At 62.6% G+C, this 184,112-nt stretch carries 182 protein-coding genes, 3 tRNA genes and 2 riboswitches (1 of these 187 cut by a window edge); of the genes, 117 read left to right on the top strand and 68 right to left on the bottom strand.

The features are described 5' to 3' along the window. Window positions 1-350: 350 nt before the first annotated feature. Window positions 351-2,039, top strand: a complete 1,689-nt coding sequence (gene fadD1 / locus AC07Y9_RS04675; RefSeq protein ID WP_102678979.1) for a long-chain-fatty-acid--CoA ligase FadD1 — start codon at window positions 351-353, stop codon at window positions 2,037-2,039. A 165-nt stretch (window positions 2,040-2,204) separates the two neighbouring features. Here the strand turns inward: fadD1 and AC07Y9_RS04670 are convergent, their stop codons facing one another. Further along, window positions 2,205-2,582, bottom strand: a complete 378-nt coding sequence (locus AC07Y9_RS04670) for a hypothetical protein (protein ID WP_007925090.1) — start codon at window positions 2,580-2,582, stop codon at window positions 2,205-2,207. Window positions 2,583-2,809: 227 nt separating this feature from the next. On the opposite strand from AC07Y9_RS04670, the gene AC07Y9_RS04665 reads away from it, so the two are divergent. From AC07Y9_RS04665 to def, 3 genes are all read left to right on the top strand, one after another. Continuing rightward, a complete protein-coding gene (locus AC07Y9_RS04665; protein ID WP_053262347.1) occupies window positions 2,810-3,001 on the top strand; it encodes a CsbD family protein in 192 nt (63 codons plus the stop codon). A gap of 173 nt (window positions 3,002-3,174) precedes the next feature. After that, on the top strand, window positions 3,175-4,122 hold the full coding sequence (locus AC07Y9_RS04660) for a YihY/virulence factor BrkB family protein (RefSeq protein ID WP_007925094.1): 948 nt from the start codon (window positions 3,175-3,177) through the stop codon (window positions 4,120-4,122). A 2-nt stretch (window positions 4,123-4,124) separates the two neighbouring features. Next, window positions 4,125-4,664: a peptide deformylase gene (gene def / locus AC07Y9_RS04655; protein ID WP_102678978.1), complete on the top strand. Its 540-nt coding sequence runs from the start codon at window positions 4,125-4,127 to the stop codon at window positions 4,662-4,664. Between the two features lie 84 nt (window positions 4,665-4,748). Here the strand turns inward: def and AC07Y9_RS04650 are convergent, their stop codons facing one another. Beyond that, window positions 4,749-5,186, bottom strand: a complete 438-nt coding sequence (locus AC07Y9_RS04650; RefSeq protein WP_102678977.1) for a GNAT family N-acetyltransferase — start codon at window positions 5,184-5,186, stop codon at window positions 4,749-4,751. 365 nt (window positions 5,187-5,551) lie between these two features. Between AC07Y9_RS04650 and AC07Y9_RS04645 the strand changes: the two genes are divergently transcribed. The 9 genes from AC07Y9_RS04645 to AC07Y9_RS04605 all read left to right on the top strand — a co-directional run bounded on the left by AC07Y9_RS04645 (window position 5,552) and on the right by AC07Y9_RS04605 (window position 16,528). Beyond that, window positions 5,552-6,496: a fatty acid desaturase gene (locus AC07Y9_RS04645; RefSeq protein WP_102678976.1), complete on the top strand. Its 945-nt coding sequence runs from the start codon at window positions 5,552-5,554 to the stop codon at window positions 6,494-6,496. 22 nt (window positions 6,497-6,518) lie between these two features. Then, window positions 6,519-7,310, top strand: a complete 792-nt coding sequence (locus AC07Y9_RS04640; RefSeq protein WP_102678975.1) for a phosphate/phosphite/phosphonate ABC transporter substrate-binding protein — start codon at window positions 6,519-6,521, stop codon at window positions 7,308-7,310. Window positions 7,311-7,486: 176 nt separating this feature from the next. After that, window positions 7,487-8,002 carry a sigma-70 family RNA polymerase sigma factor gene (locus AC07Y9_RS04635; protein WP_007925101.1) on the top strand — a complete coding sequence of 172 codons (516 nt, stop codon included), beginning with the start codon at window positions 7,487-7,489 and terminating at the stop codon, window positions 8,000-8,002. A 1-nt stretch (window position 8,003) separates the two neighbouring features. Continuing rightward, window positions 8,004-8,963, top strand: coding sequence for a FecR domain-containing protein (locus AC07Y9_RS04630; protein WP_102678974.1), 960 nt, complete (start codon window positions 8,004-8,006; stop codon window positions 8,961-8,963). Window positions 8,964-9,189: 226 nt separating this feature from the next. Next, window positions 9,190-11,844, top strand: coding sequence for a TonB-dependent receptor plug domain-containing protein (locus AC07Y9_RS04625; RefSeq protein ID WP_102678973.1), 2,655 nt, complete (start codon window positions 9,190-9,192; stop codon window positions 11,842-11,844). Window positions 11,845-11,933: 89 nt separating this feature from the next. Further along, entirely contained in the window at window positions 11,934-12,947 is a 1,014-nt protein-coding gene (locus AC07Y9_RS04620) for an ABC transporter substrate-binding protein (RefSeq protein WP_102678972.1), read from the top strand. A gap of 166 nt (window positions 12,948-13,113) precedes the next feature. Then, window positions 13,114-14,043 carry an aliphatic sulfonate ABC transporter substrate-binding protein gene (locus AC07Y9_RS04615; RefSeq protein ID WP_102678971.1) on the top strand — a complete coding sequence of 310 codons (930 nt, stop codon included), beginning with the start codon at window positions 13,114-13,116 and terminating at the stop codon, window positions 14,041-14,043. Between the two features lie 5 nt (window positions 14,044-14,048). After that, on the top strand, window positions 14,049-15,053 hold the full coding sequence (locus AC07Y9_RS04610; protein ID WP_102678970.1) for an ornithine cyclodeaminase family protein: 1,005 nt from the start codon (window positions 14,049-14,051) through the stop codon (window positions 15,051-15,053). After that, on the top strand, window positions 15,050-16,528 hold the full coding sequence (locus AC07Y9_RS04605; RefSeq protein ID WP_102678969.1) for an HAL/PAL/TAL family ammonia-lyase: 1,479 nt from the start codon (window positions 15,050-15,052) through the stop codon (window positions 16,526-16,528). The genes AC07Y9_RS04610 and AC07Y9_RS04605 overlap by 4 nt, the downstream gene beginning before the upstream one ends. A 156-nt stretch (window positions 16,529-16,684) precedes the next feature. Here the strand turns inward: AC07Y9_RS04605 and gstA are convergent, their stop codons facing one another. Further along, entirely contained in the window at window positions 16,685-17,290 is a 606-nt protein-coding gene (gene gstA / locus AC07Y9_RS04600; protein ID WP_102678968.1) for a glutathione transferase GstA, read from the bottom strand. Between the two features lie 96 nt (window positions 17,291-17,386). Here gstA and AC07Y9_RS04595 point away from each other — a divergent pair, with 96 nt between their 5' ends. Continuing rightward, the gene (locus tag AC07Y9_RS04595) at window positions 17,387-18,259 is read left to right on the top strand and encodes a LysR family transcriptional regulator (protein WP_102678967.1); all 873 of its coding nucleotides are present in this window, start codon (window positions 17,387-17,389) and stop codon (window positions 18,257-18,259) included. 66 nt (window positions 18,260-18,325) lie between these two features. On the opposite strand, the gene AC07Y9_RS04590 is transcribed toward AC07Y9_RS04595, so the two are convergent. The 4 genes from AC07Y9_RS04590 to AC07Y9_RS04575 form a co-directional block, all read right to left on the bottom strand. After that, on the bottom strand, window positions 18,326-18,835 hold the full coding sequence (locus AC07Y9_RS04590; RefSeq protein WP_102678966.1) for a hypothetical protein: 510 nt from the start codon (window positions 18,833-18,835) through the stop codon (window positions 18,326-18,328). Window positions 18,836-19,004: 169 nt separating this feature from the next. Next, on the bottom strand, window positions 19,005-20,426 hold the full coding sequence (locus AC07Y9_RS04585) for an MFS transporter (protein WP_102678965.1): 1,422 nt from the start codon (window positions 20,424-20,426) through the stop codon (window positions 19,005-19,007). Between the two features lie 289 nt (window positions 20,427-20,715). Continuing rightward, window positions 20,716-21,345 (bottom strand): glutathione S-transferase family protein, encoded by a 630-nt coding sequence (locus tag AC07Y9_RS04580; RefSeq protein ID WP_102678964.1) that lies wholly within the window; start codon window positions 21,343-21,345, stop codon window positions 20,716-20,718. Window positions 21,346-21,427: 82 nt separating this feature from the next. After that, entirely contained in the window at window positions 21,428-21,859 is a 432-nt protein-coding gene (locus tag AC07Y9_RS04575) for a PACE efflux transporter (protein WP_009045208.1), read from the bottom strand. A 149-nt stretch (window positions 21,860-22,008) separates the two neighbouring features. Between AC07Y9_RS04575 and AC07Y9_RS04570 the strand changes: the two genes are divergently transcribed. Continuing rightward, complete coding sequence (locus AC07Y9_RS04570; RefSeq protein WP_102678963.1) at window positions 22,009-22,932, top strand: LysR family transcriptional regulator; 924 nt, start codon at window positions 22,009-22,011, stop codon at window positions 22,930-22,932. 10 nt (window positions 22,933-22,942) lie between these two features. On the opposite strand, the gene AC07Y9_RS04565 is transcribed toward AC07Y9_RS04570, so the two are convergent. Next, window positions 22,943-23,902, bottom strand: a complete 960-nt coding sequence (locus AC07Y9_RS04565; protein WP_102678962.1) for a LysR family transcriptional regulator — start codon at window positions 23,900-23,902, stop codon at window positions 22,943-22,945. A 66-nt stretch (window positions 23,903-23,968) separates the two neighbouring features. On the opposite strand from AC07Y9_RS04565, the gene AC07Y9_RS04560 reads away from it, so the two are divergent. After that, window positions 23,969-24,586: a LysE family transporter gene (locus AC07Y9_RS04560; protein WP_007925126.1), complete on the top strand. Its 618-nt coding sequence runs from the start codon at window positions 23,969-23,971 to the stop codon at window positions 24,584-24,586. A gap of 7 nt (window positions 24,587-24,593) precedes the next feature. Here the strand turns inward: AC07Y9_RS04560 and gntR are convergent, their stop codons facing one another. Beyond that, window positions 24,594-25,625, bottom strand: a complete 1,032-nt coding sequence (gntR, locus tag AC07Y9_RS04555; protein ID WP_007925129.1) for an HTH-type transcriptional regulator GntR — start codon at window positions 25,623-25,625, stop codon at window positions 24,594-24,596. A gap of 215 nt (window positions 25,626-25,840) precedes the next feature. Between gntR and AC07Y9_RS04550 the strand changes: the two genes are divergently transcribed. Next, window positions 25,841-26,374, top strand: a complete 534-nt coding sequence (locus tag AC07Y9_RS04550; protein ID WP_009045204.1) for a gluconokinase — start codon at window positions 25,841-25,843, stop codon at window positions 26,372-26,374. A gap of 83 nt (window positions 26,375-26,457) precedes the next feature. Beyond that, the gene (locus AC07Y9_RS04545) at window positions 26,458-27,810 is read left to right on the top strand and encodes a GntP family permease (RefSeq protein WP_007925132.1); all 1,353 of its coding nucleotides are present in this window, start codon (window positions 26,458-26,460) and stop codon (window positions 27,808-27,810) included. Window positions 27,811-28,005: 195 nt separating this feature from the next. Here AC07Y9_RS04545 and alaC read toward each other — a convergent pair whose 3' ends face one another. After that, window positions 28,006-29,217 (bottom strand): alanine transaminase, encoded by a 1,212-nt coding sequence (gene alaC / locus AC07Y9_RS04540; RefSeq protein WP_007925133.1) that lies wholly within the window; start codon window positions 29,215-29,217, stop codon window positions 28,006-28,008. A gap of 254 nt (window positions 29,218-29,471) precedes the next feature. Here alaC and AC07Y9_RS04535 point away from each other — a divergent pair, with 254 nt between their 5' ends. The 3 genes from AC07Y9_RS04535 (at window position 29,472) to AC07Y9_RS04525 (ending at window position 31,506) form a co-directional block, all read left to right on the top strand. Continuing rightward, on the top strand, window positions 29,472-30,134 hold the full coding sequence (locus AC07Y9_RS04535) for a LysE family translocator (RefSeq protein WP_007925134.1): 663 nt from the start codon (window positions 29,472-29,474) through the stop codon (window positions 30,132-30,134). A 65-nt stretch (window positions 30,135-30,199) separates the two neighbouring features. After that, window positions 30,200-30,685 (top strand): GyrI-like domain-containing protein, encoded by a 486-nt coding sequence (locus tag AC07Y9_RS04530; protein WP_087090361.1) that lies wholly within the window; start codon window positions 30,200-30,202, stop codon window positions 30,683-30,685. Window positions 30,686-31,008: 323 nt separating this feature from the next. Further along, the gene (locus tag AC07Y9_RS04525; protein WP_062824923.1) at window positions 31,009-31,506 is read left to right on the top strand and encodes a GNAT family N-acetyltransferase; all 498 of its coding nucleotides are present in this window, start codon (window positions 31,009-31,011) and stop codon (window positions 31,504-31,506) included. A 112-nt stretch (window positions 31,507-31,618) separates the two neighbouring features. Here the strand turns inward: AC07Y9_RS04525 and AC07Y9_RS04520 are convergent, their stop codons facing one another. Both AC07Y9_RS04520 and AC07Y9_RS04515 read right to left on the bottom strand, forming a co-directional pair. Continuing rightward, a complete protein-coding gene (locus AC07Y9_RS04520; protein WP_097134799.1) occupies window positions 31,619-32,224 on the bottom strand; it encodes a pyridoxamine 5'-phosphate oxidase family protein in 606 nt (201 codons plus the stop codon). Between the two features lie 20 nt (window positions 32,225-32,244). After that, window positions 32,245-32,730: a GNAT family N-acetyltransferase gene (locus AC07Y9_RS04515; RefSeq protein ID WP_173679763.1), complete on the bottom strand. Its 486-nt coding sequence runs from the start codon at window positions 32,728-32,730 to the stop codon at window positions 32,245-32,247. A gap of 194 nt (window positions 32,731-32,924) precedes the next feature. On the opposite strand from AC07Y9_RS04515, the gene AC07Y9_RS04510 reads away from it, so the two are divergent. The 4 genes from AC07Y9_RS04510 (at window position 32,925) to AC07Y9_RS04495 (ending at window position 35,568) form a co-directional block, all read left to right on the top strand. Next, window positions 32,925-33,359 carry a YybH family protein gene (locus tag AC07Y9_RS04510; RefSeq protein ID WP_102678960.1) on the top strand — a complete coding sequence of 145 codons (435 nt, stop codon included), beginning with the start codon at window positions 32,925-32,927 and terminating at the stop codon, window positions 33,357-33,359. A 67-nt stretch (window positions 33,360-33,426) separates the two neighbouring features. Beyond that, window positions 33,427-33,771: a YciI family protein gene (locus AC07Y9_RS04505; protein WP_007925146.1), complete on the top strand. Its 345-nt coding sequence runs from the start codon at window positions 33,427-33,429 to the stop codon at window positions 33,769-33,771. Between the two features lie 55 nt (window positions 33,772-33,826). Then, a complete protein-coding gene (locus AC07Y9_RS04500) occupies window positions 33,827-34,318 on the top strand; it encodes an SRPBCC family protein (protein ID WP_053262329.1) in 492 nt (163 codons plus the stop codon). Beyond that, window positions 34,318-35,568 (top strand): RNA polymerase sigma factor, encoded by a 1,251-nt coding sequence (locus AC07Y9_RS04495; protein WP_102678959.1) that lies wholly within the window; start codon window positions 34,318-34,320, stop codon window positions 35,566-35,568. Before AC07Y9_RS04500 ends, AC07Y9_RS04495 begins: the two co-directional genes overlap by 1 nt. A 366-nt stretch (window positions 35,569-35,934) precedes the next feature. Here AC07Y9_RS04495 and AC07Y9_RS04490 read toward each other — a convergent pair whose 3' ends face one another. Continuing rightward, window positions 35,935-36,789 (bottom strand): LysR family transcriptional regulator, encoded by an 855-nt coding sequence (locus AC07Y9_RS04490; protein ID WP_053262327.1) that lies wholly within the window; start codon window positions 36,787-36,789, stop codon window positions 35,935-35,937. A 90-nt stretch (window positions 36,790-36,879) separates the two neighbouring features. Between AC07Y9_RS04490 and AC07Y9_RS04485 the strand changes: the two genes are divergently transcribed. Then, a complete protein-coding gene (locus AC07Y9_RS04485) occupies window positions 36,880-37,323 on the top strand; it encodes a multidrug/biocide efflux PACE transporter (protein WP_007925152.1) in 444 nt (147 codons plus the stop codon). 12 nt (window positions 37,324-37,335) lie between these two features. On the opposite strand, the gene AC07Y9_RS04480 is transcribed toward AC07Y9_RS04485, so the two are convergent. Further along, window positions 37,336-37,983 (bottom strand): TetR/AcrR family transcriptional regulator, encoded by a 648-nt coding sequence (locus AC07Y9_RS04480; RefSeq protein WP_009045192.1) that lies wholly within the window; start codon window positions 37,981-37,983, stop codon window positions 37,336-37,338. Window positions 37,984-38,127: 144 nt separating this feature from the next. Between AC07Y9_RS04480 and AC07Y9_RS04475 the strand changes: the two genes are divergently transcribed. From AC07Y9_RS04475 to AC07Y9_RS04460, 4 genes are read left to right on the top strand one after another with little or no spacing between them, the layout of a single operon-like run. Next, on the top strand, window positions 38,128-38,736 hold the full coding sequence (locus AC07Y9_RS04475; protein WP_007925154.1) for a paraquat-inducible protein A: 609 nt from the start codon (window positions 38,128-38,130) through the stop codon (window positions 38,734-38,736). Beyond that, window positions 38,736-39,350, top strand: a complete 615-nt coding sequence (locus tag AC07Y9_RS04470) for a paraquat-inducible protein A (protein ID WP_102678958.1) — start codon at window positions 38,736-38,738, stop codon at window positions 39,348-39,350. The genes AC07Y9_RS04475 and AC07Y9_RS04470 overlap by 1 nt, the downstream gene beginning before the upstream one ends. Then, the gene (locus tag AC07Y9_RS04465; RefSeq protein WP_053262325.1) at window positions 39,343-41,031 is read left to right on the top strand and encodes a PqiB family protein; all 1,689 of its coding nucleotides are present in this window, start codon (window positions 39,343-39,345) and stop codon (window positions 41,029-41,031) included. Before AC07Y9_RS04470 ends, AC07Y9_RS04465 begins: the two co-directional genes overlap by 8 nt. Beyond that, window positions 41,028-41,633 carry a PqiC family protein gene (locus tag AC07Y9_RS04460; protein WP_102678957.1) on the top strand — a complete coding sequence of 202 codons (606 nt, stop codon included), beginning with the start codon at window positions 41,028-41,030 and terminating at the stop codon, window positions 41,631-41,633. The genes AC07Y9_RS04465 and AC07Y9_RS04460 overlap by 4 nt, the downstream gene beginning before the upstream one ends. A gap of 206 nt (window positions 41,634-41,839) precedes the next feature. Here AC07Y9_RS04460 and AC07Y9_RS04455 read toward each other — a convergent pair whose 3' ends face one another. After that, window positions 41,840-43,456, bottom strand: coding sequence for an inorganic phosphate transporter (locus AC07Y9_RS04455; protein WP_102690450.1), 1,617 nt, complete (start codon window positions 43,454-43,456; stop codon window positions 41,840-41,842). Between the two features lie 149 nt (window positions 43,457-43,605). Beyond that, entirely contained in the window at window positions 43,606-44,628 is a 1,023-nt protein-coding gene (locus AC07Y9_RS04450; RefSeq protein WP_102680540.1) for a transporter, read from the bottom strand. Between the two features lie 274 nt (window positions 44,629-44,902). Between AC07Y9_RS04450 and AC07Y9_RS04445 the strand changes: the two genes are divergently transcribed. After that, a complete protein-coding gene (locus AC07Y9_RS04445; RefSeq protein ID WP_102680541.1) occupies window positions 44,903-46,528 on the top strand; it encodes a methyl-accepting chemotaxis protein in 1,626 nt (541 codons plus the stop codon). A 63-nt stretch (window positions 46,529-46,591) separates the two neighbouring features. Here AC07Y9_RS04445 and AC07Y9_RS04440 read toward each other — a convergent pair whose 3' ends face one another. Next, window positions 46,592-46,909 carry a PepSY domain-containing protein gene (locus tag AC07Y9_RS04440; RefSeq protein ID WP_102690449.1) on the bottom strand — a complete coding sequence of 106 codons (318 nt, stop codon included), beginning with the start codon at window positions 46,907-46,909 and terminating at the stop codon, window positions 46,592-46,594. 153 nt (window positions 46,910-47,062) lie between these two features. On the opposite strand from AC07Y9_RS04440, the gene AC07Y9_RS04435 reads away from it, so the two are divergent. Continuing rightward, window positions 47,063-47,950 carry a sterol desaturase family protein gene (locus AC07Y9_RS04435; RefSeq protein WP_102680543.1) on the top strand — a complete coding sequence of 296 codons (888 nt, stop codon included), beginning with the start codon at window positions 47,063-47,065 and terminating at the stop codon, window positions 47,948-47,950. Window position 47,951: 1 nt separating this feature from the next. On the opposite strand, the gene AC07Y9_RS04430 is transcribed toward AC07Y9_RS04435, so the two are convergent. Further along, window positions 47,952-48,632, bottom strand: coding sequence for a helix-turn-helix domain-containing protein (locus tag AC07Y9_RS04430; RefSeq protein ID WP_102680544.1), 681 nt, complete (start codon window positions 48,630-48,632; stop codon window positions 47,952-47,954). Between the two features lie 10 nt (window positions 48,633-48,642). After that, a complete protein-coding gene (locus AC07Y9_RS04425; protein WP_102680545.1) occupies window positions 48,643-49,767 on the bottom strand; it encodes a glycerophosphodiester phosphodiesterase in 1,125 nt (374 codons plus the stop codon). Between the two features lie 250 nt (window positions 49,768-50,017). On the opposite strand from AC07Y9_RS04425, the gene AC07Y9_RS04420 reads away from it, so the two are divergent. Then, window positions 50,018-50,350: a DUF2025 family protein gene (locus tag AC07Y9_RS04420; protein WP_007925175.1), complete on the top strand. Its 333-nt coding sequence runs from the start codon at window positions 50,018-50,020 to the stop codon at window positions 50,348-50,350. 27 nt (window positions 50,351-50,377) lie between these two features. Here AC07Y9_RS04420 and AC07Y9_RS04415 read toward each other — a convergent pair whose 3' ends face one another. Together AC07Y9_RS04415 and AC07Y9_RS04410 are read right to left on the bottom strand one after the other, a co-directional pair. Then, window positions 50,378-50,707 carry an antibiotic biosynthesis monooxygenase family protein gene (locus AC07Y9_RS04415; protein WP_102680546.1) on the bottom strand — a complete coding sequence of 110 codons (330 nt, stop codon included), beginning with the start codon at window positions 50,705-50,707 and terminating at the stop codon, window positions 50,378-50,380. Further along, window positions 50,704-51,423, bottom strand: a complete 720-nt coding sequence (locus tag AC07Y9_RS04410; RefSeq protein ID WP_102680547.1) for a CTP synthase C-terminal region-related (seleno)protein — start codon at window positions 51,421-51,423, stop codon at window positions 50,704-50,706. The genes AC07Y9_RS04415 and AC07Y9_RS04410 overlap by 4 nt, the downstream gene beginning before the upstream one ends. Before the next feature lie 88 nt (window positions 51,424-51,511). Here AC07Y9_RS04410 and AC07Y9_RS04405 point away from each other — a divergent pair, with 88 nt between their 5' ends. Then, complete coding sequence (locus tag AC07Y9_RS04405) at window positions 51,512-52,399, top strand: LysR family transcriptional regulator (protein ID WP_102680575.1); 888 nt, start codon at window positions 51,512-51,514, stop codon at window positions 52,397-52,399. A gap of 1 nt (window position 52,400) precedes the next feature. On the opposite strand, the gene AC07Y9_RS04400 is transcribed toward AC07Y9_RS04405, so the two are convergent. From AC07Y9_RS04400 to AC07Y9_RS04385, 4 genes are all read right to left on the bottom strand, one after another. Beyond that, complete coding sequence (locus AC07Y9_RS04400) at window positions 52,401-52,940, bottom strand: DUF1003 domain-containing protein (RefSeq protein WP_007925179.1); 540 nt, start codon at window positions 52,938-52,940, stop codon at window positions 52,401-52,403. Window positions 52,941-53,031: 91 nt separating this feature from the next. Further along, the gene (locus AC07Y9_RS04395; protein WP_102680548.1) at window positions 53,032-54,351 is read right to left on the bottom strand and encodes a methyl-accepting chemotaxis protein; all 1,320 of its coding nucleotides are present in this window, start codon (window positions 54,349-54,351) and stop codon (window positions 53,032-53,034) included. Between the two features lie 342 nt (window positions 54,352-54,693). Further along, the gene (locus AC07Y9_RS04390) at window positions 54,694-55,770 is read right to left on the bottom strand and encodes a diguanylate cyclase (protein WP_102680549.1); all 1,077 of its coding nucleotides are present in this window, start codon (window positions 55,768-55,770) and stop codon (window positions 54,694-54,696) included. A 227-nt stretch (window positions 55,771-55,997) separates the two neighbouring features. Beyond that, the gene (locus tag AC07Y9_RS04385; protein WP_102680550.1) at window positions 55,998-56,606 is read right to left on the bottom strand and encodes a TetR/AcrR family transcriptional regulator; all 609 of its coding nucleotides are present in this window, start codon (window positions 56,604-56,606) and stop codon (window positions 55,998-56,000) included. A 203-nt stretch (window positions 56,607-56,809) separates the two neighbouring features. On the opposite strand from AC07Y9_RS04385, the gene AC07Y9_RS04380 reads away from it, so the two are divergent. Beyond that, window positions 56,810-57,868, top strand: coding sequence for an MBL fold metallo-hydrolase (locus tag AC07Y9_RS04380; protein ID WP_102680551.1), 1,059 nt, complete (start codon window positions 56,810-56,812; stop codon window positions 57,866-57,868). A 102-nt stretch (window positions 57,869-57,970) separates the two neighbouring features. Next, window positions 57,971-58,528 carry an AAA family ATPase gene (locus AC07Y9_RS04375; protein WP_087090397.1) on the top strand — a complete coding sequence of 186 codons (558 nt, stop codon included), beginning with the start codon at window positions 57,971-57,973 and terminating at the stop codon, window positions 58,526-58,528. On the opposite strand, the gene AC07Y9_RS04370 is transcribed toward AC07Y9_RS04375, so the two are convergent. After that, a complete protein-coding gene (locus AC07Y9_RS04370; protein ID WP_007925185.1) occupies window positions 58,510-58,827 on the bottom strand; it encodes a helix-turn-helix transcriptional regulator in 318 nt (105 codons plus the stop codon). The two genes, AC07Y9_RS04375 and AC07Y9_RS04370, sit on opposite strands and share 19 nt — an antisense overlap. 128 nt (window positions 58,828-58,955) lie before the next feature. Further along, a complete protein-coding gene (locus AC07Y9_RS04365; RefSeq protein WP_102680576.1) occupies window positions 58,956-59,726 on the bottom strand; it encodes an AraC family transcriptional regulator in 771 nt (256 codons plus the stop codon). Window positions 59,727-59,840: 114 nt separating this feature from the next. Between AC07Y9_RS04365 and AC07Y9_RS04360 the strand changes: the two genes are divergently transcribed. Further along, window positions 59,841-60,653: a sulfite exporter TauE/SafE family protein gene (locus tag AC07Y9_RS04360; protein WP_092417474.1), complete on the top strand. Its 813-nt coding sequence runs from the start codon at window positions 59,841-59,843 to the stop codon at window positions 60,651-60,653. A 3-nt stretch (window positions 60,654-60,656) separates the two neighbouring features. Here the strand turns inward: AC07Y9_RS04360 and AC07Y9_RS04355 are convergent, their stop codons facing one another. Further along, window positions 60,657-61,640 carry a hypothetical protein gene (locus tag AC07Y9_RS04355; RefSeq protein WP_102680552.1) on the bottom strand — a complete coding sequence of 328 codons (984 nt, stop codon included), beginning with the start codon at window positions 61,638-61,640 and terminating at the stop codon, window positions 60,657-60,659. Window positions 61,641-61,783: 143 nt separating this feature from the next. On the opposite strand from AC07Y9_RS04355, the gene AC07Y9_RS04350 reads away from it, so the two are divergent. After that, complete coding sequence (locus AC07Y9_RS04350; protein WP_102680553.1) at window positions 61,784-62,395, top strand: phage holin family protein; 612 nt, start codon at window positions 61,784-61,786, stop codon at window positions 62,393-62,395. Window positions 62,396-62,779: 384 nt separating this feature from the next. Further along, complete coding sequence (locus AC07Y9_RS04345) at window positions 62,780-63,493, top strand: acid phosphatase (protein WP_102680554.1); 714 nt, start codon at window positions 62,780-62,782, stop codon at window positions 63,491-63,493. Between the two features lie 133 nt (window positions 63,494-63,626). Here the strand turns inward: AC07Y9_RS04345 and AC07Y9_RS04340 are convergent, their stop codons facing one another. Together AC07Y9_RS04340 and AC07Y9_RS04335 are read right to left on the bottom strand one after the other, a co-directional pair. After that, window positions 63,627-64,874, bottom strand: a complete 1,248-nt coding sequence (locus AC07Y9_RS04340; protein ID WP_007925192.1) for a ribonucleotide-diphosphate reductase subunit beta — start codon at window positions 64,872-64,874, stop codon at window positions 63,627-63,629. Between the two features lie 873 nt (window positions 64,875-65,747). Further along, window positions 65,748-66,011, bottom strand: coding sequence for a DUF2790 domain-containing protein (locus tag AC07Y9_RS04335; RefSeq protein ID WP_087090408.1), 264 nt, complete (start codon window positions 66,009-66,011; stop codon window positions 65,748-65,750). 412 nt (window positions 66,012-66,423) lie between these two features. On the opposite strand from AC07Y9_RS04335, the gene acs reads away from it, so the two are divergent. The 14 genes from acs to astE all read left to right on the top strand — a co-directional run bounded on the left by acs (window position 66,424) and on the right by astE (window position 82,518). Next, the gene (gene acs / locus AC07Y9_RS04330; RefSeq protein WP_102680555.1) at window positions 66,424-68,379 is read left to right on the top strand and encodes an acetate--CoA ligase; all 1,956 of its coding nucleotides are present in this window, start codon (window positions 66,424-66,426) and stop codon (window positions 68,377-68,379) included. Window positions 68,380-69,065: 686 nt separating this feature from the next. Further along, window positions 69,066-69,842: an ABC transporter substrate-binding protein gene (locus AC07Y9_RS04325; protein WP_102680556.1), complete on the top strand. Its 777-nt coding sequence runs from the start codon at window positions 69,066-69,068 to the stop codon at window positions 69,840-69,842. A gap of 91 nt (window positions 69,843-69,933) precedes the next feature. Beyond that, a complete protein-coding gene (locus AC07Y9_RS04320; protein WP_007921541.1) occupies window positions 69,934-70,623 on the top strand; it encodes an ABC transporter permease in 690 nt (229 codons plus the stop codon). After that, window positions 70,620-71,318 (top strand): ABC transporter permease, encoded by a 699-nt coding sequence (locus AC07Y9_RS04315; RefSeq protein WP_007921542.1) that lies wholly within the window; start codon window positions 70,620-70,622, stop codon window positions 71,316-71,318. The genes AC07Y9_RS04320 and AC07Y9_RS04315 overlap by 4 nt, the downstream gene beginning before the upstream one ends. A 1-nt stretch (window position 71,319) precedes the next feature. After that, the gene (locus tag AC07Y9_RS04310; protein ID WP_102680557.1) at window positions 71,320-72,432 is read left to right on the top strand and encodes a succinylglutamate desuccinylase/aspartoacylase family protein; all 1,113 of its coding nucleotides are present in this window, start codon (window positions 71,320-71,322) and stop codon (window positions 72,430-72,432) included. A gap of 23 nt (window positions 72,433-72,455) precedes the next feature. Next, entirely contained in the window at window positions 72,456-73,220 is a 765-nt protein-coding gene (locus tag AC07Y9_RS04305) for an ABC transporter ATP-binding protein (protein ID WP_007921545.1), read from the top strand. A 114-nt stretch (window positions 73,221-73,334) separates the two neighbouring features. Further along, window positions 73,335-74,315 (top strand): transcriptional regulator ArgR, encoded by a 981-nt coding sequence (gene argR, locus AC07Y9_RS04300; RefSeq protein ID WP_007921547.1) that lies wholly within the window; start codon window positions 73,335-73,337, stop codon window positions 74,313-74,315. A 326-nt stretch (window positions 74,316-74,641) separates the two neighbouring features. Continuing rightward, window positions 74,642-75,862, top strand: coding sequence for an aspartate aminotransferase family protein (locus AC07Y9_RS04295; protein ID WP_102680558.1), 1,221 nt, complete (start codon window positions 74,642-74,644; stop codon window positions 75,860-75,862). Between the two features lie 133 nt (window positions 75,863-75,995). Continuing rightward, a complete protein-coding gene (gene aruF / locus AC07Y9_RS04290; RefSeq protein ID WP_007921551.1) occupies window positions 75,996-77,015 on the top strand; it encodes an arginine/ornithine succinyltransferase subunit alpha in 1,020 nt (339 codons plus the stop codon). A gap of 82 nt (window positions 77,016-77,097) precedes the next feature. After that, the gene (gene astA, locus AC07Y9_RS04285) at window positions 77,098-78,123 is read left to right on the top strand and encodes an arginine N-succinyltransferase (protein ID WP_007921553.1); all 1,026 of its coding nucleotides are present in this window, start codon (window positions 77,098-77,100) and stop codon (window positions 78,121-78,123) included. Then, a complete protein-coding gene (gene astD, locus AC07Y9_RS04280) occupies window positions 78,120-79,589 on the top strand; it encodes a succinylglutamate-semialdehyde dehydrogenase (protein WP_173679802.1) in 1,470 nt (489 codons plus the stop codon). Before astA ends, astD begins: the two co-directional genes overlap by 4 nt. A gap of 207 nt (window positions 79,590-79,796) precedes the next feature. Next, window positions 79,797-81,143 carry an N-succinylarginine dihydrolase gene (gene astB, locus AC07Y9_RS04275; protein ID WP_102680560.1) on the top strand — a complete coding sequence of 449 codons (1,347 nt, stop codon included), beginning with the start codon at window positions 79,797-79,799 and terminating at the stop codon, window positions 81,141-81,143. A gap of 63 nt (window positions 81,144-81,206) precedes the next feature. Then, window positions 81,207-81,494 carry a hypothetical protein gene (locus AC07Y9_RS04270; RefSeq protein WP_007921560.1) on the top strand — a complete coding sequence of 96 codons (288 nt, stop codon included), beginning with the start codon at window positions 81,207-81,209 and terminating at the stop codon, window positions 81,492-81,494. Between the two features lie 13 nt (window positions 81,495-81,507). Then, window positions 81,508-82,518, top strand: a complete 1,011-nt coding sequence (astE, locus tag AC07Y9_RS04265; RefSeq protein ID WP_053262293.1) for a succinylglutamate desuccinylase — start codon at window positions 81,508-81,510, stop codon at window positions 82,516-82,518. Between the two features lie 186 nt (window positions 82,519-82,704). On the opposite strand, the gene AC07Y9_RS04260 is transcribed toward astE, so the two are convergent. After that, entirely contained in the window at window positions 82,705-83,211 is a 507-nt protein-coding gene (locus AC07Y9_RS04260) for a 6,7-dimethyl-8-ribityllumazine synthase (protein ID WP_053262292.1), read from the bottom strand. A gap of 122 nt (window positions 83,212-83,333) precedes the next feature. Further along, a riboswitch (FMN riboswitch) is annotated at window positions 83,334-83,505 on the bottom strand. Between the two features lie 211 nt (window positions 83,506-83,716). On the opposite strand from AC07Y9_RS04260, the gene ltaE reads away from it, so the two are divergent. The 7 genes from ltaE to mgtE all read left to right on the top strand — a co-directional run bounded on the left by ltaE (window position 83,717) and on the right by mgtE (window position 91,458). After that, entirely contained in the window at window positions 83,717-84,721 is a 1,005-nt protein-coding gene (gene ltaE, locus AC07Y9_RS04255) for a low-specificity L-threonine aldolase (protein ID WP_102680561.1), read from the top strand. Window positions 84,722-84,867: 146 nt separating this feature from the next. Continuing rightward, window positions 84,868-87,492 (top strand): alanine--tRNA ligase, encoded by a 2,625-nt coding sequence (gene alaS / locus AC07Y9_RS04250; protein WP_102680562.1) that lies wholly within the window; start codon window positions 84,868-84,870, stop codon window positions 87,490-87,492. Window positions 87,493-87,588: 96 nt separating this feature from the next. Beyond that, a complete protein-coding gene (locus tag AC07Y9_RS04245; RefSeq protein WP_007921569.1) occupies window positions 87,589-88,830 on the top strand; it encodes an aspartate kinase in 1,242 nt (413 codons plus the stop codon). 185 nt (window positions 88,831-89,015) lie between these two features. After that, entirely contained in the window at window positions 89,016-89,204 is a 189-nt protein-coding gene (csrA, locus tag AC07Y9_RS04240; protein WP_002554426.1) for a carbon storage regulator CsrA, read from the top strand. A 62-nt stretch (window positions 89,205-89,266) separates the two neighbouring features. Further along, window positions 89,267-89,357 (top strand) — tRNA-Ser (locus AC07Y9_RS04235). Window positions 89,358-89,464: 107 nt separating this feature from the next. Next, window positions 89,465-89,541 (top strand) — tRNA-Arg (locus tag AC07Y9_RS04230). A gap of 474 nt (window positions 89,542-90,015) precedes the next feature. Beyond that, window positions 90,016-91,458, top strand: coding sequence for a magnesium transporter (gene mgtE, locus AC07Y9_RS04225; protein ID WP_007921578.1), 1,443 nt, complete (start codon window positions 90,016-90,018; stop codon window positions 91,456-91,458). A gap of 143 nt (window positions 91,459-91,601) precedes the next feature. Here mgtE and AC07Y9_RS04220 read toward each other — a convergent pair whose 3' ends face one another. Continuing rightward, the gene (locus AC07Y9_RS04220; protein ID WP_003178899.1) at window positions 91,602-91,928 is read right to left on the bottom strand and encodes an Arc family DNA-binding protein; all 327 of its coding nucleotides are present in this window, start codon (window positions 91,926-91,928) and stop codon (window positions 91,602-91,604) included. A 111-nt stretch (window positions 91,929-92,039) separates the two neighbouring features. On the opposite strand from AC07Y9_RS04220, the gene AC07Y9_RS04215 reads away from it, so the two are divergent. Continuing rightward, window positions 92,040-92,180, top strand: a complete 141-nt coding sequence (locus tag AC07Y9_RS04215) for a hypothetical protein (protein ID WP_173679801.1) — start codon at window positions 92,040-92,042, stop codon at window positions 92,178-92,180. A gap of 129 nt (window positions 92,181-92,309) precedes the next feature. Beyond that, window positions 92,310-92,894 (top strand): phosphonate metabolism protein/1,5-bisphosphokinase (PRPP-forming) PhnN, encoded by a 585-nt coding sequence (gene phnN, locus AC07Y9_RS04210; protein WP_102680563.1) that lies wholly within the window; start codon window positions 92,310-92,312, stop codon window positions 92,892-92,894. Here phnN and AC07Y9_RS04205 read toward each other — a convergent pair. Together AC07Y9_RS04205 and AC07Y9_RS04200 are read right to left on the bottom strand one after the other, a co-directional pair. Then, a complete protein-coding gene (locus AC07Y9_RS04205; RefSeq protein ID WP_009045153.1) occupies window positions 92,869-93,048 on the bottom strand; it encodes a PA3371 family protein in 180 nt (59 codons plus the stop codon). The two genes, phnN and AC07Y9_RS04205, sit on opposite strands and share 26 nt — an antisense overlap. 25 nt (window positions 93,049-93,073) lie before the next feature. Continuing rightward, on the bottom strand, window positions 93,074-93,316 hold the full coding sequence (locus AC07Y9_RS04200; protein ID WP_009045152.1) for a hypothetical protein: 243 nt from the start codon (window positions 93,314-93,316) through the stop codon (window positions 93,074-93,076). Window positions 93,317-93,613: 297 nt separating this feature from the next. Here AC07Y9_RS04200 and AC07Y9_RS04195 point away from each other — a divergent pair. After that, window positions 93,614-93,690 (top strand) — tRNA-Arg (locus tag AC07Y9_RS04195). 98 nt (window positions 93,691-93,788) lie between these two features. Next, window positions 93,789-94,967 carry an ankyrin repeat domain-containing protein gene (locus tag AC07Y9_RS04190; protein ID WP_102680564.1) on the top strand — a complete coding sequence of 393 codons (1,179 nt, stop codon included), beginning with the start codon at window positions 93,789-93,791 and terminating at the stop codon, window positions 94,965-94,967. 19 nt (window positions 94,968-94,986) lie between these two features. Here AC07Y9_RS04190 and AC07Y9_RS04185 read toward each other — a convergent pair whose 3' ends face one another. The 4 genes from AC07Y9_RS04185 to AC07Y9_RS04170 form a co-directional block, all read right to left on the bottom strand. Next, the gene (locus AC07Y9_RS04185; RefSeq protein WP_102680565.1) at window positions 94,987-96,108 is read right to left on the bottom strand and encodes a DegT/DnrJ/EryC1/StrS family aminotransferase; all 1,122 of its coding nucleotides are present in this window, start codon (window positions 96,106-96,108) and stop codon (window positions 94,987-94,989) included. Next, entirely contained in the window at window positions 96,105-96,503 is a 399-nt protein-coding gene (locus tag AC07Y9_RS04180; RefSeq protein ID WP_009045148.1) for a sugar 3,4-ketoisomerase, read from the bottom strand. Before AC07Y9_RS04180 ends, AC07Y9_RS04185 begins: the two co-directional genes overlap by 4 nt. Next, window positions 96,500-98,068 (bottom strand): glycosyltransferase family 61 protein, encoded by a 1,569-nt coding sequence (locus tag AC07Y9_RS04175; protein WP_102690451.1) that lies wholly within the window; start codon window positions 98,066-98,068, stop codon window positions 96,500-96,502. Before AC07Y9_RS04175 ends, AC07Y9_RS04180 begins: the two co-directional genes overlap by 4 nt. Before the next feature lie 77 nt (window positions 98,069-98,145). Beyond that, window positions 98,146-99,078, bottom strand: coding sequence for a phytanoyl-CoA dioxygenase family protein (locus tag AC07Y9_RS04170; protein ID WP_053262284.1), 933 nt, complete (start codon window positions 99,076-99,078; stop codon window positions 98,146-98,148). A 387-nt stretch (window positions 99,079-99,465) separates the two neighbouring features. Here AC07Y9_RS04170 and AC07Y9_RS04165 point away from each other — a divergent pair, with 387 nt between their 5' ends. Both AC07Y9_RS04165 and AC07Y9_RS04160 read left to right on the top strand, forming a co-directional pair. Then, on the top strand, window positions 99,466-101,070 hold the full coding sequence (locus tag AC07Y9_RS04165) for a tetratricopeptide repeat-containing response regulator (protein ID WP_007921613.1): 1,605 nt from the start codon (window positions 99,466-99,468) through the stop codon (window positions 101,068-101,070). Then, window positions 101,067-101,759: a sensor histidine kinase gene (locus AC07Y9_RS04160; RefSeq protein WP_053262282.1), complete on the top strand. Its 693-nt coding sequence runs from the start codon at window positions 101,067-101,069 to the stop codon at window positions 101,757-101,759. The genes AC07Y9_RS04165 and AC07Y9_RS04160 overlap by 4 nt, the downstream gene beginning before the upstream one ends. Here the strand turns inward: AC07Y9_RS04160 and AC07Y9_RS04155 are convergent. Beyond that, window positions 101,747-102,676 carry a LysR family transcriptional regulator gene (locus tag AC07Y9_RS04155; RefSeq protein WP_219734996.1) on the bottom strand — a complete coding sequence of 310 codons (930 nt, stop codon included), beginning with the start codon at window positions 102,674-102,676 and terminating at the stop codon, window positions 101,747-101,749. The genes AC07Y9_RS04160 and AC07Y9_RS04155 overlap by 13 nt on opposite strands. Before the next feature lie 50 nt (window positions 102,677-102,726). Continuing rightward, window positions 102,727-103,683 (bottom strand): agmatinase, encoded by a 957-nt coding sequence (gene speB / locus AC07Y9_RS04150; RefSeq protein ID WP_007921619.1) that lies wholly within the window; start codon window positions 103,681-103,683, stop codon window positions 102,727-102,729. Between the two features lie 477 nt (window positions 103,684-104,160). Here speB and AC07Y9_RS04145 point away from each other — a divergent pair, with 477 nt between their 5' ends. Continuing rightward, the gene (locus AC07Y9_RS04145) at window positions 104,161-105,402 is read left to right on the top strand and encodes a glutamine synthetase family protein (RefSeq protein ID WP_173679803.1); all 1,242 of its coding nucleotides are present in this window, start codon (window positions 104,161-104,163) and stop codon (window positions 105,400-105,402) included. Window positions 105,403-105,472: 70 nt separating this feature from the next. Further along, window positions 105,473-106,855 carry an MFS transporter gene (locus tag AC07Y9_RS04140; RefSeq protein WP_007921621.1) on the top strand — a complete coding sequence of 461 codons (1,383 nt, stop codon included), beginning with the start codon at window positions 105,473-105,475 and terminating at the stop codon, window positions 106,853-106,855. Between the two features lie 57 nt (window positions 106,856-106,912). Here AC07Y9_RS04140 and AC07Y9_RS04135 read toward each other — a convergent pair whose 3' ends face one another. The 4 genes from AC07Y9_RS04135 to flgA form a co-directional block, all read right to left on the bottom strand. Then, the gene (locus AC07Y9_RS04135; RefSeq protein WP_009045140.1) at window positions 106,913-107,659 is read right to left on the bottom strand and encodes a flagellar brake protein; all 747 of its coding nucleotides are present in this window, start codon (window positions 107,657-107,659) and stop codon (window positions 106,913-106,915) included. 95 nt (window positions 107,660-107,754) lie between these two features. After that, on the bottom strand, window positions 107,755-108,222 hold the full coding sequence (locus AC07Y9_RS04130; RefSeq protein WP_007921623.1) for a flagella synthesis protein FlgN: 468 nt from the start codon (window positions 108,220-108,222) through the stop codon (window positions 107,755-107,757). Between the two features lie 50 nt (window positions 108,223-108,272). Then, window positions 108,273-108,593 carry a flagellar biosynthesis anti-sigma factor FlgM gene (gene flgM, locus AC07Y9_RS04125; RefSeq protein WP_009045139.1) on the bottom strand — a complete coding sequence of 107 codons (321 nt, stop codon included), beginning with the start codon at window positions 108,591-108,593 and terminating at the stop codon, window positions 108,273-108,275. A gap of 150 nt (window positions 108,594-108,743) precedes the next feature. Beyond that, window positions 108,744-109,505 carry a flagellar basal body P-ring formation chaperone FlgA gene (gene flgA / locus AC07Y9_RS04120; RefSeq protein WP_102680567.1) on the bottom strand — a complete coding sequence of 254 codons (762 nt, stop codon included), beginning with the start codon at window positions 109,503-109,505 and terminating at the stop codon, window positions 108,744-108,746. 72 nt (window positions 109,506-109,577) lie between these two features. Here flgA and AC07Y9_RS04115 point away from each other — a divergent pair, with 72 nt between their 5' ends. The 6 genes from AC07Y9_RS04115 (at window position 109,578) to flgE (ending at window position 114,580) form a co-directional block, all read left to right on the top strand. Further along, window positions 109,578-110,510 (top strand): chemotaxis protein CheV, encoded by a 933-nt coding sequence (locus tag AC07Y9_RS04115; protein ID WP_007921626.1) that lies wholly within the window; start codon window positions 109,578-109,580, stop codon window positions 110,508-110,510. A 44-nt stretch (window positions 110,511-110,554) separates the two neighbouring features. Beyond that, complete coding sequence (gene cheR, locus AC07Y9_RS04110) at window positions 110,555-111,382, top strand: protein-glutamate O-methyltransferase CheR (RefSeq protein ID WP_044464498.1); 828 nt, start codon at window positions 110,555-110,557, stop codon at window positions 111,380-111,382. 243 nt (window positions 111,383-111,625) lie between these two features. Continuing rightward, a complete protein-coding gene (gene flgB / locus AC07Y9_RS04105; protein ID WP_102680568.1) occupies window positions 111,626-112,033 on the top strand; it encodes a flagellar basal body rod protein FlgB in 408 nt (135 codons plus the stop codon). 3 nt (window positions 112,034-112,036) lie between these two features. After that, complete coding sequence (flgC, locus tag AC07Y9_RS04100; RefSeq protein WP_102680569.1) at window positions 112,037-112,480, top strand: flagellar basal body rod protein FlgC; 444 nt, start codon at window positions 112,037-112,039, stop codon at window positions 112,478-112,480. 15 nt (window positions 112,481-112,495) lie between these two features. Next, window positions 112,496-113,224, top strand: coding sequence for a flagellar hook assembly protein FlgD (gene flgD, locus AC07Y9_RS04095; protein WP_102680570.1), 729 nt, complete (start codon window positions 112,496-112,498; stop codon window positions 113,222-113,224). A gap of 30 nt (window positions 113,225-113,254) precedes the next feature. Continuing rightward, window positions 113,255-114,580: a flagellar hook protein FlgE gene (flgE, locus tag AC07Y9_RS04090; RefSeq protein ID WP_102680571.1), complete on the top strand. Its 1,326-nt coding sequence runs from the start codon at window positions 113,255-113,257 to the stop codon at window positions 114,578-114,580. A gap of 255 nt (window positions 114,581-114,835) precedes the next feature. Here flgE and AC07Y9_RS04085 read toward each other — a convergent pair whose 3' ends face one another. Then, complete coding sequence (locus AC07Y9_RS04085) at window positions 114,836-117,727, bottom strand: ribonucleoside-diphosphate reductase subunit alpha (RefSeq protein WP_102680572.1); 2,892 nt, start codon at window positions 117,725-117,727, stop codon at window positions 114,836-114,838. A gap of 199 nt (window positions 117,728-117,926) precedes the next feature. Here AC07Y9_RS04085 and AC07Y9_RS04080 point away from each other — a divergent pair, with 199 nt between their 5' ends. The 3 genes from AC07Y9_RS04080 (at window position 117,927) to AC07Y9_RS04070 (ending at window position 120,791) form a co-directional block, all read left to right on the top strand. Beyond that, window positions 117,927-118,094, top strand: coding sequence for a hypothetical protein (locus AC07Y9_RS04080; RefSeq protein ID WP_155274260.1), 168 nt, complete (start codon window positions 117,927-117,929; stop codon window positions 118,092-118,094). A 364-nt stretch (window positions 118,095-118,458) separates the two neighbouring features. Further along, complete coding sequence (locus tag AC07Y9_RS04075) at window positions 118,459-119,184, top strand: winged helix-turn-helix domain-containing protein (protein ID WP_062824964.1); 726 nt, start codon at window positions 118,459-118,461, stop codon at window positions 119,182-119,184. After that, complete coding sequence (locus tag AC07Y9_RS04070; protein ID WP_102680573.1) at window positions 119,181-120,791, top strand: ATP-binding protein; 1,611 nt, start codon at window positions 119,181-119,183, stop codon at window positions 120,789-120,791. Before AC07Y9_RS04075 ends, AC07Y9_RS04070 begins: the two co-directional genes overlap by 4 nt. A gap of 27 nt (window positions 120,792-120,818) precedes the next feature. Here AC07Y9_RS04070 and AC07Y9_RS04065 read toward each other — a convergent pair whose 3' ends face one another. Both AC07Y9_RS04065 and AC07Y9_RS04060 read right to left on the bottom strand, forming a co-directional pair. After that, window positions 120,819-121,544: a 4'-phosphopantetheinyl transferase family protein gene (locus AC07Y9_RS04065; protein WP_102690448.1), complete on the bottom strand. Its 726-nt coding sequence runs from the start codon at window positions 121,542-121,544 to the stop codon at window positions 120,819-120,821. Between the two features lie 103 nt (window positions 121,545-121,647). Further along, complete coding sequence (locus tag AC07Y9_RS04060; RefSeq protein WP_102679039.1) at window positions 121,648-122,439, bottom strand: dienelactone hydrolase family protein; 792 nt, start codon at window positions 122,437-122,439, stop codon at window positions 121,648-121,650. 144 nt (window positions 122,440-122,583) lie between these two features. Here AC07Y9_RS04060 and AC07Y9_RS04055 point away from each other — a divergent pair, with 144 nt between their 5' ends. The 3 genes from AC07Y9_RS04055 (at window position 122,584) to AC07Y9_RS04045 (ending at window position 125,325) form a co-directional block, all read left to right on the top strand. After that, window positions 122,584-123,186: a hypothetical protein gene (locus tag AC07Y9_RS04055; protein WP_007931772.1), complete on the top strand. Its 603-nt coding sequence runs from the start codon at window positions 122,584-122,586 to the stop codon at window positions 123,184-123,186. 118 nt (window positions 123,187-123,304) lie between these two features. Next, complete coding sequence (locus tag AC07Y9_RS04050) at window positions 123,305-123,982, top strand: response regulator (protein WP_007931776.1); 678 nt, start codon at window positions 123,305-123,307, stop codon at window positions 123,980-123,982. Next, window positions 123,979-125,325: an ATP-binding protein gene (locus AC07Y9_RS04045; protein WP_007931779.1), complete on the top strand. Its 1,347-nt coding sequence runs from the start codon at window positions 123,979-123,981 to the stop codon at window positions 125,323-125,325. The genes AC07Y9_RS04050 and AC07Y9_RS04045 overlap by 4 nt, the downstream gene beginning before the upstream one ends. Before the next feature lie 9 nt (window positions 125,326-125,334). Here AC07Y9_RS04045 and AC07Y9_RS04040 read toward each other — a convergent pair whose 3' ends face one another. Then, window positions 125,335-126,333, bottom strand: a complete 999-nt coding sequence (locus AC07Y9_RS04040; RefSeq protein WP_053262272.1) for an AraC family transcriptional regulator — start codon at window positions 126,331-126,333, stop codon at window positions 125,335-125,337. 346 nt (window positions 126,334-126,679) lie between these two features. On the opposite strand from AC07Y9_RS04040, the gene AC07Y9_RS04035 reads away from it, so the two are divergent. Together AC07Y9_RS04035 and AC07Y9_RS04030 are read left to right on the top strand one after the other, a co-directional pair. After that, on the top strand, window positions 126,680-128,014 hold the full coding sequence (locus tag AC07Y9_RS04035) for a dicarboxylate/amino acid:cation symporter (protein ID WP_102679040.1): 1,335 nt from the start codon (window positions 126,680-126,682) through the stop codon (window positions 128,012-128,014). A 151-nt stretch (window positions 128,015-128,165) separates the two neighbouring features. Continuing rightward, on the top strand, window positions 128,166-129,347 hold the full coding sequence (locus AC07Y9_RS04030; protein WP_102679041.1) for a CaiB/BaiF CoA transferase family protein: 1,182 nt from the start codon (window positions 128,166-128,168) through the stop codon (window positions 129,345-129,347). Between the two features lie 15 nt (window positions 129,348-129,362). Here AC07Y9_RS04030 and AC07Y9_RS04025 read toward each other — a convergent pair whose 3' ends face one another. Both AC07Y9_RS04025 and AC07Y9_RS04020 read right to left on the bottom strand, forming a co-directional pair. Then, window positions 129,363-129,854, bottom strand: a complete 492-nt coding sequence (locus AC07Y9_RS04025) for a SprT family zinc-dependent metalloprotease (protein ID WP_007931787.1) — start codon at window positions 129,852-129,854, stop codon at window positions 129,363-129,365. Between the two features lie 144 nt (window positions 129,855-129,998). After that, window positions 129,999-130,601 (bottom strand): Yip1 family protein, encoded by a 603-nt coding sequence (locus tag AC07Y9_RS04020; RefSeq protein ID WP_007931790.1) that lies wholly within the window; start codon window positions 130,599-130,601, stop codon window positions 129,999-130,001. A gap of 279 nt (window positions 130,602-130,880) precedes the next feature. On the opposite strand from AC07Y9_RS04020, the gene ttcA reads away from it, so the two are divergent. After that, on the top strand, window positions 130,881-131,705 hold the full coding sequence (gene ttcA / locus AC07Y9_RS04015; RefSeq protein WP_007931792.1) for a tRNA 2-thiocytidine(32) synthetase TtcA: 825 nt from the start codon (window positions 130,881-130,883) through the stop codon (window positions 131,703-131,705). Between the two features lie 76 nt (window positions 131,706-131,781). Further along, a complete protein-coding gene (locus tag AC07Y9_RS04010) occupies window positions 131,782-132,453 on the top strand; it encodes a DNA-3-methyladenine glycosylase I (protein ID WP_102679042.1) in 672 nt (223 codons plus the stop codon). A gap of 111 nt (window positions 132,454-132,564) precedes the next feature. On the opposite strand, the gene AC07Y9_RS04005 is transcribed toward AC07Y9_RS04010, so the two are convergent. The 3 genes from AC07Y9_RS04005 to arsC are packed head-to-tail and all read right to left on the bottom strand — an operon-like array spanning window position 132,565 to window position 133,938. Next, window positions 132,565-132,990 carry a DUF2069 domain-containing protein gene (locus tag AC07Y9_RS04005; protein WP_102679043.1) on the bottom strand — a complete coding sequence of 142 codons (426 nt, stop codon included), beginning with the start codon at window positions 132,988-132,990 and terminating at the stop codon, window positions 132,565-132,567. Continuing rightward, complete coding sequence (gene wrbA, locus AC07Y9_RS04000) at window positions 132,983-133,588, bottom strand: NAD(P)H:quinone oxidoreductase (RefSeq protein ID WP_007931797.1); 606 nt, start codon at window positions 133,586-133,588, stop codon at window positions 132,983-132,985. The genes AC07Y9_RS04005 and wrbA overlap by 8 nt, the downstream gene beginning before the upstream one ends. Beyond that, window positions 133,585-133,938, bottom strand: coding sequence for an arsenate reductase (glutaredoxin) (gene arsC, locus AC07Y9_RS03995; RefSeq protein ID WP_102679044.1), 354 nt, complete (start codon window positions 133,936-133,938; stop codon window positions 133,585-133,587). The genes wrbA and arsC overlap by 4 nt, the downstream gene beginning before the upstream one ends. A gap of 128 nt (window positions 133,939-134,066) precedes the next feature. Between arsC and AC07Y9_RS03990 the strand changes: the two genes are divergently transcribed. Further along, window positions 134,067-134,531: a TlpA disulfide reductase family protein gene (locus AC07Y9_RS03990; protein WP_007931800.1), complete on the top strand. Its 465-nt coding sequence runs from the start codon at window positions 134,067-134,069 to the stop codon at window positions 134,529-134,531. A 116-nt stretch (window positions 134,532-134,647) separates the two neighbouring features. On the opposite strand, the gene AC07Y9_RS03985 is transcribed toward AC07Y9_RS03990, so the two are convergent. The 4 genes from AC07Y9_RS03985 to AC07Y9_RS03970 form a co-directional block, all read right to left on the bottom strand. After that, window positions 134,648-135,052 (bottom strand): META domain-containing protein, encoded by a 405-nt coding sequence (locus tag AC07Y9_RS03985; RefSeq protein WP_007927741.1) that lies wholly within the window; start codon window positions 135,050-135,052, stop codon window positions 134,648-134,650. After that, on the bottom strand, window positions 135,049-135,486 hold the full coding sequence (locus AC07Y9_RS03980; RefSeq protein ID WP_009050281.1) for a hypothetical protein: 438 nt from the start codon (window positions 135,484-135,486) through the stop codon (window positions 135,049-135,051). The genes AC07Y9_RS03985 and AC07Y9_RS03980 overlap by 4 nt, the downstream gene beginning before the upstream one ends. 90 nt (window positions 135,487-135,576) lie before the next feature. Further along, the gene (locus AC07Y9_RS03975) at window positions 135,577-136,566 is read right to left on the bottom strand and encodes a 2-hydroxyacid dehydrogenase (RefSeq protein ID WP_102679045.1); all 990 of its coding nucleotides are present in this window, start codon (window positions 136,564-136,566) and stop codon (window positions 135,577-135,579) included. Between the two features lie 66 nt (window positions 136,567-136,632). Continuing rightward, window positions 136,633-139,386: a response regulator gene (locus AC07Y9_RS03970; RefSeq protein ID WP_102679046.1), complete on the bottom strand. Its 2,754-nt coding sequence runs from the start codon at window positions 139,384-139,386 to the stop codon at window positions 136,633-136,635. Between the two features lie 220 nt (window positions 139,387-139,606). Here AC07Y9_RS03970 and AC07Y9_RS03965 point away from each other — a divergent pair, with 220 nt between their 5' ends. From AC07Y9_RS03965 to AC07Y9_RS03935, 7 genes are all read left to right on the top strand, one after another. Beyond that, window positions 139,607-140,329 (top strand): response regulator transcription factor, encoded by a 723-nt coding sequence (locus AC07Y9_RS03965; RefSeq protein WP_102679047.1) that lies wholly within the window; start codon window positions 139,607-139,609, stop codon window positions 140,327-140,329. Continuing rightward, the gene (locus AC07Y9_RS03960) at window positions 140,316-141,728 is read left to right on the top strand and encodes a sensor histidine kinase (protein WP_102679048.1); all 1,413 of its coding nucleotides are present in this window, start codon (window positions 140,316-140,318) and stop codon (window positions 141,726-141,728) included. Before AC07Y9_RS03965 ends, AC07Y9_RS03960 begins: the two co-directional genes overlap by 14 nt. An 80-nt stretch (window positions 141,729-141,808) precedes the next feature. Beyond that, entirely contained in the window at window positions 141,809-142,711 is a 903-nt protein-coding gene (gene cysM / locus AC07Y9_RS03955; RefSeq protein ID WP_007927760.1) for a cysteine synthase CysM, read from the top strand. Continuing rightward, window positions 142,711-144,063 (top strand): 23S rRNA (uracil(1939)-C(5))-methyltransferase RlmD, encoded by a 1,353-nt coding sequence (gene rlmD, locus AC07Y9_RS03950; protein ID WP_007927761.1) that lies wholly within the window; start codon window positions 142,711-142,713, stop codon window positions 144,061-144,063. The genes cysM and rlmD overlap by 1 nt, the downstream gene beginning before the upstream one ends. Window positions 144,064-144,183: 120 nt before the next feature. Continuing rightward, window positions 144,184-146,427, top strand: a complete 2,244-nt coding sequence (gene relA / locus AC07Y9_RS03945; protein WP_007927768.1) for a GTP diphosphokinase — start codon at window positions 144,184-144,186, stop codon at window positions 146,425-146,427. 112 nt (window positions 146,428-146,539) lie between these two features. Then, entirely contained in the window at window positions 146,540-147,373 is an 834-nt protein-coding gene (gene mazG, locus AC07Y9_RS03940) for a nucleoside triphosphate pyrophosphohydrolase (RefSeq protein WP_102679049.1), read from the top strand. Window positions 147,374-147,400: 27 nt separating this feature from the next. Continuing rightward, the gene (locus AC07Y9_RS03935; protein ID WP_062824977.1) at window positions 147,401-147,940 is read left to right on the top strand and encodes a DUF2058 domain-containing protein; all 540 of its coding nucleotides are present in this window, start codon (window positions 147,401-147,403) and stop codon (window positions 147,938-147,940) included. 94 nt (window positions 147,941-148,034) lie between these two features. Here AC07Y9_RS03935 and AC07Y9_RS03930 read toward each other — a convergent pair whose 3' ends face one another. The 4 genes from AC07Y9_RS03930 to purM all read right to left on the bottom strand — a co-directional run bounded on the left by AC07Y9_RS03930 (window position 148,035) and on the right by purM (window position 150,994). Continuing rightward, a complete protein-coding gene (locus tag AC07Y9_RS03930) occupies window positions 148,035-148,223 on the bottom strand; it encodes a hypothetical protein (protein WP_102679050.1) in 189 nt (62 codons plus the stop codon). Between the two features lie 328 nt (window positions 148,224-148,551). Next, window positions 148,552-149,265: a DUF3108 domain-containing protein gene (locus AC07Y9_RS03925; protein ID WP_007927772.1), complete on the bottom strand. Its 714-nt coding sequence runs from the start codon at window positions 149,263-149,265 to the stop codon at window positions 148,552-148,554. An 8-nt stretch (window positions 149,266-149,273) separates the two neighbouring features. Then, window positions 149,274-149,924 carry a phosphoribosylglycinamide formyltransferase gene (gene purN, locus AC07Y9_RS03920; RefSeq protein WP_102679121.1) on the bottom strand — a complete coding sequence of 217 codons (651 nt, stop codon included), beginning with the start codon at window positions 149,922-149,924 and terminating at the stop codon, window positions 149,274-149,276. A gap of 11 nt (window positions 149,925-149,935) precedes the next feature. Continuing rightward, window positions 149,936-150,994 carry a phosphoribosylformylglycinamidine cyclo-ligase gene (gene purM, locus AC07Y9_RS03915; protein WP_007927774.1) on the bottom strand — a complete coding sequence of 353 codons (1,059 nt, stop codon included), beginning with the start codon at window positions 150,992-150,994 and terminating at the stop codon, window positions 149,936-149,938. A gap of 385 nt (window positions 150,995-151,379) precedes the next feature. On the opposite strand from purM, the gene AC07Y9_RS03910 reads away from it, so the two are divergent. The 6 genes from AC07Y9_RS03910 (at window position 151,380) to AC07Y9_RS03885 (ending at window position 156,677) form a co-directional block, all read left to right on the top strand. Then, window positions 151,380-152,411 carry a DUF2066 domain-containing protein gene (locus AC07Y9_RS03910; protein WP_102679051.1) on the top strand — a complete coding sequence of 344 codons (1,032 nt, stop codon included), beginning with the start codon at window positions 151,380-151,382 and terminating at the stop codon, window positions 152,409-152,411. A 36-nt stretch (window positions 152,412-152,447) separates the two neighbouring features. Continuing rightward, window positions 152,448-153,521, top strand: a complete 1,074-nt coding sequence (locus tag AC07Y9_RS03905; protein WP_007927776.1) for an AI-2E family transporter — start codon at window positions 152,448-152,450, stop codon at window positions 153,519-153,521. Between the two features lie 228 nt (window positions 153,522-153,749). Further along, window positions 153,750-154,454 carry a DnaA regulatory inactivator Hda gene (gene hda / locus AC07Y9_RS03900; protein WP_007898944.1) on the top strand — a complete coding sequence of 235 codons (705 nt, stop codon included), beginning with the start codon at window positions 153,750-153,752 and terminating at the stop codon, window positions 154,452-154,454. Between the two features lie 213 nt (window positions 154,455-154,667). Then, on the top strand, window positions 154,668-155,291 hold the full coding sequence (locus AC07Y9_RS03895; protein ID WP_007927777.1) for a C40 family peptidase: 624 nt from the start codon (window positions 154,668-154,670) through the stop codon (window positions 155,289-155,291). 165 nt (window positions 155,292-155,456) lie between these two features. Further along, on the top strand, window positions 155,457-155,990 hold the full coding sequence (locus AC07Y9_RS03890; RefSeq protein ID WP_007927778.1) for a C40 family peptidase: 534 nt from the start codon (window positions 155,457-155,459) through the stop codon (window positions 155,988-155,990). A gap of 24 nt (window positions 155,991-156,014) precedes the next feature. Next, a complete protein-coding gene (locus AC07Y9_RS03885) occupies window positions 156,015-156,677 on the top strand; it encodes a class I SAM-dependent methyltransferase (protein WP_102679052.1) in 663 nt (220 codons plus the stop codon). A 2-nt stretch (window positions 156,678-156,679) separates the two neighbouring features. Here AC07Y9_RS03885 and AC07Y9_RS03880 read toward each other — a convergent pair whose 3' ends face one another. Both AC07Y9_RS03880 and AC07Y9_RS03875 read right to left on the bottom strand, forming a co-directional pair. Beyond that, window positions 156,680-157,999, bottom strand: a complete 1,320-nt coding sequence (locus AC07Y9_RS03880) for a PQQ-dependent sugar dehydrogenase (protein WP_102679053.1) — start codon at window positions 157,997-157,999, stop codon at window positions 156,680-156,682. Between the two features lie 72 nt (window positions 158,000-158,071). Then, window positions 158,072-158,653 (bottom strand): hypothetical protein, encoded by a 582-nt coding sequence (locus AC07Y9_RS03875; protein ID WP_087092433.1) that lies wholly within the window; start codon window positions 158,651-158,653, stop codon window positions 158,072-158,074. Window positions 158,654-158,816: 163 nt separating this feature from the next. Beyond that, window positions 158,817-159,052, top strand: a riboswitch (cobalamin riboswitch). Between the two features lie 80 nt (window positions 159,053-159,132). Between AC07Y9_RS03875 and cobO the strand changes: the two genes are divergently transcribed. The 14 genes from cobO to AC07Y9_RS03805 all read left to right on the top strand — a co-directional run bounded on the left by cobO (window position 159,133) and on the right by AC07Y9_RS03805 (window position 170,473). Beyond that, on the top strand, window positions 159,133-159,744 hold the full coding sequence (cobO, locus tag AC07Y9_RS03870; RefSeq protein ID WP_053262256.1) for a cob(I)yrinic acid a,c-diamide adenosyltransferase: 612 nt from the start codon (window positions 159,133-159,135) through the stop codon (window positions 159,742-159,744). Then, window positions 159,741-161,066, top strand: coding sequence for a cobyrinic acid a,c-diamide synthase CobB (locus tag AC07Y9_RS03865; protein ID WP_102679054.1), 1,326 nt, complete (start codon window positions 159,741-159,743; stop codon window positions 161,064-161,066). The genes cobO and AC07Y9_RS03865 overlap by 4 nt, the downstream gene beginning before the upstream one ends. Then, window positions 161,063-161,713 (top strand): 5,6-dimethylbenzimidazole synthase, encoded by a 651-nt coding sequence (gene bluB / locus AC07Y9_RS03860; RefSeq protein ID WP_009045103.1) that lies wholly within the window; start codon window positions 161,063-161,065, stop codon window positions 161,711-161,713. The genes AC07Y9_RS03865 and bluB overlap by 4 nt, the downstream gene beginning before the upstream one ends. After that, window positions 161,710-162,618 (top strand): adenosylcobinamide-phosphate synthase CbiB, encoded by a 909-nt coding sequence (cbiB, locus tag AC07Y9_RS03855; RefSeq protein WP_007927792.1) that lies wholly within the window; start codon window positions 161,710-161,712, stop codon window positions 162,616-162,618. Before bluB ends, cbiB begins: the two co-directional genes overlap by 4 nt. Then, window positions 162,611-163,603 carry a threonine-phosphate decarboxylase CobD gene (gene cobD / locus AC07Y9_RS03850; RefSeq protein WP_102679055.1) on the top strand — a complete coding sequence of 331 codons (993 nt, stop codon included), beginning with the start codon at window positions 162,611-162,613 and terminating at the stop codon, window positions 163,601-163,603. Before cbiB ends, cobD begins: the two co-directional genes overlap by 8 nt. Beyond that, window positions 163,600-165,051 (top strand): cobyric acid synthase, encoded by a 1,452-nt coding sequence (locus tag AC07Y9_RS03845; protein ID WP_102679056.1) that lies wholly within the window; start codon window positions 163,600-163,602, stop codon window positions 165,049-165,051. Before cobD ends, AC07Y9_RS03845 begins: the two co-directional genes overlap by 4 nt. 61 nt (window positions 165,052-165,112) lie before the next feature. Continuing rightward, window positions 165,113-165,634, top strand: a complete 522-nt coding sequence (gene cobU, locus AC07Y9_RS03840; RefSeq protein WP_102679057.1) for a bifunctional adenosylcobinamide kinase/adenosylcobinamide-phosphate guanylyltransferase — start codon at window positions 165,113-165,115, stop codon at window positions 165,632-165,634. Then, on the top strand, window positions 165,631-166,686 hold the full coding sequence (gene cobT / locus AC07Y9_RS03835; RefSeq protein ID WP_102679058.1) for a nicotinate-nucleotide--dimethylbenzimidazole phosphoribosyltransferase: 1,056 nt from the start codon (window positions 165,631-165,633) through the stop codon (window positions 166,684-166,686). The genes cobU and cobT overlap by 4 nt, the downstream gene beginning before the upstream one ends. Beyond that, window positions 166,683-167,258, top strand: coding sequence for an alpha-ribazole phosphatase family protein (cobC, locus tag AC07Y9_RS03830; RefSeq protein WP_102679059.1), 576 nt, complete (start codon window positions 166,683-166,685; stop codon window positions 167,256-167,258). The genes cobT and cobC overlap by 4 nt, the downstream gene beginning before the upstream one ends. Window positions 167,259-167,260: 2 nt before the next feature. After that, window positions 167,261-167,992: an adenosylcobinamide-GDP ribazoletransferase gene (locus AC07Y9_RS03825; RefSeq protein WP_102679060.1), complete on the top strand. Its 732-nt coding sequence runs from the start codon at window positions 167,261-167,263 to the stop codon at window positions 167,990-167,992. 82 nt (window positions 167,993-168,074) lie between these two features. Then, complete coding sequence (locus tag AC07Y9_RS03820; protein ID WP_007927803.1) at window positions 168,075-168,479, top strand: MarR family winged helix-turn-helix transcriptional regulator; 405 nt, start codon at window positions 168,075-168,077, stop codon at window positions 168,477-168,479. 51 nt (window positions 168,480-168,530) lie between these two features. After that, window positions 168,531-169,733: an MFS transporter gene (locus AC07Y9_RS03815; protein WP_102679061.1), complete on the top strand. Its 1,203-nt coding sequence runs from the start codon at window positions 168,531-168,533 to the stop codon at window positions 169,731-169,733. Next, a complete protein-coding gene (locus AC07Y9_RS03810) occupies window positions 169,730-169,891 on the top strand; it encodes a hypothetical protein (protein ID WP_007927805.1) in 162 nt (53 codons plus the stop codon). The genes AC07Y9_RS03815 and AC07Y9_RS03810 overlap by 4 nt, the downstream gene beginning before the upstream one ends. 30 nt (window positions 169,892-169,921) lie before the next feature. After that, window positions 169,922-170,473 (top strand): glutathione peroxidase, encoded by a 552-nt coding sequence (locus AC07Y9_RS03805; protein ID WP_102679062.1) that lies wholly within the window; start codon window positions 169,922-169,924, stop codon window positions 170,471-170,473. Window positions 170,474-170,546: 73 nt separating this feature from the next. On the opposite strand, the gene AC07Y9_RS03800 is transcribed toward AC07Y9_RS03805, so the two are convergent. The 3 genes from AC07Y9_RS03800 to AC07Y9_RS03790 all read right to left on the bottom strand — a co-directional run bounded on the left by AC07Y9_RS03800 (window position 170,547) and on the right by AC07Y9_RS03790 (window position 172,957). Continuing rightward, a complete protein-coding gene (locus AC07Y9_RS03800) occupies window positions 170,547-171,830 on the bottom strand; it encodes an OmpP1/FadL family transporter (RefSeq protein WP_102679063.1) in 1,284 nt (427 codons plus the stop codon). Window positions 171,831-171,975: 145 nt separating this feature from the next. Then, window positions 171,976-172,458 (bottom strand): hypothetical protein, encoded by a 483-nt coding sequence (locus tag AC07Y9_RS03795; RefSeq protein WP_007927808.1) that lies wholly within the window; start codon window positions 172,456-172,458, stop codon window positions 171,976-171,978. A gap of 274 nt (window positions 172,459-172,732) precedes the next feature. Next, the gene (locus tag AC07Y9_RS03790; RefSeq protein ID WP_102679064.1) at window positions 172,733-172,957 is read right to left on the bottom strand and encodes a hypothetical protein; all 225 of its coding nucleotides are present in this window, start codon (window positions 172,955-172,957) and stop codon (window positions 172,733-172,735) included. Between the two features lie 941 nt (window positions 172,958-173,898). Here AC07Y9_RS03790 and AC07Y9_RS03785 point away from each other — a divergent pair. Together AC07Y9_RS03785 and AC07Y9_RS03780 are read left to right on the top strand one after the other, a co-directional pair. After that, a complete protein-coding gene (locus AC07Y9_RS03785; protein WP_102679065.1) occupies window positions 173,899-174,222 on the top strand; it encodes an SEL1-like repeat protein in 324 nt (107 codons plus the stop codon). Window positions 174,223-174,397: 175 nt separating this feature from the next. Continuing rightward, window positions 174,398-175,765: a DNA recombination protein RmuC gene (locus AC07Y9_RS03780; protein ID WP_162096439.1), complete on the top strand. Its 1,368-nt coding sequence runs from the start codon at window positions 174,398-174,400 to the stop codon at window positions 175,763-175,765. A 15-nt stretch (window positions 175,766-175,780) separates the two neighbouring features. Here AC07Y9_RS03780 and AC07Y9_RS03775 read toward each other — a convergent pair whose 3' ends face one another. Both AC07Y9_RS03775 and AC07Y9_RS03770 read right to left on the bottom strand, forming a co-directional pair. Next, window positions 175,781-179,251: a hybrid sensor histidine kinase/response regulator gene (locus tag AC07Y9_RS03775; RefSeq protein WP_102679066.1), complete on the bottom strand. Its 3,471-nt coding sequence runs from the start codon at window positions 179,249-179,251 to the stop codon at window positions 175,781-175,783. Window positions 179,252-179,450: 199 nt separating this feature from the next. Beyond that, a complete protein-coding gene (locus AC07Y9_RS03770) occupies window positions 179,451-179,996 on the bottom strand; it encodes a TetR/AcrR family transcriptional regulator (protein ID WP_102679067.1) in 546 nt (181 codons plus the stop codon). A 91-nt stretch (window positions 179,997-180,087) separates the two neighbouring features. Between AC07Y9_RS03770 and AC07Y9_RS03765 the strand changes: the two genes are divergently transcribed. From AC07Y9_RS03765 to AC07Y9_RS03755, 3 genes are all read left to right on the top strand, one after another. Further along, on the top strand, window positions 180,088-181,293 hold the full coding sequence (locus AC07Y9_RS03765) for an MFS transporter (RefSeq protein ID WP_009045087.1): 1,206 nt from the start codon (window positions 180,088-180,090) through the stop codon (window positions 181,291-181,293). Between the two features lie 151 nt (window positions 181,294-181,444). Further along, complete coding sequence (locus AC07Y9_RS03760; protein ID WP_102679068.1) at window positions 181,445-182,593, top strand: TDT family transporter; 1,149 nt, start codon at window positions 181,445-181,447, stop codon at window positions 182,591-182,593. Between the two features lie 84 nt (window positions 182,594-182,677). Beyond that, window positions 182,678-184,112: the 5' portion of an MFS transporter gene (locus AC07Y9_RS03755; protein ID WP_102679069.1), read on the top strand. 440 nt of this gene lie beyond the right edge of the window; only the first 1,435 of its 1,875 coding nucleotides appear in the window; it begins with the start codon at window positions 182,678-182,680; its stop codon lies off the right edge, out of view.

Here is a 184,112-nt window from a genome sequence, read left to right as displayed (position 1 = left end):
TATCGCGAGCAAGCTCGCTCCTACAGGGAACCGTACATTTTCTGTAGGAGCGAGCTTGCTCGCGATGCTTTTGAAGAGACGAAAAGCCCATTCCAGAGCCTTGCATGGCTAGATAGAATTTTTACTCTAAAAGTGACCATTAAATATTCTTGAGTCACCAAAGTGACTGTTTAGGCCGATTTTGGCTCTAGGCGGCCTTTGGCAAAGCTGCTACTCTCGGCGCGCTTTGTGACTTCTCGGCCTATGTAGACAGCCAGACTCACCAACAATAGACATCAATAAAAAACACACACAAATAATAATCGCATCAAATGCGCTGACGAATTCGCGTTGCTGAGGAGTGGGCTTCCATGATCCAAGACTTTTGGAAGGATAAGTACCCAGCTGGGATTGCTGCCGATATCAATCCAGACGAGTATCCGAATATTCAGGCGGTGTTGAAGCAGTCCTGCCAACGTTTTGCCAACAAACCGGCCTTTAGCAACCTCGGCAAGACACTCACCTACGGTGAGCTGTACGAACTGTCCGGTGCTTTTGCCGCGTACCTGCAACAGCATACCGATTTGCAACCCGGCGATCGAATCGCCGTGCAACTGCCCAACGTCCTGCAGTACCCGGTCGCGGTATTCGGCGCCATCCGCGCCGGCCTGATCGTGGTCAACACCAACCCGCTGTACACCGCGCGGGAAATGGAACACCAGTTCAACGACTCCGGCGCCAAGGCCCTGGTCTGCCTGGCCAACATGGCGCACCTGGCCGAAGCTGTGGTGCCCAAGACTGGCGTCAAGCATGTGATCGTCACCGAAGTGGCGGACCTGCTGCCACCGCTCAAGCGCCTGCTGATCAACAGCGTCATCAAGTACGTGAAGAAGATGGTGCCGGCCTATCACCTGCCCAAGGCCGTCAAGTTCAACGACGTGCTGAGCCAGGGCCACGGCCAGCCGGTCAAGGACGCCAACCCGGCCAGCAGCGATGTCGCCGTGCTGCAATACACCGGCGGCACCACCGGCGTGGCCAAGGGCGCGATGCTGACCCACCGCAACCTGGTGTCGAACATGCTGCAGTGCAAGGCGCTGATGGGCTCCAACCTCAATGAGGGTTGCGAGATCCTGATCACCCCGCTGCCGCTGTACCACATCTATGCCTTCACCTTTCATTGCATGGCGATGATGCTGATCGGCAACCACAACATCCTGATCAGCAACCCGCGCGACCTGCCGGCAATGGTCAAGGAACTGTCGAAGTGGAAGTTCAGCGGTTTTGTCGGCCTCAATACCCTGTTCGTCGCCCTGTGCAACAACGAAGCCTTCCGCAAGCTGGATTTCTCGGCGCTGAAAGTCACCCTGTCCGGCGGCATGGCGCTGCAACTGGCGGCGGCCGAGCGTTGGAAAGACGTGACCGGTTGCCCGATCTGCGAAGGTTACGGCATGACCGAAACCAGCCCGGTGGCCACCGTCAACCCGATCCAGAACATCCAGATCGGCACCATCGGCATCCCGGTGCCGTCGACCCTGTGCCGGATCATCGACGACGCTGGCAGCGAGCTGCCCCTGGGCGAAATCGGCGAGCTGTGCGTCAAGGGCCCGCAGGTCATGAAGGGCTACTGGCAGCGCCAGGACGCCACCGACGAGGTGATGAGCGACGGCTGGCTGAAGACCGGTGATATCGCGCTGATCCAGCCTGATGGCTACATCCGCATTGTCGATCGCAAGAAAGACATGATCCTGGTGTCCGGTTTCAACGTTTATCCGAACGAGCTGGAAGATGTGCTGGCGGGCCTGCCGGGCGTGTTGCAGTGCGCGGCGATCGGCGTGCCGGACGAGAAGTCGGGCGAGTCGATCAAGATCTTCATCGTCGCCAAGCCGGGCGTGACCCTGACCAAGGAGCAAGTGATGGAGCACATGCGCGCCAACGTCACCGGCTACAAGGTGCCCAAGGCCGTCGAGTTCCGCGATGCGCTGCCGACCACCAACGTCGGCAAGATCCTGCGTCGCGAATTGCGCGACGAAGAGCTGAAGAAGCTGGGCGTGAAGAAGTAACACGCCAGGCAAACAAAAAGCCCCGCATCCGCGGGGCTTTTTATTGGGCGCTATCGCCTCAATTCCCTGTAGGAGCGAGCTTGCTCGCGATTGCGTTCTTCCAGTCGCCATCTCAATGGCTGACAGACCGTAATCGCGAGCAAGCTCGCTCCTACAAGGGCCTGTTTACTGCTGGAACTGCGCGAAGTTCACGCCGGTGCCGGCGGGGCGTACGTCCTTGAGGAACGAGTCCTTGTCGGCGCTCAGTTCCAGGCTCAGGGCCGCCTTGCGCTTGCCGGCGTTGCGTACCACCAGGCCTTCGAGCTTCTCCCGCAGGAACAGGGTCGGCACTTTCAGGTGCAGCAACTGGTCGGTGCTTGGGGTGTACAGCAGCAGGTGGACCCATTCGTACTGCCCGATGGCCAGGCGGCCGACCGGCAGATCGAACCACCAGATATTGCGGCTGCGGCTCAGTTCCGCGAAGTGGCAGTTGTTGACGCCCAGCACCGCACCGCCCAGTTCCTGGTTCCGGCGGGCGATGGCCAGCTTTTTATCGAGTTTCATAACATTCCTACGGGATTGGATCTTCAGCGCAGTGCCTGAATACGTTGCGCATTCTCGTGGGTTGGTCGCCAAACATAAAGCGCAACCTGCGTGCGGCGGGCAAATAAGGCGATGAAATGCCCCGCTGAAAATAATTGAAACTCCGCGCAAGGGCCTTGGGTCAACCTCAGGGCAGGACCCCAAACCCTCGATTGTTCTACGGATCTATGGATCTACGGAGAAACACCATGGGCAGCACAGCGGACAAGGCAAAAGGCCTGGCCAACGAGGCCGTTGGTCATATCAAGCAAGGTGTCGGCAAAGCGACTGATAACGATCGGTTGGAAACCGAAGGCAAGATTCAGGAAAAGAAAGGCGAAGCGCAGCAAGCCCTCGGCAAGGCCAAGGATGCGTTGAAAAAGACCATCGACAAGGCCTGATTCACTGGCTCGCACTGCGACACGACGGCCATCCGCGGATGGCCGTTTTTACATCGGCCATGGCACCAAAACAGGACGAAACGGTTCAAAATCGCCAAACTAGGCTAGTTTGTTGTACAAAACGGCCCCTGAGTCGCCACCGACCCTGAATTCTTGCGGCGAAAGGAGACGCTATGTTCTTGCCGAATTTGAAAGGCCTGCCCCTGCATCGTGTGCTGGTGCGCACGGTCACTGAGTTCATCGACGATGAAATGTCGACCTACGCCTCGGCACTGGCCTATCAGATGCTGTTTTCGTTGTTCCCCTTCATCCTGTTCCTGATCGCCTTGATCGGTTTCCTGCACCTGCCGGACTTCTTCTCCTGGTTGCGCCTGCAATCGGAACTGGTGTTGCCGCCCCAGGCGCTGGAGCAGGTCAACCCGGTGATCGACCAGTTGCAGCAATCCAAGGGCGGCCTGCTGTCGGTGGGTATCGTGATTGCCCTGTATACCGCCTCGGCCGGCGTGCGGCTGATGATGAGCGCGATGAACGCCGCTTATGACGTGGTGGAAAAACGCCCGTTGTGGAAACGTTTTCCGCTGTCGATTTTCTACACCATCGGCATCGCCGGCATGCTCCTGGCGGCCGCGGCCTTGATGGTGCTCGGGCCGCAGGTGATGGGCTGGATCGCCGCGCAGGTCGGCCTGGAAGACTTTATCGTCACGGTCTGGACCATCCTGCGCTGGCCGGTGATCGTGATCCTGATGATGGTCGCCGTGGCGCTGATCTACTACGTGATGCCCGACGTGAAGCAGGAGTTCCGCTTCATCACCCCGGGCTCGGTGCTGGCGGTGGTGGTGTGGATCATCGCCTCGTTGGGCTTCGCCTTCTACGTGAAGACCTTTGCCAACTACAACGCCATGTATGGCAGTATCGGAGCGATCATCGTCCTGCTGCTGTACTTCTATATTTCCTCGGCGGTGCTGTTGCTGGGGGCCGAGATGAATGCGGCGATCGAGCACATGTCGTCCGACGGCAAGAACCCTGGAGAAAGGGTGCCCGGCGAGCACGACGAACCCAAACAACACGTATCGGGACTGGGCCGGGACCACTCGCTCAAGCCGACCACTGACGAAGTCTGATCATGATCCGTGAAATCCTCAAAATGGGCGACGAGCGCCTGCTGCGCATCGCGCCACCGGTGCCGCCCGAGATGTTCGACAGCCCCGAGCTGTGGCAACTGATCGACGACATGTTCCAGACCATGGAAAGCGTCGGCGGGGTCGGCCTGGCCGCGCCGCAGATCGGCGTCGACCTGCAACTGGTGATCTTCGGTTTCGAGCACAGCGAGCGTTACCCGCAAGCCGAGGCCGTGCCGCAGACCATCCTGATCAATCCGCTGATCACGGCCTTGAGCCCGGTGCTGGAAGAAGGCTGGGAAGGCTGCCTGTCGGTGCCGGGGCTGCGCGGCGCGGTCGAGCGTTATCAGCATATTCGCTACGAAGGCGTCGATCCCAGGGGCGAACCGATCGTGCGCCTGGCCTCGGGTTTCCACGCACGGGTGGTGCAGCACGAATGCGATCACCTGATCGGCCGCCTGTACCCGTCGCGGATCCGCGACTTCAGCAAATTCGGTTTTACCGAGGTGATGTTCCCCGACCTCGATCCCCACGCCGACGATTGAAACAGACAGCCAGAAGCGTCGGTTTCATGGACCTGCCGGAGGCCGGTTTGCCGCCGAGGCTGGCACGCGCTCCAGGGCCCGCGATCACACCCTGTCGCTGGTCGAGCTGACCAAAGGATCGATGCCCATGGCGATCAGGCTCTTGCTCCTGCGATAACGCTCCAGGCGATCCGCCAGGGCCTGGGGCAGGGCGGGGGCGGCGGCAAAGCCCATGCGTTCGTACAGGGCTTGCAGGTCCGGATGACAAAACAGCCACAGCGACCCCGGCAGCTGCGCGCGTGCCCGTTCGACCAGCATCGTGGCAATGCCCTGGCCGCGATGGGCCGGGTCGACGAACAGCCCGGTCAGCCAGTGGCCCTGGGCGATGGGCGTGAGGTTCAGCCCGGCAATGATTGCTCCCCGTTTCGCCACCCATGATTGCCCTTCGCCGGCCGCGCGCATTGGCGAGTTGTGGGCGCGATAGAACTTGTTCAGCAGCGGTCGCAGGGTGTCGGCAAGCAGCAGGTATTGGGTGTCGGGCATGGGTTTTCGCAGGGTGGGCCGGGGCGGTGATTATAAAAGTACGAAGTGCGCGGGATAGGTGTATACCAGATGAACGATCCCCTGCGAGTGGAGTGTGCATCATGTCCAAAGGTATGAATGCCAAAAAGACGGCGAAGAAAAAACCCAGCCGGACCGCCGATGAAAAGCGCGCGGACAAGAAAGCCAAGAAGATCGAGCACAATATTTTCGGTCATTGATCCCCTGCGAAGCCCGCCCCGCGGGCTTCCTTGTTTTTGCTTCTAAGTAAATAACCCATCGATCTGCAAGTTTTCCCCTTCTCGTTGCACAGAACAGCAAGACGCCGAAGGTTCGCCCCTCGGCCAGCCCCTGTCCTGAGTAGCGCCATGGCCCATTACTTTGATCCGCTGCACCGCGAACAAATCGACACCCTGCGCCAGAGCTTCAGCGCTCGCACCGAATGGCCCACCTGGCTGTTGCTGGTCGGCACCAGCGCCAGCTGGTTCGCCGTGCTGCTGGCCAGCCCGCTGATGGGGCTGTGGCCCAGTACCTTGTTGCTGATTCCGATCCTGGTGCTGTGGCTGTCGGTGCAGCATGAGCTGCTGCACGGCCATCCCTCGCGCTGGCTGTGGCTGAACAAGCTGCTGGGTTATGCGCCGTTTGCCGTCTGGTACCCCTATACCCTGTACCGCGACAGCCACCTGCAGCATCACCGTGACGAAGACCTGACCCTGCCCGGTCGCGACCCGGAGAGCCGTTACCTGGGCCAGCGGCAATGGCACAGCCGTTCGCTGTTCGAGCAGGGCCTGCACTGGTTGAACAAGACCTTGCTGGGGCGGCTGCTGCTCGGCGCGCCCCTGGCCTTGCTGGCGCTGGCGCGGGAGGAAGGGGCGCGCCTGCGCCAGGGGCAACGCCAGGCCTGGCTGATGTGGCTGACCCATGGTGCGCTGACCCTGCTGATGCTGGCCTTTATTGCCCGCTACAGTGTGTTGCCGGTCTGGCATTACCTGCTGCTGGTGAGCGTGCCGGCGCTGTCGGTGGCGATGGTCCGCTCCTACTACGAACACCGTCCCCATGCCCGGGTGGAGCAGCGCACGGTGCTCAACGAAGCGGCGTGGCCCTGGAGCTGGCTGTTCCTGCACCTCAACCTGCACCTGGTGCACCATGATTTGCCCGGGTTGCCGTGGTATTGCCTGCCACGGGCCTATCGGCAGCGCCGCGAACAATGGCAGGCGCGCAGCGGCGGCTTTGTGGTGCAAGGTTATGGCGAGCTGTTGCGGCGCCATGCCCTCAAGCCGATCGACAGTCCGGAACATCCCTTCGCCCTGTAGTCGTGCCCGAAGAGCCTGAACCATGACCGCTTGTTATGCCGAACTTCTGATGTACGTCGCCCCCGAGCCGGTGCGCCAGGCCAATGAGCAGTGGCTGGCGGCGATCCTGCAGCGTCTCGAAGGTGACCGGCTCGATGCCCGGGAACTGGACCTGATGCAGCTGTGGCTGTCGCCGCGCCTGCTGCTGACCCAGACCTGCGGTTACCCGCTGATGACCGCTCTGCGCGGCCAGGTCCGGGTCATCGGCCGGCCGCGTTACGAACTGCCGGACAGTACCGCCGGCAATCATTGCAGCCTGCTGCTCGGTCGCGACGACGACCCGCGCCGGACCTTGCAGGCCCTGCGGGGCAGTCGCGGGGTGATCAATGGCGAAGACTCCAACAGCGGCATGAACCTGCTGCGCCAGCGCCTCGCGCCACTGCAGCGCGACGGCCGGTTTTTCGCCAGTGTCGGCATCAGCGGCAGCCACCGGGAGAGCCTGCGCTGGCTGCGCGAAGGGCAGGCCGACCTGGCCGCCATCGACAGCGTGACCTTCGCCTACCTGGCGCGTTATGCCGAGGAGGAGGTGGCCGGCCTGCGGGTGATCGCCCGCAGCGCCTTCAGCCCGACCCTGCCCTATATCGGGGTGGCCGGCCTTGGCGAGGAACGGGCCGAAGGCATTCGCGCGGCGATGAACCAGGCGCTGCTGGCACTGCCCGCCGTGGCCGAAGCCCTCGGCCTGCGCGAGGTGCTGCCGGCCACCGAGGCGGACTACCAGATCCTGCTCGACTATCAGCGCGAAGCTGAAGAACTGGGTTACGCGCGGCTACGTTGATGCGTCCCAGGAGGGCGGCTTGGCCGGTAAAAAGGCATCAGGCGCGGCCTTTCTTTTAATTCCATAAAATTCTATAAAAATGAAATTTAAATATTATTAAAGAATAAGCCTTCCTTGTTAGGATCGCCGCACCGGAACACCGGACATACCGCGCAACCTTCTTCATTGGAGCCACTATGTCCGGCGCCGACACCACTCACAGCGACTATGTGGGCGGCCTGTTCCGCAGTCATTACGACTGGCTGTGCAGCCGCCTGCGTTACCACCTGCACCACTCCCTGGATGCCAGCGCCGAAGACATTGCCGCCGATACCTTCGTCCAGCTGTTGAGCAGGCCCGAAGTACTGCCGATCCGTCAGCCACGGGCCCTGCTGACCACCATTTCGCAGCGCCTGGTGTACCAGCTGTGGCGCCGCCGCGACCTGGAGCGGGCCTACCTCGATGCCTTGCAGCATGACGAGGAAACCGTGCAGCCCTCGCCCCAGGACCTGGCGCAGATGCTTGAGGCGCTAGAAGCCATCGACCGCCTGCTCGACGGCCTGCCGGCCAAGGTCAGGGCGACCTTCCTGCTGTCCCAGGTCAACGGCCTGACCTACCCGCAGATCGCCGAGCAACTGGGCATTTCGCAACGTTCGGTCAGCGACTACATGACCCGGGCCGCCCAGCGCTGTCTGCGCCTGAGCCTGGAATGACATGAGCTGCGAACCGAGTCGGGAACAACTGATCGACGATGCCACCCGCTGGTGGGTGCTGATGAATTCGGGGCAGGCCAGCGAGGCCGAGCGTCGTGCCTACCAGTGCTGGCGCGACGCGGATCCGCGGCACGAGCAGCTGTGTCGCCAGCTGGAAACCCGCCTTGGGGTGTTCCAGGTGCCGATTGCCCAGGGCGTCGATGGCGAGCTGTTGCAGCGGGCGCTGAACGTGCCGAGCAGTCGGCGCAAGGTGCTGCAGCGGGCCTTGCTCGGCGCCGGGGTGGTCCTGGGCGCCGGTGCGCTGGTCAGCCAGCGTGGCCTGCCTTTGGCCGAGCTGACCGCGGACCTGCACACCGGCACCGGCCAGCGCCAGTCGCTGACCCTGCCGGACGGCAGCGAGTTGCGCCTGAATGCCCGGAGCGCGGCGAACATCGATTTCGATCGCCAGCGTCGGGTAGTGCATTTGCTGGACGGCGAAGTGCTGCTGAACCTGGCCAGCGATCCGGCCCGACCGTTTTTCATCCACACCGCGCAGGCGCGGATCCAGGCCACGGGCAACCGCTTATTGGTGCGCGAACGCGATGGCCAGGGGCATGCCACGGCCCTCAACGGCCCCTTGGACATCGCCGCGGGCGGTGGCGAGCGCCTGCAATTGCCCGGCGGCCATGAGGTGGCCTACGACGCCTTGCATTTCGGCCCGGTGCGCCCGAGCCGTGGCAGTGCCACGGCCTGGGTCGACGGCTTGCTGGAGCTGCGCGACACGCCGCTGTCGGAGGTGGTCGAGGCACTGCGCCCGTATCGACGCGGGGTGTTGCGCCTGGATCCGGCCATCGCCGGGTTGCGGGTCAGTGGCCTGTTCCGTCTGGACAACCCGCAACAGATCCTCGACAGCCTGGCCCGCACCCTGCCGATCCGCGTCACCCGCCATACCGAGCTGTGGGTGACCCTGAGTGCCACCTGAACCTGCTTCTGTAGGCGCGAGGCTGGCCCGCGATGGCGGTTTCCCTGGCCCACCGCGTTGGCGGCATCGCGCAAGCTGCTCTCCAGCAGAAGCACTGGCCTGCGCCGCTTGCGGTGGTTCTAAGGCCATAACCAAACGATCTGCAAGTTTTCCCCCGGCCGTTGCACATCACTCCCGTAAACGCTGCGGGGAGCAGCGTTGTTGGATGCTTTTGGGGGAGAGAGTCATGTTGCCTATATCCACAACCGTGCAGCGTCGTTCGCGCCTGGCCTTGGCCATCGGCCCCTTGGCCGCGGTGTTTTTCACGGGCGCCCAGGGGGCCGAAGCCGCCCGGCAGCAATATCACCTGGCACCCGGTCCGCTGGACGAGGTGCTGCTGAGCATCAGCCGGCAAAGCGGCCAGGTGATTTCCTTTACCCCGCAGCTGGGCAATTACTCGTCGGCCACGGTCGACGGTTCGTTGTCCGCCGAGCAGGCGGTGGCGGCCGCCTTGCGCGGCACCGGCCTGCAACTGCAAGTCAGCCCGGATGGCGCGTTCATCATCAAGGAAGGCCCGCAACCGGCGAGCTCGGCTGGCAGCAGGACCAAGGCCCAGGCCAGCGAAGCCGCGGCGCCGACCCTCGACCGGGTGGTGGCCATCGGCACCCGGCGCAGCGACGCCACGGCCCTGACCAGCGCGGCGCCGGTGGACGTGATCAACAGCGAAGAGCTGGTGCAGACCGGCGCCACCAGCCTCAACCAGGCGCTGTTCCAACTGCTGCCATCGTTCAACTTTCCGCAGAACCAGAGCGCCACCCGCGGGCAGAACCCCAAGGGCGCTTCCCTGCGCGGGCTGTCGCCGGACCAGACCCTGGTGCTGATCAACGGCAAGCGCCGGCATGCCTCGGCGGTGGTCAACATCTCCGGCGGCGTGCCGTTCATTGGCGCGCAGCCGGTGGACCTGGACATGATCCCCATCAGCGCCATCGACCATGTCGAAGTGCTGCGTGACGGCGCCTCGGCGCAGTACGGTTCCGACGCGGTGGCCGGGGTGGTCAATATCGTGCTCAAGGAACGCGACAGCGGCGGCCAGCTCAACACCCAGCTAGGCCAATACGCCCAGGGCGACGGCTTCAGCAAGAGCGCCGACGGCTGGTATGGCCTGGGCCTGCCGGGGGATGGTTTCCTGACCCTGAGCTTCAACGGCCTGAACAACAAACCCACCGACATCGGCGACAAATACGAAGCTGGCGGCCAGTTGCAGGACCCGCGCTGGGGCGGCGCCAGTCGCGACAAATACAACCTGGCGGCCAACGCCGAAGTTGGCCTCAGCGATCAATGGCGGCTCTACAGCTTTGCCACCTTCGGCCAGGACAAGTCGGTCAATAACACGCCGCCGCTGCTGGCCAGCAACCCCAACAACGTCGCCTCGATCTACCCCAACGGCACCATTCCCAAGTACCGCTACCGCTATGAGGATGGCGCGCTGACCGTGGGCAGCCGCTACGAGGATGAGCGCATCGGGCGCTTTGACCTCAGCGCCACCTACGGCCGCGACAAGCATGACGAACTGGCCTTCAACACGGTCAACCCGAGTTACGGCGCCAACAGCCCGACCAAGTTCGACGTGGCGACGCTGGTCAACGAACAGACCAACCTGACCCTGGATTACGCCAAGGACCTGGACGTCGCCTGGTCGGAGCATCCGCTCACCGTCTCGGCGGGGGTGGCCTATCGCGACGAGCAGTACCGGCTGGAGGAGGGCGACTATGCCTCCTATTCCTTCGGCGGCATCGACGGCGTGCAGGTCGGCGCGGTGCAAGCGTCCGGCCTGACCCCGGACGATGCCGGGACCTACAAGCGGCATGTCGGCGGGGTGTATTTCGGCCTGGAAAACCAGGTCACCGACAAGTTCCAGCTCGGCCTTGCCGGGCGCACCGAGCACTATTCCGACTTCGGCTCGGCCACCACCGGCAAGCTCTCGGCGCGCTACGACTTCACCCCGCAGGTAGGCCTGCGGGCCACGGTCAACAACGCCTATCGCGCGCCGACCCTGGGGCAGATCGGCACTTCCTGGACCACCACCACCAACGTCGATATCAACGGCAACCCGGTGCTGACTCGCATGCTCCCGGCCGACCACCCGGCAGCCCGCGCCCTGGGCGCGCAGTCGCTGAAGCCGGAGAAATCCACCAACTATTCCCTGGGCCTGGTGCTGCGGCCGAGCGAGCAGGCGTCGCTGACCATCGACGCCTACCAGATCTCCATCCGCGACCGCCTGCTCTACAGCGGCGGGATTTCCGGGCCGGACGCCGAGCGGATTCTCAGCGAGGCCGGGTTCGGCCAGTACACCTGGGCGCAGTTCATGACCAACGCCGCCGACACCCGCACCCGCGGCGTCGACATCGTCGGCAAGTACAACCTCGACCTGCAACGCTACGGCGCCCTGAGCCTGTCGGCCGGCTACACCAAGGCGCGCACCACCATCGAGAAGATCCATTCCAACCCGTTCGGCTTCGACGTGCTGACCCGCGAAGCCCAGGGCTTCCTCGAACATGGCTACCCCGAAGACAAGCTGGTGCTGGGGGCGACCCATCGCTACGGCCCCTGGACCATCGCGCTGTCCGAGACCCGCTACGGCGAGTACCGCAAATACGCGGCGTCGGCGGCCAACGCGCAGTACGACCAGACCTTCTCCGCGCAGTGGAACACCGACCTGGACGTCAACTACGCCTTCACCCGGCAACTGCGCCTGTCGGTGGGCGCCAACAACCTGTTCGACAGTAAGCCCGACGACTTCAACAGCCGCCTGCGCCAGACCCCGGGGCAGCAGTACAGCTACCTGTCGCCGTCGGCGCCGGAGGGGGCGTTCTATTACACCAGGCTCAGCTACGACTTTTAACCCTGTAGCCGCTGCCGAAGGCTGCGCCAAGGACCGCAGGACCTTCCCGGCGGTCTTGAAACCCACGAACAACCAGCAAGAGGCTCACCATGAAGATCATCAAACACCTGCTCGGCACCTCGCTGCTGACCTTCAGCCTGCTGGCCCAGCAGGCACCGGCGGCGGACCGGGCGGCGCCGATCCACTTCGGCGACATCACCTGGGAAAGCGGCAGCCTGATCACCGAGGTGCTGCGGCTGATCGTCGAGAAGGGCTACGGCTATCCGACCGAGACCCTGCCCGGCAGCACCGTCAGCCTCGAAGCGGCGCTGGCCAAGAACGATATCCAGGTGATCGGCGAAGAGTGGGCCGGGCGCAGTCCGGCCTGGGTCAAGGCCGAAGCCGAGGGCAAGGTGTTCGGCCTGGGCGACACGGTCAAGGGCGCCACCGAAGGCTGGTGGGTGCCGGAATACGTGATCAAGGGCGACGCCGCGCGCGGTATCAAGCCGTTGGCGCCGGAGCTGAAATCGGTGGCCGACCTGGCGCGCTACAAGGAGGTGTTCCGCGATCCGGAAGACCCGGGCCGTGGGCGCTTTCTCAACAGCCCCACCGGCTGGACCTCGGAAATCGTCAACAGCCAGAAACTCAAGGCCTATGGGCTGAGCGACAGCTTCGTGAACTTCCGCACCGGTTCCGGCGCGGCCCTGGATGCCGAGGTCAGCTCGTCGATCCGCCGTGGCAAACCGGTGCTGTTCTACTACTGGTCGCCGACGCCGCTGCTGGGCAAGTTCAAGCTGGTGAAGCTGGAAGAACCGGCCTTCGATGCCGAAGCCTGGAAGACCCTGGCCGATGCCAACAACCCCCATCCGCGGGGCACCCGGTCGATGCCGGCGCACCTGGCCATCGGCGTGTCCGCGCCGTTCAAGGCGCAGTATCCGGAGCTGGTGAGTTTCTTTGAAAAGGTCGACCTGCCGATCGACCTGCTGAACCGCACCCTGGGCCGGATGAGCGAAACCCGCCAGCCACCGCGCCAGGTCGCCGAGGCCTTCCTGCGCGAGCAGCCGCAGGTCTGGCAAGGCTGGGTGCCGAGCGAAGTCGCCAGCCGCGTCAGCGCCGCGCTGTAAGCCGATCCCGCTTGCGGCCTGCCTGCATTGGCCGGCGGCATTTCTGGCTTCTGTAGGAGCCAGGCTTACTGGCGATGCGGCCACCACGCAGTGCCAGGGAGACCGCTTTCGCGAGCAAGCTCGCTCCTACAGGGGGCTGTGTTTTTAATTGGTTTGGGAGTCACCGATGTTCAAAGGTTTTATCGTCACCCTGTGTCTCACGCTCTGCGCTTCGCTGGCCCTGGCCGCCGAGCCTGGGCAATTGCGTATCGGCTATCAGAAAAGTTCGGTGAGCATGGTCCTGGCCCGCGAGCACCAGTTGCTGGAGAAAGCCTTGCCGGGCACCCAGGTGCAATGGATCGAATTCCCCGGCGGCCCACAGCTGATCGAGGCGCTGAATGGCGGCAGCGTGGATGTGGGCAATATCGGCGACATCCCGCCGATCTTCGCCCAGGCCGCGGGGATCGACCTGCAGTACATCGGCGTCGAGCCCAGCGACGGCAAGACCGAAGCCATCCTGCTACCGAGGAACAGCCAGGCGCAGAGCCTGGCCGACCTCAAGGGCAAGCGGGTGGCGTTGCTCAAGGGCTCCAGCGCGCACAATTTTTTCCTCAAGAGCCTGCAGCGCGCCGGGCTGAAACTCAGTGACCTGAACCTGGTTTACCTGTCGCCGGCCGACGCCCGCGCGGCGTTCGAGCAGGGCAAGCTGGACGCCTGGGTGATCTGGGACCCTTACTATTCGGCGGCCCTGCTCGACGGCAGCGCACGCCTGCTCAGCGATGGCCAGGGCCTGGATTCCGGCGGCAGCTTCTACATCGCCAGTGGTGCCTTCGTGCGCCAGCACGGCGCTGCCGTCGCCCCCATCCTCAAGGCCTTCGGCGCGGCCCAGCAGCTGTCCTTCGACCAGCGCGACGCCAGCATCGACAGCATGGCGCGCATCCTCGGCCTGCAACGACCGGTGGTGGAAAGCTACTTCAGCCATCGTTCGCGCTCGCCGCTGCAGGGCATCGATGCCCGGGTCGTGGCCAGCCAGCAGCGCACCGCCGACCTGTTTCTCGCCAACCACTTGATCCCTAAAGCCGTGCGGATCGAGCAGATTGTGTTCAAGAGCGAGTGAGGTCCATGCAACCTATCTATATCGATTTTCTCAACGGCCTGGACATCGCCGAGCTGGCCCTGAGCAACGACGAAATCCTCGCCGCCATCGAAGCCGGCCTGGCGCTCCAGGGCCGTGGCGAGGCGGTGATCGAGCCGCGCACCCACCTGATTCCCGGGGGGGCAATCAACGGTCATTTCAACGTGCTGCGCGGGGTGCTGGGGGGCGACATTGGCCACGCCGGGGTCAAGGTGGTGGGCGACTTCGTCGACAACTACCGCCAGGGTCTGCCCTCGGAACTGGCGATCCTCAACCTGCTGGACCCGGCCACCGGCGTGCCCCAGGCGATCCTCGACGCCTCGGCGATCACCGATATGCGCACCGGCGCGATCACCGCCATCGGCGCCAAGTACCTGGCGCGCCCGGACAGCAAGGTGCTGGCGCATATCGGCGCCCGCGGCACGGCGTACTGGAATGTGCGGCTGCTGGACCACCTGTTCGGCTTCGAGGAAATCCGCGTGCACTCGCGTCGCGAAGACAGCCGCGAGGCCTTTGCCGAACGCCTGCGCCGCGACCTGGGTAAGCCGGTGATCGTCACCCACGACTGGGAGAGTGCGGTGCGCGGCGCGGACATCGTGGTCGAGGCCTCGCGGCTGAACCAGCCCGAACCTTTGCTGCGCACCGAATGGATCAAGCCCGGCGCCTTTGTCGTGCCCTACGGCACCATGAGTGCGGTGGAGCTGTCGTTGACCGACATCATGGACAAGCTGGTGGTGGACGATTGGGGCCAGTGCAAGGGCGGCCTGTTCGGTTCGCTGCGGGCCCATGTCGAGGCCGGCAAACTCAGTGAGCAGACCCTGCACGCCGAACTCGGGCAGATAGTCGCGGGCCAGCGCAGCGGCCGGCAGCACGCCGAGGAGAACATCCTGTTCTGGCACCGTGGCCTGAGCCTCAGCGATATCGCCCTGGGCCACGCCCTGCTGCAAAAAGCCCGGCGCCTGGGCATCGGTCAGCGGCTGCGATTCGCATGATCGGCCTGGGCCCGGAAGGCCTGGCGCTGACCGATCTGCTGCGCGTTGCCCGCGAGGAGGCGGCGCTGCAATTGACCCCGGCCGCCCGGCAACGGATCGCCGCCGGCCATGGGCTGTTGCGGGAACGGATGGCCGCGGGCGACGCCATCTACGGCGTGACCACCGGCCTGGGCGCGGCGGTGGATGTGGCCCTGACCCAGCCCGATGACGACCTGCAACGGCGCATTCCCCTGGGCCGGGCCGTGGGCCTCGGGCGCCTGGCCACGCGGCCTGAACTGCGGGCGATGATTGCCGCGCGCCTGGCCGGGCTGGCCCAGGGCCGCTCGGGTATTTCCCTGGCCAGCGCCGACAGCCTGCTGGCCTTGCTCAACGCCGGGATCGAACCCGAGGTGCCGTTGCTTGGCTCCCTGGGGGGAAGCGACCTGGCGCCATTGGCGCACCTGAGCCTGGCGCTGATCGGCGAAGGTTGGGTGCGCTGGCGCGGCGAGCGGTTGCCGGCGCGGCAAGCCTTGCAGCGCAGTGGCCTGCAACCGGCGTGGCTGGTGGACAAGGACGGTCTGGCGCTGGTCTCGGCGAATGCCGCGAGCATTGGCCTGGGGGCCTTGTTGCTGGCCGAGGCCGACCAGGCCCTGGACAGTCTGCTGGCGGCGCTGACGCTGTCCTGCGAAGGCTATCGGGCCAACCTCAGCCCCTTCCAGCCCTGGGCGTCGCGCTTGCGGCCGGCGGCGGGCCAGGCCGAGCAATCGGCGGCGTTGCTGGAGTTGCTGGAGGGCGGCCAGTTGCATCAGCCCGGCAGCGCCCGGCGCTTGCAGGATCCCTTGAGCTTTCGCTGTGCCGGCGTGGTGCAGGGCGCGGCGCGACAGGCCTGGGCGCAACTGCGCGAACATCTGCAACTGGAGCTGGCCAGCGGCGCCGACAACCCGGCATTGATCGACGAGCAGCGCCAGGTCCTGGCCACCGCCAATTTCGACAGCACGCACCTGGCACTGGCCGGGGAAGGCCTGGGGTTGGCTTTGAGCCGGGTCGCGGCCTGTTGCGCCGAGCGTATCGCCAAGCTGCTGTCACCAGCGTCCAGCGAGCTGCCGCGCTTTCTCATCGAGCGGCCCGGGCATGTCGGCATGGCCGCCTTGCAACGCAGTGCCGCGGCGCTGCTGGCGGAGATCGGCCATCTGGCCAATCCGCTGCCGGCGGTCTGCGTGCCGGTGGCCGATCGGGTCGAAGACTACGCCGGCCAGGCCCTGGCGGTGATCGAGAAAACCCGGCAACTGACCCAGCGCCTGGCCTGGCTGGCGAGTATTGAGCTGATAGTCGCGGCCCAGGCCATCGACCTGCGCGGACCCTTGCAGCTGGGTGTTGGCAGCGCCCGCATCCACCGCGCGGTGCGCAGCCAGGTGGCGTTTCTCGATCAGGATCGGCCGGGCTCGGTGGATGTGCTGGCCCTGACTGAATTTATTCAACGGGGAGGGCTGGGCTGAGCAGGCGAGCGGCTTCTGTAGGAGCCAAGCTTGCTGGCGATGCGGGCGGTGCGGTGTGTCAGGGGCACCGCTTTCGCGGGCAAGTCGGATCGCCGCCCGCTCGCTCCTACAGAAGCTTGCTGGCGACGCGGGCAATCGAGCGTCGACCGGCCGCTCCTACAGAACAATCTCGGCCGCCAGTGCCGCTTGCACCGTTTCGCGCTGGGCGATTCGCGCCTGGAAGCCTGCCAGCGCCGGCCACTGTTCCAGGTCGATGGCGAAGCCGGCGGTCCAGCGCAGCACGGTGAACAGGTAGGCGTCGGCGACACCGAAGGATTCGCCCAGCAGGTAACTCTGCTGCTCCAGCGTGCGGTCCAGCAGCGCCAGGCGCTTGAACAGTTTCTGCCGGATCAGCGCCTGGGTCGCTTCGGGAAACTCAGGGTTGAACAGCCAGCCGAGGCCGCCATGGATCTCGCTGGAGACGAAGTTGAGCATCTCCTGCAACCGCACCCGTTGCCAGCTGCCATTGGCCGGTGCCAGGCCCGCCTGCGGCTTGAGGTCGGCCAGGTATTGCAGGATCGCCGGGCCTTCGGTCAGCACCTGGCCGTCGTCCAGTTCCAGCGCCGCTACATAGCCCTTGGGGTTGATCGCCAGGAAGTCGCCGCCATCGGCCGTGGTCTTGTTGCGGTTGTCGACCCGGACCAGGGTGAACGGCAGGGCCAGTTCGCGCAGCACGATATGCGGGGCCAGCGAGCAGGCGTGGGGCGAGAAATACAGGTTCATCGAGGGCTCTCCAGAAGGGGGAGATCAGTGTCATAGTCCGCGCTGCTCTCAGTAAAATTAATCTTTCAGAAAAACCCCATAAGGACAGCTACTGCCATGATGAACCTGATGCACTGGCGCATGCTGGTGGCCGTGGCGGATACCGGCAACATCACCCGCGCCGCCGAGCGGGTCGGCATGACCCAGTCCGGCGCCAGCCAGGCCCTGGCGCTGCTCGAAGACAACCTGGGCGTGCAGCTGTTCACCCGGGAGAACCGCCAGGCCCTGCCCACCGCCATTGGCGAACAGGTGGTGGAACAGGCGCGGCTGATGCTCGCGGCGTTGCAGAACATCCGCGACACCGCGGACGCCTGCCGGGACATTCAGCGCGGCACCATTCGCCTGGCGAGTTTCCCCATGGTGCTGGCGACTTTCCTGCCGCCCTTGCTGCGCCGTTTCAAGCAGTTGTATCCGGGCATCCAGGTGGTGGCGCTGGAGGTCAGCGACGACGAGGTCGAGGCCTTGCTCGAGGCGCGCTTGATCGATGTCGGGGTGCTGCTCAACCCTGCGCCCGAGCGCAGTGTCGGCCTGCTGGGGCGCGATGCCTGGGTGGCGGTGCTGCCGGCGGGGCATGCCCTGGCGCGCCGCGGTCAGGAGCAGGGGGTGACCTTGCAGGAACTGGTGAGCCAACCCTTCGTGCTGGCCACCGGCGGCTGTTCGGTGAATGCCCGCAGCCTGGCGGCGGGTGCCGGCCTGGAGCTGGCGGATGTGCGGGTCGAGGTGCGGGAGTGGAGCAGCGCCTTCACCCTGGTTCGCGAGCAAGTGGGGGTGACCCTGGTGCCGCAGATGACCTTGCCGGAGCAACGCCACGGTTTGTGCGTACTGCCATTGAGCGAGCCGATCCCGCGCACCTTTGCCCTGGTGCTGGCCGAGGGCAGCGAACCGTCGCCGGCGCTGCGGGCCTTGCTCGATATGCTGGCCCAGGGCTGAGCGCAGCCGCTCAAGTCGACTCATAAAAAGGGTTCCCGTAGGGAACCCTGTTTCGGCTGGCCGCTTTTAAAGCGCCGCGAGGAACTTGTCGGTGACTTGCTTCTCGATGCCGCTGGCGTCCTTCTCGACTTGCGCCAGTTTCAGTTTGTCCTGGACCCGCTGGGCAATTTCCTGAGCCACCGCCTGCTGTTTCTCCGGCGGCATGTTTTTCAGGTCTTCTTCGGTAATGCCCATCTCGTCGAGGATGCGGTCGCGCATGCGCTGCTCAGGGGACTTGCTCATGTAGTCCTTGAACTCATCCAGGGCCGAGCTCTGGGTGGCGCTGTTGGCCTGCGCGGTACTGGCGGTCGGCGGGGTGGCCTGCAACAGCACGCGGGTCTTGGCGAAGGCCGCGGCGACATTGTCGCTGACCGTGTTGCTGGCCTGCTGCACGGCCTGAGACGCTTGCAGGGTCGCGGTGTTCTGCACGTTCTGCATCAAACCGCTGTACAGCGCGCTGGCGGCCGCGGTGCTCGGGTCCATGTCGGACCGCTGGGAGGGCTGGATCGCCGTGGTTTTCTGGGCACTGACCAACATGATTGGGTACCTGTATGTAAGGGCTGTCGAAGGCTGCGCAGCAATTTGCATGCCGCCGCGCTGGAGGATCCTGGGACGGGGCTCTTTGCCAGGGTGTTGCGCCGATTACCCGGCAAGGCTGGCGGCGCGCGGCGGACAAGCCTTGCCGCTTGCGGCCAGCGGCGACCGGTCAACGCTGGGCGATGTTCTCCAGGGCCAGGTTGCGGGTACGCGGGCCGAAACGGCCGATGGTGAACATCACGATCAGCATGCTGCCGACAATGAACGCCAGGACCCCGGGCGTGCCGAAGCGGTCGAGGAAAAAACCGATCAGCAGGCTGCTGAACACCGTCGACAGGCGGCTGAACGAGTAGCAGAAACCCACCGCCCGGGCGCGGATATTGGTGGGGAACAGCTCGCTTTGATAGGAGTGGTAACTGAAGCTCAGCCAGGCGTTGCAGAAGGTGATCAGCACCCCGCAGACGATCAGCCCCAGGGCCGTGCTCTGCCAGGCGAACAGGGTGCCGAAGGTCATGGCGCCGAGGGCCGAGCCGACGATCTGCCACTTGTTCTCGAAGCGGTTGGCGAACTTGACGAACAGCAGCGGCCCCAGCGGATAGGCGAGGGTGATGATAAAGGCGTACATCAGGCTGTGGGTGACGCTCACGCCCTGGCCCGAGAGCAGCGCCGGCAGCCAGTTGCCGAAACCGAAGAAACCGATGGCCTGGAACACATGGAACACGATCAGCATCAGTGCCCGGCGCCGATAGGGCGGTTGCCAGATATCGGTGAAACGCCCCGAGCCCTGGACACCAAGGGATTCGGGTTGTGGGGTGTCCAGCGGCTTGCCGTGGTCCTTGGCGCAGCGCGCCTCGATGTCGTCCATGATCCGCTCGGCCTCGGCGAAGCGCCCATGCTGGGCCAGCCAGCGCGGCGACTCGGGCAGGCGTGAACGCAACCACCAGATAAACAGCGCGAACACCGCGCTGGCCAACACCACCCAGCGCCAGCCGGCGATGCCGAACGGGTCCTGCGGCACCAGCCACCAGGACATCAGCGCCACCGCCGGCACCGAGAGAAACTGCACGAAAAAGGCAAAGGCGAAGGCCGAGCTGCGCATGTGCTTGGGCACCAGCTCGGAGAGGTAGGCGTCGATGGTCACCAACTCGATGCCCAGGCCGATGCCCACCAGGAAACGCATGCCGATGATCCCCACGGCCGAGGTCTGCACGCCCATCAGCACCGTGGCCACGGTGTACCAGATCAGGGCGAAGGTGAAGATCGCCCGGCGCCCGAAGCGGTCGGCGATCGGGCTCAGCAGGCTGGCGCCGAGGAACAGGCCGAGAAAGGTCGCCGAGGCGAAGGCCGCCTGGTCGGAAAAACCGAACACGCCCTGGCTGCCGGTGGCGAAGATCCCGTCGCGGATCAGGCCGGGGCTGATATAGGCGGTCTGGAACAGGTCATACAGCTCGAAGAAACCGCCAATCGACAGCAGCGCCACCAGGCGCCAGACCGTGGCGACGGCGGGCAGGCGATCGATGCGGGCGGAGATATTGGCGGCGCGGACCGGGTCGAGGCCGTCGGTGGCGACAGTGGGGGCGAGGGACGACATGGGCGGGATTCCAGGTTTCGGTGAAGAGGAATCTTAGCTGGCTAACGGAAATCAATGATTGTGAATGCGGTCTCGGAAGTCGGGCTGTGCGCTGATTTATTGTCGTATTTCGTTACATCTTGCGGTTTTATGCCGCTGCTGCAGCCGAAGCGGCATCCAGCTTCCGTAGGAGCGAGGCTTGCCCGCGAAAGCGCCCTTGATCGCAACACCGATTCAGGGATCGAGTTGGGTGGCGCCTGTCATGGCCTTATCGCGGGCAAGCCTCGCTCCTGCAGAAGAAAAAGACGATTCAGGGAATGCCATTGCGTCCATGCAGCAGGAAGGCCGGGCGTTCGCTGAGCCGTGCGTAATAGGCGGCGATGGCGGGGAAGTCGGGGCGCTCCATGGGCGTCATCATCCAGCGATGCACCGATAGCCCTAGGACGATATCGGCCAGGCTGAACTGCTCGCCGGGCACATAGTCGCCGCTGCTCGCCAGTTGCTGCTCGAGCAGGGCCATCTTGGCGTTCCAGCCGCGAAGGCCGGCGGCGATCCGCTGTGGGTCCTGAAAGTCCGGGTTCTGCCGGACCAGGGCGACGAAGGCGTAGCTCCACGCCGGATTGAGCTCCGTGGCCTGCCAGTCCATCCATTGCTCCACCAGCGCCCGGGCCCGAGGCTCGCCGGGCAGCAGCCGTTGCCCGGCGACCTTGCCGGTCAGGTACCGGCAAATACTGTTGGATTCCCACAGCGCGCCAGCGTCATCGACCAGTACCGGCACCTGGGCGTTGGGGTTGAGCCTGAGAAACTCCGGTGTGTGGGTCGATTGGAAGCCGCTGCCCCAATCCTCGCGTTCGTAGGGCAGGCCCAGTTCCTCGCAGGTCCACAGCACTTTTCGGACGTTGATCGACGAGGCTTTACCGAGAATTCTCAGGGTTCCCATGCAAGCTTTCCTTGGCGGGTGGAGGGCCCTGGAAATTTAACAGCGGCGCCGCTCTTGGGCGATGCCGATTTGCACTGTGACCTCAGACCGGGTCCGGCAGCGCCGACGCCGGCAGGCCAAAGACCCGGTCGAACAGCCAGTTGAAGACGAAGGTGTAGCAGGGGATGAACAGGATCAGCGCCAGGTCCAGCAGGAAGGCCTGCACCAGGCTGATGTGCATCCACCAGGCGATCAGCGGAATCAGGAACAGGATCAGCGTCAGCTGGAAACCCACGGCATGGGCGATCCGCCGCTTGACCGTGCGGGTCCGCGAGACCTGGCGGCTTTCCCAACGCTCGAACAGGCTGGTGTAGATGAAGTTCCAGGTCACCGCGATGCTGGTGATCACCACCGCCAGCGGGCCGGTGCTGCTCGGCGAGGTGCCGGACAGCAAGGCCAGGCCCAGGGCCGAGAAGGTCATGCCGAACACCTCGAACAGTGACACGTAAACCAGTTTGCGCTTGATGCCTTGCATGCTTTTTTCCTCCGCGTTCGTTGGCCCGGGCCGCTCCTTTTGCAGGAAGGGCTGGCGAATGCGGTGCAAGATAGCTTCAATGTGTCTGACAGAAAAAGTCAGTAGCTTTCAGGTTTACTGATAGGTCGACATTCTAGACAGGCGTCTGCATGAATTTCTCCAGCGACAGCATCCAGTTGTTTCTCGCCGTGCTCGAGCGCGGTTCGTTTTCCGCGGCGGCCCGGGCCCTGGGTAAGGTGCCTTCGGCGGTGAGCATGGGTATCGCCAACCTTGAGGCGGAGCTGGGCTATCCCCTGTTCGATCGCAGCCATCGCGAGCCGGTGCCCACCGCCATGGCCAATGCCCTGGCGCCCCACGCGCGGCTGATCGCCGAGCAGCTCAAGCACCTGCAGGTGCATGCGGTGGAGTTGTCCCTGGGGCTGGAAAGCCGGCTGTCCATCGGCGTGGTCGAGGACATCGACAAGTCCCGGGTGCTGGCGGCGATCAAGCTGATCGCCGAGCGTCATCCGTTGCTCGACATCGAGGTGCTGAGCGCGCCCCAGGACGATCTGTTGCAACTGCTGCACACTGGCCGGATCGCGGTCGGCGTGGCCTTCGCCGGGCTCAGCCTGAACGTGCTGGAGTATTTCCAGTACGTCGGCAGCGAGCGGATGATCGCCTGCATTTCCGCGCGCCATCCCTTGCCCGAGGCGCCGGACGCCACCCTCTATCTGGAAGAGCTGGTCAACGTGCGTCAGGTGGTGGTTGCCAGCCGCGACCTGCCGATCCGCGACACCCGGCCACTGATCGCCGAGTCCTACTGGCGCACCGACAGCCTGGCCATGGCCCTGGACATGGTCGAGTCCGGCATTGGCTGGGGCAATTTCCCGCTGTCGGTGATCGCGCCCTTGCTCAAGGCCGGGCGGCTCAAGCGCCTGACCTTCAAGAACATCGACAACGGCCTGCTGCTGCCGGTGCACGCGGTATGGCTGAAGAACCAGCCCCTGCAAAAGGCCGCCCAGGCTTTTGTGCAGTTGCTGGGTGGGCAGGACCCGGCGCTGGCCCCTGAGGTTCATGCCGAGGGGAGGCCGTAAGCCTGTCCGCTTATGGGGCCGGACGGGTGGCGTCGTGCTGCTCGCTGCCCAGCGCCTGGTGACGCAGCCAGTCGAGCAAGCGGGCGACGGGCGAGTCTGGGTCGACTGTCTCGGGCGACAACAGGTAGTAGGCGCTGCCGTCGGCGATAAAACCGAAAGGCGCGACCAGCAGGCCCGACTCCAGGTCGTCGCGTACCAGTTGCCAGGGCGCGATGGCCAGCCCCAACCCAGCCACCGCCGCTTGCAGGCTGAAGTAGAAATGCTCGAAGACCTGCTCCGTGCCCGGCGCCTGTTGCATTCCCTTGAGGGTCATCCATTGCTCCCAGGCCGCTGCCCGGGTCGCGCTGTGCAGGCGTGGCGCCGTATCCGATAGCCGCACTCTGCCGCTTGCGTCGCGGGTCCAGCCGACGGCCTGGTCCGGGCGACACACCGGGCCGATGGCTTCATCGAACAGCCACTGCGCATGGGTGTGGGGCGGCCAGGGAAAGTCGTTGCGGCGGATCGCCAGGTCGATGCCTTGAGCAAAGGCGAAGGGTCCGCCGCCGGCCACCAGTTGCAGGGGGATATCCGGATGAGCGGCGAAGAAGGCCGGGATCCGTGGAATCAGCCAGCGCATCAGCAGGGTCGGTTCGCAGGACAGCACCAGGGCCGCAGCCTTGTCGGGCGTTCGCAGTTTGCGGGCGGCGGCGTCGATCAGGTCGAAGGCATGCTCCACGCTGTGCAGCAATTCGCGGCCAGCTTCGGTGAGAAAGACCCGATGGCTGCGACGCTCGAACAGCCGTGTGCCGAGGTCTTCTTCCAGGGTCCGGACGGCACGGCTGATGGCGCCGTGGGTCAGGTGCAGGGCTTCGCCGGCGCGGGTGAAGCTTTCCAGGCGAGCGGCGGCCTCGAAACAGCGCAGGGCGCTCAGGGGTGGCAGGCGGCGATGGGTTGTCTGTGAGTTTTTATCACCGGGAATGTCAGTTTTCATCGTTCGCTCTGTGACGGTTCGTGCCCATAAAGTATGGGCCGGATTCTATAGCGAAGGCGCTTGAAAATGACTGAACTGTTAGTAGTAATCACCATCACCATCCTCGCGGTGCTCAGCCCGGGGCCGGATTTCGCCATGGTCACGCGTAACAGCCTGGTGCTGTCGCGTCGGCATGGGGTGTTCACGGCGCTGGGGATCGGGCTCGGAGTGATGCTGCATATTGGCTACACGCTGTTGGGCGTTGGCCTGCTGGTCAAGGAATCGCTGCTGCTGTTCAGCGTGCTGAAAATCGCCGGGGCGCTGTACCTGGTTTATCTCGGTATCGGCATGCTGCGCAGCCGTGCGGTCGAGGAAGAGGTAGCGGTCGATGCGCCGCGGGTCTCGGCGTGGGTGGCATTGCGTACGGGGTTTTTGACCAATGCGCTGAACCCCAAGACTATGATTTTCGTGGTCAGCCTGTTCATGCAGGTGATGCAGCCAGGTACCGCGCCGGGTGTGCAGATCGGCTATGGCGCGATCATTGTCCTGGCCCATGTGCTGTGGTTCGTGGCGGTGGCGCTGTTCTTTTCGGCGCCGGGCATCCGGGCCCGGCTCATGGCTTACAAACGGCGTATCGACCAGTTGTTCGGCGTTCTGCTGGTGGGCTTCGGCGTGCTGCTCAGCGCCCTGAGCCTGCGTTCCTGAACGCGGCTCAGGTGCTCTCGCGCACCATCAGCTCGAAGCCCATGTCCACCACCGGCTTGGCCACGCTGTTGCCGGCCATCAGGGTCAGCAGTTGTTCCGCGGCGCGGCGGCCGATGGCTTCGCGCGGGGTGCTGATGCTGCTCAGGCGCGGCACCATGTGCGCCGAGGCGGGCAGGTCGTTGAAGCCCATCACCGCCACTTGCTCGGGGATCCTGATGCCGCAACGCATGGCTTCCAGCAGGGCGCCGTGGGCCAGGTCGTCGTTGCCGAAGAAGATCGCGTCCACGTCCGGGTGGCTGTGCATCAACTGCAGGAAGAGTTCGCCGCCCAGGCCCACCGACGAGGGGCGCGGGGTGAGGACTTCCAGTTTCGGGTCGTAGAGGCCGGCTTTCTCCAGGCCGCGGCGGAAACCTTCGCCGCGCATCAGGGTGCGCTGGTCGAGCTGGGCACCGATATAGGCCAGGCGCTTGCGCCCGCGGGAGATCAGGTGCTCGGCGGCGGTTTCCCCGGCGTTGTGCTGGGAGAAGCCCACGCAGTTCAGGCCGGCCTCGGGGTTGAGGTCCATCATGTAGACGCAGGGAACGTTGCTGGCTTCGACCATCCGTCGGGCGCTTTCGGTCCGGTCGAAGCCGGTCAGCAGCAGGCCGCGGGGCTGGTAGGCCATGTAGTTGCGCAGCAGGTTTTCTTCTTCGTCGGGGGAATAGTGGAAGTTGCCGATCAGCACTTCGAAGCCCTTGGGGCGCAGAACCTGATGAATGGCTTCCAGGGTATCGATGAACAGCAGGTTGGACAGCGACGGCACCAGCACCACCACCGAATGGCTCTGGGCCGAGGCCAGGGCGCGGGCGGCGGGGTTGACCACGTAGTTGAGTTCGCGGGCGGCCTTCTGCACCTTTTCCACCAGTTCGGTGGCCACCGTGTCGATGCCGCGCAGCGCTCGCGAGGCGGTGATCGGGCTGACGCCGGCCAGGCGCGCGACTTCGTTGAGGGTCGGGCGCCCCGTGGTGCGGGTATTTTTATCGTTCTTGGAGGAGGTCATCAGACGGCTTGCCAAACAAAATTCAAGTCACTAAGGTAGCGCTGTCTCGAAACAGCTGCAATGCGTGAGCGCGGTCGGCCTGACCCGCACTCTTTGGTTTCGCGGCCTATATACGCGGCAACCCACAAAAATGACAAGAAGGCGTCGGCAGAAACTATTTTTGCACTAGAGTCTCGAAGAGCGAAGGTAGCGCTGTCTGCGCGCTGAGGTGTTTCATGAGTCAACCCATCACCGCCCTGGTCATCATGGGCGTTGCCGGCTGCGGCAAGTCCAGCGTCAGTGAAGCGCTGTGCCAGCGCAGCGGCGCCACGGCCATTGAAGGCGATACGTTCCACCCTGCCGCCAATATCGCCAAGATGAGTGCCGGTATTCCCCTGAACGACGACGACCGTGCCGGCTGGCTCGACAGCCTGTGCGACGAGTTGCGTCGCGCCCTGGCCGCCGGACAACGTCCGGTGCTGACCTGCTCGGCGCTCAAGCGCAAGTACCGCGACCGCCTGCGCAGCGCCACGCCCGGCCTGGGCTTCGTTTTCCTGCAATTGACACCACAAGTGGCCGCCGATCGCGTGGCCCACCGTCCGGGGCATTTCATGCCTTCGACCCTGATCGACAGTCAGTTCGCCACCCTCGAATCTCCCGTGGGCGAACCCCTGACCCTGGCATTGGACGCCACCATCCACAGCGTTGACCGGCTGGCCGAACAGGCCCATGGCTGGTGGCTGGAGCACGGGCTGGACTCACCCCGATAAGCTTCGGCTCACCTAGATAGCGCTATCCCACTCGGCTCACGTTTTTAACGCTTGAATAAAAACAACAAACCGGAGGCAACCCCATGTTTGGCATGTCCCAAGAGACCTATCTGCTGGTAGACGCAGTGGTCACCATTATCGGGCTGATCGTGCTGATCACCCGATTCAAGCTGCATCCCTTCATCGCCCTGACCATCGCCGCGGGTTTCCTCGGCCTGACGTCGGGCATGCCGGTGGACAAGATCATCAAGGCGTTCCAGGACGGCTTCGGTGGGGTACTCGGTTTCGTCGGGATCATCCTCGCGCTGGGCACCATGCTCGGCAAAATGATGGCCGAATCCGGCGGCGCGGATCAGATCGCCCAAACCCTGATCCGCTCTTTCGGCAAGGAGCGGGTGCAGTGGGCGATGATGTTCGCCGCCTTCCTGGTGGGCATCCCGCTGTTCTTCGAGATCGGCTTCGTGCTGCTGATCCCGCTGGTGTTCATCGTCGCCCGGCGCACCGGCGTGTCGATCATCAAGATCGGCATCCCGCTGCTGGCCGGCCTGTCCGCGGTGCACGGCCTGGTGCCGCCGCATCCGGGCCCGCTGCTGGCCATTGGCGTGTTCGGCGCCGACATCGGCAAGACTATTCTCTACGGCCTGATCGTGGCCCTGCCGACCGCGATCATCGCCGGTCCGATCTACGGTACCTTCATCGCCAAGCACATCCCGGGTCATCCGAACCAGGAACTGGTGGACCAGCTGGCGCGCGAAAACACCTCGGCCAACCTGCCGAGCTTCAGCGTGACCCTGCTGACCGTGCTGCTGCCGGTGTTCCTGATGCTGCTCAAGACCTTCGCCGACGTGGCCTTCCCGGACGGGCATTTCTTCCGTATCTGGATGGACATGATCGGTCACCCGATCAGCGCGCTGCTGCTGGCCTTGCTGCTGTCGCTCTATACCTTCGGTTCGCGCCAGGGCATCGGCTCCAAGCAGATCCTCAAGCTGCTCGACGCCAGCCTGGCGCCGACCGCGGCGATCATCCTGATCATCGGTGCCGGCGGTGGCTTCAAGCAGATGCTGGTGACCAGCGGCGTGGGTGACGTGATCGGCCACATGGCGGTCAACGCGCAGATCTCGCCGATCCTGTTGGCGTGGCTGGTGGCGGCGGTGATCCGGATCGCCACCGGTTCGGCGACCGTGGCGACCATCACCGGCGCGGGCATCGTGGTACCGGTGGTCGGCATGATCCCTGGGGTCAATCGCGAGCTGCTGGTGCTGGCCACCGGTGCCGGCTCGCTGATCCTGTCCCACGTCAACGACGCCGGTTTCTGGCTGGTGAAGCAGTACTTCAACATGACCGTGGCGGAAACCTTCAAGACCTGGACCGCGATGGAAACCATCCTCTCGGTGGTGGGCCTGATCTTCATCCTGCTGCTGTCGCTGGTGGTCTGACCCGAGCCCTGTAGCCGCTGCCGAAGGCTGCGATCGGCCGGTACGGCCGTAGCGATCTTGCAATCGCTGAAGGCCCTTCGGTCCTTATCGCAGCCTGCGGCAGCGGCTACAGGATCATGTCGGCTGGTTATTAGCCGGACACAAAAAAACCGCAGCGATGCGGTTTTTTTGTGCCTGCTTATAGGGCGACGCGGATCAGCCTTTCTGCACCAGGCCATCGGCGCGGAACATGCCGCGGATGCCGCGCACGGCCTGGCGGATACGGTCCTGGTTTTCGATCAGGGCGAAGCGCACATGGTCGTCGCCGTACTCACCGAAACCCACCCCTGGCGAAACGCAGACCTTGGCCTCGGCCAGCAGCTTCTTGGCGAACTCCAGCGAGCCCAGGTGCGCGTAGGCCTCGGGAATCTTCGCCCAGACGTACATCGAGGCCTTGGGGTTCTCGACCATCCAGCCCAGCTCATGCAGGCCCTTGACCAGCACATTGCGGCGCTGGCGGTACTGTTCGGCGATGTCTTTCACGCACTGCTGGTCGCCTTCCAGCGCGGCGATGGCCGCCACCTGCAGCGGGGTGAAAGTGCCGTAGTCGTGGTAGCTCTTGATCCGCGCCAGGGCACTGACCAGCTCCGGGTTGCCGACCATGAAGCCGATGCGCCAGCCGGCCATGTTGTAGCTCTTGGACAGGGTGAAGAACTCCACCGCGATGTCCTTGGCGCCCGGCACCTGCATGATCGACGGGGCTTTCCAGCCGTCGTAGACGATGTCGGCGTAGGCCAGGTCGTGGATCACCAGCACGTCGTACTGCTTGGCCAGGGCGATCACCCGTTCGAAGAAGTCCAGCTCGACGCACTGCGCGGTAGGGTTGGATGGGAAGCCGAGGATCATCATCTTCGGTTTCGGGATCGAGCCGCGGATGGCCCGCTCCAGCTCATCGAAGAAGTCCACGCCCGGCACCAGCGGCACCGAACGCACCTGGGCGCCGGCGATCACCGCACCGTAAATGTGAATCGGGTAGCTGGGGTTGGGCACCAGCACGGTGTCGCCCTGGTCCAGGGTGGCGAGCATCAGGTGCGCCAGGCCTTCCTTGGAGCCGATGGTGACGATGGCTTCGCTTTCCGGGTCGATATCGACCTCGTAGCGATCCTTGTACCAGCGCGAAATGGCTCGGCGCAGACGCGGAATACCCTTGGAGGTGGAGTAGCCGTGGGTGTCTTCGCGCTGGGCGACGGTGACCAGTTTCTCGACGATGTGCGGCGGAGTCGCACCGTCGGGGTTACCCATGCTCAAGTCGATGATGTCTTCGCCGCGCCGACGCGCAGCCATCTTCAGCTCGGCAGTGATATTGAATACATAGGGGGGGAGTCGATCTATGCGCGCAAAGCGGCGCGGCGAACCTTGTTCGGCCATTGTTGCCTCGAGTACGTGAGCGCCCGGAACCGTCCGAGCGACGTCGGCCACTGCGGTGGCCTGGGGGCAGACGATAAGGGCTGTGGCGCCAGGCTGTCCAGAGGGGCGCGGCAACTATTTTTTGCCGGCAGCGGCGTTGCCTGGACAGGGATTTGCATCATGCTGGCTGGATTCGCAGCCCGCGCATTGTGTTTGCCGGGCCCTCCCGCGTTAAATACCCCCCACTCGAACAACCGCATCGAACAGGATGAATGATGGAGTTTACCAGCGGCTTTCTGCTGAGCCTTTCGCTGTGCCTGGACATAGGCGTGGCCAATATCGCGATGATTACCCTGGCCATGCAGCGTGGTTATTTCCAGGGTTTCTGCCTGGGCCTGGGCACCTGTGTCGGTGACCTGGTCTACGCCGTGCTGGCGCTGGCCGGGATGACCGTGCTGCTGCAGTACGAAGCGGTGCGCTGGGTATTGTGGATCGGCGGCTCGGCGCTGCTGGTGTACTTCGCGGCGAAGATGATCTATTCGGCGATCCACCACAGCGCGGTGCTGGCCGAGGCCGGGGAGGTGGACAACGGTTCGCCGCGCAAGGAGTTTTTCCGCGGCATTTTCCTGGCCATGTCGTCTCCCAGCGCGATCCTCTGGTTCGCCGCGGTGGGCGGTACCCTGATTGCCCGTTCCGGTGGTGGTGACCTGCTCAGTTCCGGGCTGTTCCTCAGCGGCTTCTTCTGCGCCGGGCTGGCCTGGGTCGTGGGCCTGTGCTTTGCCGCGACCCAGGGCGGCAAGCTGCTGGGCGACAAATTGTTGCGCTACTCCTACCTGGCATCTGCGGCGATCTTCTGCTATTTCGCGGTCTACGTGATCCTGTCCGGTTACCAGGAGTTCATCGTCGGCGCGGCGGTCGCGGAGCTTCCCGCGCTCTGACCCAGCGATTCGGGTTTGGCCTCTATACTCCCTGCCGAACCCATTTTTCAGGCAGGAGTCGCATCATGGATGAGCAAAAACAGGTCGGCGGGCCGGTGCCGCGTTTCGAGAAGGGGCGCTTTCTGCTGATCGCCGGTCTGGGCGGGCGTTTCACTCCCGAGACGACGCAGGGCATTCCTGAACTCTGGGAACGCTTCATTCCCCATATCGGCAAGGTTCCCGGCCAGGTCGGGGAGGAGACCTACGGCCTCTGCTGCAACCCCGACGGCAAGGGCGGGTTCGAATACATCGCCGGGGTCGAGATCAGCAAACTCGACGATTTGCCCGAGCTGTACCGCTGGGTCGAGGTGCCGCCGCAGCACTACGCGGTGTTTGAGCACCAGGGGCCGCTTGCGAGCCTGCCGCAGACCTTCCAGTACATCTGGAAAACCTGGCTGCCGCAGTCCGGGCGCGAAGCCGCCGATGCGCCGGAATTCGAACGCTACAGCGCCGACTTCAACCCCGACACCGGCCAGGGCGTGCTGGAAATCTGGCTGCCGCTCAAGGAGTAGTGAGCCGCGCCGCGAGTACCGGCCGGGCCCGCGTTGGGCCCGGTCATTTGCCTTTGTTCGGCCGGCGGGCGCGCCACAGGTCGATGGACAGGGTGACAAAACCGAACGCACTGATACCGAACAGCACCAGCAAACCGATCTGAACATTGCTCATGGCGACTTCCGTACTCGACCAGGATGGGATTGATTGAGGCCTGATAAATAACCCGGTCGGCGCGCGGATGACAGCGACTCTACGCAGGTTTTACGGGCTTGCCGTCATTCGATATGCAAGCCTTATTACTTTATGATCGGCGGCATTTCCCATAGCCGATCTGTTCCCCATGACCTTATCCAGCCTGTTGATCCGTCAAGTCGCCGCCGCTGACCTGGACCGCTGCTTCGCCATCGAAACCCTGGCCTATGAAGGCGACGAAGCCGCCACTCGGGAAAAGATCGCCACCCGCATCGCCACCTGGCCCGAGGGCTTCATCGTCGCCGAAGTGGAGGGCGTGGTGGCCGGCTTCATCAATTCCGGGGCGGCCTTCGAGGTGGAGATGGCCGACGAGGCCTTCAAGGAACTGATCGGCCACGACCCGGCCGGGCCCCATGTGGTGATCATGTCGGTGGTGGTGCATCCGGACTATCAGGGCCAGGGTGTTTCCCGGCGTCTGCTGGAGGCCTTTATCGAGCGCATGCGCGGCCTGGGCAAGGCCAGCATCAACCTGATGTGCAAGGAGCGGCATGTGCCCTTGTACGAGCGCTTCGGCTTCGTCTACCTCAAGGCTTCGGCGTCGGACCATGGCGGCATGGCCTGGCACGAGATGGTGCTGAAACTGTGAGGTCGTAACGCCACGGCGCAGGAGCCAGGCTTGCCCGCGAAAAGGGCGCCGCGGTCTGGCCGATGTACCGCGTCAACCTTCATCGCGAGCAATCTTCGCTCCTACAAAGCCTTCAATACAGGCTGTTCTGCACCCGTTCCGGCATCTCCCGGTCGTAGCGGTCGGCGTCGAACTGGCCGTCGCAGAGGCGCTTGAGGATGGCGCCGGCCGAGGGCAGGGCCGAGCGTTCCAGGTAGTGCTCGGGGTTCCACAGGTCGGAGCGCACGATGGCCTTGGAGCAGTGGAAGTAGGCCGCCTCGACGTCTACCAGGATCACCGTGCGCGCCGGCTTGCCATTCACCGCGAAGCTGTCCAGCAGCGCCGGCTCGGCCGAGATCCGCGCCCGGCCATTGACCCGCAGGGTCTCGCCGATGCCCGGAATGATGAACAGCAGGGCCACCCGCGGGTCGCTGACGATATTGCGCAGGCTGTCGATGCGGTTGTTGCCTGGGCGGTCGGGCAGGGCCAGGGTGCGCTCGTCGATGATCCGCACGAAACCCGGGGTATCGCCGCGGGGCGAGCCGTCCATGCCGCCTGGGCCGCTGGTGCTCAGGATCACCAGCGGCGAGGCGCGCACCATGGCCTGGTAGTCCGGGTTGAGGAAGGGGATTTCCTTGCGCACGGCCCGCTCAATGGGCTGGCCGTAGATTGCTTCCAGTTGCTCGAGGGTGGTCAGCATCATGCTTCTCCTGGGTAATTTCAGAACATCAGGACCAGACGGCGTTCATAGCCGATGCGGCCCCTGTAGGCCTCGCCGCTGTCGACCCAGCCTTGCTTCAGATAGAGGCTGAAGGCCGCTGCATTGTCCGTGTCCACCGACAGCATCAGCCCCTTGATTTCTGGCCACGCCTGGCGCGCGGCGGCGGGCAGGGCTTGCAGGCAGGCCCGGCCGTAGCCCTGGCCCTGGACCCGCTGATCGACCTGCAAGGCATGCAGGGTGGCGGTGTCGGGGTCGGCCCAATGGGGCAGGAACGGCGGGCGCTTGAGCAGCAGGAAGGCCACCGGGACCTCGTCGGCCAACAGGGCGAAGCCCTTGATCCCGGGCTCCGGCGCCTTGAGCAGGGTATGCAGCGCGGTGTAGATATCGCCGGAATAATGCTTCTGCCGCGGGTGCACTTCGAGCGCGTCGAGCTGCTGCAATTGCCTGGCGTCGAGCTGTTCGTAGGGCACGAGTCGGGTGGTCACTGGGCTGTCCATATCCGGGCACTGAGGGGGCTGGGTAAGTGGCGATTCTAGCGATTTTGCCCAGGGTTCCGGTTTTTTTTCCTGGCCCTGTCGATTGAGCGGGCGGCCAGACGACTAAGGGTGTCTTCACGATTTAACGGTCGCCTGCGGCGGCCACCTTGAGCCCGTATCACTCAATCGCAAGGAGAATCGCCATGAACGCCCAAACCACCGAAAGCGAAATCCGCAGCCTGATCGACGCCTGGCGCCAGGCCGTGATGGCCAAGGACATCGAGCGCATCGTCAGCTATTACGCCGACGACATCATCGCGTTCGACGCCGTGGCCGCGTTGCAATTCAAGGGCAAGCAAGCCTACCGCGCGCACTGGAAGGCCTGCATGGAGTTCTGCCCCGGCCCGGGCATCTTCGACTTCGAGCAACTGCACATTGTCGGCGCTAGCGACAGCGCCTTCGCCCACTGGCTGGCCCACTGCGGCGGCACCGACGACAAGGGCGAGACCAAGGCCTGCTGGATGCGCGTGACCGCCGGTTACCAGCGCCTGGGCGGCCAGTGGAAAGTGGTCCACGAACACTGGTCGGCGCCGTTCGACATGCAGAGCGGTACCGCATTGTTCGACCTGCAACCCTGATCGTCGGGTTTTTCGCCAAAGCCTGAAACTGCAGCCATAGTTGATCAGCTCGATCGAGGAGAGCCCCATGAAATACCTATGCCTGGTCTACAGCGACGAACAGCTGTTGCACAGCCTGCCGGAGAGCCCGAAGGACGCCGAGTGCATGGCGTATGCCGAGTCGGTGCAAGGCAGCGGCCGGATGCTCGCCGCCGAGGCCCTGGAGTCGGTGCAGACCGCGACCACGGTGCGTATGCGCGGCGGCCGGCTGTCGATCACCGACGGCCCGTTCGCCGAAACCAAGGAACAGTTGGCCGGGTTCTACCTGATCGATGCCAAGGACCTCAACGAAGCCATCCAGGTCGCCGGCAACATCCCGGCGGCTCGGGTCGGCAGTGTCGAGGTGCGCCCGGTGCGTGAGTTGAATCCCTGATCGCCACCCTGGAAAAACGAGCCCTGAAAAAACAAGCATAAGCAGGAGTTTCGCAATGACCGAGCACAGCGTGGGCCGTGCGCCCGCCCAATATGAGTTGTCCATCAGCCGCCTGATCGATGCGCCGCCCGGCAAGCTGTTCCGTGCCTGGACCGAACCGCAGTTGCTGGTGCAATGGTGGGGACCCCACGGCATGACCACCCCGGAGTGCGAAATGGACCTGTGGGTCGGCGGCCAGTTTCGCACCCTGATGCGCGCCCCGGACGGCAACGAATACCCGACCATGGGCGTGTTCCTGGAGATCGTCGCGCCGCGGCGGCTGGTGTTCACCGATGCCTTCCTGCCGGGCTGGATTCCTTCGGGCAAGGCCTTCATGAGCGCCGAGGTGACCTTCGACGACCTGGACGGCAAGACCCTCTACACCGCCCGCGCCATGCACTGGAGCGAAGAGGATCGCCAGGCCCATGAAGCCATGGGCTTTCACGAGGGCTGGGGGCAGAGCCTGGATCGCCTGGAAAGCCTGGTGACCCGAGGCATGCCGGACTGATGCCGACGGCAACGCAAGACAGCGTCAAGGCGCTGGTGGAGACGGTCTACCGCAACGAGTCGCGGCGGATCCTGGCGACCCTGATTCGCCTGCTGGGGGATTTCGACCTCGCCGAAGAAGCCTTGCACGAGGCGTTCTTCGTCGCGGTCGAGCGCTGGCAGCGCGACGGCGTACCGGACAACCCGCGGGCCTGGCTGGTGTCGGCCGGGCGTTTCAAGGCCATCGACGGCTTGCGTCGGCGGGCGCGTTTCGCTGCGTCCCAGGCGGCGCTGGTCAGCCAGCTCGAAGAGCTGGAGCAGGCAGACTGGAGCGAGGAAGACCTGGAAGACGACCGCCTGCGCCTGATCTTCACCTGCTGCCACCCGGCGCTGGCGGCGGACGCCCAGGTGCCGCTGACATTGCGGGAGATCTGCGACCTGACCACCGAGGAAATCGCCCGGGCCTTTCTCTCGGCGCCGGCCACCATCGCCCAGCGCATCGTGCGCGCCAAGGCCAAGATCCGCGATGCACGGATTCCTTATCAGGTGCCGTCCCTGGGCGAGCTGCCCGAGCGCCTGGACAGTGTGTTGCGGGTGATTTACCTGGTATTCAACGAAGGCTATTCGGCGTCGATGGGCGCCGAGCTGACCCGCGAAGACCTGACCCATGAGGCGATCCGCCTCGGCCGTCTGTTGCTGGAACTGCTGCCGGAACCCGAAGTGATGGGCCTGCTGGCCTTGATGCTGTTGCATGAGTCGCGGCGCCTGGCGCGAACCTCGGCCACCGGGGAGCTGGTGCTGCTGGACGAGCAGGATCGCTCGCTGTGGGACCGCGAACTGATCGCCGAAGGCTGCGCCCTGGTGGAGCACGCCCTGGGCACCCGCCGTTTCGGCCCGTACTGCCTGCAGGCGGCGATCGCCGCGGTGCATGCCGAGGCGGCGACCGCCGGGGAAACCGACTGGCAGCAGATCGTCGGTCTGTATGACGTGCTGTTGCGCGCCATGCCCTCGCCGGTGATCGAACTGAACCGCGCGGTCGCCATCGCCCAGCGGGACGGGCCGCTGGCCGGCCTGGAGCGGGTCGAGGCGATCCTGGCCCGGGGCGAGTTGCAGGATTACCACCTGGCCCATTCGGCGCGGGCCGAGTTCTGCCGGCAATTGGGCCGGGTGGAGCCGGCGCGGGAAGCCTATCTGCGCGCCCTGGAACTGACCCGCCAGGAACCGGAGCGGCGTTTTATCGAGAACAAGCTTGAAGCCCTGAAAACCTTCTGAACTCTTGCCGATCCGAAGACTGCGGTCGGCCGAGCGGTCGTGGTCTATTGACGATCGTTGAAGGCCTTCGGCCTTATCGCAGCCTGCGGCAGCGGCTACAGGGATTGTGGCGCGAGCAGGGGCCGGGAGCGACCCCGGAAACGTCGCAACGATGCACTTTTCTTCAGATCAGCCGAACCCTGTTGGCCTTATCGCAGCCTGCGGCAGCGGCTACAGGGAGGGTGGCGTGAGGAGGGGCCGGGAGCGACCTCGGAAACGTCGTAACGATGCGCTTTTCTTCAGATCAGCCGAACCCTGTAGCCGCTGCCGCAGGCTGCGATCGGGCGCGGAGCGGCCGCCAGCGGGGCGAGCCTCTGCAAAAAACGCTTATTCCAGCATCCGCCCCAGCAACCAGCTGCCCGCCGGACCTGGCGGGTGCAGGCGCGACCACAGGGCATCGACCGCCACGTTGCGCGGCCAGCCACGGGCATCGAGTTCCACCAGGCTGTCGGCGCCGAAACGTTCCACCAGCCAGCGCGGCAGGGGCGCCCAGCCAAAGCCGCCCTGGGCCATTTCCAGCAGCATCAGATAGCTCGGCGCCGACCACACCCGGCCCCGGGCCCGGCTGTCGTAGGGGTTGACGATGGTCGCCAGGCGCAGCTCGCGGTGCTGTTGCAGGCGCGCCTGATCGATATTTTTCAGCGCCGCCAAGGGGTGGTTGCGCGACACGAACAGGGCGATTTCGGTGCGCTCGTCCACCGTCGAATGGTCGAGGTCCGCCGGGTATTCGGGCTGCATCTCGGCAAAGGCGATCTGTGCCCGACCGCGCTGGACCAGCTCGATCAGGTCGTCGCATTCGGCGATCAGGCATTCCAGTTCCAGGTCCGGGTAGCGTTGTTCGAAGGCGCTCAGCGAGGTCTCGAAACGATCCGACTGATAGGTGTCGGACAGGGCCACCGTGAGCTTGGCTTCCACGCCCTGGGCCAGCTGGCTGGCGGCCATTTCCAGGCGGCTGGTGGCGGCCAGGATGTCTTCGGCCCGCTGCAGCATGACGTGGCCTTGCGGGGTAAGGGCGGGCTTGCGGCTGCTGCGGTCGAACAGCTGCAGGTCGAGGTCGATCTCCAGGCTCGCCACCGCCGCGCTGATGGTCGACTGGCTCTTGCCGAGCTTGCGCGCGGCCGCGGAAAACGAGCCTTGGGTGGCCGCCTGGACAAAGGCCAGCAGTACTTCGTGTGAGGCCATGAACTATCGCCTTGCTCGATGGTTAATGATTATGAAGTATCGGAACCTAAGGTGATCATGGCAACCACATTCACTGGCGGGAGCCGGATCATGAGCAACACCAAATCCTTGACCGAACGGGTTTTCCAGGCCGTGGGCTTCGAGCTGCTGGCGTTCGCGCTGTGTACGCCGCTGCTGGCCTGGATCATGGACAAGCCCTTTGTCGACATGGGCGTGGCGACCATCGCCATCGGCCTGATCGCCCTGGCCTGGAACGTGGTCTTCAATGGCCTGTTCGACCGCCTGCTCAAGCGCCTGGCCCTGGCGCCCAGCGGCTGGACCCGGGTCGCCCATGCGCTGCTGTTCGAAGGTGGCCTGGTGGCGGTAAGCGTGCCGCTGATTGCCTGGTGGCTGCAGGTCAGCCTGATGCAGGCGTTGATTCTCGACATCGGCGTGCTGCTGTTCTTCCTGCCGTACACCTATGTCTATCACTGGGGTTACGACCTGGTGCGGGAACGCTTGATGCTGCGTCGTCCGCTCGATCGCGCCAGTTGAACAGCGCTGGGGTCAGCGGGCGGCGTGGTGCCGCTCGATGGCTTCGAGGTAGGCCTTCATCGCCCGGGGGACTTCCTGCAACAGCAGGATGCTCTTGAGCTGGCTATTCTCCAGGGCAACCTGGAACAGGCCGATGGGTAATCCGCGCATGGCCGTCACGTAAGCGTCGCGCTCCGCGGCGCTGGCGGTGGGCAGGCGCAGGGCGAGCATGCGGTCGTAGGTTTCCTGGATTCGCGCCTGGATGGTCGGGGCCTGGAGCTGGCAGGGCGTGAAGGTGGGGCTGATCATCTGCAGCAGGTCGGGATGGGTCTCGAGGTATTCCATGATCGGCATGATCATCCGGTCGATCACCTCCTGGCTGCTCGACTCGACCCAGGTGGCCGGGTCGATGGCCAGGAGGTTGGCGGTGATCTGTTCGAAGGCGTCGATATGGCGCTGGCCCAGGGCGTCGAGCACGCTCTGCTTGTCGCTGAAGAAGTGGTACAGAGAACCGATGGAGGTGCCGGCTTCGCGCGCGAGGCCATGCATGGTCAGGCTGGCCACTCCCTGGCTGACCAGCAGGTGGGCGCAGGCATCGAGAATCGCCGTGACCCGTTCATGGCCACGAGTCTGTTTCGGCGAGCGCGGGTTTTTGGCCGGGAGCATTTTTGAATCGTTCATGGTCTGAGAGGCAGCAAGGGGCATACATTATGGCGCACCAGGGCGATTGCAGTCCTCAGGTAAAACTAGACACCATCCTCTACTTTTGCAGAGAATACGCGCCATGGATCAGCGCCCTCCGCTGTCCCACCTGACTCGAAGACCATGACACTCTCTCCCAACTGGATCATCTGCGAGCATTGCGATTCGTTGTACGAGTCCGTGCCGCTTGCAAAAGGCCAGACCTCCCAGTGCTCGCGCTGCGGGGCGGTGCTGGAGCGCGCCCGGCACCTGAACGTGCAGCAGCTGCTGGCCCTGTCGATCACTGCGGCGCTGCTGTTCGTGTTCGCCAACGCCTTTCCGGTGATCGGCATCAGCCTCGAAGGCCTGAGCAACGAAGCCACCCTCTGGCAGTCGGTCGAAGCCCTGGCCCAGGGCCGCATCAGCCTGATCGCCGCCGTCACCGGCCTGGCCATCATCCTTGCCCCCGGCCTGCAGATTGCCCTGCTGTGCTGGGTGCTGGGCTTTGCCAACATCGGGCGCGCGGCGCCGGGCTTCAAGGCCTGCATGCGGGCCCTGGAACACCTGCGGCCGTGGAGCATGCTGGAGGTGTGCCTGCTGGGCATCCTGGTGGCCATCGTCAAGCTGGCCGGCATGCTCGACGTGCACCCGGGCCTGGGGCTGTGGTCGCTGGCGATGCTGACGGTGCTGATCATCCTGATTTCCGGCAAGGGCATCCGCCGCCTCTGGGACGACCTGGAGGGCCGCTACTGATGAACCAGCCTCCCTACGCCCGCGACCTGGGCCTGATGCTGTGCCACACCTGCGGCCAGACCTGCCCCCGGGACGTTCACTACTGCCCGCGCTGCGAGGCCGTGGTGCATGCGCGCAAACCCAACAGCCTGAGCCGTACCTGGGCCTTTCTCGTGGCCAGCCTGATTCTCTACATCCCGGCCAACGTGCTGCCGGTGATGTATACCCAGATCTTCGGCAGCGGCAGCGAAAACACCATTCTCAGCGGCGTGCTGGAGTTCTGGCAGCACGGCTCCTGGGACATTGCCCTGTTGATCTTCATCGCCAGCGTGGTGGTGCCGTGCAGCAAGTTCCTGGTCCTGGGGATGCTGCTGATCACCTGCCAGCGCCGCAGCCATTGGGCGATGCGCGAGCGCGCCAAGCTGTACCGCTTTATCGAGGTGATCGGCTACTGGTCGATGCTCGACGTGCTGGTGGTCGCCCTGGTGGCGGCGCTGGTGCAATTCCACGCCCTGAGCTCGATCGAGCCGCGCATGGGCATCCTGTTTTTTGGTTTGGTCGTGGTCCTGACGATGTTCGCGGCCATGAGTTTCGATCCCCGGCTTATCTGGGATGTAGAGGTTGAAGATGTCTGATCATCCAGGTTCCAACGCTTCAAGCGCGCCAGCGAGGCCGGGCACCCCCGCGGTCAGGACGCGTCGGTTCAATATCTCGCTGGTGTGGATCGTGCCCATAGTCGCGGCCCTGGTCGGCCTATCGATGCTGGTGCACAAGTCGCTGTCGGCCGGGCCCGAGATCTCCATCAGCTTCCAGACCGCCGAAGGCCTGGAAGCCAACAAGACCCAGGTCAAATACAAGAACGTGGTGATCGGCAAGGTCACCTCCATCGCCTTGAGCAAGAACCGCAGCAAGGTGATCGCCAAGGTCGAGCTGGACCAGTCGGCGGAGTCCTTCACCGCCGCCGACTCGATGTTCTGGGTGGTGCGCCCGCGCATTGGCGCGGGCGGTGTGTCCGGGGTCGACACCCTGCTGTCGGGGGCCTTTATCGGCGCCGACGCCGGCCAGGAAGAAAAACGCAAGAAGAGCTTCGTCGGCCTGGAAACGCCGCCCCCGGTGACTTACGGGCAAAAGGGCAAGCGCTTCACCCTGCGCACCGATGACCTGGGCTCGCTGGACGTCGGTTCGCCGGTCTATTACCGGCGCATCGAGGTGGGCCAGGTGATTTCCTACAAACTGTCGGAAAACGGCAAGGGCGTGGACGTGCGGATCTTCGTCAACGCGCCCAACGACCAGTTCGTCACCACCGACTCGCGTTTCTGGAACGCCAGCGGCGTGGACGTGACCCTGGGCGCCAACGGCCTGAAGGTCAACACCGAATCCATGTCGTCGATCCTCGCCGGCGGCATCGCCTTCGTCGAACCCAAGTACAGCCCCAACGCCAAGCCGGCCGAGGAAAACGCCAGCTACCAGCTGTTCGCCGACCAGGACACCGCGCTGGCGCCGCCCGATGGCGACCCGTACTACATGCGCATGCGTTTCGACCAGACCCTGCGCGGGCTGGCGCTCAATGCGCCGGTGGAGTTCCTGGGGGTGAACATCGGCCGGGTGGTGTCGATGGACCTGGATTACGACGAGCAGAAAAAGACCTTCTCCACCGTGGTCGGCGTGGTGATCTACCCGGCACGCCTGGGCAAGGTCCATCAGCAACTGGAGAAGCTCAGCGGTGCCGACGAAAGTCGCGCAGGCTACCTGATCGGTGCCTTCGTCCAGCACGGCCTGCGGGCCCAGGCGCGCAGCGGCAACCTGCTGACCGGCCAGCTGTATATCTCCATGGACTTCATCCCCAACGCCAAGCCGGTGGCTTTCGATGCGACCGCGCGGCCGCTGGAAATTCCCACCGTGCCGGGCGGCCTCGACAAGTTGCAGGAGCAGTTGCAGCGGGTGGTGGAGAAGATCAGCAAGTTGCCGATCGATGCTATCGCCAACAACCTCAATGGCAGCCTGACCGAGATGCAGAAGACCTTGCAGAACGTCAACGGCAAGGTATTGCCGGAGATGCGCGACACCCTGGAGCAGACCAAGAAAACCCTGACCACGGCCAACGACAGCTTCGCCGAGGACTCGCCGCAGCGTCTGCAACTGGGCCAGGCGATGGACGAAGTGCAGCGCACCGCCCGTTCGGTACGGGTGCTCACCGACTTCCTCAGTCGTCATCCCGAAGCACTGATCCGTGGGCGGCTCAAGGACAATCAGCCGGACGCCTACAAATCCTCGACCTCGTCTTCTCGTGAGCCTGAATCGGAAGTCCAGCCATGAAAAAAACTCTAGTGTTGCTGATCGCGTCCCTGGGCCTGGCGGCCTGCAGCTCGGCGCCGACCCATTACTACACCCTGATGCCGCCGGCGCCCGAGCCAGCGGCGGCTGGCGGCGCGGCGTCGGGCCTGCAGTTTGAGATGGCCGGGGTGCGCATTCCGATGCAGGTCGACCAGCCGCAAGTCGTGGTGCGCCAGGACGGCGGCACCCTGGCGATCCTGGAAACCGCGCGCTGGAGCGCGCCGCTGGTGGATGAGTTCCACGATGCCCTGGCCAGCCAGATGGAGCAGCAATTGGGCACGCGCAACCTGGAAGGCCTGCCCAAGTCCGCGGGGCAGCCGATCCTGTCGTTGCAGACCGATGTGCGCCGCTTCGAATCGGTGCCAGGGCGTTATGCGCTGATCGATGTGGTGTGGAACCTGCGCCTGCGCGGCGATGGCGTCGAGCGCCGCAGCCTGACCTGCAGCAGCCGTATCAGCCAGCCGGCCAGTGTCGAGCTGTCGAGCCTGGTCCAGGCCCACCAGCGGGCCATCGACGAGCTGGCCAAGCGCATTGCCGGCACCGCCAAACGCTGGGCGCAAAACCCTGCCACCCGCTGTCCCTGACCCGGCTCTTGTAGCCGCTGCCGTAGGCTGCGATAAGGCCGCAGGCCTTCAGCGATCTTCAGTACGCAGCGGCCGTACCGTCCGATCGCAGCCTGCGGCAGCGGCTACAGGGGCCATATACCGAAGGGCAATCCCGCCCCTGTAGGAGCGAGCTTGCTCGCGATGGCGTCAGCAGCCACACCGCCGATTCAGCCGAAGAGGCGGGCTCAGAACAATTGGGTGAACAGCCAGTACAGACTGCCGGACAGCAGGATCGCCGCCGGCAGGGTCAGTACCCAGGCCATCAGCAGGTTGCGGATGGTCTGCATCTGCAGGCCGCCGCCGTTGGCGACCATGGTCCCGGCCACACCTGAAGACAATACGTGGGTGGTGGACACCGGCAGGCCGAACATATCGGCGGCGCCGATGGTCAGCATCGCCACGGTTTCCGCCGAGGCACCCTGGGCGTAGGTCAGGTGGGTCTTGCCGATCTTTTCGCCGACGGTGACCACGATGCGTTTCCAGCCGACCATGGTGCCCAGCCCCAGGGCGATGGCCACGGCGATCTTCACCCACAGCGGAATGAAGCGCGTGGCGTTGTCGATCTGCTGCTTGAACAGTTGCAGCTTGCCCTGGGTATCGGCGTCGAAGTCGCCGACCTGGTACTTGTCCATCAGGCGGATGGTTTCGCTGCTCAGGTACATGTCGTTGCGCACGTTACCCATGGCTTCGGCCGGCACCTTGGCTAATGAGCCGTAGCCCTTCACTTCGGCACCGATATGACCGGTCAGGGCGGCCAGGGCCGGGACCAGCTGCGGCGTGGCTTCCTTGCTGCGCACGTAGTCGGAAAGCACCGCGCGCGGGTCGGCCGGGGCCGGTTGCGGGGCGTTTTTCACCAGGGCTTGCTGGGTGACCTCGGCCACCGCGGCGAATTGCAGGGCCTGGTCGGCCGGCATGGTGCGATTCAGCGCGTAGGCCATGGGCAGGGTGCCGACCAGGATTAGCATGATCAGGCCCATGCCTTTCTGGCCGTCGTTGGAACCATGGGCGAAGGACACGCCGGTGCAGGTGACGATCAGCATGCCGCGAATCCACCACGGCGGCGGGGTGTTGCCCTTGGGCGCCTTGTACAGCGCGCGGTTCTTGACGAACAGGCGCAGGGCCAGGAGCAGCAGGGCGGCGAAGGCGAAGCCGATCAGCGGCGAGAACAGCAGGGCGTAGCCGACCTTGGTGGCCTGGCTCCAGTCCACGCCGCTGGTGCCGTCGCGGCCGTGCATCAGGGCGTTGGCCACGCCGACGCCGATGATCGAGCCGATCAGGGTGTGGGACGACGAGGCCGGCAGGCCCAGCCACCAGGTGCCGAGGTTCCACAGGATGGCGGCGATCAGCAGGGCGAAGATCATGGCGAAGCCGGCCGACGAGCCGACCTGCAGGATCAGCTCCACCGGCAGCAGGGCGATGATGCCGAAGGCCACCGCGCCGCTGGACAGCAGCACGCCGAGGAAATTGAAGAAACCCGACCAGACTACCGCGAAATGCGGCGGCAGCGAGTGGGTATAGATCACCGTGGCCACGGCGTTGGCGGTGTCGTGGAAACCGTTGACGAACTCGAAGCCCAGGGCGATCAGCAGCGCCACGCCGAGCAGCAGGAACGGGGTCCAGGTGGTGACCGTGGTGCCCAGCTCGTGCACGTCGTGCATCAGGCTGTAGGCGGTGAACAACAGGCCCATGGCGAGGACCGCGAAGAACACCACCAGGGTGAAGGGGCTGGCTTTTTTGTCCAGTTGCGGTCTGGCTTCGAGGGCGGGGGAAGGGGAGGCGGCGGTCAGGGAAGGGGTGGCCATTGCCGGACAATCCTGTGGCAGGGAGGAGTGTCGCCCATGATCGTTGCCAAATATTACAGAGAGGCTGCCTCAGGTCAGTGTTTGGGTGAATCCTTTAACCACTGATCAAGAAGCCGCGCCATTTTATGTAGGAGCGAGCGGGCGGCGGCCTACATATCCTGGCGCTTGCGAAACGCCCAGCGGCCGGCGATGACGGTGAAGGTGGCGACCAGCGCGACGAGGATCCAGAAGCCCTCCGGGTCCTCGGAGAAGGGAATGCCGCCGACGTTCATGCCGAAGAAGCCGGCGATGATGTTGATCGGCAGCGCCAGCACAGTGACCACGGTCAGGGTGAACAGGGTGCGGTTGGTCTGTTCGTTGATATTGGCGGCGATTTCTTCCTGCAGCAGCTTGATCCGTTCGCCGAGGGCGGTGAGGTCGTTGATGATCAGGGCGAACTCCTCGGTGGACTTGCGCAGCTCCTTGACGTCCTCCTTCTGCAGCCACTGCGGCGGACGGTTGAGCAGCCGCAGCAGCGAGCCCGGCTCCAGCGCCAGCAGGCGTTGCAGGCGCACCAGCACCCGGCGCATGGCCCCCAGCTCGGCACGGTTGGTGGAGATCCGCGCGGCCAGCAACTGGTCTTCGATCTGGTCGACGTTGAGGCTGGTCTTGCGCACGATCTGGGTCAGCACTTCGCCCTGGTCGCGCAGCAGGTGCACCAGCAGTTCCAGGGGCGAGCGGAAACGTTCGCCGGCCTTGACCGAGGAGCGCAGCTTGTCCACCGAGTGCAAGGGTTGCAGGCGCGCGCTGACGATCAGCCGGCTGCGCACGCAGACCCACAGGGTGGAGATGTCCGAGGAAACCATGCTGCCGAAGTTGAACACCACGTCGTTGACCACCGCCAGCAGGGCCGAATCCACATGCTCGATACGGGTCGAGCGCGAGCCTTCGTGCAAGGCCTCGAAGAATTCCTCGGGCAGGGCCAGGTGCGTCTGCATCCAGCGTTCGCAGGCGGCATGGGCCAGGTTCAGGTGCAGCCAGAGAAACGCCTCGCCATCGTCCGGCTGTTGCAGGGCTTGCAGGGCCTTGGCCGAATCCAGTTCGCGACCCCGCTCGCCGGGGCGGAACGCAAAGCCGTAGAGCAGGCCGAACAGATCCGAATCGCGATGGGCATGGTCGAGGCTGTGGTTCATGGAGGCTCGCAGGTGGGAAGGCACCTGTAGGCGGTTTTACAGGTTCACTTGAGCCCGATCATCGCAAGGCTTCATGACTATTTTGTGACGATTCGAAGTGCGACATTCGGCGGTTATAACCGGCTGTCGGAGGCGCTCAAGAAAGCCTGTTTCAGGCCGATCACGCCTACGACGACTGCGCGATCGGCTTGCCCCGGTTTGCCTGACAGGGATGTTTGCACGCTACCCATGCCCGCCTCGGGCGTGCTCTATCCCTGTTGAGAGATCTCATTCGATGTCCTTGCAAAAATCCCTGAGAGCGCAAGTTCTGGCTTTGTTGAGCGGCAGCCTGCTGGCGGTGCTGTTGATCGCGCTGGCGTGTTTTCACTTCCTGTCCAACGGCGTGCAAAGTTATCGCGAACTGATCGAGGGGCCGTTGCGCACCTCGCAGTTGATCGATGAAGCCAACCTGCAATTCAAGGTCCAGGTGCAGGAATGGAAAAACGTGTTGCTGCGTGGCAAGCAGAGCGCCGACCTGAGCAAATACTGGCAGCAGTTCGAGGATCGCCAGCGCGATGTGCAGGGCATTCTTGGCCAGCTGGCGGCCGAGCCCGGCATCGATGCGGCGCTCAAGGGCCGTATCGAGCGCTTGCGTGAAGAGCACCGGCTGCTGGGCACGGCGTACCAGAAAGGCCGCGATGCCTTTGTCGCCGCCGGTGCCGATCCGGCCGCCGGCGATGCCGCGGTCAAGGGCGTGGACCGCGCCACCAGCGAGCAGATGAGCGAACTGGTGAGCGAGCTGCGCAAGCAGGGCAGCGAGCGGTCGCGCGACATCAGCGCCGCCGCCCAGCGCACGGTGTGGATCGGCCTGCTGGTGATGCTGGCCTCGGGTTTGCTGATTGGCCTGCTGAGCCTGTGGCTGGTCAACCGCAGCCTGGTGGAGCCGATCCGCCAGTTGATCGACTACGTGGCGCAACTCAGCCGTGGGCGGATTGCCGAGCGCGTGGCCAGCAGCCGTCAGGACGAGCTGGGCAAGCTGGCGGTGGCCGCCAACACCTTGCGGGATTTCCTCGCTGAAACCTTCAGCCGCCTGCAGCGCAGCGCCATCGACCTGGACAGCTCCAGCGGCGAGCTGAATGCGATTGCCACCCTGATGTCCCAGGGCACCAACGATCAGTTCAATCGCACCGATCAGGTCGCCACGGCGATGAACGAAATGTCCGCCACCGCCCAGGAAGTGGCGCGCCATGCGGCGGATGCGGCGCGCGCCGCCGATGACGCCGACCAATCGGCCCAGCAGGGCGAGCAGGTGATGCAGGGCACCATCCACACCATCACCCTGATGCGTGGCGAAATCGCCAACACCGCCGAGGTGATCCGCCGTCTGGAAGCCGACAGCGGGCGTATCGGCAAGGTGCTGGAGGTGATCCGCGGCATCGCCGAGCAGACCAACCTGCTGGCGCTCAACGCGGCCATCGAGGCGGCGCGGGCCGGCGAGGCCGGGCGTGGTTTCGCCGTGGTCGCCGACGAGGTACGCAGCCTGGCGCAGCGCACCGCGGCGTCGATCATCGAGATCAACCAGATTATCCAGAGCGTGCAGACCGGCGCGCTGGACGCCGCCCATGCGATCGAGAGTGGCCAGGCGCGCAGCGATGCCAGCGTCGAGCAGGTGACCCAGGCCGGCGCCATGCTGGAGCGGATCACCGAGGCGGTCGAGGCGATCCGCGACATGAACCGGCAGATCGCCACGGCGGCGGAAGAGCAGACCTCGGTGGCCGAGGACATCTCGCGCAACCTGACCGAGATCACCACGATCGCCAGCACCAACCTGGATAACGTGCAGCGCACCGAGCGCGCCAGCCAGAACCTGCACGAGCTGTCGGGGCAGTTGAACGAGGTGACGGCACGCCTGAGTGCCTGATGCGCCAGGGCATGAAAAAGCCGCGTGGCCTTTCGGCCGCGCGGCTTTTTTTGTCCTGAAGAATTACTTGTCTTGCTTGTTGCTCAGGACCTTGCCGGTCTTGGCATCCAGGTCGACGTCCCACTCGACGCCCTTGGCGTCACGCAGTTCCACCTGGTAGACGTAGACGCCGGCCGCTGTTTGCTCAAGCTCGGTGTCGGTGATGTTGGCGGCGGTGGTGCCAGGGTGTTCGGCCAGTGCTGCCTGGTTGAGTTTTTCCAGGTCCATGATGGTGCCAGCCTTGAGCAGGCCCGGGATCAGGTCCGGGCGCACGTCGGCCTGGGCCAGGCCGACGGTCAGGGTCAGGGCGGTAGCGGCGAACAGGGCAGTCAACGTTTTCATAGTGTCTTTCCTTGGGGTGATTCGTTTTGAGTGGGTTCAGATTAGCCGGCACAACTTAATTCACCCTTAATTCAGCGCAAGCTTTGCGCCGTTTGTTCAATCGCCGTGGCCCTCGGGTCTTTCAAGCTGTGCTCTCGAACAGGAGAGGCAGTGATGAAAGCAATGATCAAAGGTTTGTACGGTCCCGCGTTTTTCGCCGGCTTCATCGGCGCTGGCGTGTGGGTGATGGGCACACCGGGGCTGGCCCCGGGCTGGTTGCTGCTGGTGTTCGCCGGGGCGCTCGGGGTGTCCTTTCTGGCGGAGTGGTGGTTGCCCTATGAGGTGGACTGGAACCGCCCGCAACAGGATCGCTTGCGCGACGTGTTGCACGCGCTGGTCAATGAAAGCCTGAACGCCCTGGGGTTGCTGCTGTTGCCGGGGCTGGTGAGCCTGCTGGCGTTCGATGGCCTGTGGCCGCGCGGCTGGTCGCTGTGGGCGCAGTTGGCGCTGGCGATGGTCATCGCCGACTGCGGCCTGACCCTGGCGCATTACTTCAGCCATCGGCTGCCCTGGCTGTGGCGCCTGCATGCGGTGCATCACAGCGTGCAGCGTTTGTATGGCTTCAACGGCTTGATGAAGCACCCGCTGCATCAGTTGCTGGAAGCCAGCGCCGGACTATTGCCGCTGCTGTTTTTGGGAATCCCCTTGCCGGTGGCGCAACTGCTGGCGTTTGCCATTGCCATCCAGCTGCTGTTGCAGCACTCCAATGTCGACATGCGCCCCGGTCCCCTGGGCTGGGTGTTTGCCTGGGCGCCGATGCATCGCTTTCACCACATGAAGTACGGCACCGCCGGCAATGTGAATTTCGGCCTGTTCCTGAATGTCTGGGACTGGTTGCTGGGCACGGCGTTTTATTCCTCGGCCTACCCGATCCGCCAGGGCGACCTGGGCATCGGCAGCCAGCCGGATTATCCGCAGGCGTATTGGCGACAGTTGCTGGCACCCTTCAGCAGGCAAGCCGTGCATGAAGAACCGCCGGTGCCCTTGCCGTTGCGCCGTTGAGTCAGTCCAGCAGGCGCAACTCGATATGTTGCAGGGCCTGGCGCGCGGTGACGCCGAACAGGGTTTTCAGGGTGCGGGAGAAATGCGCGGAATCGGCGAACCCGGCGCCATGAGCCGCCTCGGTGATGGCCTGGCCCGCCAGCACCAGGCCCATCGCCAGGCGCAGGCGCCGCCACAGCACCAGGCGCCGCACCGGCAACCCAAGCTGGCCGCTGAACAGCCGTTCGAGCTGGCTCAGGGACAGGTGCGCGTGGGCTGCCAGGGCACTGGCCGAGACCTTGCCGGCCAATTGTCGGTCGAGGGCCGCCAGGGCCTTTTCGATCCGTCGGTCCTGCAAGATTCGGCGCGGGCAACGCCGCAGTGCCTCGGTCAGTGCCGGCAGCGTCAGCTCGACACCCAGCAGGCTGTCTTGCAGGGCCTGGGCGTCAATCGTCAGCGGTTCGGCGTAGAGGGTGAACAGGGTCCCGGGCGCATCGAGGATGGCATGCCGTTGCATGGCCGGGATAAACACCTGTCGGGCGGTGCAGGGCAGGCCGTCGAGGCTGACGGTGACCGGTGCGGCGGGGGCGAGGATCAGTTGATGGGCGTAGTGGGCGTGAGGCGCGGTACGCCCCAGCTCGCCCTGGATCAGTCCGTAGTCACGCCCGAGCCACAGCTGGCCTGTCCACTCGGGCGTGCGCACGGCGACCGGCTCAGTAGCCGTTGGCCTCGAGCAACTGGCTGACGCTGCCGCTGGCCGGGCGCTTGACGTACTTGAGCAGCTCCGCGGCGCGGTTGGTGAAGATGCCGTCGACACCGGAGTCCAGGACCTTCTTGAAGTCCACCGGCTCGTCGATGGTGTAGACGTGCACCAGCAGGCCCTGGTCGTGGGTGAACTGGTTCATCCAGGGTTGCACCAGGTCGAAGTAGCTCTGGTCGCCACCCTTGGTCAGTGCCGCCGACGGGCCGGTGCCGATGGCGCCCTGGGCCTTGGCGTAGCTGACCCACTGCTCGAACTCGGCCTTGTCCTTGGGCTCCTGCTTGGCGTAGTAGGCTGCCTTGTCCTTCTCGCCGCTGTTGGCGAAGGTCACGTCGGACTTGGGCTGCATGCCGCCTTCACCGATCCACAGCAGGAGGATCTTCGGCACTTTCGGCATTTCTTTCTGCAGCAGTTCCAGGCTGCTTTTCTCGAAGGTTTGCAACACCACCTTGCCTTTGCCCTGGCCTACCGCCAGGTCGCTTTTCGCCAGCTTGGAGCCGGCCGGGCTGAGCCAGCCGCGGTCCTGGAGTTTTTCCTTGAGGTCGTGCTCGATGCCGGGGAACTGCTTGGGCTCCTTGGTCTCGATGTACAGGCCGGGTTTGTGATGCGGGTTGCTCTGGGCGATGTCGATGATTTCGTCGAGGGTCAGGATCTTCAGGCCGACGTAGCTCGCACGGGCACGGTCGGGATAGGCCTGGTTGAACCAGCTGCCGGCGTCGAGGGTTTTCAGTTCGGCCATGGTGAAGGCGTTGGCCGGGCTGTCCTTGCGCTCGGGAAACTTGCTGGCGACGTCGGTGGTGCGCTGCAGGTTGTTGTCGTGCAGGGCGAACAGCACGCCGTCCTTGCTGCGTTGCAGGTCCATTTCCAGGTAGTCGGCGCCCAGGTCGCGGGCCAGTTTATAGGCGGCGGCGGTGGACTCCGGTGCATCGAAGGACGCGCCCCGGTGAGCGATCACCGCGGGGTGTGGAATGCCTTGGCTGACAGCCAGTGCGGTGGGGCTTGGGCTGGCGGCCTGTGCCTGGCCCAGGCCAAGCATCAGGCTCAGCATCAGGGCGCTTTTGGTGAAGGTGGCAGGCATGGTCGAGGTCCTTTCGTGGAGGGCGATTTTCAAAGGACTACCTTTTAACAATTGAATGGCCGTTGTGCTATCGCGAAACCGACATAAATCTGCACCTGCGGCAAATTTTCCGACGCTTTTGTGGGGTGCTTTGCAGTACGCTTGCGCCCTGAAGTTTCCCCGTCAGAGGGAAGCGCGAAAACATTTCCACTCTTGCCTGGCGTGTAAACCATCGATCACCTGTCCTTCGGGACACTCAGTGAGGTTTACCATGCGCATCACATCCGAACTCATCTGCCAGGCTGCCGACCAGCTCAAGGGGTTTGTCGGTTTCAACCGCAAGAGCGGCCAGCACATCGTGCGCTTCAGCGAAGACTCCTTCGGCATGGACGTCGCCGACGACGCCATCACCCCCGCCAGCGAATTCGTCTGGGCCAGCGCCGAGGGCCAGGTCATGGTGCTCAAGCGCGAGCTGATCCAGTTGCTGCTGGAACAGAACATCGACGACCGCATCAACATCAGCGAACCCTTGCGCGTGTACATGCGCCGCACCGACCTGCCGGAGATTTCGGCGGTGCGCAATCTGCTGCCGGCGGCGCAATAACCGGGATGCGCGGTGGCCGGGCTGGCGCTATCGCGAGCGTTCGAACAGGTAGGCGCGTTCGACCTTGCACACCCGGGTGTGACAGGCCGCGTACCAGTCGCTGCGCCCGCGTTCGCGGGCAACGCGGTGTTCGGCATGCTGCTTCCAGGCGAGGATCGAGGCCTGGTCCCGCCAATAGGAGACCGTGATACCGAAGCCCTCCTCGTTACGCGCGAACTCCATGCCGAGAAACCCCGGTTGCTGCCGCGCCAGTTCGACCATGCGTTCGGCGGTCTGCTCGTAGGCCGGGTCCGGTTCGCGGCGCTGGGCGCTGAAGATCACCGCGTAATAGGGGGCCTCGGGGGTATGGGCGATCATGCGCGCCGCTCCAGGCAAGCGGCGAGCAGGGCGCTGACCAGGGGCGGCACGACGCCTTTGAGCGCCGCCCGTTCCGGCTGGAACAGGGTGGCGACAAAAAACCGCTGGTCGCGCAGTTCCACCGCCCGCAGGTCGCCGGCCGAGTCGTAGCCGCTGGGGCGCAGGTCGTGCTTGAGCAATTGCGCCGCGAACTGCGGATTGACCCCGTAGCGACAGCGATACCCCTCGCTGATCTGGCGCTCGCCATAGGCTTCGGCGATGCGGCTGCCTTCGCTCAGATGAATGCTGTCGGTGGCCTCCACCAAGGAGCAGGTCAACGGCGTGAGCAAGGCGCGTGCTGCTTCGGGATGGGTTTCGCCGTGCTCGGCATCGGCCCAGCCCAGCACGTTGCGCGCGTACTCCAGCACCGCATGCTGAAAACCGCCGCAGGTGCCGAGGAAGGGGCGGTGCTGCTCGCGGGCAAAGCGGATCGCCCGCAAGGCGCCGTCCATCGAGCGGTAGGGGCTGGCGGGCACACACCAGATGCCGTCGACCGCTTGCAGTGGCGCGTCGCTGGTGAGGCTGTCGGTGGCCAGCCAGCGGTAGTGCACCTTGAGGCTGGTTTCCTCGGCGGCCATTTCCAGGGCCAGGGGAATGGCCTGGTGCGCGGTGACCTGAGGGTCGTAGTCGCCCACCAGGGCGATGTGCAGGGTCGGCGGATGTGCGATGTGCGGCATGGATTTCTCCTGGTAGGGCCAACGCTTGTCGGTTGCTGGACGCCACTATAGATTGGCGCTCACGCACTCAATATTGGCGTTTATCCAAGTGATCAATGCAGCTACGCACTATCGGCTCGACTACTCCGACCTGTCGCTGATCCTCGCCCTGGTGCGTGGCGGCTCCCTGGCCCGCGCGGCGGCGTTGTTGAAAGTCGATGTGTCCACGGTGTTCCGTGCGGTGCGCCGCCTCGAGGCCGCGCTGGGCCAGCAGCTGTTCGACAAGAGCCGCGCCGGCTACCTGCCCACCGGCCTGGCCCGCACCCTGGCCGAGCAGGCCGAACGCGCGGAACAGGCACTGGACGCGGCACAGGTCGGGGTGGAGCAGGGCGGCGCGGTGGTCAGCGGCACGGTGCGCCTGACTTGTACCGACTCGGTGCTGCAGGGCCTGTTGTTACCAGCGCTGGCGCACTTCATGCCGCGCTATCCGGCACTGGCCTTGGAGCTCAGCACCTCCAATGACTTCGCCAACCTCAGCCGGCGCGACGCCGACCTGGCCCTGCGCCTGACACGCACGCCGCCCGAGCATCTGGTGGGCCGGCAGTTGCGGGCGGTGTCTTACCGGGTCTGTGCCAGCCCGGCCTACAGGCAGTCGGTCGCCTCGACGGACCTGGCCGGGCTGACCTGGATCGCCCCGGACGATTTTCTCCCGGACCACGCCACGGTGGCCTGGCGCCGGCAGGCGTTGCCCGGTGTGGTGCCGGGCTATCGCTGCAACAGCATGCTGGCGGTCAGCGAACTGGTGAAGGCCGGGCTGGGGGTGGCGGTGTTGCCGGATTTCCTGCTCGACGACACCACCGCCCTGCAATCCCTGAGCGACCCGCTGCCGGGGTGCGACACCGCGCTCTGGTTGCTGACCCGGGCCGACTGCCGGGCGCTGCGCGCGGTGGTGACGCTGTTCGACGAATTGAGCCAGCGTCTGCGCGCGCCGCAGTGAGTCATGCCTGGGGCGGGTCCTTGTGCAGGACGTGCCGGTGCATTTCCGAGGTCAGGCCCTCGATGCGTTCGCTCAGCTGTTTGGTCATCTCGGTCAGGCGGGTGTTCTGCTCCAGCAGTTCGAGCAGTTGCGCGCTGTGTTGCGCGGCTTGCGCCTGGCGTTCGCTGTTGGCGATAGCGATGGCTTCGCGGTGCTGGGCATCGGCGTCGGTCTGGGCTTTGTCGCGCGCGGCCTGGCGAGTCTGGGCCAGCAGGATCAGTGGCGCGGCATAGGCCGCTTGCAGGCTGAAAGCCAGGTTGAGAAGGATGAAGGGGTAGACGTCGAAGTGCGTCACCCCGCTCAGGTTGAGCCCGATCCAGATCAGTACGATCAGGGTTTGCGCGCCGAGAAAGGTCGGGGTGCCGAAAAAGCGGGCGAAGGCTTCGGCCTTCAGGGCAAAGCGGTCGGTGCCGAAGGTCGGGGCCAGATGGGCGTGGGGGCGGTGGAAACGCAGGTGGTCGACAGGGGCGGCTGAGGCTGTTTCGGATGGGGTCGGGTTCATGACGGGCTCGGGGCGATGGGACTGCCGGTCACTATAGCCCGTTGCCCGACGCCTTCCCTGGCGTCGCCACCGTTGATTCAGAGGCGCCGGTTCAGAGCGCGGTACGCTCGTTGGCGAACATGCTCACCGCCTGTACCGCCTCGCTGGCACCGTCGCGAATCTGCAGGATCACCGTGCCGGCCTGATCCGCCAGGTCCACGCCCTTGGCCGCCCGGTCCCGGGTCCCGTCCATGCTTTTGATGGCCTGCTGGGTTTCTTGCTGGATCATGTCGATCATCCCCGAGATTTCCGCGGTCGAGCCGCTGGTACGGGCGGCCAGTTGCCGGACTTCGTCGGCGACCACGGCAAAACCCCGGCCCTGTTCGCCAGCACGCGCGGCTTCGATCGCGGCGTTGAGCGCCAGCAGGTTGGTCTGCTCGGCGATCGCGCGGATGGTGTTGACGATGGCGGTGATCTGCTCGGAGCGCTCGCCGAGCTTGGCGATCAGGGTCGAGGAGTCTTCGATGTTGGCGGCGATCTGGCGCATCTCGCTGGCCGCCTGCTGGATCACCGCGGTGCCCTGTTCGGCGACTTGCCGGGTTTCCACCGAGATGTGATAGGCCTGGGTCGCGCTCTGGGCGTCCTGGGCGTGTTTCTCCACCCTCGCGGTCACGTCGGAGGCGAACTTCACCACCTTGCACAGGCGCCCGGCGGCGTCGTACACCGGGTTGTAATTGGCCTCCAGCCACAGCGATTGCCCGCGTTTGTCGACACGCTCGAACTGCCCGCTGAAGAACTCGCCCTGGTTGAGACGCTGCCAGAAGTTCTGGTAGGCGCTGCTGTTGGCCAGCTCGGGCTTGCAGAAGATCCGGTGATGCTTGCCCTTGAGTTCGGCGAGGCTGTAGCCGAGGCGATCGAGGAAGTTCTGGTTGGCCGTGATGACGCTGCCGTCGAGGTTGAACTCGATCACCGCCATGGCGCGGTCGATGGCGTGCAGCTTGCCCCTGGACTCGCTTTCCTGTTGGACCTTCTCGGTGACGTCGAGAGCGTACTTGACCACCTTGAAGACCTTGCCGTCGGCATCCCTGATCGGGTTGTAGCTGGCCTCCAGCCATACCGGCTGGCCTTGGGCATTGACGCGCTCGAAGGTCCCCGATTGGAACTGGCCGTTTTTCAGGCGCGTCCAGAGCTCGCGGTATTGATTGCCGCGGGCGAATTCGGCACTGCAGAACTGCCGATGGGGGTGGCCGATGACCTGCTCCGCGCGATAGCCCATGGTCTTGAGGAAGTTGTCGTTGGCCTGCAGGACCGTGCCCTCCAGGTCGAACTCGATCACCGCCATCGAACGGTCGATGGCCGCAAGCAGGCTGGCTTGCTGGGCGATGGTGTGGTGCAAGGCGTCGATGGTTTTGTTATGGCGGTTGAATAGCATGATGGCTGGTGCTCAGTGGGAAAAACCTGGAGTCAGTCCCTTTGGTGTGCGCCTGCATGCCGAAAGCCCCCTGGGCCTCGGCCTTGTCTGCTCAATGCCAGCATTCCATGACTGACAGATACCCCTTGGAAGGGCACGCCCCTGTCCGGCGCGTACCCTTGCTCAACGCCTGAGGTGAGACGCTGGGCCTGCGAGTCAATTTAGGGACGTTATGTTGCACGGCGGCGAATGTGCCTCGCGGCTTTTTGGGTAACCGCATGGCGGCATTATGCCGGCTTGGTGTGGAGCGATGCGGGTAAGAATTATACAAAACTGCGGTTTTTTACATTTTTGTACAACTTTTCAGGAGTCGCTGGACACCGCGAGGAGCGCGTCGTTGATCGGGCTGGCGGCAGCGACTTTGTTGCGCCCGGTGTTTTTCGCGGCATACAGGGCCTTGTCGGCCTCCATGAGCCACATTGCGGCATCGCGCAGCCCCGGGTGCCAGGCGGCCAGGCCGATACTCAGGCTGACCCGGAGTGGCGGCACGCCTGGATGGCGATAGTTGCTGAAGACTTGCCGCAGTCGTTCCATCACTTCGTGGGCCTGCTGGATCGAGGTCGTCGGCAGGATCACGCAGAACTCGTCGCCGCCATAGCGCCCGGCCAGGTCGTCCTGGCGCAGGTTGAGCTTGAGGTCCCGGCTCAATTGATGCAGCACGGCATCGCCGAGGATATGGCCGTAGCTGTCGTTGATGTGTTTGAAGTGATCGATGTCGATCAAGGCAATGGTGCCGTGACAGCGTTGCTGCTGGCACTTGGTGAACTTGAGGTGCAGCAGGTCTTTCCAGGCGCCGTGGTTGAGCAGGCCGGTCAGGCTGTCGGTGCGGCTCAGCGCGCTGAGGGTGCGCTTGTGCTCGGCGAGCTTGATCGCCAGCCGGTAGCAGACCATACCCACCGCCATCGGGTAGAGGGTCAGCATCGGCAGGCAGGCGTAGATCTGCAGCTGGGTGGCATCCCCGGTGAAGGCAGGACCGAGCAGCAACCACGACAGCAGTATCCCGCTCAGTTGTGCCATGGAGCCATGGATGAACAGGCGCAGGCCACCGGCCGCGACGTTGTTCATCGCCATCATGGCCAGAATGGTCACCGTGGGCAGCGGATTGAACTGCATCGCCGCCGCCCAGAAACCACCGAAGAGCGAGTCGCACAGCAGGTTGCAGCGTTCGGCCTGGTAGGGGAAGGCCGCGCGGCTCGAGATCAGGTACGCCAGGTGCGGCCAGATAAAACCGTTGAACAGCAGGAACAGCCAAACCCAGGTCGGTTGCGGCACCGGGTACAACCCGGCGAATACGCTGAGGCTGCCAATCCCCAGCCCGACGATCCTGGGCAGGTAAATACGTTTGGCAAACGACAGCCCTTTGCCTTGTTGGTTATCCATAAATTTCTGCGCAAGCCCGGGTTTGAAACACTTTGTGGTGTTTTTATTGGCCGTCACCCTTCATTGGGCAAGGCGGCGAATATTGTCATTTATTCCAACAAGAATAATCAGTGTCCTTGCAGGCCATTTAGTGGAACGAGCGTACGCAAATGCCCATTGCAGAGCACTCGGTGCAAGTCATGGCGGTCGGCAGATCCGCTGTCGGAGCAAATCGAGGGAGAAGGGAATCAGGCTTGATAGCAGGCCAGGAACATGTCCAGAGTGGACTCGACGACGCGCTGCTGTTCGTCTTCCTTGAGGGGCGGCCGGTTCATGGTGATCTGTGGCCAGAAAGCAAACGCCTTGAGCATGCCGTGGAGCTGCTGGGCGGCGAAGTCCGGCTCCAGGGGCTTGAGTCGACCGTCCGCCCGGGCCGAGCGAATCCACACCATCAGGCTTTCTTCACGCTCGCCCATGCGCGCCACCATGTACTGGGCACGCTCGGGGGAATGCAGGGTCGCGGCAATGGCGACCCGCGCCAGGTTGAGGAAGTTGTCATCGGCCAGCAGTTGCAGCTTGGCCATCAACAACTCCCGCAACTGTTCACGCAGGGTTAATCCGGGGTGGTAAAGAATGTCCGCCCGCGCCCTGATGCTCGCCCATAACTTATGCATGATCTCGGTGAACAACTCCTCCTTGCTGGGGAAGTGGTTGTACACCGTACGCTTGGACACTCCGGCGGTTGCCGCGATCTTGTCCATGCTGGTGATATCGAACCCGCTGGCATGGAATTCGGTGATCGCCGCCTGGATGATGGCTTCGCGTTTGAGGTCGGTCAGGCGCTTCGGAGCTGTCATAAGTTGGGTTCGATGGCGGTCGTTGGCAGTTATCCGGGGGCAGTTTACTTAGTCCCGGGTTTGTTGCAATCTAGAAAAACTACACTGTGCAGTGTAGTTCATGACAGAAAAAATGATGGTCGGCTGACGCTTGCGTGCATTGGCCTTTGTCGTTCCGCAGAGAATCACCGGAGCCTTGTCGGGTTCCTTGGAGTCACTGATTCATGGCCACTCTCTCTTCCCGTGCAGACAGCGTCTCACGCCCCGAAACGTCCCTGCAGGAACAAGGTGCGTTCCGTAATCACACGCCAGTCCGGCGTGCCGGGCTGGGCAAGACGCTGGGCATTTTCTGGCGCATGCTGTTCCACAAACCGCGCAACACTCGCCCCACCGGGGCCATTCCGGTGCAGCCATTGACCCACGAACAGCTGCTGGCGGCGCCGAACCAGAGCGTCTACCGCCTGGGGCATTCGACGGTGCTGTTGAAGCTGCATGACAAGTTCTGGATCACGGATCCGGTATTCGCCGAACGCGCATCGCCGGTGCAATGGGCCGGTCCCAAACGTTTCCACCAGCCGCCTATCAGCCTGGAGCAATTGCCACCGATCGAAGCGGTGATCCTGTCCCATGATCACTACGATCACCTGGACCACCAGACCGTGCTCAAGCTGGCGGACAAGACCCGCCATTTCCTCACCCCCCTGGGCGTGGGCGATACCCTGGTGAAGTGGGGCGTGCCGGCCGACAAAGTGCGTCAGCTGGACTGGTGGGAAGGCACGGAAGTCGATGGCATTCGTTTTATCGCCACGCCGTCCCAGCATTTCTCCGGCCGTGGCCTGTTCGATGGCAACAGCACGCTGTGGGCCTCCTGGGTGATGATCGATGGCGACAGCCGGATCTTCTTCAGCGGTGACACCGGTTACTTCGACGGCTTCAAGCGGATTGGCGAGCGTTACGGCCCTTTCGACCTGACCCTGATGGAAACCGGCGCCTACAACGTCGAGTGGCCGGGTGTGCACATGCAGCCGGAGCAGACCCTGCAGGCGCACATCGACTTGAAGGGCCGCTGGTTGTTACCCATCCACAACGGCACGTTCGACCTGTCGATGCATGCCTGGTACGAACCGTTCGACCGCATCCTCTCGCTGGCCTGGGAACGCAGCATCGCTATTACCACGCCGCAGATGGGCGAGGCCTTCAACCTGTCGCACCCGCAGCGGGGGCACGCCTGGTGGATGGAGGTCGACCCCGTGGCCGAGCAGGTAACGGCAAGCGATCTGTAGACCCTTCATCGGTGACTCCCCGAGCCCGGCTATTGCCAGGTTGCCGTGTCCGGGCCTGGGGAGTATCTAGAGAACTCCCCCAATGCCCCGACGGATCTGGTAATGGCTTATCGGCTTCATCTGTTTGGCGCATCCGGTTCCGGTACCACGACCTTGGGCCAGGCGCTGGCCCAGCGTTTGGGGATCGCGCACTTCGATTCCGATAACTTCTTCTGGCGCTCCAGTGCACAGCCTTTCAGCCTGCGCCGCCCCCGGGACGAGCGCATCCAGCTGTTGCAGCAGCAGGTGGCCGGGTTGGACAGCTGGGTGTTGTCCGGCTCCTTGTGCGGTTGGGGCGACCCGATGATTGAGGCTTTCACCCATGCCATTTTCCTTCGCCTGGACCCCGAGGTCCGCCTGCAGCGTTTGCGGGTGCGCGAGTTTCAGCGTTACGGCGAGCAGATCCATGAGGGCGGCGAACGCCATCTCGCGACTCAAACCTTCCTTGCCTGGGCGGCTGGCTACGACACGGGTGGCCAAGGTACGCGCAGCCTGCGCCGGCATGAGAGCTGGATCACCGGGCTGAGCTGCCCGGTAATCCGCCTCGATGCCACTCACCGCTCGGTGCAGGCATTACAGGAAGAGGTATTGAGCGCCCTGGATCACTCGATCATGGCGTAGTCTGGCCGTTCCATTGGGTTGGGCGTCGCACCCTTGATGTTCATGCCACGCCCCGGAGCGAAACCGGGGAAGAACACCAGGCCTTCTGCTTCCAGGCGAAAGGCCAGGGCCAGTCGGGTCACGTCGAGCAATTCGCCGCCCGCCTCGAAGCGGTGAATGGCGGCAATCGAGACGCCGGATTCCTGTGACAGCTGTTCCTGGCTCCACCCCAGCATGGCGCGGGCCTGAATGCAGTGTTCTGGGGTGAACTGGAAGAGGGCGATACGTTCCAGGGTGACTTTCATCGCGAGTGAGGCCATGGGATTTCTCCGGAAGCGGGTGAAAATGAGTCAATAAAGTACTGTTTATTTGTACAGTTGTTTTGCTCCCGGATCAAACTCATTTTGCCGATCGCCTCAACGTCTTCGTGACAAGTCTTGTCCCGGCGCTATGCCCCGGTTTCCAGGTAGGCGCTGGGCGGTTGCCCCGCTACCCGGCGGAACATGGTGGAAAAGGCGGCGGGGCTGTCATAACCGAAATCGAGGGCGATTCGCGTCACCGACTCGCCTGCGGCCAGTCGGGGCAAGGCCCTGACCACGCAGGCGCGCTGGCGCCACTGGACGAAACTCATGCCGGTCTGCTCGCGGAACAGGCGGTTGAAGGTGCGCAGGCTGATGTGCAGCTGTTGTGCCCATTGCTCGGGAGACTGGTGGGCATAGGGTTGTTGCAGGAAGGCCTGGCACAGGGTGAGCAGGCGTGGCATTTCGGGCAGGGGAATGTGCAGGGGCAGGCGGGTGGTACGGCTCAGTTCATGCAGCAACAGGCTGACCAGCACACCGTCGCGTCCGTTCTCGTCGTACGCCAGCGGCAGATCCACCGCCTCCATCAGCAACTGGCGCATCAGTGGCGACACGCTGATCACCTGGCACTCATCGCCCAGGGTCGGTATGGCCGCCGGTTCGATGTACAGGCTGCGGGTACTGACTCTGAGCATCAGCACCTCATGGGCCACCCGGGGTGGAATCCATACCGCACGCTGTGGCGGCACCACCCAGCGGCCATTCGTGGTGCTGACCTGCATCGCCCCGGTGGCGCCATACAACAGTTGCGCGCGACGATGGCTGTGGCTCGGCAACAGGTGGCCCTGGGGGTAATCGGTGCCGATCGCCACCACGGCGCGTGGGGTGTGATCCAGCAGGTCGATCGAAGTGTTACGCATGGCGTCGGCGTCCGCGGGGTTGGCGTGAATGCAAACAGTATTGGCTGACTTGCTAAAGCCGGCCAAGCCCTGGCGCTCTATCGTCGAGGTCTTCTGCTAACGGAGAACTCTTCGATGTTTTATCTATGGCTGGCGGTGTTCGGCTGCATGAGCGGGATCAGCGCGGTGCTGTTCGGTTTTGGCGGCGGCTTTGTGGTGGTGCCGCTGCTGTATCGCATGTTGCTGAGCAGCCATGGCGCTGACGATGCCGTCGCTCAGTCGGCCATGCATATAGCGGTCGCCACCTCGACCTGCGTGATGATCGTCAACGCGCTGATGGCTACCGGCAAACACCGCCGCGCGGGCAACCTGATTCGACATTATCTGTGGCCGCTGGGTGGCTACATCGGGCTGGGAGCTATAGCGGGGGCGGTCCTGGCAATGGCGGTGAGTGGTGAGGCGATGCGCTACGCCTTTATCGCCTACCTGGCACTGACCATTGCCGATTGCCTGATGCGTCGTGGCTTTCTTGAACAGGGCGACACCCGTGCGCCGCGCTGCCTGGGGCGACTGGAAAACACCGGAGGCCTGGGCATCGGGGCCATTGCTACCTTCCTGGGTGTCGGCGGCAGTGTGATGACCGTGCCTCTGCTGCGCCGTTGTGGCTTGAGCATGACCCAGGCCACCTCCATGGCCAACCCGCTGAGCGTGCCGGTAGCCCTGGCCGGGACCTTGACCTATATGGCCATGGCCGGCTTCAGTCGCTTCGATCTGGGCCCCTGGTTTATCGGCTATATCGACCTGCTGGCGTTTGCCGTGCTGACCCTCGGCTCATTGCTGGGCATGCGCCTGGCCTCACCGTGGATCGGGCGCATTCCCGACCGGCTGCATGCGCGGGTGTATATCGGCCTGCTGGTGCTGGTAATGCTCGGCATGCTGGTTCGCTAAGGGTTAGCCCAGCGCCAACCCCGGCGCTTCACGAATGATGAAGTGGTCGAGGTTCTCGATGTTGGCGCTGAATACCCCGAACGTCTGTTCGGGGTGTTTTTTGCTTGGCACCTGTTTCAGCTCCGGGGTCACGCCATAAAAGAAGCAATACAGCTCTTGTTCGCTGTCGATCGCATGCTTGATCTCTTCGAGGAAGGCTTTGCGCTTGCGGTAGCTCTCGATCAGTTTTTTGCTCAAGTAGACGTTGACCGAGTAGGGCTTCTTTTTCGTCTCGTCCGCCTGTTTGAACCAGACCTTCTGTTCGAAGTCGATGCGAAAGCTCTGGGTGTAGTCCTTGATCTCCTTGATCTTGCCCCAGTAGATCAACCCCTTGTTGTCCAGCAAGTATTCGATCTTCTTGAAGAACGAGGCATAGGACGCCGTGTGTTCGCCGATCTTCAGCGGCATGCGCTTGAGCAGCTCCTTGTCGTCGATATTCGACACAAAACACTCCACCGGATGAGCGAAGACACTGGTCTTGTCTGGGGTGCCGGCCTGAGCCGGAGCCGGCGTGCGCAGACTGGAGGAGGGGGCTGGCGCGGCAGTTCCTGGCGTATCGCCATCCGCTGCCGGGCTGGCGGGCTTGCGCACATATTCGCGGCGGGCCAGCAGCAATTCCGATGGGAAATGCTCCTCCCGATCATCCTCGTCCGGCGTACCCTCCACCCCGGCTGCCAGCGTCCTGCTGGTGCCATACGGGCAGCCTTCGATATGCCGGGTGCCAGGCAGGTTCTTGAAATGCGGAGTGCGGATGTAATTGACGTTCTTGGCATTGAAGGTCCCCAACTGATTGTCAGCGGCAAAGGCGGCGCGACAGGCATCGTTGGGGCACTGGAATTGTTCCTTGGCCGAGTCGAAGGCCATGGTCTCGTCGAAATTCAGATCGCGCACGTCATAGATCGACAGCTTGTCGTCGAGGCTGATGCAGTAGGCGGTGTCGAATTTCATGGGGGCTCGGGTCCTTGAGTGAAGAAGGCTATTAATAGCGGGTGGCGCAGGGGAGTGCACTGATCTTTTCAAGCATGGGCGCTGATCTCGGCATAACCTTGTAGGTAGCACGTTCCACTCATCACCGGAAAAGGCTCAGGTTCATGTCTGACGGTAACCGCATCAATATCGGCTCCATTGGTGATGCCAACCACATCAACATTGCCCAGAATCAGGCGCCTGAACGCACCAGCATTCAGTTCGTCATCGACCCCAGGAGTGTCGAGCGGGTGAGCCGGAGCAGCGTCATCAAAGGCGCGGTGGCGTTTTTTCTATCGCTGCCGGCGCTGGCGCTTTCGGTCATGTCGATCCTGGCCGACGCGTTGGGCATCCTTTCCTACTTCAATGTGGAGTCGCGGATCCTGGCCTACCTCATCATGGCCGCCGCCATGGGCGGGGTGATGCTGTGCAACGGCAAGCGCAAGATGGCCACCGCCAGCATTGCGCCCGACCAGGCCCGATTCATCGATGGGCGTTGGGTCGAGCGTGATGAAAGTGGCGATTACCTGCTGTATCGCAATACCGCGCCCTGCAATTACGAAAACTGCCACGGTACCGTGCGTATCCAGACGCCACCGCCGCGCGAACAGCATAACCACGATCTGATCGGCGTCTGCGATATCGGCGGCAAGCAACACACCTATCGCGTCGACTTCAATGGCGTCGGCGAACGGCAGCATTTCGACTGGCGCCCGCAGGAACAGAACAAGCCATGACCCCGTTCCAACCACGCCCTTGGTAGGGCGGGCGTGCTCACGAAAAATCCCCCGTCGGGACCAATCAAACTGACAGCCTTCCTGAGTCTTGCCAGGTCATCGCGGCTGCATTTCAACGTTTTTGGCGGGGCGGGGCCACGAAATTTCCTACAGTTCTAATTAACAAAACTCTCACCATATAGAGACGAGTCCTACGCGTTAAAGCTTGTAAAAACAAAAGCTTAGGTATCTTGAACAGTCCTGGCAGAGAACGTCACACCTTTGGCAAGGAGGGACAAGTAAGCCTCGAATAAATGGCCGATAAGAAGGCGCCGGCCTCATGAATGAAGGCCCGGTGGGAACCAGCCAGACGGCTTTTCCCCTCACAATAACGAGGACCTCCATATGCCTGTTCTTGCGCGTTCATTGTTGTTTTGTCTGGCCCTGTCCGGCACGGGGGCCGTCCTGGCGGAGCAGGCAGCCTTGCCTTATCTGCCGGCCAATCAGTTCCGGCTGGCTGACTACCTGCCACCGCCTCCAACTGTTGATTCATCGTTGCAACAAAGCGATTTGACAGCCGTGCTGGCGGCCCAGGCAGCACGCAGTAGCGCTCAGGTGAGCCGGGTCCAGCAGGATGATGAATGGGAAGACAGCGTGTTCCACTTCGCCAGGGAATCCCTCGGCGCCGGTTTCAGCATTGAGCGCCTGCCCCTGACCCGGGCCTTCTTCCGGCGGGCCCAGGAAGACCTGGTGCAATTCCTGATGCCGGCCAAGCACAGCTATGGTCGGCCGCGCCCTTACGAAGCCTCGGCACTGGTGAAGCCGGTATTGCCGCCACCGGAGGGCGATTCCTACCCCAGCGGTCACTCGATGAATGGTTATCTCAATGCCACCTTGCTGAGCATGGCGCTGCCGGAGAAACGCAGCGAGTTGTTCAGCCGCGCACAGATCAATGCCGACAGCCGGGTCATCGCCGGTGTGCATTTCCCCAGCGACCTGGAGGGCGGAAAGATCAGTGCCGCGGTGTTGGCGGCCCGGCTGCTGGACGATCCCCGCGCGGCGGCGGATTTCGAGGCGGTGAAACAGGAGATTCGTGGTGCCCTGGCCTCCGCCGATTGAGTTCCGGGTTGGATGATTTGCCTGGAGTCGGGGATACCGGGTCCCAATAAAAAAGCCCTGAGCAAGTCAGGGCTTTTTTGATCTTTCGTTGTGCCGATTCAGATCGAGATCGGCACAGGGCTGGAGCTCGGAATCAATCCCAGCTCAGCGCGCCGCCAGTCTGATACTCGATCACGCGAGTCTCGAAGAAGTTCTTCTCTTTCTTCAAGTCCATGATTTCGCTCATCCATGGGAACGGGTTGGTGGTGCCCGGGTATTCTTCTTTCAGGCCGATCTGCGACAGGCGACGGTTGGCGATGAACTTGAGGTAGTCCTCCATCATTGCCGCGTTCATGCCCAGTACGCCGCGCGGCATGGTGTCGCGAGCGTATTCGATTTCCAGTTGGGTACCCTGGAGGATCATCTGGGTGGCTTCTTCCTTCATCTCGGCATCCCACAGGTGCGGGTTTTCGATCTTGATCTGGTTGATCACGTCGATACCGAAGTTCAGGTGCATGGATTCGTCGCGCAGGATGTACTGGAACTGCTCGGCGACGCCGGTCATTTTGTTGCGGCGGCCCATGGACAGGATCTGGGTGAAGCCACAGTAGAAGAAGATGCCTTCCAGAACGCAGTAGTAGGCGATCAGGTTGCGCAGCAGCTCCTTGTCGGTGTCGACGGTGCCGGTTTCGAACTTCGGATCGGAGATCGAACGGGTGTACTTCAGGCCCCAGGCCGCTTTCTTGGCGACCGATGGAATCTCGTGGTACATGTTGAAGATCTCGCCTTCATCCATGGCCAACGATTCGATGCAGTACTGGTAGGCGTGGGTGTGGATCGCCTCTTCGAACGCCTGGCGCAGGATGTACTGGCGGCATTCCGGGTTGGTGATCAGGCGGTACACGGCCAGTACCAGGTTGTTGGCAACCAGGGAGTCGGCGGTGGAGAAGAAGCCCAGGTTGCGCATCACGATGCGGCGCTCGTCGTCGGTCAGGCCTTCCGGGTTTTTCCAGAGGGCGATGTCGGCGGTCATGTTGACTTCTTGCGGCATCCAGTGGTTTGCGCAACCGTCCAGGTACTTTTGCCAGGCCCAGTCGTATTTGAATGGCACGAGCTGGTTGAGGTCGGCGCGGCAGTTGATCATGCGCTTTTCATCGACGGCGACACGGGCGGAAGCGCCTTCCAACTCGGCCAGGCCTTCGGCGATGTCGAGCTGGTCCAGAGAGGCCTTGGCACGGGCAACGGCAGCGGAATCACTGGCGGTTACGGCGCGGGCTTCGAGAGCGGCGGCACCACCGGCGCTGTCGAGTTTGTCCATGGCAGCTTCGGCAGCGTGGCCGGCGTTGGCGCCTTTAACGGCGACTTCGCCTTCTTCTTTGTCGAATTCGTCCCAGCTCAGCATGACGTGTCGTCTCCTGCGTGAGGGCCAGATGCCCGTGTGAAAACTGATGGTTGGCTTTTCACACGGCCGAACTGGCCGCGTTGGATCTTAAGGAATCGTTTGTTGCGGCAGCTAACGCAGGCAATAAACAAAAATATGTACGGGAGTTCCGAGGCGGTTATGGGCGCAGAGGACCGAGTCGACTCCTGCGCTGGCTTCGGATTGGCTGTTTATCCCTGTAAGGGAATATTGCAGGCCCGTTTTAAGGCCGCATTATAGGGACTTTTTTGCCGCTGTGGTGCGACGAAGTGGCTCACGATTCGGTTGGCGAGGGGCGTGATCGCGGCGGAGCGAGGGTTTACAAGGCTTTGGCCGGCAAAGATTTTTTTTCACCCGGTTTTGCGGGTTTTTGCCGCCTGGAAGCGATCCGAGACCTTGGCTTTTTCGCGCAATGCTCTGCAAGCCCCGTAGTACATGGCTTACAGGGAAGGTCGTGGGCTTTGGTAGACAGGATTGTGTTCAATTCATGGTGCAAATTGTCAGTCGGATATTTTGCTCAAAAAATAAGCAAAAAAACGCTTTTGCCACTACATCTTGTGTTGGATGGTCAATTTTTGACCTTTGAAACACTACTGTCCCGGGTTGCCACCCGAGGTCGTTCTTGATACTCGAGAAGGCATTTTCGGACCATCATCAAGCCCCTTGGGGCGATACGGAAACGCTCCCTGCAAGGTGGCTCGACAGATGAAAAAGGGGAGTGCGAAAGCCGTGGTCGCACTGCATTGGGCGATGGCTTGCAACCAGTCTGGATTCAGTTGTGCATCTGGCCATCTTTGCCGCAAGAAAGATCTCTTGCGGCCGGCAATTGTTGGAACTTGAAGAGCAACTTTAGTATCAGCCGTTAGAGCAGCCGTTACCCATGACGCGGTATTGAAGAATGTGCCGCAGACCTTTCGAGTCTTCATATTCCATACGTGCAGGTACAACTTCGCATACATTTGGAACTTCGCTCATGGATATAACTTTGGCGATGTCCAGGTCGGACGAGTAAGAGTATTCCTCTACTGCTGGTTGCTGGCTTGCGACATCAGTCGGGATCTCGTCGGCCATTGCTGTAACGCAAAGACTGCTGAAGGCCAGAACTAATAAAGCTTTCATTTTGATTTCACCTTTCTAAGGTCGTGTAGGGTCACGCAGCCTTTGTGGGGTTGCGTGTGGAACTTGAGTAGAAGTCTGGATTAACTGCCTTCGTGGGGGCTGTAACTTGGTTAATCACATTGCCTTGTTGGCGAGGTTGATTTTAGGCGCCTGAGTAGGCGCTATACAGGCGTGCTTTTGATAAACACTATTGACGGTTTTTGTAACAATCCCGGTAAAAACGACCCCCAGCGGCCTGGCAGCGGTCTTCTACTTACCGCAGAAACTACCGCAAGTCCCGTAATAGAGGGGGTAAAGCACTTTTCAGGGGGATCGGCTGGGGGTTGTTACTACCATCGTCGAATGGTTCTATAGGCCCGCCCCGGCTACAACGGGGTCATACAACAACAACTATGTCACCGAGGTAAGAAAGATGAGTGCGGCTTCTCTGTATCCCGTTCGTCCCGAGGTTGCGGCCAACACGCTGACTGACGAGGCGACCTACAAGGCCATGTACCAGCAGTCGGTCGTCAACCCGGACGGCTTCTGGCGCGAGCAAGCCAAGCGCCTCGACTGGATCAAGCCTTTCACCACGGTGAAGCAGACCTCCTTCGACGATCACCATGTCGATATCAAATGGTTTGCCGACGGCACCCTCAACGTTTCCTACAACTGCCTGGATCGCCATCTGGCCGAGCGCGGCGATCAGATCGCGATCATCTGGGAAGGCGACGATCCTTCCGAAAGCCGCAACATCACCTACCGCGAGCTGCACGAACAAGTCTGCAAGTTCGCCAACGCCCTGCGTGGCCAGGACGTGCACCGCGGCGACGTGGTGACTATCTATATGCCGATGATTCCCGAAGCCGTGGTCGCCATGCTGGCCTGTACCCGGATCGGCGCGATTCATTCGGTGGTGTTCGGCGGCTTTTCACCGGAAGCGCTGGCCGGGCGGATCATCGACTGCAAATCCAAAGTGGTGATCACCGCCGACGAAGGCATTCGCGCGGGCAAGAAGATTCCGCTCAAGGCCAATGTCGACGATGCGCTGACCAACCCGGAAACCAGCAGCATCCAGAAGGTCATCGTGTGCAAGCGCACCAATGGCCAGATCAAGTGGAACCAGCATCGCGACATCTGGTACGAAGACTTGATGAAAGTGGCCGGTACCGTCTGCGCGCCAAAAGAAATGGGCGCCGAGGAAGCGCTGTTCATCCTTTATACCTCCGGCTCCACCGGTAAGCCCAAAGGCGTGCAGCACACCACTGGCGGCTACCTGCTGTACGCGGCCCTGACCCACGAGCGCGTATTCGATTACCGTCCGGGGGAAATCTACTGGTGCACCGCCGACGTCGGCTGGGTCACCGGCCACACCTATATCGTCTATGGCCCGCTGGCCAATGGCGCGACCACCGTGCTGTTCGAGGGCGTACCGAACTACCCGGACGTGACCCGCGTGGCGAAGATCGTCGACAAGCACAAGGTCAATATCCTCTACACCGCGCCGACCGCGATCCGCGCCATGATGGCCTCGGGTAACGCCGCCTGCGCAGGCGCCGATGGCAGCAGCCTGCGCCTGCTGGGTTCGGTGGGTGAACCGATCAACCCGGAAGCCTGGGAGTGGTACTACAAGAATGTCGGTCAATCCCGTTGCCCGATCGTCGATACCTGGTGGCAGACCGAGACCGGCGCGACCCTGATGAGCCCGCTGCCGGGCGCCCATGCCCTCAAGCCGGGTTCGGCGGCGCGTCCGTTCTTTGGCGTGGTGCCGGCGCTGGTGGACAACCTGGGCAACATTATCGAGGGCGCCGCCGAAGGCAACCTGGTGATCCTCGATTCGTGGCCAGGCCAGGCGCGCACCCTGTATGGCGACCACGATCGTTTCGTCGATACCTACTTCAAGACGTTCCGTGGCATGTACTTCACCGGTGACGGTGCCCGTCGCGATGAAGACGGCTACTGGTGGATCACCGGGCGTGTGGACGATGTGCTCAACGTCTCCGGCCACCGCATGGGGACCGCCGAGATCGAAAGCGCGATGGTCGCTCACCCGAAAGTCGCCGAAGCGGCGGTGGTCGGTGTGCCCCACGACATCAAGGGGCAGGGCATCTATGTCTACGTCACCCTCAACGGTGGCGAAGAACCGAGCGAAGCATTGCGCCTGGAGCTGAAGAACTGGGTGCGCAAGGAAATCGGTCCGATCGCCTCGCCGGATGTCATCCAGTGGGCGCCTGGCCTGCCGAAGACCCGTTCCGGGAAGATCATGCGCCGTATCCTGCGCAAGATCGCCACGGCGGAGTACGACAGCCTGGGGGATATCTCCACCCTGGCGGACCCGGGCGTGGTGCAGCATCTGGTCGATACCCACAAGACCATGAACGTCGCCTGAGACGGACCTGTGTCAGCGAAAGCCCCGCCCGGCCTTGTGCCGGGCGGGGCTTTTTTGTGAGCGCTATCGGGGGGGGGCTTCTGTAGCCGCTGCCGAAGGCTGCGATCGGCTCCGCAGGAGACGCGCTCTTGAAGGCCCTGAAAGGCCCTTCGGGTCTTATCGCAGCCTGCGGCAGCGGCTACAGGCAGCGGCTTTTCGATCGAATAAATATCGGTATGTCCATCAGGCGTATCTGAATGTTACCGGCGGGAGGGAATGTGTAACCCGCTGCCCGGATTCGGGGCAATGAGAAACGCCAAGCCCTGTTTCAGGGCCTGTGCGGGGTCGGTAAGAAATAAGTCATAACGCTGCGCTTGCCGGAATAGAAGGCTTTGCGAATAATAGGCCCGCAATTTGCAACAGAGATTGGTTTACCGTCTTTTGCTCTTGCATAAATCTGAAGAGCTGTCAATGTGCTCGGCCTGGTTTCTCGGTGCTTCTGTAATTTGTTGTCGCATTGAGGAAATATCGGCTTCGGGCCTGTCGTTAGAATGCCGATCACTCGCTCGTCGTTGCCTGCCCGGGAACCCGCATGAGGTTCGTGGCCAGGTCCTCAAGGACGCAGCACCGCTATCAGGTTCCACCCATTCGCATATTGGGCTGTCGCTCACTCTGCCGTTTTCGCCCTTTACCGATGGAGTCCTAAGATGAAGAAACTCGTGCTTCTTGGCGCCCTGGCACTGTCCTCCGTACTTTCCCTGCCGACGTTCGCCGATGAAAAGCCTCTGAAAATTGGTATCGAAGCGGCTTACCCTCCATTCGCCTCCAAGGCGCCGGACGGCAGCATCGTCGGTTTCGACTACGACATCGGCAACGCCCTGTGCGAAGAAATGAAGGTCAAGTGCGTGTGGGTCGAGCAGGAGTTCGACGGCCTGATCCCCGCGCTCAAGGTACGCAAGATCGATGCGATCCTGTCGTCCATGTCGATCACCGACGACCGCAAGAAGTCCGTGGACTTCACCGGCAAGTACTACAACACCCCTGCGCGCCTGGTCATGAAGGCCGGTACCCAGGTCAGCGATGGCCTGACCGAACTCAAGGGCAAGAACATCGGCGTGCAGCGTGGTTCGATCCACGAGCGTTTCGCCCGTGAAGTGCTGGCTCCGCTGGGTGCCGAGATCAAGCCATATGGCTCGCAGAACGAGATCTACCTGGACGTGGCGGCCGGTCGCCTCGACGGCACCGTGGCAGACGCTACCCTGCTGAATGACGGCTTCCTGAAAACCGACGCCGGCAAAGGCTTCGCGTTCGTCGGCCCGGCATTCACCGACAGCAAATACTTCGGCGACGGCGTGGGTATCGCCGTACGCAAAGGCGATGCGCTGAAAGACAAGATCACCGGTGCGATCACCGCCATTCGCGAGAACGGCAAGTACAAGCAAATCCAGGACAAGTACTTCGACTTCGACATTTACGGCCAGTAAATCGTCGAATCAGCAAGTCCGAGATGGCGCAAGCAGCAGAATCTCTGAAGTTTGCGCCATTTTTTCATCCCAATTTTCGAGGACCTGAATCATGTTGAAAGGCTACGGGGCTGTCATCCTCGATGGCGCTTGGCTGACGCTTCAGCTTGCCTTGTCGTCCATGGCCCTGGCCATCGTTCTGGGTCTGATCGGGGTCGCGCTGCGTCTCTCGCCGGTGCGCTGGCTGGCGTGGCTGGGCGACCTGTATTCCACGGTGATCCGCGGGATTCCCGACCTGGTGCTGATCCTGCTGATCTTCTACGGCGGCCAGGACCTGCTCAACCGTGTCGCGCCAATGCTGGGTTACGACGACTACATCGACCTGAACCCGCTGGCTGCCGGTATCGGCACCCTGGGCTTCATCTTCGGTGCCTACCTGTCGGAGACCTTCCGTGGCGCCTTCATGGCGATTCCCAAGGGGCAGGCGGAAGCGGGCATGGCCTATGGCATGAACAGCTTCCAGGTGTTCTTCCGGGTGCTGGTGCCGCAGATGATCCGTCTGGCGATTCCGGGCTTTACCAACAACTGGTTGGTACTGACCAAGGCCACCGCGCTGATTTCGGTGGTAGGCCTGCAAGACATGATGTTCAAGGCCAAGCAGGCGGCTGATGCCACTCGCGAGCCTTTCACCTTCTTCCTCGCGGTGGCGGCGATGTACCTGGTGATCACCAGTGTCTCGTTGCTGGCATTGCGTCACCTTGAGAAGCGCTACTCGGTAGGCGTAAGGGCGGCTGATCTATGATCTTCGACTACAACGTCATCTATGAGGCCTTGCCGCTGTATTTCAGCGGCCTGCTGACCACCCTGAAACTCTTGGCCCTGTCGCTGTTCTTCGGCCTGCTGGCGGCGCTGCCCCTGGGGCTGATGCGGGTGTCCAAGCAGCCGATCGTCAACCTCAGCGCCTGGCTCTACACCTATGTGATCCGCGGCACGCCGATGCTGGTGCAGTTGTTCCTGATCTATTACGGACTGGCGCAGTTCGATGTGGTGCGCCAGAGCTTCCTCTGGCCTTGGCTGTCCAGTGCGACCTTCTGTGCGTGCCTGGCATTTGCCATCAACACCAGCGCCTACACCGCCGAAATCATCGCCGGCAGCCTCAAGGCCACGCCGAACGGCGAGATTGAAGCGGCCAAGGCCATGGGCATGTCGCGCTACAAAATGTATGCCCGCATCCTGCTGCCGTCGGCCTTGCGCCGGGCGCTGCCGCAGTACAGCAATGAAGTGATCATGATGCTGCAGACCACCAGCCTGGCCTCCATCGTGACCCTGATCGACATCACCGGTGCGGCCCGTACGGTCAACGCGCAGTACTACCTGCCGTTCGAGGCCTACATCACCGCCGGCGTGTTCTACCTGTGCCTGACCTTTATCCTGGTGCGCCTGTTCAAGCTGGCCGAAGGCCGCTGGCTGCGTTACCTGGCGCCGCGGAAGCACTGATATGGAACGCATTGACCACGCATTGCCATGGAGCCACTTGGGCAGCGAGCGGCAGATCTCGGTGTTCCGTTTCGGCCACGGCGAGCGCAAGGCCTATATCCAGGCCAGTCTGCATGCGGACGAACTGCCCGGGATGCGCACCGCCTGGGAGCTGAAAAAGCGCCTGGCCGAACTGGAAGCCCAGGGCGCGCTGAACGGCGTGATCGAACTGGTGCCGGTGGCCAACCCGATGGGCCTGGGGCAGCTGTTGCAGGGCAATCACCAGGGGCGGTTCGAGGCCGGTAGTGGCAAGAACTTCAATCGCGATTTCGTCGAGCTGAGTGTGCCAGTCGCGGCTCGCCTGGAAGGGTGCCTGGGGGGTGACCCGCACGCCAATATCCAGATGATTCGCCAGGCCATGAGTGATGTGCTGGCCGAACTGCCGGCGCCATCGAGCCAGCTGCAAGGCATGCAGCGTATTCTCCTGAGTCATGCCTGCACCGCGGATGTGGTGCTGGACCTGCACTGTGATACGGAAGCGGCGCTGCATATGTACGCCTTGCCGCAGCATTGGCCGCAGTGGCGTTCGCTGGCAGCCCATCTGAACGTGCGGGTCGGCCTGCTGGCGGAAGACTCTGGCGGCAGTTCGTTCGACGAGGCCTGTTCGCTGCCCTGGCTGCGTCTGTCGCGCCAGTTCCCGCAGGCGCAGATTCCGCTGGCCTGCCTGGCGACCACCCTCGAGCTGGGCGGTCAGGCCGACACCGGTCGCCCGCAAGCCGAGGCGCACGCCGAAGGCATCCTGGCGTTTCTCGCCGAGCAGGGGCTGATCGCGGGCGAATGGCCGGCGCCGCAGCATGAAGCGTGTGAGGCCATGCCTTTCGAAGGCACCGAATTGTTGTTTGCGCCGCATCCCGGCGTGGTGAGTTTTCTGCGTCCGGCCGGTAGCTGGGTGGAGAAGGGCGAGCCGATTTTTGAAGTGATTGATCCCTTATCCGATCGGGTCAGCACCCTGTGTGCTGGCACCAGCGGCGTGTTGTTCGCCGTTGAGCGGCTGCGTTACGCCCAACCCGGTTTCTGGCTGGCCAAGGTGGCGGGGCGCGAAGCGCTGCGGCACGGGCGCTTGCTCAACGACTGACTGCTTTTGTGAGAACCGACAGCATGTACAAACTTGAAGTCCAAGACCTGCATAAACGCTATGGCAGTCACGAAGTGCTCAAGGGCGTGTCCCTGAAAGCGGCGGCTGGCGATGTGATCAGCATCATCGGCTCCAGTGGCTCCGGCAAATCCACCTTCCTGCGCTGCATCAACCTGCTGGAGCAGCCGCACGCCGGCAAGATCCTGCTGAACAACGAAGAGTTGAAGCTGGTGGCGAACAAGGACGGCGCCCTGAAGGCGGCCGATCCAAAACAGTTGCAGCGCATGCGTTCGCGCCTGTCGATGGTGTTCCAGCACTTCAACCTGTGGTCGCACATGACCGCCATCGAAAACATCATGGAAGCGCCGGTGCATGTGCTCGGCGTACCCAAGGCCGAAGCCCGTGAAAAGGCCGAGCACTACCTGGCCAAGGTCGGTGTGGCGCATCGCAAGGATGCCTACCCGGGCCACATGTCCGGCGGTGAGCAGCAGCGCGTGGCGATCGCCCGGGCGCTGGCGATGGAGCCTGAGGTCATGCTGTTCGACGAGCCGACTTCGGCGCTCGACCCCGAGCTGGTGGGCGACGTGCTGAAAGTGATGCAGGCCCTGGCCCAGGAAGGCCGGACCATGGTGGTGGTGACCCACGAAATGGGCTTTGCCCGTGAAGTCTCGAACCAGCTGATATTCCTGCACAAGGGCCTGGTGGAAGAGAGCGGCAACCCGCGCGAAGTGCTGGTCAATCCGCAATCGGAACGTTTGCAACAATTCCTCTCGGGCAGCCTGAAGTAAATCGCTCCCGTAATGCACCAAATTAGGTCATGCTGCGCACCGCGCGCCAGATGGTCTAATTTGGTTGCAGCCGCCTTTGGCCTCTAACACTGTTTTCGTTTCGGATTGCCCGCCATGACTGCCCATCGAATTGGTTTCCTGATTTGGCCCAGCACTAAAGCCTTGACGCTGGCGCTGGCCGAGGAGGCCTTGCGTGTCGCTCAGCGCGTGCATCCGGAAGTGGTCTACGAACTGGCCTTCCTGCAGGCCGAGGCTCCGGCCGACGGCGCCTGGCAACTGCCCGGTGAGCCCTGGTCGGGCAAGCTCGAAGGCTGCCAGAAACTGTTCCTGCTGGCCGATGAGCCGCCTGCCACCCTGGCGCCGGCCCTGAGCAGCGCGCTCAAGCAGTTGGTGCGTGCCGGCTGTGTGATCGGCGGCTTGTCCGCCGGTGTGTATCCCCTGGCGCAGCTGGGGTTCCTCGACGGTTATCGGGCGGCGGTGCACTGGCGTTGGCAGGACGATTTCGCCGAGCGTTTCCCCAAGGTCATCGCCACCAGCCATCTGTTCGATTGGGATCGCGATCGCCTGACGGCCTGCGGCGGGATGTCGGTGCTGGATCTGTTGCTGGCGGTGCTGGCCCGTGACCACGGCGCGGAACTGGCCGGCGCGGTCTCTGAAGAGCTGGTGGTCGAGCGGATCCGCGAAGGCGGCGAGCGCCAACGCATTCCGTTGCAGAACCGCCTGGGTTCCAGTCACCCGAAGCTGACCCAGGCGGTGCTGCTGATGGAGGCCAATATCGAGGAGCCGCTGACCACCGACGAAATCGCCCAGCATGTGTGCGTCTCGCGTCGGCAACTGGAGCGGATTTTCAAGCAATACCTCAATCGTGTGCCGAGCCAGTACTACCTGGAATTGCGCCTGAACAAGGCGCGGCAGATGCTGATGCAGACCAGCAAATCGATCATCCAGATCGGCCTGTCCTGCGGTTTCTCCTCGGGGCCGCATTTCTCCAGCGCCTACCGCAACTTCTTCGGCGCCACGCCGCGGGAGGACCGCAACCAGCGGCGCAGCAGCAGCCCGTTCGAACTGTCTTCGGTGCCTTCCGAGCGCGGTTGATCCACCTCTTCGTTTTACCTGTCAAATTGCTATCGCGAGCAAACTTCGCTCCTACACGGAATGCATTCTTCTGTAGGAGCGAAGCTTGCTCGCGATGGCGCCGTATTGTGTGGCGCAAATCGTTGGACAATCCTGCCGTTAAAGCCTCCAGCAGTTTAAACTGCGCCTTTGCGACGCTATTTGTCGCATTGCCGTAAACCCGCGTAAAACCGGGGTTGGCGCTATAAGAAGTTGTCGCTTGGCGACAAGGTCGGGCAGAAAACTGTCCTTACAATCCCCCCATCGCTCGCCAGTTTCAGGCAGGCGTTCCTCTTCAGGAGACTCCGATGTCCGTTGAGCAAGCTCCGGTGCAACGCGCCGATTTCGATCAGGTCATGGTTCCCAACTATGCACCTGCGGCTTTCATTCCTGTGCGTGGCGCGGGTTCCCGAGTCTGGGATCAGTCGGGCCGAGAGCTGATCGACTTTGCCGGCGGGATCGCGGTCAACGTACTGGGCCACGCCCATCCGGCGCTGGTCGCTGCTCTGACCGAGCAGGCCAACAAGCTGTGGCATGTATCCAACGTCTTTACCAACGAGCCGGCCCTGCGCCTAGCCCACAAGCTGGTCGATGCCACCTTTGCCGAGCGCGCGTTCTTCTGCAACTCCGGGGCCGAGGCCAACGAGGCCGCCTTCAAGCTGGCCCGTCGTGTCGCTTTCGACCGTTTCGGCGCGGAAAAATACGAAATCATCGCGGCCCTCAACAGCTTTCACGGTCGCACCCTGTTCACCGTGAACGTCGGCGGCCAGTCGAAATACTCCGATGGCTTCGGTCCTAAAATCACCGGTATCACCCACGTTCCTTACAACGATCTGGCGGCATTGAAAGCGGCGATTTCGGACAAGACCTGCGCGGTGGTACTGGAGCCGATCCAGGGCGAAGGCGGCGTGTTGCCGGCCGAGCAGGCTTACCTGCAAGGCGCCCGCGAGCTGTGCGACGCGCACAACGCGCTGCTGGTGTTCGACGAAGTGCAGACCGGCATGGGCCGCAGTGGCGAGCTGTTCGCCTATATGCACTACGGCGTGACCCCGGACATCCTGACCAGCGCCAAGAGCCTGGGCGGCGGTTTCCCGATTGCTGCGATGCTGACCACCGAGGCGCTGGCCAAGCACCTGGTGGTCGGTACCCACGGCACCACCTACGGCGGCAACCCGCTGGCATGCGCGGTGGCCGGCGCGGTGATCGACGTGATCAACACGCCCGAAGTGCTGAACGGTGTGAAGGCCAAGCACGATCGCTTCAAGACCCGCCTGCTGCAGATCGGCGAGAAGTACGACCTGTTCACCGAAGTGCGTGGCCTGGGCCTGCTGCTCGGTTGCGTGCTCAGCGATGCCTGGAAAGGCAAGGCCAAGGACGTGTTCAACGCCGCTGAAAAAGAAAACCTGATGATCCTCCAGGCCGGCCCGGACGTGGTGCGTTTCGCCCCGAGCCTGGTGGTCGAGGAAGCGGACATCGAAGAAGGCCTGCAGCGCTTCGAGCGCGCGGTCGCCAAGCTGACTCAGGCCTGATTCGGGCCGCGGTACTTCTCGGCGCTTGTCTGCAGGGCAAGCGTCGAGCCTCATTTTCGGTGCCGGGCTGTCCCGGCATTTTTTTCCCTGAGTCGGCCTCCTGGCTGGCCTGTTTCGAGTAAGGAGTGACACCATGCTGGTGATGCGCCCCGCGCAAATGGCTGATCTGGGCGAGGTACAGCGTCTGGCTGCGGACAGCCCGATTGGTGTCACTTCCTTGCCGGATGACGTGGAACGCCTGAGCGACAAGATCGCCGCAAGCGAGGCTTCGTTCGCCGCCGAGGTGAGCTTCAATGGCGAGGAGAGCTATTTCTTCGTCCTTGAGGATACCGAAACCGGCAAGCTGGTCGGTTGCTCGGCCATCGTCGCCTCGGCCGGTTATTCCGAGCCGTTCTACAGCTTCCGTAACGAGACCTTCGTGCACGCCTCCCGCGAGCTGAAGATCCACAACAAGATCCACGTGCTCTCCCAGTGCCACGACCTGACTGGCAACAGCCTGCTGACCAGCTTCTATGTGGTCCCGGAACTGGTGGGTTCGCCGTGGTCGGAACTCAATTCCCGCGGTCGCCTGCTGTTCGTCGCCAGCCACCCGGAGCGTTTCGCCGATTCGGTGGTGACCGAGATCGTTGGCTACAGCGATGAGAATGGCGACTCGCCGTTCTGGGATGCCATCGGTCGCAATTTCTTCGACCTCAACTACGCCGCCGCCGAGCGTCTGTGCGGGCTGAAAAGCCGCACCTTCCTCGCCGAGCTGATGCCGCATTACCCGATCTATGTGCCGCTGCTGCCGGATGCCGCGCAGGAAGCCATGGGCCAGGTGCACCCGCGGGCGCAGATCACCTTCGACATCCTGATGCGCGAAGGCTTCGAGACCGACCATTACATCGACATCTTCGACGGCGGCCCGACCCTGCACGCCCGGGTCTCGGGGATCCGCTCGATCGCCCAGAGCCGCGTGGTGCCGGTGAAGATCGGCGAGGTCGCCAAGGGCGGCGGCCGCCAGTACCTGGTCGCCAATGCGCAGTTGCAGGATTACCGCGCGGTGATGCTGGAGCTGGATTACGCGCCGGGCAAACCGGTGACCCTGGATCTGCAAGCGGCCGAAGCCCTGGGCGTCGGCGAAGGTGCCAGCGTGCGCCTGGTGGCGGTTTAACGGCTGCGGCAAATGCCGGAAGAATCCTGGAAAGCAGCGAGTTTCGCGGGGGCCGTCAGCGGCGCCCGTTTGAGGAGATAGCATGATCGTTCGTCCCGTACGCAGCAGCGACTTACCCGCTCTGATCGACCTGGCCCGCAGCACCGGCACTGGCCTTACCACCTTGCCGGCCAACGAAGAACGCCTGAAACACCGCGTGGGCTGGGCGGAAAAGACCTTCCGTGGCGAAGCCGAGCGGGGCGATGCGGATTACCTGTTCGTGCTCGAGGACGACAACGGGCGCGTGGTGGGGATTTCCGCGATCGCCGGCGCCGTTGGCTTGCGCGAGCCTTGGTACAACTTCCGGGTCGGCCTGACCGTCAGCGCCTCCCAGGAGCTGAACATCTACCGCGAGATTCCAACGCTGTTCCTGGCCAACGACCTGACCGGCAATTCCGAGCTGTGCTCGCTGTTCCTGCACGCCGATTACCGCACCGGCCTCAACGGCCGCATGCTGGCCAAGGCACGCATGCTGTTCATCGCCGAATTCCCGCAGCTGTTCGGCAATAAGATCATCGCCGAGATGCGCGGCATGTCCGATGAAGCCGGGCGCTCGCCATTCTGGGAAAGCCTGGGCCGGCACTTCTTCAAGATGGAGTTCAGCCAGGCCGACTACCTGACCGGCGTGGGCAACAAGGCGTTCATCGCCGAACTGATGCCGAAGTTCCCGCTGTACACCTGCTTCCTCTCCGAAGGCGCGCGCAACGTGATCGGCAAGGTGCACACCGATACCGAGCCGGCCCTGGCCATGCTCAAGAGCGAGGGCTTCAGCTACCAGGGCTACGTCGACATCTTCGACGCCGGCCCGGCGGTGGAGTGCGAAACCGCCAAGATCCGCGCGGTGCGCGACAGCCAGGCGCTGGTGTTGGCCATCGGCACGCCGGGCGACGACGCCACGCCTTTCCTGATTCATAACCGCAAGCGCGAGGACTGCCGGATCACCGCCGCACCCGCGCGCTTCGCGTCGGGCACCCTGGTGGTTGATGCACTGACCGCCAAACGCCTGCAACTCAATGCGGGCGATCAGGTCCGTGCCGTTGCGCTGTCTGCTTCCCGGGAGTCGAAATAATGAACACGCTGTACATCGCAGGCCAATGGCTGCCAGGCCAGGGCGAAGCCTTTGAATCCTTGAATCCGGTGACCCAGCAGGTGCTATGGTCGGGCAACGGCGCCACCGTCGCCCAGGTTGAAAGTGCGGTGCAGGCCGCGCGCCAGGCATTCCCGGCCTGGGCCAAGCGGTCGCTGGACGAGCGGATCGCCGTGCTGGAAGCCTTTGCCGCCAGCCTGAAAAGCCATGCCGACGAACTGGCGCGCTGCATCGGCGAGGAAACCGGCAAGCCGCTGTGGGAAGCCGCCACCGAAGTGACCAGCATGGTCAACAAGATCGCGATTTCGGTGCAGAGCTACCGTGAACGTACCGGCGAGAAGAGCGGCCCGCTGGGCGACGCCACCGCGGTATTGCGCCACAAGCCCCATGGTGTGGTGGCGGTGTTCGGCCCTTACAACTTCCCAGGCCATCTGCCTAACGGGCATATCGTTCCTGCCTTGCTGGCGGGTAACAGCGTGCTGTTCAAGCCCAGCGAGCTGACCCCGAAAGTCGCCGAGCTGACGGTCAAGTGCTGGATCGAAGCCGGCCTGCCGGCGGGTGTTCTGAACCTGCTGCAAGGCGCGCGGGAAACCGGTATCGCCCTGGCTGCCAACCCGGGGATCGACGGTCTGTTCTTCACCGGTTCCAGTCGCACCGGCAATCACCTGCACCAGCAGTTCGCCGGCCGCCCGGACAAGATCCTCGCGCTGGAGATGGGTGGTAACAATCCGCTGGTGGTGGACCAGGTCGCGGACCTGGACGCGGCGGTCTACACCATCATCCAGTCGGCCTTCATTTCCGCCGGCCAGCGTTGCACTTGCGCGCGCCGCCTGCTGGTGCCGCAAGGCGCCTGGGGCGACCAGTTGCTGGAGCGCCTGGTGGCGGTCAGCTCGACCATCGAGGTCGGTGCCTTCGACCAGCAGCCGGCGCCGTTCATGGGCTCGGTGATTTCCCTTGGCGCGGCCCGCGCGCTGATACAGGCCCAGGAAAACCTGTTGGCCAATGGCGCCGTGGCGCTGCTGGAAATGACCCAGCCGCAGGCCCAGGCCGCGCTGTTGACCCCGGGCATTCTCGACGTGACCGCGGTGGCCGAGCGCCCGGACGAAGAACTGTTCGGCCCCTTGCTGCAAGTGATTCGCTACGCCGATTTCGCAGCGGCGATCGCCGAGGCCAACGACACCCAATACGGCCTGGCAGCGGGCCTGCTGTCGGATTCCGAGGCGCGTTACCAGCAGTTCTGGCTGGAAAGCCGGGCCGGTATCGTCAACTGGAACAAGCAGCTGACCGGTGCTGCGAGCAGCGCGCCGTTCGGTGGTGTGGGTGCCTCGGGCAACCATCGCGCCAGTGCCTATTACGCGGCGGATTACTGCGCGTACCCGGTGGCGTCGCTGGAAACCGCGAGCCTGACCTTGCCGAGCGCGCTGACGCCGGGTGTACGCCTGGGGTGATGGGTTGCACCGCAGATTGCCGGAAGGTCCTGCGGACCTTGTCGCAGTCTGCGAAGCGGCTACAGAGAGCGGCGGGGCGTCGGTGGTTGTGGTAACCCTGTAGCCGCTGCCGCAGGCTGCGATCGTCCCGCGAAGCGGGCGCCGACGGCCTCAAGACATGTACTGATACCGATGCCTATAACAACAGATTCTCGTGGAGCCTCGCTGATGAAATCCTATGAAGTCAATTTCGACGGTCTAGTGGGGCCTACCCATAACTACGGCGGCCTGTCCTACGGCAACGTCGCGTCCCAGAGCAACAGCCAGCAGTCTTCCAATCCCAAGGAGGCCGCGCTGCAGGGCCTGGCGAAAATGAAAGCGCTGATGGAAATGGGTTTCCAGCAAGGCGTGCTGGCACCCCAGGAACGCCCGGACGTGGCCGCCCTGCGTCGGCTGGGTTTTGCCGGCAGCGATGCGCAGGTCATCGAGCGCGCCGCCAAGGATGCGATGCCGCTGCTGGTCGCCAGCTGCTCGGCGTCGAGCATGTGGGTGGCCAACGCCGCCACGGTCAGCCCGAGCGCCGACACCGCTGACGGTCGCGTGCATTTCACCGCCGCCAACCTGAACTGCAAATATCACCGCAGCATCGAGCACCCGACCACCAGTCGCGTGCTGGGGGCGATGTTCGCCGACCAGAAGCACTTCGCCCATCACGCGGCGTTGCCGGCGGTGGCGCAGTTCGGCGATGAGGGCGCGGCCAACCACACCCGTTTCTGCCGCGACTATGGCCAGGCCGGTGTCGAGTTCTTCGTCTTCGGTCGCAGCGCCTTCGATACCCGCTACCCGGCACCGCAGAAGTACCCGGCGCGCCAGACCCTGGAAGCCTCGCAGGCCGTCGCCCGCCTGCACGGCCTGAGCGACGACGGTGTGGTGTATGCCCAGCAGAACCCGTCGGTGATCGACCAGGGTGTGTTCCACAACGATGTGATCGCGGTGGGTAACGGCGAAGTGCTGTTCTATCACGAGGACGCGTTCCTTGAGACCGACAAGATGCTCGCCGAGCTGCAGGCCAAGCTGGGCAAGCGCGGCGGCAACTTCCAGTCGATCTGTGTGCCGCGCTCGCAGGTCACGGTGGAAGACGCGGTGCGTTCCTACCTGTTCAACAGCCAACTGCTGTCCCGCGCCGATGGCTCGATGCTGCTGATCGTGCCGGAAGAGTGCCGCGGCAACGAGCGTGTCTGGCAGTACCTGCAAAGCCTGACCAACTCCGGCGGCCTGATCCGCGAAGTGAAAGTCTTCGACCTCAAGCAGAGCATGCAGAACGGCGGTGGCCCGGCGTGCCTGCGGCTACGGGTCGCGCTCAATCAAACCGAGCTGGCGGCGGTCAACCCAGGGGTTATCATGACCGCGCCGTTGTACGGCACGCTGACCCAATGGGTCGACAAGCACTACCGCGACCGCCTGAGCGAAAACGATCTGGCGGACCCGCAATTGCTGCTTGAGTGCCGGACGGCACTGGATGAACTGACGCAAATCCTTAAACTGGGCGCGGTTTATCCATTCCAGATCAATTAAAAGCCCGCGCCTGCTTCTGCTGATCCAGGCGCGCCGCTTTACCTCCAGATGAGAGCGTAATAAATGAGCGATACCCTGCAGCTGATCCTTGAAGACACCGACGGCACTCAACTGGAAACTTCCTGCACCCGCGTTGCCGTGATGTGGCAAGGCAAGGAACTGTGGATCCAGCAGGACGGCCGTGGCCAGCTGCTGATCGGCGTGGACGTCGAGGAAGGCGACGAAGAATACGCCAACCTGCTGCTGCGCCCATTGGCGACTAATCTGGTAAGTCTGCAACTGGAAATGGAACCGGCCGACGCTGGTGACGACGATCACGTGCACGGCCCTGACTGCCAGCACGACCATTAAGGAATAACGTTCTATGCTCGCCCTCGGCAAACTGCTTGAACTGACCCTCGCCGGTCGTGAACCGGCGGAGAAGACTCAACTGACTGTCGACGGCGTGCGGATGCGCTGGCTGAGCGAAGGTGCGCTGGAGGTCCGGCCACCCCAGGCGCGGGACAATGGCATGGATGTGCTGTTGTCGGCCGGCATCCACGGCAACGAGACGGCACCGATCGAGTTGCTCGACCGTCTGTTGCACGACATCGCCCGCGGCGACCTCAAGCCGTGCGCACGCATTCTGTTCCTGTTCGGCAACCCCGAGGCCATGCGCCGCGGCGAGCGTTTCATCGAGCAGGACATCAACCGGCTGTTCAATGGCCGGCATGAACAAAGCAGCGGCAACGAAGCCTTGCGCGCCTGCGAGCTGGAGCGCCTGGCGGCGAGTTTCTTCAGCCTGCCGGAGCGTACCCGCCTGCACTACGACCTGCACACGGCGATCCGCGGTTCGAAGATCGAACAGTTCGCCCTGTATCCGTGGAAGGAAGGTCGCCAGCACTCGCGCCGGGAACTGGCGCGCCTGCGGGCCGCGGGCATGCAGGCGGTGCTGCTGCAGAACAAACCGTCCATCGTGTTCAGCTCCTATACCTACGACAAGCTGGACGCCGAGTCTTTCACCCTGGAGCTGGGCAAGGCCCGGCCGTTCGGGCAGAACCAGGGGGTGAATGTCGAGCGTCTGGAAACCCGCCTCAAGCAGATCATCGAAGGCCGCGAACCGCCCATGACGGAGGAGAAGCTGGATGGCTTGCAGCTGTTCAGCGTCGCTCGGGAAATCATCAAGCACAGCGATACCTTCCACCTGCATCTGCCGGCGGACATCGAGAACTTCTCCGAACTGGAAGTGGGTTACCTGCTGGCCGACGATATCGCCCAGACCCGCTGGATAGTCGAGGAGGAGGGCGCGCGGATCATTTTCCCCAACCCCAAGGTGAAGAACGGCCTGCGTGCCGGGATCCTGATCGTGCCGACCACGGCTGACGGCCTGGCCTGATACGGCAACCTGTAGCCGCTGCCGAAGGCTGCGATCGACCGCGTAGCGGGCGCAGCTTTTGAGGTTGATTAGAAGGCCCTGCGGGCCTTATCGCAGCCTGCGGCAGCGGCCACAAAAAGCATCGCGAGCCAGCTCGGCCCCTGTAGGAGTGAGCTGGCTCGCGATTTTGCTTTCAGCGTCTGACGCTTACACCGCTACCCGCTGTTCATGACGACGCAGGGCGCGAGTCTTGTGCAGGGTGTCGGCGCAGGTCTTCGCGGCTTCCTGGCCCTTGTGCACGAAATGCTCGAAGAAGAACTTCTGATGTTCTTCACCGGCGTGGAAGTGATGCGGGGTCAAGACCACCGAGAACACCGGCACTTCGGTTTCCAGCTGGACCTGCATCAGGCCGCTGATCACCGACTGGGCGACGAATTCGTGGCGGTAGATACCGCCGTCCACCACCAGGCCCGCGGCGACGATGCCGGCATAACGACCGGACTTGGCCAGCAGCTTGGCGTGCAGTGGAATTTCAAAGGCGCCGCCGACTTCGAAGAAGTCGATATCACTTTCCTGATAACCCTGGGCGAGCATTTCGCTGACGAACCCTTTGCGGCTCTGGTCGACGATTTCCTTGTGCCAGCAGGCCTGGATAAACGCCACACGTTCGCCGTGATGCTGTTTGCTTTTGCTATCGATTGCGGTGGGTTGCATTGGTTCTGACTCCTGTTTGTGTGAAAAACAGGGCGTTATGAATCGAAAGGGATTTAAGGGTACGTACAGGTCAGGCGCACAAGCAGTCATGCGCAGGTCTGTGGACGGCCCTTTGGCACCAATCCCGTTCTCTCTTCATCCGGACTATGACCGTCGGCCCCGGGATCACACCGGGTCTGCTGACCTTGCCGTCATTCGCCGCCGAAGCGGTGCCTGTCGCCAAGCGCTCGCGGGCTATGCGCATTGCGCGCAATTACCGCCGGTGGGGAATTACACCCCGCCCTGAGAACGTTGCCACCGGGCTTTGCGGCGGCGGTGAGTTTGTAACACATATTTTTCGGCGGTGCATTGCGGCGTTTGGATGATAAACATCGGTTTTTCATGTCCATCGCTGGGCTTTTCCCGGGCGGGCCTTGATAAATCACGGTTGTGCCCGTAGTAATTCAGTTCGAAAGAATTTCCTTATCCGCAGCGACGTTCGCGTCCCCTTGCCGAGGCCTGATTCATGAGCGTTATCGATCTTCGTAGTGACACCGTTACCCAACCCACGGCAGGCATGCTGGAAGCAATGGCCACGGCGGCCACGGGCGATGATGTCTACGGCGAAGATCCGACGGTCAACCGCCTGGAAGCTGAACTGGCGCAGCGCCTGGGGTTCGCCGAGGCGCTGTTCGTGCCGACCGGCACCATGAGCAACCTGCTGGGCTTGATGGCCCATTGTGGGCGTGGCGACGAATACATCGTCGGCCAGCAGGCGCATACCTATAGGTACGAGGGCGGCGGCGCGGCGGTGCTGGGTTCGATCCAGCCACAGCCACTGGAAGTCCAGGCCGACGGCTCGCTGGACCTGGCCCAGGTGGCCGCGGCGATCAAGCCGGATGATTTCCACTTTGCCCGTACCCGCCTGCTAGCGCTGGAAAACACCATGCAGGGCAAGGTGCTGCCATTGAGCTATCTGGCGCAGGCCCGGGCCTTCACCCGTGAGCATGGTCTGGCCCTGCACCTGGACGGCGCGCGGCTGTACAACGCGGCGGTCAAGCTGGGTGTCGATGCGCGGCAGATTACCCAGTACTTCGATTCGGTTTCGGTGTGCCTGTCCAAGGGCCTGGGCGCGCCGGTGGGCTCGGTGCTGTGCGGTTCGGCGCAGCTGATCGGCAAGGCCAGGCGCCTGCGCAAGATGGTCGGCGGTGGCATGCGCCAGGCCGGAATCCTGGCCGCGGCGGGCCTGTACGCGCTCGATCATCACGTAGCGCGCCTGGCCGATGACCACGCCAATGCCCAACTGCTGGCCGAGGGGCTGCGTGAAGCGGGCTATGACGTCGAGCCGGTGCAGAGCAACATGGTCTATGTCGCGATGGGCGACAGGGCAGAAGCGCTCAAGGCCTTCGCCGGCGAGCGCGGGATCAGGTTGAGCGCCGCGTCGCGGCTGCGGATGGTCACCCATATGGACGTCAGTCGTGCACAAATCGAGCAGGTCGTCGGGACTTTTATCGATTTTTCCCGCAACTGACAGTGTTAGCCGTCCAATTGACCGTCTCTATCGTATAAACACGCTGTACCCCAAGCTCAGGGCCGATATAATGCGGCCCTTTGCCGTCGTTTCGTCTGATGACGTTTCGCACAGGCCTTTGGCCGCAGTCTCCGTGGAAGAACCTAATGAAAAGCGCAGAAATCCGTGAAGCCTTCCTTCGCTTCTTCGAAGAGCAAGGCCACACCCGTGTAGCCTCCAGCTCTTTGATTCCGGGCAACGACCCAACCCTGCTGTTCACCAACGCGGGGATGAACCAGTTCAAGGACTGCTTCCTGGGCCAGGAAAAGCGCGCCTATACCCGCGCCGTAAGCAGCCAGAAATGCGTACGCGCCGGCGGCAAGCACAACGACCTGGAAAACGTCGGTTACACCGCCCGTCACCACACTTTCTTCGAAATGCTGGGCAACTTCAGTTTCGGCGATTACTTCAAGCGTGACGCCATCACTTTCGCCTGGACATTCCTGACCTCCGACAAGTGGCTGAACCTGCCGAAAGAAAAGCTCTGGGTCACCGTCTACGCCAGCGATGACGAGGCCTATGACATCTGGACCAAGGAAGTCGGGGTTCCGGCCGAGCGCATGGTCCGTATCGGCGACAACAAGGGCGCGCCATACGCCTCCGACAACTTCTGGACCATGGGCGATACCGGCCCGTGCGGTCCTTGCACCGAGATTTTCTACGATCACGGCGCCGACATCTGGGGCGGCCCACCGGGCTCGCCGGAAGAGGATGGCGACCGTTACATCGAGATCTGGAACAACGTATTCATGCAGTTCAACCGCACCGCCGATGGCGTGTTGCATCCGTTGCCAGCGCCGTCGGTGGACACCGGCATGGGCCTGGAGCGGATCAGTGCGGTCCTGCAGCACGTTCACTCGAACTATGAAATCGACCTGTTCCAGAGCCTGCTGAACGCGGCGGCCAAGGCCATCGGTTGCACCAACGACGCCCAGGCGTCTTTGAAAGTCGTGGCCGACCACATCCGTTCCTGCGGCTTCCTGATTGCCGACGGCGTGTTGCCTTCCAACGAAGGCCGCGGTTATGTCCTGCGTCGCATCATTCGCCGCGCTTGCCGTCACGGCAACAAGCTGGGCGCCAAGGGCAGCTTCTTCTATCAGATCGTCGCTGCCCTGGTTGCCGAAATGGGCGAAGCCTTCCCGGAACTGAAATCCCAGCAGGCACACATCGAGCGCGTGCTGAAAGCCGAAGAAGAGCAGTTCGCCAAGACCCTGGAGCAGGGCCTGAAGATCCTCGAGCAGGACCTGGCCGAACTCAAAGGCACGGTGGTACCGGGCGACGTGGTGTTCAAGCTGTATGACACCTACGGTTTCCCGATGGACCTGACTGGCGACATCGCCCGTGAGCGCGAACTGACCCTCGACGAGGAAGGTTTCGAGCGCGAGATGGAAGCCCAGCGCGTACGTGCCCGTTCCGCCAGCTCCTTTGGCATGGACTACAACAGCCTTGTCAAGGTCGATGTGGCCACCGAATTCACCGGTTATCACGCCACCAGTGGTTCGGCCAAGGTGGTTGCTCTTTATAAGGAAGGGCAATCGGTCGACGTGCTGAGCGAAGGCGAAGAGGGCGTGGTGGTTCTCGACCAGACGCCTTTCTACGCCGAGTCGGGCGGCCAGATCGGCGACTGCGGTTACCTGCAAGCGGGTAATGCGCGTTTCGACGTGCGCGATACCACCAAGACCGGCGGGGCTTTCCTGCACCACGGCGTCTTGGCCAGCGGCAGCCTGACCGTTGGTGCACCGGTGCAAACCCAGGTGGATGCCGAGGTGCGTCACGCCACTTCGTTGAACCACTCGGCCACCCACTTGCTGCACGCCGCTCTGCGCCAGGTACTGGGCGAGCATGTACAGCAGAAGGGTTCGCTGGTCGACAGTCAGCGCCTGCGTTTCGACTTCAGCCATTTCGAAGCAATCAAGCCTGAGCAGATCAAGGCCCTGGAAGACATCGTCAACGCCGAGATTCGCAAGAACACCGCGGTGGAAACCGAAGAAACCGATATCGACACCGCCAAGCAGAAGGGCGCCATGGCGCTGTTCGGCGAGAAGTATGGCGACAGCGTGCGTGTCCTGAGCATGGGCGGCGATTTCTCCGTTGAACTGTGTGGCGGTATCCACGCCAATCGCACCGGTGATATCGGCCTGCTGAAAATCATCAGCGAAGGCGGCGTGGCCTCTGGCGTACGGCGTATCGAAGCCGTCACCGGTGCCGCGGCACTGGCGTACCTGAACGCTGCGGAAGAGCAACTCAAGGAAGCGGCGACCCTGGTCAAGGGCAGCCGTGACAACCTGATCGACAAGCTGTCGGCCGTGCTGGAGCGCAACCGTCTGCTGGAGAAACAACTCGAGCAGTTGCAGGCCAAGGCGGCCAGTGCCGCTGGCGACGACCTGTTGGCGCAGGCGCTGGATATCAAAGGCGCGAAAGTGCTGGCGGCGCGCCTGGACGGTCAGGACGGCAAAGCGCTGTTGGCGCTGGTCGATCAGTTGAAAAACAAACTCGGTCGCGCAGTGATCCTGCTCGGCAGTGTCCATGAGGAAAAGGTCGTACTGGTTGCGGGCGTAACCAAGGACCTGACTGGCCAACTCAAAGCCGGTGATTTGATGAAGCAAGCCGCTGCGGCAGTGGGCGGGAAGGGCGGTGGTCGTCCGGACATGGCGCAGGGCGGTGGTGTCGATGCCGCTGCGCTGGATGCCGCGCTGGCCCTGACCGTTCCGTTTGTCGAGCAGGGGATTTAAGGTTCCAAGCCGAGCCCGTCGTCTAGTGGCGGGCTTTGGAGCTGCGCAGTTTGATTGATTAATGGGCGCCCCTTTACGGGCTGAGGCGGCTTAGAAATGGCTTTGATCGTACAGAAATTTGGAGGCACCTCGGTCGGTTCTGTCGAAAGAATCGAGCAGGTCGCCGACAAGGTGAAAAAATTCCGCGAAGCCGGTGACGACCTGGTGGTTGTGCTGTCGGCCATGAGCGGCGAAACCAACCGTCTGATCGACCTTGCCAAGCAAATCAGCGGCGACGGTCAGCCGGTTCCTCGCGAGCTGGACGTGATCGTTTCCACCGGTGAGCAGGTAACGATCGCACTTTTGGCCATGGCGCTGATCAAGCGCGGCGTGCCGGCAGTCTCCTATACCGGCAACCAGGTGCGGATTCTGACCGATAGCGCGCACAATAAAGCGCGCATTTTGCAGATCGACGATCAGAAAATTCGCGGTGACCTGAAGGCTGGTCGCGTGGTTGTGGTCGCAGGTTTCCAGGGCGTCGACGAGCACGGCAACATCACTACCCTCGGTCGTGGCGGTTCCGACACCACCGGCGTGGCACTGGCGGCAGCCCTGAAGGCTGACGAATGCCAGATCTACACCGATGTCGACGGCGTCTACACCACCGATCCGCGCGTGGTGTCCGTGGCCCAGCGCCTGGACAAGATCACCTTCGAAGAAATGCTGGAAATGGCCAGCCTGGGTTCCAAGGTGCTGCAGATCCGCGCAGTCGAGTTCGCCGGCAAGTACAACGTTCCGCTGCGCGTACTGCACAGCTTCAAGGAGGGTCCGGGTACCCTCATTACTATTGATGAAGAGGAATCCATGGAACAGCCGATCATTTCCGGCATCGCTTTTAACCGCGATGAAGCCAAGCTGACCATCCGTGGCGTGCCAGACACTCCCGGCGTGGCCTTCAAGATTCTCGGCCCGATCAGTGCCGCGAATATTGAAGTCGACATGATCGTGCAGAACGTTTCGCACGATAACACCACCGACTTCACCTTCACCGTGCACCGCAACGATTACCTGGCAGCCCAGCAAGTGCTGGAAAACACTGCCCGTGAAATCGGCGCCCGGGAAGTGGTAGGCGATACCAAGATCGCCAAGGTCTCGATCGTTGGCGTTGGCATGCGTTCCCACGCGGGTGTTGCCAGTCGAATGTTCGAAGCACTGGCCAAGGAAAGCATCAACATCCAGATGATCTCGACCTCGGAAATCAAGGTTTCCGTGGTGATCGAAGAGAAGTACCTGGAACTGGCTGTGCGCGCTCTGCACACGGCTTTCGAACTGGACGCTCCGGCCCGACAGGGCGAGTGATGCGTTGCCCGAAGGGCGCGGTTTACCGCGCCCTTTGTTTTTTTGATCGGCGTGACAGAAAACTGTTCTTTTGCTCGCGCTAGTCAATACTTAGGCGTGTAGGGCTACGGCCGTCCTGGTTGTAGGTCGATACCCTTTTTTTTGCAGACTGTTGTCCCTGAAATGAAATGCGTGAGGAGAAAGGTATGCTGATTCTGACTCGTCGGTGCGCAGAAAGCCTGATTATTGGTGATGGCGAAATCACCGTGACCGTGCTTGGCGTCAAAGGAAATCAAGTGCGTATCGGTGTCAACGCCCCTAAAGAGGTAGCGGTGCACCGGGAAGAAATTTACCTGCGGATAAAGAAAGAGAAGGACGAAGAACCAAGCCATTAATTTTTATCGTTTTTTTTGTTTGCAAACGGGGAGAAAGCTGGTTAATATACGCCCCGTGTTGCGGAGAGCTGGCCGAGTGGCCGAAGGCGCTCCCCTGCTAAGGGAGTACACCTCAAAAGGGTGTCGGGGGTTCGAATCCCCCGTTCTCCGCCATTATTTACTTAGTTCGTTGTAATCTGGCTTCTTCTGTAAGTTGTTGAAATTACTAGAAAAAGTGCTTTACAAAAAGATTTAACGGCCTATAATGCGCGGCAACAAATGCACTCGTAGCTCAGCTGGATAGAGTACTCGGCTACGAACCGAGCGGTCACAGGTTCGAATCCTGTCGAGTGCACCATATACCAAGAAGCCCGCATTTATTGCGGGCTTTTTGCTTTCTGCCGTTTGGGTTTTCTCCCTTCTTTATTGGTTCCTCTGTTTGAACGTCGCGATCATTCTGGCGTCGTATTCAGCGTGTGCCTGTCCTTTTGATGTGGCCTTTCGAAAACTCCCGGCAATTGTGAATCGATAGCGGGAGCGAGTTCCGGGCGCAGTTTTTTGGTCTGGGGTGTGTTTTCTTTTTCGGATGGTGCGTCGCAGCTTTATAGATTCAGCGCTTCTTCAGCTTTGCGCCGCAAGCGCTTGTTCTTGCCATGATTTTTTAACGTTTAAAGCCGTCAAGCGGTGTATGATTGCGCCCGTCAGCCCCGCCGGGGCTTGTGGAATACCTCCATGGACTTACCCAGTAGTTACTCAGTATCCCGTTTTTACAATCATGAATTGACTGATTGATCCTTCCGGCGTGCTCCTCTGCTGGGAGTGGAGTTCGCCTATGACCGAAGTAGAAGTAAAGAAAACACAAGACAGCCTGCAGGATCGCCTCGCTCAAGTCGTTGAGCTGCTGCAGCGCCAGCGGGTGGTCGAAGACCTGACTCATCGTCAGGAAGGTCATCATCAGGATCGGGTCGAGAACCTGGTCCACCGGCAAAACCTTGTCGAGCTGCAACGCAAGCTCGACGATCTGCACTCTGCCGACGTTGCCTATATCCTTGAAGCCTTGCCGCTCGACGAGCGTCTGACTGTCTGGCAGTTGGTCAAGGCCGAGCGTGACGGCGACATCCTGCTCGAAGTATCCGATTCCGTACGTGAAACCCTGATCGCCGACATGGACGATCATGAGCTCCTGGCTGCTGCCAAGGAGATGGACGCCGACGAACTTGCTGACCTGGCTCCCGAGCTGCCGCGAGACGTTGTCCATGAGCTGATGGAAGCGTTGGACGGCCAGCAGCGCGAGCGCGTTCGCTCCGCCTTGTCGTATGACGAGGAGCAGGTCGGTGCGTTGATGGACTTCGAGATGGTGACCATCCGTGAGGATGTCAGCCTTGAAGTGGTTCTGCGTTATCTGCGTCGCCTCAAAGAGTTGCCAGGCCATACCGACAAGTTGTTCGTCGTCGACTATGACGGCGTGCTCAAGGGGGTGCTGCCCATCAAGCGGTTGCTGGTGAATGATCCGGAGAAACAGGTTTCGGAAGTCATGGCCAGCGACCCGGTAAGTTTCCATCCGGACGAAGATGCCTACGACGCTGCGCAGGCATTCGAGCGCTACGACTTGATCTCGGCGCCGGTGGTCGACAAGAACGGCAAATTGATCGGCCGTCTGACCATCGATGAAATGGTCGACCTGATTCGTGAGGAGAGCGAGACCGAAGTCCTCAACATGGCCGGTCTGCGTGAAGAAGAAGATATTTTTGCCTCGGTCTGGCGTTCCCTGCGCAACCGTTGGGCCTGGCTGGCAATCAACCTGATCACCGCATTTGTCGCTTCGCGAGTGATCGGTCTGTTTGAAGGCTCCATCGAAAAGCTGGTGGCCCTGGCGGCCCTGATGCCGATCGTGGCGGGTATTGGCGGCAACTCGGGTAACCAGACCATCACCATGATCGTTCGCGCCATGGCGCTGGACCAGGTCAGCACCGGCAATACCTCGCGTCTGATGCGCAAGGAGCTGGCGGTGGCCTTGATCAACGGCCTGGTCTGGGGCGGAGTCATCGGTGTGGTGGCTTACCTGCTCTACGGCAGTTGGTCGTTGGGTGTGGTGATGACGGCGGCCATGACGCTCAACCTGTTGCTGGCGGCGCTGATGGGGGTTCTGATTCCGATGACGCTGGCGCGCCTGGGGCGCGACCCAGCCATGGGAGCCAGCGTCATGATCACGGCCATGACCGACAGTGGCGGCTTCTTTATCTTCCTTGGGCTGGCCACCATCTTCCTGCTTTGATCCCGCGTACAGCCCCTCTAATGGGGCTGTATCGTTTTCTCCATCCCCTTGCCACCCAGGCTTCTGTGTTTTGTAGCGTTCGAGCAGCAAATTTCGCGCAAAAAAAAGCCAGCACAAGGCTGGCTCTAGCTTTCGAGGTCGAATCAGGAAGCGTCTGCGGCCATTTCGGCGTCATGGGCGATCAGCGAAACGAGAGCGTTCTGCTGGCGGTGGGAAAGTTGACGGAAACGTTGAAGCAGTTCGCGTTCATGCAAGGAGAGTTCTGGGCTGTCCAGGCGCATGCTCAACTCTTCACCCAAGGCGCCTTCCTGAATAAGACTCTGTTCCAGGCGCGCGATGATTTCGGAGTTCATGCTGCGGTGATGATTGCGAGCCACCTCGGCAATGCGTTCACGCATCCCGTCGGGTAGACGTACGACGAACTTGTCAGCCGTACGGCTGGAATAAATTGCCTGTTTCAATGGGCGCATATATTTAACCGGTTAGTTCAGGGGAGCGGTTCTCGGAATTGGCCGCGGGATGTCAGTTAGGACAAGCGTTGCTGCCAAATGTTCAACCTGAATTGTTAAGAGGCCCGCATCATGCCTCAAGATAGCCAGATCCTTGGCGTCAATTCTGTGACAAATATTGAACTGGGTAAAGGCGTTATGCCAGCACCAATTATCAGAAATGCGGACTGGTTTGAAAAGATTGCCTGGTCCGCCTATCTGCCCGCGTCCTGATGTCCGATGGTAGTGCGCTTGTGCGTCGCCAGACGGGCATGCATGCGGATCCGATCATTGTTTCCTACCTTGTACAGGATAGTGGCAAATTGCCGATTTACTAGGCTGCGAGTGCCATGGAGTCTTCAAATGCCAGGCAGATTGATTTATTTGATGGGGCCTTCCGGATCGGGAAAGGACAGCCTGATCGAGGCTGCGCGCCGTCCTCTGGCGCAGCTCGGCTGTGATGTGGTGCGGCGGGTGATCACCCGCTCCGCGGAATCCGTGGGGGAAGCGGCCCATGGGGTAAGTGCTGACGAGTTCGAGCGTCTTGAGCGGCAGGGCGCCTTTGCCTTGTGCTGGCGGGCCAATGGCCTGGCCTACGGAATTCCCGTGCAGATCGACGAATGGCTGGCCAGTGGGCGTCATGTCCTGATCAATGGCTCCAGGGCTCACCTGGATCAGGCTCGCCAGCGTTATCCGGAGCTTTTGGCGATTCTGTTAACGGTGGACATCGACGTGCTGCGGCAAAGACTGATGAACCGCGGTCGCGAAAGTGCGGCGCAGATCGAGGCGAGACTCAAGAGAAGCGCTCTTTTTTCCGCTGAGGGCGGGCCTGTGCTGGGAGAGTCCGTGTTTTTTCTGGATAACTCGAGCGAGCTGTCCGTGACGCTTGAGCGTTTTCTGAAGCTATTGAGGTCGCAGGGGATCAGCGCAATACGGGGTCGAACTTGATTTTACGTCCCAACACCAGCGCCAGCAGGAACAGGCCGGAAAAAACACCACAGGCAACCAGGGGCGCATCACCCAGAGTATTTTCAGTGGTGAAGCAACCCAGTGTGGCACTGAGTATTGCCAGGATGAGAAGGCCTTTGGCAAGTCGGGACATTAACAGGCTCCTGATGGGGTGATATTCAAAATACCCAGCTTTCGGGTCTTGGATTGGCAGGTAGAACAACGGCTTCTGGGGCATCGGCGACCTGTGCCATGCCAGGATTCTCCGATGCGCTGCTCATCACAGCCAATTGCGGGGCCTGGTGTTGCGCGTAGTGGGCCCTGTACTGGGGGCTCTGATCCGCGCTGCCATCAGGCTGAAAGTGGAAGACCACCAGTACGGCGATGGCAATGGCATTCGATAGAAGAAGGGCGCTGTTCATGGGCTTGATCTCCACTGTTCTTTCATAGAGAGGAAGCAGCGCTCATGCCAAGAGTCTAACCTCTAATAAACCCTTTAAAAACAATGATTTGATAGGGTTTTTAGACGATGGCGGATTGCATTCTGCAATGATGGCTTTTTGCAGTGATGCAATTTGCACGGCAGCTCTGGCAAGTTGCCTGATGATCAGAGGCCGCCACCGGTTAAAAAGCCCTACTCACAACATGACAAAAGCAGGGCTGGCCGTTAACATGCACGCCGTCCTTTGCGCCGCGGCAGTACACGCGGTGGTCAATTTGTCCCAGTAGCTCAATTGGATAGAGCATCCCCCTCCTAAGGGGAAGGTTGGCAGTTCGAACCTGCCCTGGGACACCATCTATTTCCGGGCTTTCAGGCCAAACGTGGTTTTCGTCTTTATTTCCTGGTAACGGCTACGTTTGGTACACGCAGTTCTCGATGCTGTGGAGTCACCCATGATTGTCATTGCTGGAAAAAACAATATTTCGGTATTTGGCCTGGAACGGGCTCTGCGACAATTTTCGCCCGACGAAATTGCCGTGGTCTGCAACCGTAACGATACGGGCGTCGATGGTTGGCAACGTTCGTTGCGGGCGGCCGCGCAAAAGTATGGTGTGCGTGAGATCAGCCTGGAGGCGGCTTATGAAGTAGCGTCCATCGCGTTCATTTCCCTGGAGTTCGACCGGATCGTCGTGCCTGGGCGCTTCTCCATCAGTCGTGTGTTCAACATTCATTTCTCAAGGCTGCCCGAATACAAGGGTATGTTTACCTCGGTCTGGCCGTTGCTGGAGTCCAGGGCCGAGGCGGGCGTGACCCTGCATTTCATTGACCGGGGTATCGATACTGGGGACATCGTTGCGCAACAGGTATTCCCGATCCCATCCTGGTGGACCTGCCGCGATCTCTATTTCGCCTTTAATCAGCATGCCGGCCAGTTGCTGGAGCAGTGGTTTGCCAGGTTGGTCGATGATGGCGTCAGAGCGCAGCCACAGAGTGCGGTGGGATCCAGCTACTTTTCAAAGGACGCCATCGACTATGGGGCGTTGAAGATCGATCCGCTGTCGACGGCCTGGGCGCTACGCAACCAGATCAGGGCGTTCGCCTTTCGTGAATATCAATTCTTGCGCTGGGATGGGAAACCGGTGGTCTCGGCGACGATTCTGCCTGGGCGTTCGCAATTCAAGGCCGGGACCCTGATCAGCACAACTGACGATTATGTCGAGCTCTGCACCATCGATTATGACGTCCGGCTGAATTTTGATCGGTTGTCGGAGATGCTTAAGGCTTGTGAACGAGGCGATCTGGAGGCGGTGGTGGCACTGCAGGCCAATATTGCCGGTTACAACGATGCCAACCCGCAAGGCTGGACGCCGCTGATCGTCGCCAGTTATGCGGGCGCCTATGAGGTGGTTGACTGGCTGTTACAGCAGGGGGCCGACCCGGAGCGGACCAACAACAAAGGCACGACGCCCTTGATGTATGCCAAGGATGCTTACCTCGCCGGGCGTTGTCGTAAAACCTTTCAGTTGTTGCTGCGCAAGGGAGCGAGGCTGGAGGCTGCCGACCATTGCGGTCGGGCACTCGCCGACTATGTGACTGACGAGCAGTTCGCTCAGTTGCGAGGTGCTTTCTAGGCACCTCGCAACAGGCGCATCAGTGGGCGGTGAACTGGTTGATGGCGGTGACAATGCGTTGCTGCTGTTCCTGGCCCAATGTCGGATAGATCGGCAATGACAGGATCGAGTCATGCAGCGGCGCCCGGGATGCCTGGGAGGTCCTGGCCAGATCGCTGTAGGCCCGCTGCTCGGTGATCGCCAGTGGGTAGTGAACCAGGCATTGGATGCCACGCTCGGCCAGATGCGCCTTCAATTGATCGCGCCATGGGCAGGTAATGACATACAGGTGCCAGACATGCGCGCTCGCAGTCGTCACCGAGGGCAGGGTGATTCCCGGGTGCCGGATGTGTTCGCTGTAGTAGCGGGCGATGCTGCGTCGACGGGCAGTATCGCTGTCCAGGTGCGCCAACTTCACTCCCAGCATCGCGGCCTGGATTTCATCGAGGCGGCTGTTCACCCCCTGATGATCGTGCTGGTATTTGACGCGCGAACCGTAGTTGCCCAGCGCCCGGACCAAGGTTGCCAGCTCGGCATCGTTGGTAGTGATGGCTCCGCCGTCGCCCAGGGCTCCGAGGTTCTTGCCGGGGTAGAAGCTGAACGCCGCGGCATCGCCCCAGTTGCCGGCCTTGCGCCCGGCCAGCTCGGCGCCATGGGCCTGGGCGGCATCTTCGAGCACCAGCAGGCCATGCTTGTGGGCCAGCGCCATGATCTGCGGCATCGGCGACAGCTGCCCATAAAGATGCACCGGCAGGATCACCCGGGCTTTTTCCGAGATGGCCCGTTCGACGGCTTCGACTTCCAGATTGTGGGTAGTCGGGTCCACATCCACCAGGATCGGCGCCAGATCGTTTTCCAGAATGGCCGAGATGGTGGCGATAAAGGTGTTGCTCTGTACTATCACTTCATCACCGGCCTGCAGCCGGCCTTGCTCTTTCCAGGCGCGCAGGATCAGGGTCAGGGCATCCAGGCCGTTAGCGACGCCGATGGCATGCCGGCTGCCGCAGTAATCGGCGAACGCGGCCTCGAATTGCTCAAGCTCACGCCCCATCAGGTACCAGCCGGAGTCGATCACACGGCTACAAGCGGCTTTGAGCTGATCGGCATATTCGTGATTGATGCCTTTCAAATCCAGAAACGGAATATTCATCATTTGGGTCATTGTCCGACCATGTCCATGAACTGGGCATAGTCTCGAACATAGTCGCCTTCTTCGTAGAGTTGATCGGCCAGGACCATCAGCACACAGTCTGGAGAGAAGTCATACATCTCACGCCAGATAAAGGATTCGATCAGCAGGCCCTGGCAAGGATTGTCCAGGGTGATGTCGATTTTTTCCCGACCGTCGTCCAGCAGGAAACGGCACGAGCCGCGTACGGCGATGGCCACCTGCTTGAGGGTCTTATGGGCGTGGTAGCCGCGGCGAACCCCTTCACCGGTATTGAACATGTAGTACACCCGCTTCACCGGGAAGGGGATGTTTTTCCCTTCTTCCAGGGCGATCAGCGAACCACGGTCATCGCCGTGGGTCTGCAGCGGCAGAATGTGAATCTTCATCGCGTCTCCCCTTCGAGCCGTTTCGACAAATGCTGTTGCAGCCAGTTTTCAACGCTCTTGGCGTCGACTCGATAATTTCGGTAATACAGTTCTCGGGAGTCGGTCGAACCCACCCGGTAAGCGATGTAGTCCATTTCCACGCCAACGATCGCCGCCAGGTTGGAAAAACACGACAGCTGCCCATACTCCTCGGCCATCCAGCACAGCGCGCGGGCGTTTTTCGAGGCGAAAATCAGATTGGTCCAGGCCGCGCCGGTGGGGCCGACTATGACTTCGGCATTGGCCATGATCGCCACCTGATGGCTGATGTCCTGTTCCTCCATGTACACGCAGGTAAACCCATAGGGTTCCAGCAGCTTGAGGATTTCGGCCTGGTTGTAGTGCCGGAGAAAACCTTTGCGGGCCAGGAATACTCGCTTGGGGAGTTCGCTGGTGGGGATGTCATGGGCCAGACGCAGGGCTTTTTCCCGCAGGAAGTTGATCGATTCCGGGCGTGCGAAGCCGCTGCTGGCACTGTTCTGTGCCACGCCTTTGAAGTTCGGGATCATGTTGTTGGGCGCGCTGATCAGCAGCAGGTCGGCCACCTGATAGCTGGTGATGTTGTCCAGGAGTACCAGCGGTCGGTCAACGCCAATCGCCTCGATCAGGGCCTTGATCGAGGGAATGTTCTGGCTGCTCTTGGAGATCAGCAGTGGATAGTCCGCATATTGCGGCGGCAGTTCGGCCACGAATTGCAGTTGAGACAAGACTTCTACCGTCCAGTGGTAATAGTTCTGCTCGTTACAGCCGCTGATCAGCAGGCCTTTTTCCAGCTCGATGGGTTTGCCGGTCCTGACCAGGGCCAGGCGCTGGCCGTGGTAGAGCAGGTGCGCAGCACTATAGTCGGCCTGCGAGGATTTTGCCGTGGGCACTCGCTCCAGCACCAATTGCCCGCCGGGCAGTATCACCGAACGGGACACCGAGCAGAATTGTCCCTGCCGGAAGTGATACAGGGCGATCTCGGGTAACGCCAGGGTGATCGCTGGTGTCGATTGATGGAGGAACCGTGGGGGCTGGCTGGTGCCCGGTTGGCTCGGGCGAAAGACATGGACCTTGTGCTCGTCGCTTTCATCCAGCCAGCGCAAGGCCAGGCGCCGGGTATCCTGGCGTCGAAAAAACAGTCGATACAGCAGGTCGCTGATCAGTCCCGGCTTTCTGCACAGTCGTTCATAGCCCAGTTGCTCGAGGCGTTTGCCAATGCGCTGGAACCATGGGAGCTGCGAGCTGATCTGCGCGCCATGGAACACTTCGACTTTTTGCTCGTTGATGGCCAGTTTCTCAGTGAGCTGCGGATGGATCTCGCGGTAGTAATCACTGGCGATGATGATCTTGTCGAAAGCCAGCGAACTCAATTGTTGAGGCGCGTGGATCAACTTGCCGAACAGGCGCTGGCCCTGCTTCTGCTGATTGTTATCGACGAAGCCGATCACCCTGTAGCGGCGGCGGTTGTACTTGTAGAAGTTGACCCCGCCGGCGCCGGTGCCGAATATCAGCACCCGCGCTTTTTGTCCAAACCCTGTCGACACATTGACCTCGTCTTGCTGGTGCTGCCGGTGGTAGATCGTCACCCGAGCGGTTCGCCCGCTCGGTAAAGGCGGTGACGCTAGCCATTGTTATTGATGATGTTGCCCTTGATCTGGGCGATACCCTTGGCGTTCAGGTCGCGTCGGGTCCTTACCGGTTGCAACTCACCCTGGATCGCACCGTTGATGGTGTCGATCGCGGTCTTGCCGGTATTGCCTCGGGACTTGCCCAGCAGATAACGCAGCGACAGGCGGAACTGCTCCGACTCGTTGGCCACCGGTCGTGTGCCATGCAAGGTGCAGTTATGCCAGAGCCCGACGTAACCCGGCCCGCCGGTCAGCCGGTAATCCTGGCAGGGCATCTGCTGTCCATGATCGTCGGCGTAGGTCCATTGGTCGTGCTCCTGATGTTCCAGTCGATGCGGGAACAGCGTGGCGCCAAAGCGGTGAGTGCCGGGCATCAGGTGCAGGGGCGAGTCGTTTTCGGTGACGTCGTGCAGGTAAACATACAGGGTCAGAAAGGTCGAGGGGTCGAGTTCCACCCGGCCCTGGGGCCAATCGATGATGTCCTGGTGGAAGTCGATCCCGCGAAAGTAGGTGATGTCGCGAAAGGGTTTTTTGATATAGGGCCCCAGGTTCGCCACATTCACATCGCGGATCTTTTCCCGCACCCAGTCCGGCAGCCACGAATCCGGTACGCCGCACACCGCTTTCTTGATCACCACCTCATAGTCGGCGCCTAGCACTTCATCGAGGACCGCAGTGAGGCGCGGATCCTGCTCGATGAACTGCAATTGCGACTCGAAGCCATTGAGGAAGTTGAAGGTCTTGTTCGGGTTGGCGTTGAGGTGGTTTTCCTGGGCCAGGTATTCAGCCTCGTCCATGAACAGCCCGGCCCCGAAGGCCCGTGCGGCGATCATTTCGCGGTACAGCGCCTGCGTGCGGTCAGCGTCCAGGATCTCGCCGAAGATATGGGCGCCCTGGTCGATGAGGTTTTGGATACAGGTTTGCATGTTGCGCTCGTTTTGACTGTTGCTGTCTGTCTGCAAGGTATCGGCGTGGCTGGCTTAAAGTTGATGCCGCGCGGCTGATATTCCCGATGGAGTTTGCCGCAACCGGAGCTGGCGGGCGGCGCGAGCAAGGATATCGAATGCTTTTGGCAACTATCTATAAGGGAACGCCAGAATCGGCCGATAACCCCATGGATGTTGTTGCAGGTCAAATGGCGGGGCCATGGACCGAGTGTCCGGCGAGAGCGGGCGGGCGCCATTGTGGGTTGATGTAGAATGCATTGATGGCCTGTGGCCATTATCGTTGTCCGGGGGCAACAAGGGTGACGACCTTGAGCGTGTCCTGCTGTTGCCGCGGACTTCATCTTTTTTACGGGTCTGGAATCTTCGATGCTGGCGTACCACCAAAAAAGCTTTTTGATCGTCGATGATTTCTCGGATTTCCGCAGTTCTGTCCGGTCCATGCTGCGTGAGCTGGGCGTCAAGGACGTAGACACTGCCGATACAGGCGAGCAGGCGCTGCGCATGTGCGCGCAAAAGCGTTATGACTTCATCCTGCAGGATTACCACCTGGGCGACGGCAAGAAGAATGGTCAGCAGGTGCTCGAAGACCTGATGACCGACAAGCTGATCAGCCATGAGAGCGTGTTTCTCATGGTCACCGCCGAGACCAGCCAGTCGATGGTGCTCAGCGCCCTCGAGCACGAGCCGGACGCCTATCTGACCAAGCCTTTCAACCGCTCCAGTCTGGCTCAGCGGCTGGAGCGGCTGCAGCAGCGCAAGTCGTTGCTCAAGCCGATCCTGCAGGCGCTCGATCGCGGCAAGCCGCTCGAGGTGCTCAATGCCTGCATCGCCCTGTGCAAGCAGGATCCGCGTTATGCGCCGTTGTGCCTGCGTTACCGGGCCGATGCCTTGCGTGACATGAATCAGAACGAGGCGCTGGAGCGGTTGTACGAGAGCATCCTGGCGGATCGCCCGTTGCCGTGGGCCTATGTCGGCCTGGGGCGTCTGCTGTTCAAGCGTGGCCAGGTGACCCAGGCCAAGGCCATCTATGAAAAGGCCTTGAAGGCGTTTCCGATGATGCCGGCGCTCTACGATGGCATGGCCGATGTGTTGCTCGCCGAGGGTGATTCCAAGCGCGCCCAGAGTGTGCTGGAGGAGGCGGTGCGCCTGTCGCCGCTGGCCGTGCGCCGGCAAGCGCTGCTGGGCAAGCTGGCGATGACCAACGAAGACTTCGAGACCGCATCCAAGGCCTATCGCCAGGCGGTATCGCAAGGCGCGCAATCGCGTTTCAAGGATCCGGAAAGCAACCTTGGCCTGGCCCATGCGTTGATCAGCAAGGGCAGCGAGAGGGGCCTGGATACCCGCACGCGCCTGGAAATCAACAGCACCCTGAGTGCGGTGGCCAAGGAAAACCCCAGCGATCCGGGGCTGCAGATTCGCGCGCGCCTGATGAAGGCCACCAGCCTGTTGCTCAACGATGCTGAAACGGCGGAAAAACTCACCGAGCAGGCGATGCTGCGTCTGGACGGGATGGAGCAGTTCATGAGCCCGGAAGCGGCGTTGCTGGTGGCCAAGCAACTGCAGATGCTGGGACAGGCCGATGCCGGTGCATCGATGCTGAAAAACTGTGCGGAAATCTACGGCGACGACCCGAAGGTGATGGAAGGCATTGCCAAGCTCACCGATGACCCGGCGATTCTCAACTCTGCCAACGCGGCGGCGGACATGAACCGTCAAGGCGTGCGCAGCTACAAGGCCGGCGCGTTGGGTGAAGCCCGGGATCTGTTCCGTCGGGCCCTGGCCATGCAACCGAAGAACATCAGTATTGCCCTGAACATGGCGCAGTCGCTATTGCACGGCACCGACATCACCCAGGACACGGCACTGCTGGATGAGTGCCGGACCTGCCTGAAAATGGTCGGCCTGATGCCCGATACCGACGCGCGTTATCCGCGTTATCAGAAGCTGCGAAGCAAGGCGTTTGGCGAATGAATACCCACGAACAGGCTCTCGACTTTTCCACGGTGATCGCCTCTACCGTGCACGACATGAAGAACTCCCTGACCCTGCTCATGCAGGCCCATGCCCAGTGGCTGGCGGCACTGCCGCAGGCGCACCAGGGCACGCCGGAGCAGGGCGTGATGGAGTTCGAGTTTGCCCATCTCAACGGCATGCTGGTGCAACTGCTGGGGCTCTACAAACTGGGGGTCAACCAGTTGCCGGTGCAGCCGGGTTACCACGAACTGGATGACTTCATCGAGGCGCAACTGGTCAGCCATCAGGATGTGTTCGCCAGTCGTGGCATTGCCGCGACCTATGAAGTCGATCCCTTGACCCCCCTGGGGTTCTTCGATCGGGAATTGATCGCCTCGGTGCTGGACAACTGCATCAACAACGCCATTCGTTATGCGCGCCATGCGTTGCTGGTCAGCGTGCACGATGAAGGCGGGCAGACGGTGCTGACGATCAATGACGATGGCGAGGGTTATCCGCAGCCGATGATCGATAACCAGGCCGACTACGTGCAAGGCATCAATCACAGCAGCGGCAGCACCGGCCTGGGGTTGTACTTCGCCGGGCGCATTGCCGCGCTGCATCAGCGCAACGGTGTCTGCGGACGTACCGAGATTCGCAACGGCGGGCCTTTGGGCGGCGGTGTGTTCAGCCTCTACCTGCCCTGAGCCAGCTGCTGTTGCGCTTGCTCCAGGGCCTGTAGAAAGCAGGTCAGGGCGGCTTTCGGCTCCTGGCCCTGACGGGTGATGCAGTGAAAGGTCGAACGATAGGCCAGGCGCTGCGGTAACAGGGCGCGCATTTGGCCCCTGGCCACCCAGTTGGCGGCATAGTGGCTGGGCAGGTAACCCAGATAGCTGTCGGAAAACACCAGGGTGGCAATCGCTTCCATGGTGTAGACGGTGGCGCTCTGCAAAAAATACAGGCCATGGGGGCGTTGGTTCTCAGCCATGTAGCCACGGCCGACATAGGGTGTGTTGCATATTTCTTCCAGGGTCAGGTCAGTGTCGCTGCGTTGAAACAGCGGGTGCCCAGCAGCGCAATAGAGGTTTTGTTCCTCCTCGAACAGCGGCTGGTAGCGCAGCCCGGAGAGCTGGTGGTGGAAGGCTCCGATGGCCAGGTGCAGGCGCTCGTCGAGCACGGCCTGTTCAAGCTCGTCGGGACGCAGTATGTGCAGGCCCAGGCGGACTTCCGGCAGGCGCTGGCGGAACAGGCTGATGGCCAGGGGCAATGGCGCATAGGACAGGCTGAGCATGCTGTCGACATTGCCGATCTGCAGATGGTCGCGTGCCGGCCCGCCGAGTTGGTTGGCCTGCTGCCGAAAGCGCTCGATGTCGCGAAACAGCAACTGCGCAGCATCGAACAGTTCCAGGCCTTCCTCGGTCAATTGGAAGCCACTGCTACCGCGTCGGCACAGTGAGCAGCCCAGGCGTTCCTCGAGATCGCGTACCACCACGCTCAGGCGCGACAGGCTGGTATTGAGCCTGGCCTGGGCCGCGGTGAAACCACCGGCGTCGACTATGGTGCAAAAGACCCGCAGCATGCGCAGGTCGATATCGGATAGGCTGCCCAGCACATTGGCCTCCATCAGGCGCGGCAAGGGGATGGGCAAAGCCTACACCGGTGCGGATCTCCGAGTCAGCGGCGAGAGGCGATGGATTCGGCCAGCAGGCACATCAGCTCGAACATCATGGTCGCCCCCACCAGCGCCGTGGCGCCGCCGACGTCGAAGGGCGGCGACACTTCCACCACATCGGCTCCGATCAGGTTCAGGCCGCGCAGGCCACGGATCAACTGCTGGGCCTCCAGGGTGGTCATGCCGCCTATTTCCGGGGTACCGGTGCCGGGGGCGAAGGCCGGATCCAGCACGTCGACATCGAAGCTGACATAGGTCGGGCCGTCACCGACCACGCGTCGGACCTCGGCCAGGGTGGCGGCGACGCCGATCTCGGCAAACTCTTCCATATGGATCACGCGGATGCCGGTCTCGGCAGCGAAGGCCTCGTCATCGGCCGAATAGACCGAGCCACGGATACCGATCTGCACGGTGCGTCGCGGGTCCAGCAGGCCTTCCTCCACGGCACGCCGGAACGGTGTGCCGTGGGTGTAGGGATTGTTGCCGAAATAGCGGTCGTTGGTATCGGAGTGAGCGTCGAAATGCACCATGCCGATTGGCCGCTGGCGGGCGAGGGCGCGAAAGATCGGCAAGGTCACCAGATGGTCGCCGCCAACGGCCAGGGGCACGGCACCGGCTTCGTGCAAGTCGCGGAAAAAGGCTTCTATGCGCGATAGCGAGTCCAGCAGGTCGATGGGGTTGACGGGAGCGTCGCCGAGATCGCCGATGCGCACCAGGTCATAGGGGGCGATACGGCTGACATGGTGCACCTTGCGCATCAGGCTGGAGAGGTTGCGCACTTCTCGCGGGCCATGCCTGGCGCCGGCGCGGTTGGTGGTGCCGCCGTCCCAGGGCACTCCGACCAGGGCGATCTGCACCTGGGCCGGGTCATCAAAGACCGGCAGGCGCATGAAGCTCGGAATCCCGGCGAAGCGTGGTACCAGCGCTGCGTCCACGGGTTGGGGAAAATCATTGGGCATGGTGGAGCTCCTGTGGCGAATGGGAGCGGCATGTGTCTGCTCCCTGGGTAAGCGCTGTCAATGGTTTCGATGGACGGCGCGGCGGCCGGGCTGGTCAGCAGGGGCCTTGCGCATGCCTCACCAGCCGAGTCCGGCCAAGCGAGTTGGCGGGGGCGAAAAAATCATAGGGCGGGCGTGGCAGGCCGATAAATCATCAGCTCGGCAAGCTGGCTTGTGTTTTGTGACAAGTTCCTTGAGAGCGCTCCTTGCGAAGGCATGCCGGATGATGGTTGTTTATCCGGGTATTTCGAGTGTCCCTGCTTGATATTCCGAACAGCCGGAGCCTATTTTGTACGGGTCGCCGTTCTCGGCTCGTACAACAACAAGGATTGAGTCATGACAACCGATGGCCGCAGTTCACTCGCTCAGCGATTGACGGGCATTGACGAGATTGAATGTGTCACTCCGGATCTGAACGGCGTGCCACGGGGCAAGGTGATGACCGCCGAGGGTTTCCTCGAAGGGCGGCGTCTGCAGATGGCCCGTGGGGTGCTGTTGCAATGCATCATGGGGGGGTATCCGCCCGCGCGTTTTTACGGCAGTGACGACGGCGACCTGGCGCTCACTGCCGACCCGCAACAGATTCATCGCCTGCCCTGGAGTTCGCAGCCGCGTGCACTGGCGATTTGCGATGCGGATGAGTTGAGCGGTGAAAGCTCGCGTCTTTCCACCCGGGGCCAGCTCAAAGAGGTCATCGCGCGGTACGCCGCTCGCGGCCTGGCGCCGGTGGTGGCGACCGAGCTGGAATTTTTCGTGTTTGCTCCCAATACCGATCCGACCCAACCCTTCCAGCCGCCCCTTGGCCTGGACGGTCGTCGCGAGGATGGGCATTCGGCGTTCAGCGTCAGTTCCAACAACGGTTTGCGGCCGTTCTTCAGTGAGGTCTATGCCTGCATGGCGGCATTGGGCTTGCCGCGCGATACCTTCATGCATGAAATGGGCGTCAGTCAGTTCGAGATCAATCTGCTGCACGGTGATCCGCTGTTGCTGGCCGACCAGACATTCCTGTTCAAGCACCTGCTCAAGGAAGTGGCGCTCAAGCATGGCCTGACCGTGGTGTGCATGGCCAAGCCGCTGGCGCACACGCCGGGCAGTTCGATGCATATTCACCAGAGCTTGGTGGACTCGGCCAGCGGGCGTAACGTGTTCAGTGATGAGGCCGGAGAGCCGACCGCGATGTTCCGCCACTTCATTGGCGGGCTGCAGGCGGGGATGGCGGATTTCACTGCGCTGTTCGCACCGAACGTCAATTCCTACCAGCGCCTGTGCCATCCTTACGCTTCGCCGAACAATGCCTGCTGGTCCCATGACAATCGGGCGGCAGGCCTGCGCATTCCGGCCAGTTCGCCGGTGGCGCGGCGGGTCGAGAACCGCTTGCCGGGCGCCGATGCCAACCCGTATCTGGCGATCGCCGCGAGCCTGGCGGCAGGTTTGCACGGTATCGAAAACGAGCTGGAACCGACGCCGGCGATTCAGGGTGAGTTTGCCGTGCCGGACAGTTTATCTCTGCCTTGTACCTTGCATGCCGCTCTTGAGCGTCTGAAACGTAGCCAGTTGGCCAAGGAATTGTTCGGCAATGAGTTCGTCGAAGGTTACGTCGCTTCGAAGACCATGGAGTTGACCAGTTTCTTTGATGAAATAACTCCCTGGGAGCGGCGCGTCTTAGCGGCCCAGGCTTAACCGAACCGTCGCAGTCGGGCTATCGTCCAGATGGCCCGACACTCAATTCAAGGAGCCGCTCGGAACGCCGATGCGCCAAATCTGGAAATCCTTTCGAGCGCTTTATTTCGCCTCGCTGATGATGTTGATCGGCTCGGGCTTACTCAGTACCTACCTGGCGTTGCGCCTGGCCGCCGATCATGTCGACGGGTTATGGGTGGGGGCCTTGATGGCGGCCAACTATTTCGGCCTGGTGCTGGGCGGGAAAATCGGCCACCGCCTGATTGCCCGGGTCGGCCATATCCGTGCCTACGCCACCTGTGCCGGGATCGTCGGCGCGGCGGTGCTGGGGCATGGCCTGGTGGACTGGTTGCCGGCCTGGCTGGTGCTGCGGATGATCGTCGGCCTGGGCATGATGTGCCAGTACATGGTCATCGAAAGCTGGCTCAACGAGCAGGCCGATGCCAAGCAGCGCGGGCTGGTGTTCAGCGGCTATATGATCGCCTCGTATCTGGGGCTGGTCCTGGGGCAGTTGATTCTGGTCATGCACCCGGCCCTCGGGCTTGAGTTGCTGATGCTGGTGGCCCTGTGTTTTGCCCTGTGCCTGGTGCCGGTGGCCATGACCCGGCGTATTCACCCTGCGCCTTTGCATCCGGCGCCCATGGAACCACGCTTCTTTATCAAGCGCGTTCCGCAGTCGCTGAGTACGGTGCTCGGGTCGGGGCTGATTGTCGGTTCGTTCTATGGTCTGGCACCGCTGTATGCCTCCCAGCAGGGCTTGAGTACCGAGCAGGTCGGCCTGTTCATGGGGAGCTGCATTTTTGCCGGGCTGGTGGTGCAGTGGCCATTGGGATGGCTGTCCGACCGTTATGACCGGGCCCTGCTGATTCGCTGCTTTGCCTGCTTCCTGGCGGTCGTGGCCTTGCCGTTGGCGATTCTGCCCCAGGTGCCACTGGAGGTGCTGTTCGCCCTGGGGTTCCTCTGTTCGCTGGTGCAGTTCTGTCTGTACCCGCTGGCGGTGGCGTTCTCCAACGACCATGTCGAAGGCGATCGGCGGGTCTCGCTGACGGCGATGCTGCTGGTGACCTATGGCGTCGGGGCCAGTGTCGGGCCTTTGGTGGCGGGGGTGCTGATGAAGTTGTTCGGCAGCCAGATGCTCTATGCATTCTTCAGTTTCTTTGCCCTGGTACTGGTCTGGCGCATCCGGCCGAAAGCCGTGACCAACCTGCATCAGGTCGATGATGCGCCGCTGCATCACGTGGCGATGCCGGACAGCATGTCCAGTTCGCCATTGGTGGCCGCGCTCGATCCGCGGGTCGATGAGCAAGTGGTGCAGGATCAGATGCAACAGACCAGCGCACCGGAAGCCGAGCCTCCGGTCGAGACGCCGGCCACGGATGAGGTGGAGGCTGAGGAGCCGGTAGTGAAGCCGGATGAACCAGGGCCGGACCAGTTCAGTGGGGCCAGGCCCTAGAAACGCAAAACGGGCAGCCCCGCAAGGGACTGCCCGTTTTTTATCGACGCTCGAATCTCAGAGGTCGTCTTTGTCGAAGCGCCGGGCTTCGCGTTGCAGCTGATAGACGAAGCGCTCGACCTGGCGTTGAACCAGGCCGCTCATGTTGTGAAAGCGCACACCGGCGAAAGTCGTGTCGATCTTCTCTTCGTGGTGCAGGTAACGCAGTTCCACTGGTGCAGTCATGCTGCCGAAGGGCAGGGCGGCGATAAAACGCTCGTAGACCTGGCCCAGTTGCAGGCGGCCGGAGATGTCGCCCTCGAAGCGCAGCTTGCAGCCGGTGGCGGAGATATCCAGCAGCTTGCCGGCGATCGGCGCCTTGAGTTTTTCGCCGCCCAGTTCGATGTTGACCAGTTGGGCCAGCTTCAGGGCTGCGCGAAAGGCATTGCGGCGCTGGTGATAGACCACTTCGTCTGGCAGGGTGCCGCGGTAGCATCGCCCACCATTGGATTCGTCGATAGTCGGGATGCCATTGCTTTCCCAGGCGATGCGCACGCCTTCGTGAAAGCCTTCGACGCGAAACGGTTCGCCGGCGAGCATGAAGCGTTCGCCATCGCGGGGGATCATTTCGTCCAGGGCAATCATGTTGCTGTCACGATCGATCTCGACCAGATAGCTTTGAAAGCGCTGGCTGCGTTCGTGGAAAGTGATGATCAGCGGGTCATGGCTGTCTTGCAGCAAGCGCAGCGTGGAGTTGATTTCCAAGGGGGTGGTCAGCACCTTGGGTGGCTGTGGCGCATCTTCTGCGTTTACGGCATTGAACACGGTTCATCAATCTCCAGACAAAATACGACTACACGCAATAGCTGGCATTTTGCCAGCATGTTCCGCGACTTGATAGGGCGCGCTCATCTCTGGGGTCAAGCCTGGCTAAGCGGGCGAGGCTTGGCCAGCTTGGCGGTTGAGCCGCGGGCATCATAGAGGGCTGGAGGCTCGCCACCGGTGAGGATTTTCAACTGATTGGCGGTGGTGGCCTGCTGAACCTGGATCGAGCGACCGTTGAGTTCGTTCGCCGCCTGGCAATCGGCAAGCATTTGGGTCAGCACGTCACTCTGGGCCAGTAACTGGTCACCAATCGAGGAGTGACTGGCCAACTGTTCCAGGCCGGCGCGGCTGGCAGGAAGGTTCAGGCTGGCGAGGAGTTCGCTGCGTTTGCGGCCATGCTGCTCGAGCAAAATGATCAGGGCTTGCTTCTGCGCGAGAATCTCTTCCAGCAGCGGCATGTCGCGACCGTGCAGGGCTAGGGATTCGGTGCGCAGCAATTCCAGCAATTGTTGAGCTGGAGCAAAGTCGTCGGTGATCAGTTGCAGCAAATTAGTGTCGTGCATGTATGGCCTTGGGTTTTAAGCGTCCAAAAAACTGGCGCAGGCCTTATTGGCTAGCGCTGGGCTTCGAAATTAAGCAGTTTGCTGGCTACACGGTTGCTGTCGACTTTATAGCTGCCATCGGCAATCGCTTGCTTCAACTCGGCCACGCGGGCGTTGTCGACGGCAGGCTGGTCGCGCAGCTTGTCAGTGATCTTCTGCAACTGTTGAGCCTCATTACTGAGGTGTACCGACTCCCCGCTGGTGCTGGCCTGTTCGGCCGGAGCGTTCAGCGGCGCGGATTTGTCGGCGTCGCCGGTTTCCTTGCTGGCGCTGGTGCGCGTGCTGCCGGTGAGTGAGGGAGAGCTGTTTAAACGGCTGAAATCGATGACCATGGTAAAAAAACCTCTGGGTATTTGGACGCTTGACTTGTTTTCGGCAATACGCCGGAAAACTTTAGGCTCAAATATCGATAAGCCCGCACGCGCCGCTGTTGCCCTGCATGGGCCACAGTTTAGGGGGCAACAGTGCACAGCGCCAGTCGTCTACATGGCGACTTCCACCTGTCCCGGCGCGGTGATCCGCGCTTTGATGACCCGTTGTGAATTGAGGTTCTTGACCCGGATCTGCTCGCTCATACCGCCATTGGACAAGGCTTCACCGGGCATTTTCACGTTCAGCGTGCCGCTACGGGCAGAGATCACCACCTGATCGCCCTTGCGTACCACTTCCGCCTGTTCCAGGTGAACCAGGGTGACGAGTTGGTCGGCGACCATTGGTCGGACAAGCTTCTGCCCAATGGCCTGGTCCACTGAAGTCAGATAGCCCTGGTTGATCTGGCCGATATCGCGCTCGCGCAGCATCACGTCTTCGGGGCTGATGATGCCGGTGCGCTTGAGTGGCCGGGTGGTGGTCACCACCTCGCGGAACAGCTTGACCTGGGCGGGCACGAATACGGTCCAGGGCGAGGCGCCGTCGCAACGGACGCGAACGGTCACGCGTCCCAGCGGCTGTGCCGGGCTTTCCAGGGTCGCTGTCAATTCCTTGTCGCAATGCGGCATGCGCAGCCGCGGGTCGAGCTGATTGACCTGGATCTCGTAGCGCCCAGGCGTTTGACTGGTTTCCAGATAGTCTTCTACGGTGAATTCAAGAAACCCCTGAGTGACGCCGATAAGTAGATCAGGCAGGGTTACCGAGTCAGCAACGGCAGGATGGCCAGGGTTTAAAAAAAACAAAGCCGACAGCCCGTACAGCAATCTGCGGTAGTTTGATGTCAGGCGTCGGGAAAATGTCGTTTTGGCGTTCATAACAGTTAAAAAGCAAGCGCCGTGCCGTTTAGCGATGAGCGCGTCGGATCTTAAGCTTTGGGGAGTCTGGGCATGGCTGGTGTAATGGATTCGGTGAACCAGCGCACGCAACTGGTAGGGCAGAATCGCCTTGAGCTGTTGTTGTTCCGTCTCGACGGGCAGCAGCTCTACGGGATCAACGTATTCAAGGTTCGGGAGGTGCTGCAATGCCCCAAACTGACGTTGATGCCCAAATCCAGTCCTGTGGTGTGCGGTGTCGCGAATATTCGAGGGGCGACCATTCCGATCCTGGACCTGGCGATGGCCACCGGTTCAGGCGGGTTGCAGGATCTGAGCAACCCCTTTGTCATCATCACTGAGTACAACACCAAGACCCAGGGGTTTCTGGTGCGGTCGGTCGAGCGCATCGTCAACATGAACTGGGAGGAGATCCATCCGCCACCCAAGGGGACGGGGCGCGATCACTACCTGACGGCGGTGACGCGGGTGGACAATCAGTTGGTGGAAATCATCGACGTCGAGAAGGTGCTGGCCGAGGTCGCGCCGACGCCCGAGACCATTTCGGTAGGCGTGGTGGATGTCGAGACTCAGCACAAGGCTGTTTCACTGCGGGTGCTGACAGTCGATGACTCGTCGGTGGCGCGCAAGCAGGTCACGCGTTGCCTGCAGACCGTGGGGGTCGAGGTGGTGGCCTTGAACGACGGTCGACAGGCGCTGGATTACCTGCGCAAGCTGGTCGACGAGGGCAAGAAACCTGAAGAAGAGTTTCTGATGATGATCTCCGACATCGAGATGCCGGAGATGGACGGCTACACCCTCACGGCCGAAATACGCAACGATCCACGCATGCAAAAGCTGCACATCATCCTGCATACTTCGTTGTCAGGTGTATTCAATCAGGCGATGGTGAAGAAGGTCGGTGCCGATGACTTCCTTGCCAAGTTTCGTCCTGATGACCTGGCATCCCGGGTTGTCGACCGGATCAAAGCAGCAGATAACAGCTAGGGATATCCATCCCTGGCGGTCACACGATTTAAGAGGCGGCATCATTGTCTACGGGTAATTTGGATTTCGAACAGTTCCGGGTGTTCCTGGAAAAAGCCTGTGGGATCTTGCTGGGTGAGAACAAGCAATATCTGGTGTCGAGCCGTCTCAACAAACTGATGGAACAGCAAGGCATCAAGTCCCTCGGGGAGCTGGTTCAGCGCATTCAGTCCCAGCCGCGCAGCGGTTTGCGAGAGATGGTGGTCGACGCCATGACCACCAACGAAACCCTGTGGTTTCGCGATACCTATCCATTCGAGGTGTTGAAGAACAAGGTCTTGCCGGAGGCGATCAAGGCCAGCCCCAACCAGCGCTTGCGCATCTGGTCGGCGGCCTGTTCCTCGGGGCAGGAACCCTATTCGTTGTCCATGTCGATCGACGAGTTCGAGAAGACCAACATCGGGCAACTGAAGATGGGGGTGCAGATCGTTGCCACCGACCTGTCCGGGACCATGCTGAACAACTGCAAGACCGGCGAGTACGACAGCCTGGCGATCGGTCGCGGTTTGTCGGCCGACCGCCTGCAGCGCTATTTCGACCCCAAGGGGCCGGGGCGCTGGGTGGTCAAGGCGCCGATCAAGAGCCGGGTCGAGTTCCGCTCGTTCAACCTGCTGGACAGCTATGCCAGCCTGGGCAAATTCGACGTCGTGTTCTGCCGCAATGTGCTGATCTACTTCTCCGCCGAGGTGAAGAAGGACATCCTGATGCGCATTCACAGCACCCTGAAGCCGGGTGGTTACCTGTTTCTCGGGGCTTCCGAGGCGCTCAATGGATTGCCCGACCATTACCAGATGGTCCAGTGCAGCCCTGGGATCATCTACCAGGCGAAGTAAGATTGTCGTTGTTGAAAAGAGAGGCCTTCGGGCCTCTTTTTTGGTGCCTGCGATTTTGCCAGCGCAGGAGAGGCGGCAACCGCTGCATTGCCGCTTTGCTGACGTTTCGCGGAAATGCCTTGCCGCTTTTCTGGCATTGCCGCTTTGCCGCTGCCGGCAAAGCCTTGATTTACGGGCTTTGAGCACTTGGCACGTAGCTTGCTATATCCCGTTTACGAAAAATCTGGTCGAAGGTTTCCCGACATGAGCATCAGCTTCGATAAAGCGCTCGGCATTCATGAGCAGGCTCTTGGCTTTCGCGCCAAGCGTGCCGAGGTGCTGGCCAACAACATCGCCAACGCCGACACCCCGAACTACAAGGCTCGGGATCTGGACTTCTCTGCCGTGCTCGCCGAGCAGAACGAGAAAACCAAGAACGGCACCTTTGCCCTGAACATGACCAACAGCCGGCACATCGAAGCCGAAGGCCTGGGCAGCGGCGACGAATCGCTGCTGTACCGCACACCGATGCAGCCGTCGATCGACCAGAACACCGTGGATGCCCAACTGGAACAGTCGAACTACGCCGAGAACTCGGTGAACTTCCAGGCCAGCTTCACGCTGCTCAACAGCAAATTCAAAGGGCTGGTGTCAGCCCTGCGCGGAGAGTAATCCATGTCCCTCGCCAGTGTTTTCAATATTGCCGGTAGTGGCATGAGTGCTCAGACCACTCGCTTGAACACCGTCGCCAGTAACATCGCCAACGCCGAGACAGTCTCCTCGAGCATCGACCAGACCTACCGTGCGCGCCACCCGGTGTTCGCCACCATGTTCCAGGGCGCGCAAAGCGGCGGCAGCGAGTCGCTGTTCCAGAATCAGGACGCGGCCGGTCAGGGCGTTCAGGTGCTGGGTGTGGTCGAGGACCAGAGCAGCCTCGAGGCGCGTTACGAGCCTAACCATCCGGCCGCCGACGCCAAGGGGTATGTCTACTACCCCAACGTCAACGTGGTGGAAGAAATGGCCGACATGATTTCCGCCAGCCGCTCGTTCCAGACCAACGCGGAAATGATGAACACCGCCAAAACCATGATGCAGAAGGTCCTGACCCTCGGTCAGTGATAAGGGGCGACTCAGATGAGTGTTACCGATACCACCAGTAGCCTGACGCTCAAGGAGATCCTTGCGAACTCCTCGAAGAAAACCCCGACCACCAGCAATGACGGCTTGGCCGCGGCCACCAATAGCGTCAAGGGCAAAAATGAGCTGGGCAAGGACGCGTTCCTGAAGTTGCTGGTGACCCAGCTGAAAAACCAGAACCCGCTGGACCCTCAGGACAACAGCGCGTTCGTTGCTCAGTTGGCGCAGTTCTCCACCCTGGAAGGGATCACCACCCTCAATACCTCGGTGAACTCCATTACTGGCAACTACAAGTCGTCCCAGGCCCTGCAGGCTTCGTCCCTGGTGGGGCGTTCGGTGATCGTCCAGACCGGTACCACCCAGGTCGACACCACCAAGAGCATGACCGGTTCGGTGACAGTGCCTACCGGCGTCAGCGGCGTCACCGTGACCATCACCGACAAGGATGGCAAAACGGTCAAGACCCTCGACCTGGGAAGCCAGAAGGCCGGCAGTACCAGCTTTGTCTGGGACGGCACCAATACCGACGGCACCAAGGCCGATCCGGGCAATTACACCTTCAAGGCCAGCACAAAGATCGATGGCAAGGCGACCGACCTGGTCACCTACCTGCCGGCGACGGTCAACAGCGTCACCATCAGCCAGACCGGCGGTGAGCTGATGTTGAACCTCGCGGGACTGAGCAGCCCCGTGGCGCTCTCCAAAGTTCAAACCATTGGTATCTAGAGCCGACTAACGCGGCACAAGGAGTGGAATATGTCTTTTAATATCGGCCTTAGCGGTCTCTATGCTGCCAACAAGCAACTGGACGTGACCGGCAACAACATCGCCAACGTGGCAACCACCGGCTTCAAATCGTCCCGTGCCGAGTTCGCCGACGTCTACTCGGCCACCAAATTGGGCACCGGTAGCAAGACCATAGGTAATGGCGTGCGCCTGGCCAACGTTTCCCAGCAGTTCGGCCAGGGCGACGTGAACAACACCGGCAACGTACTGGACATGGGTATCCAGGGTTCAGGTTTCTTCGTGCTGAGCGACAACGGCTCGCTGACCTACACCCGCGCCGGTACCTTCAAGACTGACAAGGACGGCTACATCACCAACACCGATGGCACTGCCCGCCTGCAAGGCTATGCGGTCGATGCCAATGGCAAGATCGTCAACGGCGTGCTGACCGACTTGCGTATCGACACCTCGAACCTGTCGCCGAAGGCCACCAGCTCGGTGTCCTCGACCATCAACCTGAACTCCACCGCGCCGGTCATCGACCAGAGCGTGACAGGTTTTGCCTTCGATCCGACCAAGGTGGAAACCTACACCAAGCAGTTCAGCACACCGATCTATGACAGCCAGGGCAACGAGCACAAGCTGGACCAGTACATGGTGAAAACCGGTGCCAACACCTGGAAGACCTACACCCTGGTCGATGGTCGTAACCTCGATGGTTCCGCTCCGACCACCACCGGCGCTACGGCTCCAGTTGCATCGACCATGAATTTCGACTCCGCCGGCAAACTGGTTTCGGTCATCACTCCGCCTGCCACTACACCTAATCCGGGCAACAACCTGACCCTGGCGGGTTGGGTGCCTGGCACTGTGACCAACGGTACGTGGAAGGCCAACGGTTCCAGCGCCAATCCCGGCGGCGTAACCATCTCTATGACCAGCACCACGCAGTTCAACGCCGATACCGCGCGTTCGCTGCCGGTGCAGGACGGCTACGCCACTGGCCAGATCACCAACCTGACCATCGACGGCACCGGTACCCTGTTCGCCAACTTCAGCAACAGCCAGAACAAGGCCATCGGCCAGATCTCCCTGGCCAGCTTCACCAACGAACAAGGTTTGCAGCCGGTAGGCGGCACCAGCTGGAGAGAAACCTACGCCTCGGGCGTACCGGGTTACGATGCTCCTGAAACCGGCACCCTGGGTTCGATCGTGTCCAACTCCCTGGAAGAGTCGAACGTCAACCTGACCAACGAGCTGGTGGACCTGATCAAGGCCCAGAGCAACTACCAGGCGAACGCCAAGACCATCTCCACCCAGAGCACCATCATGCAGACCATTATTCAGATGACCTGATAATGGCTGGCTGACAGCGCTCGAAAAAAGCCCCTCACTGCAGGGGCTTTTTTGTGCCCGCAAGATTCATTCACCGCAATCTGCTTCTGTAGGAGCGAAGCTTGCTCGCGATGAGTCATGACGCTCGGGTGGGGGCAGCCGGTAGCGGCTGCGGAGGACGGATAGGGCGGCTTTTCCCCAGGCCAAAGAAAACCCCCGGCAGGCAGGGCCTGTCGGGGGTTCGGATAAGCGCCGGAAGGCGCCTGTCGGCTCAGCTTATTGGCAAGCTTCGCAATCCGGCTCGTCGATGGCGCAAGCCTTCGGCACTGGAGCAGGACCGGCTGGAGCCGCCAGGACCGAGTCGTCACCGTGGTTGCCGCCGCTGGAAACAGCGTTCAGCTTGCCGGTGTTGATGGTCGACTTCTCGGTGCTGGTCGCGGCCAGGGCACGGAGGTAGTAAGTGGTTTTCAGACCACGGTACCAAGCCATGCGGTAGGTCACGTCGAGCTTCTTGCCCGAAGCGCCGGCGATGTAGAGGTTCAGCGACTGAGCCTGGTCGATCCACTTCTGGCGACGGCTGGCGGCGTCGACGATCCACTTGGTTTCCACTTCGAAGGCCGTCGCGTAGAGCTCCTTGAGTTCTTGCGGGATACGCTCGATCTGCTGCACGGAACCGTCGTAGTACTTCAGGTCGTTGATCATGACCGAGTCCCACAGACCGCGAGCCTTGAGGTCGCGAACCAGGTATGGGTTGATCACGGTGAATTCGCCCGACAGGTTCGATTTCACATACAGGTTCTGGTAGGTCGGTTCGATCGACTGCGACACGCCGGTGATGTTGGCGATGGTTGCGGTCGGCGCGATGGCCATGATGTTGGAGTTACGAATACCTTTCTGTACGCGGGCGCGCACCGGTGCCCAGTCCAGGGTTTCGTTCAGGTCGACATCGATGTACTTCTGGCCACGGGATTCGATCAGGATCTGTTGCGAATCCAGCGGCAGGATGCCTTTGGACCACAGCGAACCCTGGAACGTCTCGTAGGCGCCACGCTCGTCTGCCAGGTCGCAGGAAGCCTGGATCGCGTAGAAGCTCACCGCTTCCATGGACTTGTCGGCGAAGTCGACAGCGGCATCGGAACCGTAAGGGATGTGCTGCAGGTACAGCGCGTCCTGGAAGCCCATGATCCCCAGGCCGACCGGACGGTGCTTGAAGTTGGAGTTCTTCGCCTGCGGTACCGAGTAGTAGTTGATGTCGATCACGTTATCGAGCATGCGTACCGCGGTGTTCACAGTGCGTTGCAGCTTGGCGGTGTCCAGCTTGCCGTCGACGATGTGGTTCGGCAGGTTGATCGAGCCGAGGTTGCAAACGGCGATCTCGTCCTTGTTGGTGTTCAAGGTGATCTCGGTGCACAGGTTCGAACTGTGGACCACGCCCACGTGCTGCTGCGGGCTGCGCAGGTTGCACGGGTCCTTGAAGGTCAGCCAAGGGTGGCCGGTTTCGAACAGCATGGACAGCATCTTGCGCCACAGGTCTTTGGCCTGGATGGTCTTGAACAGCTTGATCTTGCCGTATTCGCACAGGGCTTCGTAGTACTCGTAGCGCTCTTCGAAGGCCTTGCCGGTCAGGTCGTGCAGGTCCGGCACTTCCGATGGCGAGAACAGGGTCCACTTGCCGTCGTCGAAGACGCGCTTCATGAACAGGTCGGGGATCCAGTTGGCGGTGTTCATGTCGTGGGTACGACGACGATCGTCACCGGTGTTCTTGCGCAGCTCGATGAACTCTTCGATGTCCATGTGCCAGGTTTCCAGGTAGGCACACACAGCGCCTTTGCGCTTGCCACCCTGGTTCACGGCTACCGCGGTGTCGTTCACCACTTTCAGGAACGGCACGACGCCCTGGGACTTGCCGTTGGTGCCCTTGATGTACGAGCCCAGCGCGCGCACCGGAGTCCAGTCGTTGCCCAGGCCACCGGCGAATTTCGACAGCATGGCGTTGTCGTGGATGGCGCCGTAGATGCCCGACAGGTCGTCCGGCACGGTGGTCAGGTAGCAGCTCGACAGCTGTGGACGCAGGGTGCCGGCGTTGAACAGGGTCGGAGTCGAAGCCATGTAGTCGAAGGACGACAACAGGTTGTAGAACTCTATGGCACGGTCTTCGCGTTGTTTTTCTTCGATCGCCAGGCCCATGGCCACGCGCATGAAGAAGACCTGTGGCAGTTCGAAGCGCACGCCATCCTTGTGGATAAAGTAACGGTCGTACAGGGTCTGCAGGCCCAAGTAGGTGAACTGCTGGTCGCGCTCGTGGTTGATCGCCTTGCCGAGTTTCTCCAGGTCGAATTCGGCCAGCACAGGGTTCAGCAGTTCGAACTCGATACCTTTGGCGACATAGGCCGGCAGTGCCTTGGCGTACAGGTCGGCCATCTCGTGGTGAGTGGCGCTCTCGGCCACTTCCAGGAAGCTCAGGCCTTCGGCGCGCAGGGTGTCCATCAGCAGGCGGGCGGTCACGAACGAGTAGTTCGGCTCGCGCTCAACCAGGGTGCGCGCGGTCATCACCAGGGCGGTGTTGACGTCCTTGAGCGCTACGCCGTCGTAGAGGTTCTTCAGGGTTTCGCGTTGGATCAGGTCGCCGTCGACTTCTTCCAGGCCTTCGCAGGCTTCGGTGACGATGGTGTTCAGGCGGCCCATGTCCAGAGGCGCGAAGCTGCCGTCGGCGCGAGTGATGCGGATCGACGGGTGAGCCTGCACCGGCTCTTCGCCTGGGGTGCGGGTGGCGCGTTCCTTGGCGCGCGAGTCACGGTAGATCACGTAGTCGCGGGCAACTTTCTGCTCGCCGGCGCGCATCAGGGCTAGTTCGACCTGGTCCTGGATCTCTTCGATATGGATGGTGCCGCCCGAAGGCATGCGACGCTTGAAGGTGGCGGTGACCTGCTCGGTCAGGCGAGCGACGGTGTCGTGGATTCGCGACGAAGCGGCAGCGGTGCCGCCTTCAACTGCGAGAAACGCTTTGGTGATGGCGACGGTGATTTTGTCATCGGTGTAAGGAACGACAGTGCCGTTACGCTTGATCACTCGCAGTTGGCCAGGCGCGGTGGCAGACAGATCCAGGTTGGAATCGGCAGCCTGCGGCGCTTTGGCCTGCGGGTTCTCGCGAGTTGTGTCGGTTTGCATGGGTGTCTCCACGTTCTCTATGTTTGTTTGGGCACCCTTTGGGTGCCCACCGTTCCGTCCTGAAGCACTACAACCGGCGCACGCCGGGCATAACGACTTCGGGACAGTTCAGGAAGGGGGGCTGTTGGCGCCGCTTCCATGCCGAAGTCATAGGTCGCGAGCCAGTGGCTCGTGACCGTATTCCTGGTGGGTGACAGTCATGTACTGCAACACCCGTACCGTTTTCCTCGCCGTGGGCTGGAAAACCGCAGCCATCCGCACGCGCGGTTTGGCTTCTGAAAATCCGATTGGTTCCACCAAACGAGTGCAAGAAAAGCGCTTGAGTTTCTTGTCTGATTTGTGTTTGGTTTTTGGCCTGAAACCCTAGATGTAGGGTTTTTTTGCGGCCGAGCTACAAGATAATGCGTTTTTGGGGGTGATTGCAACGTACAGCCTGTGGATAAGGTTGTGCGTAAATTGTGTATGAAGCAGGTAAACCTCACGCAGGCCGCAGCAGGGCTGGATCCTACCGTTTGTCACTGTTTTTTGCCCTGCAAAACTGCCCGGGGCGGATTTTTGCGGGCGCGAACCCTATCACAAAAAAACGCCTTTACCGAGCGCATTCAGCGCCTTGTGTTCACGGCCTTTGCCGTTGCTACAATCGGGCCTTCCAGACATTGTTTTATCCATCTCACATTACAAAAAGACGGGCGGATTCTTCCTGAGCCCGTATCTGGCAAGCAGAGGTCACCGTGGAGCAAGAAGCGTGGCAGATATTGATCGTCGAGGACGATCAGCGACTGGCCGAGTTGACCTGTGAATATCTGCAGAGCAATGGATTGCGTGTCGCCATCGAAGGCAATGGCGCCCTGGCCGCGGCGCGGATCATTGCCGAACAACCCGATCTGGTGATCCTCGACCTGATGCTGCCCGGCGAGGATGGCCTGAGCATTTGCCGCAAGGTCCGCGATCGCTACGACGGGCCGATCCTGATGCTGACCGCGCGCACCGACGACATGGACCAGATACTGGGGCTGGACACCGGTGCCGACGATTACGTGTGCAAGCCGGTCCGTCCGCGCCTGTTGCTGGCCAGGATCCAGGCCCTGCTGCGGCGCAGCGAACCTGTGGAAAGCAGCGCGCCGGAGAAATCCCGGCGCCTGCAATTCGGCCCGCTGGTGGTGGACAGCGCCTTGCGCGAGGCCTGGCTGCACGACGCCGGGATCGAGTTGACCAGCGCCGAGTTCGACCTGCTCTGGCTGCTGGTGGCCAACGCCGGGCGCATTCTGTCCCGCGAGGAAATCTTCACCGCCCTGCGCGGCATCGGCTATGACGGCCAGGACCGCTCCATCGATGTGCGCATTTCGCGGATCCGTCCGAAAATTGGCGACGATCCGGAGCACCCGCGGCTGATCAAGACCATCCGCAGCAAGGGTTATCTGTTCGTCCCCGAAGCCGCTGCCGACCTGTCGCCGTGAACTCCATATTCCTGCGCATCTACGGCGGCATGTGCGCCGCCCTGATTCTGGTGGCGCTGTTGGGCGTACTGGCGCTGCACCTGCTCAACCAGGTGCGCAGCGAGCAATACCGCGAGCGCCTGGCCCACGGCACGTTCTCGCTGATGGCCGACAACCTGCAACCCATGAGCGAGATCGAGCGCCGGCGCGCCCTGGCGGTGTGGGAGCGCCTGTTGGGCATCCCGCTGACCCTGCAGACCTTCACCCAGACCGGCCTCGACCTCGGGCAGCGCAACCGCGTTTTGCGCGGCCAGGCCCTGGTGGAGCAGACCGGGCCTTACGCGGCACGGGTCTACCGTCTGGTCAGCGAACCTGAGCAATTGTTGCTGACCGGTGAAGTGCAGCAGATCAGCGAACAACTGGCGCGGGCGACTATCTATCTGCTGGCCGACGAGCTGGTGCGCTTTCCGGTGGCCGAGCAGCCGGAACGCCTGGCGGCACTGAAAAAGAACAAAGGCTTTGGCTTCGACATGCACCTGGTCACCCAGGACGACGCGGACATGGACGAGGACCAGCGTCGTCGGGTTGCCGAGGGCGATACGGTGATGGCGCTGGGCAAGGGCGGCGATTCGATCCGCGTGTTCGCAGGGATGGTGGGCACGCCCTGGGTGCTGGAAATCGGCCCGCTGTACCAGATGAATCCCTACCCGCCGCAATGGCTGGTGTTGATCGCGGTGCTGGGCCTGAGCCTGATCGGCCTGATCGTCTATTTATTGGTACGCCAGCTGGAGCGGCGCTTGCGTGGCCTGGAATCGGCGGCCACGCGCATTGCCAAGGGCAGCCTGGAAGCCCGGGTGCCGGCCGGTGGCGCCGATTCCGTGGGCCGGTTGGCGGCGGCCTTCAATGGCATGGCCGAGCATTTGCAGCGCTTGCTGGCGATCCAGCGCGAGCTGGTGCGCGCGGTGTCCCATGAGTTGCGCACGCCGGTGGCGCGCCTGCGCTTTGGCCTGGAGATGATCGGCTCGGCGACCACTCCGCAGGCCCGGGACAAATACATGGAGGGCATGGACAGCGATATCCAGGACCTCGACCGGCTGGTGGACGAAATGCTCACCTATGCGCGGCTGGAACAGGGTTCGCCGGCGCTGAACTTCCAGCGCATCGACCTGGACGCACTGATCAACCAGGTGATCAGCGAGCTGGCGCCGTTGCGCGCGCAGGTCAAGGTACAGCGTGGTTCGTGCCTGTCCGCGGCGGATTGCGATGGCGCCTGGGTCGAGGCTGAGCCGCGCTACCTGCATCGGGCGTTGCAGAACCTGGTGAGCAACGCCATGCGCCACGCCGAGTCGCAGGTGCTGGTCAGTTACCAGGTGGGGCAGATGCGTTGCCGGGTCGATGTCGAGGACGATGGTCCGGGGGTTCCGGAAAGCGCCTGGGAGCGGATCTTCACCCCGTTCCTGCGTCTGGATGACAGCCGTACCCGCGCTTCGGGTGGGCACGGCCTGGGGTTGTCGATCGTGCGGCGGATCATTCACTGGCACGACGGCCGGGCGTTGATCAGCAGGAGCAAGACCCTCGGCGGCGCCTGCTTCAGCCTGAGCTGGCCACGGCATCAGGATAAAGGTTGAGGGCTTGCGCTCAGGTTCGTCCGGGCATCAAGCCCGGATGCTGACCAGGCTCAGCAGTTGCCCGTCCTGCAGGGCGAATTGCGCATCCAGTTCACTGCCATTGCGCCATTCGCTGGACAGGTCCGTCAGCAGGCGCAGGCGGACCTGGCCGCTGGCCGTCCACTCCAGCACTTCGGCGTGTTCGAAATAGAAGCGTTGCCGGACGATCGGGTACAGCGCCTTGAACAGGCTTTCCTTCACCGAAAAGGTCAGGGTGACCCAGAGCGCCAGTTGTTCCCGCGGGGCGGCGGCCATGCGCTGCATTTCGGCCGGGATGAGGATTTCCCCCGCCAGGCGTTCCGCCCGTTCGCTGTTGAGCAGGTTCTCCAGGTCCATGCCCAGCCCGCGCCAATGCTCCTTGCGCGCGACAATTGCCGCGGCACGCCCGGTGCTGTGGGTAATCGAGCCGCTGATGTGCGTCGGCCAGACCGGCGCCCGGTCCTCGCCGATCGGCGGAATGCAGTCCAGGCCGTCCAGGCGTTGCAGGGCGGCGCGGGCGCAGAAACGCCCGGCGAGAAACTCGGCCTGCCGTTTCGCCACCGAACGTTGAATGCTCGCGGGCGGCTCGATGGCGCTGAGCTGGAAGTCGTTGCTGGCCAGGCGCGAGGCATCGAAATGGGTGCCGAGCAGGACGGTGTCCGGCAGGGCGTCGGGCAGCGGCCACTGGTCGTCGAGTGGGGTGCAGCAGGCGGGGAGGGTGGGGATGCGATTCATGCCAGGCATTTTGCCGGGTTGTAAGGCTGGAGGGTAGCCTGGCAAGCACCGGCCTCGATGCCGCCGCCCCGGGAATTGAGGACTCGGGGCGGTCGACGCGGGGTCAGCCGAACAGCTTCTTGAAGAACGCCTGCATATCCGCCCATGAGCGTTCATCGGCGGCCTTGCTGTAGCCGATGTCCAGCCCGCCATGTTCGCCGTGGCTCATGCGGTCGGCATCCGGATTGCTGAAGCTGTGCTTGGCGCCCTCGAGGTTGACGAACCGGTAGTCGGCGCCGGCCTTGTCCATTTCTGCCTTGAAGGCGCTGACGTTATCGGCGGTGACCATGCTGTCGAGGGCGCCGTGCTCCACCAGGATTTTCGCCTTGACGCTGCCGGGAGTGGCCGGGGTGCTGGTGACCAGGGCGCCATGGAAACTCACCACGCCGAGCAGGGGCAGGCCCTGGCGTGCTGCGTCCAGCACCACCTTGCCGCCGAAGCAGTAGCCAATCGCGGCCAGCTTGGCCGGGTCGGTCTGTGGTTGTTTCTTCAGCAGGTCGAGCCCGGCCTTGAAGCGCGCGCTGGCGGCGGCACTGTCTTTCGAGGCGGCCTGCATGAAGGCCATGGCGTCTTTCGGGTGCTCGGTGTTCTTGCCGTCGCCGTACATATCGATGGCCAGGGCGCTGTAACCCAGGGCCGCGAGATCCCGGGCCCGGCGTTTGGCGTAGTCGTTCAGGCCCCACCATTCATGCACCACCACGACGCCGGGACGTGGCCCTTGCAAGCTGTCGTCATAGGCGTAGTAGCCGATGAGCCGGGTACCGTCGGGGTTCTGGTAGGGGATTTCCTGGGTCTTGATGGCTGCCTGGCTCAAGCCGCAGAAAGCCAACAACAAGCAAGCGAAAAGCGCGCGCATGGTCCGTTCTCCTTTTAAAAGACTGCCAGACAGCCTAGTCGATTTGATTCAGCCGAGGTTCAGAGTGTGTTCAGGGGGAGTTCAGGGCGGGGTCGGTAGTCTGGCTCCCGTACCCAAAAACACATAGCGAATGAGGAAACACCCATGACTACTTTCAAGAAGATGATCCTGGCCTTCACTGTTCTCGGCGCCAGCGCTGTCGTCCAGGCCGCCGACAGCAACTTCGCCAGCCTTACCTATGGCCAGACCAGCGACAAGGTCAAGAAGTCCAGCCTGCTCAACAGCAACCTGAACAACCCGAACGCCGACGGTGTGATCGGCAAGGACAACACCTGGGGCGTGCGCCTGGGTCAGCAGAATGACCAGCACCGCTACTACGCCACCTACGACAATGTCTCCGGCTCGCACAATGGCATTAAACTGCGCCAGGAAAACCTGCTCGGCAGCTACGATGTGTTCCTGCCGGTGACCAGCAGCACCAAGCTGTTCGGCGGCGGTACCGCGGGCCTGACCAAGCTGACCCAGGATTCCCCAGGTTTCAGCCGCGACAGCGACATCGGTTATGCCGTCGGCGTGCAGGCCGGTGTCCTGCAGCAGGTTTCACAGAACACTTCGGTCGAACTGGGTTACCGTTACCTGCGCAGCAATGCCAGCACCGAGATGAGCGAGCGCAGCGGCAGCAAGCAGGGTTCTCTGAGCCTGACCAGCAGTGCCCAGACCTACCTGTCGGCCAACTACGCTTTCTAAAATATTGTCTTGGTTCTGACCGCGCCGGATCTGCCAAGGCAAGATCCGGCGTTGCCATATATACGATCAGGGCGCCTGAGCGCCCTTGGAGATGTCGAATTTTGCCTGGGAGAGCTGCATGAAACTGCTCGTCGTTGAAGATGAGGCGCTGCTGCGCCATCACTTGCAAACCCGCCTCACGGACAGCGGCCATGTGGTCGAGTCCGTGGCCAATGCCGAGGAGGCGCTGTATCAGACCGAGCAGTTCAACCATGATCTGGCGGTGATCGACCTGGGCCTGCCGGGCATGGGCGGGCTGGACCTGATCCGCCAGCTGCGCTCGCGGGGCAAGGCGTTTCCGATCCTGATCCTGACGGCACGCGGCAACTGGCAGGACAAGGTCGAAGGGCTGGCCGCCGGCGCCGACGACTATGTGGTCAAGCCCTTCCAGTTCGAGGAACTGGACGCACGCCTGAATGCGCTGCTGCGCCGCTCCAGCGGTTTCACCCAGTCGACCATCATCGCCGGCCCGCTGCTGCTCGACCTCAATCGCAAGCAGGCCTCGCTCGACGAACAGCCGCTGGCGTTGACCGCCTACGAGTACCGGATTCTCGAGTACCTCATGCGCCACCATCAGCAGGTAGTGGCCAAGGACCGGCTGATGGAGCAGCTGTACCCGGACGATGACGAGCGCGATCCGAACGTGATCGAAGTGCTGGTCGGCCGCCTGCGGCGCAAGCTGGAAGGGCCGTCGGGCTTCAAGCCCATCGATACCGTGCGTGGCCTGGGTTACCTGTTCAACGAGCGCTGCCGATGATCCGATCGTTACGCCTGCGTCTGATGCTGGCGGCCACGACGCTGGCGGTGCTGTTCATGCTGGCGTTGTTGCCGGCCATGCAAGGCGCGTTCAGCCTGGCGCTGCAGGATTCCATCGAGCAGCGCCTGGCCTCCGACGTGACCACGCTGATCTCGGCGGCCCGGGTCGAGAACAATCACCTGCAAATGCCGGCGCAACTGCCGGACGAGCGCTTCAACCTGACCGACAGCCGTCTCCTGGGTTACATCTACGACCGGGAGGGGCGGCTGGTCTGGCGCTCCAAGGCGACCCAGGAAGAGAACATCAACTACAAACCGCGGTATGACGGGCGCGGCAACGAGTTCGCGCGTATCCGTGAGGTCAACGGCCAGGAGTTTTTCGTCTACGACGTCGAGGTCAAGCTGCTGGGCGGTAAAAGCGCGGCGTTCAGCATCGTCGCCTTGCAGCCGGTGCGTGAGTACCAGTTGACCCTGGAAGGGGTGCGGGAAAACCTCTACCTCGGGTTCGGCGCCGCGTTGCTGGTGCTCCTGGCGCTGCTCTGGCTCGGCCTGACCTGGGGCCTGCAGGCATTGCGCCGGCTGAGCCAGGAGCTGGACGAAATCGAGAGCGGCACCCGGCAAAGCCTCAGCGAAGAACATCCACGCGAACTGTTGCGCCTGACCGGCTCGTTGAACCGCCTGCTGCACAGCGAGCGCGAGCAACGCAGCCGTTATCGCGATTCCCTGGATGACCTGGCCCACAGCCTGAAGACCCCGCTGACGGTGTTGCAGGGGGTCAGCGAGGACATGGCCCTGCGTCCTCAAGACCGCGAACAGGCTTGGGTGCTGCAGACCCAGATCGAACGCATGAGCCAGCAGATCAGCTACCAGCTGCAGCGCGCCAGCCTGCGCAAGAGCGGCCTGGTGCGCCACCAGGTGCGTTTGCGTCCGGTGCTGAAAAGCCTGTGCGACACCCTGGACAAGGTCTACCGCGACAAACAGGTGCGGGTCTCGTTCGATCTGCCGGAGCGCTGCTATGTGCCGATCGAGCATGGAGCCTTGCTCGAATTGCTGGGCAACCTGCTGGAGAACGCCTACCGCCTGTGCCTGAGCGAGGTGCGCATCAGTGTCCGCCAAGACCTCCACGGCGCGCAGTTGTGTGTCGAGGACGATGGGCCGGGCGTGCCGCCGGACCAGCGGGCGCGGATTCTCCAGCGCGGCGAACGGCTGGATCGCCAGCATCCGGGGCAGGGGATCGGCCTGGCGGTGGTCAAGGACATCATCGACAGCTACGGCGCGCAACTGACCCTTGGCGATTCCACCCTGGGCGGGGCGGCGTTCCGTATTCACTTCCCGGCGATTTGATCGGCGCGCTCAGGTTTCCTGGGCGCGATAGGCGCCCGGGGTCAGCCCGGTCCACTTCTTGAACGCGCGGTGAAAGGCCGATGGCTCGGAAAAGCCGGTCTGCTCGGCGATCTGTTGCAACGACAGGTCGGCCCGACGCAAGTGGTAGATGGCGATATCGCGCCGCAACTGATCCTTCAATTCCTGAAAACTCGTACCTTCTTCGCGCAAGTGCCGGCGCAGGGTCTGCGGGCTGATGTGCAGGTGCTGGGCGATGCTTTCCAGGTCCGGCCAATGGTTGCTGTCGCGGCTGAGCAGGCGGCGCAGCTGGCTGCTCAGGCTGTCGCCGTCGTCCGGGCGGGCCAGCAGGTCGGCGGGGGAACGTTCAAGGAAGTGCTTGAGGGTTCGTTCGTCCTGCAGCAGCGGCATGCTCAGGTAGCGACTGTGGAATAGCAGGCTGCTGCAGTCGCGGGAAAACACCAGGGGGCAGGGGAACAGCAGGTCGTATTCGTTGCCGTGCTCGGGTTTCGGGTAGCTGAAACAGGCCTGCTCGAGGCGGATGCGCTGGCCGATCAACCAACTGCCGAGGCGATGCCAGATCACCAGCAGGCTCTCGCTGAGGAAGTGGTCCGGGTCCCACAACGCGGCGTCGTCCAGGCTCAGGCGGGTCATGTCCCCTTCGCGCGTCAGGCTCAGGCGCGGTGCCTGGGGGAACAGGCTATAGAACAGCAGGCCGCGCTGCAGGGCCTTCTCCAGGTTGCTGCAGTGGATCAGGGCGTGGCACATCATGGCGAAGGTGCCGCGCTTGCTCGGGCCGTCGCCGAACCCCAGGTACTCGTCGTCCAGGACTTGCCAGAGTTGTTGCAGCAGGCTGGCGAACTGCTCGGGGGCGATACGGGCCTTGGGTTCGTTGAGCAGTTCGAGGCTGATGCCCAGGGTCTGCAGCAGCTCCGAATAGTCGTAGCCCCGCCGGCGGGCCCCGCCCAGGGCGGCGCGGGCGAAATGACTGGCGATGGTGCGTTCGCGCATGAAGGTTGATCCGTCCATTAAGTGGCGGATGTTAACAGCCGACAACGACTGGGCAAGGCGGATATCCGCCAAATTGTAGGACGAGCGTCGGGTGATGGGCGGAAATCCGCCACTTCATGTAGGGGCAGGGAGAGCGAAGGCTAGCGCAAACCCTGATGTCCAAAGACCTTCAGGGATTCTGGGCAAGCTGGCACGGGCTTTGCGATAGCGAGCAAGGAGAAGGGAGCAACGAAAGGTGTTCCCCGCAGCTCTACACAACAAATCCCTCCAGTGCAGGAGGGTTCGCACTTTAGGCGTCGTGTGCATCGATGGATGGTGTGCAACGGTGCTCTTGAGGAACTTTGCAATGACGACTCGTCAGCCACTGTACAAATCCCTGTATTTCCAGGTGATCGTTGCCATCGCCATCGGCATCCTGCTCGGTCACTTCTACCCGCAGACCGGTGTGGCCCTCAAGCCGCTGGGTGACGGGTTCATCAAACTGATCAAGATGGTCATCGCGCCCATCATCTTCTGTACGGTCGTCAGCGGTATCGCGGGCATGCAGAACATGAAATCGGTGGGCAAGACCGGTGGCTATGCGCTGCTGTACTTCGAAATCGTTTCGACCATCGCCCTGCTGATCGGCCTGGTCGTGGTCAACGTGGTGCAGCCGGGCAACGGCATGCACATCGACGTGTCCACCCTGGATGCCTCGAAAGTGGCGGCCTACGTCACCGCTGGCAAGGACCAGAGCATCGTCGGCTTCATCCTCAACGTCATTCCGAACACCATCGTCGGCGCCTTCGCCAACGGCGACATCCTGCAAGTGCTGATGTTCTCGGTGATCTTCGGTTTCGCCCTGCACCGCCTGGGTGCCTACGGCAAGCCGGTGCTGGACTTCATCGACCGTTTCGCCCATGTGATGTTCAACATCATCAACATGATCATGAAGCTCGCGCCGATCGGTGCGCTGGGTGCCATGGCCTTCACCATCGGCGCCTATGGCGTGGGTTCGCTGGTGCAACTGGGCCAGCTGATGATCTGCTTCTACATCACCTGCGTGCTGTTCGTGCTGGTGGTGCTGGGCGCCATCTGCCGTGCCCACGGTTTCAGCGTGCTGAAGCTGATCCGCTACATCCGTGAAGAACTGCTGATCGTGTTGGGTACTTCCTCGTCGGAATCGGCCCTGCCACGCATGCTGATCAAGATGGAACGCCTGGGCGCGAAGAAATCGGTAGTGGGTCTGGTGATCCCCACCGGTTACTCCTTTAACCTCGACGGTACTTCGATCTACCTGACCATGGCGGCCGTGTTCATCGCCCAGGCGACCGACACCCACATGGACATCACTCACCAGATCACCCTGCTGCTGGTGCTGCTGCTGTCTTCCAAAGGTGCTGCGGGCGTGACCGGTAGCGGCTTCATCGTGCTGGCGGCAACCCTGTCGGCGGTGGGTCACCTGCCGGTGGCCGGCCTGGCGCTGATCCTGGGTATCGACCGCTTCATGTCCGAAGCCCGAGCGCTGACCAACCTGGTAGGTAACGCAGTAGCCACCGTAGTGGTTGCCAAGTGGGTCAAGGAACTGGACGAAGACAAGCTGCAGAGCGAGCTGGCTTCTGGTGGCCGTGCTATCAGCGACACTCGCGAAGAAGATGACCTGGGCGTTGCCGAAGGCCCAACCCCGACGTCCGTGAAGTAACTTCACCGCGTCGATGAAAAACCCGCTGCGGCGGGTTTTTTCATGCCCGAGGTTTGAGCGCAACGGTCAGCCCGGGTGGCGCTTGCGGTGATTGCCGGACCTCGAGACGCTGCCTACTCTGTGGGCAGTCAATCGGCAAGGGAGGGTGCTCATGCACGGGCCACTGGCGTCACTCAAGGTACTGGATTTCTCCACGCTGCTGCCGGGGCCGTTCGCCTCCTTGCTGCTGGCGGACATGGGCGCTGAGGTGCTGCGCATCGAATCGCCGACCCGCATGGACCTGCTGCGCGTGCTGCCGCCCCACGATCAGGGCGTCTCCGCCAGCCATGCCTACCTCAATCGCAATAAGCGCAGCCTGGCGCTGGACCTCAAGCAGCCCGAGGCGCTGGAGGTGATCCGCCAACTGGTGCTGGAATACGACATCGTCCTGGAGCAGTTCCGCCCCGGGGTGATGGAGCGCCTGGGGCTGGGCTATGAGGCGTTGAAGGCGCTGAACCCGAAGCTGATCTATGTCTCGATCACCGGTTACGGCCAGACCGGCCCGTACCGGGATCGCGCCGGCCACGACATCAATTACCTGGCCCTGGCGGGCCTGGCCAGCTACACCGGGCGCAAGGACAGCGGGCCGCTGCCTCTGGGCATCCAGGCGGCGGACATCGCCGGCGGTTCGCTGCATGGGGTCATCGGCCTGCTGGCGGCGGTGATTGCCCGCCAGCACAGCGGCCTGGGGCAGCACCTGGACGTGAGCATGACCGATTGCGTGTTCAGCCTGAACGCCATGGCCGGGGCCGGCTACCTGGCGTGCGGGATCGAACCCGCGGCGGAGCAGCAGGTGCTCAACGGCGGCAGCTTCTATGACTATTACCGCAGTCGGGATGGCCGCTGGCTGTCGGTGGGCAGCCTGGAGCCGCCGTTCATGCAGGCGCTGTGCAAGGCCCTGGGGCGTCCGGAACTGGCGGCCCAGGGGCTGTCGCCGCAGCCGGAACAACAGCAGGCGCTCAAGCAGGCCTTGCAGGTCGAGTTCGAGAAGCACGATTTTGCCGAGCTCTGCGAGTTGTTTGCTGGGGTCGACGCCTGCGTCGAACCGGTGCTGGGCCTGGCGGAGGCGGTGGTGCATCCGCAGTTGCAGGCACGGCAACTGGTCAGCCAGGTGCCGCGTGGCGATGGCAGCTACCAGGCGCAGATGGCCTGTCCGTTGAAGTTTTCCCAGGGGCTGCCGGAGCCGCGGCATATCGGGGCGGAACTGGGCGCCCATAGCGACCAGGTGCTGGCCGAACTGGGTTACAGCGCGCAGCGCATCGCTGAGCTACGCCAGGGCCGGATCATCCTGTAGGGCGCCGGGCCGGGTTCATTCCACCCGCATCTCGCCGCTGAATACCAGGGTGTGCCGGCAACGCCGACACAGATAGCGTCGGCCCTGGGCGACCAGGCGATGGCGCTGGGCGGAAAACGGAAAGTCGTTGTCGCAGGGGCAGCGGTAGATGTAGCGGGTCACGCTGCGGCGCTGGATCTCGTAGGTGTGGCAGCGATTGGGCGGCAGTTCGTACACGCCGCGCATGATCAGTTGCCATTCTTCGCCGTGGGGCTGAATGCGCTCGCCGAACAGTTGGTGGGCGATCAGGTGCGCGACTTCATGGGCCACGGTCTGCTTGAGGAAGTCTTCGGTGTTTTCCCGGTACAGCTGCGGGTTGAAGCGCAGCAGGTTCTCGTGCAGGTGGGCGACACCGGCTTTCTGGCCGCGCAACTTGAGGCTGACCACCGGGCGTTTGAAAGGTCGTTTGAAAAAGGATTCAGCGAGTTGGAAACAGTCTTCGACGCGGGTATTGAGTTGCTCGGGCATGCTTAACGGCTCTCCAGAGCGGGTGAGTATGCCGCAAAGCCGATGCATTCCGAATCGTCCAGGCGCCGAATGGTCGTTGCGCAGATTGGAAGGCCGCCTTGCGGCGGCCCGTGTTGGCAGATTGTGTTGGTTTTTTGAGCGACGTCAGTTGGTGTAAACGGGGCCGACGCCAAGACCCCAGACGATCACGGTGAACGCCATGATCGCGACCAGCACCACCAGCCCAACGGCCAGTACGGAGCTTGAGAACAGGAAACCTTCGTCCGAGGGAATGTTCATGAAGGTCGGCAACCCGACATACAGCAGGTAGACGGTGTAGCAGATGGCGGCCGTGCCGACGATCATGCCCAGCCACATGTGCGGATACAGCGCCGCCAGGCCGCCGATGAACAGGGGTGTCGCGGTATAGGTGGCGAACGCGATGCAGCGCGCCAGGCTCGGGCTGGCGTCGTAGGTGCGGGCCATCCAGTGGACGAAGGCGCCCATGACCGCGACCCCGCCCAGCATCGCCAGGTACGACATGATGGTCATCCACAGCGCGCTTTCCATGGTCAGCATGACCGGTGCTCGATTGCCGATGACCCAACCGACCTGGGTGGTGCCGATAAACGCCGAAATCGCCGGAATCGCCGCGAGAATCAGCGTGTGGGTGAGGTACATGTGGCTGATGCTTTCCTCTTCGTCGCCACGTATTTCTCGCCATTCCTGATCGGGGTGGGTGAAGAGTCCCACGACATGATGAATCATAGTCAGTCACTCCTTTGTTATTGCCATCGCCCCCCAACGGAGCGCCTACGGGCCAGCGGCCAAGTAAGTAAAGGTCTGAATATGCGTGCGACCTTATGTCGCAGTATAGAAAGGACTGACCTGCAAAGGTCATGGGTGTTAGAGCAAATCGCGCTGTCGGCGCGGCTGGTAATCGCATTCGGCGATTTGATCGGTCGGCTGGCGCCCGGCGCTTCGCCCGCGCGCGGTTTTTGCGTAAAATGACCGGCTTTTCGTCACACACCGCGGATTTCAAGCGCCATGGGCACTCTTACGGTCAACCAGAACAAACTGCAGAAACGCTTGCGCCGCCAGGCCGGGGAAGCGGTCGCCGACTTCAACATGATCGAAGACGGCGACAAGGTCATGGTCTGCCTGTCCGGCGGCAAGGACAGCTACACCATGCTCGACGTGCTGATGCACCTGCAGAAGGTTGCACCGATCAAGTTCGACATCGTCGCCGTGAACATGGACCAGAAGCAGCCCGGGTTCCCCGAGCACGTATTGCCGGCCTACCTCGAGACACTGGGTGTGGAATACCACATCGTCGAGAAGGACACCTATTCGGTGGTCAAGGAGCTGATACCGGAAGGCAAGACCACCTGTTCGCTGTGTTCGCGCTTGCGTCGCGGCACCCTGTACACCTTCGCCGACGAGATCGGCGCGACCAAGATGGCCCTGGGTCACCATCGCGACGACATCGTCGAGACCTTCTTCCTCAACATGTTCTACAACGGCTCGCTCAAGGCCATGCCGCCCAAGCTGCGGGCCGACGACGGGCGTAATGTGGTGATCCGACCCCTGGCCTATTGCAGCGAGAAGGACATCCAGGCCTATTCCGACCTCAAGCAGTTTCCGATCATCCCGTGCAACCTCTGCGGCTCCCAGGAAAACCTGCAGCGCCAGGTGGTCAAGGAAATGCTCCAGGAATGGGAACGCAAGACCCCGGGCCGTACCGAAAGCATTTTCCGCGGCCTGCAGAACGTGGTGCCGTCGCAGCTGGCGGACCGCAACCTGTTCGACTTCACCAGCCTGAAGATCGATGAAACCGCGGCTTCGCGTTTCGTCAATGTGGTGAACCTCTGAGTCGTCTCGCGGCTCTGTATCGTGGAATCACGGCGCTCCTTCGAGCGCCGTTTCTTTATCGTCATTAGGAGAGGGCATGCGCGATTACAAGTGGCTGCACGAATACTGTCTGAACCGCTTCGGTTCGGCGGCCGAGCTGGAAGCCCATCTGCCGGTGCCGAAAACCCCGGCGCAATTGCGCAAGATCAGCGATGACCGTTACCTCTCGACCCTGGCCCTGCGGGTATTCCGTGCCGGCTTGAAGCACAGCTTGGTGGACGCCAAGTGGCCGGCCTTCGAAGAGGTGTTCTTTGGCTTCGACCCACAGAAAGTGGTGCTGATGGGCGCCGAACACCTTGAGCGGCTGATGCAGGACACGCGGATCATTCGCCACCTGGGCAAGCTCAAGAGCGTGCCGCGCAACGCGCAGATGGTGCTCGACGTGGAAAAGGAGAGGGGCAGTTTCGGCGCCTTGATCGCCGACTGGCCGGTGACCGATATCGTCGGCCTGTGGAAGTACCTGGCCAAGCACGGTCACCAGTTGGGCGGCCTGTCGGCCCCGCGCTTTCTGCGAATGGTCGGCAAGGACACCTTCGTACCGACCTATGACGTGGTGGCGGCGCTGAATGCGCAGCAGATCATCGACAAGGTGCCCAGCAGCCTCAAGGACCTGGCCACCGTGCAGGGCGCCTTCAACCAGTGGCACGCCGAAAGTGGCCGGCCGCTGTGCCAGATCTCGATGATGCTGGCGTATACGGTCAATCACTGATCGGGGCGTGTTCCCTGGAGTACCGCGTCATCGTTCATCGCGAGCAAGCTTCGCTCCTACAGAAGTACTGGGTGCTCTGTAGGAGCGAAGCTTGCCCGCGATAGCGCGCCGTCAGGCGGCGCTGAGCTGGCCTTCGCCCGCCAGCTTGCGGTTGAGCTGGAAGCGCCAGCGCACGTAGAGCAGGGCCGAGCAGAACACGGCCAGGCTGGCCAGCATTTCCAGGATGCCGAACAGTTGCCGGTTCGGGTCGTAGGCGGCCAGCGCGCCCTTGATGAAATACAGGTTCACCACGAAGCACATCCAGGAATGCCCGCGGGCGCTGCCCACCAGCATGCCCGGCGCCATCAACAGCAGCGGCACCAGTTCGATCAGCAGGATCACCCAGGGCCGGGCGCCGTGCAGGTCGGCGACGAACAGGTAGTAGCCGCAGAGCAGGCCGACCAGGCCGAAAAAGCAGATCAGGCTCAGCACCCGGGTGATGCGTACGCGCGGCTCCAGCCATTCGATGGCCGGCAGGATCTTCGGCTTTTTAGCCACGGCTGCTCTCCAGTTGCAGGGCAGTCTTGGCCAGGCGCAGGCCCAGGGCGCGGCAGAGGGCGACCTCGTGCTCGTTCAGCGGGCTCTTGCCATCGGCGCCGGCATGGTGGCTGGCCCCGTAAGGCGTGCCACCGCCACGGGTTTCCAGCAGGGCCGATTCGCTGTAGGGCAGGCCGGTGATCAGCATGCCGTGGTGCAGCAGCGGCAGCATCATCGACAGCAGGGTGGTTTCCTGGCCGCCGTGCAGGCTGGCGGTGGAGGTGAACACCCCGGCCGGCTTGCCCACCAGGGCGCCGGTCAGCCACAGGTTGCTGGTGCCGTCGAGGAAGTACTTCAGCGGCGCGGCCATGTTGCCGAACCGGGTCGGACTGCCCAGAGCCAGGCCGGAGCAGTGCTTCAGGTCGTCGAGGCTGGCGTACAGCGCGCCGTCTTCCGGGATGCTCGGGGCCACGGCCTCGCAGTCGGCGGATATCGCCGGCACGGTGCGCAGGCGCGCTTCCATGCCACCTTGTTCGATGCCCCGGGCGATCTGCCGGGCCATCTCGTTGGTCGAGCCGTTGCGGCTGTAGTAGAGAACCAGGATGTACGGCGTACTCAAGGCAGGATCTCCAGCACGTTTTCCGGCGGCCGGCCGATGATGGCCTTGTCGCCGACTTCGAGAATCGGCCGTTCCATGAGTTTCGGGTGCGCGGCGATGGCGGCGATCAGCTGCGCTTCGCTGAGGCTGGCGTCGGCCAGGTTAAGGGTCTTGTACTCGTCTTCGCCGGTGCGCAGCAGCTGGCGGGCGCCGATCCCGAGCTTGCCCAGCAGGCTTTGCAGCTGGGCGGCCTCGAGCGGGGTTTCCAGGTAGCGGACCACGGTTGGAGTCAGGCCACGGGCTTCCAGCAGTTCCAGCGCACCGCGGGATTTCGAGCAGCGCGGGTTGTGATAAAGCGTCAGATCGGTCATGGGCGGGTCGCATCTTGCGTAAGGTGGCGGCTATTCTACCTGTGCGACGGGCAGTCCTGAACCTTGCGAGGCGATGGGTCGCACGAGAAAGCGGGTTTGACGGTTTTTTTCAATACAAGGATCAAGGCATGGCAAGGCAACTGGCAGCGGCATTGGCGATCATCGGCACCTTGTTGCTGAGCGGCTGCGGTAACGATTACGGGGTCGATCAATATGGCCGGAAAGTCGCCGCCGAGCGCGTGGACAAGCAGTGGCTGGTGCTCAATTACTGGGCCGAATGGTGTGGGCCGTGCCGCACCGAGATTCCCGAGCTCAATGCATTGGCCGAAGGGCTCAAGGGCCAGCCGGTGAGTGTGCTGGGGGTCAATTTCGATAACGTCCAGGGCGAAGAACTGAAGAGCGCCAGTGAAAAACTGGGGATCAAGTTCACTGTGCTGGCACAGAATCCGGCGGAGATTTTCGATTTGCCACGCAGCGAAGGCTTGCCGGTGACCTACATCATCGATGACCAGGGCAAGGTGCGTGAGCAACTGATGGGCGAACAGACCGCGGCGGGCGTGATGGCGAAGCTGGAAGCCTTGCGCGGGCATTGATCTGTAGCCGCCGCCGCAGGCTGCGATCGGCCTGCAAGGCCGTTGCGATCTCGGGATCGCTGAAGGTCCTGCGGACCTTATCGCAGCCTGCGGCAGCGGCTACAGGAGGGGCGGTATCAACCTTCCTCGAGCCACCAGCGCAACGGCTTGCCTTCGGCCGGCCAGAAGCGCACTTGCTCGATTGGGGAAATGTCCCAGCGCTGGACGGTTTCCAACGCCTGCAGGAAGCGTCGTTCCTGCTCCATCAGGGCTGGCGCGCACAGCTTGCGGGTACTGCCGACCTTGCCGAAGCTGAGCTTGTCGCCGTCCAGGGTATAGGGCGCGAACCAGTGGTTGCAGCCGCCGTTGCCGTAGGCGCGACCGTCTTCACCGAGGGTGATGGTCAGGTGGCTGTAGTCGATCAACGGACGTTCGCCGATCCACTCCAGGATGTAGCTGCGGTCCTGCTGCAGTTTCACCGGCTCCGCCGCGCAACCCAGCAGGCCGGCGCCGAACGCGGCGGTCAACGCCAGGCGTTTCATTGGGCGGCTCGCTGGCATTTCGGGCAGAGGTGTTTTTCCCCTTCGCTGATCCAGCCCAGCTCGGCGATCCGCGCGCTGGCCGCGGGCTTTTGCGCCTTGCTGCCCAGCTTGGCGTCCACCGCGAACTCGAAGCTCAGCTCGGCCGCGCAGCTGTCGCAGTTGACCTGCCACTGATGGATCGCCAGCTCGCCGAATACCGGACCACGGGCCACGGCGACCCACTGGCCGACCGGGTTGATCAGGTGCCGCACGGTTTCCACCGTCAGGCGCATCGACAGGTCCTTGCTGCCCTTGAGGGTGACGATCAGCACGTCGTCGTTGCGGATGGAACCACCGTTGCCGGTGACCTGATAGCGGCCGGGCACCAGGGCGCGGCATTCGATCAGGGTGTGTTGCGGGTTCATCAGGCTGTAGCGGAAATCGTGTTCGACCATGGGTCCTCCAAATCTGGCGCGTATGCTAGCACGCACCCCGATAGCTCAGGTTGCAGGCAGATGACCTTCGCTTACCGCCGGTCCGTCGACTCAGCCTTCCACCCGGTTGCAGGGCGCACCGGCGGCCCAGGCGACGATGTTGTGCAAGGTGGTGTCGGCGATCGCCGCCAGGGCCTCGCGGGTGAGGAACGCCTGGTGGGCGGTGACAATCACGTTGGGGAAGGTCAGCAGCCGCGCCAGCACGTCGTCCTGTAGCGGCAGGTCGGAGCGGTCCTCGAAGAACAGCTGCGCCTCCTCTTCGTAGACATCCAGCCCCAGGTAGCCCAGTTGGCCGTTCTTCAGGGCCTCGATCAGCGCCGGGGTATCCACCAGGCCGCCGCGGCCGGTGTTGATCAGCATTGCGCCCGGTTGCATCCGGGCCAGGCTCTGGCGGTTGATCAGGTGTTTGCTGTCGGCGGTGAGCGGGCAGTGCAGGCTGATGATCTGCGCCTGGGCCAGCAGCTCCGGCAGGCTCAGGTAACGTGCGCCCAGGGCCTCGACTTGCGGGTTGGGGAAGGGATCGTGGGCCAGTAACTGGCAGCCGAAGCCGGCCATGATCCGGGCAAAGGTGGCGCCGATCTGCCCGGTGCCGACGATGCCGACGGTTTTTCCCACCAGGTCGAAGCCGGTCAGGCCGTGCAGGCTGAAGTCGCCTTCGCGGGTGCGGTTGTAGGCGCGGTGCAGGCGGCGGTTCAGCGCCAGGATCAGGGCCACGGCGTGCTCGGCCACGGCATGGGGAGAATAGGCCGGGACCCGGACCACGCTCAGGCCCAGGCGTTTGGCCACGGCCAGGTCGACATGGTTGTAGCCGGCCGAGCGCAGCGCGATAAGGCGCGTGCCGCCGGCGGCCAGTTGCTCCAGCACCGGGGCGCTCAGGTCGTCATTGATAAAGGCGCAGACCACCTCGTGGTGCTCCGCCAGCGCCGCGGTATCCAGGCTCAGGCGCGCGGCCTGGAACTGTAGCTCGATGCCCGGCGGCAACTCGGCACCGAGGAAGCTGTCGCGGTCATAGTTCTGGCTGCTGAAGAGAATCGTGCGCATGGCGTCGTCCTTGTGGGAGGTTGCCCCGAGCATGAACCTTCGGGGCAAACCTGTCGTTGCCCTGGGTCAGGCGTTGATGCGGGCCTCCGTGGCCAGGCGGTTGATGGCCCGTTCGAGTTCGTCGAGGGCGGCGAAGGCCTTGACGTCTTCCTGCTTGAGCAGGGTTTCGCTGCGCTGGCAGGCGGCGCGCAACTGCGGCACTCCACAGTAGCGGGTCGCCCCGTGCAGACGGTGGACCCGTTCGATCAGCGCATTGTGGTCGTTGGCGGCACGGGCGGCGCGAATCGCTTCCCGGTCGGCCTCCAGCGAGGCCAGGAGCATCGCCAGCATGTCGGCGGCCAGGTCCGCCTTGCCGGCGGCCAGGCGCAAACCTTCGTCGTGATCCAGCACTTGCAGCTCGAGGCCGTTGCCGGACGGTTCGCCAGTGCGTTCCGGTCCCTGGTTGCGCAGGGCCAGACCGGTCCACTTCAGCACCACCTGAGCCAGTTGCCGCTCACTGATGGGCTTGGTCAGGTAGTCGTCCATGCCGCTTTGCAGCAGCGCGCGTTTTTCGTTGGCCATGGCGTGGGCGGTGAGGGCGATCACCGGCAGCGGCGTGCAGTTGCGTTCGCTCTCCCACTGGCGAATCGCCTCGGTGCTCTGGCGGCCGTCCATGCCGGGCATCTGCACGTCCATCATCACCAGATCGAAGGATTCATTCTGCACCGCCTTGACCGCCGCATAGCCGCTGTCGACCGCGAGCACCTTGGCGCCCATGTCTTCGAGCAGGGTCTGCACCAGCAGCAGGTTGGCCGGGTTGTCATCGACACACAGCACCCGTGGCGGGCGACTGGCGATCGGTTCGCTCGGCTCGTTGCGCACCACCTTGGGGTTGACCAGGTCGGCCAGGGCGCGCCGCAGTTTGCGGGTGCAGGCCGGTTTGGCCTGCAACTGGCTGTGAGGGTTGGGCACCGACAGGTGGAACAGCGTCTGTTCGGTGGTCGGGCACAGCACCAGTACTTTGCAGCCCAGGTGTTCGAGGTCCCAGATGTGCTGGTTGAGGCGTTCCGGCGGCATGTCGTTGGTGGTGATGCCGAGCACCGCCAGATCGATCGCCTGTTCGGTCTGATGCACTCCGGTCACGCCGTTGGTCAGGGCTTCCAGGGTATTGAACGGCGTCACTTCCAGGCCGCAGTCCTCGAGCTGATGCTGCAGGGCCTGGCGCGCCAGCTCATGGTTCTCCAGGACCGCGATCCGCCTGCCGAGCAGCGGCGGGGCGGGCAGGTCTTCGGCGTCGTCGCGGGTTTTCGGCAGGCGCAGGCTGATCCAGAACTCCGAACCTTCGCCGGGCGTGCTGTCGACGCCGATCTCGCCACCCATCTGTTCGATCAGGCGCTTGGAAATCACTAGCCCCAGGCCAGTACCGCCAGGCTGGCGCGACAACGAGTTGTCGGCCTGGCTGAAGGCCTGGAACAGGGCGCGCACGTCCTGGTTCGACAGGCCGATGCCGGTGTCCTGAATGCTGATGCGCAGTTGTACGCTGTCTTCGTGTTCTTCTTCGAGCATGGCGCGGGCGACGATGGTGCCTTCGCGGGTGAACTTGATGGCGTTGCTCACCAGGTTGGTGAGGATCTGCTTGAGGCGCAGCGGGTCGCCCACCAGCGACAGCGGGGTATCGCGATACACCAGGCTGACCAGTTCCAGCTGCTTGGCGTGGGCGGCCGGGGCGAGGATGGTCAGGGTGTCCTGCAACAGGTCGCGCAGGTTGAACGGAATACTGTCGAGCACCAGCTTGCCGGCTTCGATTTTCGAGAAGTCGAGAATTTCGTTGATGATTCCCAGCAGGCTGTCGGCGGACTTTTCGATGGTGCCCAGGTAATCCAGCTGGCGCGGGGTCAGTTCACTTTTCTGCAACAGGTGGGTGAAACCGAGGATGCCGTTGAGCGGTGTGCGGATTTCGTGACTCATGTTGGCCAGGAATTCCGACTTGATCCGGCTGGCCTCCAGGGCCTCCTTGCGCGTCAGGTCCAGTTCGATGTTCTGGATCTCGATGGTTTCCAGGTTTTGCCGGACGTCCTCGGTGGCCTGGTCGATGCTGTGTTGCAATTCTTCCTGGGCGTTCTGCAGGGTACCGGCCATGCGGTTGATGCCCGAGGCCAGTTCGTCCAGCTCCTGGCTGCCGAGCAAGGGCAGGCGGGTTTCCAGGTTGCCGTCCTTGAGTTGGGTAACGGCATGTTTGATCTGGCTCAGCGGGTTGTTGATGGTGCGCCCCATGCGCAGCGCCAGCAGGCCGGTGCAGATCAGCCCGGCGATAATCAGCAGCAGGCTGGCGAACAGGCTGCGGTAGCCGCGCAACAGCATGCTGTTATGGGACAGCTCCAGCTCGACCCAGCCGAGCAGGCGGTCGGACTCATCGGGAATCAGGTCGCCGGCCAGGTTGCGGTGGCGGCCGAACACCGGCAGCAGATAGCGGGTGGCGTCGCTGCCGGTGCGTTGCAGCATCTGGCTGCCGTTACCGGTCGGCGCCTGGTTGAGCATGCTCGGGCCGGCATGGGCCAGGGGCGTGCGGTCGGGCGCGAGGAAGGTCACTGCGCGCACGTCCTGCTGTTCCAGGGACTGGGTGGCGATGCGTTCCAGCAGGGCGGTGTTCTTGTGGGCCAGGGCCGGTGCCACCAGGGGCGCCAGTTGCTCGGCGATCATTTCGCCGCGTTGCAGAAGCTGGGTTTGCAGGTCCGACTGCTGCATCCAGGTGAAATAACCGCCCAGCACCAACGCCATCAGGCTGGTTGGCAGCAAGGTCAGTAACAGCACGCGGCCTTTGATCCCCAGTTTCTTAAGCACGCAACTCTCCTGCTACCACGCCGTTTTGAATGAACCCTGCGCACATCCGGTGCGCACCACCTGCGCAGTGTAGCCATTTGCTTTGCCGCAATCTTCGCAAAATTAACCGTCGAACCGCTCAGATGCCGCGGGTTAGCGAGCGCTTTGTCGACCGGTGTCGGTTGCCCGGCCGCGGACAATCTTGAATAATCGCCCAACTGAGAATTACTTGCAGAAGCTAATGAATCCCGTATCTGTCGGCCATCCCCGGATCCTGAGTATCGAAGACGACCTGGTGCTCGGTGCCTACGTGCACGAGCAATTGTGCCGTTGTGGGTTTGATGTCACCTGGTGCCAGAACGGCCAGGAAGGCCTGGCGATGGCTCGCCAGCAACCTTTCGATGTGGTGCTGATGGACATCCTGCTGCCGGGGATGGACGGGCTGACGGTGCTCACCCATTTTCGCCAGAGCCATTCCACGCCGGTGCTGCTGATGTCGGCGCTGGGGGCCGAGGCCGATCGCATCAGCGGTTTTCGCCTGGGGGCCGACGATTATCTGCCCAAGCCCTTCAGCATGGCCGAGCTGCGGGTACGGATCGAAGCCATCCTGCGGCGCGTGGCCCTGGATCGCCGGCCGGCCCCGGCGCCGCTCAGGCAGGAAGCCCAGGGCCTGCGTTTCGACGACGAGCTGTGCGACGTGCATTACGGGCAACAGTGGGCCGGGCTGACCCGCAGCGAATACCGCCTGCTGGAGACGCTCAACCGCAACGGCGACGAGGTCCTGAGCAAACCCTTCCTTTATCAGCATGTGCTGCAGCGCGGCTATGCGCCCCATGATCGCAGCCTGGACATGCACATCAGCCAGATCCGCCGCAAACTCAAGGCCATCGGTTATGTCGCGCGGGAAGTGCGCACGGTCTGGGGCAAGGGCTATGTGCTGAGTGCCGTCGATGAAATGGCCTGAGCTGCCCGGCAGGCATTCGCTGTTCTGGAAGCTGGCCTGCCTGTTGGTCGCGTTCTGCCTGCTGATGATCTGGCTGAGCTGGTCCTGGGGCCGCTACATGGAACAGAAGAACCTGTTCCTTTCCGACGAGGCCCGCGGCACGCTGACCGGCTACGCCGCCGAAGCCGAACGGGCCTGGAACCAGGGGCAGAGCGCCGGGGTCGATGCCTGGCTGCAGGGCATGGCCGAGCGCGAGCGCCATTGGGTCGGGGTCATCGGCCGCGACCTGCAATCGCTGAGCAGTTATCCGCTGAGCGAAGCCGAGAGCCAGCACCTGACGTTCCTGCGCGGCCTGGATTGGCCGGTCAGTCGGCATACCCGTGGCTTGCCCTGGCTGAAGATTGCGTTTCCCAACGACCCGTCCGCCGGCAGCCTGGTGATCGAGTTGCCCCAGCGCTTCATGCCCGGGCGCTACCGGGTGTTCTGGCGGGTGCTGACCAATGGGGTGATTCCCGGCCTGTTCACACTGCTGCTGTGTGTCGGGCTGTATCGACTGCTGGTAGTGCCGCTGAACCAGCTGCGCGAACAGGCCAACGCCTGGCGCGCCGATCAACTGAATGCGCGGCTGTCGAGCCAGACCACCAGTCGCCAGGACGAGTTGGGTGAGCTGGGCCGGGCGTTCGACCAGATGTCCGAGCGCCTGCAGGGCACGGTGGCCTTGCAGCAACAATTGCTGCGCGATCTTTCCCATGAATTGCGCACGCCCCTGAGTCGCCTGCGGGTCGCCTGTGATGGCGAGCAGAGCCTGCCAGCACTGCGCGAGCGGCTGGCGCGGGAAGTCGATGGCATGCAGCGGCTGGTGGACGACACCTTGCAACTGGCCTGGCTCGACACCGAGCGGGCACCGCTGGCCGAGGAAGACATCCAGATCCAGGCCCTGTGGGAAATGCTCACGGAAAACGCCTGCTTCGAAAGCGCCTGGTCCGCCACGCAACTGCAGTGCGCGCTGGACGCCTCGTGCTGGGTCCGGGGCAATCTCAATACCCTGGCCCAGGCCCTGGAAAACATTCTGCGCAATGCCATTCGCCATTCGCCCGCGGGCGGTCGTGTGCTGCTGGACGGCCAGCGCCAGGGCGAGCATTGGTTGCTGTGGCTGGAGGATGAAGGGCCTGGCGTGGCCGACGCCGATCTGCAGCGGATCTTCGATCCGTTTACCCGCCTCGACGGCTCGCGCCCGGGCCATGGCGGTTTTGGCCTGGGGTTGAGTATTGCGCGCAACGCCGTGCAGCGTCAGGGCGGCCAGCTGTGGGCGGAAAATACCGGGCGTGGGCTGCGTTTGAACATGCGCCTGCGGGCTACGGTTGTGATGGAAGCGCCTTCGCCCGAAGCTGATTCGCTGCCTTATATCGTTAAGCCATAAGACCCTCACTTTGCGTGATATGGCCTGCGAACGTTTGCCGGTATGATAGTCGCCCCCGCAGTCCGGATTGCGAATACGCCATGACCTTGCAGTACCCCACCATCGCCGATTGCGTCGGCAACACCCCGCTGGTCCGTTTGCAGCGCCTGCCTGGCGTCACCAGCAACACCCTGCTGCTCAAGCTCGAGGGCAATAACCCGGCGGGTTCGGTCAAGGACCGCCCGGCGCTGTCGATGATCACTCGCGCCGAGCTGCGTGGGCAGATTCACCCCGGCGATACGCTGATCGAAGCGACCTCGGGCAACACCGGGATTGCCCTGGCCATGGCCGCGGCGATCAAGGGCTACAAGATGATCCTGATCATGCCCGACAACTCCAGTGCCGAGCGCAAGGCGGCGATGACCGCCTATGGCGCCGAACTGATCCTGGTCAGCCAGGAAGAGGGCATGGAAGGCGCGCGCGACCTGGCCGAAAGGATGCAGGCCGAAGGTCGTGGCAAGGTGCTCGACCAGTTCGCCAACGGTGACAACCCGGAGGCGCACTACACCGGCACCGGCCCGGAAATCTGGCGGCAGACCGAGGGCACCATCACCCATTTCGTCAGCTCCATGGGTACCACTGGCACCATCATGGGCACCTCGCGTTATCTGAAGGAACAGAACCCGAACGTGCAGATCATCGGCCTGCAACCGATGGAAGGCTCGGCCATTCCCGGCATTCGCCGCTGGCCGCAGGAATACCTGCCGAAGATCTACCAGGCCAGTCGCGTCGATCGCATCGTCGACATGGCGCAAAGCGAAGCCGAAGAGGTGACCCGGCGCCTGGCCCGCGAAGAAGGCATCTTCTGCGGCGTGTCCTCGGGCGGTGCGGTGGCGGCGATGTTGCGCCTGTCCCGCGAAGTCGAAAACGCGGTGATTGTCGCGATCATCTGTGACCGTGGCGACCGTTACCTGTCGACCGGCATCTTCGATGCGCCCAACTGATGGCTAAGCCAGTCAGAGGCCTGCGCTTCCAGCCTTCGGGCGGCAGCCGGGCTGCGCAGATACCCGTCGGGAAAAAACAGCGCCTGACCATCGAGCGCCTGGCCAACGATGGTCGCGGCATTGCCTTCCTGGAAGGACGTACCTGGTTCGTCGCTGGCGCATTGGCGGGCGAAGAGGTCGAGGCGCGCGTGTTGGGCGCCCACGGCAAAGTGGTGGAAGCCCGTACCGAGCGGGTGTTCAGCGCCAGCGATTTGCGGCGCCCGGCGCCATGCGCCCATGCCGGCCGTTGCGGTGGCTGCAGCGTGCAGCATCTGCCCCATGACGAACAGCTTGCCCTGAAACAGCGCATGCTCGCCGAGCAGCTGTCGCGGGTCGCCGGTGTCGAGCCAGAGGCGTGGGCAGCGCCCTTGAGCGGTCCGGAGTTCGGCTACCGGCGCCGGGCGCGGGTCGCGGTGCGCTGGGACGCCAAGGCGAAAAAGCTCGAAGTGGGTTTTCGCGCCGCCGGCAGCCAGGACATCGTCGCCATCGACGAATGCCCGGTGCTGGTACAGCCCTTGCAACCGATCATGAGCCGCTTGCCGGCCATGCTGCAGCGCCTGAGCAAACCGCAGGCACTGGGGCATGTGGAGTTGTTCAGCGGTTCGGCGATTGCCGTGCTGCTGCGCCATATGGCGCCGTTGTCCGCGGCCGACCTGGAGATTCTCCAGGCGTTCTGCGCATTCCATGAGGCCCAGTTGTGGTTGCATGGTGAAGGCGAGCCGCAACCGGTGGACCCGGACCAGGCCCTGGGCTATCGCCTGGAACCCTGGAATCTGCAGCTGGCTTATCGGCCGGGGGATTTTGTCCAGGTCAACGCCGGGGTCAACGAGGCGATGGTGGCCCAGGCCCTGGAATGGCTGGCGCCACAGGCCGACGAGCGCGTGCTGGACCTGTTTTGTGGCTTGGGCAACTTTGCCTTGCCGCTGGCGCAGAACGTTCGGGAAGTGGTGGCGGTCGAAGGGGTGGCGACCATGGTCGCGCGTGCGGCGCAGAATGCTGCTAGCAACAATTTGCATAACACCCGGTTTTTTCAGGCCGATTTATCGCAGCCCCTGAGCGATGCCGAGTGGGCCCGCGAAGGCTTTTCTGCGGTACTCTTGGACCCACCTCGGGACGGTGCTTTCGAGGTGGTACGCAAGCTTGCGAGCCTGGGCGCCAAGCGCCTGGTTTATGTGTCATGCAACCCTGCCACTCTGGCGCGTGACACAGTCGAACTGGTCAGACAGGGCTACCGGTTAAAACGTGCCGGGATCCTCGATATGTTTCCTCAGACGGCACATGTCGAGGCCATGGCGTTATTTGAAGCGAGCTAGGATGGCTCGTCTAATCCGTTGGCCCGTCAGGCAGCACTCGCCGGCCCAGCGAGGAAATACTGGCAGTGAAGGTCAGCGATTTGACGCATTGAATGTGCGTCGTAGGGAAGGTAAAGCAAGATGGTACAGGTGAGAGCGCACCAGCCGATCAACACCGACGGCAGTATCAATCTCGAGGCGTGGCTCGATCATGCGGTCAGCGTCGACATGGCACTGGACCGTGAAGCCTTGAAAGAAGCCTGCGAGTTCGCTCGTGAGGCAGAGCAACAACACATCGCGGCGAAGAATCTCAGCGGCGAGGACATGTCGAGTTTCAGCACTGGCCTGGAGATCGCGGAGATCCTTGCCGACCTCAAGCTGGATCAGGATTCGCTGGTGGCCGCGGTGCTTTACCGTGGCGTCCGGGAAGGCCAGATCCCGCTGCCGGCCGTCAGCCAGCGCTTCGGCCCGGTGGTGGCCAAACTGATCGACGGCGTGCTGCGCATGGCGGCGATCAGCGCCAGCCTCAGCCCCCGCCAATCCCTCGTGCTCGGCACCCAGGCCCAGGTGGAAAACCTGCGCAAGATGCTGGTGGCGATGGTCGATGACGTGCGTGTGGCGCTGATCAAGCTGGCCGAGCGGACCTGCGCGATCCGCGCGGTGAAAAACGCCGACGACGAGAAGCGCAACCGCGTTGCCCGGGAAGTCTTCGACATCTATGCACCGCTGGCGCATCGCCTCGGTATCGGCCATATCAAATGGGAGCTGGAGGACCTGTCCTTCCGCTACCTGGAGCCTGAGCAGTACAAGCAGATCGCCAAGTTGCTGCACGAGCGGCGCCTTGATCGCGAGCGTTTCATCTCCGACGTGATGAACCAGCTGCAGAATGAGCTGCGGGCCACCGGCGTCGACGCCGACATCAGCGGCCGGGCCAAACACATCTATTCGATCTGGCGCAAAATGCAGCGCAAGGGCCTGGAGTTCAGCCAGATCTACGACGTGCGCGCGGTGCGCGTGCTGGTCCCGGAAATGCGCGACTGCTACACCGCGCTGGGGATCGTCCACACCCTGTGGCGGCACATTCCGAAAGAGTTCGACGACTACATCGCCAACCCCAAGGAGAACGGTTACCGCTCGCTGCACACGGCGGTCATCGGCCCTGAGGGCAAGGTGCTGGAAGTGCAGATCCGCACCCACGCGATGCACGAAGAGGCCGAGCTGGGGGTCTGCGCCCACTGGCGCTACAAGGGCACCGACGTCAAATCCGGTTCCAACCACTACGAAGAGAAAATCTCCTGGCTGCGTCAGGTGCTCGAGTGGCATGAGGAACTGGGGGATATCGGCGGCCTGGCCGAGCAACTGCGGGTGGATATCGAGCCGGACCGGGTCTACATCTTCACCCCCGACGGCCACGCCATCGACTTGCCGAAAGGCGCGACCCCGCTGGACTTCGCCTACCGCGTGCACACCGAGATCGGTCACAACTGCCGGGGCGCGAAGATCAACGGGCGCATCGTGCCGCTCAACTACAGCCTGCAGACCGGCGAGCAGGTCGAGATCATCACCAGCAAGCACGGCACGCCGAGCCGCGACTGGCTGAACCCTAACCTGGGCTATGTCACCACCTCGCGGGCGCGGGCGAAGATCGTCCACTGGTTCAAGCTGCAGGCGCGGGATCAGAACGTGGCGGCGGGCAAGACCCTGCTCGAACGCGAACTCAATCGCCTCGACCTGCCGCAGGTGGATTTCGACAAGCTGGCCGACAAGGCCAACATGAAAACCGCCGAGGACATGTTTGCCGCCCTGGGCGCGGGCGACCTGCGCCTGGCGCAACTGGTCAACCTGGCTCAGCAACTGGTGGAGCCGGAACGCGGCAATGAACAACTGGAGCTGATCCCGCGCAAGGCCACCGGCTACAAGCCGGGCAAGCGCGGCGACATCCAGATCCAGGGCGTTGGCAACCTGCTGACCCAGATGGCCGGCTGCTGCCAGCCGCTGCCGGGGGATGCGATCGTCGGTTACATCACCCAGGGCCGTGGGGTGAGCATTCACCGCCAGGACTGCGCCTCGGTGCTGCAACTGGCCGGCCGCGAGCCGGAGCGGATCATCCAGGTCAGCTGGGGCCCGGTGCCGGTGCAAACCTATCCGGTGGACATCATCATTCGCGCCTATGACCGCTCCGGTCTGCTGCGTGACGTGTCCCAGGTGCTGCTCAACGAGCGGATCAACGTGCTGGCGGTCAACACCCGCTCGAACAAGGAGGACAACACCGCGCTGATGTCCCTGACCATCGAGATTCCGGGGCTGGACGCGTTGGGGCGGCTGCTGGGGCGTATTTCCCAGTTGCCGAACATCATCGAGACCCGCCGTAACCGTACCCCTTGAAAGTCGGAGCGTAGGAGCGAGGCTTGCCCGCGATGGCGATTTGTCTGACATACCGCTATCGCGGGCAAGCCTCGCTCCTACAGAAAACATGGTTTGGCAATGAGAGTGAGCGATGTACAGCCTTGAAGACCTGTTGCACCTGATGGCGCGGCTGCGGGACCCGCAGTACGGCTGCCCTTGGGATATCAAGCAGAGCTACGCCACCATTGTCCCCCACACCCTGGAAGAAGCCTACGAAGTGGCCGATGCCATCGAGCGGGGCGATTTCGAGCACTTGCAGGGCGAGCTGGGCGATCTGCTGTTCCAGGTGGTGTATTACAGCCAGCTGGCGCGGGAGGAGGGGCGTTTCGAGTTCGATGGCGTGGTCGACAGCATCACCCGCAAGCTGATCCGTCGCCATCCCCATGTATTCCCTACCGGGGACCTGTACGCGCCGCTGGATACCCCGCGGCTGGATGAAGAACAGGTCAAGCAGCGCTGGGAAGAGATCAAGGCCGAGGAGCGCGCCGAGAAGTCGGCAGAGCCTTTGCAGTTGTCCTTGCTCGACGATGTGCCCACGGCTCTGCCGGCGCTGTCCCGTTCGGCCAAGCTGCAAAAGCGCGCGGCCCAGGTCGGTTTTGACTGGCCGGACGCCTTGCCGGTGGTGGACAAGATCCGCGAAGAGCTCGATGAAGTGCTCGAAGCCATGTCCGAGAATGACCCGCAGGCGATCGCCGACGAGGTGGGCGACCTGCTGTTCGCCGTGGTCAATCTGGCCCGGCATCTGAAGGTCGATCCGGAAACCACCCTGCGTGGCGCCAATGCCAAGTTCGAGCGGCGCTTTCGATTTATCGAGCAGGCATTGCGCGATAGCCGCCGACCCATGGAAGATTGCACCCTCGAAGAGTTGGACGCCTTGTGGGGCGAAGCCAAACGTCAGGAAAAGAATTTGCCCAGCTGTGGCTGAGGCTGTTGCCTAAGTGAGTGAGCACCAATGAGCCTTTCCCTTCGCGACCAGTTGCTCAAAGCAGGGCTGGTCAACCAAAAGCAGGCCAAACAGGTCAGCAAAGAGAAACAGAAGCAGCAACGCCTGGCCCACAAAGGCCAGATCGAACTGGACGATACCCAGCAGCGTGCGGCCCAGGAAGCCATGGCCGAGAAGGTCAAGCGCGACCAGGAACTCAACCGCCAGCAGCAGGAGAAGGCCGAGCAGAAGGCCCGTGCCGCGCAGATCAAGCAACTGATCGAAGTGTCGCGCCTGCCGAAGCTGACCACCGAGGACTACTACAACTTCGTCGACGACAAGAAGGTCAAGCGCCTGTCGGTGAACGCCCTGATGCGCAACAAGCTGAGCAGCGGCTCGCTGGCCATCGTGCACCATGCCGGCGGTTATGAGGTCATCCCGCGTGAAGCCGCGCTGAAGATCCAGGAGCGCGATCCACGGCGCATCGTTCAGCTCAACACGCCAACCGAGGCGCCGGACGAGGACGATCCGTATGCGGCCTACCAGATCCCTGACGATCTGATGTGGTAAACCCGCATAAACAACAAACCCCGCCATGAGCGGGGTTTGTTGTTTCTGAAACGCCTGCCGATGCGTGGCGGCAGGCGCGGCAGTCATCGTGAGGTCAGGAGCTTTGCGGTGCGCGGTTCTGCTCCAGCTTCTCCAGTTCGGCCTTGTAATTATGGGCATCGGTCTCGGAATGAAACATTCCCACCAGCATGTCTTGTTGATGCACGTCCCAGATCCGTACACCTGCGGCTACGCCTTCATGGGACATGTGTGAATCGTCGCGTTCAGTTACTTTTACAGTCATCTGCTAGCTCCAATCTCTATTGATCTGCAGCAAGGCGTGTGCAGGACTCCGTTATATATTTTGTTAGCTGGCTAAGTAAATTGCTTTCAAATGCAACAATCTTTTGCAGATTTCGAAACAGTCCCGCAGGCCGCGGAAACTGTGGCATTCGGTCGCAGGTGTCGGAGTTTCATGACAAAAGTTTCATGTTGGGCGGCTGTCGTGCTGGGTATTTTTAGCCGGCGAGCGAGCCTGCCAGGTCGCCAGGAGAGCCGTGCTTGAGCGGCTAAATGGAAACGCCAGGCGAAAAAAAGCCCCGCATCGGCGGGGCTTTTTATTGTCGTGCGGCTTAGCTGCCTTTGACGGTCTTGCCGTTGACGGTGCCGTTCAGGAGCATGATGTTGTACTCCTTGCCGTCGGTTTCGACCTGTTGCAGGCGAACCAGCAGGTAATCCCAGTCCTTGGCGAACCACATGACGGTGATGCGTTTGCTTTGTGTCGGGTCGCGCACGCGCTCGACCTTGATCGCATCGATCTGGCCGGCCTTGGTGTCGACTTTTTCCGAGCCCAGGACGCGGAAGTCGTAGGTATCGACTTCGCCATCATCGACGACCTGGTAGCTCATGCTTTTCTTGCCGGCGGCTACATCGTGCTGCAGAGCGAGCTGGTAGGTGGATTTGTCGACCATGCCGCGATTGAGCGGGATCTTGACCGCATCGCCGCGATCGGTGCCGGTGACCATCTTGGCATTCCAGTCGAAGTCCAGATCGGCCTTCTTGGCTTTGCCCAGGCCGCCGCGCTCGAAGTGATAGGACTGCGGCAGCAGGGTGTCCTTGTCGAGCGTCAGAGTGCTTTCTTCAGTCAGGCTGGCGATCATCATCGAAGCCTTGAAGCTCAGCTTCCAGGTGCCGTCGCCTTTCTTTTCCAGGCTGCGTTCGGCGGTACCGCTCATCGGCAGCTGTTTCCAGTCGGCGGTATAGCTGGCGGAGAAGGGTTGAAGGTCCGCAGCCTGCGCGAAGGGCAGGGCGAGCAGAGCACAAGCGAAGAGCAGGGCGCGACGCATAAAATCTCCTAATTACGAATCAAGTGGCCACTGGCGGCCAGTAACTGACCATCCAGTAAAGCACCCTGTTCGCCGAGTGTGAGTCGACCTTCGGCAAACCAGCGTACGGCCATTGGGTAAATCCGGTGTTCCTGGACGTGGACCCGCTGCGCCAGGCTTTGCGGCGAGTCGTGCAACTCTACCGGGATCACTGCCTGTACGACCAGTGGTCCGCCATCGAGTTCCTCTGTCACAAAGTGCACGCTGCAGCCGTGCTCGGTGTCTCCGGCCTCCAGCGCTCGCTGATGAGTGTGTAACCCTTTGTATTTGGGTAGTAGCGAAGGATGGATATTGAGCAGGCGACCCTGATAGTGCCGCACGAAGTCCGCGCTGAGAATGCGCATGAATCCGGCAAGCACCACGAGCTTGGGCTGGAAGGCGTCGATCAGTTCGATCAGCGCGGCATCGAAGGCCTCGCGGCCTTCGAATGCCTTGTGATCGAGGGCGCGGGTATCGATACCCGCGTCCCGGGCGCGTTGCAGGCCGTAGGCGTCGGCGCGGTTGGAAATCACCGCGCGGATGCGTACCGGGCTGTCGTCGCCCTGGGTACTGTCGATCAGGGCCTGCAAGTTGCTGCCGGTACCGGACAACAGCACCACTACATCACAGGTGGCTGGCATCGGCTCTTGCATCAATGTGCCTTGAGGTTTTTCAGCTCGACCTGGGCAGCGCCTTCGGCGGCGCTAGCGATCTGACCAATGACCCAAGGTTGCTCGCCGGCTTCGCGCAGGACGTTCAGGGCACTTTCAACGTGCTCCTGAGCCACGCAGATCACCATGCCCACGCCGCAGTTCAGCACGCGGTGCATTTCGTGTTCGTCGACGTTGCCTTTCTCTTGCAGCCAGTCGAATACCGCCGGGCGCTGCCAGCTGGCCACGTCGACCACGGCCTGGGCGCCTTTTGGCAGGACACGCGGAATGTTGTCCAGCAGGCCGCCGCCGGTGATGTGGGCCATGGCCTTGACCGCGCCAGTGTCCTTGATCAGCTTGAGCAGTGGCTTGACGTAGATGCGGGTCGGGGCCATCAGCAGTTCGGTCAGCGGCTTGCCGTCGAGCTGGACGGTTTCGATATCGGCACCGGAGACTTCGATGATCTTGCGGATCAGCGAGTAGCCGTTGGAGTGCGGGCCGGACGATGGCAGGGCGAGCAGGGCGTCGCCGGTGGCAACCTTGGAGCCGTCGATGATTTCGGCTTTTTCCACCACGCCGACGCAGAAGCCGGCCAGGTCGTAGTCTTCGCCTTCGTACATGCCGGGCATTTCAGCGGTTTCACCGCCGACCAGGGAGCAGCCAGCCAGTTCGCAGCCGGCACCGATACCGGTAACCACGGTGGCGGCAACGTCGACGTTCAGTTTGCCGGTGGCGTAGTAGTCGAGGAAGAACAGCGGCTCGGCACCGCAGACCACCAGGTCGTTGACGCACATGGCGACCAGGTCCTGGCCGATGCTGTCGTGTTTGTTCAGGTTCAGTGCCAGGCGCAGCTTGGTGCCCACGCCGTCGGTACCGGAGACCAGTACTGGCTGCTTGTAGCCGGCCGGGATTTCGCAGAGGGCGCCGAAACCGCCCAGGCCGCCCATGACTTCCGGGCGCGCAGTGCGCTTGGCGACGCTCTTGATGCGTTCGACCAATGCTTCACCGGCGTCGATGTCTACACCGGCGTCTTTGTAGCTCAGGGAGGGTTGCTTGCTCATGATCCAGGCCTTTAGGGGGGATTCAGGGGTATCGACCGAGTCCAGGGAGGCCATTGAAACAGTCGCGGCGGCAATGCCGCGCAATCATTTCAGCGACCCCGGCTGTTGCCGGTCTGCGAAGGCGCGCGATTTTATCAGGCTTGAGGTGTAGCGGCCATCCTCGGGCCGACGGGCAGGGCATATCCGCTTAAAAAAAACCGCAATTGCGCGTGTCGATCGCGCCGCTCGGGGCTGTATAAGGTATAGCCTTGTACCCGCTGTCGTTATGACAGCACGAAAACTTCCATCGACCGGGTGAATGTTTGCCCAGGCTTTGTGGTCACAGCCTGGGTCAATCCTGTTCATGCGGTCTGTTCCAGCCGCCTTTTGTCGTCGGGAATCCTCCATGCGTTTGGGTAAATTTCTTTTTGTGGGCTGTTTGTCATTGGTCAGTCTGGCGAGTCATGCCGAAACCCTCAATAACCTGTATCAGGTCCGCGAACCGGTTAGCAACCAGTCCCCTGGCGAGCGCGACCAGGCCACCCAGCGGGCCCTGGAAACCCTGGTATTGCGCCTGACCGGTGATAGCAAGGCCTTGCAGAACCCGGGACTGGCGGCGATCCGCAAGGACCCGCAGCAGATCATCAGCCAGTACGGCTACGACGCCGGTCCTCCCGAAAGCCTGCAGGTCGACTTCGACCCGGCCAGCACCGACCGGGCGTTGCGCCAGGCTGGCCTGTCGCTGTGGGGCAGTAATCGCCCGTCGATTCTCGGCTGGTGGCTGACCGACTCCAGTGAAGGTTCCAGCCTGGTGGGCGATGGCCAGGCCAGCGCCACGCCGTTGCGCCGCGCTGCCCTGCATCGCGGCCTGCCGCTGCGTTTGCCGCTGGGTGACCTGAATGAGCAGATTGTCGCTACGGCGCCGAATCTCGAAGGTTCCGATCCGGCGCCATTGCGCGCTGCGTCGGAGCGTTACGGCGCGGACGCCCTGCTGGCGGTGCATGCCAGTGAAGAGGGCGGTCAGTGGCAGGCCAAATGGCGCCTGTGGCTGGGTGACCAGAAGGAACAGGGCAGCGTCCAGGGAGCTGATGTGCCGGCCTTGGCCGATGCCGTGCTGTTGGCGGTCAGCCAGCGCCTGGCCCCGCGTTTCGCGGTCAAGCCGGGCGCATCCAGCGAGCAGTTGCTGGAAGTGCAGGGCATGAACCTGGAGCGCTATGCGGCGTTGGGCCGTTTGCTCGAGCCCTTCGGTGGGCGTTTGCAGAGTGTCGATGGTGATCGTTCGGTGTACCGGGTCAGCGGCAGCGCCGAGCAGTTGCGTGCGCAACTGAGCCTGGCACGGTTGCAGGAAGTCCCGGCGGGCGCTGTGCCTGTCCAGCCGACTGTCGAAGGCGCGACACCTGCGCCTGCACCGGCCGCGCAACTGCGGTTTCGCTGGTAGGTTTTCTTTCTTTATATAGAAGCAATGGAGTGGTTCATGGCTGATACGCGTCGATGGGTCTGGTTGGGTGGGTTGGTCCTGCTCTGTGGATTTGTGTACCTGTTGCATCCGATCCTGACGCCGTTCCTGGTGGCCTTGCTGTTGGCCTATCTGTTCGATCCGCTGGTGGACCGCCTGGAAAAGCTCGGGTTGTCGCGCACTTGGGGCGTGGTGGCGGTATTTGCCCTGTTCACCCTGATCGTCATGGCGTTGTTGCTGGTGCTGGTGCCTATGCTCGCCAAGCAGCTGCTGCGCCTGTACGAACTGGCGCCGCAGATGCTCGATTGGCTGCAGCACACGGCAATGCCCTGGGCGCAGTCCAAGCTGGGCTTGTCCGATGGTTTCTGGAAGTTCGACAAGGTCAAGGCGGCGATCAGCGAGCACATGGGGCAGACCACCGATATCGTTGGCGTGGTCCTGAGCCAGGCAACGGCTTCCAGCCTGGCGCTGATTGGCTGGCTGGCCAACCTGGTGCTGATTCCGGTGGTCAGCTTTTACCTGCTGCGCGACTGGGACCTGATGATGGCGAAGATCCGCAGCCTGTTGCCCCGTGATCGCGAGGAGCGTGTGGTGGCGCTGGCGGGGGAATGCCATGAAGTGCTGGGGGCGTTCGTCCGTGGTCAACTGCTGGTGATGGTGGCCCTGGGGATGATCTATGCGGCCGGCCTGATGCTGGTCGGGCTGGAACTGGGGCTGTTGATCGGTCTGATTGCCGGCCTGGCGGCCATCGTGCCGTACATGGGGTTTGTCATCGGCATCGGCGCGGCGCTGATTGCCGGGTTGTTCCAGTTCGGTGGCGACCTGTACCCGATGATCGGTATCGTGGCCGTGTTCATGGTCGGCCAGGCCCTGGAGGGCATGGTGCTGACCCCCTTGCTGGTGGGTGACCGGATCGGCCTGCACCCGGTGGCGGTGATCTTCGCGATTCTCGCCGGTGGCGAGCTGTTCGGTTTCACCGGCATCCTGCTGGCCTTGCCGGTGGCGGCGGTGATCATGGTGCTGGTGCGCCATGTGCACGACTTGTACAAGGATTCGGACATCTATAGCGGTGTAGAGGAGTCCGAGCTGTAACGTCCACTGTTAATGCTTTCGGGGCGCCTGCGTTTCAGGCGGGTGCCATCGAGAGTCTTTACAGCTGTCACATCCACCGTCAAAGAAACCCCCGTGATTTCATCAGGCTAACGCAAACCTTTGATTTTGCTTGTGGTCTGTTACATTGTGCGCCCGGCGTCACGGGTATAAACTTTGCAAACTTTACACAGAGGCCACTAACGGTTCGTTTGGAACTGTTCAGTCAGCATGAAACCGATTCAGCTGCCCCTAGGTGTGCGTCTGCGTGATGACGCCACCTTCATCAACTACTACCCAGGCGCCAATGCCGCTGCACTCGGCTATGTCGAGCGGCTTTGCGAAGCCGACGCCGGCTGGACCGAAAGCCTGATCTACCTCTGGGGCAAGGATGGGGTAGGGCGTACGCACTTGCTGCAGGCGGCCTGCCTGCGGTTCGAACAGTTGGGGGAGCCAGCGGTCTATTTGCCCCTGGCGGAATTGCTGGACCGCGGCATCGAAATCCTCGACAACCTGGAACAGTACGAACTGGTCTGCCTGGACGACTTGCAAGCGGTGGCGGGCAAGGCTGACTGGGAAGAAGCGCTGTTTCATCTGTTCAACCGCTTGCGTGACAGCGGCCGGCGCCTGTTGATCGCGGCTTCGACCTCTCCCCGGGAGCTGCCGGTGAAGCTGGCGGACCTCAAGTCCCGCCTGACCCTGGCGCTGATCTTCCAGATGCGCCCGCTCTCGGATGAAGACAAGCTGCGTGCATTGCAATTGCGCGCCTCGCGTCGCGGGCTGCACCTGACCGACGAAGTCGGGCACTTTATCCTGACGCGCGGTACCCGCAGCATGAGCGCCTTGTTCGAGCTGCTGGAGCGCCTCGATCAGGCGTCCTTGCAGGCTCAGCGCAAGCTGACCATTCCCTTTCTCAAAGAAACCCTGGGCTGGTAAAACCGCGGGCGGTAGTGGCTTTTTGGCATATTTCAGGCGCCAGAAACCCGCATCCGGAAGCGGTTCCAGAGGCGCGTGCGTTTAAAATGGGCTTAAGGCCTTAGATGTTGAGTAGAAACCGATAAGTCACATTTCAATCGATTGAATTTGCAAATTAGAGCGATAGAAGGCATAGTCGCGGCTTCTTTATAACTTTAAGCCACGGTCGTGCCCATGCTGAAGCGCTTCGCACCCCTCGTGCCTCTTGCACTCGTTACCCTGTTGTTTGGTTGCGCCACCCACTCTCCGGTGAGCCAGCAAGAGCAGCAACAACAGGTTCAAAACTCTTCAAAAGCCCAGTCTTCCACTATTTTCCAGGAAGAGCTGGCAACCGAAAAAGAACTCGCCGAGTTCGCTGACAGCAAGCCTTACCAGCTGCCAGTGCTGGCTGACAGTATTCTCGAACGTGGCATGTCCCTGATCGGTACCCGTTACCGTTTCGGCGGTACCTCTGAAGCCGGTTTCGATTGCAGCGGTTTCATCGGCTATCTGTTCCGTGAAGAAGCCGGCATGAATCTGCCGCGCTCCACCCGTGAAATGATCAACGTTGATGCTCCGCTGGTTGCGCGTAACAAGCTGCAGCCGGGCGATCTGCTGTTCTTCGCCACCAATGGCCGCCGCGGTCGCGTAAGCCACGCTGGCATCTACCTGGGCGATGACCAGTTCATCCACTCCAGCAGCCGCCGCAGCGGTGGCGTGCGGGTGGACAGCCTGGGTGACAGCTACTGGAGCAAGACCTTCATCGAAGCCAAGCGCGCCCTCGCCATGGCCCCGACCGTGGTCACCGCACGCAAGTAAGCGGACTTTTTGTAAGGTGAAGTTAAAGTCTTACTTGAAGTTTGGCGCGTAGACGCTAGAATCCTGATCTATTGTTGAAAACTAACCGCGTAAGCCCTGCTTACGCGGTTTTGTTTTCGGCCTCACGGCAGAGAAAGCCGCATCCAGATCAGGATTGTTCTGCATATGTCGACGTCGGCCCGCCTTGCATTGATCGTTCTCGCCGCGCTGCTCAGCGCGTGCGCCAGTCGTACCCCGCCACCCGCGCCTGTGGTACGTGCTCCCGTATTCAACACGCCCCAGACCTTCTCGCCGGCTGCCGAAGACGTGCTGTTTCGTGCGTTGGGCCTGGTGGGCACACCTTATCGCTGGGGTGGCAACACACCGGACTCCGGTTTCGATTGCAGTGGCCTGATCGGCTACGTCTATCGCGATGCAGCCGGTATCTCGCTGCCGCGCTCGACCCGCGAAATGATCGGCATGCGGGCACCGAATGTCGGTAAGAATGCCTTGCAGACCGGCGACCTGATATTTTTTGCCACCAATGGCGGTTCCCAGGTCAGCCACGCGGGCATCTATGTCGGCGAAGGCCGCTTCGTGCATGCACCGGCCACCGGTGGCACGGTGAAGCTGGACAGTCTGTCCAAGGCCTATTGGCAAAAAGCCTACCTGAGCGCCAAGCGCGTGCTGCAGCCAGAGCATCTGGCGCACAACCCCTAGTCCTGTCTCTGCGTCGAGGTTGCCATGACCGCTCGTACCCTCAACCTCGACGACGCCCTCTATCACTACCTGCTCGATGTTTCCCTGCGCGAAACGCCGCTGCTGCGCCGTCTGCGTGACGAAACCCAGGCGCTGCCCATGGCGCGCTGGCAGGTAGCGCCCGAGCAGGGGCAGTTCCTGGCGTTGCTGATCAAGCTGATCGGTGCCCGGCGTGTGCTGGAGGTGGGGACCTTCACTGGCTACAGCGCCTTGTCCATGGCCGCGGCCTTGCCGGAGGATGGTCAACTGATCTGCTGTGACATCCCGGGCGACTACAACGCCACCGCGCGCCGCTACTGGCAGGAAGCAGGTGTCGCCGGACGGATCGAGTTACGCCTGGCACCGGCCCTGGAGACCTTGGCCAGGATCGAGCAGGAGGAAGGCGAGGGTGGTTTCGACCTGATCTTCATCGACGCCGACAAGGCCAATTACCCGGTTTATCTGGAAAGTGCCCTGCGCCTGCTACGCGTGGGCGGGTTGGCGGTGTTCGATAACACGCTGTGGAGCGGTCGGGTGCTGGAGGAAAATCCCCAGAGTGAAGACACCCGGGCCATCCAGGCACTCAATCGCGCCTTGAAGGATGACCCGCGTGTCGACCTGTCGCTGCTGCCCCTGGGGGACGGCTTGACCCTGTGCCGCAAGCGCTGAACCTATTGCGCCTTGGCTGCTGACACGCGCCAGACTTTGTTGCCGACATCATCGGCCACCAGCAGATCCCCTTGCTTGTCGATCACTACGCCGACCGGGCGCCCCATGGCTTTCTCGTCAGCGTTGAGGAAACCGGTCAGCACGTCCACCGGTTGGCCTACCGGCTTGCCATTGGCGAAGGGTACGAAGATCACTTTGTAGCCGCTGTGGGGCTTGCGGTTCCACGAGCCATGCTGGCCGATGAACACGCCTTGGGTGAACGGTGCCGGCAGCTTGCTGCCTTCGGCGAAGGTCAGGCCGAGGGAGGCGGTATGCGGACCGACGGCATAATCCGGGGCGATGGCCTTGGCCACCAGGTCCGGGTTCTGCGGAGTGACTCGTACGTCCACATGCTGGCCGTAATAGCTGAATGGCCAGCCATAGAAGGCGCCGTCCTTGACCGAGGTGATGTAGTCCGGCACCAGGTCGCTGCCGATCTCGTCGCGCTCGTTGACCGCGGTCCACAGCTGGCCGCTTTGCGGCTCCCAGGCCATGCCGTTGGGGTTGCGCAGGCCTGAGGCGAAAATCCGTTGCTTGCCGCTGGCGCGGTCGACTTCCCAGATGGCGGCACGGCCTTCTTCTTGGTCCATGCCGTTTTCGCCGACGTTGCTGTTGGAGCCGACCGTGACGTACAGCTTGCTGCCGTCCTTGCTGGCAATCACGTTTTTGGTCCAGTGGTGGTTCAACTTGCCGCCAGGCAGGTCCACCACCTTGGTCGGCTGGGCGCTGATCCTGGTGTCGCCGTCCTTGTAGGGGAAGCGCAGCAGGCGATCGGTGTCGGCGACGTACAGGTCATTGCCCACCAGGACCATGCCGAACGGCGAGTTGAGGTTTTCCAGGAATGCCGTGCGGGTTTCCGCCACGCCATCGTGATCCTTGTCCCGCAGCAGGGTGATGCGGTTCGGGCTGGGCACGCCGGCCCCGGCGCGGTTCATGATCTTGCTGGCGATCCAGCCACGAATACCCTTGCTGTCATCGGGGGAGGGCGGGGCGTTGGTCTCTGCTACCAGTACGTCGCCGTTGGGCAGCACGTACAACCAGCGCGGATGGTCCAGGCCTTCGGCGAATACGGCGACCTGGGTGCCGGTGGCGGCCACCGGTTTGGCGCCTTGCGGCCAGCCGATCGCGGGCGCGATGTTCACGGTCGGGAACAGGGTCTTGTTCGGTTCGGGGAGTTTCGGCGAGGGGCCGGTGCCGTCGGAGACCTGGAGGGTGGAGGTTTCGCCACAGGCACCAAGGCCTGCGGCGACGGCGATAAGGATTGCGTATCGAAGTTTGAGCATGCTGATTTCCCTATGTATGCACGACGTCGGTGTAGTCATAGAGAAGCACAGGTCGGCGATGGTTCAACCCGTTCAGCGCGCTTCCTTGAACAGCACGGCAACGCCGGGGTGATAGTTGCCGGCTTCATTGCGCAATTTGCGGTACGCGTAGGGGAAGTACCAGGCCACGGCGCAGCAATGTTCCTTTTGCAGGTCGTCGACCATGTCCTGCAGTTCTTCCGGGGTGGCGCTGTGCTGGGTTTTCTGGGGCGTGACGAACAGGCAGCCGAGTTTCAGGTCGCTGGGGTAGCTGGCTTTTTTCGCGTCGCTGGCGACATCCAGCAACGGTTGGGTCAGGTGCAGGCTGTTGACCCGGGGCCAGCGCTGGGTGGTCTGGATGTAGACGCGTTCCTCCTGCGTGGCGATGTACAGGTCGGTGCGGCCGTTGCGGTCGCCGTCCTCGAGCTGTTTTTTGCTCGGTGCGTGTTCCAGGGTGACCATCTCCGCCATCCAGGCTGCCGCCGAGAGCATTCCCAGGTTGGCTTTTTCGTCGAACCAGTACGGGCTTTCGTTATCGCCGCGCACGGCGTTGTAGCGGTCGATGCAATCGAACCAGCGTTCCAGGGCAGGGCGCAGGAATTCCAGTTTCGGATTGCTGATGATCATGCCTTGCATAGGACTTTTCCTATTATTGTTGAGATATTGGAGTTTTTTAACGCGATTATGGCTATTTGATATCACTGCACTGAGTGTGGCACAAGATTGGCGTCATTTTTCCGATATGCAGCATTCGCCGATCTGCGGGGCTTTAATTGACGCTCCACCCCCAACCCTCTAACCTTCGCGACTTGTTTCAGGTGCTCTGTGGCCTTGGGTCGACAGAGTGAAACAGGGAAGCCGGTGAGTACGCGTGCCGAAGGCGCACGCACGACGATTCCGGCGCTGCCCCCGCAACGGTAAGTGAGTCAAGACTGCGCCTGATGCCACTGTGTCGACTGTCGACATGGGAAGGCGCGCAGTTGGGCATCCCAGCCACTCACAAGCCCGGAGACCGGCCTGATCCATCCAACGGCATCACGGTGGGCGATGCCAGGCTTGCGCCGTCTATTCCTATTCCTGCCCCCCGTTATCCAGCCCCAACGGAGAGCTGCCCCATGACTGAATCCCCCGATCGTGACGAACGCCATCTGGCGCGCATGTTGCGCAAAAAAGCCGTGATCGATGAACGCATCGCCAACTCGCCGAACGAGTGCGGTTTGCTGCTGGTGCTGACCGGCAACGGCAAAGGCAAAAGCAGCTCGGCCTTCGGCATGCTCGCGCGGGCCATGGGCCACGGCATGCAATGCGGCGTGGTGCAGTTCATCAAGGGCCGCAACAGCACTGGCGAGGAATTGTTCTTCCGGCGCTTCCCGGAGCAGGTGCGTTTCCATGTCATGGGCGAAGGCTTCACCTGGGAAACCCAGGACCGCCAGCGCGACATCGCCGCGGCCGAAGCGGCCTGGGCGGTTTCCCGCGAACTGCTGAGCGATCCGACGATCGGCCTGGTGCTGCTCGATGAACTGAACATCGCCCTCAAGCACGGCTATTTGGACCTGGATCAGGTGCTCAGCGACCTGCAGGCGCGACCGCCGATGCAGCATGTGGTGGTCACCGGACGTGGCGCCAAGCCAGAGATGATCGAGCTGGCCGACACCGTCACCGAAATGGGCATGGTCAAGCATGCGTTCCAGGCCGGGATCAAAGCGCAAAAAGGCGTCGAACTGTGAGTGATGCCCGTCATTGCCCGGCGGTATTGATTGCCGCGCCGGCTTCCGGTCAGGGCAAGACCACCGTGACCGCCGCGCTCGCCCGCCTGCATCGCAATCAGGGACGCAAGGTGCGCGTGTTCAAGTGCGGCCCGGACTTTCTCGACCCGATGATCCTCGAGCGCGCCAGCGGTGCGCCGGTGTATCAACTTGACATGTGGATGGTCGGCGAGCAGGAAAGCCGCCGCCTGTTGTGGGAGGCCGCCGGCGAGGCGGACCTGATCCTGATCGAAGGCGTGATGGGGTTGTTCGACGGCACGCCGTCCAGCGCCGACCTGGCGCGGCATTTCGGGGTGCCAGTGCTCGCGGTGATCGATGGCACGGCCATGGCCCAGACCTTCGGCGCCCTGGCGCTGGGGCTGGCGCGTTATCAGCCGGACTTGCCGTTCGCCGGCGTGCTGGCCAACCGCGTCGGCACCCTGCGGCATGCGCAGTTGCTCGAAGGCAGCCTGACCGAGGGCCTGCGCTGGTACGGCGCGCTGTCCCGGGAGACCGGCATCGAACTGCCCAGCCGCCATCTGGGGTTGGTGCAGGCCAGCGAACTCAACGATCTGGATCTGCGTCTCGACGCCGCCGCGGCCGCCTTGGCGGACAGCTGCGAAGTGGCCTTGCCGCCCGCGGTGGGGTTCGCCGCTCCCCAGACGGTTGCCGTCGAGCCGCTGTTGGCCGGTGTGCGCATTGCCGTGGCCCGCGACGAAGCCTTTGCCTTTACCTATGGTGCGAGCCTGGATCTGTTGCGGGCCATGGGCGCCGAGCTGGACTTTTTCTCGCCGATTCATGACGCGACACTGCCGGAGGCGGACAGCCTGTACCTGCCAGGCGGTTACCCGGAGTTGCATCACCGGGCGCTGGCGGCGAACGGCTCAATGCTCAGCGCGATCCGCGCGCATCACGCCGCAGGCAAACCCTTGCTCGCCGAGTGCGGCGGCATGTTGTATCTGCTGGATTCCCTGACCGACGTCAACGGCGAGCGTGCCGAACTGCTGGGCCTGTTGCCCGGCGACGCGGTGATGCAAAAGCGCCTGGCGGCCCTGGCCTTGCAGGCGGTGGAGTTGCCGGAAGGCTCGTTGCGCGGGCATACCTACCATCATTCGTTGACCAGCACCGAGCTTGCGCCGATCGCCCGCGGCCTGAGCCCGAATGGCGGGCGCGGCGCGGAAGCGGTTTACCGCGAAGGGCGGATGACCGCCTCTTATGTGCATTTCTATTTTCCGTCCAACCCCGAAGCGGTGGCGGCCCTGCTGGCGCCGGCAGGAGCGAGCATGCTCGCGCGGCGCCCATGAGCGACAACGCCTTTTCCGCGGCCGAGCGCGACGCGGTCTATCGCGCGATCGCCGAGCGTCGTGACATGCGTCACTTCGTCGGTGGCACGGTCGAGCCGCAGGTCTTGCGTCGCCTGCTGGAAGCGGCGCACCAGGCGCCCAGCGTCGGCCTGATGCAGCCCTGGCGGTTCATCCGTATCAGTGACCGGTCGTTGCGCGGGCAAATCCAGCAACTGGTGGAAGAGGAGCGGGTACGCACCGCCGAGGCCTTGGGCGAGCGTTCCGATGAGTTCATGAAGCTCAAGGTCGAAGGCATCAACGACTGCGCCGAGGTCCTGGTGGCAGCGCTGATGGACGACCGTGAGCGGCATATTTTCGGCCGCCGCACCCTGCCGGAAATGGACCTGGCCTCGCTTTCCTGCGCGATTCAGAACCTGTGGCTGGCGGCCCGGGCCGAAGGGCTGGGCATGGGCTGGGTGTCGCTGTTCGAGCCCGCTGCCTTGGCCCAGTTGCTGGGCCTGCCGGCCGGGGCCAAGCCGCTGGCGGTGCTGTGCCTGGGCCCGGTCGGCGAGTTTTACCCGGCGCCGATGCTGGTGCTCGAAGGCTGGGCGCGGGAGCGTCCGCTGAGTGAATTGCTGTATGAAAATTATTGGGGAGTGAGTCAATGAGTGTGGCGTTGCTGAGTGTCGCCGGGGTGGCGCTGGATGCGTTGCTGGGCGAACCCAAGCGCTGGCATCCGCTGGTGGCGTTCGGCCGTTTTGCCGATCGTATCGAGCAACGCTTCAACTCCGGCGGTCGCGGCTGGCGCAGTCATGGCGTCACCGCCTGGGTCATCGCGGTGCTGCCGCTGACCCTGCTGGCGACCCTGTTTTCCTGGCTGCCCTACATCGGCTGGTTGTTCGAGATCCTGGCGCTGTATTGCGCCCTTGGCCTGCGCAGCCTCGGCGAGCATGTCGAGCCGGTGGCCCAGGCCTTGCGCAGCGACGACCTGGACCAGGCGCGGCAGCGGGTCGGCTATCTGGTGAGCCGGCAGACCAGCGAGCTGGATGCCACCGAAGTCGCCCGCGCAGCTACCGAGTCGGTGCTGGAAAACGGCAGCGACGCGGTGTTCGCCGCCTTGTTCTGGTTTGCCGTGGCCGGCGCGCCGGGCGTGGTGCTCTATCGCCTGAGCAACACCCTGGATGCGATGTGGGGCTATCGTAATGAACGTTTCGAGCGTTTCGGCTGGGCGGCGGCGAAGATCGACGACCTGCTCAACTACATTCCAGCCCGCCTGGTAGCCCTGACTTACGCGTTACTGGGCAAGACCCGCCTGGCGCTGAAATGCTGGCGCCGCCAGGGGCCGACCTGGGACAGCCCGAATGCCGGGCCGGTGATGGCGGCCGGGGCCGGTGCCCTGGGCGTCGAGCTGGGCGGCGCGGCGATCTATCACGGCGAACTGCACCAGCGCCCGCAATTGGGCGAAGGCGTGGCGGCCGATGCCTCGTCCATCGATCGCGGCTGGCAACTGGTGCAGCGCGGGGTCTGGTTATGGCTGCTGATTCTCTGCGTGGGAGCTGAGTTCTATGCTTGAGCACGGTGGTCGCCTGCGCAAGGCGGCCGAGCAATACGGCATCGCCGAGGCCGACTGGCTGGACCTGTCCAGCGGCCTGGCACCCTGGCCGTGGCCGATTCCCGAGATCGGGATGCGGGCTTGGGCGCGCCTGCCGGAAACCGACGATGGCCTGGAGCAGGCGGCCCGCGACTACTACGGCGCGGCCCATGTGTTGCCGGTGCCCGGTTCCCAGGCGGCGATCCAGCTGCTCCCGCGTTTGCGCCGCGCCGGCAAGGTCGGCGTGCTGTCGCCCTGTTATGCCGAGCACGCCGAAGCCTGGCGCCGCAGCGGCTACATCGTGCGGGAAGTGCTGGAACAGGAAGTGGACTTTTTCCTCGACAGCCTGGACGTGCTGGTGGTGGTCAATCCGAACAATCCCACGGGCTTGAGCCTGACCCCGGAGCGCCTGCTGGACTGGCATGCGCGCCTGGCGCAGCGCGGTGGCTGGCTGGTGGTCGACGAAGCCTTCATGGACAACACTCCCCAGCTGAGCCTGGCGGCCCAGGCCGATCAGGTGGGGTTGATCGTCCTGCGTTCCTTCGGCAAGTTTTTCGGCCTGGCCGGGGTGCGCCTGGGCTTCGTGCTGGCCGAGCGCAAGCTGCTCAAGCTGCTGGCCGAGCAGGTCGGCCCCTGGGCCGTCAGTGGGCCGACCCGGGTGCTGGGCCAGGTGTGCCTGCGTGACAGCCAAGGCCATGAGCGGCAACGAGTGCGCAGCGAAGCGGCGAGCCTGCGCCTGGCGCAGTTGCTCGAGCGCCATGGCCTGAAACCCCAGGGGGGCTGTGCGCTGTTCCAGTGGCTGATCACCGATCACGCCGAGCTGTTGCATGAGTTCATGGCGCGCCGGGGCATCCTGCTGCGGCTGTTCACCCACAACAGCAGCCTGCGCTTCGGCCTGCCGGCCGACGAAGCCGACTGGTCGCGTCTCGAACAGGCCTTCGTCGCCTACGCCAAGGAACATCCATGACCACCCTGATGGTGCAGGGCACCACTTCCGACGCCGGTAAAAGCACCCTGGTGACGGCGCTCTGCCGCTGGCTGACGCGCCAGGGCGTCAGCGTCGTGCCCTTCAAACCGCAGAACATGGCCCTCAACAGCGCGGTGACCGCCGACGGTGGCGAGATCGGCCGGGCCCAGGCAGTACAGGCCCAGGCCGCGCACCTGGAGCCGCACACTGACATGAACCCGGTGCTGCTCAAGCCCAACAGTGACACCGGGGCCCAGGTGATCATTCACGGTCGCGCGGTGACCACCATGAACGCGGTGGCCTATCACGACTACAAGGCCATCGCCATGCAGGCGGTGCTGGCCTCTCACCAACGCCTGAGCGCGGCCTATCCGGTGGTGATGGTGGAAGGCGCGGGCTCGCCGGCGGAGATCAACCTGCGGGCCGGCGACATTGCCAACATGGGCTTTGCCGAAGCGGTGGACTGCCCGGTGCTGCTGATCGCCGACATCAACCGTGGCGGGGTTTTCGCCCATCTGGTGGGCACCCTGGAGCTGTTGTCGCCGAGCGAGCAGGCGCGGGTCAAAGGTTTCATCATCAACCGTTTTCGCGGCGATATCGCCCTGTTGCAACCGGGCCTCGACTGGCTCGAAACGCGTACCGGCAAGCCGGTGATCGGCGTGTTGCCCTATGTGCTGGACCTGCATCTGGAAGCCGAGGACGGCATTGACCAGCGTCAGGCCGACAAGGCCGAGCAGGTGCTGAAAGTACTGGTGCCGGTATTGCCGCGCATCAGCAATCACACCGACTTCGATCCGCTGCGCCTGCACCCTCAGGTGGACCTGCAATTCATCGGTCCCGGCCAGGCGATTCCGCCGGCCGACCTGATCATCCTGCCCGGCTCGAAAAGCGTGCGCAGCGACCTGGCGTACCTGCGCGCCCAGGGCTGGGACACGGCCATCGCCCGGCACCTGCGCTACGGCGGTAAGTTGCTGGGTATCTGCGGCGGTTTGCAGATGCTCGGCGAGCAGCTGCACGACCCTTTGGGGTTGGAAGGCGCGCCAGGCTCCAGCGCGGGGTTGGGGCTGCTGGCGTTCGATACGGTGCTGGAACAAGAGAAGCAGCTGCGCAATGTGCGTGGACGTCTGGCGCTGGAGGAGGCCGAGGTCAGCGGTTATGAGATCCATGCCGGCGTCACGACGGGGCCTGCGCTGGAACTGGCCGCCGTGACCCTGGACGACGGTCGCTGCGACGGCGCGCGCAGCGACGACGGGCAGATTCTCGGCACCTACCTGCACGGTCTGTTCGAGGCGCCGGCGGCCTGCAGTGCGTTGCTGCGCTGGGCGGGTTTGCGCGAGGTGCAGGCGGTCGACTACCACGCTCTGCGCGAGCGTGATATCGAGCGCCTGGCCGATCTGGTGGAGCAGCACCTGGACACCGAGCACCTGCGCCAGCTTTGCGGGCTTTAGAGCGTCGGCGCCGGCATTGCCGCGCCGCTGTGGCTGTACCTCAATTCAAGGGTTTCCAAGCATGTTGCAACTGATCCTCGGCGGTGCCCGTTCCGGTAAGAGTCGCCTGGCGGAAAAGCTCGCCGGCGAGAGCGGCCTGGCCGTGACCTATATCGCCACCAGCCAGGCGCTGGACGGCGAAATGAATCAGCGCATCGCCCATCACCGCGAACGGCGTCCGGCCCAATGGGCATTAATCGAGGAGCCGTTGGAATTGGCGCGGGTGCTGCGCGAAAGCGCGAGCGCCGAGCGCTGCCTGCTGGTGGATTGCCTGACGTTGTGGCTGACCAACCTGTTGCTGCTGGAGGATGCCCAGCGGCTCGCCAGTGAGCGCGAAGCGCTGCTGGAGTGCCTGGCGTCGCTGCCGGGCGAAATCATTTTTGTCAGCAACGAGACTGGAATGGGTGTTGTGCCGCTGGGCGAGTTGACTCGCCGTTATGTCGATGAAGCCGGTTGGCTGCATCAAGCCCTGGCCGAGCGTTGTCAGCGGGTAGTGCTGACGGTGGCCGGCCTGCCCCTGACTCTGAAAGGAACTGCGTTATGAATGACTTCTGGTGGCTGCGGCCGTGCAAGGCGCTCGACACTCAAGCCCTGGAGGCGGCGCAGTCGCGTCAGCAGCAATTGACCAAGCCCGCGGGTTCGCTGGGGCAGCTGGAGCGGGTCGCAGTACAGCTGGCCGGCTTGCAGGGGCGGGTCAAGCCTGGCCTGGAGCAGCTGTGGATTGCGATTTTCGCCGGCGACCACGGGGTGGTGGCCGAGGGCGTTTCGGCTTATCCGCAGGCAGTCACGGGGCAGATGCTGCACAACTTCGTCAGCGGCGGCGCAGCCATCAGCGTGTTGGCGCGGCAGCTGCGGGCACGCCTGGAAGTGGTCGATCTCGGCACGGTGACGCCCGGCTTGAACCTGCCCGGCGTGCGGCATTTGAACCTGGGGGCGGGCACCCGGAACTTCGTCGAGGGGCCGGCCATGACCCAGGCCCAGGGCGAGCAGGCTCTGCAGGCCGGACGTGACAGTGTGCTGCGAGCCGTCGAGCAGGGCAGCGAACTGTTTATCGGCGGCGAGATGGGCATCGGCAACACTACCGCGGCCAGCGCCGTGGCCTGCGCCTTGCTGGATATTCCGGTGGCGCACCTCGCGGGGCCGGGCACCGGCCTGGATGCGGCGGGTGTCAGCCACAAGGCGCAGGTGATCGAGCGCGCCTTGAGTCTGCATGCCGCCCAGCGTGGCGATGCCTTGCAGGCCTTGTTCAACCTTGGCGGTTTCGAGATCGCCGCGCTCGTTGGGGCCTACCTGGCCTGTGCCCAGGAAGGCGTCGCGGTGCTGGTCGATGGTTTCATTTGCAGCGTGGCGGCGCTAGTGGCGGTGCGGCTGAACCCCGAGTGCCGCCCGTGGCTGCTGTTCGGCCACCGTGGGGCCGAGCCGGGGCATCGGCATATCCTGCAAACCCTCGAGGCCGAGCCTTTGCTGGACCTCGGCCTGCGTCTGGGCGAGGGCAGCGGCGCGGCGCTGGCGGTGCCATTGCTGCGCCTGGCCTGCGACCTGCACGCGCAGATGGCGACTTTCGCCGAAGCGGCCGTAGCGGATCGTCCGGCATGACCTTGCGCCTGGACCTGCTGCGCCACGGCGAAACCGAGCTCGGTGGTGGCCTGCGCGGCAGCCTCGACGATGCCCTGACCCATGCCGGATGGCAGCAGATGCGTGCTGCTGTCGCAGGCCGGGGGCCCTGGGATCGGCTGGTAAGTTCGCCCTTGCAACGCTGCGCGCGTTTTGCCGAGGAATTGGGGGCGCGCCTGGCGCTGCCGGTGACCCTGGACCCGGATCTGCAGGAGCTGCATTTCGGTGCCTGGGAAGGGCAGAGCGCGGCGGCGCTGATGGCCACCGACGCTGAGGCGCTGGGGCGGTTCTGGGCCGATCCCTATGCCTTTACCCCGCCGCGGGGCGAGCCGGTGCTGGCGTTTTCCGCGCGGGTGCTGGGGGCGGTCGAACGTCTGCATCAGCGTTATGCCGGCGAGCGGGTGCTGCTGGTCAGCCATGGCGGGGTGATGCGCTTGTTGCTGGCCCGGGCCCGAGGTTTGCCGCGTGAGCAGTTGCTGAATGTCGAGGTTGCTCACGGTGCCTTGTTCGCCCTGACTGTCGAGGCTGGCCTGGTATTGAGCGAGGGAGTCTGAGCGTGCTGCCATTCTGGATCGCCCTGCAATTTCTCAGCAGTTTTCCGGTGCGTTTGCCGGGCATGCCGTCGCCCGAGGAAATGGGCCGGTCGTTGCTGTTCTACCCGTTGATCGGCCTGCTGTTCGGGCTGCTGCTCTGGGGGCTGAACCAGTTGTTGATGGGCGCGCCGCTGTTGCTGCATGGGGCGTTGTTGCTGACGGTCTGGGTGCTGCTCAGCGGTGCCTTGCATCTCGATGGGCTGGCCGATAGCGCGGATGCCTGGCTGGGCGGCTTCGGCGATCGCGAGCGCACGCTGACGATCATGAAGGACCCGCGCAGCGGGCCGATTGCCGTGGTCACCCTGGGGCTGGTGTTGCTGCTCAAGTTCGCCGCGCTGGTAGCGCTGATCGAGCAGCAGGCCGGCGTTGCCTTGCTGCTGGCGCCGCTGATCGGTCGTGGCGCCTTGCTGGGATTGTTCCTCTGCACGCCTTATGTGCGCCCTGGTGGCCTTGGGCAGGCGCTGGCGAATCATCTGCCACGTCTGGCCGGCAAGTGGGTGTTGGTGCTCGCCGCTCTGGCCTGTGTCGTGCTCGGTGGTTGGGGCGCGGTGTTGGCGTTGCTGCTGGCGGGCCTGGTGTTTGCCGGTTTGCGTCAATTGATGCTGCGCCGTCTGGGTGGCACCACCGGGGACACGGCGGGCGCCCTGCTGGAACTGCTGGAGGTGACGGTCCTGGTAGGGTTGGCGCTGTTCTAGAAAGGCGGAGCGCGGGTTTTATTCGCGCCCTGAACTATGCAAATTTCTTGCATTCCCTTAATCGCGGGTATATACACGCACCATGCTTCCTTCTCAATGTCTGTGCACCAACCTGCGGCGCGCCGCCCGTGGCGTCAGCAGGTTCTACGACGGCGCTCTCGACGGCTTCGGGATCAACGTTGCCCAGTATTCCTTGCTGAGCAACCTGCAGCGCCTGGACCAACCGAGCATTTCCAGCCTGGCCGAGGCCATGGGCCTGGACCGCAGTACCCTGGGCCGTAACCTGCGGGTGCTGGAAGGCGAGGGCCTGGTCCGGCTGTCCGAAGGCGAGGATCAACGCAATCGCATCGTCCAGCTGACTGATGAGGGCCAGCAGCGACTGCTGGCGGCCTTGCCGGCCTGGGAAGCGGCGCAACAGCGCTTGATCGACCGTCTGGGTGCAGAAAAACGCGAAACCTTGCTGGCCTTGCTGAACGAACTGGCGTGAAGGCCTTTCGTTCGATGATAAGCGGGTATATACCCGTAAATGGAGAATAAAATGACTTCGATGTGGCGTACCAGCGGTTGGGTTCTTCTCGGGAGTGCGCTGATCCTGGCCTTGTCCCTGGGGGTAAGACATGGCTTCGGGCTGTTTCTGCCGCCCATGAGCGCGGAGTTCGGCTGGGGGCGCGAGGTGTTTGCCTTTGCCATTGCCCTGCAGAACCTCATCTGGGGCCTGGCCCAGCCCTTCACTGGAGCCCTGGCCGACCGCTTCGGTGCGGCGAAGGTGGTGCTGGTCGGCGGTGTGCTGTACGCCGTGGGCCTGTTGTTCATGGGGTTGGCCGATTCGCCGCTGTCGCTGTCGTTGAGCGCCGGCTTGCTGATCGGTATCGGGCTTTCGGGGACCTCGTTTTCAGTGATTCTCGGCGTGGTGGGGCGCGCGCTGCCGGCGGAGAAACGCAGCATGGGCATGGGGGTCGCCAGTGCGGCCGGTTCGTTCGGTCAATTCGCCATGCTGCCGGGCACCCTGGGGTTGATCGGCTGGCTCGGCTGGTCGTCGGCACTGTTGGTGCTGGGGTTGCTGGTGGCATTGATCGTGCCGCTGGTGAGCATGCTCAAGGACAAGCCGCTGCCCAGCCTGGGCCATGAGCAGAGCCTCTCCGAGGCCTTGCGTGAGGCCTGCTCTCACTCCGGGTTCTGGCTGCTGGCGTTCGGCTTTTTCGTCTGCGGTTTCCAGGTGGTGTTCATCGGCGTGCATTTGCCAGCCTACCTGGTGGACCAGCACTTGCCGGCCACGGTAGGCACCACGGTGCTGGCGCTGATCGGCCTGTTCAATATCTTCGGCACCTACACCGCCGGCTGGCTGGGTGGGCGCATGTCCAAGCCGCGCTTGTTGACCGGCCTGTACCTGTTGCGTGCGGTGGTCATCGGCCTGTTCCTCTGGCTGCCGGTGACGCAAGTCAGTGCGTATCTGTTCGGCATGGCCATGGGCTTCCTGTGGCTGTCGACGGTGCCGCTGACCAATGGCACGGTGGCGACCTTGTTCGGGGTGCGCAACCTGTCCATGCTGGGCGGCATCGTGTTTCTGTTTCACCAGTTGGGCTCGTTCCTCGGCGGCTGGCTCGGCGGGGTGGTCTACGATCGAACCGGGAGTTATGACTTGATCTGGCAGGTGGCGATTCTCCTCAGTCTGCTGGCCGCGGCCCTGAACTGGCCAGTGCGCGAGCGTCCGGTTGCCCGTCTGCAGGCAAGCGCGGCATGAGCCGGACAGGCTTGCGCTGGGTCAGTCTGGTGGCTGTCGTCGCGCTGTTGGCGGTGGCCTGGTGGGGCTGGCACCAGGGCGGGCTGGCGCTGATGCAGTTGGGCATGGGCGTCTGCCAGGAAGCGCTTGCTAGGGCGTCCGCCGGGCGAGTAGTTTGACCCTTTGACGGTACTTTCAAGGAGTTGAATATGTTGGCGCGCTGGCTTGCTGTTCCAGCTGTACTCATGGTGTTTGCCGGTTCGGCCTGGGCGGGCGAATGCTCGTCGCTGTTGCAGGGTTCGCTGCCCAAGCTGCGCGCCAAGGAGTCCATCGACCTGTGCCAACGCTTTGCCGGCAAGCCGCTGGTAGTGGTCAATACCGCGAGCTTTTGCGGCTTCGCCCCGCAGTTCAAGGGGCTCGAGGCGTTGTACCAGCGTTACAAGGATCAGGGGCTGGAGCTGGTAGGCGTGCCGTCCAATGACTTCAAACAGGAGTCCAAGGATGGTGCGGAGACGGCCAAGGTCTGTTATGCGAACTACGGCGTCACCTTCACCATGACCGAGCCGCAGCAGGTCCGAGGCCCGGACGCGGTGCACCTGTTCAAGGTCCTGGCCGAGCAGAGCAGTGCGCCGAAGTGGAATTTCTACAAGTATGTGGTCGATCGCCAGGGCAAGGTGATCGCCAATTTCTCCAGCCTGACCAAACCGGACAGTCCTGAACTGATCGAGGCCGTGGAACAGGCGCTGGCGTCCAAGCCTTGAGAGTTATCCACGGTCAATAAAAAAGCCCCTGCATCCTTGGATGCGGGGGCTTTTTCGTTCAGGCCGTCAGGCTTTAGAAGCGGTAGGTTGCACCCACGCCGAAGCCGTTTGCGCTGTTTTCGTACTCGGCGCTGTAAGACTGGCCGAGCGTATTGTGGTTGTTGACCTTGACCTTCTCTTCCTTGAGGTAGGAGTAAGCCACGTCGATGGTCAGGTCTTCAGTTGGGCTCCAGCCGGCGCCGAGGCTGAAGATGGTCCGGTCGCCGGTAGGGATGCGTGGCGAACGGTTGGTGTTGTTGGCCGGCGACTGGTCGAAGCTCAGGCCGGTACGCAGTACCCACTGCTTGTTCAACTGGTAGGAAGTACCGATGGCATAGGCCCAGGTGTCGTGCCAGTTCTGTTCTTCCTTGATGGAGCTGAGGGCACCCGGGGCCAGAAGACCACCGGCGCTGGCGGTTACGCCTTCGTTTTGTACAGTGATGTCTTTCAGGCGGCTCCAGCGGGTCCAGGTCGCACCGGCGTAGAGTTTCCAGGCATCGTTGAGGTCCTGGGTCACCGACAGGTCGGCCGACTCAGGGGTGGTGATGTCCAGCGAGGCGTCGTAGCGAGCACCGCGAAGCAGGGCGCCCGGAGTACCGGCGCCTGGGCTGACTTCGGTGTGGCCTTCCAGCTTGTACTTGACCTTCGAGTGATAAGTCAGGCCCACGCGAGTGGTATCGGTCGCCTGGACCAGCACACCGATGTTGTAGCCATAGCCGATATCGTCACCCTTGATCTGGACATTGCCATCGTTAGGCGACAGTGGCGTGGTCAGCGCGGATTCCAGGGTGCCGGAAATGCGGTTGATGGTCGGGCCGAAACCGATCGACACCTTGTCGTTGAAGGCATAGCTGACGGTTGGCTGGAAGGTGACGACTTTAACTTCGCTTTTGCTGCCGAAGTTACGGCCCTGGAAGCCGCTTTCATAGTCGGTGATCAGGCCGAACGGGGCGTAGACACCCAGGCCGAAGGCCCACTGGTCATCGATAGGCTTGACGTAGTAGGCCATTGGGACGGCAGTGAACGGCACCATATCGCCTTTGTTGGTCCCTCTCTGGCTACCGCTGGCGTCGTTGATATCGGTGGACGCGTCGATAGCCGCGAGGCCGCCAGTGACTTGCTGGCGTTTCAGGCGCGACATACCGGCAGGGTTACCAAAAACTGTGCTTGCATCGTCGGCAGCAGAGGATCGACCGGCGAAACCAGTACCCATGCCGCTGATGCTTTGTTCGTTCAGGGCAAAGCCGCTTGCGAAAAGTTGGGTGGATGCCATGGCAACGGCAAGGCTAAGACTGGTTTTGAGTATTACTTTTTTCATTATTAGAACTCCTGGTGATCACCGGAGCGAAAATTACCAACATTTCCTCCTCAACGCTATAGGCTGTATGGCTTGAGATAGAGCGGTTTTGTAGGACAATCCGACCAAAATTGCGGTTGTTTGCGCGATCTTGCAAAAAGTCCGGTCAGCAGGCGACCTGATTCAGTGGCGCAACACAGGTCTGCCAGGCATCGGCGAAGTCCCGCAGACGTCCTTGTGGCTGGAAGATCTGCTTCCAGATACGAGCCATGCCGACCAGGTCATCGGCCTCGGGGAGCGGGGTGTTCTGCTCTTCTACCAGCAGCCAGGCGATGGCGGTGGCATAACGCAGGTTGACGGTCAGTTCCAGATGCGGCCCGCTGAGGAATGCATGCTGGCTGGCCAGGCCGCGAACCAGGCTGGCGCGTTCCGGGTCCAGGGCCAGATAGTGGTCCCAGAGTGCCTGGTGGCGGGGTTCGGCGATGCGGTAGAGGCCGTGGCCTCTGCGGTCGTGCAGGGCGGAGCCGAGGGCGGATTGACTGGCGGCGATGCCTAGCAGCAATGATTCTGCGGTGCGACTGTGATTGCCCAGATAGATCAGGGTCGGGCGGATCACGTAGCGGCACAGTTCGCTGGCGGCAATACCCATAAAGCCCTCGAAGCGTGAAGTGGCCGGCGAGGCCTGATGGGGGAGCTTGGCAGCGATGGATCGGTCAGGCTCGCCGGAAGCGGATCATGCCGCTTGAGTTGAAGTGTAGTGTCATCTCGTTGCTGTAAAGGCCTGTTTTTAAAATATTTCCGGCTTCCTGTTATAACCGTTATACCGGATGGTGCTTTAGCCGAAGGCGGGAAAATCGAAATAACAGGTAATAAAAAGCCCCGCTATTCAGGCGGGGCTTCGGGTTTTTCAGCGCTCTGGCGTCTCAGGCGGTCAGGGCCTGACGGGTGCGCTCGATCACCGCTTGCAGCGGCTCGGCGCTGGAATACTGATCGGGGTACAGGCGTTCGCTGTGACGAGCGATACCGTGTTCGTTGACCAGGGTGAAGCTGAAGCAGCCTTTGCGAGCGGCCATGATCAGGCAGTTCATTGGAGCAAAAGCATTGGTAAGGGCGCGAATGGCATCCTGAGTCTGGATTTGAGTAGACATAGTTATTGGGTGTTCCTACAAATGACACGGTTAAGAACCGTGCAACGTTAAAACGTTCCAGTAACGCCGACCACCATTGGTCGAACGAAGAACCCGACTGGAACAAAGCAGCCAGTTGGAAGCGCTTTATCAAGTGCGCGCTAGGGCTGGCAGGTAGGTACTTAGGAGGGCAGGCAATCACAGCAGGGGTTAAGGTTCTGGGCCCCAGGTGAAGATCCTGATCAATTTGCAGGTTGGTTCGGTCAGAGTAAAAAGGGCTTCGCGACATCCTTTGCAATGTGTTCAAAGGCAGTGTCGGCGAAAGCTTTACCTGGAAACCAGCGAGGTGGTCGATCCCGTGTAGTCGGTAGAAACTTCTCTTCAGGGAAGCTGAACCGGGGGATTTGTTCGACCAGAATTGACTTTCAGCTTGGTACTAACGCTGTGGATGATAACGGATTGATGTAGCTGGTGCAAGTGTGTTAGGCAAAATGGTTATGAGCGTCACAGGGGCGAGGTCGTGAACAAGGCAGGCCGGCCTTTCCACCGTAGTTGAGCAGAAAGTTGTTACTGGAGCTTTGGTCTTCGCTGCTGCTCTCCCGTGAACGGGCGAAAAAGGTGCACCGATATAACCGGATCAAGGGTACTTGTGCACAATAGTTGCGCGGACTGTCACCGGCCTGTCACCTCACCTGTCGAGCCCTCCAATGCCTGCGATGAAAATTTAAGTCAATGAAAAACATCGGTTTTTTTTACTGGTGAAAAAATCGTCAGTTTGACTGCGGGCCCCGTCCCATGCGGCTTTCGGAGACTTGTAGGGCGGTTGTCCACTGAGTTATCCACAGCTTCTGTGGATTGTCCCAAGCGCTTGCTCTAGCACGGGCGTGCCGAGTTTTTTCGACTTTACGCGTGTGAAAAAAGGAGTAGAGTGGCGCGCCTTCCGATCTGCCCTACAGTGCTTTATGAAGTTTCGCTCAGTGTCACCTTCTGTTACCTCTGCCTCTTCCAGTGTTACCGAGCCCAAGCGTTTTTCGTTACGTGTGGCCATGTGGCTGCTCGACAGCCCGCGCCTGAGTGATAACCGGAACGTCAAGCACTTTGCCGGGCGTTTGCTCAAGCAGCCTGCCCGGGAAGGGGTAGTGGCGGCGCAGAGCCGTCTCGGCCAACTGATGTGCCGCGAATGCGGCAACGCCCGCGATCGGCGGATCGGTCATGACCTGCTGCGCCAGGCGGCACGGGCTGGCGATCGCCGCGCCCAGCTGGAGCTTGGCCAGATCGAAGACTGAGCTGTCCAAGCCTCGGTCCCTTGGTTAACCTTCAAGCTTTATTTCACTGTCTGGAGTGGCTATGGCTATGGACTTGACCAGCGTACTGCTCGGTCTGGCAGGCGCGGCATTGCCCTTGGTGGCGCTCGCCTGGCAACTGCAACGCCGTCTGAGCTCCCGCCAAACCGAACTGTCCCTGCTGGAGGAACGCCTGGCCACGGCGTTGCTGGCGCAGGATGGTTTGAACGCCCAACTGGATGCCTGCCGCGACGAGATCAGCGACCTGGGCCAGGCCAATGCCGTGAAGCAGGCCGACCTGGCGGCGGTGCGCCGGGAAGTCGAGTTGTTGCAGATCGAGCGCGACAACGCCCGTGATGCCGCCCACGCCTGGAACCTTGAACGGGCCAACAAGGAAGCCGAACTGCGGCGTCTGGACGCCCAGGCCGCGTCATTGAATGCCGAGTTGCGCGAGCAGCAGGAAAGCCACCAGCAGCGCCTGAGCGACCTGCAAGGCTCGCGGGACGAGCTGCGGGCGCAGTTCGCCGAGCTGGCGGGCAAGATCTTCGACGAGCGTGAGCAGCGTTTTGCCGAGAACAGCCAGCAGCGTCTCGGACAATTGCTCGACCCGCTCAAGGAGCGCATCCAGTCCTTCGAAAAGCGGGTCGAAGAGAGTTATCAGGCCGAAGCGCGCGAGCGTTTTTCCCTCGGTAAGGAGCTCGAGCGCCTGCAGCAGCTGAACCTGCGCTTGAGCGACGAGGCGACCAACCTGACCCGTGCGCTCAAGGGCCAGAAAACCCAGGGCAACTGGGGTGAGCTGATTCTCGAGCGGGTACTGGAGCATGCCGGCCTGGAGAAGGGCCGTGAGTACCAGACCCAGGTCAGCCTCAAAGGGCCCGACGGCGAGCGTTTCCAGCCCGACGTGCTGATCATGCTGCCCGGCGACAAGCAGGTGGTGGTGGACTCCAAGGTCAGCCTGACCGCCTACCAGCAGTTTGTCGCGGCGGACGATGAAGTGATCGGCCAGGCGGCGCTGAAGCAGCACGTACTGTCCTTGCGCAATCACGTCAAAGGCCTGGCCGGCAAGGATTACAAGCGTCTGGAAGGCTTGCACAGCCTGGATTTCGTCTTGCTCTTCGTGCCCATCGAGGCAGCTTTTTCCGCTGCCTTGCAAGCCGAGCCCAACCTGTTCCAGGAAGCCTTCGACCGCAATATCGTGATCGTCAGCCCGACCACCTTGCTGGCTACCCTGCGAGTGATCGACAGCCTGTGGAAGCAGGAGCGGCAGAGCCAGAACGCCCGGGAAATCGCCGAACGCGCCGGTTGGCTGTACGACAAGTTCGTGTTGTTCATTCAGGATCTGGATGAAGTCGGCAATCGCCTGCAGCAGCTGGACAAGGCCTACAGCGCCGCGCGCAACAAGCTGACCGAGGGGCGTGGCAACCTGGTCAGCCGCAGCGAACAACTGCGGTTGCTCGGGGCGCGTGCCAGCAAGAGCCTGCCGGCGGACCTGCTGGAGCGGGCGATGACCGATGCCGACGGCGCGTTGCTTGAACTGCCGGATTGATTCGAGAGCGGGCTATCAGAGCGGCAGATGCCGGCTCAGCAGCGCCCGCAACGCCGCGGGCTTCACCGGCTTGGCCAGGTAGTCCAGCCCAGCGGCGTGCACCTCGGCGACCATCTCGGGGCGCCCGTCGGCGCTGATCACCACGCCTGGCACCGGGTCACCCAACTGGGTACGCAGCCAGGCCATGACCTCGGTGCCGGTTTCGCCATCGTCCAGGTGATAGTCCACCAATGCCAGTTGCGGGCGCACGCCATCATTGAGCAGCGCCGCGCATTCTTCGCGGTTACGCGCGGTCCAGACCTGGCAGCCCCAGCGGCTGAGCAGGCTGTTCATGCCGATCAGGATGCTGTCTTCGTTGTCGACACACAGCACCTGGGCGCCGGACAGCAGATGGCCATTGAGTTCGGCCACCTGCCTCGGTGCGCTGACGGCCGCCTTGGCCAAAGGCACGCTGACACTGAAGACGCTGCCCTTGCCCGGCCAGGAGCGTACTTGCAGGCCGTGACCGAGCACGCGACACAGCCCGTCGGCGATCGCCAACCCGAGGCCCAGGCCTTTTTCGGCGCGGGTCTGGTGGCTGTCGAGGCGTTTGAACTCTTCGAAGATCACTTGCTGCTTATCCAGTGGAATCCCCGGTCCACGGTCCCAGACTTCCAGGCACAGCTGGTTGCCGCGGCGGCGCACGCCCAGCAGCACAGGCCCCTTGGCGTAACGGAAGGCATTGGTCAGGAAGTTCTGCAGAACCCGGCGCAGTAGCTTGATGTCGCTGTCGACCCTGAGACGGCTGCCGCGCAGGCGGAATTTCAGGCCTTGCTCCTGGGCCAGTACCTTGAATTCGGCCCCCAGGGTATCGAACAGTTCGTTGAGCACGAACGGCTTGCGCTCCGGATTGATCTTGCCGTTTTCCAGGCGGGAGATGTCCAGCAGGTCGCTGATCAGGTCTTCGGCGGAGCGCAGGGAGCTGTCCAGGTGTTGGACCAATTGCTGGGCTTCGGCGGACAAACCGTCGTCCTGGTGGGAGAGGGCGGCGGAGAACAGCCGGGCGGCATTCAGTGGTTGCATCAGGTCGTGACTGACCGCCGCCAGGAAACGCGTCTTGGACTGGTTCGCGGCCTCGGCGGTGCCCTTGGCCTCGGTCAGCGCGGCGTTCAGTTGCGACAGTTCGTGGGTTCGCTCGGCGACCCGCTGCTCCAGGCCTTCGTTGGCTTCGGTGAGGGCCTGTTCGGCTTCGCGGAACGGGGTGATGTCGGTGAAACTCATGACAAAGCCGCCGCCGGGCATCGGGTTGCCGATCAACTCGATCACCCGGCCATTGGGGAACAGCCGTTCGGAGGTGTGGGCGCGGCCCTGACGCATCCAGTGCAGGCGGCGGGCGACATGCACTTCGGCCTCGCCCGGCCCGCACAGGCCTCGTTCGGCGTTGTGGCGGATGATGTCGGCGATCGGCCGGCCGACGCTGATCAGCCCGTCCGGGTAGTTGAACAGCTCCAGGTAGCGACGGTTCCAGGCCACCAGCCTGAGGGACTGGTCGACCACGCTGATGCCCTGGCTGATGTTCTCGATCGCCCCTTGCAGCAAGGCCCGGTTGAATTGCAGCACTTCAGAGGCTTCGTCGGCGATGCGCACTACGTCTTCGAGCTGCATCTCCCGCCCTTCGATGGCGGCCTTGACCACCGCGCGGGTGGACGATGCGCCGAGCACGCCGGCCAGCAGGCGTTCGGTGTGGGCGATCCATTCGCCGTCGGCGTTCTGGTTGGGGTTGAAGCCTTTGCCCTGGCGGTAGGCAAAGCGGATGAAGCTCTGGCGGGCCCGTTCTTCCCCGACAAATCGCGCGGCGAGCTTGAGCAGGTCGTCGATCTGTACCGACAGCATCGATCGGGCGCTGGGGCGGCCGCTGATTTCCTGGCCGATGAAGCGCCCGGCCTGCCAGTGTTCCGAAACCCGGGTACGCGACAGCACCGAGACCCAGGCGAACAGGGTGAAGTTGCCGGCCAGCGACAGCACCACACCCTGGGTCAAGGGTGTGATCGGCAGGTTCAGCGGGTTGCCGTGCAGCCAGGCCAGGCCCGGGAAGCTGTTCAGCGACCAGCCCAGGCTGTGGGCGGCGATCGGCAGGACCAGGGTGTAGAACCACAGGAAAGTACCGGCCGCCAATCCGGCGAACACGCCGCGGCGGTTGGCCTGCTTCCAGTACAGCGCGCCGAGCATGGCTGGGGCCAGTTGGGTCACCGCGGCGAAGGCGATCTGGCCGATGGTCGCCAGGCTCGCGGTGGAGCCCAGCAAGCGGTAGCTGACATAGGCCAGCAGCAGGATGACCACGATGCTGACCCGGCGCACCGAGAGCATCCAGTGGCGGAACACTTCGAAAGGCCGTTCGGCACTCTGCCGGCGCAGCAGCCAGGGCAGCAGCATGTCGTTGGAGACCATGGTCGACAGGGCCACGCTGGCGACGATCACCATGCCGGTGGCGGCCGACGCGCCGCCGATGAAGGCCAGCACGGCCAGGGCCGGATGGGCCTGGGCCAGGGGCAGGCTGATGACGAACGAATCCGGCAGCACCGAACTGGGCAGCAGCATCTGCCCGGCCAGGGCGATCGGCACCACGAACAGCGCGGCCAGGGCCAGGTAGGCGGGAAACACCCACTTGGCCAGGCGCAGGTCCTGGGGCTCGATGTTCTCCACCACGGTGACGTGGAACTGCCGTGGCAGGCAGATGATCGCCATCATGGCGACGCCGGTCTGCACCACCATCGACGGCCAGTTGATGGTTTCTTCCCAGTACTGCTCCAGGCGCGGGGCAAGCATGGCCTGGCTGAACAGGTCGTCGAAACCGTCGTACAGGCCATAGGTGACAAAGGCGCCGACCGCAAGAAAGGCCAGCAGCTTGACCAGGGACTCGAAGGCAATCGCCAGCACCATGCCGCGGTGGTGCTCGGTGGCGTCGAGGTTGCGGGTACCGAAGACGATGGTGAACAGCGCCAGGATCAGCGACACGATCAGCGCCGTGTCCTGGGCGCGGGTGCCCATGGTGTCGGCACCCGCGCCGATCAGCAGGTCCACGCCAAGCACGATGCCCTTGAGCTGCAGGGCAATATAAGGAAGCACGCCGACCAGGCAGATCAGCGCCACCACCACCGCCAGGGTCTGGGACTTGCCGTAGCGCGCGGCGATGAAGTCGGCGATGGAGGTGATGTTTTCCTGCTTGCTGATCATCACCATCTTTTGCAGGACCCAGGGCGCGAGTACCAGCAGCAGGATCGGCCCCAGGTAGATCGGCAAGAACGACCAGAGTTGCTCGGCGGCCTGGCCGACGGCGCCGAAGAAGGTCCAGCTGGTGCAATACACCGCCAGCGACAGGCTGTACACCCAGGCACGCACCCGCGGCGGCAAGGGCGCGCTGCGACGGTCACCGTAAAAGGCGATGGCGAACATGATGGCCATATAGGCCAGGGCGACGATGGCGATCAGCCCGCTGGACAGCGACATGGAAACTCCGAACATAAAGGCGCGCCGGGCGCTTCAGCCCGGTCAGACAGTCTCGCACGATGTTCGGGGTTCGTCAGTGTCGACCAAGGTATTGGCGCGGCCAGGTGTCGCAGGGGGAAGAGGGCTGCCTGTCAGGTTTTATCGCGGAAGGCGCGCGCTTATGGAAGGTGGCTCGGAACCGGTCGGCGCGAGGGCAGCCTCAAGGCCGCAGCGCGATGTCGATCAGTTCATGCAGTTCCTGCACTTCAAGCGGTTGCGCGGCGAACAGGATGCGGAACACCGTTGGCGCCACCAGCATGTTCAACAGCCGGTCGATGCTGGGCAGGGCCGCCTCGCTGTGCCGGTGACGGTCGAGGATGATCTGCAATTGCCCGCTGAGAATGTTCACGCAATAGCCGGGCGTGCTGCTGCATTGCACGTCGCGCATCATGTTGCGCCCGGGTTCGGAGCTCATTTCGTCGAGGTATTGTTCGGCCCAGGCCCGCAGGTCGCCGCGCAGGCTGCCGGTGGCGGCCGGTTCGCTGTCCGGGCGCATGCGTTCCAGGGCGACATCCGCCAGCAGTGCCGACAGGTCGCCCCAGCGCCGGTAGATGGTCGAGGGCGTAACGCCGGCGCGGGTGGCGATTTGCGGCACGGTCAGGGTCGAGCGCTCCTGTTCTTCGAGGAGTTCCCTGACTGCCGAGTGGATGGATTCCTGTACCCGGGCACTGCGTCCGCCCGGGCGTAAACCTTCTTTAATAGCCATGGATCGAACCTTAACACAAAGAATTTGCTTTAAGAGCGAGGCGGTAGCACAATCCGCAAAAGCAAAAAATTAGCTTTAATGGAGCGTGCCCATGTCCAGTAGTGTCGACTCTTCACGGTCAAACCGTTCCAGACTGTTGTTTCTGGCGATCACCTTACTCAGTTTTCTCGCCGCTTCCAGTGTGCCGACGCCGATGTATCACCTGTATCAGGAGGCGCTGCAATTCTCGTCGGCGACCTTGACCCTGATCTTCGGCGTCTACGCCTTGAGCCTGTTGGCGGCGCTGCTGACCGTGGGCTCGCTTTCGGACTATCTGGGGCGCAAGCCGGTGATCTTCGTGGCGCTGCTGCTGGACATACTGGCGATGCTGCTGTTCATCCAGGCCGACAGCGTGGCCTGGCTGATTGCTGCCCGGGTGATGCAGGGCTTCGCCACCGGCATGGCCACCAGCGTGCTGGGGGCGGCGCTGCTGGATACCGACCGCCAGCAGGGGCCGTTGGTCAACAGCGTGGCGCCCTTGCTGGGCATGGCGTGCGGGGCGATGGGCAGCGGCTTGCTAGTGGAATATGCGCCGTTGCCGCTGCAACTGGCCTACTGGTTGCTGCTGGTGCTGTTTGTCGCCCAGGCGCTGTACGTCTGGCGCCTGCCGGAGACGGTCACTGCCCAGGCCGGTGTCTGGGCTTCCCTGCGGCCCTCGCTGCATGTACCGCCCCAGGCGCGGCGGGCGCTGTGGCTGGCGTTGCCGGTGGATGTGGCGGTATGGGCCGTGGGCGGGTTCTTTCTGTCATTGGCGCCATCGCTGGTGCGCACCGCGACAGGCTCGACCTCGAACCTGATCGGCGGTGGCCTGGTGGCGGTGCTGACCCTGAGCGGTGCCCTGATGATTGTTTCCCTGCGCCATCGTCCGGCCGACAAGGTTCTGCGGTTGGGCGCGAGCCTGCTGGCCGTCGGCATCAGCCTGATCCTCATCGCCGTGCACACCGCCAGCCTGCCGCTGTTCTTCCTCGGCACCCTGGTCACGGGCGGAGGTTTTGGCTCCGGGTTCCTCGGTGCTCTGCGCAGTGTGATGCCGCTGGCCTTGCCCCATGAGCGGGCGGGGTTGATGTCGGCGTTTTATGTCCTGAGTTATCTGGCGTTCTGCCTGCCATCCCTGTTGGCGGGAAACCTGACGCGCAGTTTCGGCCTGATCGCGACCACCGATGGTTATGGCGCGGTGTTGATCCTGTTGTCCCTGGGCGCTTTGCTGGGGTTGCTGCGTCAGCGAACCGCCAAGGCCTGCGTCGCGCAAGAGAGTTGAGCGCGACGCGGATGCCGGTAGTTGAAACGCAGGCAGTGTCTAGCTCTTATATTTATAAAATAGATAACAGATAGAGAAATTACCCGTTATATAGATATTCGATCCGGTTCTACCATGGGCTCCACCTCATCGGAGGACAGGAGATCACACCATGACATGCCCCAACACCCTCAGAACCGGACGGCCCTTGAGCCAGCTGCAGCATCCTCGCGAAGCCATCCGCCATTTCACCCCCAACTGGTTCGCCGCCACCATGGGCACCGGCGTGCTGGCCCTGGCGCTGGCCCAGTTGCCGCTGCGGATCCCGGGCCTGCACCTGTTGGCCGAGGCGCTGTGGTTGTTCACCATCGGGCTGTTCGTAGTGTTCAGCGTCGCTTATGCGGCACGCTGGGTAATGTTCTTCGACGAAGCCCGGCGGATTTTCGGGCACTCCACGGTCTCGATGTTCTTCGGCACCATCCCCATGGGCCTGGCCACCATCATCAACGGTTTTCTGCTGTTCGGCGTACCGCGCTGGGGTGACGGCGTGGTGCAGCTGGCCGAGCTGCTGTGGTGGCTGGATGTGGCGCTGTCGCTGGCTTGCGGGGTGTTGATTCCCTACATGATGTTCACCCGCCAGGAGCACCGTATCGACCAGATGACCGCGGTCTGGCTATTGCCGGTGGTCGCGGCCGAAGTCGCCGCCGCCAGTGGCGGGCTGCTGGCGCCGCATCTGGTGGACGCGCATTCGCAACTGGTGATGCTGGTGACCAGCTATGTGCTCTGGGCCTTCTCGCTGCCGGTGGCTTTCAGCATCCTGACCATTCTCCTGCTGCGCATGGCCTTGCATAAGCTGCCTCACGAAAGCATGGCTGCCTCGAGCTGGCTGGCCCTGGGGCCGATCGGCACAGGGGCCCTGGGCATGTTGCTGCTGGGCGCGGACGCTCCAGCGATCTTCGCCGCCAACGGCATGGCCGCAATGGGCGAAATCGCCGAGGGCCTGGGCCTGGTGGCCGGTATCACCCTGTGGGGTTTCGGCCTGTGGTGGATGCTGACGGCGCTGCTGATCACCCTGCGTTACCTGCGCGACGGCATTCCGTTCAACCTCGGCTGGTGGGGGTTCACCTTCCCGCTGGGGGTCTATGCCCTGACCACCCTGAAACTGGCCGCTACCCTGAACCTGACGTTTTTCGCGGTGTTCGGCAGCCTGTTGGTCCTGGCGCTGGCACTGATGTGGCTGTTGGTGGGCAAGCGCACGCTGCAGGGCGCTTATCGTGGCGAGCTGTTCGTTTCGCCTTGCATCGCAGGATTAGCGAAATAATCCGCGAACTTTAGGTAAGGTTGTGGCCTGGATCGAAGATCGATAATCCAATAACAGCATCCAAGCCACTCAGGGACATGGAAGATGAGTCACCCCTCACAGTTCACCTTGCTTCGTACGCGGCGTTTCCTGCCGTTCTTCATTACCCAGTCCCTCGGTGCGTTCAACGACAACATCTTCAAGCAGTCGCTGATCCTCACCATTCTCTACAAGCTGGCCATCGAGGGTGACCGCTCGATCTGGGTCAACCTCTGCGCCTTGCTGTTTATCCTGCCGTTCTTCCTGTTCTCGGCGCTGGCCGGGCAATTCGGCGAGAAATTCGCCAAGGACGCGTTGATCCGCCTGATCAAGCTCGGCGAGATTGTGATCATGGCCGTGGGGGCGGTGGGGTTTGTCTTCGATCACCTGTCGCTGATGTTGCTGGCGCTGTTCGCCATGGGCACCCACTCGGCGCTGTTCGGCCCGGTGAAATATTCGATCCTGCCCCAGGCGCTACGGGAGGAAGAGCTGGTGGGGGGCAACGGCCTGGTGGAAATGGGCACTTTCCTGGCGATTCTCGCCGGCACCATAGGCGCCGGGATCATGATGTCCTCCGCCCATTACGCACCGATTGTCTCGACGGCGATCATTGCCGTCGCCGTGCTCGGTTACCTCGCCAGTCGGGGCATCCCCCGGGCCGCGGCGGCCACCCCGGACATGCGCCTGAACTGGAACATCTTCAGCCAGTCCTGGGCCACCCTGCGCCTGGGCCTGGGGCAGACGCCGGCCGTGTCGCGCTCGATCGTCGGCAACTCGTGGTTCTGGTTTGTCGGGGCGATCTACCTGACGCAGATTCCGGCCTATGCCAAGGAGTGGATGCACGGCGACGAGACAGTGGTCACGCTGATCCTCACGGTGTTCTCGGTGGGCATCGCCGCCGGTTCCATGCTGTGCGAGAAGCTCTCGGGACGTAAGGTCGAGATCGGCCTGGTGCCTTTTGGCTCGTTCGGCCTGACGGTGTTCGGCCTGCTGTTGTGGTGGCATTCCGGCGGGATTGCGCCAAGCGAGGCGGGGTACAGCTGGCTCGAGGTACTCGGCTATGGCCACGCCTGGTGGGTGCTGATCGATATTCTCGGCCTGGGCATCTTCGGTGGTTTCTACATCGTGCCGCTGTATGCACTGATTCAGTCGCGGACCCCGGAGAACGAGCGGGCGCGGGTGATTGCCGCGAACAACATTCTCAACGCGTTGTTCATGGTGGTGTCGGCGATTGTCTCGATCGTCTTGCTGAGCCTGGCCAAGCTGTCGATCCCGCAGCTGTTCCTGGTGGTGTCGCTGCTGAACATCGCGGTCAACGCCTACATCTTCAAGATCGTCCCCGAGTTCAGCATGCGTTTCATGATCTGGCTGCTCAGCCATTCCATGTACCGGGTCGAGCACCGCAACCTGGAGGCGATCCCGGATGAAGGCGCGGCGTTGCTGGTGTGCAATCACGTGTCCTTCGTCGATGCCTTGCTGATCGGCGGCGCGGTGCGGCGGC

This window comes from Pseudomonas sp. GW456-L12 (assembly GCF_059424045.1).
This window is presented reverse-complemented; position numbering and strand designations above follow the sequence as displayed.

Excerpts from the sequence above, each read along its gene's own strand:
- fadD1 (WP_102678979.1), top strand. The coding sequence starts at position 351 with ATGATCCAAGACTTTTGGAAGGATAAGTACCCAGCTGGGATTGCTGCC.
- AC07Y9_RS04670 (WP_007925090.1), bottom strand. The coding sequence starts at position 2,582 with ATGAAACTCGATAAAAAGCTGGCCATCGCCCGCCGGAACCAGGAACTG.
- AC07Y9_RS04665 (WP_053262347.1), top strand. The coding sequence starts at position 2,810 with ATGGGCAGCACAGCGGACAAGGCAAAAGGCCTGGCCAACGAGGCCGTT.
- AC07Y9_RS04660 (WP_007925094.1), top strand. The coding sequence starts at position 3,175 with ATGTTCTTGCCGAATTTGAAAGGCCTGCCCCTGCATCGTGTGCTGGTG.
- def (WP_102678978.1), top strand. The coding sequence starts at position 4,125 with ATGATCCGTGAAATCCTCAAAATGGGCGACGAGCGCCTGCTGCGCATC.
- AC07Y9_RS04650 (WP_102678977.1), bottom strand. The coding sequence starts at position 5,186 with ATGCCCGACACCCAATACCTGCTGCTTGCCGACACCCTGCGACCGCTG.
- AC07Y9_RS04645 (WP_102678976.1), top strand. The coding sequence starts at position 5,552 with ATGGCCCATTACTTTGATCCGCTGCACCGCGAACAAATCGACACCCTG.
- AC07Y9_RS04640 (WP_102678975.1), top strand. The coding sequence starts at position 6,519 with ATGACCGCTTGTTATGCCGAACTTCTGATGTACGTCGCCCCCGAGCCG.
- AC07Y9_RS04635 (WP_007925101.1), top strand. The coding sequence starts at position 7,487 with ATGTCCGGCGCCGACACCACTCACAGCGACTATGTGGGCGGCCTGTTC.
- AC07Y9_RS04630 (WP_102678974.1), top strand. The coding sequence starts at position 8,004 with ATGAGCTGCGAACCGAGTCGGGAACAACTGATCGACGATGCCACCCGC.
- AC07Y9_RS04625 (WP_102678973.1), top strand. The coding sequence starts at position 9,190 with ATGTTGCCTATATCCACAACCGTGCAGCGTCGTTCGCGCCTGGCCTTG.
- AC07Y9_RS04620 (WP_102678972.1), top strand. The coding sequence starts at position 11,934 with ATGAAGATCATCAAACACCTGCTCGGCACCTCGCTGCTGACCTTCAGC.
- AC07Y9_RS04615 (WP_102678971.1), top strand. The coding sequence starts at position 13,114 with ATGTTCAAAGGTTTTATCGTCACCCTGTGTCTCACGCTCTGCGCTTCG.
- AC07Y9_RS04610 (WP_102678970.1), top strand. The coding sequence starts at position 14,049 with ATGCAACCTATCTATATCGATTTTCTCAACGGCCTGGACATCGCCGAG.
- AC07Y9_RS04605 (WP_102678969.1), top strand. The coding sequence starts at position 15,050 with ATGATCGGCCTGGGCCCGGAAGGCCTGGCGCTGACCGATCTGCTGCGC.
- gstA (WP_102678968.1), bottom strand. The coding sequence starts at position 17,290 with ATGAACCTGTATTTCTCGCCCCACGCCTGCTCGCTGGCCCCGCATATC.
- AC07Y9_RS04595 (WP_102678967.1), top strand. The coding sequence starts at position 17,387 with ATGATGAACCTGATGCACTGGCGCATGCTGGTGGCCGTGGCGGATACC.
- AC07Y9_RS04590 (WP_102678966.1), bottom strand. The coding sequence starts at position 18,835 with ATGTTGGTCAGTGCCCAGAAAACCACGGCGATCCAGCCCTCCCAGCGG.
- AC07Y9_RS04585 (WP_102678965.1), bottom strand. The coding sequence starts at position 20,426 with ATGTCGTCCCTCGCCCCCACTGTCGCCACCGACGGCCTCGACCCGGTC.
- AC07Y9_RS04580 (WP_102678964.1), bottom strand. The coding sequence starts at position 21,345 with ATGGGAACCCTGAGAATTCTCGGTAAAGCCTCGTCGATCAACGTCCGA.
- AC07Y9_RS04575 (WP_009045208.1), bottom strand. The coding sequence starts at position 21,859 with ATGCAAGGCATCAAGCGCAAACTGGTTTACGTGTCACTGTTCGAGGTG.
- AC07Y9_RS04570 (WP_102678963.1), top strand. The coding sequence starts at position 22,009 with ATGAATTTCTCCAGCGACAGCATCCAGTTGTTTCTCGCCGTGCTCGAG.
- AC07Y9_RS04565 (WP_102678962.1), bottom strand. The coding sequence starts at position 23,902 with ATGAAAACTGACATTCCCGGTGATAAAAACTCACAGACAACCCATCGC.
- AC07Y9_RS04560 (WP_007925126.1), top strand. The coding sequence starts at position 23,969 with ATGACTGAACTGTTAGTAGTAATCACCATCACCATCCTCGCGGTGCTC.
- gntR (WP_007925129.1), bottom strand. The coding sequence starts at position 25,625 with ATGACCTCCTCCAAGAACGATAAAAATACCCGCACCACGGGGCGCCCG.
- AC07Y9_RS04550 (WP_009045204.1), top strand. The coding sequence starts at position 25,841 with ATGAGTCAACCCATCACCGCCCTGGTCATCATGGGCGTTGCCGGCTGC.
- AC07Y9_RS04545 (WP_007925132.1), top strand. The coding sequence starts at position 26,458 with ATGTTTGGCATGTCCCAAGAGACCTATCTGCTGGTAGACGCAGTGGTC.
- alaC (WP_007925133.1), bottom strand. The coding sequence starts at position 29,217 with ATGGCCGAACAAGGTTCGCCGCGCCGCTTTGCGCGCATAGATCGACTC.
- AC07Y9_RS04535 (WP_007925134.1), top strand. The coding sequence starts at position 29,472 with ATGGAGTTTACCAGCGGCTTTCTGCTGAGCCTTTCGCTGTGCCTGGAC.
- AC07Y9_RS04530 (WP_087090361.1), top strand. The coding sequence starts at position 30,200 with ATGGATGAGCAAAAACAGGTCGGCGGGCCGGTGCCGCGTTTCGAGAAG.
- AC07Y9_RS04525 (WP_062824923.1), top strand. The coding sequence starts at position 31,009 with ATGACCTTATCCAGCCTGTTGATCCGTCAAGTCGCCGCCGCTGACCTG.
- AC07Y9_RS04520 (WP_097134799.1), bottom strand. The coding sequence starts at position 32,224 with ATGCTGACCACCCTCGAGCAACTGGAAGCAATCTACGGCCAGCCCATT.
- AC07Y9_RS04510 (WP_102678960.1), top strand. The coding sequence starts at position 32,925 with ATGAACGCCCAAACCACCGAAAGCGAAATCCGCAGCCTGATCGACGCC.
- AC07Y9_RS04505 (WP_007925146.1), top strand. The coding sequence starts at position 33,427 with ATGAAATACCTATGCCTGGTCTACAGCGACGAACAGCTGTTGCACAGC.
- AC07Y9_RS04500 (WP_053262329.1), top strand. The coding sequence starts at position 33,827 with ATGACCGAGCACAGCGTGGGCCGTGCGCCCGCCCAATATGAGTTGTCC.
- AC07Y9_RS04495 (WP_102678959.1), top strand. The coding sequence starts at position 34,318 with ATGCCGACGGCAACGCAAGACAGCGTCAAGGCGCTGGTGGAGACGGTC.
- AC07Y9_RS04490 (WP_053262327.1), bottom strand. The coding sequence starts at position 36,789 with ATGGCCTCACACGAAGTACTGCTGGCCTTTGTCCAGGCGGCCACCCAA.
- AC07Y9_RS04485 (WP_007925152.1), top strand. The coding sequence starts at position 36,880 with ATGAGCAACACCAAATCCTTGACCGAACGGGTTTTCCAGGCCGTGGGC.
- AC07Y9_RS04480 (WP_009045192.1), bottom strand. The coding sequence starts at position 37,983 with ATGAACGATTCAAAAATGCTCCCGGCCAAAAACCCGCGCTCGCCGAAA.
- AC07Y9_RS04475 (WP_007925154.1), top strand. The coding sequence starts at position 38,128 with ATGACACTCTCTCCCAACTGGATCATCTGCGAGCATTGCGATTCGTTG.
- AC07Y9_RS04470 (WP_102678958.1), top strand. The coding sequence starts at position 38,736 with ATGAACCAGCCTCCCTACGCCCGCGACCTGGGCCTGATGCTGTGCCAC.
- AC07Y9_RS04465 (WP_053262325.1), top strand. The coding sequence starts at position 39,343 with ATGTCTGATCATCCAGGTTCCAACGCTTCAAGCGCGCCAGCGAGGCCG.
- AC07Y9_RS04460 (WP_102678957.1), top strand. The coding sequence starts at position 41,028 with ATGAAAAAAACTCTAGTGTTGCTGATCGCGTCCCTGGGCCTGGCGGCC.
- AC07Y9_RS04455 (WP_102690450.1), bottom strand. The coding sequence starts at position 43,456 with ATGGCCACCCCTTCCCTGACCGCCGCCTCCCCTTCCCCCGCCCTCGAA.
- AC07Y9_RS04450 (WP_102680540.1), bottom strand. The coding sequence starts at position 44,628 with ATGAACCACAGCCTCGACCATGCCCATCGCGATTCGGATCTGTTCGGC.
- AC07Y9_RS04445 (WP_102680541.1), top strand. The coding sequence starts at position 44,903 with ATGTCCTTGCAAAAATCCCTGAGAGCGCAAGTTCTGGCTTTGTTGAGC.
- AC07Y9_RS04440 (WP_102690449.1), bottom strand. The coding sequence starts at position 46,909 with ATGAAAACGTTGACTGCCCTGTTCGCCGCTACCGCCCTGACCCTGACC.
- AC07Y9_RS04435 (WP_102680543.1), top strand. The coding sequence starts at position 47,063 with ATGAAAGCAATGATCAAAGGTTTGTACGGTCCCGCGTTTTTCGCCGGC.
- AC07Y9_RS04425 (WP_102680545.1), bottom strand. The coding sequence starts at position 49,767 with ATGCCTGCCACCTTCACCAAAAGCGCCCTGATGCTGAGCCTGATGCTT.
- AC07Y9_RS04420 (WP_007925175.1), top strand. The coding sequence starts at position 50,018 with ATGCGCATCACATCCGAACTCATCTGCCAGGCTGCCGACCAGCTCAAG.
- AC07Y9_RS04415 (WP_102680546.1), bottom strand. The coding sequence starts at position 50,707 with ATGATCGCCCATACCCCCGAGGCCCCCTATTACGCGGTGATCTTCAGC.
- AC07Y9_RS04410 (WP_102680547.1), bottom strand. The coding sequence starts at position 51,423 with ATGCCGCACATCGCACATCCGCCGACCCTGCACATCGCCCTGGTGGGC.
- AC07Y9_RS04400 (WP_007925179.1), bottom strand. The coding sequence starts at position 52,940 with ATGAACCCGACCCCATCCGAAACAGCCTCAGCCGCCCCTGTCGACCAC.
- AC07Y9_RS04395 (WP_102680548.1), bottom strand. The coding sequence starts at position 54,351 with ATGCTATTCAACCGCCATAACAAAACCATCGACGCCTTGCACCACACC.
- AC07Y9_RS04390 (WP_102680549.1), bottom strand. The coding sequence starts at position 55,770 with ATGGATAACCAACAAGGCAAAGGGCTGTCGTTTGCCAAACGTATTTAC.
- AC07Y9_RS04385 (WP_102680550.1), bottom strand. The coding sequence starts at position 56,606 with ATGACAGCTCCGAAGCGCCTGACCGACCTCAAACGCGAAGCCATCATC.
- AC07Y9_RS04380 (WP_102680551.1), top strand. The coding sequence starts at position 56,810 with ATGGCCACTCTCTCTTCCCGTGCAGACAGCGTCTCACGCCCCGAAACG.
- AC07Y9_RS04375 (WP_087090397.1), top strand. The coding sequence starts at position 57,971 with ATGGCTTATCGGCTTCATCTGTTTGGCGCATCCGGTTCCGGTACCACG.
- AC07Y9_RS04370 (WP_007925185.1), bottom strand. The coding sequence starts at position 58,827 with ATGGCCTCACTCGCGATGAAAGTCACCCTGGAACGTATCGCCCTCTTC.
- AC07Y9_RS04365 (WP_102680576.1), bottom strand. The coding sequence starts at position 59,726 with ATGCGTAACACTTCGATCGACCTGCTGGATCACACCCCACGCGCCGTG.
- AC07Y9_RS04360 (WP_092417474.1), top strand. The coding sequence starts at position 59,841 with ATGTTTTATCTATGGCTGGCGGTGTTCGGCTGCATGAGCGGGATCAGC.
- AC07Y9_RS04355 (WP_102680552.1), bottom strand. The coding sequence starts at position 61,640 with ATGAAATTCGACACCGCCTACTGCATCAGCCTCGACGACAAGCTGTCG.
- AC07Y9_RS04350 (WP_102680553.1), top strand. The coding sequence starts at position 61,784 with ATGTCTGACGGTAACCGCATCAATATCGGCTCCATTGGTGATGCCAAC.
- AC07Y9_RS04345 (WP_102680554.1), top strand. The coding sequence starts at position 62,780 with ATGCCTGTTCTTGCGCGTTCATTGTTGTTTTGTCTGGCCCTGTCCGGC.
- AC07Y9_RS04340 (WP_007925192.1), bottom strand. The coding sequence starts at position 64,874 with ATGCTGAGCTGGGACGAATTCGACAAAGAAGAAGGCGAAGTCGCCGTT.
- AC07Y9_RS04335 (WP_087090408.1), bottom strand. The coding sequence starts at position 66,011 with ATGAAAGCTTTATTAGTTCTGGCCTTCAGCAGTCTTTGCGTTACAGCA.
- acs (WP_102680555.1), top strand. The coding sequence starts at position 66,424 with ATGAGTGCGGCTTCTCTGTATCCCGTTCGTCCCGAGGTTGCGGCCAAC.
- AC07Y9_RS04325 (WP_102680556.1), top strand. The coding sequence starts at position 69,066 with ATGAAGAAACTCGTGCTTCTTGGCGCCCTGGCACTGTCCTCCGTACTT.
- AC07Y9_RS04320 (WP_007921541.1), top strand. The coding sequence starts at position 69,934 with ATGTTGAAAGGCTACGGGGCTGTCATCCTCGATGGCGCTTGGCTGACG.
- AC07Y9_RS04315 (WP_007921542.1), top strand. The coding sequence starts at position 70,620 with ATGATCTTCGACTACAACGTCATCTATGAGGCCTTGCCGCTGTATTTC.
- AC07Y9_RS04310 (WP_102680557.1), top strand. The coding sequence starts at position 71,320 with ATGGAACGCATTGACCACGCATTGCCATGGAGCCACTTGGGCAGCGAG.
- AC07Y9_RS04305 (WP_007921545.1), top strand. The coding sequence starts at position 72,456 with ATGTACAAACTTGAAGTCCAAGACCTGCATAAACGCTATGGCAGTCAC.
- argR (WP_007921547.1), top strand. The coding sequence starts at position 73,335 with ATGACTGCCCATCGAATTGGTTTCCTGATTTGGCCCAGCACTAAAGCC.
- AC07Y9_RS04295 (WP_102680558.1), top strand. The coding sequence starts at position 74,642 with ATGTCCGTTGAGCAAGCTCCGGTGCAACGCGCCGATTTCGATCAGGTC.
- aruF (WP_007921551.1), top strand. The coding sequence starts at position 75,996 with ATGCTGGTGATGCGCCCCGCGCAAATGGCTGATCTGGGCGAGGTACAG.
- astA (WP_007921553.1), top strand. The coding sequence starts at position 77,098 with ATGATCGTTCGTCCCGTACGCAGCAGCGACTTACCCGCTCTGATCGAC.
- astB (WP_102680560.1), top strand. The coding sequence starts at position 79,797 with ATGAAATCCTATGAAGTCAATTTCGACGGTCTAGTGGGGCCTACCCAT.
- AC07Y9_RS04270 (WP_007921560.1), top strand. The coding sequence starts at position 81,207 with ATGAGCGATACCCTGCAGCTGATCCTTGAAGACACCGACGGCACTCAA.
- astE (WP_053262293.1), top strand. The coding sequence starts at position 81,508 with ATGCTCGCCCTCGGCAAACTGCTTGAACTGACCCTCGCCGGTCGTGAA.
- AC07Y9_RS04260 (WP_053262292.1), bottom strand. The coding sequence starts at position 83,211 with ATGCAACCCACCGCAATCGATAGCAAAAGCAAACAGCATCACGGCGAA.
- ltaE (WP_102680561.1), top strand. The coding sequence starts at position 83,717 with ATGAGCGTTATCGATCTTCGTAGTGACACCGTTACCCAACCCACGGCA.
- alaS (WP_102680562.1), top strand. The coding sequence starts at position 84,868 with ATGAAAAGCGCAGAAATCCGTGAAGCCTTCCTTCGCTTCTTCGAAGAG.
- AC07Y9_RS04245 (WP_007921569.1), top strand. The coding sequence starts at position 87,589 with ATGGCTTTGATCGTACAGAAATTTGGAGGCACCTCGGTCGGTTCTGTC.
- csrA (WP_002554426.1), top strand. The coding sequence starts at position 89,016 with ATGCTGATTCTGACTCGTCGGTGCGCAGAAAGCCTGATTATTGGTGAT.
- mgtE (WP_007921578.1), top strand. The coding sequence starts at position 90,016 with ATGACCGAAGTAGAAGTAAAGAAAACACAAGACAGCCTGCAGGATCGC.
- AC07Y9_RS04220 (WP_003178899.1), bottom strand. The coding sequence starts at position 91,928 with ATGCGCCCATTGAAACAGGCAATTTATTCCAGCCGTACGGCTGACAAG.
- AC07Y9_RS04215 (WP_173679801.1), top strand. The coding sequence starts at position 92,040 with ATGCCTCAAGATAGCCAGATCCTTGGCGTCAATTCTGTGACAAATATT.
- phnN (WP_102680563.1), top strand. The coding sequence starts at position 92,310 with ATGCCAGGCAGATTGATTTATTTGATGGGGCCTTCCGGATCGGGAAAG.
- AC07Y9_RS04205 (WP_009045153.1), bottom strand. The coding sequence starts at position 93,048 with ATGTCCCGACTTGCCAAAGGCCTTCTCATCCTGGCAATACTCAGTGCC.
- AC07Y9_RS04200 (WP_009045152.1), bottom strand. The coding sequence starts at position 93,316 with ATGAACAGCGCCCTTCTTCTATCGAATGCCATTGCCATCGCCGTACTG.
- AC07Y9_RS04190 (WP_102680564.1), top strand. The coding sequence starts at position 93,789 with ATGATTGTCATTGCTGGAAAAAACAATATTTCGGTATTTGGCCTGGAA.
- AC07Y9_RS04185 (WP_102680565.1), bottom strand. The coding sequence starts at position 96,108 with ATGACCCAAATGATGAATATTCCGTTTCTGGATTTGAAAGGCATCAAT.
- AC07Y9_RS04180 (WP_009045148.1), bottom strand. The coding sequence starts at position 96,503 with ATGAAGATTCACATTCTGCCGCTGCAGACCCACGGCGATGACCGTGGT.
- AC07Y9_RS04170 (WP_053262284.1), bottom strand. The coding sequence starts at position 99,078 with ATGCAAACCTGTATCCAAAACCTCATCGACCAGGGCGCCCATATCTTC.
- AC07Y9_RS04165 (WP_007921613.1), top strand. The coding sequence starts at position 99,466 with ATGCTGGCGTACCACCAAAAAAGCTTTTTGATCGTCGATGATTTCTCG.
- AC07Y9_RS04160 (WP_053262282.1), top strand. The coding sequence starts at position 101,067 with ATGAATACCCACGAACAGGCTCTCGACTTTTCCACGGTGATCGCCTCT.
- AC07Y9_RS04155 (WP_219734996.1), bottom strand. The coding sequence starts at position 102,676 with ATGGAGGCCAATGTGCTGGGCAGCCTATCCGATATCGACCTGCGCATG.
- speB (WP_007921619.1), bottom strand. The coding sequence starts at position 103,683 with ATGCCCAATGATTTTCCCCAACCCGTGGACGCAGCGCTGGTACCACGC.
- AC07Y9_RS04145 (WP_173679803.1), top strand. The coding sequence starts at position 104,161 with ATGACCGCCGAGGGTTTCCTCGAAGGGCGGCGTCTGCAGATGGCCCGT.
- AC07Y9_RS04140 (WP_007921621.1), top strand. The coding sequence starts at position 105,473 with ATGCGCCAAATCTGGAAATCCTTTCGAGCGCTTTATTTCGCCTCGCTG.
- AC07Y9_RS04130 (WP_007921623.1), bottom strand. The coding sequence starts at position 108,222 with ATGCACGACACTAATTTGCTGCAACTGATCACCGACGACTTTGCTCCA.
- flgM (WP_009045139.1), bottom strand. The coding sequence starts at position 108,593 with ATGGTCATCGATTTCAGCCGTTTAAACAGCTCTCCCTCACTCACCGGC.
- flgA (WP_102680567.1), bottom strand. The coding sequence starts at position 109,505 with ATGAACGCCAAAACGACATTTTCCCGACGCCTGACATCAAACTACCGC.
- AC07Y9_RS04115 (WP_007921626.1), top strand. The coding sequence starts at position 109,578 with ATGGCTGGTGTAATGGATTCGGTGAACCAGCGCACGCAACTGGTAGGG.
- flgB (WP_102680568.1), top strand. The coding sequence starts at position 111,626 with ATGAGCATCAGCTTCGATAAAGCGCTCGGCATTCATGAGCAGGCTCTT.
- flgC (WP_102680569.1), top strand. The coding sequence starts at position 112,037 with ATGTCCCTCGCCAGTGTTTTCAATATTGCCGGTAGTGGCATGAGTGCT.
- flgD (WP_102680570.1), top strand. The coding sequence starts at position 112,496 with ATGAGTGTTACCGATACCACCAGTAGCCTGACGCTCAAGGAGATCCTT.
- flgE (WP_102680571.1), top strand. The coding sequence starts at position 113,255 with ATGTCTTTTAATATCGGCCTTAGCGGTCTCTATGCTGCCAACAAGCAA.
- AC07Y9_RS04085 (WP_102680572.1), bottom strand. The coding sequence starts at position 117,727 with ATGCAAACCGACACAACTCGCGAGAACCCGCAGGCCAAAGCGCCGCAG.
- AC07Y9_RS04080 (WP_155274260.1), top strand. The coding sequence starts at position 117,927 with ATGTACTGCAACACCCGTACCGTTTTCCTCGCCGTGGGCTGGAAAACC.
- AC07Y9_RS04065 (WP_102690448.1), bottom strand. The coding sequence starts at position 121,544 with ATGAATCGCATCCCCACCCTCCCCGCCTGCTGCACCCCACTCGACGAC.
- AC07Y9_RS04060 (WP_102679039.1), bottom strand. The coding sequence starts at position 122,439 with ATGCGCGCGCTTTTCGCTTGCTTGTTGTTGGCTTTCTGCGGCTTGAGC.
- AC07Y9_RS04055 (WP_007931772.1), top strand. The coding sequence starts at position 122,584 with ATGACTACTTTCAAGAAGATGATCCTGGCCTTCACTGTTCTCGGCGCC.
- AC07Y9_RS04050 (WP_007931776.1), top strand. The coding sequence starts at position 123,305 with ATGAAACTGCTCGTCGTTGAAGATGAGGCGCTGCTGCGCCATCACTTG.
- AC07Y9_RS04045 (WP_007931779.1), top strand. The coding sequence starts at position 123,979 with ATGATCCGATCGTTACGCCTGCGTCTGATGCTGGCGGCCACGACGCTG.
- AC07Y9_RS04040 (WP_053262272.1), bottom strand. The coding sequence starts at position 126,333 with ATGCGCGAACGCACCATCGCCAGTCATTTCGCCCGCGCCGCCCTGGGC.
- AC07Y9_RS04035 (WP_102679040.1), top strand. The coding sequence starts at position 126,680 with ATGACGACTCGTCAGCCACTGTACAAATCCCTGTATTTCCAGGTGATC.
- AC07Y9_RS04030 (WP_102679041.1), top strand. The coding sequence starts at position 128,166 with ATGCACGGGCCACTGGCGTCACTCAAGGTACTGGATTTCTCCACGCTG.
- AC07Y9_RS04025 (WP_007931787.1), bottom strand. The coding sequence starts at position 129,854 with ATGCCCGAGCAACTCAATACCCGCGTCGAAGACTGTTTCCAACTCGCT.
- AC07Y9_RS04020 (WP_007931790.1), bottom strand. The coding sequence starts at position 130,601 with ATGATTCATCATGTCGTGGGACTCTTCACCCACCCCGATCAGGAATGG.
- ttcA (WP_007931792.1), top strand. The coding sequence starts at position 130,881 with ATGGGCACTCTTACGGTCAACCAGAACAAACTGCAGAAACGCTTGCGC.
- AC07Y9_RS04010 (WP_102679042.1), top strand. The coding sequence starts at position 131,782 with ATGCGCGATTACAAGTGGCTGCACGAATACTGTCTGAACCGCTTCGGT.
- arsC (WP_102679044.1), bottom strand. The coding sequence starts at position 133,938 with ATGACCGATCTGACGCTTTATCACAACCCGCGCTGCTCGAAATCCCGC.
- AC07Y9_RS03990 (WP_007931800.1), top strand. The coding sequence starts at position 134,067 with ATGGCAAGGCAACTGGCAGCGGCATTGGCGATCATCGGCACCTTGTTG.
- AC07Y9_RS03985 (WP_007927741.1), bottom strand. The coding sequence starts at position 135,052 with ATGAAACGCCTGGCGTTGACCGCCGCGTTCGGCGCCGGCCTGCTGGGT.
- AC07Y9_RS03980 (WP_009050281.1), bottom strand. The coding sequence starts at position 135,486 with ATGGTCGAACACGATTTCCGCTACAGCCTGATGAACCCGCAACACACC.
- AC07Y9_RS03975 (WP_102679045.1), bottom strand. The coding sequence starts at position 136,566 with ATGCGCACGATTCTCTTCAGCAGCCAGAACTATGACCGCGACAGCTTC.
- AC07Y9_RS03965 (WP_102679047.1), top strand. The coding sequence starts at position 139,607 with ATGAATCCCGTATCTGTCGGCCATCCCCGGATCCTGAGTATCGAAGAC.
- AC07Y9_RS03960 (WP_102679048.1), top strand. The coding sequence starts at position 140,316 with ATGAAATGGCCTGAGCTGCCCGGCAGGCATTCGCTGTTCTGGAAGCTG.
- cysM (WP_007927760.1), top strand. The coding sequence starts at position 141,809 with ATGACCTTGCAGTACCCCACCATCGCCGATTGCGTCGGCAACACCCCG.
- rlmD (WP_007927761.1), top strand. The coding sequence starts at position 142,711 with ATGGCTAAGCCAGTCAGAGGCCTGCGCTTCCAGCCTTCGGGCGGCAGC.
- relA (WP_007927768.1), top strand. The coding sequence starts at position 144,184 with ATGGTACAGGTGAGAGCGCACCAGCCGATCAACACCGACGGCAGTATC.
- mazG (WP_102679049.1), top strand. The coding sequence starts at position 146,540 with ATGTACAGCCTTGAAGACCTGTTGCACCTGATGGCGCGGCTGCGGGAC.
- AC07Y9_RS03935 (WP_062824977.1), top strand. The coding sequence starts at position 147,401 with ATGAGCCTTTCCCTTCGCGACCAGTTGCTCAAAGCAGGGCTGGTCAAC.
- AC07Y9_RS03930 (WP_102679050.1), bottom strand. The coding sequence starts at position 148,223 with ATGACTGTAAAAGTAACTGAACGCGACGATTCACACATGTCCCATGAA.
- AC07Y9_RS03925 (WP_007927772.1), bottom strand. The coding sequence starts at position 149,265 with ATGCGTCGCGCCCTGCTCTTCGCTTGTGCTCTGCTCGCCCTGCCCTTC.
- purN (WP_102679121.1), bottom strand. The coding sequence starts at position 149,924 with ATGCCAGCCACCTGTGATGTAGTGGTGCTGTTGTCCGGTACCGGCAGC.
- purM (WP_007927774.1), bottom strand. The coding sequence starts at position 150,994 with ATGAGCAAGCAACCCTCCCTGAGCTACAAAGACGCCGGTGTAGACATC.
- AC07Y9_RS03910 (WP_102679051.1), top strand. The coding sequence starts at position 151,380 with ATGCGTTTGGGTAAATTTCTTTTTGTGGGCTGTTTGTCATTGGTCAGT.
- AC07Y9_RS03905 (WP_007927776.1), top strand. The coding sequence starts at position 152,448 with ATGGCTGATACGCGTCGATGGGTCTGGTTGGGTGGGTTGGTCCTGCTC.
- hda (WP_007898944.1), top strand. The coding sequence starts at position 153,750 with ATGAAACCGATTCAGCTGCCCCTAGGTGTGCGTCTGCGTGATGACGCC.
- AC07Y9_RS03895 (WP_007927777.1), top strand. The coding sequence starts at position 154,668 with ATGCTGAAGCGCTTCGCACCCCTCGTGCCTCTTGCACTCGTTACCCTG.
- AC07Y9_RS03890 (WP_007927778.1), top strand. The coding sequence starts at position 155,457 with ATGTCGACGTCGGCCCGCCTTGCATTGATCGTTCTCGCCGCGCTGCTC.
- AC07Y9_RS03885 (WP_102679052.1), top strand. The coding sequence starts at position 156,015 with ATGACCGCTCGTACCCTCAACCTCGACGACGCCCTCTATCACTACCTG.
- AC07Y9_RS03880 (WP_102679053.1), bottom strand. The coding sequence starts at position 157,999 with ATGCTCAAACTTCGATACGCAATCCTTATCGCCGTCGCCGCAGGCCTT.
- AC07Y9_RS03875 (WP_087092433.1), bottom strand. The coding sequence starts at position 158,653 with ATGCAAGGCATGATCATCAGCAATCCGAAACTGGAATTCCTGCGCCCT.
- cobO (WP_053262256.1), top strand. The coding sequence starts at position 159,133 with ATGACTGAATCCCCCGATCGTGACGAACGCCATCTGGCGCGCATGTTG.
- bluB (WP_009045103.1), top strand. The coding sequence starts at position 161,063 with ATGAGCGACAACGCCTTTTCCGCGGCCGAGCGCGACGCGGTCTATCGC.
- cbiB (WP_007927792.1), top strand. The coding sequence starts at position 161,710 with ATGAGTGTGGCGTTGCTGAGTGTCGCCGGGGTGGCGCTGGATGCGTTG.
- cobD (WP_102679055.1), top strand. The coding sequence starts at position 162,611 with ATGCTTGAGCACGGTGGTCGCCTGCGCAAGGCGGCCGAGCAATACGGC.
- AC07Y9_RS03845 (WP_102679056.1), top strand. The coding sequence starts at position 163,600 with ATGACCACCCTGATGGTGCAGGGCACCACTTCCGACGCCGGTAAAAGC.
- cobU (WP_102679057.1), top strand. The coding sequence starts at position 165,113 with ATGTTGCAACTGATCCTCGGCGGTGCCCGTTCCGGTAAGAGTCGCCTG.
- cobT (WP_102679058.1), top strand. The coding sequence starts at position 165,631 with ATGAATGACTTCTGGTGGCTGCGGCCGTGCAAGGCGCTCGACACTCAA.
- cobC (WP_102679059.1), top strand. The coding sequence starts at position 166,683 with ATGACCTTGCGCCTGGACCTGCTGCGCCACGGCGAAACCGAGCTCGGT.
- AC07Y9_RS03820 (WP_007927803.1), top strand. The coding sequence starts at position 168,075 with ATGCTTCCTTCTCAATGTCTGTGCACCAACCTGCGGCGCGCCGCCCGT.
- AC07Y9_RS03815 (WP_102679061.1), top strand. The coding sequence starts at position 168,531 with ATGACTTCGATGTGGCGTACCAGCGGTTGGGTTCTTCTCGGGAGTGCG.
- AC07Y9_RS03810 (WP_007927805.1), top strand. The coding sequence starts at position 169,730 with ATGAGCCGGACAGGCTTGCGCTGGGTCAGTCTGGTGGCTGTCGTCGCG.
- AC07Y9_RS03805 (WP_102679062.1), top strand. The coding sequence starts at position 169,922 with ATGTTGGCGCGCTGGCTTGCTGTTCCAGCTGTACTCATGGTGTTTGCC.
- AC07Y9_RS03800 (WP_102679063.1), bottom strand. The coding sequence starts at position 171,830 with ATGAAAAAAGTAATACTCAAAACCAGTCTTAGCCTTGCCGTTGCCATG.
- AC07Y9_RS03795 (WP_007927808.1), bottom strand. The coding sequence starts at position 172,458 with ATGGGTATTGCCGCCAGCGAACTGTGCCGCTACGTGATCCGCCCGACC.
- AC07Y9_RS03790 (WP_102679064.1), bottom strand. The coding sequence starts at position 172,957 with ATGTCTACTCAAATCCAGACTCAGGATGCCATTCGCGCCCTTACCAAT.
- AC07Y9_RS03785 (WP_102679065.1), top strand. The coding sequence starts at position 173,899 with ATGAAGTTTCGCTCAGTGTCACCTTCTGTTACCTCTGCCTCTTCCAGT.
- AC07Y9_RS03775 (WP_102679066.1), bottom strand. The coding sequence starts at position 179,251 with ATGTCGCTGTCCAGCGGGCTGATCGCCATCGTCGCCCTGGCCTATATG.
- AC07Y9_RS03770 (WP_102679067.1), bottom strand. The coding sequence starts at position 179,996 with ATGGCTATTAAAGAAGGTTTACGCCCGGGCGGACGCAGTGCCCGGGTA.
- AC07Y9_RS03765 (WP_009045087.1), top strand. The coding sequence starts at position 180,088 with ATGTCCAGTAGTGTCGACTCTTCACGGTCAAACCGTTCCAGACTGTTG.
- AC07Y9_RS03760 (WP_102679068.1), top strand. The coding sequence starts at position 181,445 with ATGACATGCCCCAACACCCTCAGAACCGGACGGCCCTTGAGCCAGCTG.